This is a genomic window from Amycolatopsis benzoatilytica AK 16/65 (assembly GCF_000383915.1).
GTDB lineage: Bacteria > Actinomycetota > Actinomycetes > Mycobacteriales > Pseudonocardiaceae > Amycolatopsis > Amycolatopsis benzoatilytica.
The window spans coordinates 3,942,507-4,165,020 of record NZ_KB912942.1; the positions used below are offsets into that span (position 1 = coordinate 3,942,507).

Sequence of the window (222,514 nt, forward strand, 5' to 3'; positions counted from 1 at the left end):
CTCCTCGCACTGGCCGGCTTCGCCGCGCTGGCGCTGACCGCCTCCGCGCTGCCCGCGCTCGCCTCGCCGGCCGCGGTGCACCCGACCGCCCGTGTCTGCAACGAAAACGTGAAGCCGGGCTTCGTGACCTGCTTCGCCGAGCGGCAGACCGACACCATGCACGCCATGATTTCGCCCGGCGCTCTGCCGAGCGGGTTCGGCCCGTCGGACCTGCGCTCGGCGTACAACCTCACCGCCGGCGGCAGTTCCTCGGCCACCGTGGCGATCGTCGACTCGAACGACGACCCGAATGCCGAATCCGATCTCGCCAGCTACCGTTCCGCCTACGGACTGCCCTCGTGCACCACCGCGAACGGCTGTTTCAAGAAGGTGAACGAAAACGGGCAGGCCAGCCCGCTGCCGACCGCCGATTCCGGCTGGGCCGGCGAAATCTCGCTCGACGTGGACATGGTTTCGGCGATCTGCCCGAACTGCCACATTCTGCTTGTCGAGGCGAACCAGCCGAGCATGGCGGACCTCGGCACCGCGGTGAACACCGCCGTGTCCATGGGCGCCAAGTTCGTCTCGAACAGCTACGGCGGCGCCGAGGACGGCACCGAACCGACGTCCGACTCGACTTACTTCCACCACCCCGGCGTCGCGATCACCGCGAGCACCGGCGACAACGGCTACGGCATCAGCTACCCGGCTTCCTCGCAGTACGTCACCGCGGTCGGCGGCACCTCGCTGACCCGCAACAGCAGCGCGCGCGGCTGGGGCGAAACGGCGTGGAGCGGCGCGGGCAGCGGCTGCTCGGCCTATGTCGTCAAGCCGTCCTTCCAGAACGTGACGACCGGCTGCGGCAAGCGGGCCGCGGCGGACGTCTCGGCGGTCGCCGACCCGCAGACCGGCGTCGCGGTCTACCAGACCTACGGCGGCAGCGGCTGGGCCGTTTACGGCGGCACCAGCGCGTCCGCGCCGATCATCGCCTCGGTGTACGCGCTCGCCGGCAACCCCGGCTCGTCGGACACGCCGGCCGCCTACCCGTACTCGCACACCGGCAACCTCAACGACGTCACCTCGGGCAGCAACGGCAGCTGCTCGACGGCGGTGCAGTGCAACGCCGGCGCGGGCTGGGACGGCCCGACCGGCCTCGGCACCCCGAACGGCACCGCGGCGTTCACCGCGGGCACCTCGGCCGGCGGGGTCACGGTGGCCAGCCCGGGCAACCAGAGCGGCGTCGTCGGCACCGCGGCGAACCTGCAGCTGTCGGCGTCCGGCGGCAGCGGCGGCTACACCTGGACCGCGTCCGGCCTGCCCGCCGGGCTGTCGATCAGCTCGTCCGGCCTGGTCTCCGGCACGCCCAGCACGGCGGGCACCTACTCGGTGACCGCGACCGCCAAGGACTCCTCCGGCGCCACCGGCAGCACCACGTTCAGCTGGACGATCGCCCCGACCGGCGGCGGCTCCTGCTCCGGCCAGAAGCTCGGCAACCCCGGCTTCGAGACCGGAACCAGCCCGTGGACCGCGTCGTCCGGCGTCGTCACTGACTCGTCCTCCGGCGAGGCGCCGCACAGCGGCACCTACCTCGCCTACCTCGACGGCTACGGCTCTTCGCACACCGACACGGTTTCGCAGTCGGTGACCATCCCGTCCGGATGCCACGCGACGCTGTCGTACTACCTGCATGTCGACACCGCCGAGACGACCACCTCGACGGCGTACGACACGCTGACCGTCAAGGCTGGTTCGACGAAGCTCGCGACGTACTCGAACCTGAACGCGGCGAACGGCTACCAGCTGCGCACCGTCGACGTGTCGGCGTTCGCTGGACAGACGGTCACGCTGACCTTCACCGGCACCGAGGACTCGAGCTTGCAGACGTCGTTCTGCCTCGACGACACGGCTCTGACGCTCAGCTGATCCCCCCGGCCACGGGAGGGCCGTCCCGGCTTCCGAGGCGGCTCTCCCGTGTTCCACCACCCGTTCGGCGCAACGCCGTAACACGCGCGTGCATCGGACGACTTCCAGCACGGCCCGCGACCGCCGTGGGACCCCGCGGGTCCGGCGTTCCGTCCCACGGACAGGAGTCACGATGACCGCATCTCGTTCCTCCCGACGAGCGCTCGTGCTGAGCGCCAGCGTCCTCGCCGCCCTGGCCGGATCCGGCCTCGCGTCCGCCGCGACGCTCACGGCCTCCGCGCCCGTCCAGGCACCGGACAAGCCACTCGGCAACGCGTGTTCGGCGCTGGTCGCGCAGCAGACCGCCGCCGGCAGCGTCAACTACGGCGGGTCCGAAGTGGAGCCGCAGATCGCCGCCGATCCGACCGACCCGACGCACCTGGTCGGTTCGTTCCAGCAGGACCGCTGGAACGACGGCGGTTCCAACGGCCTCACGAACGTCGTGTCGCACGACGGCGGCGCGAGCTGGCAGCTGGCCTCGACGCAGCCGGCGTTCTCGCGCTGCGCCGGCGCGGCCACCGGCTCGCCCGGCTACTTCATGCGGTCGACTGACCCGTGGATCAGTTTTTCCGCGGACGGCAAGGTCGTCTACTCGATCGCCGACTCGTTCGATTCCGGCGGCCCGGCGTTCGGCGGGGCCAGCTCGATCGTCATCAGCCGCTCGCTCGACGGCGGCGACACCTGGCAGCAGCCGGTCACCGCACGGCTCGACCGGTCGACGACAGTCTTGAACGACAAGGAATCGGTGACCGGCGACCCGTTCGACGCCAACCGCGCCTACGCGACGTGGGACCAGCTGGTTTCCCCGCAGTCGCATGCCAACCCGGACGCCTACCTGCACAGCATCGCCTACCGCGGACCGTCCTACTTCTCCGCGACCACCGACAAAGGCGCGACCTGGAGCACCGGGCGGATCATCTTCGACCCCGGGCAGAACGACCAGACCATCGGCAACCAGATCGTCGTGCCCACCGCCGGTCCGGCCAAGGGCGTGCTGATCGACGGCTTCGACCTGATCACCAACAAGGGCGGCGTCTGCCCCTACACCCACGGCGGCCAGCACTGCGCCGGAAATTCCACCTCGACCGCGGCGATCATCCGCTCCACCGACGGCGGCGCGACCTGGTCCGGCGCGATCGGGATCGACGTGCAGCAGGTGGCGCCGGTGACGATCGCCGGGCACGCGGTCCGCTCCGCCGACGACCTGCCGGAGTTCGCGGTCAACCCGGTGACCGGCGCGATCTACGCGGTGTGGCAGGACGGCCGGTTCGCCAGCGGGACGTCGAAGGTCGCCTTCGCCCAGTCGACCGACGGCGGCCTCACCTGGAGCCCGACGATCCGGATCGACCAGTCGCCCGGTGCCACCGCGGCGTTCGTGCCGCAGGTCCACGTCTCGTCGGACGGAACGGTCGCAGTGACCTATTACGACCTGCAGAACGCGACGACCGCCAAGCCGGGGCTGACCGACTCCTACGTCGTGCACTGCCACTCGGCCTCGGCTGACTGCGGCACGCAATCGGCCTGGGCCGCGGACGGCCAGACGAGGCTGACCACCACCGGCTCGTTCGACTACACGACGGCGCCGGACGCGGGCGGCTACTTCCTGGGCGACTACACCGGACTCGCCAACCGCGGTTCGGAGTTCACGCCGTTCTACGGGATGTCCCAGCCGATCGCCACGGCCGGAAACACCGACATCTTCAGCAACTCGGTCGGATAGCGATCTCCCCCGCCGGGCTCGCACTGTCCACTGCGGACAGTGCGGGCCCGGCTCAGCGGGCGCGCCCAAAGCCAGCCCGCGGATCCGGTGGAAGTCGGCGATCACGCCCGTTGCCCGGCCCGCATCATCGCGGAAACGATCGCGGCGGTTCTCAGCGCAGGCGCACGCCCGCCGGACTCACTGATGCGCCGCAAGCCGCGCAAGGATGTCGGCCGCTGGCTCCTCGGTCGCGTGCCGCCAGCCCGTGCCAGCCCAGAGGTGGACCCGCTCCGCATCGCCCGCCCGCACTGCCGCCTTGCGAATCGGGCTCGTCAGGTAGTGCACCGCCGGATACCCCACCGGAGCGTCCGCGGTGTGGGCGTCGGTGAACTCGTTGCGCAGCCCGCGTGCCGGGCGTCCGGTGAACGCCCGCGTCACTACCGTCTCCCGCCGCGCCGGATCGGCCAGCGCGGCCCGATGCGGTGCGGACGCGCCGCTCTCCGGCGAACGCAGCAGCACAGTCCCGACCGCGACCGCCTCCGCACCGGCCGCGAGCGCCGCGTCGACCGCCTCCGGGGTCGCGATGCCGCCGGCGCCGACGAGCGGCAGCCCGACCGCGGCGCGGACCTCGGCCAGCAGCAGCGGCAACGGCGTCTCGTCCGGAAGCCGGTCTGGGGTCAGCGTGCCGGAATGCCCGCCTGCCGCGGCGGCTTGGACCACGAGCGCGTCGACCCCGGCCGCCTCGGCGAGCCGCGCTTCGCCGGCGGACGTGACGGTCTGCAGGACGATCGTGCCCGCTCGGCGCAGCTCCGCAATGACCGCCGCGGAGGGGATTCCGAACGTGAAGCTGACCGCGGGCACCGGCTCGGCCAGCAGGAGGTCGATTTTGGCCTGCCAGTGGTCGTCGTCCTCGGTCGGCTCGACGTCGTCGACCCGGATGCCGTACCGGTCCGCTTCGGCCTGCATTTCCTGGCGGTAGCGGCGGTAGGCCGCCGGGTCGGCCGGGACCGGGGTGGGGGCGAACAGGTTGGCACCGAACGGGATCCCCAGCGCCCGCACCCGCGCGAGCCGGTCGGCGAACGCGTCGGCCGTCAGATAGCCGCCCGGAACGAACCCGAATCCGCCTGCCTGCGCCGCCGCGGCGACCAGCTCCGGAGTCGTGCCGCCGCCGGCCATCGGCGCGGCGAACACTGGCGAACCGCCGCCTAGCGCGGTCAGCGAGCTGTTCATGTCGACCTCCTCTCCGTCGTCTGCTTCGGCTCCTACGCTAGACACCCCGCCGCACCGGGGGAAATGCCGGCCCGGACGCGGCCGTGCATCCCGGGCATAGCCGGCGCCTGGCTGTCTGGACATCGGAGAGCTAGCTGTCCGTGAAGGGAACATTGACGGACTCTGAGTCCCTCAATGTTCCCTTCACGACTTTCGGGACAGCGGGCCAGGCGATGGAAGCGGTCGTCCGGACGGTCGGGCCGGTACCGCCGCTGTGGCCGGGTTCACCCTCCGCATCGATCTTCTCTAACCCAACTCTCACCTTGGTCACATCACCCGCTAACCGCCTTCGGAAAGGGTGGAATCACCAGGAAATCATCCCGAGGAGCTCGATGACCGCCACGATCGTCACGCACCGCGTCGCGCGGCCCGCCGTCCGTCCCTGGTGGCGCGACGCCGCCGGGCTCACCGCCTGGGCGAGCGTGCTGTTCGTCGTCGCGCTCTGGGTTTCCGGGCGCGGGCTGCAGGACCTCGGCACCGACTTCTTCACCTCGACCGGCCGGCTGACCGGCCTGCTGTCCGCGGACCTGCTGCTCCTGCAACTGCTCCTGATGGCCCGGATCCCGTGGGTGGAGCGCAGCTACGGCCAGGACGACCTCGCCCGCCGGCACCGGATCGCCGGGTTCGGCTCGATCGTCCTGCTCGCCGCCCACCTCGTGCTCATCACCCTCGGTTACGCCCAAGCCGATCGCTCCGGCCTGCTGGGCGAGGCGTGGCAGCTCGTGACGACCTATCCGGGGATGCTCCTGGCAGCCGCCGGAACAGCCGCGCTCGGCATGGTCGCGGCAACGTCGGTGCGCGCGGCGCGCCGCCGGCTGCGCTACGAGTCCTGGCACCTGCTGCACCTCTACGCCTACCTCGGTGCCGGGCTCGCCCTGCCGCACCAGCTGTGGACCGGTGCCGACTTCGTTTCGTCCCCCGTCGCGACCGCCTTCTGGTGGACCGCCTACGCGGTGGCCGCGGCCTCCGTCCTCGTGTTCCGGGTCGGCCTGCCGGGGTGGCTCAACCTGCGGCACCGGCTGGTCGTCGACCAGGTCGTCCGGGAGGGCCGCGGGGTGGTCTCGGTGTATCTGCGCGGCCGGCGACTCGACCGGTTGCCGGTGACCGCGGGCCAGTTCTTCGTCTGGCGGTTCTTCGGCGGGCCGGGCTGGACGCGCGGCAAGCCGTTTTCGCTCTCCGCCGCGCCCGACGGGCATCGGCTGCGGATCACCGCCAAGGCCCTCGGCCCGGGCAGCCGCCGCCTGGCAAGCCTGCGACCGGGCACGCCCGCGCTGTTCGAAGGCCCGTACGGCCGGCTGACCGCGACCGTCCGAAAAGGACGGAAGCTCGCCTTGTTCGCGTCCGGCATCGGGATCACGCCATTGCGCGCACTGCTGGAAGAATTGCCGTTCGCGCCCGGGGAAGCCGTGCTGTTCTATCGCGCCGGCCGCCCGGCGGACCTGCTGTTCCGGCAAGAGCTGGAAGACCTGGCCCTGCGCCGCGGCATCCGGATCCACTACCTGCTCGGCCGGCGCTCCCGCAACCGCAGGTCGTGGCTGCCCGCCGGGTACGCCCCGGTGCCGGACGACCAGGCGCTCCGCCACCTCGTCCCGGACATCGCCAGCCGCGACGTCTACGTGTGCGGCCCGGACGCGTGGACCGCCGCGGTGCTCGAAAGCGCGCGCCGCGCCGGCGTCCCCGCCGACCGCGCCCACTCCGAGTTGTTCGGCTGGTAGGAAGGAACCCCGATGCGCAAGATCGCCATCGCGATCGCCGCGACCGTCTCGGTCATCGTGCTGCTGTTCAGCTACCGCACCAGCACCGACCGGACCCCGGTCGCGGCCGTGCGGCCCGCCAGCGGCCCGCTGCCGTCTCCCGCCGCGGCGGTCCCGCCGTCCGGCACGGCAGCCGGCGGCACGGCCGGGAAAGCCGGCGGGACCTTCACCGGCGCTGCCGCCGACACCCCGTACGGCCCGGTCCAGGTCCGGATCTCCTACGCCGGCGGCAAGATCACCGACTCCCAAGCCGTCGTGTACCCGCAGGAGAGCGGACGCGACGTCCGGATCAACTCCGAGGCCGTGCCGGAGCTCAACCAGGAGGCGGTGCAGGCCCAAAGCGCGCAGATCGACGCCGTCAGCGGCGCCACGTACACCTCGCAGGGCTATCAGCAGTCCCTGCAGTCGGCTCTGGACCAGGCCCATCGATGACCGCCGCACAGCGCCGCGCTTGGACCCAGCCGGTGATGGGCACCCAGGCCAGCCTTCACCTCCGCGGCCCGCGCCTCGATTCCGAGCCGGCGATCCCGCTTGCCGTCGCGGCGGTCTTCGAACACCTGCGAACGATCGACGAGCTGTTCAGCACCTATCGTCCGGACAGCCAGGTGAGCGCCCTGCGCCGCGGCGAACTTCCCCGCCGCCAGTGGCACCCGTGGCTCGCCGAAGTCGTCGCGCTCTGCGAAGAAGCACGGGAACGCACCGACGGCTACTTCGACGCGTGGCTGCCCGGCGGGTTCGACCCGTCCGGGCTCGTCAAGGGCTGGGCCACCGAACGGGCCGCCACCCGCCTCGCCCGCCTGCCCCGCTTCGACCATCACCTCAACGTCGGCGGCGACATCACCGCCCGGATCGCCGCCGACAACGCGCCGCCGTGGCGGATCGGCATCGAAGACCCGGGCGGCCAAGCTGGCTTCCTCGCCGTCGTCGAGCTGCGCACCGGCGGCGTCGCGACGTCGGGAACCGCTGCCCGCGGCGCGCACATCTTCGACCCGCACGACGGCACCCGCCCCACCGAACTGCTCTCGATCACCGTGACCGGCCCCAGCCTGCTGTGGGCCGACGTGTTCGCGACCGCCGCCTTCGCCCGCGGCGGGCCGGACGTCGAACAATGGGTGAGGACCCGCGCACCGGGATACCAGGTCGCCGCGATCGCCCGTGCCCCGCGGCGCCGCCTCGGTTCCGACGCCGCCTGCGCATAACTCCTGCGCTATCTTGGATCAGCTCGATAGCGCGGCACTGTTATGCATGCCCGGCAGGCGAAGAAGAGGGCCATGGACCTGAACATGCTCAGGCAGTTCCTCGTGGTGGCCCGGCTTGAACACCTCAGCCAGGCAGCGGACGAACTTCGCGTCGCGCAGCCGTCGCTGAGCCGCACCATCGCCCGGCTGGAGAACGAACTCGGCACTCCGCTCTTCGACCGGGCCGGCCGGCTCCGGCTGAACGACACCGGAAAGCTCTTCCGGGACCATGTCGAACGCGCGCTCGGCGAACTCGAAGCGGGCAGGCGGGCGGTCGCCGAGGCCGCCAGCGGAGGTTTCGGCACCGCGCGGCTGGCCTCGGAAACCTTCCTCACCTTCATCGGGCCGCTCGCGGCCTTCAAGAAAGCCCATCCCGGGGTCGACGTCGAACTCCACCAGCTGCCCGCCGCGGAGATGGCGCGCCGCCTCCTCGCTCAGGACGTCGACCTCTGCGTCGCTTCCCAGCCGATCCCGGCCGACGGCCTCGAAGCCGTCCCGCTGCTGGACGAGGCGGTCTGGCTGGTCACCCCGCTCGATCACCCGCTCGCCGGCCGGACTTCGGTGACCGTCGACGAACTCGCCGGCGAGCCTTTCATCGCCGCCGGCAAGGGGCACTGGCATCGCCGGCTTCTCGACCGGCTCTTCGCTGCCCGCGACCTCGCCCCGAAGATCGTCTACGAGGGCGACGAACTGAGCGCCATCGCGGAACTCATCCGGGCGGGCCTCGGCATCGGCCTTGTCCCCGACCTCGCCAAGCGCTCGATTCCGGACACCTCGGCCGCCGCCTGGATAGCCGTGGACAGCCCGGACTGCCGCCGGACGCTCACTCTGTACTGGGGCGCGGGCAACCACCTTTCGCCTGCCGCCCGCGGGCTGCGCAGCACGATCGTCGACTGGGACTGGACTGCCAGCGGGCCGCATAGCGCCGCGGCTATCACGGCATAGCGATATTGGTCTTAGTCAGAATCCGCTTGGCGGCATAGCTTTTTTCCTGTCACCCACCACCTGAAGACAGGACTGAAGCCATGCGCGCGAGGAAAGCACCGAGGAAGATCATCCTGCTGGCAGCGGTGGGGGCGCTGCTGGTCGCGGGCGGGCTCGACGCCTACGGCGCGGAGACCGGCGCCGCGAACCCGGGGGCGCATCCCGAGATCCTGGAACTCGCGGTCGAGACCGACCAGTACGCCGCCCCCGACCTGCCGCCGGCCGGTCCGAGCGTGGGCGACCTGCACGTGTATTCGGGCTCGCTGCTCAAGGACGGCCGCCGGGTCGGGCAAGGCGGGGGTTCGTGCCAGATCATTCGGATCGACGGCGCCAGCAGCACCATGCAGTGCCTGCTGACGGCGAGGCTCGAGCGGGGATCGCTGACCATGCAATCGCTGTGGGTCGTCGGCGAGAATCCGCTCGACATGGCCGTCACCGGCGGCACCGGCGCTTACCGCGACGCGCAGGGCACCGTCCAGGTGTGGGACATCGCGACGCCGAATGAGCGGATGCGGGCCGAAATCACGCATGCGGCCGCGCGGTAGCCCGAGCAATCACGATGCACGACAGCGATTCCGAACTCGAGCAGTTCTTCGGAAACCGATGCGCGGCAACGCTGGCCAAGGACATCGACCGCCTGCTGCGGAGCTGCTCCCCCGGAATCGTCTGTCGCCGCCCTGACCAAAACGCGGGACCAGCCCGCGCTGGCGCGCCGTCGCACCCGCCCGTTCCGGAGGAGACTGATCATGACCGCAGCCAACGACTTTCGCACCCCCGCCGAACGCGACGAAGCCGAGCTTCGCGGGCAGATCGGCAAAGTGGTCGAAGCACTGGGAGCCAAAGACCTCGAAGCCCTGCGTCGGCTGTACACGGCCGACGTCTTGTCCTTCGACATCGAGCCGCCGCTGCAGCACGCCGGAATAGCCGCGAAACTCGGCAACTGGGCGCGGGCGTTCCGGTTCTTCGAGACCGTGATCTACGAGATCCGCGACCTGAGGTTCACCGTCGGCGGCGAGGTGGCCTTCGGGCATGCCTTCGCCCGGCTGCGCGGCACGTTGCCGAGCGGCGCGGCCACGGACGGCGGGTGGGTCCGGGTCACCTACGGCATGCGAAAGATCGACGGCAGGTGGCTGATCGCCCACGATCACGTCTCAGTGCCGCTGGACATCTCCAGCGGCTTGGGCGTCGTCGACCTGCAGCCGCTGCCGGCTCAGGCACCGTGACCTGGCGTTTCTTACCGGTCAGCAGCAGGAGGTTGCGTCCGTCTGTAACGATCCCTACAGTCGGCTCGTCGCGACGAAACCGGGCACCGCGTTCGATCCCGGCCTGATGCCGGGCACCGGGCTCGGCCGCGATTACTCCGGCTTGCAAGGTCTGGCCTGGCGCTATCTGCTTCCGGCCCTCACCGCGGTACCCGGCATCAATGTCCACACCGCCCGCCGCTCCGGGCGAGCCCTGGCCCGGCTGGTGCTCAGCCCGGAGCTGGCCGCGGTCACCGGGAAGTACTTCTCCGGACGCCGGCAGATCCGGTCGTCCGCCGACTCCTACGACCGGGCCAAGGCCGAGGACCTCTGGACGACCAGCCTCAAACTCACCGCAGCGACCCAGGTCTGTGAAGGGCCCCTTGAGGGAATCTGAGTCCGGCAAGGAGCCCTTCACGGCAGTTCCGCCATAAAGCGAACAGCCGCGGCCGCACGCGGGCGCAATGCGAACCAGGCCAACGGAAGTGCGACGACGTCCAGGCCCAGCCGGCTCATCGAGAAGACAACGTGAGCCAGGAGCGCGATCTTGCGTTTCGGGTCATCCGCCCAGGGTGCGGAACCGGGCACCGCCGCGCGTCCGCGAGAAGGAGCGTCTTCCAGTACTCCCCCGGCAGTACGGCTCACTCGGCGGTCCAGCCAGGCCGGACCAGACCGGTCTCGTACGCCAGCACGACCAGTCCCGCCCGATCGCGGACCGAAAGCTTGCCCATGATGCGCGAGACATGGGTCTTGGCGGTCAACGGACTCACGCGCAATCGGGCGGCGATGTCCGCATTGGACAGTCCGGTGCCGGCGAGGGCGAGGACTTCGCGTTCCCGCTCGGTCAGTGCGGCGATCGCCGCGGCGGCCGCTGGAACCGGTCTCCTTCGCGCGGCGTACTCGGCGATCAGCCGGCGCGCGACCCCGGGTGCGAGCAGCGCGTCCCCGGCAGCGGCCGCCCGCACGCCCCGGACGAGCTCGTCCGGTTCGCTGTTCTTCACCAGGAATCCCGCCGCGCCCTGGCGCAGCGCCTCGAACACGTACTCGTCGAGGTCGAACGTGGTGAGCATGACGACGCGGGTCGCGGCGCACCGCGGGTCCGCGGCGATCCGCCGGGTCGCGGCGAGCCCGTCGAGACCGGGCATGCGGATGTCCATGAGGACCACGTCGGGGCGCAGTTCCCGCACCAGCTTCAGCGCGGTTTCGCCGTCGTCGGCTTCGCCCGCCACCACGAGGTCCGGGCGGGTCTCCAGCAGCACCCGGATCCCGGCACGCACCAGCACCTGGTCGTCGGCGAGGACCACCCGGACCGGGCCGGACGCGGTCACCGGGCACCGCCGATCGGCAGGACCGCGGCGACCCGGTAGCCGCCGGCCACCGGGCCGGCCGTGAGCGCCCCGCCGAACGCCGCGGCGCGTTCGCGCATCCCGGGCAGTCCGTTGCCGCCCCCAAGAGCCCGGCTCGCCGGGTGTCCGCCGCCGTCGTCGGTCACGGTCAGCTCCAGCCGATCGTCGACGGCGACGCAGCGAAGCCGCACCGTCGCCCCCGCGCCCGCGTGCCGGATCGCGTTCGTGACCGCCTCCTGCGCGATCCGGTACGCGGCCTGGTCCACCAGCGCGGGCAGATCCGGCAGCGGGTCCCCGATGTCGGCAGCCACGCGCAGCCCCGCCGTGCGCGCTCCGTCGAGCAGTTCAGCGAGGTCGCTGGGTCGGGAAAGCCGCGGGCTCGGGCGGTACGGGGCTCCCCCGGCTTCGGGAGCGCGGAGCGCGTCCAGCACCGCGCGCACCTCTCCGAGCGCGGAGTTGCCGGCGTCCTTGATCGCGGTCAGCGCCTGCTCGACGGCTCGGGGATCACGCGGCAGCAGGGCAAGCCCGGCATTGGCTTGGACCGTGATCAGGGCCAGCTGGTGAGCGAGCACGTCGTGCAGATCACGCGCGATCCGCAGGCGTTCGTCCCCGGCGCGGCGCAATGCTTGTTCCTGGCGGGTGCGCGCTTCCCCGGCCAGTTCGGCCTCGCGGGACTGACGCGCCTGCCGCCGTACCCGCACCACTTCCGCGGCGGCGGCGAGCACGAGAAACCACGCGGCCAGCCCAGCCGCCGAAGCCGTGCTCGGCGCGTTCCAGCCGGGCACCGGGACGACGACGGCCAACGCGTACCCTGCGGCGAGCACCGCGTAGGCAACCTGCCGGCGGCCGAACACCACCGCGGCGACGAAAGTGCCGGCCAGCGGCAGAAACACCGGTGTCGGCACCGCGCCCAGCACCAGATCCGCCGCGTACATGGCGAATCCGGTCAGCAAGGCGAGCGTGGGCCGCGCCCGCCACCACGCCGCGGCCGCCCCCGCCACGGCGGCGGTGGCGCACCCTGTCCACGGCCCGCCGTGGTACCCGGCGATCACTCCGGCCACCGTCGCGGCGGCCGCCGCGAAGGCCAAGCCGGGCAGCAGATCCCCGCCGCCCGGCAAACTCGTTGCCCGACCAGATGTCACCCGGCCATCGTGAGTGCGATGCCGCGGCGGCGCGTCCGCCCGGAAGCGCATTCCCCGTTACGCCCCCGGACGTACTCCCGGCGGAGCAGCCGGAGTTACGTCCGCGACCCGACGCGGGCCGGAGGCGGACCACCGCATGATGCCCGCCATGACCGCTTTTCGAAGGATGCGCCGCACCGGGCTGGCTGTCGCGGTGACCGGTGCGCTGCTCGCGGGCGTGCCCGGCTCGGCGTCGGCCGCGCAGCCCGATCTGGTACGGGTCGACGACGGCCTGCTGCGAGGCTCCGTCGCCGGCGAACACCGGACGTTCGCGGGGATTCCGTTCGCCGCACCGCCCACCGGCGACCGCCGATGGCGAGCCCCGGCACCAGTTTCTCGCTGGCACGGGATCCGCCCCGCTACCGCTGCGGGGAACGCCTGCCCGCAACCCGCGACCGACGGGGCGGGCCGGCGGACCGTCATCGGCGACGAAGACTGCCTGTACCTGAACGTCACCACTCCGGCAGAGCCCGGGCACTCGCGGCGCCCCGTTCTGGTCTGGGTTCCCGGCGGCGGGTTCCTCACTGGCGCCGGAAGCGACTACGACCCGGCCCGGCTGGCCGTAGAAGGCGACGTCGTAGTCGTCACCGTCAACTACCGGCTGGGCGCGCTGGGGTTCCTCGACGAGCCCGCGTTCGGCGGGCAATGGGCGGGCAATTACGGGCTCGCCGACCAGCAAGCAGCGCTGCGGTGGGTCCGCGCGAACATCCACGCGTTCGGCGGTGACAGCCGCAACGTCACTCTCGCCGGTCAGTCGGCGGGCGCGTTCAGCGTCTGTGCACAGCTCGCCTCTCCAGCGGCACGCGGGTTGTTCGACAAAGCGATCGTCCAGAGTGGACCGTGCGGCAACAATTTCGTGTCACAGCCGGACGCACAGCGACGCGGCGACCGCTTCGCAGCGGGTCTCGGTTGCACCGCGCCCGCGGACGTCGCCGCCTGCCTGCGTGCCGTTCCCGCCGCCACGCTGGCCGGACAGGACACCGCCGACGCCTTCCGCGCGGACAACCGGCTCCAGGACCTGCCCTGGAGCCCGGTAGCCGGAACCACCGCGCTCCCCCGCCAACCGCTCGACGCACTCCGCGCCGGCGCCGCCGCGGGCGTCCCGCTGATCCAAGGCGTCGACCGCGACGAAGTGCGCCCGTTCGTCGCGCTGGAAAACGACGCTCGCGGAAAACCGGTGACCGCGGCGAGCTATCCGGTCGCGCTGCGAGCGCTTTTCGGCCCCGGCTCCGGCCGGGTGCTCGCCGAATACCCGGCTGACCGGTTCCCCACCCCCGGGATCGCGCTGGCGACGATGCTGACCGACCGGGGAGCAAAACTCGGCGCGTGCCCCGCGGCGGCCGCCGACCGGGCCGCGGCACGGTACGCGCCGGTCTACGCCTATGAATTCGCGCAGGACGACGGGCAGCGCATCCTGGACTTTCCTCTCGGCGCCGCGCACGGATCCGAACTTCCTTACCTGTTCGACGGAACGTTCGCCGGACCGCGCGCCACCCCGCCGAGCGCCGAGCGTATTTCCTTGGCCCGCCAGTTGATCGGGTACTGGTCCGCGTTCGCAAGAACCGGCGATCCTGCCTCCGCCGGTTCTCCGCGATGGCCGCGCTACCGACCGGACGCGGCCATGCCTTCCTTCACCGCCGCCGGCATCGGCCGGATCGACTTCACGGCCGAACACCATTGCCCGTTCTGGGAAAGCGTCCGCCGATGACCTCCAAGGAGCACCTCATGTCCCCTGCCCGCGAGTTCCGCAGCCGCACCGGCGCACTGGCCGCAGTGTCCTATGTGGTCTTTTTCCTGGCTTCTCTTGTCGTCCCCGGCCTGCTCGGGCAAAACCGAGGAGCATCCCTCGTGACGCCCTACTCGGCCAACTCCGACGTAGCGAACTATCTCGCGGCGATCAACCACGGCGGAGTGCCGGTCGCGGCCTTTTGCCAGGCCGTCAGCGGCCTCGCGCTGCTGGTGTTCTCCGGCTGGGCCACCGGCTACCTGCACCGCTTGGGGCGCGCCGCCCACGCCGCCCTCGCCCGCCCCACCGGCACCGCGGCTGCCGTGTTTCTCCTGCTTTCCGCCAGCACGCAATGGATCCTGTCGATGCCGGGCATCGCCGACAACGTCGCCGTCTACCGCGCCGTCATGGACCTGAGCTTCGTTGCGGGCGCGGCTGTCCAGGTCGCCACCACCGGGCTCCTGACCGCCGCCGTCTCCACGGGAGCACGCTCCGCGGGCCGCCTCCCGAAGTGGCTCGCCTGGCTCGGGATCGCCGTCGCCGCGCTGTCCGTGCTGTCGATGTTCTCGCTGCTGTTCAAGGCCGCCTCGCCGTTCCTGCCGATCGGCCGCTACCTCGGCATGGGGTGGTTCGCCGCCTTCGCTGCGCTGCTGGCAAGGAAGACGGATGCAGCAGCGCTTTCTCTTCCCGGGGTGGCACCGCAGTCCCGGAGCTGATTCCCAGACACCGCCTTGACATCGGGCGGCCACCTGGAGATCATGGAAACTATGGAAACCAAGATAGTTTCCTCAGGTTCAGACCAGCGGCGGGCCGAGCTGATCCTCGACGCGGCCGGCCAGCTGTTCCTCGCCCCGGGGCCAGGGCGGGTGAGCATGGACGATCTCGCCCGTGACCTGGGGATGGCCAAGAAGACGATCTATCGGCATTTCCCTGACAAACACAGCCTGCTCACCGCGGTGCTCGACCGGCAATTCGACGCGATCGAGCGCACCGTGCTCGCGGTCGCCGAGGAAACCCGGGACAAGCCGTTCGGCGAGCAGGTCCGGCAGTTCCTGATCGCGGCAGGCAGCGAGCTCGACCGGATCGGCGCGGCCCAGCTCGCGACCGGACGCGGCGACGCGGTTCTGCGCCGGTACGTGGAACAGCGCATCGACGCGGTGATCTACCAGCGGCTCGATGCGCTGTTCCGGGACGGGCACCGGCGCGGGCTGCTCTCCGCACCGCCGAAACTCCTCGGCGAGATCACTCGCGGCGCCGTGGAGCGGCTGCTCAACTCGCAGCTGCCGCGCGAACTCGACTGCACCGCCGCCGACCTGCTGCAGATAACCGTCGACACCGTCCTCTACGGGGCGATCCGCCCCGGCAGCGAAAGTGAGGCCACCCCATGACCAGGACAGCCGGCAGGGTCGCACTCGTGACCGGGGCCAGCAGCGGAATCGGCGCGGCCACCGCGCGCCTGCTCGCCGAACGCGGCATGCGCGTGGTGGTCAACTACCTGCGCAGCGACCAGGCGGCCAAGCAGGTAGTCGCCGACATCGAGGCGGCCGGCGGCCAGGGCATGGCCGTGCAAGCCGACGTGCGCGAGACCGCGGCGGTCCACGCCATGACCGAACAGGTCCGGGCCGCCTGGGGCGGCGTCGAGGTGCTGGTCCACAACGCGCTCACCCCCTACGCGATCAAATCGTTCCAGGACATGACCTGGGACGAGCTCGGCGGCAAACTCGACGACGAGCTCCGCGCCGCTTTCACGGTCACCAAGGCCGTCCTGCCCGCGATGACCGAACAGCGGCGCGGGCGGCTGATCTACCTCGGCACCGGCCTGAGCCGCCAGCCTCGCGCCGGCATGATCGCGCTGGGCACCGCCAAGGCCGCGCTTGCCCAGTTCGCCCGCTACCTCGCCCAGGAACTGGGCCCGCAGGGCATCACGGTCAACGTCGTCGAACCCGGCCCGGTGACCGAAACCAGGATCTCCAAGGCGCTCGACGACGAGCAGCGGAACCGGCAGATCGCCGCGACTCCGCTGGGCCGGCTGGCCGTCCCCTCCGACGTCGCCAAGGCGGTTGCCTTCTACGCCAGCGACGACAACGCCTTCATGACCGGCACCACCGCCGCGGTCAACGGCGGCCTGGCGATGTACTGAAAGGACGGTCATGCGCACCATCGATCTTGCTTACGTCGGCCGCGGCCTGCACGAGGAACTCGTCGCCTACATCGCCGACCAGGAGGATTTCTACGCCGAGGAGGGAGTGCACGTCGCGCTGCGCGACGGCGTCGCCTGGGACGAGGAGCGGTTGCGCAAAGGGGCCACCATCGGGCTGGGCCGTGCGCTGCTGTCCCGGCTGACCAGCGGCATCCCCTGGGTCGCGCTGAGCGTCAACACGCACCGCCCGCTGTTCTGGTTCCTCGCCCGTCCCGGCCTGACATCGTTGGCCGACCTGGCTGGCCGCCGGCTCGCGGTGCACGCTCCGCACACCGCGCCCGGCTGCTTCGCCCGCATCGTGCTCCGCCAGGCCGGGCTGGATCCGGACCGCGACGTCGACTGCGTCGTCCGGCATCCCGGCGACTACGGCATGGACCTGCGCCAGCTGCGCGACGGCACGATCGACGCCGCCTACGTCGGCAGCACCCTGGCACCGGAGGCCATCGCCGCCGAGTACGGCTGGCACGTGCTGGCCTGGGTCGGCGACCACTTCCGGATTCCCACCGTGGGCGTGGCCGTCGACCCGACCCACGTCGACCCGGACGACCCCGCGGTGCAGGCGGTCGTGCGCGCCCACCGGCGTGCGCTGAGGGTGATCCACGACGATCCGGACACCGCGATCGGGCACCTCCGCACCTTCCTGGGGCGGCACACCCTCGACGAGGCACGCGCCCACTACAAGACTTTCATCGCACCGTATTTCACTACCGACGGCCAGGCCGACCTCGCCGCCGGAGCGGCCGCGATCACCGCGGTCGCCACCGAACTCGGGGTACCGGAAACCATTGCCGCGGCGGAGTTTTACCGCACCACGGCCAACTGAGCAGGGGAGGCTCGCGCCGATGGACGTCTACGAAGCGGTCACCAGCCGGCGAGCGGTGCGCCGATTCACCGACCGGGAGGTGCCGAGGGAGGTGCTGGAGCGCGTGCTGGCCACGGCGGCGTGGTCGCCGTCCGGCTCGAATCTCCAGCCCTGGCATACCTACGTGCTGACCGGCGAGCCGCTCGCTGCGCTCAAGTCGCGCGCGGGCGAGCGGGCAGCCGCCGGCGACCCCTGGGACGATCCGGAATACCAGATGTACCCGCCGGATTTGCCGTCGCCCTATCGCGAGCGTCGTTCCGATTTCGGCGAGAAGCGTTATGGCGCACTGGGCATCTCGCGCGACGACTGGGACGCGCGCCGCCGGGCGGCCACCGAGAACTGGGAGTGTTTCGGCGCGCCCGCCGCCCTGTTCTGCTACCTCGACCGCGACATGGGCCTGCCGCAATGGTCCGACGTCGGCATGTATCTGCAAACCGTCATGCTGCTGCTGCGCGCCGAAGGTCTGCACAGCTGCGCCCAGATGGCCTGGTCGGTCTATCACCGGACCGTCGCCGAGATCCTGTCCCCGCCCGAGGGACTGATCCTCTACTGCGGCATGTCGATCGGGTACGAGGACGGCACGGTCGATCCCGCCCGGGTGGGCCGGGCGCCGCTGACCGAAACGGTCACGTTCGTTGACGAACCATCACCATCAACCACACTTAAGGACCTGTCATGAAAACCTCCGTCATCGGCACCGGGCTCATCGGCTCCCAGGTAATCGAGCGGCTCACCGCGGCTGGACACGACGCCACCGGGCACTCCCGTTCGACCGGCCTCGACCTGCTCACCGGCGATGGGCTGGACGACGCGCTGCGCGGCGCCGACGTGGTCGTGAACGTGACCAACTCGCCGACCTTCGACGACGCCTCCATCGACTTCTTCCGCACTACGGTCACCACCCTGCTGGCCGCGGCGCAGGCAGCCGACGTCGGGCATATCGTGACGCTGTCGATCGTCGGCGTGGACCAGGTTCCTGACCTCGCCTACTACCGGGCCAAGACTCTCCAGGAGAAACTGGTCGAAGCCGGGCCGATCCCGTACTCGATCGTGCGCGCCACCCAGTTCATGGAGTTCGTCGCGCCGACTATGGACTGGACCACCGACGGCGAGGTCGTGCGCCTGCCGGCCACCCCGATCCAGCCGATCAGCTCAGCCGAGGTCGCCGCCGCAGTCGCCGAGGTCGCCGCCGGCACGCCGCTGCGGGGCATCCGCGACATCGCCGGTCCCGACGTCTTCCCCCTCGACGAACTCGGCCGCCTCACGCTGGAAGCCACTGGCGACCACCGCCACGTCGTCACCGACGAAACCGCCGGCTTGTTCGCCGCGGTCAAAGGCAATGCGCTGCTCGCACCCGAAAGCGCGCACCTGGCCAGCACCCACTACCGCGACTGGCTTCGATCGCACTGACCGCTGGGACGTCCGCCGGGTCGGGCCAACCAGGCGGGCCGGTCGAGGAAAAGCTCTGCGCACTGGTCGATTGGCCCGGACCGCACCAGAAAGCCACCTGGATCTGAAACACGCCGACGCCAGGAGCAGCCGGGGATCGCCCGGCTGCCGGACTACTCCGCGGCGGGGTAACAGGCGGTCGCCCGGATCTCCACGAGCAGACCGGGACTCGCCAGTGCGCTGACACCGATGAGCGACCAGGTCGGGTAGGGCGGTTTCACCAGACGCGCTTTGGCCGCGCTGAAGCCGGCCAGGTGCTTGTGCAGGTCGACGTGGTAGCTGGTGACGTCGACGAGGTCGCTGAGGCCGAGGTTCTCCAGCCGCAGGATTTCTTCGATGCGCCGGATGGCGATCTCGGTCTGTTCTTCGATGTCCTCCGGGATGGTTCCGTCGGCGCGCCGACCGATCGTGCCCGCGATGAACAGCTGGCCGTGCGAGCGGACGGCCGCGGAATAGCCGAATCGCTCGAAGGCCGCCCTGGCCTCGCCGAACACTTCGGAGCCTTCGGGGATTTCGACGGCGTACTTGGTCACGGGGGTTCCTTTCGGTTGCGGGAAAATCAGTTGCCCCAACGGGACGATCGGCAGGCGTGTTCCATCCGGGTCCGGCCGAACTCCTGTCGTTCGCGCAGGAATTCGCCGGGAATCGAGTAGCGGGGCGAGTTTCCCGGGTTCTTCGCGGCTTGCGCGACGATCGCGTCGGTGAGCGAACTGACCATGTCGAGCCGCGGGTACCCGGCGTGAACAGCGGCGGCCTGCTCCTCGGTGACGGCGTCGGCCCGACCGGTGGCCAGCAGTCCTCCGAAGTCCACGGCGAGACCTTCCCGGACGAGCACGCACAACGTGCCGCGGCGTTCGGCGATGCCGGAGGAGGTGTGCAGGGCGATCGCCTGCCACACTTCGTCGGCATCCGATGTGGACACTCCTTTTGAGACGAGGAATTCCGCTGCTCGGTCCGCACCCTCGACTTCGAATCGCTGAACGTGCGGGCCGTCCGCGGCCAGGCCGAGGTCGTGCATGGCGCACGCAGCGAACAGCAGATCGTCGTCGTAGTCGCGGCCCGCGGCCAGCGCCAGCCGAGGCGCGACCAGGCGTGCGAACAAGTAGGTGCGGATGCTGTGGTTGAACACCGACGGCGTCTCGACCGGCCGGATGAGCCGCACCACGGCGGCGGCGAGCGGCGAGCCGGGCAGCGCGGTTAACTCGGCCGCCGAGGGCGTGGAAGTGGTTCCGGGCATGGCTTCAGCCTGCCGGGGCGCGAGTGATCTTGCGAGTGGCAACTTTGCCACTATTCGATAGAATCTTGCCATGGCAGTCCATCGAGTCGCGGTGCTGGCGCTGGACGGGGTCACGCCGCTCGATCTGGCGATTCCGGCACAGATCTTCAACGCCCGCCCGGAAACCCCGTACGAGATGACGCTGTGCGGCCTCACCCGGACGGTCTCCACCACCGCCGGTTTCGGGCTGGCACCGGACGGCGGCTTGCGTGAGGTGCGCGCCGCGGACACGGTGATCGTGCCAGGTTTCGAGCCCCTGGTACGCCCGCCCGAGGCCGTGCTCGACGTGCTGGCTCAGGCCCGCTCGCGGGGCAAGCGGGTGGTGTCGATTTGCACCGGCGCGTTCGCGCTCGCCGCGGCAGGGGTCCTGGACGGCCTGCACGCCACCACGCACTGGCGCCACCTCGACGAGCTCGAACGCGATTTTCCCGGTGTCACAGTTGATCGCGATGTGCTCTACGTCGACGAAGGGGAGGTGCTCACCTCAGCGGGAGTGTGCTGCGGCATAGACCTTTGCCTGCACATCGTGCGCCGCGACCTCGGAGCCGTGCCCGCGAACCAGATCGCACGCGGTCTGGTAGCCGCCCCCCACCGCGACGGCGGGCAAGCGCAGTACGTGCCCGCCCCGGTCGCGGCAGCTGGCGAAGCGTCGCTCTCGACCACCCGCGCCTGGGCACTGCGCCGTCTCGGCGAGCCGCTCTCGCTGCGCGTACTCGCACAGCACGCGGGCGTCTCGCAACGCACCTTCATGCGCCGGTTCGCCGACGAGACAGGCACGACCCCGCTCCAGTGGCTGCTCAACGCCCGGCTTGGCAAAGCGCGTGAGCTGCTGGAAACCACGACGCAGTCAGTGGACGAGGTGGCGCGCAACTGCGGCCTCGGCACAGCCGTCAATCTACGACAGCACTTTCGCCGCGCCCTGGGCACGACGCCTACCGCGTACCGGCGCACCTTCGCACAGGCGAGCGGCAGCTAGCGCGTCTCCGCAGTTGCCTGGACCAGGCCGCCGCGACAACGAAGCGTCCTTCCGACGCTCAGGCGCAACGTCGAAACGCGGGTAAATGGCTGTTCTGGGAGGCCGCGCGAAGATTCGTGAGCACAGACGTGACGTCAGGATAGGCACTGACCTTGGGAAGCAGCTCGTCATAGAGCGCCACGTCCGCCATTTCGTCCGTTACGCCAAGCCGGCACGCGTCGACGAGCGTGCGGGGCGACGGATCGCCCGAGGCTTTCGCCCCGCTGACGTCCACACCGTGCACCCGTGCGACCCGTTCCAACGCCGCCACGTGCGCCGCCTCCGCCTGGGTGATCTGAGTGAACGGCGCTACCGCGCCCAGCGAGGCGAGAACGTTGTCATAGGTGGCCTTGACCTTGCGCTCTTCGGTGACAGCGCGGACAAGGACCGACGCAAGATCAGAGGCCCCGCTTGCGGCCGGGGCCGACGTAGGCGAAGGAGTGCTGGCAGGCCCGCCTGACGGCCCGCAGCCGGTGACCAGAACCGGCGTCAGGAGCCCAGCGGACAGCAGCGCCGCGATGCGGGCGCGGCCGGAACTCATCTTCCCACCCGATCGCTGGCCGGACCGCGGTCCGCGTAGAACTCCTGGAAAGCCGCGTAGGCGCGTGCACCGTAAACGGTCGCCGGCCCGCCGTTCATCAGGAACGCGACGCCGACCGCCTCCGCGGCCTCAGCCGGCTCGGCCCCCTGGACGACCGCACCGCGGGCGTGCGCCGCGATGCAGCCGTCGCACTCCTTGCTCACCGCGATCGCAAGCGCGATCAGCTCCTTCGTCTTGCCATCCAACGCGCCGGCACCGAGCGCGGCATCATGCAGGTGCCGGTAACCCTCGTACACCGCGGGGATCGCCTGCCGCAGCTCGCGGGTGGGCTTGCGCAACTCCTCTCGAACGGACTTGCCCCAGCTCATATCGCTCCCCTTTTCCTCGCCCTCGCCAAGGCCGAGACTCCGCCGCCAGCAAGGGCCGCACTACGGACTTCGGCCACTTGTTTGCGGGAAGTTCGCCCCTGCCGCTACAAGGCAGATACCCCCGGGGGCACCATGGAGATAAGCGGGAGGTTTTCCAGGTAAGGGTTGCCGTCTTGTCGCCCCGTAACCGCCGTAGCCCTCCATAGCCCACGCCCGTGTCGCGGCATGCCCAGCAGCGAGTGCGAGCAGCTCAGCATATCCAGCCGGGTCCGCATTGACGGTTCGTTGGGCAATCACGGCACCGGTCGCGGATGACACGACCGCGGCGGTGTACGTGTCCTTGTGAGTGTCGACGCCGATGACGACCTCGACCAACTCTGCCAGCACGGGCAACTGCGTTCTGTCCTTCGCCGTCGGCACCTCCGTGACTCCGCGCACCTCCCGTCACCGTTCGGAGCCGCCCAGATGCCAGAACGGGCACTGCGGCGTCGAACGCGAGTCAGCGCCGCCGAACGCCGCCAGCAGCAGCCACGCTTCGCGCCTGAACTCCGGCCACCGCGTCCGCCGTGTCTTTCCCTTCGCGATACGACTGACCGCCCACAGCAGCGCCAACGGCTTGCACAAGGTCGGCCCTCCGCCGACCGTCCGATATCTGACCAGGCTTCTGCTGTCGGCAAGCGGGTCGCCCACCTCGTACCGAACTGCACAAGCATTGCCGTCGCGCTCCCCCGTGCCCAGTCGCACCGAGCTTGACCGTCGACCGCCACCATCCTAGGCTGAAAAAGTCATAAACATGCTTCATTGCTTAAAAGTCTCCGAGGAGCTGCTCCTGTGTTCACGACCATCCAGCTGCATGCCGAGGACTCCGTCGCCGAAGTCGTTCTCGACCGGACGCCCGTCAACGCCGTGTCGTTGAGGATGTACGAGGAACTGACCGCCGCGTTCCGGGAGCTGTCCGCGAGGACGGACGTGCACGCGGTGATCCTGCGGTCGGCGAACCCGAGGATGTTCTGCGCTGGCGCCGACATCCGGGAGACCGTGGAGGCCGTCAGCCCGGCGGAGTCGGTCTTCGAGTTGCGGCAGCGCTGGGCGAGGACCTGCTACGAGGCCATTCTCGACTGCGCGGTGCCGACGATCGCGGTGGTGAACGGGCACGCCCTGGGCGCGGGAGCTGTGCTCGCGGGGTGTTGCGACATCCGCTTCGCGGCCGCGGACCTGTCGATCGGCCTGCCGGAGATCAACGCCGGGCGCTGTGGGGGCGCCCGCCACCTGGGCAGGCTGATCCCACAGGGCCGGCTGCGCATGCTCTACTTCACCGGCGAGCCGCTCGACGCCGAGGAGGCGCTGCGCTTGGACCTGGTGCAGTACGTCGGCAAGAATGGCGACGAGCTGGAGCAGGCACGGACGCTGGCCGCGAAGATCGCGCGCAAGAGCCCGCTGGGTCTGCGGCTGGCGAAGCGTGCGCTTAACGAGTCGGAGGCGATGGGGGTGCGCGAGGGCTATGCACACGAGCAGAAGTACACGATCCGGCTCGCGCAATCCCCGGACGCACAGGAGGCCGCGTCGGCGACGCTCGAGAAGCGCGAGGCGCGGTGGTCCTGGCCCAGCAACGGCTTTTCGGTGGCGAGCACCGAAGCCGCGCCGCTGGTCCACTGAGGACACGCGATCGGGCCCGGTCAGGAAACCGGGCCCGATCGCACGTGAGCGAGCAGCCGGCACAGGACCTCGTCGGCAACCCTGCCCACCGTCGCGCCCGCGCCGCCGTCGATCTCGCGCAGGCCAGTCGGACTGGTTACGTTGACCTCGATGAGCCGGTTCCCGATGAGGTCGACACCGGCGAAGGCGATGCCCCGGGCGATGAGTTCGGGCCGCAGGGCCGTGCAGATCTCGTGGCCGACGCTGCTGAGAGGCACCGGGGCGGCCGACGCGCCGACGGCCATGTTGCACCGGAAGTCGGGTGCTTTCGCGGTGCGCCGCAGCGCGGCGACCGGTTCGCCGTCGATCACCAGGATCCTCCGGTCGCTGCCGGTACCGTCGTCGACGAAACGCTGCAGCACGACATGGCGGCGGCCCCGGGCGGTCCCGATCTCGATCAGGGCGGCGAGGTTGGGGTGTCCGTGCTCGAGGAGCACCACACCACGTCCGCCCATCGCGTCGGTCGGTTTGAGCACCGCGCGCCGCCACTGCTGCACGGCCTCGGTGAGCTCTTCGGCGGAGGCACTGACCACCGTTTCCGGGACGAGATCCGGGAACTGCAGCGCGAAGAGCTTTTCGTTCGTACTGCGCAGAGCGCCGGGGCTGTTGCAGACAGCCGTGCCGCGCCGCTCGGCCACATCGAGGAGGTAGGTGCCGCGCAGATAGTCGTCGTTCACCGGGGGGTCGGTGCGCACCAGCACGAGGTCGACCTCGTCCAAGTCGACGGTCGTGGCAGGCCCGCCCGAGACCCTCCCGTTCACGCCCGGCTGAAGGCCAGGGACCCTGGCCTGGGCAAACACCCGGCCATTCCGCACGGACAACTCGCGCATCTCCGCCGCGAGCACCTCGTGATGCCGCGCAACGGCCGCGGCCATCAGCGCGATCGAGGAATCGTGCCCGGGATCGAGCCGCGCCAACGGGTCGACAACAAACAACAGTCTCATGTGGACCGTCCTTCGCCCAGCAGACGCCGCGGGTTGTCGACCAGGATCAGCTGCCGGAGAGCGGGGTCGTCGACCCAGTCGCAGAACATGTCGGCGAGATCGGCGACGTCCGGCGCGCTGTCTCCCATCCGCACGAACGGCCAGTCCGATCCCCAGAGCAGCCGTTCCGGCACCGCCTCGACGAGCGCGTCGTGGAAGGGGCGGGCGTCGGCGTAGCCGCGCGCGGGATCGCCCACCCGGCACAGCGTGAGCTTCACCCATACGGTGCCGTCGGAGATGCGGTCGAGCAGCGCGCGGAACCTTGGAGCGTCCACGCCGGCGTTCACTTCGGGCTGCGCCATGTGGTCCAAGACGATCGGGATTCCGGAGCCGGCGAACTCGTCGACGATCCGGACGCAGTCGTCGAGGGCTGCCCAGATCTGGGCGTGGATGCCCAGCTCCCGCATCGTCGGCGCGAGTTCCCGAAACGCCTCGGTGCCGATGGCGCCGGGAAAACGTGCTCCGGTGGCGGGGGCGATCCGGTCGTTGAACCGCAACGCACGGACGCCAGCCTCGCGCAGTCGCCGCAGTTCACCGGCCGGGCAGTCCGCGGTGGCGGTGGCCACGCCGACGGCGCGCCCGTCCGCTTCCGCGAGCGCGTTCACCAGTACGCCCGGGTCGCTGCCGTAGGGCGCGGGCTGCACGAGCATTCCGCGGCTGGCGCCTGTGCGGTCGAGCATGTCCAGGTAGGTGCTGGGTGGCGCGTCCGGCAGAGGGTAGGTGGAGGGGCCGGCGGGAAACCGGTCGAAGGGGCCGAAGACGTGGGAGTGGCAATCCCACGCGCCGGCCGGAAAGTCTCGGGCCGCTCGCACGGGCATCCGTGGGGCCGCGGTGGTCTGCGCGGCCATGGTTCAGCCCGCCATCTGGGGACGCGTGATGAGTTCGGCCGCGGACAGCTCCACGAGACGCCCATCCGGCGCGGGCGGCAGTGGGTGACCGCCGTCGGGAACCGGGATCCGATGGACGTTCAGCGTCATCGCGACCAGCGTGTAGTAGCCGACCACCGAGGAGAGCTCCACGACACCGACCTCGCTCCAGCGCTGCCACACTCGCCGGTAGACCTCCTCGTCGACGTCACCCGTCTGCTGAAGCACGCGGGCGAACTCGTAGACGTCGTAGGAGTCCTGGTCGTGGAAGACCGGCGGCTCGCCGGTCCGCAACGCGTCGACGACCTCCGGTGCCAGCCCGGCCCGCAGGGCCGCGTCGGCATGAATCGACCATTCGAGCTGGGCCGTCCAGCGCCGTGCCACCACGAGGATCGCCAGTTCGTTGAGCCGGTCGGGCAGGCTGGTGCCGTAGCGAAGGATCTCGCCGAAGCGCTGCCAGCGGTCGGCGAGATCGGGCCGGTGCAGCGCCGCGCGCAGCGGCCCGACCAGCCGTGCGCGGGGGCCGCCCACGATCTCGCGGTAGACCCTTTCCTGCTCCGGGGTCATCGCCTCCGGATCGAACAGTGGGATGCGGGGCACGAAAGGACTCTCCTGGTTCTCGTTCGTTCGATTCGGGCGCGGCACGGCTCGTCAAGCGGGAGCGTCGGCCGCGAGTTCGGCGGTGATCTCCGTGTCGTGCTGTCCGAGCAACGGCGGGGCCGTGTCGAACTCAAGCGCCGCGTTGCGGAAGCGCAGCGGGCTGACCACTTGGGGCACGGCGCCCAAGCCGGGGTGGAGCACCTGCCGGACCATCCCGCGGTGGCGCACCTGCTCGTCGGCCAAGGCCATCGGCACGGTGTTGATGGGCCCGCACGGCACGGAACGGGATTCGAGCTCGTGCAGCCAGTGCGCGAGCTCGCCTTCCCGCACCACCACGCAGATCCGTTCGGTGAGGGCCTCGACGTTGCGCACGCGGGCTTCATTCGTGGCGTAGTCGGGGTCCCGCGCCAACTCGGGCATTCCCAGTGCCTCGCAGAACCGGGCGAACTGCCCGTCGTTGCCGACCGCGACGACGAGGTGGCCGTCCCGGCAGGGGTAGACGTCCTGGGGCTGGATGTTGGGGTGGCGGTTGCCCCGGCGGACCGGGACCTCGCCGGAGATCAGGTGGTTCATGGCCTGGTTCGCCAGCACACCGACCTGGACGTCCAGCATGGCGAGGTCGATGTGGTCGCCCTCGCCGGTGCGGTCCCGGTGAGCGAGCGCGGCGAGCACCCCGGTTGCTGCGTACATGCCGGTGAACAGGTCCACCACCGGGACTCCGACCTTCTGCGGGCCTCCCCCGGGCCGCTCGTCGGGCTCGCCGGTGACGCTCATCAGCCCACCCATTGCTTGGATCATGAAGTCGTAGGCCGCCTGGTCGCGGCGCGGACCGCTCTGCCCGAAGCCGGTGATCGAGCAGTAGATGAGGTCGCGTTTGACCGCGCGCAGGTCGTCGTAGCCGAGCCCGTACCGCTCCAATGTGCCTGCCTTGAAGTTCTCCAGCACGATGTCGCTGGTCGCGGCAAGCCTGCGGACCAGGTCGCGGCCCTCGCCGGTGGCGATGTCCGCGGTGACCGAGCGCTTGCCCCGGTTGGCGGAAAGGAAGTAGCCGGACTCCGTGCCGAGGAACGGCGGGCCCCAGGAGCGGGTGTCGTCCCCGGTACCGGGCCGCTCCACCTTGATCACGTCGGCACCGAGGTCGGCCAGCACCTGCCCGGCCCACGGCCCGGCCATGATCCGGCTCAGGTCGAGCACCCGCACGTGGGACAAAGGCCCCGTCACGACGCGCCCCCGCCGACCGCGGCGGAATCGTCGACGATCTCGGTGGCCCGCATCGACCCGCGAGCGGACACCTGCGCGTGCCAGGCGGCGAGGTTGGGCCGCCCGGCGCGCCAGTCGAGGACCTGCCAGCGGAAGTCCAGGTGTGCCAGCGCGATCGCAATCGAGGCCCGCCCGATGTCGAACCGCTCGCCGAGCTCGCCGGCGATGGACTCGAGGTGGTCGAGCGTGGTCGTGACCTTCAGGCCGAACGCGTCGAGGTAGGGATCGGCGGCGTCGTGGGCGAGGCCGCGGTCGCGGTGCCAGTTGCGCCACACCAGAAGCAGGTCGAGCAGTCCGTCGCCGAGGGCCTGCAGGGTGCCGGCGCGGAAGTAGGCGTCCTCGTTCCGGGGGTAGAGCGTGGTGTCGCCAGCTCGCCGGGCGAGGAACTCACAGATCACCACGGAGTCGAACAGTGTGCGCCCGTCGTCAAGCAGCAGGGTGGGGATCTTGTTGAGCGGGTTGGCGCGCAGCACCTCCGGGTTGGGCTCCGACATCTGCACCGGAGTGCGCACGGTCTCCACGTCGCCCACCTGGCCGGTCTCGTGCAGCACGACCATGACCTTGCGGACGAACGGTGACTTCGGGGACCAGAACAGTCGCACCAGAAAGCTCCTAAGTCAATAACTCAGCTTTATGTCTTTTTACGGTAGGCGAGATCCACTGCCAATGGCAAATCAGCAGGTCAAGCGGTGACGGAGATGTCCAGGCGGACGACGTCACCGCGGTACATACCGTCGCCGACGAAGACGACGACGCCGTCGGCGTCGACAGCGGTCCGCAGCACCCGGGCGATCGGCGAGTTCAGCGGTATGTCGAGGTCACCGCTGAGCTCGACGTCGGCCGTGACGATCGTGAGGGTCTGGTGCACCGTCGCCAGGTGCAGGCCTGGCATGTCTTTGAGGATGCGCAGCGTCGTGTTGGCGGCCAACTGCTCGTCGGTGATGCGCGCGGCCCACCGCTCCTCGATGTAGGCGTCACCCAGGTAGTACGGGCGCCCGTCCCGCGAATGGCGGCGCCGCCAGTGCCGGTAGGTCTGCGCCAGAGCGCCGACGGTGTGCTCGACGTGCGGCGGGCGGGCGCCGGTTTCACCGGACAGGATCTCGACCTCGACACCTGGCGAGGACAGCAGGAGGCCGTTCCAGTCCGTGGGCACCTCGCACCACAGGTCCTGCTGTGGCCGACGCGTGACGAACGTGCCCTTGGCGCGGAACCGCTCGATCAGCCCGGCTTCCTCGAGCATGCCGAGCGCCTGGCGCACCGTGGCGGGTGCGACCCCCCACTCCTCGGCAAGTTCCACGACGGTGGGAATGCGCTCTCCCACCGCCCAGTGACCCGACTCGATGCGGCGGCGGAAGATCGTGGCCAGCTGGTTGTACCGGGACACGCCCGCGCTGTTGCCGTGGGGGTTGAGCGCCATGTCTGCCATTGTGGCAGTACTTCCCGCCGGAACGTCGCTCCGCAGGTCGGGGTGCGTCATCGGCGTGCTGGGCGAACGAGCACGAACATCAGGAGCGCGCCGAGACCGAGAACGGCTCCGTAGAGCAGCTGGTTGTAGACCTGCGTGCCGGTCGTGCTGCTCAACCACCCGGTTACGGCGGGCGTGATCAGGTTGCCGATCCCGGCGAAAGCGGTGATGGTGGCGATTCCGCCGGCGGCCGCGGTACCCGCCAGCAATGCGGCCGGCATGCTCCAGAACGGGCCCATGGCACCCATAGTGCCCACCGCGATCAGGGTGAGCACCGCGAGCGCGAGCCACGTGTGCTGCGCAACGAGCGGCAGCAGGAGCCAGCCCGCGGCACCGGCGAGCGCGAAGACACCGGCGTGGAGCCGCCGCTCCTGCGTCCGGTCGGAGTGACGGGCGTTGAGGTACTGCACGATCACCGCCGCGACGAACGGGACAGCGCTCACCAGGCCGACCTGCCCGACGCTGAGATCACCCGCGCCCTTCAAGATCGTCGGCAGCCACAGGAACAGGCCGCTCGTGCTGGTCATGATGCCGAAACCGAGCGCGGCCAGTCCCCAGAAGCGCCTGCTGCGCAATGCGGCGCCGTAGGAGTGCGGGACCTTGGCCCCAGTGGGGCGGTCGCGCTCGAGGTCGCCCGCCACGAGCCTGCGGTCCTCCGGGCGCAGCCAGCGCGCTGACTCCGGACGGTCGCTGAGCACGCAGAACACCACGACACCCAGCACGCAGGCAGGCAGTCCCTCCACCAGGAACAGCCACTGCCAGCCGTGCAAGCCCCACAAACCGTCGGAGACGTGCATGATCCCGCCGGAGAGCGGGCCCCCGACGATGCCCGAGATCGCCATGGCGGAGAGGAAGATCGCCATGACACCGGCCCGCCGCGCGGAGGGGATCCAGTACGACAGGTAGAGCAGGACCCCAGGGAAGAACCCCGCCTCGAAAACGCCCAGGAGGAACCTGAGCACATAGAAGTGCGACGGTGCCAGCATGAACGCCGCCGCGGCGGACACGAGTCCCCACGGCAGCATGATCCGCAGGAACGTCTTGCGGGCGCCGACTTTGTGCAGCATCAGGTTGCTGGGCACCTCGAACAGGACGTAGCCCAGGTAGAACAGGGACGCGCCGAGCCCGAACACGGCGTCGGAGAATCCGAGCTGTCCGGCGAATTCGAGCTTGGCGAATCCGATGTTCGAACGGTCGACGAAGGCGACCACGTAGGACACCACGAGCAGCGGCAGGATCCGCCACTTGATCGCCCGATACACCGCGTCACGCCGCTGGTCGTCGGACACCCCGGTCAGGGATGCCGATGTTGTCTCCGTCGCCACCAGACGCCTCCTCATCGTTGAGTTCCCTGAACCGCGGTGCACTCGCCGTCCAGCGCTGGCGTGGAGATTAGATCGCCCACCTGGTAAAAGTCAATTACCTAGTTTTTTGCTTATTCGGGCTTTCCTCGTTATTGTTCAGACCGTGCCGATCACCTACACGCAACTCAAGGACGTGACCGCGCGGATGTATCTGCGCTCACTGCGAGCGGTGCCCGCCGACGCGAAGAAGGCCCTGGCCGGGGCTCGCGCGCGGGAAACGAATCCGGTGGCGCGCAACACCCTCGACCTGATGGTGTCCAACGCCCGGGCGGCCGAGGAACGCCAGCACTTCCTCTGCAGCGATTCGGGCGTGCCGACCTACATAGTGCGCATCGGAACCCTGGTCAGCTTCGACGGCGACGTGAAACGGGCCATCCGCGACGGGTTCGCCGAGGTTGTGTCGACTTCGGACCCGCCGTTGCTCAAGCACGTGACCAATCCCCTTACCAACGAGCGCAGCCACGCCGGCAAGGACATGCCGCTGGTCACCTTCGACCTCATCGACGGCGCCGACCACGTGGAAATCATTTGCTCGCCCAAGGCGCTGGGCAGCGGCCGGTGGGCCGCCCTGGAGATCTTCACCTTCCCCTCCCTCGCTGAGATCGAGGAGTACATCCTGAAGGTCGTGCTCACCGCGGGATCCCAGGCCTGCCCGCCTGTCGTGGTCGGCGTCGGCATCGGCGGTACGTTCGACTACGCCGCCAAGCTGGCCAAGGAGTCCGTCGTACGCCCGATGGGCCGGCGCCACCCCGACCCGGCCGTCGCCGACATGGAGGAACGCCTGCTCGAAGCGGTGAACAAGACCGGCTTCGGGCCGATGGGCACCGGCGGCGGCACCACCGCGATGGCAGTACACATCGACTACGCGGCCGGCCACGGTTTCACCCCCGTCGCGGTGTGCTTCAACTGCTGGATCGATCGGCGCACGCGAGTGCGGATCGACAACGACGGCACCGTCACCGAACTGGAGTGAGATCGATGGTCGAGACACGGGAGATCACGCTGCCGGCCGGCGAGGACGTCGTGCGCGGGCTGCGGGCGGGCGATCTGGTCCACCTCACCGGCGAGATCGTCATCTCCGCCGGCCTGCCGACCTACCGGCGGCTGCTCGCCGAGATGCGCCAGGGCATCGCGCCGCCCCTGGATCTGCGAGGGCGGCCGCTGTTCCACGTCGGCAGCCTTGGCGAAGACATCGACGGCGAGTACCACCTCCGCTACCTCAACCCCACGACGAGCACCCGCTTCGATCCGGAAATGCCCGACCTCATCCGCGGCCTCGGGATCCGCTTCACCGGCGGCAAGGGCGGACTCGGCGAGCAGTCGGTGCGGGCGATGCGGGACACCGGCTGCGTCTATCTCTCCTTCCTCGGCGGAGGCTGCACATTGCTCTCGGACGCGATCCGGCGCGTCACCGGTGTCCACTGGACCGAGATGGTCGAGCACTACCGCCTAGTCCAGGTCGAGGTCGAGCGGCTCGGCCCGCTGACGGTCGGGATCGACGCGCACGGCGAAAGCATCTACCGTGACCTCCGCGCCGGAGCACAGGCGCGACTGCCGGAAATACTCCGGGAGCTGTCCGCCCGGCGCGGCGACGATCACGACCGCCCGGCCGCCTCAGCGAGCTCCAATTCGAGCAGGAGCCGTTGCCGGGCCGGCGAGGACGAGTCCTAACGGGTTCTGCGCGCGGCGCAGCCGTTGCCGCAGCGTGTTCTGGTGGATGTGCAGTTCCGCACTCGCGGCCGCGACCTCGCCGAAGCATCTCAGGTAACTGAGCAGAGTCGTCGCGAAGTCGCTGGCCTGTCTCCCGTCGTGACCGGCGATGCGCTCGCCCGCCGGCGCGCAGGATCGGGTCGGCGCAAACCGCGTCATTGGTCCCCGGCCAAGCGGGGTCCCTGATGAATCCGGCAGGCTTCTCGCAGAAGCAATGCTCCCCGCGCGAGCAAGGACGATTCCACGAGCGCGGGAACTGGCGCGAGAACTCTCGTGCTCTCCGCGAGCAGGGCGGTCCCCCGCCCAGCGAACTGCGGCCGAGGTGCGTCTGAGAAAATGCACCAAGTGGGGTATTGCAGTACCCGGGTCTGCCCAGGGTTTGGTCGAAACGTCATGTGCGAGTCTTCAGCCTCGTCGTCCGGTTCCGCGCCTGGACCCTGTTTGACGAATACTGGAAATCATTCCCATCGGCTACCGCTCTGCCAAGCCGCAGCAAAGCCAGGGCAAGCGAAGTACCTGAATTCGAGGTCAACGCGGCGCTCGGCCTGGAGTTCCAGGCGGAGACCGACGCGGTGAGAACCAACTACTCCCGCACGTTCAGGACCTCGTCGACGCAGAAGTCCGTCAATACTTCTCAGTGCGGCCCCGAGTTTGACCCCGAACCGAACAACCTGTCACCCGGCGACAGCGCCAGGTTCTCCAGTTAAGCCCGAGCGAGCCGAACAGCGATCACCGGATGATCAAGGCCGTCTGGTCTGCGTATGTCCACACCGCCGGTCCGGCAACAGGGCGACCTGTCCCCTCGGCCTGCGTCCGGCTCGGTTGACCACGAACAGATCGCAGGATTCTGCGGAAAGTGCCAAATTGACCCGCAAAGAGAACCGGCCCGGACAGAGTCGGATCGCCTATTCGATCATTCGCGAGAGCAGCTCGCCGGAGGCCGTCAACACTGCGGCTCTGGTCATAGCGCGCCCGGTGCTTGAACGTTACCTGCACGGATCGTTGCGACGTCAAATTCAATCTGACTAGGACCAGATCGGGCGGAGATCCTCCTGCTCAAGGCCAAGCATTTGAGGGTTGCCGCACAAGCCCGTTAGGCAGATCGGGTGATGCCGATCTGTTCGCGGCCATGCCGAGGATAGCCCCGGTAGCTTCGGCAGTTGGCGGTAAGGGGACCGCCGTTCTCGACACCTTGGGAGGGGTGCATCATGAATCTAGTGCGTCCTGCTGCTGTCGGCGCGACTTCTATCGCCGTGGTCAGCACCTTCCTGTTCGCCGGTACCGGCACAGCGGCCGCGGCAACCTCGCGGACCATCTCCGGGTCGTCGCCCGACGGAGGTGCGTCGTTCAGCGGAAAACTGACCTGGACAGGCCGGGGCAGCTTCTCCGCCAACGTTACTTTGAAAGACGCCAAATGCGACGCCCACGATGTCTACTTCTACTTCGTAATCGATAAGGGATGGAGCAACGAATGGAACGGTGCCACCAGGCGTAACTCCGAGGGCTGTCACAAGACGATCACGTGGAACGGGATCGGCGGCTCAGACTCAGCCGGAATTTGGGGCCCGACTCTGCGCGTCTGCACCGACAAGTTCATCGACTCTTGCCGCGACTACGACTACGACAACCCGTACTTCCCGTAACAGCGGACACAGACGAACGGTGCGGGCTGCCGAGACCGAGCGTTGCGACAGTCTGGGGCCGGCCCGCTGCCTCACCTCTTCACGATCGCGCCCGCGTCGATCGGGACCGCGATTCCCTGACGTAGCAGGATTCGTCGGACGCCAGCCAGGCCACCGCGGCGCTGATGTCGCGCGGCTGCACCCACGGGATCGGCAGCACGTCCACCGCCCGCTCCTACGGCACCTACTCGCGCAAAACCGAACAACTCTGGGGCGACCGGAAAATGGACACCGTCACCGCCACCGAGGTCAAAACCGCCGCCGACCGCATCATCGAACTCAACGACATCCTCGCCGGTCCGGCACGGCAACTGCACCACGGCGGCACCAGGACCTCAGGGCAGTACAGCCTGCCCAAATCACCATGCTCACCGGCGACGACACGTCGGCGGGGTTACCGAGACTTACCAGCTATTGGCCTGCGGGAGGTGCCGAAGATTGCAGGCGACGCTCCTCAAGCGTGACATCGCCAGCGGCGAAGTGCGTCAGGGACGTCTCACGCAGCACGACGCGGACTGCCGCGATTGGCGTGTCGAGCGCACGACTGGCGGACTCCGTGAGCTGGTGGATGAGCTCCCGCAACTGGGCCGGGGTGCGGCCTTCGGCAAGGGTCACTTCAATGATCGGCATCGGCGCCTCCGTCGAGCGTGATGGTTCCCAGGTGAGTGAAGTGGGCCGCGATCCTTGCGCCCGCACGGATCGCGACCGCGTCGGTCATGCCTCCGGTGAGCACGATCCAGCCGGGTTCCAACGCGTGGCCGCGTTCAGCGAGAGTGTTGGCGGCAAACGCCAGCGCTTCGGCCGGGTTGCCGTAGACCGCCGCGCCGGTCGCTGAGTCGGCGATCTCGCCGTCGATCTCGAAGAGGCATGCTTCCAGTGCCAGGTCGAGCTCGTCCGGCCGGCGGATTCTGGGGCCGGTCACGTAGAAACCGGATGAGGTGTTGTCGGCGATGACGTCGGCCATCGAGAACCGGTAACCGGAGAACCGGCTGTCGATGATCTCGATCGCGCCGAAGACGCCCGCGACCGCGGCCAACGCCGACGCGGCGGTGACCCCAGGCCCGGCGAGACGAGCGCCCAGCACGAACGCGATCTCCGGTTCCGCGCGCGGCTGGACCAGCCGGCCCCGCGGAACCGGCGCCCCGGCAGGGAGGACCATCCGGTCGGTCAGCCACGCAGTGGACGGGTTGTCGACGCCGACCTGTTTCTGCTTCGCGCGGGAGGTGACCCCCAGTTTCACGCCGACGAGCCGCTCGCCGCGGGCCAGCCGCCGGTGCAGTGCGACATCCTGCGCTGCGTAGGCGGTGGGCACGTCGAACACGGGCCAGCTCTCGCTGATCGAGGTGCGAGACCGCGCGTTGTCGGCCGCGTCGAGCAGCTCGGCGGCGATCGAAGCGACATTCCACTCTGCGCTCACGGCTGTTCCTCCCGTGCCAGCAAGGCGGTCACGTCCCCGACGCCCGAGATCCGGGCAACCACAGCGTCGCCCGGCGCGATCGGGAAAGCGCGGGTCATGGAGCCGGGCAGGACGACGTGACCAGGGCGCAGCGGCACCCCGAGCCGACCGACTGTGTTGGCGAGCCAGACCAGTGCCGACACAGGCGAGCCGAGGACTGCTCCGCCGGCACCCGTCGCGACGAGTTCGCCGTTGATGTGCAAGGTGCAGCCGGCCAAGCGGAGATCGACCGCGTCGAGCGGGATCGGGCGACTGCCCAGTACGACACCGCCCGACGAGGCGTTGTCCGCGATCGTGTCGAAGATGCCGATGCGCCAGCCGTCGATGCGGGAATCAACGATTTCCAGTGCGGGCAGGACGAAGTCCACCGCGCGCGCGGCGTCGGCGATCGTCACGCCCGGGCCGGCGAGTTCGGCGCCGAGGACGAAGGCGATCTCGGGTTCGATGCGCGGCTGCAGGAAACGTCCGGCCGCGATCGGCTCGTGCTCGGCGTGGAACATGCTCGCGGTCAGGTGCCCGAAATCGGGCTGGGAAACGCCCATCTGGCGCTGGATGGCCCGCGAGGCCAGACCGACCTTGTGCCCCCGCACGACGTCTCCGTCCGCCTCCCATGCCGCGACCTGCCGCTGCTGGATGCGGTACGCCAGTTCCAGGGAACCGCCTTGGAGCTCGGCGCTGAGCGGCTCGACGGGGCGGCCGCTGGCGTAGGCCATCAACAGCCGATTGGCGAGCTCGGTTTCGAGGCCGGCGTTCACGACACTCTCCTGGCCAGGTTCACGACTTCGTCGTGGTTGCCAGGCAAGGAACTATCGACGAGTTCGCGCGAGGTCGCGCGCGCAGCGTCGACGACGGCGCGAGTCAGTTCCGCCCGGTGCACGCGGAAGCGCGCGGCCGGGACGCTCACGCTGATGGCGGCAACCACCGAACCGAGCTCATCGCGTACCGGTGCAGCGACACAGTGCACGTCGGGAATCGTCTCGCCGAGATCGACGGCATAGCCGACGGTGCCGACCTGCCGCAACGCCGAGCGGAGAACCGTCGGATCAGTGATCGTCTCAGGCGTCAGCCGGCGCAGCGGCGTGGACTCGAGCATCCGACCCAGCTCCGCGTCTTCGAGCTGAGCCAGCAATACCTTTCCCACGGCCGTGCCGTGCCCTTCCAGACGGGAGCCGACTTTCGCACCCTGCACCGAAATGTTGTGGGTCCCGAGGAGCTTGTCCACGTACAGCACCCGGCCCCGCTCCATGACGGCCAGGTGGGACGTTTCGCCGCAGACCTCGACCAGCCGCTCCAGATGCGGCGCCGCGCACGACCGCACATCGACCGTGCCGCGCAGCGCCTCCGACAGCTCGACCACCCGCCATCCGATCCGGTAGCGGCCGCGGATCCGGCACATCAGCAATCCGGTCCCGACCAGGCTGGCCAGAATCGAATGCGCGGTGGACCGCGGAATACCGACTGTGGCCGCGACTTCGCGGACCCCCCATTCCGGACAGTCCGCAGTGAAAAGATCGAGGATCGGGCCGATTTTCCCGATCGTCTGCAGGTTTGCCATCAGGCCTCCTGTGAGCGCCGATGCTCGCGGCGGCCACGCTGTAATCGCGTCGCCATTCATCCTGACGACGATGTTACGGATCGGTTAGAATCGCCGACATGACTGCACGCGCACGGAAACCTGTCGCTGGGCGCACCAGTGGCGAATCCGGCGCGCTGGTGTCCACGAACGGCCTGGGCCTGCACGAGGGCTGGGCGGCGTGGAACGACGCGATCAGCACAACCTACTGCGAGCTGGGCCTGCAGGTCGAGCGACCGTACGAGATGTTCGACGGCAACATCCACCTCCGCCGCATTGGCGACCTGGGCTTCAGCTGGATGCGCTCCTCGCCGCATTCGGTCGTCCGCACCCCTGCGATGATTTCTTCCGACGACAACACGGACTTCCTGTTCTGCCTGGTCACCCGCGGCTACGGCGAGGTGGCCCAGGGCGAGCGGAGCTGCCGGCTGCACAGCGGAACGGGCACGATCCTCGATTCGGACCGGCCGTTCGAGTTCCGGCTCCCGGACGACTTCGAGCAGGTAGTCGTCCGGATCCCGCGTGCACAGTTGCTCGCCCGGCTGCCGGAGTCGGTGCTGGCCGCCTCGACGGCCCGCACGGTCGGGGACAATGGGATCGGCGGCCTGTTCACCTGCTTCGTGCAGCAGGTGCCCAAGCTCGATGCCGCCAGCCTGACCAGGTCGTCTCCGGTCCTGGCCGGTTCCACGTTGGATCTGCTCACGGAGGCGGTGACCGCCGGTGCGGCGGCGACCGGGACGACCGAGCTCGTCCGCCATGCCGACCTGCGGCGCGCCAAGGCCGCGCTGCGCGCGACGATGCACGATCCCGACCAGCCGATCGAAGACCTGTGCCGCGACCTCGGCATGTCCCGGCGGCACCTGCAGTCCCTGTTCCATGAGGCCGGGACGACCCCGAGTGCCTGGCTGCAGATACAGCGCGTCGAGCGAGCGCGGCAGCTGCTCCGGACGACGAAAATGACCGCCGAGGACATCGCCCGGCGGTGCGGGTTCCGCGACTATTCGCATTTCCATCGGACGTTCCGCAGCCAAGTAGGCCAGACACCGGGAACATTTAGAAAATCTGCTTCAACGAACCTCACACCGCGTATCGAGTAGCACGAAATGCCGGCCCGCGCACAGCGGACCGGCATTCGCGCGTTTCGATGGTCAGAACCCCCAGGGATCGTCGCGGCCGATGATCTCCAGCGCCCGGAAACTGCCAGTGTAGAAGACGAGCGGCTGGCCGTCGTCGTACCAGAGCCGCTCCACCCGACCGACGTGCAACGTGTGGTCCCCCGCCGGATACGATGCGTCCAGCGAGCACGCCAGGTGAACCAGCGCCCCCTCCAGCAATGGCACCTCGCCCCGCCACACGAACCGGACGAGGTCCGGATCCCGTTGCGGGACACCAGCGAAGTGCAACGACAGCGGCTCCTGACCATCGGCGAGAACGGAGACGCCGTAGCGTCGGGTCTCCCCGATCCGGCGGTTCATCTTGGCGCGGTTGGCGATCGACACGAGCACCAGCGGCGGGTCCAGCGACACGGACGTGAACGCGTTGGCGGTCATGCCGTGGACCGACGTCTCGCACCGGTCCTCCGCGGTGGTGACGATCGTGACCCCGCTGGCGAACCGTCCGAGTGCCTTGCGCATCCGCAACGGGGTCGCCGCCTCGGGCTCCAGAGACTCCACGGTGGACACGATCGTCACCGTGCGCCGGTCGCCCGGCGCACGACGGCGATGTCGTTGTTGTCGAACAGATCCGGCCGTGTCCAGCCGTCGACGCCGTATTCGGACATGCACTGCTCGGCGAAGCCCTTGAGCGCCAGGTCCTGGCCAGACGCCTGGTAGGCGAAGAGGGTCTCGAACCGGACGGCCTCGTTGTTGCCCGCGTAGTTGCGTTCGTAGAGTTCGTGCCTGCCGCCGAACTCGGTGCCCACCGCGTCCCACAACAGCTTCAGCAGCTTGACCCGGTCGATCGCCTCGACGCCGTTCGAGCCGCGCACGTACTGGTCCAGATAAGGCCGCACTTCCGGGTTGCCCCAGTCGTCGGCGTGCGAGTTGAGGTAGATCAGGCCGCTTCCCAGGGTCTGCTGGATGATCTCCTTGATCCGCGGGTAGGCGATGCCCATGAAGGTCCGGTAGGCGAGGCCGTAGTTCAGGTTCGGCTGGACCGTGCCGTTCACCCAGTCCTGCGGCGATTTGGCCATGGCGTCCGACAGCCCCCAGAACAGGTCGCGCCAGTTCAGGATTTCCCCGACCTGCATCTGCACGCCTCGGAACGCCGACGACCCGGTGACCTCGACGGCCTTCAGCACGCAGCCGGCGATGAAGTCGAGCTTGACCGCCAACCGCGCGCAGCCGTGGAACGTGAAGCGCGGGATGAAGCCGGACGCGGGGACGAAGTCGTTCGCCTTCTCCACGTCGTAGGCGAACACGTTCTCCCACGGCACCAGCACCCGGTCGAGCACCATGATGGCGTCGTTCTCGTCGAAGCGCGAGGACAGCGGGTAGTCGAACGGGGAACCGGTCGCCGCGGCGTTGAACTCGTACGAGGTGCGGCAGAACAGTTTCAGGCCCGGCGAATCCATCGGCACCGTGAACACGACGCCGTATTCCTTCTTCCGCATGGGAACGCCGTAGTGCGCCACGAAGTTCGCGTTGGTCAACGCGGACCCGGTCGCCACGACCTTCGCCCCGGAGACGACGAGCCCGGCGCCGGTCTCCTCGACGACGTGCACGCAGACGTCGCCGACCTCATCGGCCGGCTTGTGCCGGTCGATCGGCGGATGCACGATCGCGTGGTTGAGATAGAGGACCCGCTCCTGGGTCGCTTTGTACCAGCGCAGCGCGTTTTCCTTGTACTCGCCGTAGAAATCGGCGTTCGCGCCCAGCGTGCCGAGAAAAGCGGCCTTGTAGTCGGGCGAGCGGCCCATCCAGCCATAGACGAGCCGCTGCCAGCCCGCTATCGCGTCGCGGGCGACGATCAGGTCCTCGGCGCTGGTGGCGCTCTTGAAGAACGGATGGGTGAACCCGCCGTTGCCCGTGTCGGTGGGCACGGTCAGCGTGCCCTGCATCGCGGGGTCGTGCAGGGCGTCATAGAGCTGCGCGATCGAGCGGGCGGAATTGCGGAACGCCGGGTGGGTGGTCACGTCGTCGACGCGTTCGCCGCGGAAGTAGATCTCGCGCCCGTCGCGCAGCGATTCGAGATACTCGTCGCCGGTCATCGGGCGGACGTCGTTCGCGGATTGTGCTTGCGGGCCGCGGAATTCGGTGGCGGTCATGGTGAAGGCTCCAGATCGGTGGTCAGGAAACTGCGCCGGCAGGGGACGGTTCGCGCTCGGCGGCGGGGGCCGGCGGCGCGGAGAACTTCTCGATGTGCTGGTCGAGCGCCAGCGGGCTCGGCGTCCCGTAGGTGAAGTAGGTCTCGACCGGGAGGTTGGCCCCGCCGATGGCCAGGCCGGTGTCGATGTCGGACATCAGCCAGGTCTTGGTCTCGGCGTCCGGTTCGAGGTGCAGGTATCCGGGTTCGCCGAACAGCTCAATCCGGTTGCCGCCGGGCTCGAAAACGTAAAGAAACTGGCCCTGGGTGATGCCGTGCCGGTCCGGGCCGGCCTCGATGCGGACGTCGTACTCGCGGAACATCTCCGCGGCGTCGGCATTGTGCTGGCCGTTGCCGTAGTAGAACGCGACGTGGTGCAGTTTGCCGCGGGCGCCGGTCATGTCGCGCATGCACGCCACCTCGTGGCCGAGGACGTTGGAGCTCATCCACGCCCCGATCTCGACAGTGCCGTCCACGACTCGCTCGGTGGTGCGAAATCCGAGGTGCCGTTCGAACGACTGCTTGACAGCCGTAACGTCGGAGGACATCAGGTTGAGGTGGTCGATGCGCTTGACTGGGATGCCCTGCAGCGGCTTGCGCGAGGCGCGGGTGAGGATCTTGCTCCGCAGCTCGGCCGGGGCCCGGTACTTCTCCGCTTCCCAGAGCAGCGCCAGATTGTGCCCGTCCGGGCTCTGGTAGGAGAACGTCTTGCCGAAGCCGAATTCGTCGTCGCTCCACGTTCCCTCGACGTCGGCCGATTTCAGCGAGTCTGCCCGGCGTTGCAGCGCTTCGGCCGAGCTGGTCCGCAGCGCCGCGTGGCCCATCCCCGCGGTCGGCGACTCGGTGACCTTCAGGCTCCACGGGTAAGGATCTTCGTAGCCGCGCAGGTAGACCGACTGGCCCTCCTTCCTGGTCACGTACATGCCGAGGAACCTGGTGAAGAAGTCCACCGTCTCCTGCGGTTTGGGGCTGAGGAGTTCGACCCTGGCCAGATGGGCGATCTCGTGCGGCGGGCTGACATCGGTCATCGCGACTCCTGGGGGGTGTGCGTCGAAATCGGCGCAGCGGGGAAGGCTCGTGCCTCGGTTGTGGTGGCCATCACCTTCGATACGGCGACAGGCCTGAGCCAGCGCTGTCCGGGCATCCCGGACGCCGGGCACGAGGTGCCGCCCCGTTGTCCGGCAGCCCCGGACAACGGGGCGGTCAGCCTGGCCGGCTGCCTAGCGTCCCTGATGTCCCCACAGCGTCGAGGCAGAACGGCGAGCGCATGAGTCGAGTCACAGCCGCGATCGTCGGGTCCGGGAACATCGGCACGGACCTGATGTACAAACTGCTCCGCTCGGAGCACGTGGAACCGGTGGCCATGGTCGGGATCGACCCCGACAGCGAAGGTCTGCGCCGAGCGCGCAGCAAAGGACTCGAAGCATCCTCGGGCGGGGTCGACTGGCTGTTAGCACAGCCGGAACTGCCCGGCCTGGTGTTCGAGGCGACGTCGGCGAGCGTGCACGCCGCGGCGGCGCCCCGCTACGCGGAAGCGGGCATCACCGCGATCGACCTGACCCCGGCGTCGGTCGGCCCGTATGTCGTGCCCTCGGTCAATCTCGACGAGCACCTCGGCGCGCCGAACCTGAACATGGTCAGCTGCGCCGGCCAGGCGACCATCCCGATCCTGTCCGCGATCAACGCGGTCGCTGACGTGTCCTACGGCGAGATCGTCGCCGCCATCGCGTCGCTCAGCGCGGGCCCGGGCACCCGGCAGAACCTGTCGGAGTTCAGCGAGAAAACCGGCCGCGCGCTTGCCGAGGTCGCCGGAGCCGATCACGCGAAGGCGATCTCGGTCATCAACCCGGCCGAACCGCCGATGAACATGCGCGACACGGTCTACGCCCGCGTGCGCCGCCCGGACGCCGCCGTCATCGAGAGCGCTGTCGTGACGATGGTCGAGCGGGTCCAGCAGTATGTCCCCGGTTACTCGCTGCGCCTGGTCGATGTCGACGGCGACCTCGTGACGGTGATGCTCGAAGTCGTCGGGGCCGGAGACTTCCTGCCCACTTTCGCCGGCAACCTCGACATCATCACCGCCGCCGCGGTCCGCGTGGCCGACGTCCTCGCCACCCAGCACCTCGCGACGGGAGCCGCGCTATGAGCAATCGCATCACCCTGGTCGACACCACCTTGCGCGACGGCATGTCGAGCGTGTCGCACCGGTTCACTGCCCGCAACGTCGCCGACATCGCCCGTGGCCTCGACCGCGCCGGCGTCTCGACGATCGAGGTCGCCCACGGCATCGGCGTCGGCGCTTCTTCGATCCAGTACGGGTTCGCTGCCGAGACCGACCCGGACTACGTGCGGGCCGCTGTCGAAGCCGTGTCGAACGCGGAGATCGCCGTGCTGTACGTGCCGGGCATCGCGACGCTCGCCGACCTGCTCGGTGCGGTCGACGCCGGAATTCGGACCGTGCGCGTGGCGGTCCACTGCACCGAGGCCGACTGTGCCGAGCAGCCGGTGAAGTGGGCGAAGACCGCCGGGCTCACGGTTATGACGTTCCTGATGATGAGCCACAAACTCGAACCCGAAACACTGGCCGAACAGGCCCGCAAGCTCGCTTCCTACGGCGCTGACGTCATCTATGTCGTCGACTCAGCCGGTGCGCTGCTGCCGAAGGGGGCCGCGGAGCGCGTCGCCGCGCTGCGGTCGGCGGTCTCCGCGGACATCGGGTTCCACGCCCACAACAATCTCGGCGTCGGGATCGCCAATGCGCTTGTCGCGGCCGAGAACGGCGCCACCTTCATCGACGGGTCGCTGCGCGGGCTCGGCGCGAGCGCCGGGAACGCTCAGACCGAGGTGCTGGCTGCCGCCTTCGAACGCGCGGGCTGGGACACCGGCGTCGAGCTGTTCCCGCTGATCGACACGGCTGAGCAGATCGTCGCGCCGCTGATGACCGAACCCCAGATCGTCGACGAAACCGCGCTGGTCCTCGGCTACGCCGGGGTGTATTCGACGTTCTTCCACCCGACCAAGCGCGCCGCGGCCAAGTTCGGAGTGCCTGCGCGGGACATCCTGCTGGAGCTGGGCCGCCGCGGCGTGATCGGCGGCCAGGAAGACATGATCATCGACGTCGCCCACGAGCTGGCGGGAGCAGCGCGATGAAGGTCCGGCACCTGATCGGCAAGGAATGGACCGATGCGTCCGACGGGAGGGAGTTCGAGTCCCGCGACCCGCACGACGGCTCGCTGCTCGCGACCGTCGCCCGGGGTACCGCCGAAGACGGTCTCGACGCGATCTCGGCCGCCCGCAAGGCGTTCACCGAAGGTCCGTGGTCCACGATGCCGCCCAAGGAACGCGCACGGATCATGCACGCGGTCGCCGACGCCGTTGACGCCCACCGTGACGAACTCGCACTGCTCGAAACCCGAGACAGCGGCAAGACCATCACGCAGGCGGCGCACGCGGAGATCCCGCGGGTCGCACTGAACCTCCGGTTCTTCGCCGACTATGCGGCGATGGCGGCGAACGAGTCCTATCCGGACGGAAACCTGCTCTCGTACACGCTGTACCCGCCCGCTGGGGTCGTGTCCGCGATCAGCCCGTGGAACGCACCGCTGATGCTCGCGACCTGGAAAACCGCGCCTGCACTGGCGTTCGGAAACACCGTCGTGCTGAAGCCCGCGCCACAGACGCCGCTGACCGCGCAGCGGTTCGCTGAATTGGCCTTGGAAGCCGGTCTTCCCGAAGGCGTCCTCAACGTCGTACACGGCTTCGGCGGCGACGAGGTCGCCGGGCCGCTGACGTCGGATCCGCGCGTCGACCGCATCACCTTCACCGGTTCGAGTGCGACCGGGATTCACATCCTGCGCGCGGCCGCGGCGAATCACACCCCGGTGTCTGCCGAGTTGGGCGGGAAGTCCGCGAACATCGTATTCTCCGACGCTGATCTCGACGTCGCGGTGCCGCAGTCCATCCGGGCGATCTTCGCCGGCAATGGCCAGGTCTGCCTGGCGGGTTCCCGGCTGCTGGTGCAGAACTCGGTCCGCGACGAATTCCTGGCCCGCTTCATCGCCGAAGCCGGCGAACTCACGATCGGCGACCCGAAGGATCCGGCCACGTTCCTGGGGCCGCTGATCGAGCAACGCCACCTTGAGAAGGTCCACAGCTATGTCGAACTCGCCCGGCTCGAAGGTGCCGACGTCGCCCTGGGCGGAAGCCGCCTCACCGACCCCGCGCACGCGGCCGGGTTCTACTTCCCGCCCACGGTGCTGACCGGGCTGGGCAACCACACTCGCGTCGCGCGGGAAGAGATCTTCGGCCCGGTCGTGACGGTCATCGGGTTCGACACCGAGGACGAGGCACTGGCCATCGCCAACGACTCGCCGTACGGGCTCGCCGGGATGCTGTTCACGCAGAACCTCGACCGGGCTCACCGCATGGCCGCCCGATGGCGCGCCGGAACCGTCTGGATCAACACGTTCTTCGAGCGCGACCTGCGGTTGCCGTTCGGCGGCGAGGGGATCAGCGGCGTCGGCCGTGAAGGCGGCCAATACTCTCGCGAATTCTTCACGGAACCGCGTGCGGTCATGCTGCGGCTCAAGAGCCCGCGATGACCTGCGTCGTCTTCGGCGCGAGCGGCTCGATAGGCCGGGCCATCACGACCCGGCTCACCGCCTCGCCACCGAGTGCTCGCGGTCGGCCGGACCGCCGACGCCCTCGCTGGCCTCGGCGGTGCCCGGCCTGCGTGGCGGACAAGAGCGCGATCGCCGCGATACCCGGCACGGTCCGGCTTGCCGTGTATCGCCGCCGGATTGCCGGTCCGCGGCTCGGCGGACGCCATCGACCCGGACGCACTCGGCGCGGCGGTGACCTCAAGGGGGCGGCCTGTTGCCGCTGCTGCAGGCCGTCCGCGACCACCTCGAACCCGGCTCCTGGTTCGTGATCATCGCGGGTTCGCTCGGCTGCGAGCCAGGCCCCTGGCGGCCGACCGTGGGGACATCACGCACGACCAGGCTCCCGGGCTGAGCCGCACGGAACGACCAGCCCGAGACGGGGCGACGCCCAGAGCTCTTCGGACAAGTCGCTCCCAGACCCGCATGTGGCACGGCCCGTACTCAGAAACGGGTGGTCATGCCGCCGTCGACGTTGATGGTCTGACCGGTGAGGTAGGAAGCTCCTTCGCCGGCGAGAAACACCACCAGGCCGGCGATCTCGTGCGGTCGTCCCCAGCGACCGAGCGCGGTACGGGTGCGAAGCCACGCGTTCCACTCGGGATCCTCGGTCAGCTCGGCGTTGACGTCGGTGGCGAAGGTACCGGGCGCGACCGAGTTGACGGTGATTCCGTGGGGTCCGAGGTCGGCTGCCAAGGCCCTGGTGAGTCCGTCGAGTCCTGCCTTGGCCGTGGCGTAGGCGACGTCGCCCGCACGGCCGAGTTGGCCGACTACCGACGAAATGTTGATGATACGGCCGGGTTCGCCGCGCGCGATGAGGTCGCGGGCGACGGTTCGGCTGAGCGAGTAGGCGGCGACGAGGTGTGCGTCCAGCATCGCCGTCAGCGCTTCGGCGTCGAGGGCGTCCAGCCCGCGTCTGTCGCGATGGCCGACGTTGTTGACCAGGACATCGATCGGTCCGAGTGCGGCCAGAGTGCCGCCGGCGTCCCGGTTGGTGACATCGAACGCGGAGCCGGTGACGGCGAGGCCTCGATCACGCAACTCCGCCACGGCGGCGTTCACCGAGGTGGCGACGCGGCCGTTGATGATGACCTCGGCACCGGCGCTGCCGAGGCCGTGGGCGATCTCCAGGCCCAGCCCGCGGACGGAGCCAGTCACCAGAGCACGGCGGCCCTGGAGCGGAGCGTGGCTGTGATCGGCGAGTGGATTCTGTCGGGTAGTGGTCACGCTGTCTCCGCGGTCGGTTCGGTTATCTGTGCGTAGGCGCGTCCTGAGTAGAGGACCGCGATGAGGACGGTGCTCACGGCGCAGGTCGCCACGACGTACCAGGCCGGGGAAAGGGCATTTCCGGTCGCGGCGACGAGCCACGTGACGATGAACGGGGCGAATCCGCCGAACAGTGCCACGGCGAGGTTGTAGCCGACGGACACCGTGGTTGACCGGACCTGCGGCGGACACACTTCGGCCATCGCCGCCGGCGCCGGGCCAGTGAACGCCGCGATCGGGATTGCGAACACGATCTGGAAGACCAGCACGGACCAGGCGCCCGGGAAGACCTTGAGCAGCGCCATTGCCGGATAGGTCAGCAGCACGATCACCGTGGCGCCCCCCAACAGCAGCCGGCGGCGCCCGATCCGATCCGAGAGCGCGCCGAACATCGGCGCGAGCACCACGACCACGAGCGGGCCGGCGCTGGTGGCGACGAGCGCCGACGTCGCGCTCAGGTGCAGCGCCCGCTGGGCGTAGGTGGGCAGGTACACCAGGAAGAAGTAGGTGGCCACGGTCCACGTGATGGTGATCGCGAAGCCGGTAGCTACCGCGCGCGGATGCCGGCGCAGCGTATCGGCCAGAACCGAACGCCGGCCGCTCACCTCCATCTGCGTCCGCGCCTCGGTGAACTCGGCGCTTTCGTGCGTTCGTGAGCGCAGGTAGAAGCCCACCGGACCGATGAGCAGCCCAAGCAGGAACGGGATTCGCCATCCCCAGCTCTGCAGGGCCTGGGCGGACAACACCGCGGTCAGCACGACACCCATCAGGGATCCGAGCAGGAGGGCGGCGGCCTGCCCGGCCTGCTGCCAGCTGGCGATGAACCCGCGCCGCCCCTCCGGCGCGTGCTCGGTCAGGAAGACCGTCGCGGTGCCGACCTCACCGCCCGCCGAGAAGCCCTGGACCAGCCGGGCCGCCACGACCAGCGCGGGTGCCCAGGCGCCGATCTGGGCGTAGGTCGGTGCGACGCCGAGGACGGCGGTTCCCACCGCCATCGACACGATTGTCACCGACAGCGCTGCCTTCCTACCCCGTCGATCCGCGAGGGTGCCGAGCACGATCGCGCCGAGCGGCCTCATCACGAACCCGACGCCGAACGTGGCCACCGTCAGCAGCAGTGAGGTGGTGGCGTCGCCGGTGGGAAAGAACAACCGCGACAGCGTCACGGCGAAGTATCCGTAGACGGCGAAGTCGTAGGCCTCCAACAGGTTGCCGATAGCCGCGGCGGCGATCGCCCGGTGCGGCGAGGTGCTGGTGGCGGCGATGGTCCGTTCAGTCACGATCGTGCCCCCGTCGCAGTGGGTGCCGTTTCGGCCCATTCGGTCAGTCGGCGGAAAAATGCCTGCGCATTCGCCAGCTCGGAGCGCGGAATCGCTTCATCGGGACGATGTGCCTGTTCGATCGATCCCGGACCGCAGACCACGGTGGGCAGACCGGCGGCATCGAAGAAGCCGGCCTCGGTGCCGAACGGGATCTCGGCGAGAGGAAGTGCGCCGCCGAAGGCACCGGCGAGATCGATCGCCGCGTTGCCGAGCCGCGGCGGGAGCGGTGGCATGGCGAGGGTCTCCTCGGTCCGCGGTGGATGGCCGCTGGGCACCGCCCGGGAGACGAGCGCCGCGGCCGTGCGGCGAACGTGCTCGACATCGGCCGCTGCGGCGGGACGGATCTCCCACGACACATCGCAGCTCTCCGGTACGACGTTGACCCCGGTGCCGCCCTCGACGCGACCGACACAGACGGTCGTCCCGGGGATGTCGAGCCCGGCCGGAAGGTCGCCCAGCGCCAGCACGAACCGGGCCGCAGCCTCGATCGCGCTCACGCCCTTCTCCGGATCGCCCGAGTGCGCGGCCCGGCCGGCGAACCTGCTGCGGAAACCCAGGTAGCCGCGGTGGCGGTCGGCTATCCGCATCCCCGTCGGCTCGCCCACGATCACGCAGTCCGGCCGCGGGACCGATGCGACCAGATCGTCCACGAGGCTGGGCACCCCTAGACAGCCGATCTCCTCGTCGTAAGTGAGTGCCACGTGCACCGGCCGCCGCAGGGACCCGTCCGCCCAACCGTCGGCCGCCACCAGGCAGGCCGCCAGGAAGCCCTTCATGTCCACGACACCCCGGCCGACGAGCAGGTCACCGCGCTCGGTGAGGGTGAAGGGATCGGTCGTCCAGTCCTGACCGTCGACGGGCACGACGTCGGTGTGCGACGACAGCACCACACCGCCGCCGGTCTCAGGGCCGAAGCAGGCCAGCAGGTTGGCCTTGCGACCGGTGTCGTCATAGGTGTGGCGCAGCCGTGCGCCGGCCGCGGCGAGGCGGTCCCCGGCCCAGTCGATGAGCGCGAGGTTGGAGTTTCGGGAGGTGGTATCGAAGGCGACGAGCGAGCGCAGAACCTCGACGATCCGTTCGGTCATGGAAACTCCACACCTCTCCGCGTCACGGCGGCGATGGCCGAGATCTCCAGCGAAACACCCGGGACGACGAATCCACACGTCACCGTGGTGCGAGCCGGGGGATCGGCAGGGAATGCCACGGTGAAGGCGGAGTCCCATGTGGACGGTTCCGCCTCGCAAGCCAGGAACGCCGTCAGGGCAACGACATCGCCGAGAACACAGCCATGCTCGGCCAGCGTGTGCCGCAGAAGCTCAAAGACGTCGGCCGCCTGCTCGCCCAGAGCACGCGGTTCGCCCGCCAGAACGGCCGGACTGACCAAACCGGAAGTGAACACGAGACCGGCCGCGGCGACCGCGCCCGCGAACGCGGGGCTCTGCCCGGGAACCCGACGGATCACGATCGCGACCGCCGGACCGCGCCCGCGTCAAGGTCCCGCACCCCGCCCCGGCCGAGCAGCGTGAGCACGGTGACGAGCTCCGCCCGGATCAGCTGGTGCACCCGGCGGACGCCGGCTTCGCCCGCGGCCGCGAGACCGTAGGCGGCGAGCCTGCCGACGATCACGACATCGGCCCCTAGTGCCAGCGCCTTCGCCACGTCCGCGCCGCGGCGGATTCCGCTGTCCAGTGCGACTTGCGCGCGCCCCGCCACCGCCTGCACGACTTCCGGCAGCTGGTCCAACGCGGCCGGCGCACCGTCGAGCTGGCGACCGCCGTGGTTCGACACGAGGATGCCGGCGGCGCCGGCGGCGACCGCTGATTCGGCGTCGGCTCCGGTGAGGATTCCCTTGGCGAACCAGGGCAACGGGGAATCGGCGGTCGCCTCGGCCAGCCGGTCCCAGCTCCACACCGGTTCGGTCCGGTCGAACAGTTGCCCGAACACCTCCTGCGGTTCGGGCGAGCCGGCAGCCCGGTAATTGCCCGTGATGATGGCCGGGTCGGGCGCGAACCGGTTGCGCAGGTTACGTTCCCGCCAACCACCCGTGGGGCAGTCGACCGTCACGCACAGCGCCCGGTACCCGCAATCCGCTGCCCGGGCGATCATCGCCCGGAAGTTCGTTTCCGGACCCATCGGGTGCAGCTGCGCGATCATCGCTGCGGCCGGTGCGGCCGCGCGCACATCCTCCAGCGAGTGACTGCCCGCTTCCGGCACGATGCTCGCGACGCCCTCGGCGTCGTTCGCCCTCGCGACCGCACGCTGACCCTCGGGATGGAAGAGCGCGTCCGCGCCAAATGGCGCGGTGAGCACCGGCATGCTCAGGTCCACACCGAGAAACGATGTCCACGTCGAGGGCACTTCCGCGCCGCTCATCGCCCGCGGCAGGAACGTCCACCGCTCGAACGCCTTCCGGTTCGCACGCATAGTGGACTCGTCGCCGGCGCCACCGGCCAAAAAGTCCCACACGTCGGCCGGCAGGGTCTCGCGAGCGGCGTCGGTGATCTCGTCCAGAGTGGCGAACCGCTCCCCGCTGCCGTAGAAGGTGGCGGGGGGCGCGATGTCACCCGATGTCATAGGTTGACCTCCGTCTGGTCGCCGAGCAAGAGCCGGTCGCTGACCGCGTCCCCGGAAGCGCTGATCAGGTCGACGAGGCCGGTGGGGCTCGTCGCGTCCTTCGTCGCCGCGTCGAGGTCGGCGATGACCGTGCCGCGGCTGAACACCAGCAGCCGCTCGCCCATTGCCAGCGCGTGTTCCATGTTGTGGGTGATCATCAAGGTGGTGCAGCCCATTTCCCGGACCAGTTGTTCGGTGAGTGCGAGCACCTTGGCGGCGGTCGCCGGATCCAGCGCCGCGAGGTGCTCGTCGAGCAGCAGGACCTCGGGCGCGCTCAACCCGGCCATCACCATGGTCAGGCTCTGCCGCTGCCCGGCCGACAGCAGTCCGACGCGGTCGGTGAGACGGTTCTCCAGGCCGAGCCCGAGCAGCGCCAGTCGTTCCCGCATCCGGGTACGGCGTTTCGCCGACAAGGCGAACCGCAGGGTGCGGCGACGCCCTCGGCTCATCGCGAGGGCGAGGTTGTCCTCAATGCTCAGTTCCGGCGCGCTACCGGCACGCGGGTCGTCGAAGACCCGGGCGACCACCCCCGCGCGGCGGTAGTCCGGCCACCCGGTGACGTCCCGACCGCCGATGCGGACCCGTCCGCTCGTCGGGCGCGCGGCGCCGGAGATCGTTCGCACGACGCTGCTCTTGCCCGCGCCGTTGCTGCCGATGACGGTCGCGAACTGTCCGGTGTGAACGGTGAGACAGAGGCCGCGCAGTGCGACCACCTCGTCCACCCGGCCGCGGTTGTAGATCAGGTTGACTTCATCGAGTTCGAGCATCAGTAAGCCCTCCTCGCCGCGGGTATGAAATTCGCCACCCGGACCTTCCGGAACACCCCGCCGAGGTAGCGTTCGGCCGCGACCGCGATGACCAGGGTGAGTGCGGTGACACCACGCAAATCGCCCGCGGGCAGCCCGATTCGGAGCGCGCCCACGAGAATCAGCCGGTAGAGCAAGGTTCCGGCAAGCACACAGGCGACGATCCGGAAGACTTTCGAACCGGACGGCCGGAGCAGCAGCTCACCCAGCAGGACCGCGCCCACGCCGGAGACGAAGACCCCGACGCCCATGTTCACGTCCGCGTAGCCCTGTGTCTGCACCAGCAGCCCGGCGCCGAGACCGGCCAGCGCGTTGGACAGGAACAAGGCGAGCGCGAGAACCGCGCGATCGTTGACACCCTGACTGCGGGCCATACCGGCGTTGACGCCGCTGGCCCGCAGCGCGAGACCGATCTCGGTCCGCATGAGCAGGGCATAGCCGGCCAGTACCACCAGCACGATCAGGCCCAGCACCGCCGAGATCGCCAGATCGGCAGAGCCGCCGAACCCGGTCACGGCGGTCGTGAGGGTGCCGGCGGTCAGCAGGCTCAGGGTGGGCGCGCCGAGCACGTGCAGCGTGACGCTGAACAGTCCGATGCTCATCACCAGGCCGGCCAGCAGCACCGGTACTCGTAACCACTGGTGCAGACCCGCGGTCAGGAGTCCGGCCGCGCCGCCGGCGAGAGCACCCAGCGGCAGTGCGGCCAGCGGCGGCAGCCCGGACGCCGCGGCTATCGCCGTGACGGCGCCGCCGAGCGCGAAACTGCCCTCGACAGTCAGGTCGAAGTCGGCGCGCACCCGGAACACCGTGTAGATCCCGAGAAAGACCGGCACCATGGGCAGCCCCGTGACCAGGGTGTCGAGTATGATGTCGCCGATCATTTGACGGCCGCCTTGGCCAGGATGTCCTGGGGGACGGTCACGCGGAGACTGTCCATTGTGGTCCTGTTGAACTCGAATTCGACACCGCTCGGCTGTCCGAAAGCGATCTCGCCGGGCTTCGCACCGGCCAGCACCTTCGCCGCCGGCTCGGCCGCCAGCTCCCCGACCACCGGATAGTTCGGCCCGATGCTGGCGAGGATGCCCGGGACACTGGCGTCACCACCGCACACGTAGACCGGCAACTTCGCCGCTGCCGCCGTCGAGCCCACCGCAGCGAGCCCCGCGAAGACTGTCGCGTCCGGTCCGATCAGGATCGCGTCCGCCCTGCCGACGAGACCGCGCGCACCCGTTGGCACGTCGCCGGCCTCGGAGATCGACGACTCCACAAGGGACAGTCCGGGGTGCGACGCCGCCGCCTTGCGGAGCGCTTCTACCCACACCTGCATGTTCTTGTTCGACGGGTCGTAGACGGTGCCGATGCGCGTGGGCGCGGGGCCGACCTTCAGGATCTGGTCGAGCAACAGGGCCGGGTCGATGTAGTCGATACTGCCGGTTACGTTGCCTCCCGGTGCCGTGAGCGACTTGGCGACGCCGCTGCCCACCGGATCACCCATCGCGATCGCGAAGATCGGCCGGTCACGAACCTGCTGAGCGAGCGCGATCACCGCCGGGGTCCCGATGACCGCGAAGGCATCGTCATCCGACCCGGCGAAGTCACGAGCGATACCGCTGATCAGGCTCTGATCGCCCTGGGCGTTCTTGAAATCGAAGGTGACCTTCTTCGGCGCCAGCAGAGCGGTGAGCTTGCGCTCGAAGGCCGCCACGGTGTCGCCCAGCACCGTCGCCTCGGCCACCTGCAACACGCCGATCTGGTAGGTGTCCTTGCCTGCCAGGGAAGAACTCGTGCCAGACGGAGCGGTGCCGCAAGCGCCGACAAGCAGTGTCGCCGCGAGAGCGGCGGGTAATCGCATCGTTCGGCTGATTGTCACCAGTGCCTCCAGAGGCGAGAGTTGAGAACATCTTCTCCATTTGGTTAGGAGAACGCTAGGAGGATGACGAGATCCAGTCAACTACGAAGAGAGAACTTTTCATCGTTTTAACGAACCTCATCGACCGGACCAGCGAGCTGGCCGCCGCGCCTGGAACGCCTCGATGCCTTCCTGGGCGTCCGCACTGTCGAGCACCGGTTGCCACAACGCCGCCAGTTCTGCGGCCATCTGTCGCAGTTCGACGGCCGAGGACAGCCGGACCATCTGTTTCGCCGCCAGGGCGGTCAACGGCGCACCGGCCGCGACCCGGCGCGCCAGCGCGCACGCTTCGCCGAGCAGATCGCCCGGCGGCACCACCGCGTTGACCAGACCGAGTTCGTAGGCGCGTTCTGCACCGATGGGGTCACCAGTGAGCAGCAGCTCCATCACCGCACGCGGCGGGAGCAACCACGGCAACCCCGCCGCCCAGGACAAAGACCGGCCGAGCTTCACTTCCGGCACCGCGAACCGCGCGCCTGTCGAGCTCACGCAGAGATCACACACCTGCAACAGCAGGAAACCCGCGCCGTAAGCCACCCCGTTGACCGCGGCGATCAACGGCTTCCGTACTCGCAGCCGGTCAACGAACCGGCGCATCGGCTCGGGATCCTCGCCCAGTTCGCGCAGGTCGCCACCGGCACAGAACGCCCGCTCCCCTGCGCCGGTCAGCACTCCGACCCGCACAGCCGCATCCGCATCCATGGCGGCGAGCGCGGCGAGCAACTGTTCCCTGGTCGCGGCGTTCAGCGCGTTGCTCGCCTCCGGCCGGTTGATGGTCAGCACCGCGATGTCGTCCTCGGTCCGGTACCGGACCAGCTCCGCACTCATGCTCACTCCTTGTCGTGGCCGTGCCACAATGAGCCCGAGGAGGATTCATGGCACGTCGTTCGGTGGGGATTCGCAGGGACAGCGCCGAGACGCGCGACCGGCTGCTGGACACCGCGGCACTGCTGCTCGCCGAGCGCGGTACCGCGTTCACGCTGCCGGATCTGGCGCGGGCAGCCGGCATCTCGTCGGCCACGGTCTACCGGCATTTCGCGGACGTCCAGGAAGTCCACCGCGAGTTCTATTACCGCCTGATCGACGAACTGGTCGACGAACTCGGCAACGTGTCCGCCCGCGCGCGCGGGCGCCGCAGGTTCGAAGCCATCTGCGAGCGCTGGGCGGCGTGCGCCGCGCTGTGGGGGCGCGCGGCGACGCACATCCGCAGCGCCGAGGGCTTCCTGGCGCGGGTCCACGACTCGGACCCGCCGACTTCGACCCTGTTCGGCATCCTCGAACCGGCGATCGAGGAGATCGTCGAAGACGGCACGATACCGCCACAGGAAACCGAGTACGCGGTGCTCATCTGGATCACGATCTTCGACGAACGGGTGATCGTCGATCTGTCGGAAACCCTGCGATGGCCGACGAAACGCATCGCGCGCACCCTCTCGGCTTCGGTACTGGGCGCACTCGGCGCCGATGCGGCGGGCTGAAGCACGCCCGATCGTCACAGCCTCTCGATGATCGTCGCGTTGGCCATGCCACCCGCCTCGCACATGGTCTGCAAGCCAAAGCGGCCGCCAGTGGACTCCAGGACGTTGAGCAGGGTCACGAGCAGCCTCGTCCCGGACGAGCCGAGCGCGTGGCCGAGCGCGATCGCGCCACCGCGAATGTTCAGGCGTGCCGGGTCCGCGCCCACTTCGCGCAGCCAGGCGAGCGGAACGCACGCGAACGCCTCGTTGAGTTCGTAGGCGTCGAGTTCGCCGATGCTCATCCCGGCCCGCTCAAGCACCTTGCGGGTGGCCGGGATGGGTCCGGTGAGCATCAGCAGCGGGTCGTCCCCGACGACCGAGAAGGCGTGGAACCGGGCCCGGGCCCGCACCCTGAGGGATCGGGCCATGCGCTCGCTCATGATCAGCACCGCGGAGGCGCCATCGGTGTACGGCGACGAGTTACCCGGGGTGACCTTCCATTCGATATCGGGAAACCGGACGGCCATCTCGCCGGTCCGGAACGACGGTCTCAGCCGGGCGAGCGCATCGGCCGTCGTATCCGGGCGAACCGTTTCGTCGACGACGAGGCCGGGTGCCTCGGGCACCCGGACCACCTCGGCCGCGAAGTCACCCGCCTGCCATGCCGCGGCAGCGCGCCGGTGCGACTCGGCGCTGAACTCGTCGAGCTCCGCACGGTCGAGTTTCCACCGCGTGGCAACGAGTTCGGCGGAGATCCCCTGATGCACCAGGCCCTCGGGATAACGAATCGGGTGCCGTTCGCCCATGCTCGTCGGCCGGGCGCTGCCGAGCGGGATCGTGCTCATCGATTCGACGCCGGCGGCGATGACGACGTCGTACGCTCCGGCCAGCACACCCTGTGCGGCGAACGCGGCGGCCTGCTGACTCGACCCGCACTGCCGGTTGATCGTCGTGGCCGGCACCGACTCCGGCAGGCCGGCCGCGAGCGCCGCGGTGCGGGCGATGTTGCCCGACTGGTCGCCGACCTGCTGCACACAGCCGACGATGACGTCGTCAACGAGCGCGGGGTCGATGCCCGCCCGCTCAACGACGGTCCGCAGCACACCCGCGAGCAAGTCTGCGGGATGGACCGCGGCCAGTGCGCCACCGGTCTTGCCCTTGCCCACCGGCGTGCGTACCGCCGCCACGATCACCGCGTCGTTCACCCGGCCACCTCCGCACCAGCTTTGTCTACTGTGGACACTGATTCCTCCCTTTCGCGCATCGGCCGCTCCGTCCACGCGAGCACACCGGCGAAGGTGATCACGCAACCGACGACCATGTAGGCCGAGACCGAGAGCGAGCTGCCGGTCCTGGCGAGAAGCCAAGCCGCCGCCAGCGGGGCGAAGCCGCCACCGATCACAGCACCGAGGGCGTAGGCCAGCGACGCCCCGCTGTACCGCACGGCCGCAGGGAAAAGTTCGGCGTATGCGGCGGCCTGCGGGCCATAGGTGAGGCCGAGCCCGAACGCGAGCCCGAACACCGCGAGCAGCATCCACGGCAGCGAACCGGTATCGAGAAGAAGGAACATCGGGAACGACCACACCGCAAGCGCGACCGTGCCGAGCAGATAGGTACGGCGCCGCCCGAGCCGGTCGGACCACCGGGCTCCGATCACTGTCCACAATCCCCAGGACAGCGCTCCCGCCACACCGACCAGCAACATGGCCGAACGACTCACGTGCAGCGTGCGCGTCCCGTACGAGCTGATGAACGCGATCAGAATGTAGCCGCAGAGATTGACCCCGACGAACAGCGCCGTCGCGACGACGACCGCGCGGAGGTGGCTGCGCAACAACACCGCAAGCGGCGCACTGCGACGCGCCTTGGTCCGGCGCAGCTCGGCGAACACCGGGGTCTCCCCCACCCGGGCACGGATCACGAGCCCCACCCCGATCAACACGACGCTGAGCAGGAACGGGATGCGCCAGCCCCAGACGACGAACTGCGCCGGTGTCGTAGCCGTCGATACGGCCAGCAGCACCAGGTTGGCGAGCACCAGGCCGAACGGCCCACCGAGCTGAGGGAACGAGCCGAACAGGCCGCGGCGCCCCGACGGCGCGTGCTCGACAGCCAGCAAGGCGGCGCCGCCCCATTCCCCGCCCGCGGAAATCCCTTGCAGGAAGCGCAATACGACCAGCAGCACGGGGGCGGCGACCCCAATTGCGCCGTAGCCGGGAAGCAGGCCGATGGCCGTCGTCGAACCACCCATCAGAACCAGCGTCGCGACGAGCATGGCCCGGCGCCCGTAGAGATCACCGAGATGCCCGGCAACTATGCCGCCCAGCGGCCGGGCCAGGAAGCTGATCCCGACCGTGGCGAACGACGCGAGCAGCGCCGAACCTGGTGCCAGGCTGGGAAAGAACAGCTTGTCGAAAACCAGCCCCGCGACGGCGGCGAAGACCAGGAAGTCGTACCACTCGATGGTGGTGCCGACCAAGCTGGCCCACGCGACGCGCCGCATCTGCGGGGTCACGGTGGCAGGGAGCGGGCTGTGCGGGGGCGGACTGGCGGGTTGGTCGGGCATCGGCACTCCTTTGGGCCTGATTGCGGGTGCGCTCAGTCGAGGACGTCGGGCTGGTTGCGGACGATCTCCTGGTACAGCGGCTGGAAGCTGAACCAGGCCGCCCGGGGTGTGCCCATGGTGTCGCGCACGGTCCGCGCGTCCTCCGGTTCGGCCGGCTGCGGCGCCCCCGCGGATTCGGCGAGGAACTGCACCCGTGCGCTGTGCTCGAACGCGATGAACCACCACGCGGCCTCGTCGACGCTCTGCCCGACGGTCACCACGCCGTGGTTGCGCAGCACCGCCGCGCGATGCGGGCCAAGATCCTGCGCGATCGCCTTGGCCTTGAGGTCCTCGAGCGTCACGCCGGTGTGGTCGTTGTGGATCACGTGGTCCTCGAAGAACATGCAGCCTTCGTTGGTGAGCGGCTGCAGTGGACGGTTCATCGCCGACCAGGCAGATCCGTAGACGCTGTGCGCATGCGCGGCCGCGACTACGTCGGGCCGGGCGGCATGCACCTCCGAGTGGATCCGGAACGCGGCGGTGTTGAGGATCCCGTCGCCTTCCACGACCCGGCCGTCGTGGTCGACCAGGATCAGGTCGGACGCCCGCATCGCGCCGAAGTGCAGCCCGAACGGGTTGACCCAGAACCGGTCCGGGTATTCGGGATCGCGGGCGGTGATGTGGCCGGCCACCCCCATGTCGAAGCCGAACCGGGCGAACACCCGCAACGCGACAGCGAGCCGTTGCTTGCGGTCCAGGCGCTCCTCCTCGACCGAGCCGAACGCGCGGGGTTCGGCGAAGACCATCGTGCTTGGGGTCTGCGTCATGACGAAAACTCCTTGCTGGCAGTGGCAGTGACAATTCGCGCGGCGCGCTTACGCACCGAGGCCCATGCCGCCGGAGACACCGAGCGTCTCCGCGGTGATGTAGGAAGCCTCCGGGGAGGCGAGGAAGGCAACAGCGGCCGCGATCTCCTCGGGCGAGCCGAGCCGGCCGAGCTGGGTGCCGGCGATCATGGCTGCGAGCACCGCGTCGCCACGCTCACCCTTGTCTCGGATCGCTTGCACCATGGGTGTTTCCGTGGGACCGGGCGCGACACAGTTGGCGGTGATCGCGAACCTCGCGTTCTCCCGCGCGATCGACTTGGTGAACCCGGTCAGGGCGGCCTTGCTGGTGGCGTACACGGCGTTGGCCTTGGCGCCGATCCGGCCGGCCTCCGAGGTCACCGTGACGATGCGGCCGTACCCGCGGGTTTGCATGCCGGGAAGCACGGCCTGGGTGCAGGCGAGCACGCCCTCGACATTGACCGCCAGCACACGACTCCAACGCTCGGGCGCTATCTCGGTGAACCAGCCGAAGTCATCCAGTCCGGCGTTGTTGACCAGGACGTCGAACGGCTCGCCGCCCAGCGCCTCGTGCACGGCCCGGGGGTCGGTGACATCCAGGGTGACCGCGGTCCCGCCGATCTCCGCGGCCGTCGTGGCCGCTCCATCCGCATCGATATCGGCGACAAGCACGCAGGCCCCTTCCTCCGCGAGCCGTCTTGCGATCGCCGCCCCGATGCCGCTCGCGGCCCCGGTGACCACCGCCCGCTGCCCTGCGAACCGGCCGTTCATCGGCCGGTGAAGGTCGGTTCGCGGCGCTCGATCACCGCGGCGAGCCCCTCCCGCGCGTCGGCGGTACCGGACAGCTCGGCGACGGTACGCGCTTCGTCGGGCAGTGCGTCTTCGACGGATCGCCCGACACCGTCCCACATCAGGCGTTTCGTCGCCGCGATCGCCTTCGGGGCGCCGGCGGCCAGCGTGCATGCCAGGTCGAGGGCCCGTTTGCCGAGCTGGGCGTCGGGCACGACCTCGGTGACGATGCCGAGCGCGTGCGCCTCCGCCGCGGTCAGTCGCGGGTTGGTCAGCACGATTTCCATCGCCTTGCGAATCCCGACGATCCGGCTGAGTGTCACCGTCGTGCCCGCGTCGGGCGCCATTCCGACGGTGGTGGCCGCGGGCAGGAAGCGAGCGCTCTCCGCGGCGATCACGAAGTCGGCCGCGCACACCAGTCCGAACCCGCCACCGCCTGCCGCGAATCCGTGCACCGCGGCGATTACCGGGGCCGGCAACCGCATCATGGCCGAAACCGATACCTGCAGCCACGAGGTGACCTCGCGGAGGTAGTCCGGCAGATCGGGCCCTTTCGACGCGAAGTCGCGCACGTCCCCGCCGCCGCTGAAGTGCTTGCCATTGCCGCTGATGATCAGCGCCCGCAGGCCGGCCCGGCGGTGGCACGCCATCATGGCCTCATAGAAAGAGCGCAGGAAATCCACGGACATCCCGTTGGCCACGTCGGGCCGGTTCATCCGGAGGGTGGCGATTCCGTCGGCGATGTCGAGCAGGACATCGCCTTCCGCGATCACCGCAGTCATGTAGTCGCCTTTCGTCGGGTGAAGGCACCGAAGGCCGCGTCGCCCTCGGCCTCGAGGTGGTCGAGTACGTGCGTGGTCTCGGCCAGGAGCCCCGCGTCGAGCGGATGCTCGAGGGCGCGGTCGACGAGGTACTTGCTGTGCGCCATCGCGGCTGGCGGGTTGGCCACCAGTCGCTCGACGAGAGCGTCGACCTCTTCGTCGAACCGGTCGGGTTCGGCGGACCGGTACGCCAGCCCCCACTCGACCGCTTGCCTGCCACTGATTTCGTCGCCGGTCAGGATCAGCCCCATCGCGCGCTGGCGCCCGATGATGCGAGGCAGGCGCTGCGTGCTGCCTCCTCCGGGAACCTGTCCGAAGCGGCTGTGGATGTCCGAGATCCGGGCGTCGGTGCGCACCACCGCGATGTCGCAGGCTTGCATCAGCTCGAACCCGCCGGCAACGGCGTGGCCGTGCACGGCGGCGATCACGGGAACCGGTGCGGACGTGATGGCAGTGAGCGCACGCCGGAACTCCGTGAACAGCTCGGCCATCGCCGCGCGGCCACGCTCGTGCAACTCCGCGAGGGCACCCACGTCCCCGCCGGCGCAGAAGTCCACCCCGGCGCCTCGAATCACGATGACCCGCACCTCGTGCGCCAAGGCTTCGACCGCGGCGGCAAGCTCACGCGCGAGTTCGACGGTGACCGCGTTGCGCGCTGCCGGCCGGTTCAGCAGGACATGCCCGACCGATCCCTCAGTGCGTCGGAGGACCTGGGTCACGTCGTCACCGGTGTTGTCGCCGCGCCGAGGTCGACCAATGGAGCGACCGCGGCGAACTCCTCGAGGGTAAGTACTCGCCGCGCCTTGCCCTCGTAGCGAGGCAACTCCCGATGGCCTACGGCGACTACGGGCAGCCGGATGCCCAGGCGGTCCCGCAGCCGGCCGGCCAGCTCGGGCACTGCGGTCTCACGCAGGTCGTCGGCGATCTCGACCACGACCGTGGCCTCCGTGGCCCGCAGACCATCCGGATCCTTGTCCACCACCAGCTGCCAGCCCGCCCCAATGCCGGCCATCGCGGACACGACGTCCTCCACCTGGGAAGGCATCACGAGACTGCCGCGGACCTTGAGGACGTCGTCGCTGCGACCGGAGATCCAGCTGATCTTCGGATGTCCGCGACGGCCGCACGGGCAGTCGAAGGCGTCCGGTGCCCAGGAGGTGAGGTCACGGGTGCGCCACCGCACCATCGGTGAACCTTCCCGGCGCAGCGTCGTGACCACGAGTTCGCCCAGCACGTCCGGTTCCGTGATCGTCTTTCCGGACTCCGGGTCGATGATCTCGATCAGATAGTGGTCGGACCAGACGTGAAACGTGCCCTGTTCGCGCGAGTACTCACAAGTGCCCGCCACGAACGGGCCGCCCAGTTCGGTGGTGCCGTAAGTGTTGTGCGGGCGGAAGCCGGGCGGCATCGACCCGGACAACCGGGCCATCGCAGCGCGGCTCATGGTTTCGCCGCCGAAGATCCCGATCCGCAGGCGCCAGTCGGCGGCCGGGTCGATGCCTGCCTCCCGGGCCCGTTCGATCAGCAACAGGCCGAAGGTCGGCGTGCAGGAGATGACGGTGACGCCGAGGTCCCGCAGGCGCTGGATCGCGAGCGACGTCCTGCCCGGCCCTGCCGGGAACGCGGTGACACCAGCTTGTTCGTAGGCACGGTCGAGGGAACTGCCGCCGATCCACAGCCCGTAGCCATAACACTGCCAGGCGATGTCGTCGCGCCGCACGCCCATGGCGGTGAGGTTTCGCGCGCCCAGTTCGCCGATGTTGTCAAGATCCTGGCGGGTGAAGGCAATGTTGCAGGGCAGTCCGGTGGTGCCGGTGGTGGCGTTCAGCCGGACGATGTCGGCCCGCGCAGCGGCTTGCACTCCCCATGGCTGCAGTTCGCGTAGTTGCGCCTTGTCCATGAAGGGGATGGCCTGCAGGTCGTCCACCGTTCGAACCGCGGCGACGTCGACCCCTGCCTCGGCGAACCGGCCACGGTAGTGCGGGACCCGCAACGCGGTCCGCAACGTGTGCCGCAGCCCGTCCTCCTGCAGGCGCCGGATCTCCTCAGGCGCGGCGGTTTCGAGCGCCGGAGACCAGTAGCTGATGGTCACGGTTGGCCCCTTTGCCAGTCAGTCGGTGACAGTTAATCAACCGATCGTTCGGATAGCAGACTGACATCGGGTGTCCGATTGCGTCAAGCCTCAACGCGGAATCGAGGCACACGACTATCGTTGACGAGTGAGTGCCGGACCCTGTCGGCGCCGTTCGAGGAGGTAAGCGTTGGCGCGCGTCAGCAACTCCGTCCGCCCGCCGTTCCGCACCGACCAGATCGTCGATGTCGCGGTGGACGTCTTCCTGGAGCGCGGCTATGACGCGACCTCGATGGGCGACCTCGCGAAGGCCGCCGGCATCACGAAATCGAGCTTCTACCACCACGTCAGCTCCAAGGAGGAGCTGTTCGAGCTCGGCGTCAGTCGCGCACTGGACGCCCTGTTCGGCGTACTCAAGGAACCAGAGGCGCTGACGGGATCGGCCGCGAGCCGGGTACGGCACATCATCCGGCAGATGGTGAAGATCATCGCCGCACGGCTTCCCGAGGTCGCGCTCCTGGTTCGGGCCCACGGCAACACGGCCGCCGAAGAGCGCGCGATGCGCCGCCGAAAGCAGTTCGACCAGGCCATGACCGGCCTCGTCGAGCAAGCCGTCCGCGATGGCGACCTGCGGCTGACCATGGAGCCGGTCCTGTTCTCCCGGCTCGCACTGGGTGCAGCCGTTTCGGTGGTCGAGTGGTACCGGCCGACCGGGCGCGTCACGGCGGAGCAGTTGACCGACGCCGTCGAACACCTGATCTTCGACTCCCCCGTGGCGACCCCCGCGGTCGAGCCCACCGCCTGACCCGCTGAGCACCCTGCCCGCGTTCGGCGGCCGATCTGTTGCTTACCCCTTGAAATGAACCGATCGTTCGGTAATTATATGAGCGGCTGAGGCTACGTCGGACACCCGATGTCCACGCCTTGGTGATGCCCTTCCGGCACCGCTCAAAGGAGATGCTGATGACCGCGCGCACCGTCGGACGCCCGGACTACGCACGACTCATCCAGGCCGACCGGGTCCACGGGTCGCTCTACACCGACCCCCGGATCTTCGCCGACGAGCTCGCGCGGATCTGGTACCGGACCTGGGTCTATGTCGGGCACGAAAGCGAAGTGCCCGAGCCGAACGACTACGTGGTCAAGAGCATGGGACCGCAGTCGATCATCATGACCCGCGACCGGCACGGCACCATCCATTTGCTGCTCAATCGGTGCAGCCATCGGGCCAATCAGCTGTGCGAGGCCGCACGGGGCAACACCGGCGCGCTGCGATGCCAGTACCACGGCTGGACCTTCGGCACCGATGGGTCCCTGCTCGGCTACCCCTTCCGCCAGGGCTACGACGGCAACGAGGCAAAGGCGGCACTCGGGCTCGGCCGGGTCGCCAGAGTCGACTCCTACCGGGGTTTCGTTTTCGGCAGCTTCGCCGCCGATGGCCCGACCCTGCGCGAGCACCTCGGCGCCGCGACCGATGTCCTCGACCGCGTAGTTCGCCTCTCTCCCGAAAACGAGGTGCAGCTGACCGCCGGCTGGCTGCAGCACCAGGTGCAGGCCAACTGGAAAATGCTGGTGGAGAACGAAACCGACGGCTACCACCCCCAGTTCGTGCACGCCTCGATCTTCGAAGTCGGCCAGAGCCACGTGGCCGCGATGTACAGCGAGAAGTCCGCCGCCACGGCGCGAGACCTCGGCGGCGGGCACACCGAACACGACCTCCGGCCGCAGTTTCGCGCCGAGGACGTACCGTTGGGCTGGTTCGGCACGACCGAGGACCGCCTCCCCGACTACGTACGCATCATGCGGGCGGTGCACGGTGACACCGCCGCCCGGGAGATCCTGGTCGATGGGTCACCACACGTGATGATCTTTCCGAACCTGTTCATCGCCGAGATCCAGATGTTCGTCATCCAGCCGATCGCGGTCGATCACACGATTCAGCATGTGACGCCGCTGCAGTTCAAAGGCGCCCCGGATCTCAACAAGCGGCTTCTCCACCAGGTCAGCGGTTCCGTGGGGCCCGCCGGGTTCCTGCTCGCCGACGATTCCGAGATGTACGAGCGCAACCAGCGTGGCGTGGCGAGCCGGGCGCCGGAGTGGCTTGTTCTCCGGCGCGGTCTGCATCGCGAACGGATCGACGCCGAGGGGCACCTCGCCGGCGCGGCGACGGACGAGACGACGCAACGCGGTATCTGGCGCCATATCAAGCAAATGCTGACGGAAGGCGAGCAGGCATGACGGCGTCCACCACGACCGGCGCGATCACTCTCCAAGAGGCGGAACGATTCCTCTACGCCGAAGCGCGCCTCGCGGACGCGTGCCGCTACGACGAGTGGGAAGCGCTCTGGACCGACGACGCCCTCTACTGGGTACCGGCCGGCGCTGATTCGGTGTCCGATCCGGACAGTCACATCTCCGTGATTTACGACCACCGCTCACGAATCGCACTACGGGTCGCTCAGCTCAAGACCGGAAAACGGCACTCACAGGACCCGGCGAGCAGCGTCGCCCACCTGATCTCCAATGTAGAAGTGGTCGGCGCCGACGAGCACGGCGTCGAAACCAACGCCACGTTCATCGCGGTCGAATCCCGCAGCCGCGGTCTCACGACCTGGGCCGGGACCGTCCGGCACACGCTGACCAGAGCGGGTGGCTGTATCCGGATGTCCCGCAAGGTAGTCATGCTGGTCAACCGCGACCAGCCCATCCCGACCATGTCGTTCCTCATCTGAGCTGGAGCCGAGTATGCACGTCATCGCGAACGAGTTCGCGTCGGTGACCGTGTCGATCGATCACGAGGCCCACGACACCCGCCTGCGTGTTATGGACAACAACACCGGCCACACCGCGTATTTCGATGCCCTGCTGCTCGAAACGCTTGCCTGGGCACCGGAATCCCTACTGCGCAAACTGCTCGACCCGTCACTGCACAGGTGGTCGTCCGATCCGGAAGCCGGTGACCTCACGACGCCAGGGAGTTCGACATGACGCATGTCGCCGTCGTTGGTGCCGGGCCGTCCGGTATCTTCGCCACTGCGGCGCTGACCGAGCGCGCCGACGTCCGAGTCGACGTCTTCGACCGCAACCCGACACCGTTCGGTCTCGTCCGTTACGGAGTCGCCCCGGACCATCTGAAGATCAAATCCGTGGTGCGCACTCTGCACAAGACGATGTCGCACCCCGCTGTGACGTTTCGGGGAAACGTCGCGCTCGGCCAGGACCTGACGCTGGACGACCTCCAACGCGAGTACGCCGCCGTGCTGCTCGCCACCGGCGCGCCGTGCGCCCGGCGGCTGGGTGTTCCGGGCGAAGAACTGCCCGGTCATGTCAGCGCGAGCATGCTGGTCGACTGGTACAACAGCCGACCTGCGGCTCGCAAGGCCGACTGCGCCGAACGGGTCGTCGTCATCGGAGCCGGCAATGTCGCACTCGACATCGCCCGCGTCCTGCTCCGGGGAGGCCGCGGACTCGCCCACACCGATGTCACCGACATGGTTCTGCAAGCGCTCAACCGAAATCCCGTTCGCGACGTGCGGGTGCTCGTTCGCGGCGGGGCGGCCGACACGAAGTTCACCCCGGCGGAACTGACCGAGCTGGACAAGCTGCCGGACCTCGACATCGTCGTCGACCCTGGCGAACTCATGCTGACCGACGATGACCGTTCGCGGTGCGAAACGGACCGGACCGTTGCCGCCCGCGTCGAGACATTCCGGCGGTGGAGCACCCGCTCCCGTACCGGCGCGCGGCGCAGCCTGGCCTTCCGTTTCCGGCAGGCACCGGAAGCACTGACCGGAGCCAGCCGCGTTGAGTCCGTTCTCTTGCGTGGTGGTGAACGTGTCCCCGCTGATCTCGTCGTCAGCGCGATCGGCTACCGCGGCGACCCGCTGGACGGCGTGCCCTTCGATGACCGGCTCGGCCACATCCCGCATGTGCGTGGCCGCATCGGCCCGGGTCTGTACACCACCGGCTGGGCCAAACGCGGGCCGTCGGGCGTGATCGGCACGAACAAGGCTTGTGCCATCGAGACCGTGGCGGGCCTTCTCGCCGACCTGCCCGTGGACTCTCGGACACCGGACATCGACACGGTCCTCGCCGCGAATGCCGCCCGAGTCGTCACCTGGCCCGGTTGGCTGGCGATCGACCAGGCCGAGATCTCGCTCGGCAGGCAAACCGGCCGCACTCGAACCAAGATCGACGATCTGGACCGCCTGGTCGAGATCGGCTCCGAAGGAGGACGGACATGACCTACGTGATCACCGAGGGCTGCCTCGACCTCATGGACCGCAGCTGCCTGGACCAGTGTCCGGTCGACTGCATCCAACAGGGCGAGCGAATGCTCTACATCAACCCGGACGACTGCATCGACTGCGGGGCCTGCGAATCCGTGTGCCCACAAGGCGCGATCTTCTTCGACGAGGAACTTCCCGCCGACCGTCGGAGCTTCCGCGACATCAACGCCGACGTTTTCACCCTGGGACTCGAACCGGGCACCGACCACCCCCTCATCGCCGCGCGCGACCACCGCACAGAGCGGTGAAGCGCATTTCATCGCTCTCGCGCGAGAGCAGGAGTCCCACGAGCCGGAAGCCGCCGCACAGAGTGGCCACAAACCGACACCTTCGGCGAGGCAGAACCCTCAAACTGCACTCTGGCCCGGCATTCTCTGAACACCAGGCCAGAGGCCAGCTCGTGTTCCCGCGGGGTGTGGCACCGGGAAAGTCAAAGACTGTCAGAACCGACCGCGTCACGCTGGCCGCCCAGTTGCGGCCGCACGGCACGGCAGCAGAACCTCCTGCGGCAGCAGGGACTGCCCGCCGCCCCCGCCCGCGGCGACCCGCAACGACCGGCCGGCCAGCCAGCACAGTCAGCGAAGCGGAACCAAGGCGACGCGCTGAACGACCGGTCAGCCCGGGAACCGGCCGACTGCTGCGAAAGCGGCCAGCAGCAGCAGGAGCACGTTGGCGGGCAACGGTTGGCGTTCGCCGCGGACGAGGTGCACTCGGAAAGCGCAGATCTGCACCACGACGAGGCCGACCGCGGCGATCGGGGTGAGGATCGGCGCGATCCCGGTCAGCCAGGGCAGGACCACGCCGAGCGCACCGAGAATCTCCACCAGGCCGACCGCCTTCACGCCGGCTTCCGATGAGTCCTTCATCCAGTCGAAGTTGCCCGACGCGACCAGCTGCTCGCGCGGCCGCACGACCTTGAGCCCGCCCGCTGCGAGGTAAATCAGTGCGAGCAGTCCCTGGGCGATCCACAGTGCGATGTTCACCGTATTCCCCAATCCTTACCACTTGTGCGTAACCTGATGATCTGTTCGCACAGGGTCGGCCACAAAAGGCACATCAATGTATGTGTCCAGTAAGGAGACTCAGGTATGGCGAAGGTCACACGCAGGATCGACCAGCCACCGCGGATTCCGGACGGCGGCGCGGTCCGCGAGGTGCTCGACCGGATCGGCGACAAGTGGAGCCTGCTGGTGATCGGCACCCTGCGTTCCGGCCCGCTGCGATTCGGCGAGTTGCACGAGGCCGCTGCCGGTATTTCGCAACGGATGCTGACGCTGACCCTCAAACGCCTGGTCGAGGACGGCCTGGTCGTGCGCACCGCCTATGCCGAGGTGCCGCCGCGAGTCGAGTACGAAGTGACCGAGCTGGGGCGGACGCTGGTGCCGCACGTGATGGCGCTCGCCGAGTGGGCGATGGCCCACCACGAGCAGATCAATGCCAATCGTCGATCCCACGGGTAATTCTCGATCCGCTCTCGAAATGGCTGGTGCCGCAGTGCTTCCGTTGGATGGCAACCTCGGACGGCGGGCGCGGCAAATCACTGCTCAAGGCCGAGGCTCGCGGCGAGATCCGCTCCGGGCTCGACCTCGATCTGCTCATGGACCTGTTCGGCGCACCCGTGGTCCTCCGCGCGCTGTTCGCCCATCGTGAACTCGACCGCCAGTTCGTCCAGGACGTGGTGAGCGCCGTGCTGCCCGGAGCGGGCGCGGCCGACAGCGACGGCCTCTGCGAGCACGTCCGTCCGAGCCACATGGCGGGCGGACCGGCCACCCGGGACCCCGACGGCAACCCGCGGAACACAGTCATTTCCCTTGCCCCCAAACGGACGCACGCACCTGCTCCGAGCGCTCTCCCACCACCGGCACCCCGCGATGCGCGAGGGCTGACTACTCGCTCCTCGAAAACGGCATCCCTGGCACCTGGAACGGCTGGCCGTTCTCGGCGATCTCATCCACCAGCAGCCCGTCTTCGACCAGGTCCGCCGCGCGGCGGACCTGGTCGAAGTCGCGGATTTCCGCGATTACCAGGCCAGCATCGCCGAGTCGGCGGACGCACCCGGCGGTCGTCCAGCGGCCCATCGCGTGATGCAGCAGACGCGGCAATTCCGCCGCCGCTTAAGCCGCCCGCCTGCGACGGGTCAAGCTCGAGCGCTGCGTCCGCTACCTGATCGCGCAGCTTCCCGAAGTCCACGCCGCCGCGCGCCTGTGGATAACGCTGACGGGCGCGCCGCGGCATGCCCGGGAGAGCGTCGGCTCAGTCGAAGTGAGCCCGCCTCGCCGCACTGCCGTGAATGAGTCGTCCAGGACCTCGGCGGGAGCCGCTGACGGCCGAATTCCCACCGAGTGTCTACATAGGACCGGACTCCCATGCCGGAGAACCACTCCCGTCGCGCGTGCAGCCACTCACGAAATACGCAACCCCGGAGCGCGACCCGCTAAGCCGCAACCTTTCCCATTCCACAATGTCCGCTTCCTGCCGCTTGAACACTTTTTCCGCACATTGCCCAGAATGCGTATTCGCATCCCGTCGGCGGCCCCGATAAGCGAAGAATTTCCGCGTCTGATGTTAAGTCGACCTTAAGTATTGAATCTTTCCCACCACGGCGGTTTGGTTCCGAGCGCGCGTGCGCCATAGTGCTCCGCAACGCAGCCGGAGGACCCCCGGAGAAATCCGGATTTCGCAGACAGGAGTGTGCATGGCTTCCTCGCGAACCGTCGTGGCCTCGAACGAAGGCACCGGACAGCTGAAACGAGCGGTCGGCTTCTACGGGTTGACGTTCATTTCCCTCGGCTCGATCATCGGCTCGGGCTGGCTGCTGGGTGCGCTCAAGGCGGCCAAGGTCGCCGGCCCGGCGTCGATCATTTCGTGGCTGCTGGCCGCGGCGATGCTCGCCGTGCTGGCGCTGATCCACGCCGAGCTCGGTGCCGCCTATCCGGTCGCCGGCGGCACGGCGCGGTTCCCGCTGTTCGCCTACGGCACGGTCACCGGGTTCGTCGCCGGCTGGTCCGCGTGGCTGCAGGCCGTGGCCATCGCGCCGATCGAGGTCGAAGCGAGTCTGGAGTACTTGAACAACATCGCGTGGGTCAAGGACAACCTGAACCTCCTCCACCCCGATGACGGCACGCTCACCGCAAGCGGGTTCGGTTGGGCCAGCCTGCTGATGGTGGTCTTCACGCTGATCAACATCGTCGGTGTGAAGCTGATGTCGGAGAGCAACTCCTACGCGGTGTTGTGGAAGACCGCGGTCCCGCTGGTCACCGTGTTCGTACTGATCCCGACGAGCTTCCACGCCGGCAACTTCGCGGCGGGCGGTGGTTTCGCGCCGTACGGGGCGCACGGAATCTTCGCGGCGTTGCCGGTCGGCGTCGTATTCGCCCTGCAGGGCTTCGAACAAGCCATCCAGCTCGGCGGCGAGGCAAAGAACCCGAAACGCGACCTCTCCCGCGCGGTGCTGACCGCGATGGCTGTTGGCGCGCTGGTCTACATCTTGCTAGAAATCGCTTTCATCGGCAGCATCGACCCGCACAACCTGATCCAGGGCTGGGCCAACCCGATCGAAAAGGGCGACTTCGGCCCGTACGCGACGCTCGCTTTCGCGGCTGGCGCCGGCTGGCTCGCCTACGTCCTGTACGCCGACGCGTTCGTCTCCCCCGCCGGCACCGGCCTCGTCTACGTGGCGACGTCGGCCCGCCTGACCTACGCGCTCGGGCGCGACCGGCTGCTGCCCGGCATCTTCGGCAGGGTCAACGTTCGCGGCGTCCCGCTTTGGTCGATCATCCTCGCCTTCATCGTCGGCGAGTTCTCCTTCCTGCCCTTCCCGAGCTGGCAGGAGCTGGTCAACGTGGTAACCTCGGCGACAGCGGTGATGTACGCGTTCGCCCCGGTCTCCCTGGCCGCGCTCCGCAAGCGCGACCTCAGCCGCCCGCGCCCCTACCGCACGCCCTACGCGAAGGTCCTCGCCCCGATCGGGTTCGTCAGCGCCAACCTGATCATCTACTGGGGCGGCTACGACACGACGTGGAAGATCCTCGCCGCCGTCCTCGTCGGCCTCCTGATCTTCGCGATCAGCTACGCCACCGCCCCCGCCGAGAAGCGACGCCCGTTGGAGCTCAAGGCCGCGGTCTGGGTCATCCCCTGGCTCGTCGGTTCCGCGATCATCGGCTTCCTGGGGCGGTACGCGCAGAACGTGGCCCCGCGCAACATACTCCCGGAATGGTGGGACCTCGTCACGGTCGTCGTCTTCGCGCTGGTCATCTTCTATTGGGCGGTCAATTCAGCGCTCGCCCCAGAGAAGGTGCAGGCCACGGTCGCCGCCGAGGAAGCGGAGCTCCTGACCGCGGAGATCGGCGGCACCGCACCGGCAGTCTGAGGACAGCCAAGGGGCGTGGTCCCAACGAGCGGCTCGGCCAGGGTCGAGTACCCGATCCGCCAGGTCACCGAGCAGTTCGTGATCCGGAACAAGGTGGAGCTGAGGGGTCCGGCGTGGACTGGCTGAGCGCGCCGCTCCCTGAGGCCGAGCGCTCACCAGAGGACTCCTGCACCGGCTCCGGGTGAGGACGGCGCGGATGGACGGGCGGCTTCCCAGCCGCCTGGGACCGCGCACCGGAACGCGCCTGCTAGTTGTGGTCGTGGCCACGGGCAGCAACAAACTACCCGCCGAGATCGCTGGTATCGGATCAATCGGGATACACCCGCGATCCGGGGTCGGCGAGAGCACGGCCGTCCGGGCCCGGGTCGGTCGTGGCGTCGCCTGGTCAGGTCCAGCAGGACGTCCTACGCCGAGTCGTGCTGCGCGAGCACGACATCTGTCGTCGGCCACGAACACGGGCTCTGGCTCAGCTTGCGCGATCAGCAGTCGACGTCTCGTCCATAATGGACAGTCGACTCCCTGGTATCCCTATGCGACAACGATCCATCAGCGACACCCCGAGCATCACCAGCCCGAAGCTCGCGGTTCGGCGCCGAGCAGGCACCGCTCCCCGGTGCCTGAGCCGCGACCCGGGCAACGCGTCCGCGCCGGCGCACTGGCGGAAACCCAGCCGCCGAGCGCCCGAGCCTGCGGACATTGGCGATCGAACAACCATAGGAAGTCGATTATCTAGTCATACATCGTTTACAACTGCGTGGGACCTGCGATTCCGGCGCCGCACACCACGGCCTTCACGTGCCGGCTCCGTCCAGGCGCAGCTCGACCATCGGCAGTGCAGTGTCCCGCTCGCTGACCGCCGTGCCCAGCGTGTTCTCCAGCACTGCCTTGAACCGGCGCCACGCTCGCGGGTGCTTGCGCACATAGCCGGCGAGCGCGGCGTCTGCTTCCACAGTGGACAGTCGGCGGGCCGTCGCCGCGGACAAGCCCCGCGCGCCGCTGGCCACCCGCACCCGCGGCTGCGCGACGACGTTGCGATACCACTGCGCCCGATCGCCGAAACCGGACGCCACTATGTAGGCGTCCCGGTGCGGGTGCCCGATCACTTCCAGCACGACGTAGCGCCGGGCACCGGTTTTGCGGCCGGTATGTTCGAGCAGGAGCAGCCTGGACCCGAGCAGGAACCCCAGCCGCGCGCGGTAAAGCCAGATCGGCGCCCGCATGAGCCGCCGGTTGCGCAGCAGCCGCGCGCCGGTGCGCCCGGCCGCGCCGGACTCGGAGGACGGAGTGGCGTCGGACATGTGCCCGCCTCGATTCGTTGTCGACTGTCAGTTCGGTCCGGCCGCGGGATCGCCGAGCCCGTTGCGGTAGACCGCGAACACTTCGGCGCCCCAGCGGCGCATCCCGTCGGCCGACAGCGGATCGACGTCGAGCACCTCGCCCAGCCGGTCGCGCAAGATCAGCACGGCGAGGTCGTTGACGAGCAGGAACGCCGCCCGCACCTCGGGATCCGCCCCAACGTCCGCAGTGCCGGCAGCCGCCATGTCCGCGAGCACGTCCCGGCTCAGCGCGTAAAGCTCGCCGAACAGCGCGGACGCGGCCGGCCCGCCGCCGAGAAGCAGCCACCCCAGGTACCCCGGAACGGCAGAACCCACCGGAAGAGCGCCGGCCACCGCTTCGGCCAGGCTCGGCACCGCGCCCGGATCGAACGGGCCGTCCCCGCCCGATGCGGTGGCCTTGGCAAGCATCGCCGCGAAAACCCGAACCACGTGCTCGTCGACCGCCTCCCGAAGGCCGCTCTTGGAACCGTAGTGGCGGATCACCAGCGCCGGCGAGACCGCCGCCGCCGCCGCGACGTCCCGGATCGTCACCGCATCCGGACCCCGCTCGCCGAACAGCCGCAACGCCTCGTCGCGGATCCTCGCCTTCGCGGTCCGATCATCCGGGAGTGAACTCATGTTTACTACTATAAACATACGTTCACACCTGCGCCAGGGTCGTCGGAGCGCCCGCCACGGCGAGCAGATGTAACAGCGCGCACCGCCTCATCGATCCTCACGCAGAACAGGAGGTGCCGTGCACCGTCAGGCTTCCCGTGCCGCAGCCGACAACTGGAGCCACCGCGGGGCTTGCGCGAAGCTCGCGCTGGCGGCACTCCTCACGAGCACCTTGATCGCGTGCTCGGCAGGAGATCCGCAGGCGACAAGCACGTCCCGCCGGCCAGTCGACCTCAGCATGGCGGAGGGAGGCTGGGGGCCGGACCGGACCCTCTTCTCCCACCGCAGCCCGCCCTCCCGAGCCGTCCTCAACTCGGTCACCGACGACCCGGTTTCGGGCGACGAACGAAGTTTTCTCGCCCTCCGCGAGGCCGGGCACAACGACTGGAGTTCCGAACAGCCGCTCCCGTTGAAAGCCGGCGGCCGGTACCAAGCGCGCATCGAGATACACAATGACGCGCCAGGCCGGACCAGCCGCGGAACCAGAGTCGCGGCTCAACTGCCGGCGACCGTGGCCGGCCGCGAGCGCGTCTCGGCCATCGCGACGTCCGCCGACGCCGAGCCGCCCGCGGTCTGGAGATCGTTGGTGGTCACCACTTCCGAGGCCGGACCGGTCGCGCTCCGCATCGTGCCCGATTCCGCCCGGCTCTACACCGGCCGCACCCCAGCCGGTGTCGCCCTGCCGGCCGGAGATCTCTTCTCCGACCCCGGCGTCCTCATCGGCTGCGACGGCCCGACCGGCAATCTCACCGGCGACTCCGACTGCCACGCCGAAGTCCGTTTCGAGTTCGTCGCCGACCAGCCGAACTTCACGATCAGCCAGCTGGCCGCCCACAGCGGCACGGCCCAGTACCAGTACGCGCTGGCCGTCGAACCCGAGGACAAGGTCGACATCAAGATCAAGTACTCGAACACCGGCAGCACCGTCCAGAACGACGTGGTCGTCAAATACGTCCTTCCGCCCGATTTCGGCTACGTCGCGGGAACAACAGCGCTCTCCGCGACGTCGACGAACAATGAATGGACACCCGTCGAAAGCGACGAAATCACGCACGACGGGATCAATATCGGCTCGTATTCTCCCGGCGGCGGCGCGTACCTGAGAATAACCATGCAAGCCGCGAAGTCCGAGGTCTTCGCATGCGGCACCACCCGGCTCTCCGGTAAAGCTGTCGCGGAAACCGCGAACGGGGCGAAGACGCAGCCGTTGACGCTCGAACTCACCCGCAACTGCTGACCGGTCCCAAACCGCCCGCCCAAAGGAGTTCCCGCTGACCGGATCAGCGCGCACCCGACGCCGAGACCTGTTCATTTCGCTGAGCAGCCTCCTCACCGCCATCGTCGCCGCCGCGGTCGGCTGGTGGCTCCCGATCAAACTGGACGCGGACGCACAGGACCGCGACCGCGCCAAGGCCTGCATCGAGGCGATCATCGACCTCCGCGGGACGATCAGCCAGCTCACCACGGGCTATCTCGTCGCACCGGACAACCGCGCGTCGCGGCTCGCGGACTGGGACCGAACCGAAAACCTGGTCGAACGAGTCCGCGTCACCTGCCACCGCGTCACGCAGCTCGCTGCCGACAGCGTCGACTCGATGAAGCCGACGTGGGAACAGATCCACAACTCGCACCAAGCCGCGGAAAACGGTCCCGCCGACCTGTCACCCGCGCAGCGTGCACTGGCCTGGACGACAACCGCCATCTCCGACCTGACCGGATAGCCCGCGCGGACACCGAGAAGCGACGATCCGGCACCCGCCCGGGCCATGCCCGAGCGAACTGCGCACCGGCCCGGCACGCGCGAACATTGGCGAGCCTCACCGGACGCCGATGCGGGCAACTGTCACCTACCGCACCAGAACGACGCTCGATAGGCGTGCGGCACGCGTCGAACCGGGCCGAACACGGCTGGGCCGGCCCGTCGGCGAGGAACATCGCGGACGGATCTGCCGCCACTGCCAGCACCGCCTCCGCCATCGTCGCCGGTTTGCCGTAGGCGAACGGCTTCATCGCTGTTCTCCGGCTTGGTGACGCGGCTGGGCACGCCATCGCCGAACTCGGCCAGCAACCCCGCAGCCGAACAGATCTGGCCCGGCGTGCAGTAGCCGCATTGGAACGCGTCGTGGTCCAGGAACGACTGCTGCAGCGAATGCAGCTCGCCGTCCTCGGCCAGGCCGGCGGCCGTCGTCACCTCCATGCCGTCACAGGACAGCGCGAGCGTCAGGCAGGACAGCACTCTGCGACCGTCGAGCAGAACCGTGCACGTCCCGCACTGGCCGTGGTCGCAGCCCTTCTTGGCGCTGTAGTCGCCGATCTGCTCACGCAGCAGGTCCAGCAGCGTGCGGCGCGGGTCCACGGTCAGCCGATGCTCGGTCCCGTCGACGCGCAATCCGATCGTCCGGACCGCACCGGCGGTTTCCGGCATGGTTTCCGTCTCGCCCGGTCGCATTTCCCCGCGATACCCGTTCGTCGCGGGTCCAAACCTCCGCCAGGTCACGAGCCGGATGGCCGGTGGCGGACTCGGCGGGCTGAGCGCTGGGCCTCAGGCGAGCGCCTTCAACGCCTTCTCCGCAGACCCGGCGTCCTCCCGCATTCCCCGCCATGGGTCGTCCTTGCGTGCCAGCCGCCGCGCCAGCTTGGCCGGCCCCCAGCCGTTCGAGTCGGCTTTGCCGAGTTCCGCCCAGTCCAACGGCGTCGCCGAGGCCGCGCCGGGGCGAGCGCGCAGCGAGTACGGGGCCACAAACGTCTGTGCGTAGCCGTTGCGATTCGCGTCGACGAAGACGCGGTCGCCACGCTGGTCCTTGCGCTGAGCGGTGGTCAGGCGGTCCGGGTCTGCCGACGCGACACGGTCCGCCAGGGCTCGCGAAAGTTTCAGGACTACGTCCGTGCTGGCCGTGGCGTCGAGGGGGGCCACCACGTGGAAGCCGCGGCCTCCGGTGGCCTGCAGGTACGCGACGAGTCCGGCTTCGGCGTAGTGGTCGCGGATGCGGCGCGCCGCGGTGCGCAGGTCGGCGACGTCGGTGCCCTCCGGCGGGTCCAGGTCGAGCACCAGCAGGTCCGGCTTGTCCGGTGCGTCCATAGTGGACAGCCAGACGTGGAATTCCACGGTGGCCTGGCTGGCCAGGTACAGCAGGGAATCCTCGTCGTCGCACACGACGTACTCGTCGGTGCCGCCGCCCCGGCGCGGCACGCGCGCGGTGCGCAGCCACGACGGGAAGTGCTCGCTCGGATGCTTCTGGAACCAGCCCTCGGCCTCGATGCCGTCCGGATACCGCCGCAGCGTGAGCGGACGGCCGCGCAGGTGCGGCAGCATCGGGGACGCGACCGTGCGGTAGTGCTCGACGACGTCCCCCTTCGTGAGCCCGTCGCCGGGGTAGAAAACCTTGTCGGGATGAGAAATCTTCACGGGCGCTCCCGGATCACGTCGGACGGTTTCTTGTCCTCGCGCAGGCCGCTGAACCGCGGGTGGCGCAACCGGCCGTCGCGCGTCCATTCGGAAAAGCCGATCTGGGCGACCAGTTCGGGCCGCACCCAGCGCGCACCCGGCTCGTGCACCGGATCGGCGAACGGTGAGCGGTCGGCTTCGCGCCGGACCAGCTCGGCCCGCAGCGAGGTCAGCAGGTGGTGGTCGAAGCCGGTGCCGACCTTGCCCGCGTACCGCAGCTGCCCGTTCTCGTGGTAGCCCAGCAACAACGCGCCGAAGCCTAGGCGGCTGCCCTTCGGGGCGGTGAACCCGCCGATCACCATCTCCTGCCCTTGCTGGCACTTGAACTTCAGCCAGTCCGGCGAGCGGCCGTGGCGGTACGGCGCGTCGGCGCGTTTCGCGATGACTCCCTCCCAGCCGCGACGGCACGCTTCCTCGAAGAATTTCTCCCCCTCGGTGTTGCGATGCGCCGACAGCCGGAGCGGATCGTCGAAGACGAAAGCGTCGCGCAGGATCGACTTTCGCTGGCGCAGCGGGAGCGGCGTGGTGTCTTGCTCGTCGTAATAGAGGAGGTCGAATAGGTAGTAGTAGACGCGCACGCCGGTCGCGCGGGCGCGCACCGGATCGGTGAGGTGGATGCGCGGCTGCAGCGCGGTGAAACTGGTCTGGTCGCCGTCGAACGCCACGATCTCCCCGTCCGCGACGAACCGAGGGCCGCCCTGCGCGGCAAGGGCTTCCACGATTTCGGGGTACGCGTTGTCCATCACGTTGCCGTTGCGGGAGTACAGCGTGGGCGTCCCGCCGTCGCGCACGCAGAGGGCGCGCACGCCGTCGAGCTTGCGCTCGTAAATCCAGCCCTCGTCGGAGAAGCGGCGGTCGGTGAGCGTCGCGAGGGTCGGCTCGCTCCAGCCGGGACCAGACATTCGCGTCATGCGAGGTCCCGGTTGGTGCGACCGGTGAGCACGGATTCGAGCTGTGTTTTCGCGGGTTTGCGGCGCCTGTCGGCTCCCTCGTCGTCCTTTTTGACCAGCAGCCACTGCTCCTGGCCGGACGAACGGCGGCGGATCAGGGAGAAGGCGCCGCGCAGCTTCTCACCGCGCAGGCCGACCTTGAGGTGGCCGTCTTGGAGGGCTTGTTCGGCGGAGTCGTCGGTGAGCACGTCGAATGTGCCGGTGTCCCACACGATCACGGTGCCGCCGCCGTACTCGCCGGCGGGAATGGCGCCCTCGAAGCGTGCGTAGTCGAGCGGGTGGTCCTCGGTCCGGATCGCGAGCCGCCGGTCGGCGGGGTTCAGCGACGGGCCTTTCGGCACCGACCACGAGACGAGGACACCGCCGATCTCCAAGCGGAAGTCGAAGTGCAGGCTGCTCGCGTCGTGCCGCTGCACGACGAACACCGGCTCGGTGTTCCCGCGGCCCCCGCGCGGCTCGGGTGTCCGGCGCCGGTCTCGCTTGGCGCGGTACTCGGCCAGCCGGTCCTTCGAGGACATCCCACCACCTCCGCTCGCCCGGGTGCCCCGGAGCCGGCGACGCGAAACGCCCTCGGCGACTCGCCACCCCGAGGTCTGCCGCGCCAGCGGTTCGGGCTTCAGTGCACGGCGAAACCGCCGTGTTCGGCGACGACCAGGGCGCGGCCGTCGAGGTCACCGGGTCCGCGGAGCCGTCGCGGGCGGTGACCCGCAGGCCGCGCTCGGGCGCGACGCCCTGTTCGGTCGCGAGGCGCTGGATCGTCCGGTGTTCCGGCGGATGAAGTTCATCTACCGCAACGCCTACGAGATGCAGCAGCTCGCGCGCAGGCACGACTCGTCCTACGCCGAGTTCTCCCGCACGGAACGTGCTGACGTCACCCTCCGCTCGATCGCCCTCGACGACAGCTGTGTTCGTCGGTTGTTGCCGGTGGGCCAATAACAGCAGGCGATCCGCCGGGAGAACGTGTCCCAGACCTGCCGTCCGGATCGATGATGACGACGACCGGAACGTCCGCTTCCCGTCTTGATCAAGACACGGCTGGGAGACGTCTGCCGGGATCTGGCTAGCCGGGACGGCACATTAGGGCTGGAGCGGCGGGCGACGGTCGCGGACCGGGCTGACCGATTCGAGTCGTTCGGCCAGTGCGAGGAGGTCGTGGTCGGCCCACCAGGTGCCGACGAGCTGGACGCCGATGGGCAGGCCGCTCGCGGTCGTCCCGAACGGCAGCGAGACGGCGGGCAGGCCGGTGAGGTTGAAGGGCACCGTCGCCCGCATGACGTTGCGAGCCGGTACTTTCTTCCCGCCGACAACGTAACTGGATTGCGCATGCGGCGGCGCCGGGATCGGCACGACCGGGCAGACGAGCACGTCGTAGTCCTGGAACCAGCCCGCGAACACCGACCTCAGCTGTTCCACCTCGCGCTCGGCGGCGAGGTAGTCGGCGATCGTGACGTCGGGCGCCTGGAGCGTCCGCGCGATCACCGGGTGCAACTCCGCCTCCCGGCCGGCGGTGATGCCGCGCAGGTAGGGCAGCATCTCGGCGGTGAACAGCGTCGCAGAAATCCGCGTGCAGTCGTGCTCGGCGAGCCACGGGATGCCGACCTGCTCGACCGGGAAACCGAGGCCCGACAAGGCCGTGGCCGCCGCGGTCACCGTGCCGGCCACCTCGGGGTCGATCGGGCCGAACGCGTCGGTGGTCCAGCCGATCCGGACGGGCCCGCCGGGCCGGGCGGCGGCGGGAACGGCGACCGCGTAGGGGTCCCGCCTGTCGGGGCCTTCCAACAGGGACAGCGCCAGGCGCAGGTCGCGCACGCTGCGCGCCATCGGGCCGGTGTGCCACCACCGCCGCAGTACGTGCGGGAAATGACCGGTGCACGGCACCCGGCCGTGGGTGGGTTTGATCGAGGCGATGCCGGTGTCGTGGGCCGGTCCGCGCACGGAGATCGCGACGTCGCTGCCCAGGCCGAGCGGCGACAGACCCGCCGCGATGGCCGCGGACTCGCCGCCGCTGGAGCCGCCGGGGGTGCGCTCGGGGTCGTAAGGGTTGAGCGACCGGCCGGCGAGCAGGTTGTCGGTCTCGGTCCAGTACGACATCTCGGGCAGGTTGGTCTTCGCCAACGGGATGCCGCCCGCAGCCCGCAGCCGCGCCACGGCGGTGGCGTCGGCCTCCGGCACATGATCGGCGAACAACGACGATCCCCGGGTGGTCCGGACACCCTCGGTGTCGAACGAGTCCTTGATCGTGAACGGCACGCCACCCAGCGGCCCGGCATGCGGGCGAGCGGCAGCTGCGAGAGCCTGCTCGCCCAGCACAGTGACGAACGCGTTGACCCGCTCCCCCAGCGCCTCGATGCGATCCAGATGCGCCTGCACGACCTCGACCGCGGTAACCTCGCCGACAGCTATCAGGCGCGCCAGCTCTGTCGCGTCGAGCCAGACCAAATCCATGGTGACCATCATCGATGATCGTAATGACGGGAGCCGGCACCCGTCATCGGCGCCCCGAGCCGCGCAACGCGGCGGCGAGACCGTGACCGCACGCCCAGTGGCGCACGACCAACACACTCGTCTGCCGCTTACCTCCTGCATTAGGGAACGCTGCGTTCGCGAATCGCCTGTGCGACAACCTGTTCCACTCTGCGCTGCTGTCGGTGGGCCACACGACTAGTAACGCGGCGGGCTGGCCCGCCAACTTGCATCGGTGCACCCAGGCATGCCGGGACAGATACGGAAACACCGGGCCAATTCCGGCTTGTTCGGCCCTTCGGCTGAGCATCGCCCGGATGCCCCTCTCGGCCATCGGACCGGAGCGGAAGAGCCGAGCCGCCGCAGTGCGCCTTCCGTACGGATGACGTGCGCGTGCGCGGATGTAGCGCAGGAGCGCTTCCGCTCTGACCGCGTTGAACGGCACGTCGCGCGGACGACGACCCTTCCCCACAACACTGATGACATCGACGTCGAAGCTCCCACGCTCCTGCTCCACCGGGTCCGCCACCCGCAACGGGGCCAATTCGCCCACCCGCACACCGCAGTGGTGGCTAGCAGCGCCTTCAATTCGGCGTCGCGCAACACGTCCGGCGACCCGTCCGGAACCTGCGGGACCTCCATTTTGTAAAACGGCGAATTGTCGATGATCTCTTCGACGTCGTCGAGCCATCGGTAGAACTGCTGCAAATGCCGGTACTGCTTGGCGATGTAGCTGTGCGCAAGAGACGCTCCGGTGCGAAAATTAGGACGTTGCCGGAGGTACTCGAAATACCGCTCCAATTCCCGGCGCCCCACCTCCGTCGCCACCATCGACAGCTCTTCGTCGTCGAGGTAGTCGACCAGCATGGCGACGCTCTCCAGGTACGCGGCGATCGTGGAGTCGGCGCGGTTCTTGGCCCTCAGATGCGTTCTCCAGTCCGAGACGAGCTCCCGGATGTCATCGGGCTCCAGCACCTCCACAGGTGCCTCAACGGCGGTCATGAAAACAGTGTTACTCAAAAGATCCCTTGGGTTACAAGCGCTGTGCTCGTCTCCGACCTTCTGGCCGACCAGGGTTTCAAGATCGTTTTTTCGGGAAATCCGCCCAGGTCAGGGGCATAATTTGAGACGAAAAAGTGGGCCGGGTCGGGCTCGAACCGACGGCCAAGGGATTATGAGTCCCCTGCTCTAACCAACTGAGCTACCGGCCCTTCGAGGACGGCGCGTTCGCATACGCACATCATCCCCAGTTCGTTTCAACTTATCACAATGGCCGCCTTGGCCGATGGCGTAGGCCGATCGGGTCCGAGTGCGGTCCCCGGCCACCCGGTTCGTCTAGATTGCAGAGGTCAGCCCCGGGGAGGAGGCAGCCATGGCCGCCGGACGACGGGTTCCGCTCGCGCTTCTCGACTCGCTCGCCGCCGGGCTCGCGCTGGGCTACCTGGCTCGCCAATACCGCGACGTACTGCTCGCCCACGGAGCGATGGTCTCGCTCGCGGTCGTCGTCGCGGCCGGGCTGGCGCTGGCGGGGTACCGGGGGTTTCGCACCTTGGAAAGAGCCAGCGCCCGGGTGGACGCCATCGTCGCGGACGAGCTTTCGCGCCGGAACCGCCGTCCCTCGCCACGGCCGCGTCCGTGAACCTCCTTTGACCGCACGGGTTTGCCGATTCCTGACTCGAGGTAGGGACGAGGTGCGGAACCGCGAGTCGCGGAGACCGTCCATTGCCGGGAAAGCAACGAGCTGAGCCCTGCGCATTCCCCCGAACCGACGCCGAGCCCACGGTCACGCCGGACGTGCCCGGTCCGGAGAATTCGTCCAAACCGGCTAGCCGCCCCAACGAAAATCGGTGCCTGCCGCGAGACCGCCGGACGGCGGCACCGCCACCACCATCGCCAAGCGGGCCAGCTGATCCCTGCCGTCCCTGGCCGGACGCCAGCTGCCCCGGCGCCCGCGCCCTAGCTGTCCAGCGCCGCCCGGAAGTAGCGACCGGTCGCACCCTCGTGCTCGGCCAGCCCCTTCGGCGTTCCGGTGTAGAGCACTCGCCCGCCGTTCTCGCCCGCACCGGGACCGAGGTCGATCACCCAGTCCGCCGCGGCCACGACGTGCAGCGAATGCTCGACTACGACCAGCGTGCGGCCTTCGTCGACGAGCCGGTCGAGCAGCGCGACCATCCGCGTCGTGTCGCTCGGGTGCAGGCCCGCGGTGGGCTCGTCGACCAGCAGGTCGTCGCTGGTCGAATCGAGCTGCCGGGCGAGTTTCAGCCGCTGCCGCTCGCCGCCGGACAGGGTGTCCAGGGTGCGGCCGCTCGCCAGGTGGCCGAGGCCGAGTTCGCCGAGCAGCGCGGCCAGCCGCACCACGTCCGGGTGCGGGACGTAGCGGGCCAGCGCCGACACCGGCGTGTTCAGCACCTCCAGCACAGTCCGCCCGTCGAGGCGCGGTTCCAGCGACTCGGCGCGGAAACCGGTGGAGCCGCACACCTCGCACGGCGTGTCCACGTCCTCCAGGAACGCCAGGTCGGTGCGCCGCACCCCGGTGCCGCGGCAGGCCGGGCAGCCACCTTGCGAGCGCGGGTTGAACAGCTTCGGCGACAACCCGCTGACCTCGGCGAACGCCCGCTGCACCGGATCGGACAATCCCAACCAGGTGCCGACCGTGGACCGTGCCGTCGCGACGATCTGGCTCTGGTCCACCTCGGTGAACCGCGGATGCCGTTCGGCGAGCTCCCCGGCCAGCGTCGACTTGCCCGAGCCCGCGACGCCGGTGATCACGGTGAGCACCCCGGTCGGAACGTCGACGTCGATCCCGGCGAGCGTGTGCCGGTGGAGCCCGCGCAGCGGCAGCCAGCCGCTCGGTTCGCGTAGTCCGTCCTTGAGCCGGACACCGGTGCGCAGCGCCCGCGCGGTCGTGGTGTCCGCTTTCCGCAGCTCGGCGGGCGAGCCGTGGAACACGACGCGCCCGCCCGCTTCGCCCGCACCGGGCCCCAGGTCGATGACGTGGTCCGCGGCCACCATGACCGCCTCGTGATGATCCACCACCAGCACGGTGTTGCCGTGGTCGCGCAGCCGCCGCAGCACGTCGACCAGCGACGCGACGTCGGCCGGATGCAGCCCGTCAGTCGGCTCGTCCAGCACGTAGGTCAGGTCGGTGAGGCTGGAACCCAAGTGCCGCACCAGCTTCAGCCGTTGCGACTCGCCGCCGGACAGCGTCGGAGTGGCGCGGTAGCAGTGCAAGTGGCCGAGACCAAGCGTGATCATCGACTCGAGCCGCAGCCGCAGCGCCGCCACCAGCGGCTTCGCCCAGTCGTGGTCGACTCCGGCGCAGAACTCCAGCAGCCCCGCCGCATCCCGGTACCCGAGGTCTACAATGGACACCCCGTTGAGCAGGCTTTCCCGCGCCGCCGGGGCCAGCCGGCTGCCGCCGCAGTCCGGGCACGGCCGCTGCGCGGTGACGTCAGCCAGCGCGGCCTTGACGGCAGGGCCGGGTTTGGCTTCGCGTTCCACCAGCAGCCGCCGGATGCGCGGCACCATCGACTGGTACTGCGCGCTGGCCGGGAACCGGGGCAGCGGGTTCGGCGGCTTCCGGGTGGGACCGTGCAGGAGGAACTGCACGAGCTCTTCGGGCCATTCGCGCAACGGCAGATCGTTGTCGAAGAATCCGGAGTAGACATAGCGCTTCCAGATCCAGGTGCCGACCGCGAAACTGGGGAAGACCATCGCCCCGTCGTTGAGCGACCGGCTGCGGTCGATCATCCGCTCGCCGTCGATGTCGGTGACCGTGCCGAGCCCCGCGCAGGTCGGGCACATGCCGGACGGATCGTTGAACGAGTAGGCGGGCGAGTACCCCGCCGACGGTTCGCCGAGGCGGGAGAACAACATCCGCAGCATGGTCCATACCTCGGTGGCGGTGCCGACGGTCGACCGCGAGTTCGTCCCGAGCGGCTTCTGGTCGACCACGACCACCGTGGTGAGCCCGTTGAGCGAGCTGGCCTCCGGGGCCGGATCGTGCGGCAGCTTGGACCGCACGAACGCCGGCATCGTCGAGTAGAGCTGCCGCCGCGACTCGGCGGCCAGGGTGGCAAACGCGAGCGAGGACTTGCCCGATCCGGAGACTCCGGTGACCGCGACCAGCTGGTGCTTCGGGATGTCGACGTCCACGTCGGCAAGGTTGTGCGTGCGCACGCCCCTAAGGCTGATCAGGTTCGACGGCATGCGTCCCAGCCTACGTCGCGGGACCGACAGAAACGGGCCAGCCGACCGGCAGCTCAAGGCCGGCGGACCGACCTGCTCGGGCAAAAGCTGGTGCCGCGGGGCGCGGGGCTGGTGAGTGCTGGGCAATCTCGCGAAGGCGGCACAAGGGAACTGGGAGTGTCTCGCTCCTCCCCTTTCACCATACAACGCAGGGCGGGGCTTGCCGCAAGACCCGGGTGAGGGAGCAGAATCGCTTCTCGACAAGGGGACCTGCGGTCCGGCGGCCAGCGACCAGAGAAACGGGCGACCAGAGAAACGGGCGACCAGGGAAACGGGCGGTCCGAGCCCTCGGCGGCCGGGAATCCAGCGGTCCGCGGCCGGACCGGACCAGGCCAACTCCGCTGGATCCGACCGCCGCCCCGGCAGACAGGCCACCTCCGCCTCGGCCAGCCCTACCGAAATCACACCCGCGACCCGGCTCCGCCCGGCCAGCCCAACCCGATCAGCCGCCTGGCCACAGCCCGGACAGCGAACTCCCACAACCCAGAAACCCGAGAAAATCCGCGCCCCACCCCGCCACTTGACAACGGGTGGACAATAAAAAATCGACGCGTCTTCACCAAGGATCAGAAGTTCACGTCGAATGTAGGTTCAGAATAACAGCAGTGAGGGGAATGTGTCAACTCAGGGGTACGAAGCAGAACTGCGGTCCGAGCAGGAGTACGTGACCGCGCTCTACGCGCGGCTCGACGGAGAGCGCGAGCGGGCCAAGACCCGCTACACCGCTGCACTCAAGCAAAACGACGGGCTTCCGGGCGAGCGAGACGTAGCGGTGCGCGCGCTCGCCCGGGAGAACCGCCGGCTGTCCGTCGCGGATTCCGGGTTGTGTTTCGGGCGGCTGGACGCCCGCGACGGCGGCCGTTCCTACATCGGCCGGATCGGGCTTTTCGACGAGGACGACGAGTTCAAACCGGTCCTTCTCGACTGGCGCGCGCCCGCCAGCAGCGCGTTTTACACCGCGACCGCGGCTTCCCCGGAGAATCTGCGCCGCCGACGGCAATTCCACCCCAAGGGGCGACGGGTCGCCTCGTTCACCGACGAAGTCCTCGGCAGCGGCGAGCGATCCGACGCCGACACCGATGCCGCCCTGCTCGCCGCCGTCAACGCGCCCCGGGGCGAGGGGATGCGGGACATCGTCGCGACCATCCAGGCCGAGCAGGACCGGATCATCCGGCTCGACCATCCGGGCGTCCTGGTCATCGAGGGCGGCCCGGGCACCGGAAAAACCGTCGTCGCACTGCACCGCGTCGCTTATCTCCTCTACACCCAGCGCGAGCGGATGGAGCGGCACGGCGTGCTCGTCGTCGGGCCGAATCCGGCGTTCCTGGACCACATCGGCCGGGTGCTGCCGTCGCTCGGCGAGTCCGACGTGGTCTTCGCCACCCCGGGCGGTCTCCTGCCCGGACGGCACGCGACGGACGAGGACGAGCCGGAAGCCGCGCGGGCCAAGGGATCGCTGGGGATGGTGGACGTGCTCAAGGCGGCTATCGCGGACCGGCAGGCGCTGCCGCCCGAGCCAGTCGTCCTCAAGCTCCGCGACACCGCGGTGCGGATCGACGCGGAGACCGCCGAGTGGGCTCGCGACGAGGCGCGGCAGAGCGGGCGGCCGCACAACGAGGCGCGCTCCGTCTTCGTCGAGATCGTCACGTATGTGCTCACCGAGCGTGCGATCGCCCGCATCGGCCGCGGCTGGCTCAGCCGCGACGAACGCGAAGCATGGGAAGAACTCCGCGCCGACCTGCTCGCCGAACTCAAGGCCGATCCGGAGTTCGTCCGGGCGATAGACGCGCTCTGGCCGATCCTGACCCCGGAATCCCTGCTCGCTCCGCTCTACGCCTCCCCTGCCCGGCTCGCCGCGGCCGGCGCGGACCCGGCGCTGCACCGCGAGCAGGGCGACGCCTGGACGCTGTCGGACATCCCGCTCCTGGACGAGCTGATCGATCTGCTCGGCAAAGCACCGGAACGCGCCAAGCAGCGCGAAAACGCGGCGGAGCGCGCCGCCGAAGCCGAGTACGCGGCCGGGGTGCTGGACATCCTCCGGCTCGACCGCGAGGAGCAGGACGAGGACATCGGCCTCACCGCCGAGCATCTGCTCTACGACACCGACCTCGCCGACCGGTTCGTCGAAACCGACACCCGCGACCTCGCCGAGCGCGCCGCCGCGGACCGGGACTGGACTTACCGGCACGTCGTGGTGGACGAGGCGCAGGAACTGTCCGAAATGGACTGGCGGGTGCTGATGCGGCGCTGTCCGAGCCGGTCCTTCACGGTGGTCGGCGACCTGGCCCAGCGCCGGTCCGAGGCGGGCGCGCGGGACTGGGGCGCGATGCTGGACCGCTATGTCCCTGGTCGCTGGGTCTACCGGTCGATGTCGGTCAACTACCGCACCCCGGCGGAGATCATGGCTGTCGCGGTGACCGTGCTGGCCGAGTTCGCCCCTGCGGTGGAGCCGCCGGAATCGGTCCGGGCGTGCGGGGTCCGACCGTGGTCGCGGAAGGTCAGCGACGACGATCTGCCTGGCGCGGTCGACGAATTCGTCCGCGCGGAGGCCGCTCGCGAAGGCACCAGCGTGGTGATCGGGCCGCCGGACGTGCCGGGCGCGGTGGCCGCGTCGGACACCAAGGGCCTGGAGTACGACGCGGTGCTGCTCGTGGACCCGGACCGGATCCTCGATGACGGCCCGCGCGGCGCGGCCGAGCTGTACGTCGCGCTCACCCGGTCGACGCAGCGGCTCGGGGTGCTGCACCGGGGACCGTTGCCGGAGATGCTGAGCGGGTTGGAGGAGCGGGCGTAACGGTCAGGAGCGCAGCTCGGGAGCGAGGACGCCGCTGCGCTTCAACGCTTTCAGCAGCACCCCGGTGTGCACCGAGTCGGCCAGCCGGGACCACTGCGAGCTGCCGACGAAATCGTGCAACGCGGCGATGTCGGGCAAGGTCACGTCAGCCACCAGCTGGTACTCGCCCGTCATCGCCGCCGCGTACCGCACGAACGGCGAGCTCAGCAGTGCGCGCCCGAGCCCGTCGACGCGGTGCGGGCGGCAGCGGATCCACAGCAGCGCCTCCACCGGCAGTCCGAGAACGGCGGGCTCCACCACCGCCCGGATGAACACCCTTTCCTCCCGCCGCAACGCGTCCAGCCGGCGGCGGACGGTGGACTCCGAGGTGCCGGCGGCGCGGGCCAGCTCGTCGTGGGTCCGCCGGCCGTCCTCGCGCAGTGCGCGCACGATGGCGCGTTCCTCGCTGCTGAACACGGCGCCCTCGGTACGCCGGGGTTGCGGCGTCGGCTGCGGGAACGGGGCGAGAGCCGCCGTCTCAGCGGACGTCAGCAGGTCCGGCTGCCATTCGTGGACCGTGCGGTAGTAGCGGGTGACAGTATCAGCCGTCAGATCCTGGACACCGGGGATTCCGGCCATCTCGTCGAACATGAACGTCGGCAGCCGTGCGCGGTCGCAGAAAACCTCGGCGACCAGCTCGCGCGGTCCCGTGCTCAGGTAACAGAAGCTGGTCTCCGGCCGTACGGCGAGCGCCGTCGCGGCGGGACGGCCGAGCCCGGCCTGGCAGGTTCCGCGGAGCAACAGCGGCACTCCGTGCGGCGAAACGGCGATAACCGTCACGACGCCGGTGCGCAGCAGCTGCGTGCCGCGACGCGCCACTGTGCGCTCCGGCGCGTCCAGCACCTCGGCGATCCGCCGCCAGGGCGCACGGCCGTCGGCTTGCAGCGCCCCGGCGATTCGCCGGTCGAGCGAGTCCAGGAGTGCGGGCATCGGCCAATACTCTGGCTGATTCCGCCATTTGTCGAGCCGCACTTGTCGGACCCCGGCAAGGCCAGGGAGGCTGCTGGGCATCGTCGTCCGGAAGGGATGCCTGTGAGCGCCGAAGAGATCTGCTACCTGCCCGCCCGTCGGCTGGCTCATCGGCTGCGCGCCGGCGAGCTGTCCGCGCGCGAGGTAGTCCAGGCCCACCTGGACCGGATCGAGCAAGTCAACCCGCAGGTCAACGCCATCGTCACGGTGACCGCCGAGCGCGCCCTCGCCGAAGCCGCGGCAGCCGACGAGCGGCTGGCCCGCGGCGAGGCGGTCGGGCCGCTGCACGGGATCCCGGTGGCGCACAAGGAGACCCACGACGTCGCCGGCGTGCGCACCACGTACGGGTCCCCCCTTTTCGCCGACCACGTGCCGGACACCGACACCCTCGTCGTCGAACGGATCCGTTCGGCCGGTGCGATCATGCTCGGCAAGACGAACGCCCCCGAGTTCGGCGCCGGTTCGCACACGTTCAACCCGGTCTTCGGCCCCACTCGCAACCCGTACCGCCGCGATCTGTCCGCGGGCGGCAGCAGCGGCGGTGCCGCCGCGGCTCTCGCCGCTGGCCTGCAGCCACTCGCCGAAGGGAGCGACATGGGCGGCTCGCTGCGCAACCCGGCGTCGTTCTGCAACGTCGTCGGCCTGCGCCCGTCCCCGGGCCGAGTGCCGGCCTGGCCGGCACCGCTGCCGTGGGACGGTCTCGGCGTGCAAGGCCCGATGGGCCGGACGGTCGCCGACGTCGGACTCCTGCTGTCGGTGATCGCCGGTTACGACGAGCGCAACCCGATCGCGCTCGACCAGCCCGCCGAGCAGTTCGCCGGACCGCTCGACGCCGACCTCGCCGGCCTCCGCGTGGCGTGGGCGCCGGACCTAGGCGGGCTGCCCGTCGACCCGGCGGTCACCGCGGTGCTGGAGCCCGCGGTCGAGGTCTTCGCCGGCCTCGGCTGCCGCGTCGAGCCCGCGTGCCCGGATCTGAAGGTCGCCGACGAGGTGTTCCGGGCGTTGCGCGGATGGCTCTTCCACGCCGGTCTCAGCGACCTGCTGGACGCGCATCCGGGCCGGATGAAGCAGACGCTGGCGGACAACATCGCCTACGGCGCGACCCTTTCCGGCGCCGACGTCGCGACCGCCCAGACCCGGCAAATGCAGCTGATGACCGGGATGCGGGAGTTCTTCGGCCGGTACGACCTGCTGCTGGCGCCGGTCAGCCAGGTGCCGCCTTTCCCGGTGGGGTGGGAGTACCCGGAGACCGTCGCCGGACAGCCGATGCACGACTATCTGGAGTGGATGCGCTCGGCGTACACGATCTCGGCGACCGGCTGCCCGGCGATGTCCGTACCCGCCGGGTTCACCACCGACGGCCGCCCGGTAGGGCTGCAGATCATCGCGCCGCTGCGGGGCGAACTCGGGCTGCTGCGCGCGGCGCACGCGTTCGAGCAGGCGACCCGGTACGGCGAGCGGCGGCCGGTCTTCTGAGCCCTGCCCGGCCGTCGCCGGCACGTCCGGTGGTCCGTGAAGGGCCCCATCCGGGAATCCAAGTCCGGCAAGGGGCCCTTCACGGACCGCTCGCCTCGGGAATACGTTCAATCGCCGGAACTTTCGCCGCTCCTCCGGACCGGAACTCCGCCGCAAACGCCTCCGCCCCGAGCGCCGCCCGGACCCGTTCGGCGATCCGGTCCACATCGCCCCGCTCCGCGGCCGGCAGCGGCGCTCCGATCCCGGCCCGCACCGCGGCCGCCGACCCCAGCAGCCGCGCCGCCTCCCGGTGCTCGCCGGCCAGTCCCCGCGCTCCGGCCAGCCCCTCCAAGGCCAGCGCGATCGCCCTCGGATCCCCGAACCGGCGGGCGATCTCGAACCCTTCCCGCTGCCGCCGCAACGCTTCCTCGGCGTCCCCGCGCAACTCGGCGACGAATCCGAGTTCCGCGACGATCAACGAGTTTCCCGGTTCGAAATCGACCTGCCGGTTCCACGCCAGCAGGGTCCGCAGGTGTCGCTCGGCCAGATCGAGCTCTCCCTCGCGCCGTGCACCCAGCGCCAGACCGGTCAGCGCGTACATCGCGCCCGGCGTGAACCCGTGCTCCTGGCCGACCGCCCGGGCCCGCTGATGGAACTGCCGCGCTCCGGCGTAGTCCTTGCGCAGCAAGGCATTCCGCCCTAGCCAGGACAGCTGGTAGGAGACCTCCGGCCACAGCTCCAGCTCTTCGGCGATCGCCAGCCCTTCCGTGTGCACCGCCTCCGACCGCACGTAGTCGCCGGAGAGCGACGCCAGAGTGCCGTGCGCGAAAATCGCCTGCAGCTGGCCCCATCTGTCGCCGATCTCGGCGAACAGCTCCGCGCAGCGGTCGGCGAACCCCCGGGCGCCGGTGACGTCGCCGCGAGACAGCACCTGACTCGCCCGGTCCGCGGCGGCCACCGCGATCCCCCAGCGATCGTCGGCGGCTTCGAAGGCGGCGAGCGCCGCCACGGTCAACGGCTCGGCACCGGCCAGGTCGGCCACAGTCGACAGTGCGTACCCGATTAACCATTTGGCCCGGGCACTCATCGGCTGTTCGGCCACCGGCCGCCAGTCGGGCCGGTCGCCGGCCAGGATGCCGAACGCCGACAGCGTCGCCTCCGCTTCGATCCGCAGCGCGGGATCACCGCCCGGCAGGCTGAGCGCGACCCGCAGCGAGCGCATCGCCTCGGCCATCCGGCCGCGCAGGAACCGGTACCAGGCCGTCCGGTTCGCCAGCCGCAGAGCGTCGTCGACATTCCGCCAACCAGCCAGATTCTCCGCGGCGGCACGGAGATTCGGCGTGTCGGCGTCGAACCGCTGCAGCCAGTGGCGTTGGTCGCGTCCGCGCAGCTGCGGGTCCGCCCGTCCGGCGAGCTCGACGTAGTACTCCGCGTGGCGACGGCGCACCCGCTCGGCCTCACCCGCCTCGCGAAGCCGCTCCAACCCGTAGACGGCTACCGATTCCAGCAACCGATAGCGCGGCCCGGGAGCGGGCACCACGAGCGAACGGTCCACCAGCTTCGCCAGCAGCCCCAGCACTTCGAGCTCTTCGACGCCATCGCCGGCGCACACCGCTTCGGCCGCGTCCAGCGCGCAGTCTTCGGTGTGCACGGACAGCCGTTGCAGGACCAGGCGTTCCGGCTCGGTCAACAGCTCCCAGCTCCAGTCGATCATCGCGCGCAACGTCTGCTGCCGAGCAGGCACGCCGCGCCGGGTGATATCGAGGAGCCGGAACCGGTCGTCCAGGCGCCGCAGAAGCTCCGGGACGCCCAGCGCGCGCACCCTGGTCGCGGCGAGTTCGAGCGCCAGCGGCAGCCCGTCCAGCTTCCGACAGATCTCCGCGACCGCGTCGTCGTCCGCACTGTCCACGGTGGCCCCGGTGTCGGCGACCCGAGCGGCGAACAGCTGTGCCGCGCTGTCGTGGTCCAGCGGCGGCACCGGGAACTGCGTCTCGCCGGCCAGCCCGAGCGGCTCCCGGCTGGTGGCCAGCACACGCAGTCCAGGAGCTGCCCGCAGCAGCCTTGCGACCAAGTCGGCGACCGGCTCGATCAGCTGCTCGCAGTTGTCCAGCACCACGAGGATCTCTTTGCCGCGCAGCGATTCCGCCAGCCGTTCGACCGGATCCGCCGAGCCGCCGTCCCAGACGCCGAGCGTCGCGGCGACCGCTTCGGCCACCCAGTCGAGCGGCGGGCATTGGTTCAGCGCGCAGTCGTTCCGGTCCATGCCGGTCAGCTCGACCAGCCACGCCCCGGCGGCAAACTCGCCGTCCAGCTGGTGCGCGGTCTCCAGCGCGAGCCGGGTCTTGCCGACACCGCCGGGCCCGGTGAGCGTCACCAGGCGGGACTCGCCGACGAGCGCGCGGACCGACCGGACCGCCGTGGTGCGCCCGACCAGCTCGGTGAGCGGCACCGGAAGCTGCGCCCCTGCCGCTGGCGCGGCCAGCGCCGGATCCTGCGCCAGGATCGACCGGTGCAGCGCGGTGAGCTCCGGGCCAGGGTCGAGCCCCAGCTCGTCGCCGAGCCGACGGCGCAGTTCTTCGTAGGACGCCAGCGCTTCGCTCTGCCGTCCCGCCGCGTACAGCGCGCGCAACTGCAGCGCCCGCAGCCCCTCCCGCAACGGGTGCTGCTGCACCAGGTCGGCGAGTTCCGCGGTCAACGCGGCGTGTTCGCCGAGCGCGAGCCGCGCCTCCGCGAGGTTCTCCCGCGCGACGAGCCGGTCTTCTTCGAGTCGCTGGATCACCGGCTGCGCGAATGGCTCGTCGGCGAACTCGGCGAGCGCCGGGCCACGCCACAGCGCGAGCGCATCTGTGAGCAATGCGGCCTTCAACCGCGGATCCGCCGTCTCCGCCCGCACCGTCAACGCGCGGAACCGTGTCGCGTCGACGTCGTCGGGCGCGGCTCTCAGGACGTAGCCGGGCGCTTGATGCGCCACCAGCGCCCCGCTCCCCGGCTCGGCGCGTTCCAGCGCGCGCCGCAGCTGGGAGACCTTCGTCTGCAGCGTGTTGACCGGGTTGCCGGGCAGCCGCTCGCCCCACAGGTCGTCGGCCAGCCGGTCCGCGGAGACCGGACGGCCCTCGTGCACGAGCAAGTCGGCCAGCAGGGTCCGGACCTTCGCCTCGGGCACCCGCACCGGCTGGCCGTCCCCGCTGAACACGGCCAATGGCCCCAGGATGCCGAATCGCACGAATCCACCGTAACCGTCCCGTGCGCGGACCCGCAGCGAACCGTGCGCGCGCCCCGGCAGCGTGATCGGCAGATCGACGAACTGGAGGGACGACATGAACACGGTAGCCGTGCTGGGGCTCGGCGACATGGGCAGCGCGCTTGCCCGCGCACTGCTGTCAGCGGGACACGCGGTAACGGTCTGGAACCGCTCAGCGGCGAAGGCAGAGCCGCTCGCGGACCTGGGCGCGACGGTCGCGGGATCAGCCGCCGAAGCGATAGCGACGAGCGAACTCGCCGTCGCCTGTCTGCTGGACTACGCGTCGGTCCGCGAGGTGCTCGGCACCGCGTCGCTGTCCGGCCGGACAGTGGTGAACCTGACCAACGGCACTCCCCGGCAGGCCCGTGAACTGGCCGAATGGGTCGCCGCGCGAGGCGGGAAGTTCCTCGACGGCGGGATCATGGCAGTGCCGCCGATGATCGGTAAGCCGGGCGCGTTCGTGTTCTACAGCGGGCCTCGCGACGTGTTCGACGCGCACCGCGACGCATTCGCCGCGTTCGGCGGCATCAACTACGCCGGAGAGGACCCCGGGCTGGCCGCACTGCACGACCTGGCGCTGCTCTCTGGGATGTACGGCTTGTTCGTCGGCGTATTGCAGGCATATGCGCTGATCCGCAGCGAAGGACTCTCCGCGGTCGAGTTCGCGCCGCTGCTGTCCGGCTGGATCGCCGCGATGGCCGGATTCACCGAACAGACCGCCGTCGAAGTCGACCGGGGCGACTACTCCCAGGGTGTCGTGTCGAACCTGGCGATGCAGGCAGCCGCCTTCGACAACTTGCCCGCCGCAGCGGCCGATCAAGGCGTGAGCGCTGAACTGATCGCCCCGCTGCACCGGCTGCTGGTGCGCGGCGTCGCCGACGGACGCGGCGCGCAAAACCTGAGCAGTGTCATCGAATTGCTGAAGAAGTAAGGGAGAACCCGATGAACGTGACGATGATCGGCCTCGGCCCGATGGGCCAGGCGATGGTCCGGTGCTACCTGGCCGCCGGCCATGAGGTGACCGTGTGGAACCGCACCGCGAGCCGCGCCGACGCACTGGTCGCCGAAGGCGCGAAGCGCGCCGAGACCGCCGCCGACGCGCTGGCCGCGAACGAACTGGTAATCCTGAGCCTCACCGATTACCAGGCGATGTACGACATTTTGGCGCCGATCGACGACGCGCTGCGCGGCAAGGTCGTGGTGAACCTCAGCTCGGACACGCCGGAGCGCACCCGGGTCGCCGCCGAGTGGCTGGCCTCCCGCGGGGCGGAGATGATCGCCGGCGGCGTCATGGTGCCCGCACCAGTGGTCGGCACCGAAGGCTCGTTCGTCTTCTACAGCGGGCAGCGGGCGACCTTCGACCGGGTCGAGCCGACGCTTCGCGTGCTCGGCCGGCCGGACTACCGGGGAACGGACCTGGGCCTGGCACAGCTGTACTACCAGGCGCTGCTGGACCTGTTCCTCACGACGCTGTCGGCGTTCCTGCACTCCGCGGCCTTGGTCGGCACGGCTGGGGTGCCTGCGGCGACGCTGGTGCCGTATGCCAGCCAGCTGCTGGCGCTCACCCAGTCGATGCTGGACGAAGCCGCGGCGAACGCCGACGGCGGTAGCCACCCGGGCGACCAGGCGAACGCGAAGATGATGGGCGCGACGGCCGACCACATCTTCGCCGCGAGCCGCGACGCGGGCATCGACACTTCACTGCCGGCCGCCGTCAAAGCGCATTACGACCGGGTGATCGCCGCGGGACACGGGCAGGAAAGCTGGACCAGTCTGATCGAGGTGCTCCGCGGCCAGGCTTGAGCACGCCGGGGCCGCTCCTCGCCACAGCAGCCCCGGTCCTGCCAGCGACAACGCGAATCCGCAGTGTTCAGCTCCGAGGGCAGTTGACTCATCCGGCCGTTCTCAGCGCCGCCGATAGGGCAGAATCGCCGCGTGCCCACGCCCGGCAAGCCTCAACGCCCGCCCGGACCGTTCCGCCGCGTTTGGACGGAGAACCCGCGGCTGTACATCCCGGTGGCAGTGGGGTTGGCACTGGTCGGCTGGGTCACGGCTGGCGACGCGCTGCGGCCGGAATCCGTTCCGTTGGTGTGCATCGGCCTGATCGGCGGTGCGCTCGGCCCGTTCTTCGCGTGGGCGAAGAACGTCGAGGAAGAGCGGAAGGCCGAGCCAGGCCCGGCACTGTGGCCGGCCGACACCGTCAGCGAATTCCTGCTCAGTCCCGACTTCGAAGACTTCGACGCCTGGACCGCGCGGCTGGCCTGGCGCGTCCTGCTCGACGAAGCACTCGCCGATCGGGAGATCACCGCGGCGCTGATCGACGAGCGGCTCCAACGGGAGGACGTCCGCCACGGCCTTGGCGCCGACGAGTCGATCATCGGCCGGATCCGCATCGAACAGGACCAGGTCGCCGACGCCGGCAGCCCCCGGCCGCCCGCGCCGCTGCGGCGGCTCGCCGCCGGAAACGGGCTCCGGCTCGCCGCGACCGCCATCCTCACCATCGGCTATCTCGCGCTGATGAGCGAAGCCTGGCCGCGCATGCCCTGGATATGGCACGTCGTCGCGATCGCGGGACTGATCGTGGCGACCGCCCTGTCCGCCCGGGCGCTGGCGAAAGCGGTGCCGGAGCTGGTCGCCGCGGCCGGCCAAACGGAGACGCTGCAACCGCACCCCGACCTGCTGCGCATCGGCGACCGGCGCGCACACCTGCTCAGCGAGGTGGTCATCCCCGCCGTCCGCGACTTCATCCGCGCGCACCGCTCGCTCCGCTACGGAACCAAACTCGTCTACGCCGGCACCCCGGCACTAGCCGACGCCGACCACGGCGCGACCGTCCTGACCGCAGGCGTGGAACGGTTGCGGCGCATCATCGAACGGTCCGACTCCGGTGCGGTGGCACTCGCCGGCTCGCGCGGAGCAGGGAAAACGACCGCGATCGAAGCCATTCGAGCGGGCCGGCTGCGAGTCGCCGGGTCGCGGCCGCTGGTCGTGCTCGCGTCCGCCCCGGCGAACTACGAGGCCCGCGATTTCGTCCTCCATCTGCACGCGCTGATCTGCCAGACCGTGCTCGACGCGATCTCGCGCGCGCTCGCACCGGTGCTCCCCCGGAACAAAAGCGAACGCCGCGCGGCCCTCGGCCGGAGCGTGCTGCGCTTGCTCGGATTTCTGCTCTTCGCCGGCATTTTCCTCGGTGCCGCGCTTCTGTTGTGGAGCGTGCCCGTGGCGGAATTCCCGCCCGCGATCTGGCACTTGGTCGGCGCTGCGGCCGCGGATCTGCCGATGTCGGCTCGGATACTCTGGACCGGCCAGCCGGCCACGCACGTCATCGCGCTGTGCTTGATCGGCGTCGTCGCTTGGCGGCTCGTCCTGCACCTGCTGGCCGTCCCGCTCGAACTGCTCGGCGGATTCAGCGTCCGGCGCCGCCACCGGGAACTGTTCGACCTCCGCAGGCAAGCCTTGCGGCAGCTGGCCCGGACCCGGTTCCTGCAAACCCACACCAGCGGCTGGTCAGGCAAACTGACCCTGCCGCTGAAAGGCGAGGCCGGCCGCACCTGGTCCACTCAGCAGGCCGAACAACAGCTGACTCACCCCGAGGTGGTCCAGGAACTGCGGAACTTCGCCGCCGCGAGCGCCCAGACCCTGCGCGAGCACGAGCTGATCGGAGCGCTCGTGATCGCGATCGACGAACTGGACAAGATCGGCGAGCCGGAGAAAGCCCACCAGTTCGTCAATGACGTCAAAGGGATCTTCGGCGTGCCCGGCTGCTTGTTCTTCGTCTCGGTGTCCGACGACGCGGTGCTCAACTTCGAACGGCGCGGCCTCGGCCTTCGCGACGCATTCGACAGCGCATTCTCCGAAATGGTGCGCCTCGAACACTTCACGCTGGACGAAAGCCGGCTCTGGATCGCGTCCCGGATCGCCGCCGTCACCGAGCAATTCTGCTACCTCTGCCACTGCCTGTCCGGCGGACTCCCCCGCGAACTGCGGCGCTACACCATCGAAATGCTCGACATCGCCGCGCGGACGCACGAACCGAGCTTGGCGGCCGTCACGCACGAACTGGTCCGGAGCGATCTGTCCAGCAAAGTCCACGCCCTGGTCAGCCTCTTGAACACGTTCGACGCCGAACCCGACCACGTTGCCCTCACCGCGGACCTGCTCGCCATCCGCGAAACAGCCAACCCGCTCGAACTGGCCGAGGCGGCCCGCGCCCTGGTGCACGCGACCGTCGACACGTCGGTGCGGCAAACCGACGTACTCCGCTGGAACGCCGGCTGCTACACCCTGTTCTGCGCGACCCTGCTCGACGTCTTCACCGACGCACTCGACTACCCGGCGCTGACCGACGAGTTCCAGCAGCTCGCCCTGGCTCGCCAGCAGATGGCCGCGCACCCGCAGCTGGCTTGGCAGCGGATCACCGCCTTCCGCAAGAGCTACGACCTGGATCCGGGCGAGCGGTCCTGAGCGCGAAGTCCCGGTAAGCGACGCCGCCTGTCACACGGCTATTGCTCTGCCGTGCGTCGCGCAGTACGGGTCGGCGATGAAGCGCATGTGCAGTGGCCGGCATCGTTCTCGGTCCCGGATCGAGGCGGCCCGACTGTCTGCCGGGATCGAGCGCGGTCTCGCTGAACGGCCGCGGCCGTTCAGCGAGACCGCACCGGGTCAGCCGCCCTTGCCGTGTTCCGGGGCCACGTAGCTCTTCGCGACGTCGCTGGCCGCCAGCGGGGCGATCACTTTCAGCCCGCCCTGGCTGCCCTTGTCGGCTTGCGCGATGTTCGCCTCGCGGGTCGGCGGATCGCCGGGTTTGCTGTAGTCGAGCGAAGGCAGCAGCCCGCCGGTGTCGACGCTGGTGGTCTGCCGGAATGCCTTCTGCAGACCGTCGCGGGTGAGATCCTTGTTGTCACAGGCTTTCTTGAGAACCGTGGTGTATGCCGCCGCGGCTCCGTAGCCCCAGTCGGCACCGCCGTTCGGGACTTCGTTCGGGTAAGCCTTGGAGTACTCCTGGCGCAGCTTCGTCGCCCCGGCGCTGGTGCCGGAGTAGGGCTCCCACGACGCGGCGAGGTAGAACAGGCTGGCCAGGGCGGGCCCGGCGGCGGTGTCCATCAGCTGCGGGACGAAGGTCGGGTTGTTGCCCATGACCGGCACATTGAGCCCGGTCGAGGCGTCCACGCCGACCACGGACGCGGTCTGCGTCGGCGTCGTGGTCACCAGGATGGCCTTCACGCCCTTGTTCTTCAGCGCGGCGACCTGGCTGCTCATGTCCGTCGCGGTCGCGGTGATCTGCTCCGGGATCACCGTCAGGCCGAGTTTGTCGGCGGCGTACTTGCTGCCCAGCAGCCCGTCCTCGCCGTACTCGCCCTGGATGTAGATGTGGCCGATGGCGTCGCCCTTCGCCAGGCCTTTGTTGCGCATCAGCCAGTCGATGCCGTTGATCATCTCGAGGTCGTAGGTGGTGCCGACGATCATGTTGTTCGGGTTGTCCAGGATGGTCGACGCCCAGGACACCGGAATGGTGAACATCTTGTCGGATTCGACGTTCTGCTTCAAAGCCGCGTTGACCGGCGACCCGAGCAGCTGTTCCATGCCGAGGACCTGGTCTTTCATCCCGGCATAGGCGCCGACCGCGCGCTGCACGTTGTACCCGTGGTCCTGGATGCTCAGCTTGACCTGGCGGCCGCAGATCCCGCCCTGCGCGTTGACATCGTTGAAGTACAGCTGCGCGCCCTGGGTCACGGTCTTGCCGAGCACCGCGAACACGCCGGAGAGGTCGGTGAGCACGCCGAGGGTGATCGTGCTGTCGGTGACCCCGGTACCGGCCTTGACCGAGCCGGAACCGCTGCCGCTGCTGCTGGTGTTCCCCTTGGTGCTGCACCCCGCCGCGACGAGCATCGCCGCGCCGGCGCACAACGCCATCGCCGAACGCCATGCCCTAGTCGTCATATCTGATGTGCCTCCTTGTTCGCGGACTCCGACGAGGTGGATCCAGTCGGGCCGGGCTCGTGATTCGTGCGCGGGTCCGGCGCGGCCGGGCGCACGGTGAACCGGTCGCGCACGGCGACGACCAGTCCGGCGAGTCCTCCTTTCTGCAGCAGCAGCACGAGGATGACCGCGCCGCCGTAGACGTAGTTCGAGAAATCCGCGGGGCCGACGCCGCTCTGCCCCGGCTGGGCGAGGAAGGTCAGGCTGTCCGAGTAGTGCGTGAGGATCAGCGGCAGCGCCGTCACGAACGCCGCTCCGGCGACCGCGCCGCGCACCGAGCCGAGCCCGCCGATGACGATCATCGCGAGGTAGGTGACGGACAGCTGCAGCCCGAAGTAGTCCGGAACCGGCCGCTGGAACGCGAGCGCGATCAGCACGCCGGCCAGCCCGGCGTACATCGACGAGATGACGAAAGCGCCTGCCTTGTACCGGCGGACCGGCACGCCCATGACGGCGGCGGCGATCTCGTTGTCGCGGATCGTCCGCAGCGCCCGCCCGGGCCTGCCGCGCAACAGGTTCTGCGCGAACAGGTAGGCGAGGACCAGCAGGACCAGGCCGAGGTACCACAGCCGCTCGAGCTGGCCGAACGGCACGTTCAGCACGGTCAGCGGCGGATTGTCGTCGGTGAAGCTGAACCCGAAGAGCGAGAAGGGCTGCGCGTTGCGGCCGTAGAAGCCGCCGGTCACGGCCTTCGCGTTCTGCAGCACGTGCTGGCCGAGGAACACCAGCGCGAGCGAGGCCAGTCCGAGGTAGATCCCGCGCAGCCGGCTGGAGATCGGGCTGAACAGCAGGCCGACGACCCCGGCCAGCGCCACCGCGGCGATCATCGCGACCAGCGGCGGCCAGTTCAGCCCGGTCACCGTGATGCCGCCGCCGATGCCGGTCTGGCCGCCGGCCAGATAGGCGTAGCCGTAGGCGCCGATCGCGAGGAAGAACGCGTGCGCCAGCGAGAGCTGCCCGGCCGAACCGGTGATCAGGTTCAGCCCGATGGCGCCGATCGCCGCGGCGAACACGAACAGCCCGAGCTGTTCCCAGAACTGCGACACGTAGAGCGGCAAGGCCAGCAGGAGGATCAGCAGCGCCAGCCAGCCGAGCCGGGGCAGGGCACGCCGGTGCCACGGCCGGGCCGGGACCGGGTCAGACACGAGCGACCTCCCTGGTCCCGAACAGACCGCTCGGCCGCCACAGCAGCACGAGCAGCATGACCACATACGCGCTGACCTCGCTCAACGGCTGGCCGAGGAAGGACAGCTGGCTGTTGTAACCGTCCACAAGGGACTGCACGACGCCGATCAGCACACCGCCGGCCACCGCGCCGCCGGTGGAGTCGAGTCCGCCGACGACCACCGCGGGGAACGCGTTGAGCGCGGTGAGGTTCGACGTGTTGGTCAGCCCCGGGCTCGGCGAGAGGCCGAGAAAAACCCCGGCGAGGGTGGCCAGCCCGCCGGCCACGATCCAGGCGACCGACGCGACCCGGCCGGCCCGGATGCCCATCAGCGCCGCGGCCTCGCCGTCCTCGGCCGTCGCCCGGGTGGCGATCCCCCAGGACGTGAACTTGAACGCCAGGAAGAACACGATCACCAGCACCACCGAGATCGCCACCGCGGCGACCCGGGCCTGCGGCACGACGAACGGGCCGAGGTTCGCGTTCTGGTCGCCCCACGGCGCGCCGAAGGAGAGGACCTGCTGGCCGATGCGCCGGTTCAGCTCGGACGCGAGCACGATGTCGACGCCGATGGTGATGATCGTCAGCGCGGTGGGGTCGACCCGGCCCCGCCCGCGCACCAGGAAGTACTGGATGAGGAACGCGCCCACGGCCCCGGCGGCGATGCCGACCAGCAGCGCGCCGACGAAACCGAGCCGGTCGTGCAACTGCGCCACCAGGTAGGCGCCCAGCAGCAGCATCGAACCCTGCGCGAAGTTGATCACTTCGGTCGCTTTGTAGATGACCACGAAACCCAGCGCGATGAGCGTGTAGATGAAGCCCAGCGACACGCCGTTGATCACGAGTTCGCCGAAGTAGGTCACAGCTGCTCTCCCGGATCGTTGCGGCCGGTGCCCAGATAGGCCCGGATGACGGCGGGATCCTGCTGGACCTGCGCGGGCGGACCGTCAGCGATGCGCTTGCCGAAGTCCAGCACGGTGACGCGGTCGGCGATGCCCATCACCAGGCCCATGTCGTGCTCGACGATGAGCACGGAGATCCCGAGGGTTTCGCGCACGGCGAGGATTTCCTGCGCCATCGCCAGGCTCTCTTCGGCGTCCAGCCCGGCGACCGGCTCGTCGAGCAGCAGCAGGCGCGGTTCGAGGCACAGTGCGCGCGCGAGTTCGACCCGCTTCTGGTCGCCGTAGGGCAGCAGCCCGGCGGGCAGCTCGAGATACCGCTCGATGCCGACGAACGCGGCGATCTCCCGGACCCGTTCCCGGTGCCTGCGCTGTTCCCGGGTGGCCGAGGGCAGGTGCAAGCCGGTCGCGACGAATCCGGCCCTGGTGAGCAGGTGCCGGGCGAGCATGAGGTTCTCGGCGACGGTCTGGCCGGGCGGCAGGGCGATGTTCTGGAACGTCCGGCCGACGCCGAGCCGGGTGATCTCGTGCGGGCGCAGCCCGGTGAGTTCGGCGTCGCCGAACCGGACGCGGCCCGAGGTCGCCCGGTAAACGCCGGTGAGCACGTTGAAGCAGGTGGATTTGCCCGCGCCGTTCGGCCCGATCAACGCGTGGATCGTGCCCGGCTCGACGGCGAAGGACACCGCGTCCAGCGCGCTGATGCCGGCGAACCGGACGGTCAGCGAGTCAGCGGTCAGCTGCGGCGTGGCTTCCGCCGCCTCCGGTGCGGGCCCAGCGGTCGCCGGGCGGCCGGCGGCCGGGCTCATCCCCGGCTCCAGACGTCGAAGCCGCGACGGGCGGTCGCGCTGTTGCGCGCGAACCGGTCCGCGGTGCCGCCGCCGAGGTAGAGCTGCTGGACCTGGTCGCTGCCGCGCAACTCCTCGACCGCTCCGGACAGCGAAACCGAACCCAGTTCGAGCACATAGACCTGCTGGGCGAGTTCGAACGCCATCTCGGCGTTCTGCTCGACCAGCAGGACCGCCGTGCCCTGCCGGTTGATCTGCTCGACGACGTCAGCGATCTTCCCGACCACTCGCGGCGCCAGGCCGAGCGAAGGCTCGTCGAGCAGCAGCAGCCGCGGCGAGGCCATCAGCGCCCGGCCGATGGCGAGCATCTGCTGTTCGCCGCCGGAAAGGAGCCCGGCGCGCTGCCGCCTGCGTTCCGCGAGGATCGGGAAAAGGTCGTAGACGCGCTCGCGCGAGGCCGCTTTGGCCGCCCGGCCGCGCACCCGGATCCCGCCGGCCCGCAGGTTCTCCTCGACAGTGAGCCGGCCGAAGATCCGCCTGCCTTCGGGCACCTGGACGACCCCGCTGGTCACCATCCGGCCGGGGGTGGCGCGGCGCAGTTCGCGGCCGTCCAGCCGGAGCCGTCCGCGCTCGATCGTCGCCTGGTACAGGCCGAGAGTGCCGGACACCGCGCGCAGCAGAGTGCTCTTGCCCGCGCCGTTGCTGCCGAGCACCGCGACGATGCCGCCTTCCGGTACTTCGACGGTTACTCCGCGCAACGCCTGGACCGCGCGGCCGTAGCGGACCGCGAGGTCGTCGACCGCGAGCAGCGGAGTGCTGCCGGCGGGCGGGTGCGACGCGTCTGACGGCAAGACGATCCTCCTCACCTGGGAGTATCCATCCGGAACCATGCCAGCGGACAGCAGCGATCGTCTGTTGCGCGGACCGTCTCCGCTATCTGCAAATGGAGAGTCAAAGTGGCGTGGATCACTAACGAAAGGGAAAACATCACCAATGCGATGACCCTTAGTGAGCACCCGTGGCGCTCAGAGCAACCGGGCCTCGGAGGCTTTCGCGATCGCCTCGACCCGGTTGCGGGCGCCGAGCTTGCCCATCGCGCTCTGCAGATACGTCTTGACCGTGTTGCGGGTGAGGCCGAGTTCAGCGGCGACCTCCGGATTCGTGTGCCCAGTGGCGACCAGCCGCAGCACCTCGTACTCGCGCCGGGTGAGCCCGACCCGCAGCAGCGCCTCCCGCAGCCGGTTGCCGGACGCGGCGTCGACCCGCGGGTCCATGACGGTCTGGCCGCGGTGGGCGTCCTGGATGGCGCTCGCCAGATCAGTGGTCGACACGTCCTTCAGCAGGCACCCGACGACGCCTTCCTCCAGCGCGGCGGGCAGCGCGGCGTGGTCGGCGTAGGCGGTGAAGAGCAGCACCCGGGCGGCCGGGCGCACCGTCCGGAGTTTCCGGATGACCTCGGTGGCGAGCATGTCGGGCAGCCGCAGGTCGAGCAGCACCACGTCCGGGTCCAGCGCGGCCGCCGCCTCGAGTGCCTCGCGTCCGGTGCGCGCCGAGCCGGCCAGCACCACGTTCGGCTGCGAACGCAGCAGGAGCGCGACCCCCTGGGTGACCACCGGGTGGTCGTCGACGACCAGGACCCGGATCGGCTCATTCACGGTCGACCACGGGAATCCGGGCACGGACGGTGATGCCGCCGTCCTCGTTCCCGACCACGGACAGCGTGCCGCCGAGGCGGGCGACGCGCTCGCGGCAGGCGTTCAGGCCCATCCCGCGGGAAGACTCGGCGGGTTGCTCGCCGCCCCAGCCCAGCCCGTCGTCGGCGATGGCGAGGATGATGCCGCCGCCGAAGCACGCCACGCTCACCACCACCGAACTCGCCTTCGCGTGTTTCTCGACGTTCACCATCGCTTCCCGGGTGATCGCGACCAGCGCGGCGTTGCGCCCGGCGTCCAGCTCCGGCAGGTCGGTGAGGGCGACGCAGCGCGCGGCCACCCCGGTGCGATGGGCAAAGGCTTCGCAGTCGCCGCGCAACGTCGCGGTGAGGGCTTGTTTGGGCGAGACGTCGTCCAGCACTGCCAACGATTCGCGGAACACCGCGGCTGTCTCGGCGATTCGCGCTTCGACGCCGCGCAGTTTCGCGATCAGCTCCGGCGCGGCGGTCGCGTCGGACTGCAGGTCGCGTACCTCGGCGCCGATGCCGAACAACAGCGCGCCGACCGAGTCGTGCAGCGCGATCGCGATCCGGCGACGCTCGTTCGCCAGGGTGCTGCGGGTGTGACTGGCGATGCGGTCGGCGAGGTGCAGCGACGCGGCGGCCGGCTCGGCCACCTCTTCCATTCGGGCCACCACGGCGTCCCCCAGGTCGGTTTCCTCCCGGGACGCGCCGTAGACGACGCCGAGCACCTCGTCGTTGCGGATGAGCGGAACCGCCACCATGGCGCCGATCCGCTCGGAGCGGATCACCTCGTCGAATTGGTGGGTGATCCGGGAGGACGCGCAGTAGTCCGGCACCCACATCGGCCGCGTCGTGGCGAGGGTCTTCCCGCCGAGGCCCAGCCCGCGCGGCACTTCGAGGTTGCGCAGCGCGGACCCGGAGGCGCCCGCCCAGCCGCGGATCACCAGCAGGTCGGCCCCCTCCAGCGCGGCCGCGTAGCCGAGGTCGAGGCCGGTGCAGCTGCGGACCCGGTGCGAGGTCGCGCGCAGCAACGCGGCGCGATCGAGCAGCCCGGTGATGTCACCGTGCTCCTCGACGAGCCGGCTCAGCGCTTCGACCTGGCCGAGAATCCCGTCGGTCCCTGCCCGTGCCATGGCAGTACTGTGACACATCCCACATCGTGCGACCATCGCCGAACGGGTGGTCAGCCGCGTGTCGCGGCCAGCCAGCCGGCGACAGCCGCGGCGGCCACCGCGAGCGCCGACAGCGGTGCCAGCAACCGGCTGACCGGTACGAAACTTGTTGCCAGCAAAGGCATCGCGAAACCGGTGTAGGCCCAGGCGTAGAACAGGCCGGTGCAGGCGCCCCGCGTATCGGGCCGGGCAAGTTCGCCGATCAGCCGCAACCCGGCGTAGAGGCACAAGCCCCCGCCCGCGCCGAGCAAAACCCCGCCGGCGAGCACGACCGCGGTGGACTGCGGCGCGGCGGCCGCCGCGGCCGCGCCGTAGCCGAGAGCGCCGAGCGCCGCGCCCGTCGCCCCGCACCATTCCCCCAGCAGCCGGGCGAAAAGCTGCACCAGCGCACCGGTGCCGAGGGTGGCGGCCGCGAGCACGCCAGTGAACCCGACCAGATGCGTCTCCCGCGGCAGTTCGAGCGGCAGCACGGTCACCGCGACGGACGGGAACGCGTACACGCAGACCGCGGTCGGCAGCAAAGCGCGCCGGAAGACCCTCCGTGCGGGTGCCGCGAGGCCGGTCCTCGGAAACAAGCCACGCGCAGGACTGGGGCGGTCGCGCCAAGCGGCCGCGCGCACCGAGAGCGCGGCCAGGACGAGCACCGCGACCACCAGCACGACGTGCACCAAGTAGGGCACGAGCAGCGGACCTGCCGCCGCTTCAGCGAGAAGCCCGGACACGAGCGGCCCGGCGCAGAAGCCGAGATTGAGCGCTAGCGACGCCCTCCGTGCAGCCCAGGTCGAGGGCACCAGGTCCTGCAGCCAAGCGCTGCCCACGCTGAACGCAGCGCCGGAGGCGAGGCCCTGCACGAAGCGAGCCGCGAACAGCATGGGCACAGAGTTCGCTCCAGGCAGGAAGATCAGCGAAGCGACCGCGGCCAGCGCGACCGCGGGCAGCAGCACCCGCAGCCGCCCGTACCGGTCCGACGCCGGTCCGCCAAACAACAACGAGGGAGCGAGTCCGAGCGCGTACACGCCGAAGATCGCGGTGAGCCCACTGGGCGGGATGCCGAGCCTTACCCGGTAAATCAGCAACAGCGGAGTCGAGATGTTGGCACCGAACGCGGCAGCGAACAGCAAAGCCACGGCAGCCAGCCACAACGACGAGCTGGACGTGCGCACAGCCGCGCGAGCCTTCCCGATCACGACTCATCCTGAACCGGCGGCCGCGCGCGGGCTATCTCCGTTCGGGGGTGTCGCACGGCTCGCGCTGTTTCCGCACAGGCGAGGGCTGCCGGGGATCCAGCAGGGTAGGGCTTGCGCACCCTGTGCGCGTCCGCGTCCGCCGGGTTGCGGCCGGCCACTGACGACGACGAGAAGCTCGACCAGCTCGGCTCAAGGATGCGTGATGGGCAAGAAGCCTCGGGGTTGGTGGAATACGAGTCTGCGCGACAAAGCACGAGCGCAGTACCAGGCGGATCAGATCGCGGACGCGACAGCGAAGGCGACCGCGGAGCAGCTGAACGAGGCTTGTCAGCGCGGTTGGCGGGATGGCCGGGAGGCGTTGCTTGAGGAGCAGCGGCAGCCGCGGGCCTGAGTTTCCGCTAGTTCGCCGAGGCGAGATCGCCGAGCACGCGCTGCAGCAGCGTGCGGGCGGCCTCGCCTGCTTTTGCGACCTGCCAGAGCGCGGCGACCAATTCGGTGTAGAGCTTAGCGTCGTCGGAGTCGCGGGTCGCGATCTCTGTGTGGAACGCCTCGACGGTGACCGTCGTGTCGTCGAACAGCCAGAACCCGTGCAGCGGCGGCACCGGCAGCTCCGCGTCGAGCGGCACGATGCCGACGCGCACGGTCTTGAGGTGCGTCAGCGCGATGAGGCGGTCTATCTGCCCGGCACGCACGTCCGCCGGGACGAATCCGCTGCGAAGGCACGATTCGAACAGGATCACCTCGATCGTCTTCGAGGCGTCGTAGATGATCTGCTGCCGTTCCATCCGGGCCGCGACCGCGGCGTCCGTGTCGCCGCCAGCACCGCGGAAGGCGCGGTTCTTCTCGAACACCGCGCGGGCGTAGGCCGGTGTTTGCGCGAGGCCCGGCACGACGGCGGTGTCGACGCACACGATCTTGCTGGCGTCGTGCTCGACCTCGGCGAACGAACGCTGCAGCGACTCGTGGCCGCCTCGGCGCAGGCGGTGCTTCCACGCGGCCTGGTCGAGCCGGATCGCACGCAACTCCCGCAGTAGCTCGACGTGGACGTGTTCGGGCACGCCAAGAGCCCGAGCCCACTGGGTGAGCTCGGGCTCCGTGACGACCTGCTTGCCACGCTCGATCAGCGAGACCTTCATCGGTCCCCACTCCAGCAGCTCGGCAAGCGCCCTGCCCGTGAGTTTCGGCGTGCGGGCGACGCGAATCTGCCTCAGCTGGTCAGCGAACGCCAGCAGACGGGGCGTCGGGTCTTCGGTCACGGGCTCCTCGTCGTCGGTGCGGACTGCTTGTCGTGCGGAACGGCTACCGGCCAAACGATCTCACGCCACTGCCGGTACCGCGCGACCGTAGCGGGGTCGTCGGACAGCTCCGCACCGGCCACGCCGTTGTCGTCGAACTCAAGCACCGCGACGAGCCGGTCGTCGAACAGGTAGAAGTCCTCGCCCGGCGAGCCGAGTTTGCGGGCGTGCTCCTCGCCGATCCACCGGATGTCCTCGCCGGCCCCGACGTTGAGGGGCGTGATCTCGAACATCCACCGCAGGTACTCGGTGGGCGGGTTGGTCATCATCCGCACCCGCTCGAACGTCTTGCCAGCCGCGCGGAACTCGCGGATCTGCTCGAGCCACGGTTCCATGAACGAGTTGTCGGGTCGGCCGTCCCACCACGCCTGTAACGGTTCCCGTTCCTCGGGTTCTCGGTAGGTGCCTTGGCATTCCCACCGCCACGCCGAGGACTCGAAGGTGTGGAACAGAGCGGCGAACTCGGCACCGGGCTTGACCCAGGTCATCGCGTGACGGCCTCGGCGAGCTGCTGCAGCCGCTCCGCCGAGGCGGGGTCGATCACGAACTCGGGCCGGTCTTCGTCAGCGAACGCGATCCGCTGCAGGGCCTCGATGTCGACGAACGGCAACAGGGCGGCCGGGATCTCGACCGCGGACTCATGCGCGGGCATCCCGTCGCCGCGTGAGCGCAGAATCTCGAGCGCGGCCGGGTCGGTGACCGTGGTGCCCTGAACGACGAGCGTTCCGCGGTCGGTGACGAACAACGTCGGACACCCGTTGATGTTGGAACTGGTTCCGGCGAACGCCATGCGCTGATCGGACATCGGAGATCTCTCCCTTGATCGGTTGGGCGTCCATCGTGAGCGGCTGATAGCCGACCATAGCACCGGCATCCGAGTGAAGTATCACGATTTCTCGCAACTAGCGCTTCAAGCTGTACACCCTTTCGAGGGTATCAATAATATTTCATGTGATTTATCTTGCTGAGACGTGTCTGATGCCCCATGCTCGACGCCGTGCGGGGATGGCGGAGAGAACGCGTACTGCAAACGACCGACACCACAGGCCGGCCGGTCCCGGTGACGACCGGGATCACGGTCAACGCCCGGGGCGACGGGGTGGGCGGGCTGGCTGTCGACAACGGTCCGTCCGTGGCGATCGGGCCTGGAGCCCCGCGCCGCGTTGGTCGCGAATCTTCGTTCCTCACTGGCAGATCTGCTCGAACGTCGGGGAGGCGTGCAATGGCCGAGGAAGAGGACCTGCTCGAGGACGAGCGGATCGACGTTGAATGTGTGGAGCCGCTCTCGCCCGAGGACGAGGCTGATCTTGCGGTGATGGCAGAGCGGTTCCACCCCGGCGAGCTGATCCCCCAGGACGTTTGGGAGGCCGCTGACCGCTACGTGAAGCGGAACTACCCGCGGACCGGTTTCACGCCGCCGGGCATGGTGCGGGGTCGGCGATGAGCGCACCGAGCCACGCCGCGCCGCTCGAACTCCTGCACAAGATCCCGTGCCCGTCGGAGGCAAAGAACCGCGCCGAGCCCCGGCAGATCCGGCGGATGACCAAGTCGCAGCGGGTGGGCGCGACCTGCATGTTCTGCGGGACGATCTACCGCAACAACAGCCCGGCGTACCGGTGCGAGCACTGGCACGTCCCCTGATCTCCCGAGCCGTGTCCAGGAGATTCGCGAGCGCCCCAAACTCCGGCCGCCGCGCTTGCTCCCCGACGTGGCGCGGCGGCCGGATTCCACCACCCGTTCGCGGGTGGGCAGGGGTCGGTTCGTCATCTACCCCGATCGGCGGCCGGCCCCTCGCCAGCACGGAACACCCGGTCGCCGCACCTCCCTCGACGAGGCGCGGCGACCGGGCTATCCGGCTGCCCACGTTTCCACGACGGAATGAGGACAGCCAGATGGCGCGCAACACCGCGGGCAAGGGGCCGACGAGCCAGGTGCCAGGCAAGGACCACCGGTCGACCAAGCCCACCGAAAAGAACCCCACCCCTCAGCCCCGGCCAATCCAGCCGCGGCGGCCGGAGCGCTAGGAGAACCCCGTGTCCGACAAGCGGAGTCGTCCGCCACGCCGCGATCGGCGGAGCTGCCTTGCTGGCGGCCAGGAGGGGAAGGTGGCCATCGGATCAGCGGGCAGCCGCCCGCCGAAGCAGCCAACTGGGCCAACCTATCCCGGCGGCGCATTCCGGTCGTACCTGTTCCGGTGGCGTCCGATCGGTCCCCCTGACGACGATGCCTGACAACTCGCGATCCAGTTACGATGACGCCATGCCGATGACCAGGGACAAGCGCGCGCTGGCTTCAGCCATGCTCGCGCAGGCTCCTGACTACCGCTTCTACACCTCAGACCTGCGGCAGGCCACCAGAATGCACAACGCACGCCTGTACCCGCTGCTCGAGGAGTGGCTCGAACGCGGCTGGATCAGCCACGACTACGACCCTTCACCACAGGACACTTCGCGGGACGGATGGACCGCCCGGCCCCAGCCGATGCACTACTACATGCTCACCGAGCGCGGCCGGGAAGCGCTCTCGGCCGACTAGCCAGAGCACCAATCCCCCGCGCACGCAAATGGCCCCCGCGCTCGACCACCGCGAGGTGGGAGCGCGGGGCCTTCCTTGTGGGGTGCGCCGGCTCGGGTTGGCACCACACCTGGCGCAGGGTAGGGGGATTCACCCCGGCGATGACGATGCCGACGAGCAGCCCCCGGACGGCCTCGGCGATCGCGACAGGCTCGGTGACGCCGGATGAGCACGCGTCCATAGTTGGACACCTGAGCCTGCCGCGGCCGAGCATAAAAAAGCCCAGGCCGTTGGCCTGGGCTTTTGCTCCCCCGCTTGGACTCGAACCAAGAACCCTCCGGTTAACAGCCGAATGCTCTGCCAGTTGAGCTACAGGGGATCGTGCTTTGCCGGTCCGGATCTCTCCGGGCTGACAGGAAGAAACTTTAGCCCATCCCGTTTCGGCTTCGCACAGGGGGGTCGGTTTCCGGCTCGGCTGTGCTCGCGGCGATTCTGTTGGACAATGGACAGTCGGAACCCCGGCGAACGAGAGGTGTGGCGGCGATGAAGAAGTTCCTGCTGGGCGTGGGCCTGGGGTATGTGCTGGGCACCAAGGCCGGCCGGGGACGGTACGAGCAGATCGTGCGCGCCTACCGCAAACTCGTCGACCATCCGATGGTCCAGGGGGCCGCCGGGGTGGCGCGGGCCAAGCTGGGCGAGAAGTTCGGCCGCGGCTGAGCCGGGCCAAGCCGCCCACCGGCCCGCACCCAGGGCCGACCTCGACGACCAGGCACCTCGCCGCTCACCCCCAAACCTCGGCACCCGGGCACCTCGCCGCTCACCCCAAACCTCGACAACCGGGCACCCACCCGGGCATCCAGGCGAGCAGCCTGCCCGCCGACCTCACCCAGGCTTCCGCCACACGATCGAATACCGCCGCAGCACGTGGTGCCGGTACCGCAGGCCAGGCAGCACTTCACGGGCCGCGGTGCGGACTTGCCGGTAGCTCAGCCGCGGCGGCGCCACCGGCATGCCTTCCGGGCCGCTCGCCCTGCGCAGCACCTTCGTGATCCGGACGATCGGCGCGGCCGCGATCATCGCCGCCCACTCCCCCGCGCCGGCCTCCCGGGCCAGGCCGACCACCACCAGCACGCCGCCGGGATTGAGCAGGTCCCGCATCCGGGTCAGCGCCGGCACGAAGTCCAGATGGTGGATCGTCGCGACCGAACAGACGAAGTCGTACGTGCCAAGGTCGGCCGTCAGGAAATCGTCTCGCAGGAACGTCACCCCGGGCCAGAATCCGGCCTGGGCGATCATCTCCGGCGATTTGTCGATACCGACCACTTGCGGCACCCGAGAAGCCAGCTTGCGCGCCAGCAGACCGTCGCCGCAGCCGACGTCCAATGCGGACGTGCAGCCGGCTGGCACCGCGCGCAGGATTCCCGGGTGCCGGGCGACGTTGGTGTTCCAGTACGTCATCCGGGGATGCGCGCGACGAAGAAGATCCGCCGGAATTCGAACCAGGTCGTGCCGTCCGCGCGCGGCGGATAAGCCTCGTCCAGCAGCGGTGCCAAGTCGTCCTGGAACTCCGTCCAGTCGGAGTCGCTCAGCGCCGCCCGGATGGGCCGCAGCGCGGTTCCGGTGATCCACTCCAGCACCGCGCGCGGGCCGGAAAGCTGCTGCACGTAGGTGGTTTCCCAGGCATCGACCAGACAGCCGGCGTCCGCGAGCAAGTCGGCGTAGTCGCGTGGCTCGCCGACCGCGTCCTCGTCGCGCAACGTCACCGAGGACAGCCGCGAAGCCCACTTCGGGGCGGCCGCCAGCTGCCTGGAGATCGCGTGCGACGGGGCAGCGAAATTGCCTGGTACCTGCACCGCGAGCACCGCCCCGGCGGGCAGCTCGCCAGCCCAGCGGCGCAGCAGCTTCTCGTGCCCGGGCACCCACTGCAGGACGGCGTTCGAGACGACCACGTCGGTGTCTGGCTTGGGCGTCCAGGTGCGCACGTCGCCGACCTCGGCGGCGATGCCGCGTTCGCGGGCCGCGCCGACCATCTCCGGCGAGCTGTCCAGCGCCTCCAGCGTCGCCTCCGGCCAGCGGCGCGCCAGGTCAAGGGTGAGCGTGCCGGGGCCGCAGCCGAGATCGACCACGCGCCGCGGCGAGGCCGCCGAGACGCGTCCGACCAAGTCGTAGAACGGCCTGCCGCGCAGATCCGCATAGTCCAGGTATTTCGCCGGATCCCACATTCCAGCCTCCCGCCCAGTAACAGTACGTTCGTACTGAGTACGAGCGTACTGCTACCTGTCGCGGTTGGCCAGCTTCTCCGCGACCTCCGCCGCCACCGCCTCGACCAGCGCCGGGTCGGTGCCCGGGTCCGGCCGGACCTGCAGTTCGACGCCGTCGCGACCGGGAACCTTGCGCTGCACGAACCACGCGCCGCCCTCCGGGAACTCGTGCCGGTGCCTGCTACGGACCGAACCGTCGACCCGCAGCCGCACCTGACGCGGCAGCTTCCCGGGCTCCGGCAGCCGGAACCGCTGCGGCTCGCGGTCGGCCAGCACGGCTACCGCGCCGGCCCGGCCGGTCTCCTCCGATTCGATCAGCGTGAACACGCCCTCGCCCCAGCTCGCCTTGCCCACCAGGTGCCAGCCGACCCGCCGGGCGCTCTCGCCGTCCGGGATCCACAGGCCCAGCGAGGTCACCACGAGATGCCCGCCGGACTCGACCGCCGCGACCGCGACCGGTTCCTCGCCCCGGTCCAGCTCGCCGGGAAACCCCGCGGGCAGCCCGCCGCCGAAGAGCCGGCTCAGCAGTCCCATGTCAGTCCCATCCGCTCGCCGCTTGCGCGCGCAGCGATTTCCGGTACTCCTCCAGCGCGACCAGGTCGCCGAACAGCGCCCGGTAATCGTCCGGGGCCTCCACCGGGGAAAGCCGCTGCAGCTTCGACTTGATCTCGCCGATCTGCCGGGCGACGAGATTCTCCTGCACGCCCGCCAGCACGCCGGAGATGTAGCGCGAGTCCACTTCCCCCAAGGCGTGCAACGGTTCCACCGCCAGCTCGCTGAGCACCCGGCGGACCGTCCCTTCCGGACAGTGCGCGGCCGCCGCGTCCAGCAGCGCGGGCCCGGTCAGCCCGGACGCCGCCCCGCCCGCCTTCAGCACGGCCAGGTGCACCGCGATGTACACCGGGTGCGTGAACGCCTCTTCCGGCAGCGAGTCGTACTCCGGACCGGCGATCGCGGGCTGCTGCAGCGCCGCTTTGAGCGCTTCCCGCTGCCCGAGGAACCGCGGATCGTTCGGCGCGGGACGCGGCAGGTCCTGCTTCTCCGGTTCGGGAGCCGGCGTCTCCTGCCGGGCCGCCGGACGGCGCTGCGGCTGCGGTTCGGCCGGCCCGCGCCGGGACGCCGCCCCGGCCGCGCCGCGCACCCGGTTGACCACCTGCGCGACGTCCTGCCAGCCGACCCACCAGGCGAGCTTCGACGCGTACCCGTCGCGGCTGGCCCGGTCCTTGATCGCGGCGACCATCGGCACCGTCTTCTGCAGCGCGGCGACCTGGCCGTCGACCGAGTCCAGGTCGAACTGCTTGAGCATGCTCTTGATCGCGAACTCGAACAGCGGCGTCCGGCGGGCCACCAGGTCGCGCACGGCGGTGTCGCCCTTCGCGATCCGCAGCTCGCACGGGTCCATGCCGTCCGGTGCGACCGCGATGTAGGTCTGCCCGGCGAAGGTCTGGTCGCCCTCGAACGCTTTGAGCGCGGCCTTCTGCCCCGCTTCGTCGCCGTCGAAGGTGAAGATCACTTCGCCGCGGAAGGCGTCGTCGTCCATCATCAGCCGGCGCAGGACCTTCATGTGGTCCTCGCCGAACGCGGTGCCGGACGAAGCGACCGCGGTCGGCACGCCGGCCACGTGCATCGCCATCACGTCGGTGTAGCCCTCGACCACGACCACCTGGTGCCGCTTCGCGATCTCCCGCTTGGCCTGGTCCAGGCCGAACATGACCTGCGACTTCTTGTAGATCTGCGTTTCCGAGGTGTTGAGATACTTCGCGGAGATCCGGTCGTCGTCGAAAAGACGCCGCGCGCCGAAGCCGACCACGTCGTTGCCGACGTCGCGGATCGGCCACACCAGCCGCCGGTGGAACCGGTCCATCGGCCCCCGCTGGCCCTCCTTGGACAAGCCTGACGCGAGCAGTTCCTTGACCTCGAACCCGCGGTTGAGCAGGTGCTTGGTGAGCTTGTCCCAGCCGCCGGGCGCGAAACCGCAGCCGAACTGCTTGGCGGCCGCCGCGTCGAAGCCGCGCTCGGTCAGGAAGTCCCGCGCCGCCCGCGCTTCCTCGGTGCCCAGCTGCTCGACGTAGAACTCGGCGGCGGCGCGGTGCGCCTCGATCAGCCGGGACCGGGTGCCCCGGTCGCGCTGCACCGAAGCGCCGCCGCCCTCGTAGTTCAGCCGGATGCCGACCCGGTCGGCGAGCCGCTCCACCGCCTCCACGAACGACACCAGATCGATCTTCTGGATGAATTTGATGACGTCGCCGCCCTCACCACAGCCAAAGCAGTGGAAGGTGCCGTGAGTGGGGCGCACATTGAACGACGGGGTCTTCTCGTTGTGGAACGGGCAGAGGCCCTTCAGGCTGCCCCCGCCGGCCCGCCGCAGCGCGACGTACTCCCCCACGACCTCGTCGATCCGGTTGCGCTCACGCACCTCCGCGATGTCGCTCTCCCGAATCCGTCCTGCCACGCCGACCACAATAGTTCTCCCTCCCGTCCGGCCGTGCGGCACACTCGGCACATGGGCACACCGACCGCGCTGGAAGACTGGGCAGCCGAGTTCGCCGCGCACCGCCCGCATCTGATCGGGGCCGCCTACCGGCTCACCGGCGGCCGTGCCGACGCCGAGGACGCGGTGCAGGAAGCGTGGCTGCGGCTGTCCGGGCTGGACGACGCGGGCCGGGCCGGGATCCGCGACCTGCGCGGCTGGCTGACCGCGGTGGTCGGCCGGATCTGCCTGGACCGGCTGCGTTCGGCCGCGGTGCGGCGCGAGAAGTACGTGGGCGAATGGCTGCCGGAGCCGATCGTCACCCCGTTCGGTGCACCGGCCAGCGAAGACCCGCTCGAAGCCGCGGTCCGCGACGACGGCCTGCGGATGGCCGCGATGGTGGTCCTCGACCGGCTGACCCCGGAGCAGCGGGTGGCGTTCGTGCTGCACGACGCGTTCTCGGTGCCGTTCGCGGAGATCGCCGAAGCACTCGGCTGCAGCGTGGCCGCCGCCCGTCAGCACGCGTCCCGGGGCCGCCGCGCGGTCGAAGACGCGGATCCGCCCGCGCGGCTCGAGCTGGCCCAGCAGCAGGCCGTGCTGGAGAAATTCGTGATCGCGCTGCTGGCCGGCGACATCCGCGCGGTCACCGAACTGCTGCACCCGGACGTGGTCATGATCGGCGACTCCAACGGCCGTTCGCGCACCAGCCGCCGGATGATCGCCGGCCCGGACAAGGTCGGCCGGTTCGTGCTGGGCGTGCTGGCGAAGTACGCGCCGGGGACGATGGAGAACGGCAGGCCGGTGCTGGTCAACGGCGATCTCGGCCTGTGGCTGCCGCAACTGCCCGCGGTGGAGGGCTACCTCGCCCTCGACGAGCGAGTGCAGACGTTCAGCGTCCGCGACGGCCTCATCGTGGGCGTGTACGACCAGGTCAACCCGGAAAAGCTCGCCCGGATCACCCGCCCGCGGCAGTAGTCCGTGAAGGGAACCTCGAGGGACTCTGAGTACCTCGAGGTTCCCTTCACGGACGGTTCCGGGGTTACGGGATCGGCACCCGGCAGGCGTCGCCCGAGGTGAACCCCTGGTCGACGATCCCGAGCGCGCTGTTCATCCGCGCCCGCGAGTTCTCCAGCCCGATCTGATAGGTCAGCTCGACCACGCCCTGGTCTCCGAATTCCGCCTTCAGCTCGGCGATCTGCTCGTCGGTGACCGTGACCGTGGGGCCCGACATCGCGTCCGCCAGCGCGAGCGCGAGCCGTTCCTGGCGGTTGAACAGCGGCGACGTGGCGTACTCGTCGATGTGCTTGAGCCGTTCGATGTCCAGGCCGTCGTGGCGCTGCAGCATGGTGCCGAAGTCGACGCACCACGAGCAGCCGATCCGGGTCGCGACGCGGTACACCGCGAGCTCGCGCACGCTGGCGGGCAGGTGCTTCGACGCTTTCTCGGCCATCAGCTCGTGCACGACGCTGGTGCGAAACAGCCCGCGATGGTGCGCCACGACGGCCATCGGCTCCGGCACCGCGCCGTACCGTTTGCCGGCGATCCGGTAGAAGAGCTTCAGCACCGGGCCGCCGTCGCTGGCTCGTTTGACCGGGATACGGGGCATGTCGGTCCTCCTTCTGAGTGGTTCGCCCGGAGGAACGGGACAGCCGCGCGGGATGTGACAGCGTCAGCGATGCCCGGTGATCGGGCGCACATCCCAGATCCAGACGCCGTCCACGAACTGCCCGGGTTTGCGCAGCAGGAGGTCGACGGTGGCGCGGTACTCGCCGGAGTGCTCGCGCGGGATCAGCACCAGCACGCTGGCGTTCCAGTAACGCAGGTCGGCGATCGCCTGGTCGCGGTCGGCGTCCGTGACGTCCTGGGTCCGGCCGGAATCGCGGACGCGGTCGAACAGCAGCGAGGTGGGCCGCTGGTACGCGCCGTATCGGCCGCGTTTGTCGTTCGGACCCTGCGGGCCGACGAAGTACCCCTCCGGCATCGCGTACTGGAGACCGGCGTCCATCTGCCAGTGCAGCGGCTCCGACTCTCCCGAACTCGGCAACGGCACCGGGACCACGGTGCCGCCGGGCGCGACGTAGGTCTGCCAGGTGCCGTCGGCGAAGAACGCCGGGGTCGGCGGCCGTTTTTGCACCAGCAGCTGAGTCGGCGCGATCGGCAGCAGCACGGCGGCGACCGCACCGAGCCAGATCAGCCGGACCGGCAGTTTCAGGTCCGCGCGGGAAGCGGCGGCGAACACCCGGTCGGTCGCGATCGCCAGCAGCGCCCCGATCGCGGGCACGCACGCCATCGACAGCCGGGATTCCAGCAACGACTCGAACAGCGGCAACTTCGCGAACAGCGCCCACGGCCCCGGGATGTGGGTGTTCTCGTGCAGCACGGTCATCTCGGAACCGAGCGAAAGCCAAGCCATCAGGAACATCGAGATCGCCAGCGCCCGCGCGACCGCTTCGCGCCAGAGCCACCCCGTGATGACCACCATCAGCACGATCAGCGGCCAGCCGAAGAACGCGTTCTCCTCCGTGCGGTTCAGCGACACCGCGGCCGCTGCCTCCGGCTGACCGGACACCGACTGCGTGGCGAACCGGGTCATCGCGGCGGTGTCGTTGCCGACTTGGCCGTGCTCCAGCCCGAAGTAGCTGTCCGGGCCGAAGAACTGCCACCACAGCGGGAACGCCACGATCACCAGCGTCAGCGCCACCGCGACGGCGCCGCCGGTCAGCACTGGCCGCACCATCGCCTTGACCTCGCCCGGCCGGGACAGGCAGTAGGCGACCGCGAAGATCAGGAAGCCGAGGGCGAAGATCAGCAGCGGCTCTTCGCCGAGGAAGATCTGGTACGCGGTGAGCAGGCCGAGCCAGATCCCGTTGCGCACCGGGCGTTTCCCCTGCGCCAGGTCGATCACCTTGAGCGCGATGAACGGCAGCACGAACCACGCGACGAAGTTCGGGTGCGCGTTCGCGTGCGAGATCATCGGCGGCGCGAAGCCGACGAACGCTCCGCCGATCGCGGCGGAGATCCGGCGCCGCACGAGGTGCCGCGAGAACACCCAGTACCAGGCCGCCGCGCTGCCGGCGAGGCTGCCGGTGAGCGCGATCGCCCAGGTGACGGTGGGCCCGAACAGGATGGTGACCGGGGCCAGCGGGACGCCGACGCCGAGCATGGCCGTGTTGGCCATCATGTTCACGCCGAGCGGGTAGTTCTGCAGGCCGCTGGTGAGCGGGTTTTCCAGGTGCTGAACGGATTTCGCGGTGACCGCGAAGAACCATTCCCACATGTTCTGGTCCGAGGCGCTGTTCCACAGGTAGCCCTGGCCGAGATCGGCCCACAGGCCGCCGAACAGGATCACCGAGAACGCCAGGTACGCGCCGATGATCCCGGCGTCGGCCCAGGACCGGCGCATCCGCGGTCCGGCGACAGCGGCGGCCGGGCCTGGTTCGACTGGCGGCACTTCGGTTTTCGCTTCCGGTTCGGCTTCGGGGAAAACGCTCACGCGGGGCGCACCACCCGGGCGATGAAGTACACCGCGCCGCTTTCGCGGTGCCGCACCAGGAGCAGGAACGGCCGGTCGACGCGCACTTCGAGCGGTTCGCTGTGCATCAGCGCCATCGTCCGCATCTGCATCGCGGTGGCGGCGGCGCCTTCGAGTCCCTCTTCGTCCAGCCGCAGCACGGCCTGGTGCAGGATGCTGTCCACCCAGAGCGGGCGGTCCGGGCTGAGGCCGGTCAGGTCGGCGTCGGGGGTGAACAGCGCGGCCACGCCGAGCCCCTGCAACGCGCGGTCGAGCCCGGCGCGCAGGTCCAGCGAGATCTTCGGCAGGGACAGCTGAATCTTGCGCGGGCTCGGGCTTTCCAAGAGCGTTCGCAACTTCGCGCGGGTGAGCTCCGGTTCCGCGGTCGCGAGGTCGTTGTCCGGCAGCAGGACGGTCGCTTCGATGCCGCCGTCGGCTTGGAGCCGGACGACCTGCCAGTCGCTCTCGTGCGCGTAGCCGACGGATTCGTCCAGGTGCATGGTCGGCACCCGGCGCACGCCGTCGGGCATGTGGAAGTCCGCGTCCTTGGTGGCGTGCTTGGCGAACGGGTGACGCCAGGCAGTCTTGAGGTAGAGCGCGTTGACCAGGCTGGCGCGGGTGAGCGGGTGGATCGCTCCCTCAGGCAGCAGCTCCGGGATCAGTCCCTGAGTGGTCTGCTCCACGTCGGCGTTGATCCGCTGCCGCGCGCCTTCCGGGTCGGTGGCGAAGGGCGCGGTCTCGACCTTGCTGCCGGGCCAGCCGGCCAGCTCGGCGCGGAAGCTCTCGCTGACGGTGATCCGGTCCGAAGCCCAGAGCGTGTTCGCGATCGCGAGCTGGGCCTCCTCTCCCACTTCGGCCGCGGCGTGCAGCAGCTCGCCCTGGTCGGCGCCGAGCACCGCGGCCAGTTCGTCCGCGGTCCGGCCGCGCGCGGCCCGCTGGGCGAGGCTCAGCGCGCTGGCGGCCGAATACGGGGAAAGACACGCATCGGCCCCCGGCGACGCGGTCGCTCCGTGCAGCGCCAGGGCGAAATCGAGGTGGCTGTCCAGTGCCATGCGGCGACGGTACCGGAACGGGTGGTTACCCTGCTCACGGTTCGGGTAGGCGGGCGGTGCCGCGCGGCCGACGGCTCGCAGTTCAGCGGAGCATCGCAGAGCGGGCGAGGCCGCTGCCGCGCTGCCGTTCAGGGAGCGGCGCAGCCCAGCTGTGCTCCGCCGCTCGACTCAACCGGCCGCACGCCACCTTCCGCCCACGCGGCGCCTGCCGCATCAGACCGGCCCGCGGTTCACCTCTCCACAGGCGCGGTCCCGTGCCGCCCCGTGTGCCACCGGTGCCACTCGTGCGCCTGCGCGTCGGTCAGCGACGCGACCTGGTCCACCACCACCCGCAACCGCGCGGCATCGTCCGCCGCTGCCTCCCACGACGGGACCAGCAACGGATCCAGCGCCTCCGGCGCGCGCCGGCACAGCGCCGCCACCAGCTCGGTGATCACCTCGCGCTGCCCGTCCTGCATCGCCAGCCGACGGCGGTCGCTCATCACGTACCGCAGCGCCAGCGCCTTGAGCAGCGCGACCTCGGCCGCGACCTGGTCCGGCACCGCCAGCCGCGCGGAGTACCGGGTGAGCGGGCCCTCGCCATACCCCGCGCGGGTGCCGGTGACCGCCGCCGAGGCGAACCGGCCGACCAGTTCGCTGGTGAGCCGTTTCAACGCGACCTGCGCGCGCAGCGACCCGTCCGGCTCGGTGGACACCAGACCGGCGACCACCGGCAGGTCCAGCAGTTCCTTCGCCGCCCCCTCCAAAGTGGACGCGGTCAGCGTGGAGAAATGCCGGGCAGCGGCCTCGGCGACCGCGGCGCGTTCCTCGGCATCGGCCAGCACGCGCAACCGGATCCGGCCGGCCAGCACGCCGTCCTCGACGTCGTGCACCGAGTACGCCACGTCGTCGGCCCAGTCCATGATCTGCGCTTCCAGACACCGGCGCAGGCCCGGCGCGCCCTCGCGGATCCAGCCGAACACCGCCGAGTCGTCGGGGTACACGCCGTACTTCGGCTCGCCGGACCGCCGCGGCCACGGATATTTCGTCGTAGCGTCCAGGCAGGCCCGGGTGAGATTGAGCCCGGCGGTCGCGCCGTCCTCGCCGACGGCCTTGGGTTCGAGCCGGGTGAGGATGCGCAGCGTCTGCGCGTTGCCCTCGAACCCGCCGCACGCCTGAGCGACCTGGTCCAGCGCGCGCTCGCCGTTGTGCCCGAACGGCGGGTGGCCGATGTCGTGCGCCAGCCCGGCGGTGTCCACCAGATCGGGGTCCGCGCCCAGCTCCTCGGCGATGCCGCGGCCGATCTGCGCGACCTCCAGCGAATGCGTGAGCCGGGTCCGCGGCGCGCCGCTGACCTCCGCGCCCTCGCCCGGCCCGACCACCTGGGTTTTGCCGGCCAGCCGGCGCAGCGCGGCCGAATGCAGCACGCGCGCCCGGTCGCGGGCGAACGCGCTGCGCCCGTCCGGGCGCGCGCCGGACAGTGCCGCGCCCTTGGGTTCCTCGGCCAGCACGCGGGCGCGGTCGTGCTCGCGGTAGCCGTCACTCACCCCGCCAGCTTAGGCGGGAAGTCCGACAATTCAGCCCATCGTCGTGCCGAACAGGTCGTCCGCCGGCGACTTCGTGAGCTCGTAGAACAGCAGCGCGCCGGTTTCCCGGAAGATGTAGCGCACCTGCGTCGCCCGTTCCTGCACGATCGGCCCGCTGTGCGTCGGCGCGGTCCAGGCTTCCATTCCGAGGTCCTGGGCCATGGTCCGGGACCGGTAGGAATGCCACGGATCGCTCACCAGCACGACCGAACGCCAGCCGTGCGCTTTCACCTGATCGGCGACAGCGCGGAGGCTGCGCAGCGTGTCGTTGCCCTCGCCGACCGGCAACGTCGCCGACTCCGGCACGCCGTGCCTGGTCAGCCACCGTGCGCCGGCCTGCGCCTCGGTGAAGTTGTCCGCGGCCTTCTTGCCGCCGGCGGTGATGACAGTCTTCGCGACACCGTCGGCGAACAGTTGACGCGCCTTCTCCAGCCGGGCGGTGAAGATCTCGGACGGCTTGCCGTTGTACTGCGCGGCGCCGAGCACGACGATCGCGTCGGCGGGCGTGCGGTCGTTGCCGCGCGCGACCTCCCACACGCGGAACGCGGTCCCGCCAACGACGGCGACGAGCATCAGGACCGCGCCGAAAACGATCCGGCGCACCCAGTTTCCGGCGGTAGGCCCGGTCCAGGAATCCATGGCGGCCATCCTGGCAGAGGCGGGCTGCCCTCGGCCGGGTTGGGTGCGACTGCCCGGCTGGGGGGGTCGCCTTGATCGTCCGTGAAGGGCCCCTTGAGGGAACGCAAGTCCCTCAAGGGGCCCTTCACGGACGTTCGCTCACCACAGCTAAAGCCAGCCGCGTTCCTCGGACAGGCGGACCGCCTCCGCGCGAGTCCGCGCCCCGGTCTTGCCGATCGCCGAGGACAGGTGGTTGCGGACCGTTCCGTCCGACAGGAACAGGCCCTTCGCGATGTCCGCCACCGTGCTGCCGTCCTTGGCCGCGCTCAGCACGTCGCGCTCCCGTGCCGTCAGCGGGCTCGTCCCGGTCGCGAGTGATTCCGCGGCCAGCGCCGGATCCACCACCCGCAGTCCACTGTGGACCCGCCGGACGGCTTCGACGAGCTGTTCCGGCGGCGCGTCCTTCACCACGAATCCGGCCGCGCCCGCCGCCATCGCCCGCGCCAGGTAGCCCGGGCGGCCGAAGGTGGTGCAGATGATCACCCGGCAGGACGGCAGCGCGGTCTTCAGCTCGGCCGCCGCGGTCAGCCCGTCGATGCCGGGCATCTGCACATCCAGCAGCGCGACGTCCGGCTGCACCTGCTTCGCCGCGGGCACCACCTCGTCGCCGGCGCCGACCTGCGCCACCACCTCGATGTCGGCCTCCAGGCCCAGCACGGTGGCGAGCGCGCCGCGCACCATCGCCTGGTCGTCGGCCAGCAGCACCCGGATCACGCAAGTCCTCCCGCGGGTTCGGCGCGCACCGCGACGGCGGCGCCGTCCGGTCTCGGCTCCGGGACCTCCGCCCGGACCACCCATCCTCCCCCTGGCCGCGACCGGGTGGCCAAGGTGCCCCCGACCGCGGCCATTCGCTCGGACAAGCCGCGCAGACCGTTGCCCGGCACCACTTCCCCCGCCGCGCAGCCGTTGTCCTCGATCTCCATCCAGCCGCTGCCCAGTCGGACTTGCACTCGCTTCGCGCCGGAGTGCCGCAGCACGTTCGTGATCGCTTCTCGCAGCACGTACCCGAACGTGCTCTGCAGTTCGGCGCGCACGTTGTCCACCGCGTGCGGCAGTTCCGCTTCGATCTCCGCCGCGCGCAGCGCCGCCCGCGCCCCGGCGATCTCGGCGGGCAGCGATACCTCGCGGTACTCCGTCACCGTCGCCCGCACGTCGGACAGCGCGGATCGGGTGAGCCCCTCGATCTCCCGGATCTCCTGCACCGCCCGGTCGATGTCGCCGGAGCTCTCCAGCACGCGCCGCGCGACACCGGACTTCACGGTGATCGTGGTGAGGCTGTGCCCGAGCAGGTCGTGCAGATCGCGGGCGACGCGTTCGCGTTCGCTGGCGACCGCGAGCGCCCCGATCTCCTTGTTCGCCAGTTCCAGCCTGCGGACCGCGCGGATCAGGTTGGCCATGAAGAACATCGCCAACGTCACCGACGCGACCGTGACCAGGTCGCCGAAGGTGCCGTTCATCCGGTCCGAGACGTAGAGGACCAGCAGCACCACGGCGAATCCCGTGACGTTGAAGATGACCGCCCAGGCCGCCGGGAGCAGGAACGCGATCGTCGCGGTGGCGTAGAGCAGGACGAACGGGCTCGCGCCGAGCAGCGCGACCGAGACCAGCCCGAGCGCCAGCATCACCGCGCCGAACCAGAGCTTCGTCCGCCGCGTCTTGCTGAACGTCGCCGGGAACACGAGGTAGCCGGCCCCGTAGAGACACAGTGCCGCGCAGGTGGCGATCCGCAGCCCCACCGGCCCGTCCCCCTCGACCAGGTTCTTGAACGCCGGGATGAGGAAGGGCAGCAGGAACGCCACGCCGAAGATCGGCCAGCCGATCTTGTTGGGGCCGCGTTTCGAGGCCGGTGCCGGGTCGTCCCACCAGGACTGCCGGTTGTTCAACGCGAAGGCGGGCGAGCGGGCCGGCCCGGTCGCGGACCGGCCGGTCGCCTCACGGCCGAGGGGCCACACGTCTGTCGTTCCCTTCCGCCCCGGTCAGACCCGGGCGCTGTCCTTACGGTATCGCTTGATCACCACGAACCCGAGCGCCAGCGTCCACGCGCCGAGCACCGCGACCGCCGTCGGCAGGCTCACCAGCAGGTCGTTCGTGACCGCCGGGCGGGCCAGCCCGAGGATCCAGTAGGTCGGCATGAGCTGCGAGACCTGGTGCATCCAGGACGGCATGGTGTCCAGCGGAATCCACAGCCCGCCGAGGAATCCGATGCCGAGCATGACGACCATCGAAATCGGCTGCATCGACTCCGGTGTGCCGAACTGGCCGAGCACCAGGCCCAGCAGCACCAGCGGAACGGTGCCGAGGAAGACCCCGAGGAAGATCCGCAGCCAGCCGGCCGGGTCGAGGTGCACGCCCTGGGTGAACGCGGCGAGCAGTGGAACCAGGATCAGCGCGGGCAACCCGGAAAGCATTCCGGACAACGCCTTGCCGCCAAGGTAAGCCGCCCCGGACAGCGGCGTCAGCCGCAGCTGCCGCTGCCAGCCGCCGGTCCGTTCGACGGCGAGCCGGGTGCCGTTCGTGGTAGCCGCGCCGAACGCGCCGAAGGTCATCATGTTGATCATGATCACCCCGACGATCTCGGCGTGTCCCGGATCGGAGGATTTGGTGAAAACGTTGGCCTGCAACAGGAACATCAGCACCGGAAAGGCCAGCACGAAGATCAGGAACCGCGGCGAGCGGAACAGCCGGCGCAACTCGGAGACCAGGTAGGCGGGGTTCATCGGACTGCTGCTTCCGTTTCGTCGGCGGTCAGGGAAAGGAATGCGCCTTCGAGACCGACGGCGCCGATCTCGATGTCGTGCGCGGCCGGGACGGCGGCGAGCAGGGCGCGCAAGGTGCGGTCGGAGTCCGAACTGGACAGTGCGATCCGATCGCCGCGCAACTCGACAGCGGTGACCGCGGGCAGCGCCGAAACCAGCCGCTGCTCGACCCCGCCGGGCAGCACCGCGCGGATGGTGCGTCCACCGGCCAGCGCGCGGACCTGCGCGACCGACCCGTCAGCGACGATCTCCCCGGCCCGCATGAGCACCACCCGGTCGGCGAATTCCTCTGCTTCTTCCAGGTAATGCGTCGCGAACAGCACGGTGCGGCCGGTCTCGGTGAACGAGTACATCGACTTCCAGAACTCGCGCCGGCTGCCGACGTCCATCGCCGCGGTCGGCTCGTCCAGCACGAGCAGGTCCGGGTCGGACACCAGCGCGACCGCGAACCGCACCCGCTGCTTCTGGCCGCCGGAAAGCTTGTTGGCCCGCCGGTCGGCGATGTCGTCGACGCCGGCGCGAGCCAGCGCTTCCTTGACCGGCATCGGCCGCCGGTGCAGCTTCGCGACGAGGGAGACCGTCTCGCGCACCGTCATGTCGTCCAGCAGCGTGCCGCCCTGCAGCATCGCCCCGATCATCCCGGCGCGCACCGCGTCGGCCGGCGACCGGCCGAACACCCGCACCACACCCTGGTCGGGTTCGGTGAGCCCGAGCATCATGTCCACGGTGGTCGATTTGCCCGCCCCGTTGGGTCCGAGCAACGCCACTACTTCCCCCGGCGCGATGGTCAGGCCGACCTGCTTGACGGCTTGCACGTCGCCGTACCGCTTGGCGATCCCGTCGAGCCGGACCGCTGCCCCCGCCGCGATGTCCTGTGTGTTCTCCATGGCTCGAAGCCTGCCGGGGAGCGGGACCGGGCACGCAGGCCGAGCGTCACGACCCGACCGTGACAGGTGTCAGGGGTGGCCCGGAAACGCCGGACGGCCCTCCCCCGCGGTGCGGGAAAGGGCCGTCCGGAAGACCGTTTGCCTCAGCAGCCGATCAAGCGCCCGGCCAGGTACGACTCGACCTGGTCGATCGAGATGCGCTCCTGCTTCATGCTGTCGCGCTCGCGGATGGTCACCGCGTTGTCCTCGAGGGTGTCGAAGTCGACCGTGACGCAGTACGGCGTGCCGATCTCGTCCTGGCGCCGGTAGCGGCGGCCGATCGCCTGGGCGTCGTCGAAGTCGACGTTCCAGTTCTTGCGCAACTGGGCAGCCAGGTCGCGCGCCTTCGGCGAGAGGTCGGCGTTGCGCGACAGCGGCAGCACCGCGACCTTGTACGGCGCGAGCCGCGGGTCAAGGTGCAGCACGTGGCGAATGTCGGTGCCGCCCTTGGCGTTCGGCACCTCCTCCTCGTCATAGGCGTCGACGAGGAACGCCATCATCGACCGGCCGACGCCCGCGGCCGGTTCGATCACGAACGGCCGGTACCGCTGGCCCGATGCCTGGTCGAAGAACGACAGGTCCTGGCCCGAGTGGTTCGAGTGCGTGGTCAGGTCGAAGTCGGTGCGGTTGGCGATGCCTTCCAGCTCGCCCCACTCCTGGCCGGCGCTGAACGCGAACCGGTACTCGATGTCGACGGTCCGCTTCGCGTAGTGCGAGAGCTTTTCCTTCGGGTGCTCGAAGTGGCGCAGGTTCTCCGGCTTGATGCCGAGGTCCTTGTACCACTTCGTGCGCTCGTCGATCCAGTACTGGTGCCAGTGCTCGTCCTCGCCCGGCTCGACGAAGAACTCCATCTCCATCTGCTCGAACTCGCGGGTGCGGAAGATGAAGTTGCCCGGCGTGATCTCGTTGCGGAAGGACTTGCCGATCTGGCCGATGCCGAACGGCGGCTTCTTCCGCGTGGTCTGCTGGACGGCGGAGAAGTTCACGAAGATGCCCTGCGCCGTCTCCGGGCGGAGGTAGTGCAGGCCCTCCTCGGACTCCACCGGGCCGAGGTAGGTCTTCAGCATCATGTTGAAGTCGCGCGGCTCGGTGTACTTGCCGCGGGTGCCGCAGTTCGGGCACGGCACCTCGGACAGGTCGTCCTCGGTGGTCGGCTTGCCGGTGCGCGCCTGGAAGTCCTCGGCGAGCTGGTCGGCACGGAACCGCTTGTGGCAGGACAGGCACTCGATCAGCGGGTCGGTGAACACGTTCACGTGGCCCGAGGCGACCCAGACCTGGCGCGGCAGGATCACCGACGAGTCGAGGCCGACCACGTCGTCGCGGCCCTGCACGACGGTCTTCCACCACTGGCGCTTGATGTTGTCCTTGAGCTCGACGCCGAGCGGCCCGTAGTCCCACGCCGACTTGGTGCCGCCGTAGATCTCTCCCGACGGGAAGACGAAGCCACGGCGCTTGCACAGACTGACGACGGTTTCGATGATGTTGGCGGGCACTCCACGCTCCGGACGCATGCGGGGACGGTTATCGGACTAGAACGCCCAGCGTATCCGGCCGCTCCCGGATGCCTCCGCGCAGGTCGGAGGTCACGAACGGGTGACCGGCGACGCGGTGACCACCCGGTTGTCGTCGTAGCCCTCCTGCCCGCCCACGTATTCCCCGCCGCAGGTGACGAGAACCAGCCGATGCGGCCCGGCCGGGTCGAACAGCTTCGCCGATTCCGCGGCGAGGTCCGACTTGTGGATGGTGCGCGCCTCGTCGATCTTGTACTGCCAGGCTTTGCCAGCGGTGTCGGTGACGGTGACGAGCTCGCCCGGCTTCATCCGCCAGAGCTCCTGGAAGGGGCCGGTCTTGCCGGCCCAGTTGACGTGGCCGGACAGCAGGGTGACGCCCTGGGCCGCGCCGAGGCCGGAGCCCCACCAAGCGGCTTCGCCGAGGCTCTTGGGGATCGGCAGCGCGCCGTCCTCTCCGACCTCTTCGGCGATCAGCTTCGCCTGCCCGCCGCCGGGGAGCTGCACCGCGGCGGGGGTCTGGCCGGGGTCGGGTTCGGCGGAGCTGCTCGCTGGACCGGTTTCGCCGGCGGCGACCTGGGCGGTCCCGGGCTGCGGAGTCTGCTGCGCGGAGCCGGCCGGGTCCCTCCCGGTGAAGAAAAGCAGCACCGCGGCGACGACCGCCGCCACGACTACGGCCGCGACGACGATCAATACGCCTCGGTTGCGTGCTGGTTGTTCCGGTGTCGCCTGCATCGTGCTCCCTGGTCCGCTGGTCTCTCCCGGGGAGACATGCGGTGACCGGGGCCAGGGGTTGCACGCGGTTTCGGCCGACTGTCCGTGAAAGGCCCCTTGCCGGACTTGGATTCCCTCAAGGGGCCCCTCACGGACCTGGATTCCCCCAAGGAGCCCCTCACGGACCCGGATTCCCTCAAGGGGCCCCTCACGGACCTGGATTCCCTCAAGGGGCCCCTGACGGACGGCTTTCGGCACCGCGCGGCGCGCGGCGCGCGGACAGCTTGGACGCTCAGCCCGGGCGGGACACCAGGTTCGCGGTCACGATCCGGTTCTCGTCGTACCCCTCGGTGCCGCCGACGTAGTCTCCGCCGCAGGTGACCAGGACCAGGCGGTGCGGGCCGGTCTGGGCGAACCAGCCTGGCGCCTGTGCGGGCAGCTGGGCCTTGGGGATCGTGATGGCACCGGTGATCCGGTAGAGCCACCGGCCGCCCGAGGAATCGACGATGCTGACTTCTTCGCCGGTGTGGACGCGCCACAGATCGTCGAACGGGCCCTTCGTGCCGGCCCAGTTCACGTGTCCGGACAGCACCGCCGCACCCTGTTCGGCACCGAGACGGGCGCCCCACCAGGCGGCGTCGCCGAGTCCGCGCGGGATCGGCAGCACCCCTTGCTGGGTGACCTCGGTGCGCTTCAGCCGCGCCTCGGAGCCGTCCGGCAGCCGGATGCTGCCGGGCCGCTGCAGGCCGATCGCCTGGCCGTCGGCGGGCAGTTCGGCGGGCGCGCCGTCCTCGCCGGGCAGCGAGCCGGGCGGCGGATCGGCCACGGCCGTCGTCTGCGCGGGAACCCAGGTCAGCACGATCACGCCGGCCGCGATCGCCAGTACGGCGATCACCGCCGACGCGATCGTCAGCACGGTTCTCGGCGCGGCCATGGCCTATTCGCTGTGCGAGCGCACCGCGACGCGAGCGGCCCGGCGGCGTCCGAGCGCCACGGCGAGCGCCCCGAACACCAGCCCGCCGCCGAGCAGGCCGAAGCCGAGCGGCAGCCGGAAATCGTCCGCCGGCGCGGCGGCCGAGGCGCCGAGGTAGCCGGCCGGGACCTGGGTCGGCACCGACGGCTGCTGCACTGTGCCGGTCCCGCCGCCCGTCCCGGTGCCGTTGCCGGACAGGGCGACGAAGTTCTTCGGGATCGAGCAGCTCACGCCGCCGAGGACGATGCTGGTGTGCACGTCGTTGTTCAGGCTGGCACCGTTCGCGTCCCGCGCGTGCGTCGTGATCTCGACGCGCCACCCGGCCTGCGCGGTGATGTCGCCGGACCGCCATCCGTCCTGCTTGATCAGCTGGTCGAAGGAGCTGACGCGGGACAGCACGAGATCCGACGTGGTCTTGTCGCGGCTCGCGCCCTGCACGTCGGTGGGCGAGGTCATCTTCAGCCCGGTGACGCTGAGCGAGCCGCTGGCCGGCATCGGGACCTGCTTCAGCTGGTCGTCCTCGCCGCGCACCCAGATCCGCGCGGCGGTGGTGGCGCTGGTGATCTTGCCCGGCCCGGTGCACGCGACCTCGCTGTGCCCGCCCTCGACGACCAGCATCGTGTCCTCGACGCCCGCCTTGCCGCGGCTGAGGTCGCGGACCGCGTAATTCGTCTCCGCGACGGCGGTGGGCACGTTGGTGGCCTGCAGCGCGGCGATGACCTTGTGGTCCCGGCTCGCGATGCCCTCCGGGTACGGGCTGTCCTTGTCGTACTTGCCGAGGTCGATCTCGTAGTTGGGGCCGAACGTCCCGCGCTCGCCCGCGTTCTTCGGGACCATCGTGCGATCGGTGCCGAGCTGCGACTGTCCCGGCGTGAGCGGAGACCGCTGCGTCTCGGTGATCAGCGCACCGCCGCCGAGGCGAGCCGAGGCGACGTTGGCGAACGACACCGGCCCGCTTTTCTCGTCCACCGCCTGCGGCCCCGCGGTCTGCGCCGACGCGACCGGCGCCAGCACCGGCAATGCCACCAGGGCCGCCACCGCGGCCTTCGTCACGAAACGAGTCATGGCTCCCCACTGCCCTCCGGCAACCCCGAACGATCCGTCACTGTACGAGACGCGACGAAACACACCCTCGCCAACCATGCACCGTCGGCCACGGCTTGCGAAGGCGACAAGCCAGATCTTCGCGAACTCACCCGATCGGGTGAGTTCGTACGGCGTGGTCGGCCGCCTCCCGGGGACCGCCACCGTCGGCGACGGGAACACTACGATGGCGGCGAAGGTTATCGGCAATGACATCCGACTTCGGAAAGCGGCTCTGCCGCCTGCCGGGTTCCCGGGCCGCCGGGGCTCGCGGGACGGGCGTGGCGCCGCAGAACGACGAGGACGACCGGACGCGAGTGGAGGCAGTGATGACATCGGCACCCTCAAGCGCTCTGTCCGCAGGCACCGGGGCGGAACCAGCGGCGAGCGCCCGTTCGTCGGCGGCCGGCTCGGCTGAACCGGCAGATCCGCCGCACCCGGCCGAGCAGGCCGGTCCGGCCGACGGATCCGGCTCGGCCGGCCGGGCCGCCGGTTCCGGATCGGGCCTCGTGCCGCCGGGAGCGCTCGCCGACGCGGGCGAACTGCTCCGGGCGCTCGCCGCTCCGGTGCGGATCGCTATCGTGCTCCAGTTGCGGGAGGCGGATCGGTGCGTGCACGAACTGGTGGACGCGCTCGACGTCGCCCAGCCGTTGATCAGTCAGCACCTCCGCGTCCTCAAGACGGCGGGCGTGGTGCACGGTGAGCGGCGCGGCCGCGAGGTCGTCTACCGCCTGGTGGACGACCACTTGGCGCACATCGTCGTCGACGCGGTCACCCACGTGCAGGAAGGGAAGTGACGATGCCCCCAGTCTCCAAGGCCCCGGTGCCCGGCCGGCGTTCCACCAAGCAGCGCGCCGCGGTGGTCGACCTGCTGAGCACCGTCGACGACTTCCGCTCGGCCCAGGAACTGCACGACGAGCTGCGCAAACGCGGCGACGGCATCGGACTGACCACGGTCTACCGGACGCTGCAGTCGCTGTCCGAGGCGGGCGAGATCGACGTGCTGCGCACCGACTCCGGCGAAGCCATCTACCGACGGTGTTCCTCGCACCACCACCATCACCTAGTGTGCCGGGTGTGCGGGCGCACGGTGGAGGTCGAAGGCCCGGCGGTGGAACGCTGGGCGGAGAAGATCGCGGCCGAGCACGGCTTCACCCAGATCAACCACACGGTGGAAATCACCGGCACCTGCGCCGAACACGCCAGCTGACGCACTCCGGCTGACACAGTCCAGCCGGCCCCGAGCAAGCGCTCCGGTCAGCCAGCCGTCGGCTCGCCCCGGCAGCCGGCCCGGGGTGCTCCTCTCAGTACTCGTACGGGTCCTTCGGCGCGCTGATCCGCTCGATCGTCGCCGGGACCAAGTCTGGCGTGTAGCCGTTCGCCTCGCGGGCGGTGCCGGGGACGACCTGGCCCGCGACGCGCAGCCAGGTGTCACTCGGGTACCGGTCCGCTTCGCCGCCTTTCAGGTGCACTGTGACCGGCGCGGCGTCCGCGGCGCAGCAGCTGATCACCAGCCGCGCCAGCAACGTCTGGCCGCCGGTGTGCACGACGAAACCGGAGATCTCGACGGTGCGGCCGTTGAGGGTTCCGTTGGAGTCCCAGCCCGCGCGGGAGACGACTTCGTTCATCGCCATCGGCACCACCGCTCCGGCGGGCAGCGGCGGGAACGCTGCGGCGGACGTGGTCGCGGCGCTCGCGGGCAGGCGCGCTTCGGTGCGGGTGACCGAATCCGCGCCCAGCGCAGGCGGGGCGACCAGGAACACCGCCAGCACCGGGACTACCAGCAGCCAGGCGGACCGGGCGGAGTGATGGTGGCCGTGCCCGTCCAAGTGATCGTGCCCGTCCGAGTGATCGTGGGCCTCGCCCTCCGCATGACCGTGGCTGCCGGAGTGGTCGAGACTGCCCGACTCGCCGTCCGAGCGGGCATGGCCGGACAAGCGAGCGGGGCTGGCGAATGCGGGGTCGACCGCTGCCTCGTAGTCGGTTTTCGCAGTTGCGCGGACCGCCGCGACGTCGCGCACGATAGCTACTGCCCCCAGCAGCAGCATCACCGCGCCGCCAGCGATGATCCACGGCTGCTGCGCGGGTTTCACGTAGCGCAGGTAGTCGCCGTTCAGGGCGATCTTCACCAGCGCGCCGCCGAGGAGGATCAGAAGGACGTTCTGGGTTTCGCGCCTCATCGCACGCCGCCGAGGAAGAGCACGCCGGCGATGCTGCCGCAGGCGATCGCCACCACGAAGGTGACCGGGGCGAACCGGGCCGCGAACGAGCGGCCGAAAGTGCCGGTTTGCAAGGCGAAGAGCTTGACGTCGATGGCCGGGCCGACGACCAGGAACACCAGCTTCGGCAGCAGCGGCACCCCGGTGAGCGAAGCGGCGACGAAGGCGTCCGCCTCGCTGCACAGCGCGAGAACGACAGCTAGCAGCGCCATCACGATCACGCCGACGACTACCTGCCCGGACAGCACCTCGAACCACTTCGCGGGCACGAGCACGTTGAGAGACGCGGAAATCAGCGCGCCGAGCACGAGAAACCCGCCGGCTTCCACGAGATCGGTGCGGGCGGTTTCCGCGAAAACCCGCCAGCGTTGACCCGGCGCAACGTCGGGCAGCCGTCGCAGTGCGCGTTCGGTGATCCAGGAAAGCTTGCCCCAGCGCGCCCAAATCAGGCCCATCACCATCGAAGTGGCAAGCGAACCGGCGAATCGCGCGAACACCATTTCCGGTTTGCCGGGGAACGCGACCGCGGTGGCCACCAGCACCACCGGGTTCACCGCGGGCGCGGCGAGCAGGAAGGTGAGCGCCGCCGCGGGCGCGACGCCTTGCCCGATCAGCCGTCGCGCCACCGGAACCGACGCGCATTCGCAGCCCGGCAGCGCGACCCCGGCAAGCCCGGCGACGCCCACCGCGGCCGACGCGTTCTTGGGCAGCACGCGGTCCAGCGCCCGCGCGGGCACGAACGCCGCGATGGCACCGCTGATCAGCACGCCCAGCACCAGGAACGGCAGTGCTTGCACGCACACCGCGACGAAGACGGTGGACCCGGTGCGCAGCGCGGGCACGTCGAACAGGTCCTGGAGCCGGCCTTGCGCGAGGACCGCGACGAGCAGCACGGCGCACAGGATCTCGATGGAACTGATCCGGAACCGCCGCGTACGCAGCGGCTCCTCGGCGGCCTTATTGGAAAGGGTTTCCACGGCGGCGATGATGCCAGCCGGGGCGGACAGAACGCCGGGCGCGGGTGCCGCGAGGGGTCCGCTCGCGCCGGATTTGCGGGAATATCACTCGAATGGGCGGGAGGAAAGGGGGAAATCAGTCAGCTCCAGGAAACCCGGGCCAAGGCTCAAGCGTCCACCCCGGGCAGTTCCGCGCGCAGCTGCGAAGCCGTCGACACCACCAGCATCAGCAGGGTCCCCAGCGGGGCCGGCTCCATTCCCTCCGCCGGGAACGCGTACCGCAGCGTCACGTCCATTCCGCTCTCGGTGTGCCCGACTCCCAGCGTGCCGAACAAGCCCTGCCCAGCCCGTTCCGCGACCGCGACCGCGAGTGCCGGGTCGTCCGGCAGGTCCCAGGCCACGACGCAGGTCAGGCTCAGCACGGTCAGGCCGTCCGCCAGGCGCGTCGCCTGGACGACGCACGGGACGTCCGCGTGCGAGAAGGTGATCGCGCCGTCGTCGTCGACGTGGACTTCCAGGTACCGTTCCAGCGCTTCCCGCGCGTTGGTCAGCAACGCGCCGGTCTCAGCGGCTTCCGCGGTGCTCATCGAGTGCCCCCTGCCTGGTCCACCGCGCCGCCGAACCGGCGGTCGCGCTTAGCGAAGTCGAGGCATGCCTGCCACAGGTGCATCCGGTCGAAATCCGGGAACAGCGTGTCCTGGTAGACCATCTCCGCGTACGCCGACTGCCACAGCAGGAAGTTCGACATGCGCTGTTCGCCCGAGGGCCGCAGGAACAGGTCCACGTCCGGCATTTCCGGCTGGTACAGGTACTTCGCGATGGTGCGCTCGTCGATCTTGTCCGGGTTCACCTTGCCCGCGGCGACGTCCTGGCCGATCCGGCGCATCGCGTCGCCCAGCTCGGCGCGGCCGCCGTAGTTGACGCACATCGTCATGTTGAGCTTGGTGTTGTTCTTGGTCTTCTCTTCGGCGATCTGCAGTTCCTTGATCACGCTCGCCCACAGCTTCGGCCGTCGCCCGGCCCAGCGGATGCGCACGCCGATCGACCCCAGGTAGTCCACCTGGCGGCGGATGGTGTCGCGGTTGAAGCCCATCAGGAACCGCACTTCCTCGGGGCTGCGCTTCCAGTTCTCGGTCGAGAACGCGTACACCGAGAGCCACTTCACGCCGATCTCGACCGCGCCGCTCGCGACGTCGATCATCACCGCCTCGCCGCGCTTGTGGCCCTCGATCCGGGGCAGGCCGCGCTGGTTGGCCCAGCGGCCGTTGCCGTCCATGACGAGCGCGACGTGCTTCGGCACCAGGTCCGCCGGGATCTCCGGCGGCTTCGCGCCGGAGGGATGCGGATCCGGCTCCCGCTGCTCATATCCCGTCGAGCGGGTCGCCCGTCCCCTGCGCAGCACTTCGCGGCCTCCTGAAGAATGGACTTTCTACCCGGCCGACCCTACTGGGCCAGGCCCGGCGGTCTCCCGGGCACGCCGTTCCACGAGCGGCAACGACCGCAGCTGCCGTTCCAGATGCCACTGCAGATGCGCCGCGACCAGGCCGGACGCGTCCCGGCGGGTGATGCCGGGCGACGCCTCGGCGACCGCCCACTCGCCGTGCAGCAGGGCGTCCAGCAGGGTCAGCACCTCGGGTGCGGGATGCACCGAGCCGGCGATGCGGCAGTCCGGGCACATCGAGCCGCCGGCGGCGACGTTGAACGCGGCATGCGGGCCGGGCAGGCCACAGCGGGCGCATTCGGTGATGGCGGGGGCCCAGCCCGCGTAGGCCATCGCACGGAGGAAGAACGCGTCGAGCACCAGCGAGGCGTCCCGCTGCCCGTCGGCCAGCGCCCGCAAAGCGCCGCAGACCAGCAGGTACAGCTTCAGCACCGGCTCGCCTTCTTCGGCCGAGAGCCGGTCCGCGGTCTCCGCGATCGCGCTCGCCGCGGTGTAGCGCTGGTAGTCGGCCACCAACGGCAGGGCGAACGCGTCCACGGTCTCGACCTGGGTGATGACGTCGAGCGAGCGGCCCGGGTAGAACTGCACGTCCACGTGCCCGAACGGCTCCAGCCGCGCACCGAATCGCGACGACGTGCGGCGCACGCCCTTCGCGACCGCCCGGACCTTGCCGTGCCGCTTCGTGAGCAGGGTGACGATCCGGTCAGCCTCGCCCAGCTTGTGCGTGCGCAGCACCACTCCGGTGTCGCGGTAGAGGTTCACCACCCCGACATCGTCCCACTGACGGGCGATGCCGGGGCGATGACACCCCTGGGTTCAGCAGTAGCTGCCGTAGCAGTGCGACACCGCGGCCGCCGCGCTGATCGAGATGATGATGGCGATGATCGCGCCGACCCACACCAGCGCGCCCCAGATCGTGGCGATCAGGCAGAGCGTCTTGGTCGTCCGCGACGCCTGCTCGGCCATCGCGTAGTTGCCCTGCATCTTGTACGTGTTGACCTCGTTCGACTTCATGATCGCGAAGATCGCGAGGATCCACATCAGGAAGATGCAGCCGATCGCCCAGCCCTTGTAGTCCTTGATGGCGTTGGGGTCTCCGCCGCCGGGCGGCATCCCCGCGCCGGGCGGCATCCCGTAGCCGGGCTGTCCGTAAGGCTGGCCGTAGGGCTGCTGCCCGTACTGCGCGGGCATTCCGCCGGACTGGGGGTACGGCTGCTGCCCGTAGGGCTGCTGCGGCTGTCCGTAAGGGTTGGTCACTTGGGTTCCTTCGGTTCTTTCTCGTACAGTTCCGCGATCCGCCGGGTCAGGACTGCGGCGGGTCGGTCTTCGGTGCGGTGTCCGGCTTCCCGGACTGGGTCCGGTCGGCGTCGCCGCCCGGCTACCCCACCTGGGTGCGCTCGGCGGCGTCGAACCCGCCTGCGGCCGGCGGGCGTACCACCTGGGTCGGTTCGGCCTGTTCGAAAGCGGTCGGGCCGGGCTGCCGCGGCGCGGCGGGCGGCTGCCCGAACTCGGACTGCGGCACCGCGCCCGGCTGCTGCGCAAAGCCGCCCGGCTGCCCAGGCGGCGCACCGAACGGCGGTCCGCCTTCCGGCTGGCCGTACGGATTGGTCATCGAGTCTCCCCCCTCGTTCACGATTGCGCCCGCGCCCGAACACGCGCACGGAGCCGGACCTGCCCGCGTCCGCCATGGACAGGTCGGTGCGCGGGAGCGTACCCCGTCCGGGAGCACGCGGCCGCGCAGGCTTCCCGCATCGGGTGGCCGGCCGCGAGAAGCGAAACAGGTTCAGACGAACAAGCCGGTGAACGGGGCAAACGGAAGGTTGCGGAGCACGAACCACACGGCGAACACTGCCGCGACCGCGTGCGGCGTCCACCTCCAGTGCAGCCACGACCGCATCGCCCGGCCACGCAGCCGCCCGATCGTCCAGGCCAGGCCGCTCCACCCGAACAGCGCGACGAACACCAGCGCGACCGCGTTGTAGTGCAGGGCAGCGGAAAAATCGCCGTGCAGCACGCTGTAGGCCATCCGCATCCCGCCGCAGCCGGGGCAGTCGATGCCGAACAACAACTTGGTCGGGCACACCGGAAGCGGGCCGCCGGGGGTGGTCGGGTCGCCGAGCCACACCGCCGCGCAGGCACCGCCGAGCACGCCGGCCGCCGCCGCCGGACCGGCGAGAGCCTTTGCCACCGCACGGGCGCCGCGCGCCGGCACTCCGGTGTAGACGGTGCTCAATGCAGCCACCACGCCGCTCTGCCCACGAAGAGCAACATGCCGAAGAGGAACAGCAGGTACACCCCGATCAGGATGGCGATGCTGAGCGCCGACCACATCGCCCACTTGCGCGCCTCGTCCGCGGCGCGCTGCGCCTCCGCCGGATATCCCTGGTACCACAACGTGTTCACCTGGCTGGACTTGACGATCGCGACGATGCCCAGCGGCAGGCAGCAGAACACGGTCGCCAGGATCGCCCACACCAGGTTGTTGTCCGGCGGCGGGTAACCGTAGGGCGGCGGGTACGGGGGCGGCGGACCCTGCGGCGGGTACGGGCCGGTCATGCGGTCCCCCCAGGCGGTCGGGTAGCGGTCCGGCCTGACGCTACCCGCCCGCCCGCAACGGCACGATCGGAACCGGTCAAAAACCCAGCCGGCGCAGCTGCTTCGGATCGCGCTGCCAGTCCTTGGCCACCTTGATGTGCAGATCGAGATAGACCTTCGTGCCCAGCAGCCGTTCGATGTGCTTGCGCGCGGTCGCACCGACCTCGCGGAGCCGTTCGCCCTTGTGCCCGAGGATGATCCCCTTCTGGCTGGGCCGTTCCACGTACAGCAGCGCGTGCACGTCGATGAGGTCGTCGCGGCCTTCGCGCGGAATCATTTCCTCGACGGTCACCGCGATGGAGTGCGGCAGCTCGTCCCGGACGCCTTCGAGCGCGGCTTCCCGGATGAGCTCGGCGACCAGCGTCTGCTCCGGCTCGTCGGTGAGCTCGCCGCCCGGGTACAGCTGCGGGCCTTCGGGCAGCCGCTGCACGAGCAGGTCGGCGACCGTCTGCACCTGGAAGCCGTCCACAGCCGACACCGGCACGAGGTCGGCGAACTCCATCACCTGCTGCAGCGCGAGCAGCTGCTCGGCGACCTGTTCCGGGCGCACCAAGTCGGTCTTGGTGACGACGCCGATCACCGGGGTGCGGCGGGCGATCTTGGTCAGCTCGGCGGCGATGAACTTGTCGCCGGGGCCGATCTTCTCGTTGGCGGGCACGCAGAACCCGACCACGTCCACTTCGGACCAGGTCTCGTGGACGACGTCGTTGAGCCGCTGGCCGAGCAGGGTGCGCGGCCGGTGCAGGCCGGGCGTGTCGATGATCACCAGCTGCGCGTCGTCGCGGTGCACGATGCCGCGGATCGCGTGCCGGGTGGTCTGCGGTTTGCTGGAGGTGATGGCGACCTTTGTGCCGACGAGCGCGTTGGTGAGCGTCGACTTGCCCGCGTTGGGGCGGCCTACGAAGCAGGCGAAACCGGAACGGTGCGGCTCGGTCACGGGCGCTGCACCTCGGCCACGGCGCCGGACGGGTCGGCACGGACGATCGGCGCGGTCTTCGCCACGTCGCGGACCGCCTGCACGGACGCCTCGGCGACCAGCGCGTCAGCGGTGACCACCGCGGCCGCTTCGATGCCTTCGGCGCCGCTGGACAACGCGGCCGCGACCGCCGCCTGCACGGCGGTGAGCCGGAACGACGGCTGGTCGACCGTCGCCGCGGCGTAGGTGCGGCCGTCGGTGTCGCGGACCGCGGCGCCTTCCGCCGCGCCGGTGCGCGCGCGGGCCGAGCGGGCCAGCGTGACCAGCTTCTGGTCCTCGGCGTCGAGGTCAGGCATGTTCGACTCTCCTGTCGTGCTCTTCGGGCTGGGGCGCCCGGGTGCGCGGACGCGCTCCGGACGGCTGGACGACCACGGAGGTGATCCGCATCCGGCCGCGCCGGTCCTTGCCCCCTTCGGCGGACAGCCGAAGGCCGGCGACCTCGGCTTCGGCCCCCGGCAGCGGGACCCTACCCAGTCGCTCGGCGAGCAGTCCGCCCACGGTCTCCACGTCGTGGTCTTCCAGGTCGACGCCGAACAGCTCGCCGAGGTCGTCGACGCTGAGCCGGGACGACACGCGGACCGCGCCGTCTTCGAGCTCTTCGACGTCGGGGCGTTCGTCGGCGTCGGATTCGTCGGTGATTTCGCCGACGATCTCCTCGAGGATGTCCTCGATGGTGAGCAGGCCGGCGGTGCCGCCGTATTCGTCGACCGCGACGGCGAGGTGGTTGTGCGTGCGCTGCATTTCCTTCAGCAGCTCGTCCAGCCGTTTGGAGTCCGGGACGAAGCTGGCCGGGTTCATCACCGAGTCGACGGGCGCCGCCGCGCCGTTTTCGCTCATGTACGCCGGCATCAGGTCTTTGATGTTGACCACGCCGACGATGTCGTCCACCGAATCGTCGATGACCGGGAGCCGGGTGAAGCCGGTGCGCAGCGCCAGAGCGAGGGCCTGGCGCACGGTCTTGGTGCGTTCGATCCACACGATTTCGGTGCGCGGCACCATGACTTCGCGGGCGACGGTGTCGCCGAGTTCGAACACCGAGTGGATCATCTCGCGTTCGGAGTCCTCGACGACGCCGCGTTCCTGGGCGAGGTCGACGAGTTCGCGGAGTTCGACTTCGGAGGTGAACGGTCCTTCGCGGAAGCCGCGGCCGGGGGTGATCGCGTTGCCGAGCACGATCAGCAGCCGCGACAGCGGGCCGAGGACGGTGCCGAGCACCCGGACCGGTCCGGCGACGACCGTGCCGACCTCGTACGGGTGCTGGCGGCCGATGGTGCGCGGGCCGACGCCGATGATCACGTAGCTGACCACGACCATGACGCAGGCGGAGACCAGGATGGCCAGCCAGAGCCGGCCGAACCACGCGTCGAAGGACATCGTGACCAGGACGGTCGCGGTGATTTCACAGGTCAGCCGCAGCAGGAGCAGCAGGTTGATGTGCCGGCGCCGTTCCGCGACGACGGCGGCGAGCTGCCGCGCGCCGACGCGGCCGGCCCGCACGAGGCCGTCGACGCGGGCCTGCGAAACGGTGCCGACCGCGGCGTCGGCGGCGGCGAACACGCCGGCGAGCAGCACGAGCGCCACCGCGATGACGACTTGTGCGGCAGGGCTTCCCATCGCGGTGTCCTTAGGGCGTTTCCCCGGAGGGCGGCGAGTCGAGGCCGGCGATGCCGAGCACCCGGTCGTCGGCGTCGCGTTGCGCGTCGCGGGCCTCGACGGCGGCGACCGCGGCCTGGAATTCGCCGAGGATCCGCTTCTGCAACCCGAACATCTCGCGTTCCTCGGCGGGTTCGGCGTGGTCGTAGCCGAGCAGGTGGAGACAGCCGTGGACGGTCAGCAGGTGCAGCTCGTCGATCAGCCGGTGGCCCGCGGTCTTGGCCTGGTCTTTGGCGAACGCCGGGCAGAGCACGATGTCGCCGAGCAGCGCCGGGGACGCGTCGGGCGCGTCCGGGCGCCGGGACGAGTCGAACTCGTCCATCGGGAAGGCCATCACGTCGGTGGGCCCGGGCAGGTCCATCCAGCGTTCGTGGAGGTCTTCCATGACTTCGAGGGTGACGCACAGGATGGACAGCTCGGCGACCGGGCTGACTTCCATCTTGTCGAGTGCGAACCGCGCGGCGGAGACGATGGACGCCTCGTCGACGTCGACGCCGGATTCGTTGGCGATCTCGATGCTCATCGGCGGTTGCCTTTCCAGCCGCCGGTCTGCTGCGCTTGCGCGTCCTGCACGGCCTGCCACTTCTCGTACGCGTCGACGATGTCGCCGACCAGTTTGTGCCGGACCACGTCCTGGCTGGTGAGTTCGGCGAAGTGCAGGTCGTCGACGCCGACGAGGATGTCGCGCACGACGCGGAGGCCGCTGCGCTGCCCGCCGGGGAGGTCGATCTGGGTGATGTCGCCGGTGACGACGATCTTGGCGCCGAACCCGAGCCGGGTGAGGAACATCTTCATCTGCTCGGGCGTGGTGTTCTGCGCTTCGTCGAGGATGATGAACGCGTCGTTCAACGTCCGGCCCCGCATGTATGCCAGCGGCGCGATCTCGATCGTGCCCGCCTGCATGAGCCGCGGAATGGACTCCGGCTCGACCATGTCGTGCAGCGCGTCGTACAGCGGCCGCAGGTACGGGTCGATCTTCTCGTTGAGCGTGCCCGGCAGGTACCCGAGCCGTTCCCCTGCCTCGACCGCGGGCCGGGTCAGCACGATCCGCGTGACCTGCTTGGACTGCAGCGCCTGCACGGCTTTGGCCATCGCCAGGTACGTCTTGCCGGTGCCCGCCGGCCCGATCCCGAACACGATCGTGTGCTTGTCGATCGCGTCGACGTACCGCTTCTGGTTCAGCGTTTTGGGGCGGATCGTCTTTCCGCGCCGGGACACGATGTTGAGGCTGAGCACTTCCGCCGGGGACGCGTCGCCGCTGGACAGCATCCCGACGGTGCGCCGCACGGTGTCCGGTCCCACTTGCTGCCCGCCGGCGGCGAGCTGCACCAGATCGGTGAAGACGCGCTCCGCGAACGCCACGTCCTCCGCCGTCCCGGTCAACGTCACTTCGTTGCCGCGCACGTGCACGTCGGCAGCCAGCAGCTCTTCCGCCACTCGCAGGTTCTCGTCGCGGGACCCGAGCAGGCTCAGCTGGGCGCCTTCCGGGATCGGAAATCGGACCTGGGCGGCCTCGGCGCCCGTCGTGTTGTCAGGGCGTGCGGCTCCACCCGGTTCAGTTCCGGCCACGTGGCCTCTGGCCTGCTTTCTGCGGGTCAAGGTATAGGGACTCCACCAGCCTACTTGCCCGGCTGTCCCCGGCGCAGTCCGGTTTCAATGCACTCCGCCCTGCGGCCGCCCGAACATCCCCAGCTGCTCCCCGCCCAGTACATGGGCGTGCACATGGAACACGGTCTGCCCGGCATCGGAGCCGGTGTTGAACACGACCCGGTACCCGTTGCCGGAAATCCCCTCCAGTTCCGCCACCTTCCGCGCCGTCAGCAACACGTCGCTCAACAGCTGAGGGTCGGCCTCCGCCAGCTCGCCCACGTTGCGGTACTTCTTGCGAGGCACCACCAGCACGTGCACTCGCGCCTGCGGATTGATGTCCCGAAACGCGAACGTGGTCTCGTCCTGGTACACCACGTCCGCCGGAATCTCCCCGGCAATGATCCGCTCGAACAACGTCTCAGCAGCGTCACCCATGCGACAACCCTACAAACCCCGACCAAGCAACCAGCCAACCCCACGCGCCCACTAGCGACAAACCCACGCAACCCCCGCACCAAACGCACCCACCGCACCGCGGGGCTCCGGGGGCTCGGCCCCCGGGAGATACGCGGAACCGCCCAGGCGAAGATGCGCGATGCGCATCGAAGATGCCGCGCCGGCGGTGGAGCCTGGGGGTCGCTCCACCGCCCGGCGCGGCTCCGCCGGACCGAGGGGGGAGGTGCCCGGCGGGGTTCGTGTTACTCGATGGTACTGCCCGCGCGGGGGCGGGCTGAAACCTCGAGTTCCGCGTTGCCGTGGAGAGTAGCTGGCGGGGGTGGGCCGCGTCAGTACTTCGGTGGTCTTTTTAGGGGTTTGGTCTCATTTTCGGGGGTTCGGGTCAGTGCCAGCGGCCGGTGAGGACCCCTAGTGCGCCCAGTGCGACGGCGGCGGCGGTGGAGGTGCGCAGCACGGTCGGGCCGAGCCGGACGGTGGTGGCGCCGGCGGCTTCGAGTGCGGCCAGCTCTTCGTCGGTGATGCCGCCCTCTGGGCCGACGACGAGCAGGAGGTCGCCGCCGCTGGGCAGGTCGAGCTCGGCGAGTTTGCTGGTGACGCCGGATTCGAGGACGAGGGTGCGGGACATCGTCCCGGCGAGCTGGGCGAGTTCGCCGGTGCTGACGGGTTCGGTCACCGCGGGCACGTGGGCGCGGCGGGCTTGTTTGGCCGCGGACCGGGCGGTGGCGCGCCAGCGGGCGAGCGCCTTGTCGCCGCGGGCGCCGTCGTCCCAGCGGGCGACGCTGCGGGCGGCGCGCCAGGGCACGATCGCGTCCGCGCCGGCTTCGGTGGCCAGTTCCACCGCGAGTTCGCCGCGGTCGCCCTTGGCCAGTGCCTGTGCGACGTGGACGCGCAGTGCGGGCGGTTCCTCGTCCCAGCGTTCTACGACGGTGAGGGTGACCGACGCGGCGCGGCCGGCTTCGACCGCTTCGACGGCGCAGCGGGCCATCGCGCCGGCTCCGTCGGAGAGCACGAGCTGCTCCCCGACGCGCAGCCGGCGCACGGTGGCCGCGTGCCGGGCTTCCTCGCCGTCGAGCAGCGCCCGCCCCGCGGCGGGCACCTCCGGGACGAGGAAGACCGGCAGCGTGGTGTCCGGCACGGTCAGCGGTTCTTCGCGCGCAGCTTGGAGAACAGGCCGCCGTGCTTGCTGCCGTTGGCGGCCAGGGTCGGCACTTCTTCGCCGCGCTGCTGGGCCAGTTCGACCAGCAGGTCGCGCTGGGCGTCGTCGAGTTTGGTGGGCACTACGACGTCGATGTGCACGTGCAGGTCGCCGCGGCCGTCGACGCGGCCGGACGAGCGCAGCCGCGGCATGCCCTTGCCGGTGAGCACCAGTTCGGTGTTCGGCTGGGTGCCGGGTTCGACGTCGAGTTCGTAGTCGCCGTCGATCAGGGTCGTGATCGGGACGCTGGCGCCGAGCGCCGCGGTGGTCATCGGGATGCGGAAGTTGCAGTGCAGGTCGTTGCCCTCGCGGACGAACACCTCGTGCGGCGCCTCGTCGATCTCGACGTACAGGTCGCCGGCCGGGCCGCCGCCGGGGCCGACCTCGCCCTGGCCGGACAGCCGGATGCGCATGCCGTCGCCGACGCCTGGCGGGATCTTCGCGGTGACCGTGCGCCGGGAGCGGATCCGGCCGTCGCCGCCGCACTGGCGGCACGGGTCCGGGATGACCTCGCCGAAGCCGCGGCAGACCGGGCACGGCCGGGCGGTGACGACCTGGCCGAGGAACGACCGCTGCACGGACTGGACCTCGCCGGCCCCGCCGCAGGTGTCGCAGGTCTTGGTGCTGGTGCCTTCGGCGGTGCCCGCACCGCGGCACAGGTCGCAGACGATCGCGGTGTCGACGGCGATCTCGCGGTCCGCGCCGGTGGCGCATTCCTCGAGGGTGAGGCCGAGCCGGATCAGCGCGTCCGAGCCGGGCTGCACGCGGCTGCGCGGGCCGCGGCCCCGTCCGCCGCCCCCGCCTGCCGCGCCGAAGAACGCGTCCATGATGTCGCCGAGGCCGCCGAAGCCGGAGAACGGGTCGCCGCCTCCGCCGCCGCGCGCGCCCGAGTCCATCGGGTCGCCGCCGAGGTCGACGATCTTGCGCTTCTGGGGGTCGGAGAGCACCTCGTACGCGGTGGTCACCTCGCCGAAGCGGTGCTGCGCGTCCTCCGACGGGTTCACGTCGGGGTGCAGTTCGCGGGCCAGCTTGCGGTACGCGCGCTTGATCTCCTGATCGCTCGCGTTCTTGGCCACCCCGAGGATCCCGTAGTAGTCCCTCGCCACGTTGCTCTGCCTTCTCCTTCGAGTTCCGCCCTCGCGCCGCCGGTCAGCGGCCGGACAGGATCTGTCCCACGTAGTTGGCGACCGCGCGGACCGCCGCGATGGTGCCGGGGTAGTCCATCCTGGTCGGCCCGACGACGCCCATTCCCCCGAGCAGCATGTCGTCCCGGCCGTAGCCGATCGACACGACCGAGGTGCTGCGCATCTGTTCGTCCTCATTTTCCTCACCGATGCGCACCGTCACCGCACCGGGGTTGCGCGCCGCCGCTAGCAGCTTCAGGACGACCACCTGCTCCTCGAGCGCTTCCAGCACCTGCCGCAGCGATCCGGGGAAGTCCGAGACGTTGCGGGTGAGGTTGCCGGTGCCGCCGAGCACGATGCGCTCCTCCGGGTGCTCGACCAGCGATTCGACGAGCGTCGTGCAGATCCGGGTGAGGTGGTCGCGCAGGTCGGCGGGGGCGGCCTCGGGCAGCTCGGCCACGTTGGCCGCGGCGTCGGACAGGCGGCGGCCGGAGAGCGCGCCGTTGAGCACGGTGCGCAGCCGGAGCACGGTCTCCTCGGTGACCACGTCGCCGAGGTCGACGGTGCGCTGGTCGACCCGGCCGGAGTCGGTGATCAGCACCAGCATCAGCCGCGCCGGGGTGAGCGGGACGACTTCCAGGTGCCGCGCCACGGTGTTGGTGAGCATCGGGTACTGCACGACCGCGACCTGCCGGGTGAGCTGCGCGAGCAGCCGGACCGACCGGCGCAGCACGTCGTCCACGTCGGTGCCGGAGTCGAGGAAGTGCGTGATCGCGCGGCGCTCGGCCGCCGACAGCGGCTTGATCTCCGAGAGCCGGTCGACGAAGAGCCGGTAGCCCTTGTCGGTGGGGATCCGGCCGGCGCTGGTGTGCGGCTGGGCGATGTAGCCCTCTTCCTCCAGCGCGGCCATGTCGTTGCGCACGGTGGCACTGGACACGCCGAGGTTGTGCCGCTCGACGATCGTCTTCGACCCGACCGGCTCCTGATTGGAGACGTAGTCGGCGACGATCGCGCGCAGCACTTCGAAGCGACGCTCGTCCGTGTTCGCCACCGGCACCTCCGTTGCGGTCCTGCTGCCTCTCACAACGAGTTTACGGACCCCGGAGTGCCCGGCGGCGCCACCGGTCCGGGCCGCCCCGGGCAAACGGCGGGCAAATGCTTTCCCATGTCCGCGAACAAGACATAACGGAACCCCGGCTTGCAGCGGGAACCGGAAGCAGGTTTTCTGCCTCGGAAAGACGTGGAGAAATCGAGCGGAAAGCAGTAGCCGACATGAACGCACTTTCCCCCGAAATCGCCGAAATCCGGCAGCGGGCCGCCGAAGCGCAGGAGCAGCTGAAGCACGTGTCGGCCACCGCGACAAGCCCGGACGGAGCGGTCACCGCGACCGTCAACACCGCCGGTGCGCTGCAGGAACTCACCTTCGGACCGCGCGCCGACGAGATGCCGCGAACCGCGCTCGCCGCCGCCGTGCTGGCCACCGCCCGACGCGCGCAGGCGCAGGCCGCACAGCAACTGACCGCGATCATGGCACCCGTCATCGGCGAACACAGCGACGCGATGAAATTCCTCGAAGAACAGATTCCGGAGCCGGATGTTCCGGCGGAAGAAAGCGATCCGCGTCCGCCGTCCGCGGGCCGGGGCCGGCCGGCTCCGGCGAACGACGACGACTACTTCGACAACGGCCCGCTGACGGGGAGGCGCGACTGATGGCCGACGGGTACCAGGTCCACCTGGAGGCACTGCAACAGCACCAGGGCGACGTCCAGAACATCGCTCAGGGCGTGCACACCGCGGCCCAGGCGTGCGCCGCGGGCCAGGCCATGGGCGATCTTTCGTTCGGCATCATCGGCCAGCCGTTCGCGGCTGTGATGGAGTCGTTCACCGGGTCCGCCGGTGCGTTCATCGGCCAGGTCGCGGCCGCCGCCGACGACATCGCCGACCGGCTGCAGGCCGCGCACGACGCCTACGACACCCACGAGCAGCACGCCAAAGGCACCATCGACGGCGTCGGCAAGGAGATCCCGGCATGAGCGGCAACCCGCTGGTCGCGACGGCCGAAGCGCCGTCCGGCGCGACGACGAACATGGGCTCCTCGGACAACGAGTGGAACAACCTCAACGCGCAGACCTCCGGAGCCGGGATCTTCAACGACGTGGCGTCGACGATCACCGACGCCCGGGCCGGCGACTGGGTAAATCTGGGGCTGGACGCCGTCACCGACGGCCTGGACCTGCTCGGGGTGGCGATGGACCCGCTCGGCGCGCTCGCCAGCGCGGGCGTTGGCTGGCTCATCGAGCACATCAGCTTCCTCAAGGACGGCCTCGACAAGCTGGCCGGCAACCCAGAGGCGGTCACCGCCAAGGCCACGACCTGGGCGAACATCGCCAAGCAGCTCGAGGAAAGCGCAGGCCAGTACCAGCAGGCCGCGGCGAAGGTCCAGCCCGATTTCCAGGGCCAGGGCGGTTCGGCCTACCAGACCACCGCCGCCGGCTACGTGGCGACGCTGAAGGGCGCGGCAGGGCAGGCCAAGGGCACCTCGACGGGAATGCAGGTGGCCGCCGCGCTGGTCGGGACCGAGCGCGGCATCATCCGCGACATGATCTCGTCGTTCGTCGGCGAGCTGATCGTCAAGGGCCTCGCCGCGCTCGCCGCCTCGTGGTGCACCTTCGGCGGCACGATCGCCGCGTTCATCGCCGACACGGTCGTCGAGGGCGGCATCCTCGCGGAGAAGATCTCGAGCCGCATCGCCAAGGTCGTGGAGCAGCTGGACAAGCTCGCGCAGAAGGCCGGCAAGGCGAAGAGCGCGATCGAGGACGCGTCGAACGCGCTGAAAAAGATCGGCAAGGGCGCGGACAAGCTGACCGACAAAAGCGTGGACGTCGCGGCGCGCGCGGAGCAGAAGGGCCTCGACGCCAAGAGCGCCGCGCGCGACGCCGGGAAATCGCATGTGGACGAGTCGGTGCCGGACAAGGCCGAGCGCTGGGGCGACGCGTGGAAGGGCAAGATCCCCGGCCAGGAAAAGCTGGAGGACCACGTCAAGCCCTACACCGAGGACGGCAGGCACGCGCTCAAGCCGACCAGCTGGAACGACCCGGAGCAGGCCGGGAAGACGGCCTGGAACCGGGCCGACACGATCGGCGTCGTCACCGAAGGACGCCGCCAGGAGAACGAGCAGCTCGACCGAACCCGCGAATCCGCGGAGTCCTACGAGAAGGACCGGGCAAAGGAAGAGCTCGGCGGCGGAGGCGAGCAGAAGTGACGGTGGAGGCCGATCCTCGGGAAGTAGCCGCCGCGAACCTGAGCGGGCGGCTGCATCCCTCGCAGCGCGGCGAGATCCTCGACATCATGTTCTGGATCATGCTCGGCATCGTGGTGGTCTTCGTCGCGCTCGGGATCGTCCTGCCGCTGACCACCGACATCCTGAGCGGCCCCAACGCCGGCCAGACCTGGGCGGCGGCCCCGTTCTGGCTCGCGCTCATCGCGGCCGGCGTGGTCCTGTGCGTCCGCCGGTACCGGGCGCTCAGCGACCCGGTCGTCGTGATCACCGGGTGGACCTACGATTTCGACAGCAAGAAGCCGCCGGCCCGGCCGTACGTGATCGCCAAGGGCCTGGAGAAGGACCGGTACGGCAACAAGACCAACCGGAAAATCGCCGTCGGCGGGAAGCAGTACTGGGTCAGCCGCGCGATGTACGCGCAGATCCAAGGCGACCGGAACAACACCGTCTGCGTCGTGCCCCGCGCGACGAAGCTGCTGAACGCCTTCCCTGCCGGGTAGGCGGCCCGGGGCTTTTCAGGAGTTCTTCGGGAAGCCTAGGTTCACCCCTGCGTGCGAGGTGTCCGGCCAGCGCGACGTGACCACCTTGGTCCGGGTGAAGAAATGGAACCCCTCCGGCCCGTACGCGTGCGTGTCGCCGAACAGCGAGTCCTTCCAGCCGCCGAACGAGTAGTAGCCGACCGGGACCGGGATCGGCACGTTCACGCCGACCATGCCGACCTCGACCTCGTTCTGGAACCGCCGCGCGGCGCGGCCGTCGCCGGTGAAGATCGCGGTGCCGTTGCCGTACGGGTTGGCGTTGATCAGCGCCAGCGCGTCGTCGAAGCTCGCCGAGCGCGCGACGGACAGCACCGGGCCGAAGATCTCGTCGGTGTAGACCTTCATTTCCGGGGTGACCCGGTCGAAAAGCGTGGGGCCGAGCCAGAATCCGTCCTTCGCTCCGGCCGCTTCGACACCTCGGCCGTCCATCACCAGTTCCGCGCCTTCGGCCACTCCGGCGTCCACATAGGACTCGACGCGTTCGTGGTGCGCCCGGGTGACCAGCGGCCCCATCTCGGACTCGGGATCGCGGCCGTCGCCCACGCGCAGCCGCCGCATCCGATCGGTGATCTTGGCGACCAGTTCGTCCGCGATCGGCTCGACCGCGACCACCACCGACACCGCCATGCACCGCTCCCCCGCCGATCCGAAGCCGGCCGACACCGCGGCGTCCGCGGCCAGGTCGAGGTCCGCGTCCGGCAGCACGATCATGTGGTTCTTCGCGCCGCCGAGCGCCTGCACGCGCTTGCCGCGGCTGGTGCCGGTCTCGTAGACGTACCGGGCGATCGGGGTGGAGCCGACGAACGAGATCGCCTTGACCTCGGGGTGGTCGAGCAGCCCGTCGACCGCGACCTTGTCGCCCTGCAGCACGTTGAGCGCGCCGGCCGGCAGTCCGGCTTCAGCGAGCAGTTCGGCGATGAACAGCGCCGCCGACGGGTCCTTTTCGCTCGGCTTGAGCACGACGGTGTTGCCGCACGCCAACGCGTTCGGCACGAACCACAGCGGCACCATCGCCGGGAAGTTGAACGGCGAGATCACCCCGACCACGCCGAGCGGCTGCAGGATGGAGTACACATCGACCCCGGTGGAGGCGTTTTCGCTGAACCCGCCCTTGAGCAGCTGCGCCGCGCCGCACGCGTACTCGACGTTCTCGATCGCCCGCGCGACCTCGCCTGCCGCGTCCGATTCGACCTTGCCGTGCTCGCTCGTCACGATCTTCGCCAGCTCGTGCTTACGCGCCTGGAGCAGCTCGCGGAACGCGAACAGCACCTTCGTGCGCCCGGCCAGCGACGTGCCCCGCCAGCCCGGCAGTGCCGCCGCCGCGGCGGCCACCGCCTGCTCCACCTCGGCCGGTCCGGCGAAGTCCACCTGTGCGCGGACCTGCCCGGTCGCCGGGTCGTAGACGTCGCCGGTGCGTCCGGCGCCGACGACCGGCTTGCCGTCGATCCAATGGCTGATGCGGTCGGTCACGGCGTCCGCTCCTTCCGGTCGGGTACCCCGAGTCTCCGGGCGAACCGCCCGGGTCCGCCATCCGCAACGTGTACGGACTGGCCCTCTCCGCCGTACAGTCTGTGCCCTGCCGCGCAGAAAGGGGACCGATGTACCCGACCGTCGCCGAAGTTCTCGCGTTGCCGGTGCTGCGGCAGGGCTGCCCGCGGGTGGTCGCCGGGAGCGGCGGGCTCGAACGGCGGGTGCGGTGGGCGCACGCGGCCGAGGTCGCCGACATCGCCCAGCTGCTGCGCGGCGGAGAGCTGGTGCTCACCACCGGTGTCGCGCTGCCCGACGACAGCACGCGGCTCGCCCAGTACGTGCGCGATCTCGCCGAAGTCGGCGTCGCGGGTCTGGTCGTCGAGCTGGTGCGGCATTGGAACGACCAGCTCCCCCAGGCCCTCGTCACGGCCGCCGAGCAGTGCGGGTTGCCGCTGGTCACGCTGTCCCGGGAGACGCGCTATGTCGCGGTGACCGAAGCCGTCAACGGCATGATCGTGGACGCGCAACTGGCCGAACTGCGCGCGGCCGAACGGGTGCACGAGACCTTCACCGCACTGACCGTCGCCGGTGCCGAGCCGAGCGTTGTGCTCGGCGAAGTGGCACGGCTGACCGAACAGCCGGTCGTGCTGGAGACGCTGGAGCACGAAGTCCTCGCTTACGACACCGCTGGCACCGATCCGGGCGACCTGCTGACCGGCTGGCCCGCGCGTTCGCGGGTGATCCAAGTCGGCGAGCGCACCGGCTACCACGCGGCAGCGGGGTGGCTGGTCACCGTGGTCGGCGCGCGCGGGCACGACTGGGGACGGCTGGTGCTGGTGTGCGCGGATACGCCGCCGCATCGGTATCAAGTGGTCGCTGAGCGGGCTGCCTCCGCGCTAGCAGTGCATCGGCTCGTCGCGCGCGACAGCGACACGCTTGAGCGGCAGGCACACCGCGCGGTGCTGACCGAGTTGCTGAGTTCGCCGGCGCCGTCCGCGGAGATCCTCGCGCGGTCGTCTGCGCTGGCTGTCCCACTGACCGGTCGACAGTTGGTGGGGCTCGCGGTACGACCTCGCATCACGGCGACTGCACGGCTATCGCTGTCTACGCCGCCACTGTTGCGCGAGCTGGCCGAAGCCACCGCGCTCGCGGCGCGAAGAGCCAAGGTGTCGGCGTTGGTGTCGACGGACGACATTGCGGTGCGCGCGTTGCTCGCGCTCTCCCCCGAAGCCAACGCAGACGCCGTACTGCAACGCCTCGCCGCCGACATTCACGAGGCGCGTGCTTCGGCACCGGCTGTCCTCGGCGTCGGTACGACTGTGACCGGGCCTTCCGAAGCACAACGCACTCTGGTCGAAGCAGCCCATGTCGCGGCCGCCGCGCTCGAAGAAGACGACAAGCAACCCCTGCACCGGCTCAAGGACGTCCGGCTGCGCGGCTTGCTCCACCTTCTGGCCGACGACGAGCGCGTACGCGCCTTCGCGGCTCGAGAGCTGGGTCCGCTGCTCGAGCGAGACGCGGCGTCCGGCAGCCGGCTCCTGCCCGCGCTGCGGCACTACTGCGCGCACGGCGGCAACAAGTCCGCGGCGGCCGTCGCCGCACACACTTCGCGGACCGCGTATTACCAGCAGCTCGCGCGCATCGAGCAGGTGCTGGGCGTGCGGCTGGAAGATCCGGAGTCGATGTTGTCGCTGTACGTGGCGCTGCTGGCGCACGACCTCCGGCCCGCCACCCGTCCGGGCGAGGAAAACCCACCCGGACGTGGAGCACAGTGATCGGGTCCGGGCTGCCGATAGCCCTGATATGGCGTTCTCTTCTTTCGCTCCGGTCGCGGCCTGCCTGCTCGGTTTCGGCGGGCTGGCCGTGCCGCACCCGCCGGAGTCCACGATGCAGCTGACCATGCACGAGACCTCCGGGCGGGTCACCAGCGCGTCGCTCACTTGCGACCCCACCGGCGGCACGCACCGCCACCGCGACGCCGCCTGCGCGACGCTCACCGCGGTCGACGGCGACTTCGCCCGCATCACGCCGCGGCGGCAGAAGTGCACGATGATCTACTCGCCGGTGGACGTCACCGCGCTGGGCAGCTGGCGGGGCAAGCCGGTGCTGTTCCGCGCCACCTATCCGAACAAGTGCGCGGCGGACAGCCAGTCCAGCGGCGTGTTCGGGCTTTAACCACCGGGCTGCCGGGCACCGGTTTTCCGGGCCCGGCCAGGAAATTAGCTCGAATCCGGGCTTCGCTGCCGATAGGCTGCGCCGTCGTGACGACCCCGACGACCGTGCGCGCGCTTTACAGTGCGGTGCACGCCTATTCCGGCTCGGCCATGTTCTCCGACGTGCTTTCTCCGTGGCTCGACCAGCATGCCACCGCGGTGCGCGACCTGATCGCGCCGCTTGCCGCCTTCGGGCAGTGGCGTCGGACGGAATACGTCTGGGGCGACTTGCTTGAGCAGATGTACGCGCTTAGCCGCGTCAACGATGTCCTGCTTCTGGGGTTCCAGTCGGCCCTCCCGGCCGGGGCCACGACGCCGTGGGCGCACGAAATGCATTTGCCCGATCGCGAGGTGCGGATTTCCGCGGAAGAATACGTCCGCTTTTTCACCGCGTTGGGCATGCGGCAGGTCGACGCTGCGCGTTTCGATCCCTTCTTTCACGAGGTCGTCGCCGTCGAACAGAGTGCCGACCCCGCCGCGCTGATCGAGACCACCGGCGAACGGTGGCCGTGCCTGATGCTCGGCGAAATGCTGTTCAGCCGCGCCGGAGTCGGCGTCCGGGCCGGGGAACAGCACGCCGTCGCCGGGATCGCGGACCAGTCGGAGCTGAGCGAGGTCTTCCTCCGGCGCTACCGGCCCACCCGGGACGGTTCGTTCGGGTGGGGCAGCAATTCCCAGTGGAAGACCGACTTCCGCCGCGATTACCTGACCGACGGCGCGTACCGGTTCAACGTGGACGAGGACAACGACATCGACGCCGATCCCGAACTCGCCGCCTCGCCGCTGACCCGGGCGGAGCTGCACGATGTGCTGCGCCACCGGTGCGCCGTGCGGCGTTATCCGGGCGTCCCGGAGGAGAAGCTGCCCTGGCTCGGCGGATCGAGCCTGGTTCTGCCGCGAGGCTGACCGTCGCTCACGCGCACCGCTCCGCCGCCCGGACGATCTGCCGGGCCTGCATCCGGCTCGAGTTCCGCCCCGGCCGAGCCGCGCAGAGCGTGTGTGCGTTCCGTGAAGGGGTCCTTCCGGGAACCTGATTCCCGGAAGGGGCCCTTCACGGACCCGTGCCGCGGCGCAGGCGTCCGGTCAGGCGGGCAACGTCACCCGAATCCGGCACCCCGGCCCGCTCCCCGCCACCGCGGCGCGCCCGCCCGCTGTTCCCGTGCCCGCGGCCATCGCCGCGACCGGTTCCGGATCCACCACCGCCACCGTGCCGCCGTGCAGTTCGACAACCCACCGCGCGATCGCCAGCCCCAGGCCGGTGCCTCCGCCGCCGGACCTCTCGCCGCGGGTGAAGCGTTCGAAAACCCGCTCCCGGTCGGCTTCCGGAATGCCCGGTCCCTGGTCGCGGACCTCGATCCACGCCTCGTCGTCCAGGACGCTGGCCAGCACCGCGACCTCTCCCCCGGCCGGGCCGTGCCGAGCCGCGTTCTCCAGCAGGTTCACCACCACCTGATAGAGCCGTTCACGGTCCGCGTTCACCGTCGCTCCGGGCGGGGTCACCGACACCGCGAAGCGGACCCCGCGACCGGCCGCCGCGGCCATCGCCTCCGCTTCGGCCGCCACCTCGGCCAGCAAGCCCTCCAGGTCGACCGCGCTGCGGTCCAGCGTCATCGTCCCGGCGTCGAGCTGCGACAGGTCCAGCAGCTCGGTGACCAACCGGCCCAGGCGTTCGGTCTGGTGCAGCGCCGTGCGCAGCGTCGCGGGGTCCGGTTTCGCGACCCCGTCGACCAAGTTCTCCAGGACCGCGTTCAGTGCGGTGATCGGCGTCCGCAGTTCGTGCGAGACATTCGCGATCAGTTCCCGGCGCTGCTGGTCCGCAGTGGACAGATCCGCGGCCATCTGGTTGAACGCTTCGGCCAGCGAGCCGACCTCGTCGCGGGCGGTCGCGCGGATCCGGCGGGTGTAGTCGCCTTTCGCCATCGCCCGCGCGGCAGCGGTCATCTCGCGCAGCGGCCGCGTCATGCCGTGCGCCAGGATCTGCGACGTCAGCAGCGCGATCGCCACCGCGGTCACCGTCGTCCCCGGCGGCAGCCAGCCGATCTGGTAGCGGAAGAACCCGAACGCGATCGCGCCGGAGGCGACCATCAGGATGGCCAGCTTCAGTTTGATCGACCGGATCCGGTCCAGCGGCCTCGGCAGGAAGTCGACGGCTTTCGCGAGGAACGGCTTCACGCCGGCACCTCCAGCGCGTACCCGACCCCGTGCACCGTCCGGATCAGGTCCGCACCGAGCTTGCGCCGCAACGCTTTGATGTGGCTGTCCACCGCCCGGGTGCCGGACCCGGCGCCCTGCACGTTCCAGTCCCACACCTCGCTCAGCAGCCGTTCCCGCGGCTGCACCGCCCGCGGCCGGCGCGCGAAATGCACCAGGAGGTCGAACTCGATCGGCGTCAGCTGCGCGGGTTCGCCCCCTCGGCGCACCCGCCGCTCCGCGATGTCGATCTCCAGATCCCCCAGCACGATCCGCTCGGCCGCAGCCGCCGACGAGCGCTCCACCCTGCGCAGCAGCGCCTGGATCCGCGCCGAGAGCACCCGCATCGAAAACGGCTTGGTGAGGTAGTCGTCCGCACCTACGCCGAGGCCGACCAGCAGGTCCGTCTCGTCGGCCCGGGCGGTGAGCATGAGCACCGGTACCGGCCGCCGGGCCTGGATCCGCCGGCACACCTCCAGCCCGTCGAAGCCGGGCAGCATCACGTCGAGAACCACCAGGTCCGGGCTGGTCGCCGCCTCCGCCGCCACCGCCGCCGGGCCGTCGTGCGCCACCTCGACCGCGAACCCCTCCGCGTGCAGCCGGGCCTCGATCGAGGCCGCGATGGTGAGGTCGTCCTCGACGACCAGCACTCGTCTTCCCCCGTTGTCCATGGCTCCGACTGTAAGCAACCGGCGTGGACGCGGTCCGGGCGAGCTGTGGAGATCCGGTGGAGATGTTTCCGCCGCTTTGCCGCACGGTCACGAACAGAATGTGACACAGGTCATGCACCAGCGCACCGTCTGGCGCAATCGACAGACTGCGCCAAGGGCACCCGAACAGTGAACAGTCTGTCTCTGCCCCCGGCCCCCGCCGGGCGCGCACCATTCCGCAATGGAGCCGACGACACGTGAGCACAGCCGGGTAGAGCTCGGCGACGTGCAGGCGCTGCGACGCAGCCGGTTCTTCAACGAAGAACTGGCCCCGGTCCCGGTCGAGAAGCGGACCTGGACGACTTACAACTATTTCGCGCTGTGGATGGGCATGGCGCACAACATCCCGTCGTACGCGCTGGCCGCGTCCCTCATCGCGCTCGGCATGAACTGGCTGCAAGCGCTGATCACGATCACGATCGGCAACCTGATCGTGCTCGCGCCGATGCTGCTCAACAGCCACGCCGGCACGAAGTACGGCATTCCGTTCCCGGTGTTCGCCCGCGCGTTCTACGGCCTGCGCGGCGCGAATCTGGCGGCGCTGCTGCGCGCGTTCATCGCGTGCGGCTGGTTCGGCATCCAGACCTGGGTGGGCGGCGAAGCGATCTACGTGATCGTCGGCAGGCTGGCCGGGTCCGGCTGGCGGGACGCGCCGGTGATCGCCGGGCAGCACTGGACGATGTGGCTGTCGTTCGCGGTTTTCTGGCTGGTCCAGATGCTGATCATCTGGCGCGGCATGGAGGCCGTCCGCCGGTTCGAGAACTGGACCGCGCCGCTGGTGTCGGTCGGGTTCCTGATTCTGCTCGGCTACGTGCTGGTGAAGGCGGGCGGACTCGGCCCGATCCTGCACGACAGCGGAAAACTCGGCTGGGGGCCAGGATTCTGGAAGGTGTTCGCGCCGTCGCTGATGGCGATGATCGCGTTCTGGTCGACGCTTTCGCTGAACATGCCGGACTTCACCCGTTTCGGCGGCAGCCAGCGCAAGCAGATGCGCGGCCAGATCCTCGGCCTGCCGACCACGATGACGTTCATCGCGATCGTGGCGATCCTGACCACGTCCGGCGGGCACGTGCTCTACGGCCAGGACATCTGGGACCCGGCGCAGCTCGCCGACAAGTTCTCCAGCCCGGTCGTGGTGGTGGTCGCGCTGATCGCACTGGTGCTGGCCACCATCTCGGCGAACCTCGCGGCGAACGTGGTGAGCCCGTCCTACGACTTCTCCAACGCGTTCCCCAAGCGGATCACCTTCGCTCTCGGCGGCCTGATCACCGGCGTGATCGGCATCCTGATCCAGCCCTGGCGGCTGTACTCCGACCCGAACATCTACATCTTCGCCTGGCTCGGGTTCTACGGCGGCCTGCTCGGCGCGGTCGCCGGCGTGCTGGTCGCCGGCTACTGGGTGGTCAAGCGAACCCGGCTCGATCTCAAGGACCTGTACCTGCCCGGCGGCCGGTACTGGTTCACCGCGGGCTGGCACTGGCGCGCGCTGGTCGCGACGCTCGTCGGCGCGGTTCTCGCGGTCGGCGGCGCGTACGGCGGGCCGTTCCCCGCCGACGGGCTGATCCCGTTCCTCAAGCCCCTGTACGACTACAACTGGGTGGTGGGCCTCGCCGGCGCGTTCGGCGCCTACCTGCTGCTCAGCCTTCCCTTGAGCGCACACCGAACCGAGGAGGAAACCAGTGCCTGACACGGTCCGAGCCGGATTGATCCAGCAGCGGTGGACAGGTGACAAGGAGTCGATGATCGCGAACGCGGTCGACGCCATCGGCAAAGCCGCTTCGCAGGGCGCACAGGTGGTCTGCCTGCAGGAGCTGTTCTACGGCCCGTACTTCTGCCAGGTGCAGGACGCGGACTTCTACTCCTACACCGAGGCGATCCCGGACGGCCCCACCACGAAGCTCATGCAGGAGGTCGCCGAGCGGCACGGCGTGGTGCTCGTGGTGCCGATGTACGAGCAGGAACAGCCAGGTGTCTACTACAACACCGCGGCGGTGATCGACGCCGACGGCAAGTACCTCGGGATGCACCGGAAGAACCACATCCCGCAGGTCAAGGGGTTCTGGGAGAAGTTCTACTTCAAGCCGGGCAACCTCGGCTACCCGGTGTTCGACACCGCGGTCGGCCGGATCGGCGTGTACATCTGCTACGAGCGGCACTTCCCGGAGGGCTGGCGCGCGCTCGGCCTGGCCGGGGCGCAGATCGTGTTCAACCCGTCGGCGACGAGCCGCGGGCTGTCGGAGTACCTGTGGCGGCTGGAGCAGCCCGCGGCCGCGGTGGCGAACGAGTACTACGTCGGCACCATCAACCGGGTCGGGGTGGAACCACTGGGCGACAACGACTTCTACGGCCAGTCGTACTTCGTGGACCCGCGCGGCCAGCTGGTCGGCGAGGCGGCCTCGGACACCGAGGAGGAGATCGTCGTCCGCGATCTCGACATGGGCAAGCTCGCCGAGGTCCGCGATCTGTGGCAGTTCTACCGCGACCGCCGCCCGGACAGCTACGGCCCGCTCGCGGAGGCCTGATGACTACCCTCTGCATCCAAGGCGGCCAAGTAGTTTCCCCGTCCGGCGCGATCGCCGCCGACGTGCTGGTGGACGGTGAAACCATCGCCGCGGTCGGCGCGCCCGGCAGTCTCGTCGGCGACGAGACGATCGACGCGACCGGGAAGTATGTGCTGCCCGGCGGAATCGACGCGCACACGCATATGGAAATGCCGTTCGGCGGCACGCATTCGGTCGACTCGTTCGAAACCGGCACCGTCGCCGCCGCCTGGGGCGGAACGACGACGATCATCGACTTCGCCGTACAGGCCAAGGGCACGTCCCTGCTGTCCACTCTGGACAAGTGGCATGGCAAAGCGGACGGCAACTGCGCGATCGACTACGGCTTCCACATGATCGTGTCGGACGTCAACGACTCCACGCTCAAGGAAATGCGAGCGTGCGTCGACGGCGGCGTCGGCAGCTTCAAGATGTTCATGGCCTACCCCGGCGTCTTCTACTCCACCGACGGGGAAATCCTGCGCGCCATGCAGCAGGCGCGCGAGATCGGCGCGACCATCATGATGCACGCCGAGAACGGCATCGCCATCGACGAACTGGCCGCGCAGGCCGTCGCCGCCGGGCACACCGACCCAGTCCAGCATGGCCTGACCCGGCCGCCGGAACTGGAAGGCGAGGCGACGTCGCGGGCGATCCGGCTGGCGCAAGTGACCGGATCGCCGCTGTACATCGTGCATCTGTCCGCGTCGCAAGCGCTTGCCGCGGTCGCCGAGGCACGGGACAACGGCCAGAACGTCTTCGCCGAGACCTGCCCGCAGTATCTCTACCTGTCCATTGAGGACTTGGCAAAGCCGGACTTCGAGGGTGCCAAGTTCGTCGCGTCGCCGCCGCTGCGGGAGAAGTCGCATCAAGCGGACCTGTGGCGCGGCCTGCGGACGAATGACCTGTCCGTGGTCTCGACGGACCATTGCCCGTTCTGCTTCAAGGACCAGAAGGAACTGGGCCGCGGCGATTTCCGGGCCATTCCGAATGGGATGCCCGGCGTCGAGCACCGGATGGACCTGCTGCACCAGGGTGTCGTGGCGGGCGAGATCTCGCTGGGCCGCTGGGTCGAGACGTGCTCGGCGACCCCGGCGCGCATGTTCGGCTTGTACCCGCGCAAGGGCGTGATCGCGGCGGGCTCGGACGCGGACATCGTGGTGTACGACCCGGCGGCGACGCAGACCTTGTCGGCGGCCACGCACCACATGAACGTGGATTACTCGGCGTACGAAGGATTTTCGCTCACCGGGAAAGTCCACACTGTCCTGTCGCGGGGTCGCGTGGTCGTGTCGCCGGACGGTTTCCACGGCAGCGCCGGACACGGGAAGTTCCTGTCCCGCGAACTCAATCAGTACCTGAATTGAGGACCCGGAAGAAACACAGCGTGGCGAAGCCGCTGGCGTTGAGGGCGGCGGAGGGAGAGAAGGTCGGATGGAGTTTGGGATCGTGCTGCAGACCGACCCGCCCGCGGCGGAGGTCGTGCGGATGATGAAGGCCGCCGAGGACGCCGGGTTCCGGTACGGCTGGACGTTCGACTCGTGCGTGCTGTGGCAGGAACCGTTCGTGATCTACTCGCGGATCCTGGCGGCGACCTCCACCCTGGTCGTGGGCCCGATGGTGACCAGCCCGGGCACCCGGGACTGGTCGGTGATGGCCTCGACCTTCGCCACCCTCAACGACATGTACGGCAACCGGACAGTGTGCGGCATCGGCCGCGGCGATTCCGCACACCGGGTCGTCGGCCGTCCGCCGTCCACTTTGGCCACCGTGCGGGACTGCATGCACACGGTCAAGGACCTGGCCGAAGGCCGCGAAGTCCTGCTGAACGACACCGCGGTGCGGATACCGTGGATCCGGGGCGGGCGGCTGGAAATGTGGATGGCCGGGTACGGCCCGAAGGCGCTGCAGACCGTCGGCGAACACGCGGACGGCTTCATCCTGCAATGCGCCGACCCGGCCATCGCCCGCTGGACGATCGGCGCGGTCCGCGACGCGGCGCGGTCCGCCGGACGCGACCCGGGCGGGATCACGATCTGCCTCGCGGCGCCGGCGTATGTCGGAGACGACCTGGCGCATCAGCGCGAGCAGCTGCGCTGGTTCGGCGGGATGGTGGGCAACCACGTCGCGGATCTGGTGCAGCGCTACGGCTCGTCCGGGCCGGTGCCGCGGGAGCTGACGGACTACATCCGGGAACGCGAGGGATACGACTACTCGCACCACGGCCGCGCCGGCAACCCGTCGACGGCGTTCGTGCCGGACGAGATCGTCGACCGGTTCTGCCTGACCGGCCCGGTTGCGGCGCACATCGCACGGCTGGAGGAGATGAAGGAACTCGGAGTCGACCAGTTCGCGCTGTACCTGATGCACGATCAGCGGGAGGAGACGATGGCGGCATACGGGACGCAGGTGATTCCCAAGCTGACCGCCTAGCGGCCAGCTCGGGAACCCCGGCTCAGTCCACCATCGCCTGATAGACCAGCTGCCGCAGCTGCTGCCGGATCGGGTGTGTGCTCGACGGCAGCAGCTGTGTGTAGAACGCGACCGTCAGGTCCTCGTCCGGGTCGACCCAGAACGCCGTCGACGCCGCGCCGCCCCAGGCGTACTCCCCTGGCGTCGACAGCGTCTTCGCCTTCACCGAATCGATCAGCACCGAGAATCCCAGTCCGAACCCGAACCCGTCGAACGGCATTTCCGCGAACAGCGGCCGTCCGTACGCCTCCAGGTCGACGTGCCCGGGCAGGTGGTTCGCGGTCATCAGGTCCACCGTGCGAGGGCTCAGCACCCGCACGCCGTCCAGTTCTCCGCGGCGCAGCAGCATCTGCGTGAACCGGTGGTAGTCGGCCGCGGTCGAGACCAAGCCGCCGCCGCCGGACTGGCAAGCAGGCGGCTTGGTGCCCAGCGCGCCGAAAGTGTCGTTGCGCACCAGTTGTTTCGTTTTCGGCGCGGGCAGGTACAGCGCCGCCAGCCGGTCGGTCTCCGACGTCCAGAAGCCAGTGTCCGACATGCCCAGCGGCTGGAAGATCCGCTCCGCGAGGGCCTCGCCGAGCGGTTTGCCCGCCAGCACCTCGACCAGCCGGCCCAGCACATCGGTGGCGACCGAGTAGTTCCACTCCGCCCCGGGCTGGAACACGAGCGGGAACCGCGCCCACGCTTCGGTGCAGGCGGCGAGGTCCAGGCCGGGCGGCGAGCCCCACTCGTATCCGCCGGCGCGGTACATCGCGTCGACCGGGTGCGCGTGGTGGAAGCCGTAGGTGAGGCCGGCGGTGTGCGACAGCAGGTGCCACAACCGGATCGGCTCGGTCGCCGGCTCGGTGAGCGGAGCCAGCGCCGAGCCCTTCACATACACCCGCGGCTCGGCGAATTCCGGCAGCCACCGCGAGATCGGGTCGGTGAGGTCGATCAGGCCCTCTTCGACGAACGTCATCGCGGCCGCCGAGGTGACCGGCTTCGACATCGAGAAGATCCGCCAGATCGTGTCCGTCTCGACCGGTGCGCCGGCCTCGACGTCCCGCGCGCCGTGCGAGGCCACGTGCACGATCCGGCCGTGCCTGCTCACCACCGCGAGGAAACCGGGCAGCAGGCCGTCCTCGACGTACCGGGCGAAATGCCGGTCGATCCGCTGCAGCCGTGCCTTGTCGAAACCCGCGTCGGCCGGATCGGCCTCCACCTTCACCTCGGTCATGCCGGGGACATTACGCCGAGTCGGCCGCTTTCCGCTCCGCCGCTTTTTCCTCGCGCCAGGCTTCGTCGTTCTTGCCCTCGCGCCAGTACCCGGACAGCGACACCGCGTCCCGGGCGACGCCGCGTTCGGCGAACAAGTATTTCCGCAGCTCCCGCACGAACCCGGCCTCGCCGTGGACGAACGCGTGCACGTCCTCACCCCGCCACGGCAGCGCCTTGACCGCGGCGGCCAGGTCCGCCGACTCCGCCCGGTGCAGCCAGGTGACCTGCGCGTCCGCCTTCGTCGCCAGCGGCTGGTGCTCAGCCCGGTCGGCGACCAGCAGGAACACCTGCGCGGGCGCGCCCGCGGGCAGCGCTTCCAGCGTGGCGGCGATGGCCGGCAGCGCCGACTCGTCGCCCACGAGCAGGTGCCAGCCGGCGTCGGCGCGCGGCGCGTACGCCCCGCCCGGACCGACCAGCAGCAGCTCGTCGCCGGGTTCGGCGCGCAGCGCCCAAGGACCGGCGAGGCCCTCGTCGCCGTGCACCACGAAGTCGAGCGTCAGCTCCCCGGCCGTTTCGTCGTACGAGCGGACGGTGTAAGTGCGAGTCCGCGGCAGCTGCTCGCGCGGCATCTCCGCGCGGATCCGGCCCAGGTCGAACGGCTCCGGGTACTCGACGCCGGGCACCTTGAAGACCACCTTCACGTACATGTCGGTGAACTCGTTCGGCTGGAAATCGCGCAGGCCCTCGCCGCCGGCCACGATCCGGATCATGTGCGGGGTCAGCTGCTCCTTGCGCAGCACAGCCAGCCGCACCGCAGGCCTCCCCTTGCGCGCCGAACCTTCGGCCATCGAACACCCCTGTTCCAGTAAGGTTTACCTAAGTCGGTCCCTCTACCGTACGCGCGCGTCACCCGTTCTGCCCAGCCCGCCTGGGCAACGCGGCGACCGGCACCGAGGGAAACGGTCCGTGAAGGGCCCCTTGAGGGACGTGGATTCCCTGAAGGGGCCCTTCCCGGAATGCAGACGCGGACTACCGCGGCGCCGGAGATTTCCCTGGCCGGTGCGGGCCGGCCAACTCGGCGAGCAATTCCCGGAAACCGGCCTCGGTCCGGGCGCGGAACCCGGCAAAGAAGCGGTTCGCGAGCACAACCGCCCACCACTGCCCGGTCGCGGCGTTGCGCACCCGGTGCACGACCCGGGCCCCCGCCGGGTCGTCCGTCACCTCGTACTCGCCGCGGTACCACCATCCGCCCTGCGCGGCGCACAACCGGCGTTCGCGGTCGATTTCGAGCTTCATCGAGTACTGCGCGGGCCGGGTCAGCCGCCCTGCCAGCTCGGCGAAGACCTCGTCCGGCTCGGCCGCGACCGTCCCGGACACCTCGACGATCGTCCTCATGCTTCCCACGGCTTCGAGACCCGGGTGTTCTGGAACGCGGTGATCTGCCAGCCTTCGTCGCCCCGGACCAGCACGTAGGTCAGCGTGCTCGCCCGGCCTTCCGCCGCCGGATCGGCGCCGCCGGTGAGCGACGAGCCGCCGCCTGCCACGAGCACCGCGACGTCGTCGTGCAGGAACCGGACGCGCGGTTCGCCGAAGCCGCTCAGCTTCGAGCCGCGCAGCGGTCCCTCGAACAGTTCCCGGTGCGAATCCACGATCGCCTGGCGTCCTTCGGACCGGAGCCCGAAGAACGTCACGTAGTCGGCGTCTTCGGTGAACAACGAGCCGTAGGCCTCGGCGTCGCCGCTGTTCCAGGCGTCGCCGAGGCGGCCGAGGACAGCAAGGACTTCTTCCCGCTGAGACATGACGCTCCCCCTTAACGAACGATGTTCGACATGGCCTCAGTTCTACTCACGAACACCGTTCGCGTCAACGACGGTAGGCTCCGGAGATGACCGCCCCGCCCCCGCCGTGGCGGCGCAACCCGAGCCCGCGCCGGCGCGCCGCGAAGCAGATCCTGTCGCAGGAACTGATCGTCAAGACGGCACTCGAGATCCTGGCCGCCGAAGGCATCGACGCCGTTTCGATGCGCCGGGTCGCGCAGCAGCTGGAGACCGGGCCGGCCTCGCTCTACGCGTACGTGGCGAACAAAGACGAGCTCGACGAGCTGATGCTGGACGCCGCGCTCAGCGAAGCGCCTTGCCCGGAACCGGATCCGGCGCGGTGGACAGAGCAGGTCAAGGAGCAGGTACAGCACCAGATCCGCGCGATGATGGCCTATCCGGGCATCGCCAGGGTCGCGTGGCGGACCCCGATCCCGGTCACGCCGCATTCCCTGAGGCAGGGCGAAGTCATGCTGCAGCTGCTGCGCGCGGGCGGCCTGGACTTGCGGCAGGCGGTCTTCGCCGGGGACGCGTTGGCCATGTACGCCAAGGCATTCGCCTACGAAGCGAGCGGCTGGACGTTCGGCGAGTACGACCCGGCGGAAATGTCCGAACGCGGCAAGCAGATGGAGGACTACCTGCGGTCGCTGCCGCCGAGCGCGTTCCCGAACCTGTTGCAGGCCGGGCAGTTCTTCAACGGAGAGACCAGCCAGGCCCGGCTCGAGTTCGCGCTGGACGCGTTCGTCGCCGGGCTGGCCGGGATGGTCAGGGAATAAGGACGATCTTGCCGCGGGTGTGGCCCCGCTCCAGCTCGCGGTAGGCCGCCCGGACCTCGGCCAGCGGATACGTCGCGGCCACCGGGACGTCGAGCAATCCCTTGTCCGCCAACGCAACCAGATCGCGCAGCACTTCGGCCTTGGCACCGGCCATATTGCCGTCGATCTTCACGCCGTACTTCTCGGCGGCACCGAAGTCGACCACCGTGTCGATCCGGCCCGGGTAGACGCCGAGCCGCAGCGCGAGCTCCACGTAATCGTCGCCATAGGTGTCGATGAACGCGTCCACCGGACCGAGTTCGCGGAGCCGGTCTTCCAGCCCTTCGCCGTAGGCGACCGGGACGATGTCGTGCTCGCGCAGCCAGTCGTGGTTGGCTTCGCTCGCGATGCCGACGACAGTTGCGCCGGTGAGCCTCGCCAACTGCACAGCCAGCGATCCGACGCCGCCGGCCGCGCCGGAGACCACCACCGTGTCGCCTTCGCGAGGGCAGACCGCGGCGACCGCGGCGTACGCGGTGGTGCCCGCCACGAACAGGCCGCCCGCGACCTCCCAGGAGAGCCCGTCCGGCTTCGGGGTCAGGTGCTCCGCCGGAACCAGCACGTACTCGGCGTGGCTGGACCGGGTGTGCACGAAGCCGACGACCTCGTCGCCGGCCTGGATCTCTTCGACGTCCGCGCCCAGTTCGACCACTACGCCGGCCAGGTCGCTGCCCTGCCCGGACGGGAAGGTGGACGGCCAGCGCTCAGCGAGCGCGCCGGTACGGATCTTCGCTTCGCCGGGATTGATGCCCGCGGCCCGGACCCGCACGAGCACCTGTCCGGATCCGGGAGCCAGCCGGGGTACGTCGGCCACCTGCAGCACATCGATCCCGCCGTGTTCGCCGTATCTGACCGCCTGCGGCATACGCGTACTCCCTCGCTCGTCTGCTTAGCCCAACAAACGATCGGCCGCGTTTATGCCCGGCGGGCGAAAATTCAGCCGGCCAGCCGCCGGACCACCGCGTCCGCGAGCAACCGGCCGCGATCGGTGAGCACCGCCCGGCCGCGGGTGTCCACATCGGACTGGCGGAGCAGTCCTTCGGCGGCGGCCGCCCGGGCTTCCGCGACGCCGGCCTCGTCCAGCGCGTCCAGCGCGAGACCGTCGGAGATCCGCAGCTCCAGCATGATCCGTTCGAGGTGCCGGTCTTCGGCGGAGAGCAGCTCGCGGTCCGCTTCCGGGCTCCGTCCCTCGGCGAGCAGGCTCGAGTACTTGGCCGGGTGCTTGACGTTCCACCAGCGCACGCCGCCGACGTGGCTGTGCGCGCCCGGGCCCGCACCCCACCAGTCCCCGCCCTGCCAGTAGCCGAGGTTGTGCCGGCAGCGGGCCGCCTCGCCGGAAGCCCAGTTCGACACCTCGTACCAGGCGAGGCCCGCCTCGGCGAGTGCCGAGTCGATCAGTTCGTAGTAGCTGGCCAGCGTGTCGTCGTCCGGCGCGGGCAGCTCGCCGCGGCGCACCCGGCGGGCCAGCGCGGTGCCGTCCTCGACGATCAGCGCGTAGGCCGACACATGGTCGACCCCGGCGGAGAGGACCGCGTCGAGCGAAGCGCGCAGGTCCTCCACGCGCTCCCCCGGCGTGCCGTAGATCAGGTCGAGGTTGACGTGCTCGAAACCGGCCGCGCGCGCTTCGCGGGCAGCGTCGACCGGACGGCCCGGCGTGTGCACCCGGTCGAGCACCTTGAGCACGTGCCGGGCCGCGGACTGCATCCCCAGTGACACCCGCGTGTAGCCGGCCTCGCGGATCCCGGCGAAGAACTCCGGCGACGTGGACTCCGGATTCGATTCGGTGGTCACCTCGGCGCCCGGCGCGAGCCCGAACACCGACCGGACGCCGTCGAGCACCTCTGCGAGCCCTTGCGCACCGAGCAGCGAAGGCGTCCCGCCGCCGACGAACACAGTCTCCGCGGCAGGTGCCTGGCCGAGGATCTCCGCGCCCAGCTCCAGCTCGCGGCGCAGCGCGTCCAGCCAGGACCGCGGCGAGGCCGCCGAACCGAGTTCGCCGGCGGTGTAGGTGTTGAAGTCGCAGTACCCGCAGCGGGTGGCGCAGAACGGCACATGTACGTACACGCCGAAGGGGCGCGTGCCGAGGCCGGCGAGGGCGGTCTCGGGGAGAGCGGCGGAGGCGGGGCGGGCGTCGGGAACAGGCACGACACCTATTGTCCCCCCGCCTTGCCGGCACCGGCCGGCACGGGGGCCCGGCACGTCCGCGAGCCGGCAAATCCGCCTGTGAAGGGCCCCTTGCCGGACTTGGATTCCGGCAAGGGGCCCTTCACAGAACACTCGCCGCGGCCCTGCGCCACCCGGCCGAAAGGTCGCCGGAAAGCTCGGCCGCCGAACGATGCGACCCACGGCGAAACGCCGCCGAAATCGCGGCGAAAAGCGTCCGATCAAATGTCCGCACAATTGGGAAACCGCAGGCAGATTCGCCGCCCATGCACATTCGAACCCATTCCGCACCCCCCTTGTGCGCCTTCTCCCACCATCCGGACGCGCTTGGTCGACCTTCTGCACGCGTGGCAATCTGAGCCGGTGAGTCCTGCTGGTGTCCTTCTCGTGGCGCGCCGCCACGTCGACCTGCTCCGGGTCGCGAGCGCGCTCTGCCGCGCCGTCCGCTGACTCCGCCGAAGCCTGACGCCTGACCAGCCCACCGCACCCGGACCGCAGGACCCGCGCCGCACCGTCGCCGCGCCGGGGCCGCTCCCACACCCGCTCGGAGGATTTCCATGTCCGCACCCCCGCGTGAAAAGCCCGCGAAGGGCGCCGCGCCCCGGTCGCGCCCGAAACGCGGCGAGGGTCAGTGGGCACTCGGCTACCGCGAGCCGCTGAACCCGAACGAGCAGTCCAAGAAGGACGACAATCCGCTGAACGTCCGCGCGCGGATCGAGAACATTTACGCGCACCGCGGTTTCGACGCGATCGACCCGGGAGACCTGCGCGGCCGGTTCCGCTGGTACGGCCTCTACACCCAGCGCAAGCCGGGCATCGACGGCGGCCGCACCGCGCAGCTGGAGCCCGGAGAGCTCGAAGACAAGTACCTGATGATGCGGGTGCGCACCGACGGCGGCTCGCTCACCACCGAGCAGCTGCGGGTGATCGGCGAGATCTCGCAGGCGAACGCACGCGATACCGCGGACATCACCGACCGGCAGAACATCCAGTACCACTGGATCGGGATCGAGGACGTGCCGTCCATCTGGTCCCGGCTCGAAGCGGTCGGCCTGTCCACCACCGAGGCGTGCGGCGACAGCCCGCGCGGGATGCTCGGCTCGCCGGTCGCCGGGATCGCCGCCGACGAGGTGCTCGACGCCTCGCCCGCGCTGGCCGAGATCCGCCGCCGTTACCTCGGCGACCCGCGATTTTCGAACCTGCCGCGCAAGTTCAAGACCGCGATCTCCGGCCTGCCGGACATCGTGCACGAGATCAACGACATCTCCTTCGTCGGCGTCGACCACCCCGAGCACGGCCCCGGCCTGGACCTGTGGGTCGGCGGCGGGCTGTCCACGAACCCGATGCTCGCGGTGCGGCTGGGCGTGTGGGTCCCGCTGGACGAGGCGGCGGACGTGTGGGAAGGCGTCATCTCGATCTTCCGCGACTACGGCTACCGCAGGCTCCGGTCCCGGGCCCGGCTGAAGTTCCTGGTCAAGGACTGGGGCCCGGAGAAGTTCCGGGAAGTCCTCGAAACGCAGTACCTGAAGCGGAAGCTGCTCGACGGCCCGGCGCCGAAGAACCCGGACACGCCGGTCGACCACGTCGGCGTGCACCTGCAGAAGGACGGCAACTTCTACGTCGGCGCCGCGCCGATCGCCGGCCGGGTGTCCGGCAGCACGCTGGTCGCCCTCGCCGACGCGGCCGAACGGGCCGGATCGCGCCGGGTGCGGCTGACCCCGCTGCAGAAGCTGGTCGTGCTCGACGTGCCGCAGCGCAAGATCGCCGCGCTGCAAGCGGAAATGGCCGAGCTTGGCCTGCAGACCGAGCCGTCGCCGTGGCGGCGCAGCGTGATGGCCTGCACCGGGCTGGAATTCTGCAAGCTGGCCATCGTCGAAACGAAGGTCCGCGCCCAGCAGCTGGTCGCCGACCTGGAGAAGTCGCTGGCCGACATCAACGCGCAGCTGGAAACGCCGGTCACGGTGCATCTCAACGGCTGCCCGAACTCCTGCGCGCGGGTGCAGACCGCGGACATCGGGCTCAAGGGCCAGATCGTGACCGACGCCGACGGCAACCAGGTCGAAGGCTTCCAGGTGCACCTGGGCGGCGGCCTCGGCCTGGACGCGGGCTTCGGGCGCAAGCTGCGCGGCCACAAGGTCACCGCGGGCGAGCTGGCCGAGTACGTGGAACGCGTGGTCCGTGCGTACGTCGCGGACCGCGAACCAGGCGAACGATTCCCGCAATGGGTGGCGCGGGCCGACGAAAGCGTGCTGCAGTGACCTCAGTGACGGACTACCGGGCGCTGGCCGAACGCGCCGAGAAGGACTTGGCCGAGGCGACCGCCGAGGAGGCGCTGCGCTGGACTGTCGAAACCTTCGGCGACGACTTCATCGTGGCGTCGAACATGCAGGACGCCGTGCTGATCGACCTCGCGACGAAGGTCAAGCCCGCGGTCGACGTGCTGTTCCTGGAAACCGGCTACCACTTCGCCGAGACCCTCGGCGTCCGGGACGCGGTGCAGACGGTGTACCCGGATGTCCGGATCGTCAACGCGCAGGCCGAGCAGAGCGTCGCCGAACAGGATGCCGAGTACGGGCCGAAGCTGCACGAGCGCGACCCGGGCCAGTGCTGTTTCCTGCGCAAGGTGGTGCCGCTGCGGAAGACGCTCGGCACCTACTCGGCGTGGGTCACCGGGGTGCGCCGGGTGGACGCGCCGACCCGCGCGAACACGCCGATCGTCACCTGGGACGAGCGCAACGGCCTGGTGAAGATCAACCCGATCGCGGCCTGGACCGACGACGAGTTCAACGGTTACCTGCACGCAAACGGGATACTGGAGAATCCGCTGGTCTCGATCGGCTACCTCTCGATCGGCTGCGCGCCGTGCACCGCGAGGGTCGAGGCGGGCGCGGATCCGCGCAGCGGCCGGTGGGCAGGGCAGGCGAAGACCGAGTGCGGACTGCACGGCTGAGGGAAGGACACATGACGACCTTGGAGCCCGCTGCCGCGGCAGCAGTAGACAATCTCGCCGCCCTCGAATCCGAGGCCATCCACATCTTCCGCGAGGTAGCCGGGGAGTTCGACCGCCCGGTGATCCTCTTCTCCGGCGGCAAAGACTCGACACTGATGCTGCACCTGGCGATCAAGGCGTTCTGGCCGGCGCCGGTGCCGTTCCCGCTGCTGCACGTGGACACCGGGCACAACTTCGACGAGGTCCTCGAGTTCCGGGACCGGGTCGTCGAGAAGCACGGTCTGCGGCTGGTCGTCGCGAAGGTCCAGGACTGGATCGACGACGGCCGCCTCGAAGAACGCGCCGACGGCCTGCGCAATCCGCTGCAGACCACTCCGCTGCTGGAGACGATCGCGGAAAACAAGTTCGACGCGGTGTTCGGCGGCGGCCGCCGCGACGAGGAACGCGCCCGGGCCAAGGAGCGGATCTTCAGCCTGCGCAACGCGTTCGGCCAGTGGGAGCCGCGCCGGCAGCGGCCCGAGCTGTGGAACCTCTACAACGGGCGGCACCGGCCGGGCGAGCAGGTCCGGGTGTTCCCGCTGTCCAATTGGACCGAAGCCGACGTGTGGAACTACATCGCCCGGGAAAACGTCGAGCTGCCCTCGATCTACTACGCTCACCAGCGCGCGGTCTACCAGCGCGACGGCATGTGGCTGAGCGAGGGCCCGTGGGGCGGGCCGCGGCCGGGCGAGCGGGTCCGCGAGCTGAGCGTGCGCTACCGGACCGTCGGCGACGGTTCCTGCACCGGCGCGATCGAGTCCGTCGCCTCCACTGTGGACGAAGTGATCGCCGAGGTGCAGGCGTCCCGGCTCACCGAACGCGGGGCCACCCGCGCCGACGACCGGATGTCCGAGGCCGCCATGGAAGACCGCAAACGGGAGGGCTACTTCTGATGTCGAGCCTGTTGAGGCTGGCCACCGCGGGCAGCGTGGACGACGGGAAGTCCACTCTCGTCGGACGGCTGCTGTACGACACCAAGTCCGTCCTCGCCGACCAGCTGGACGCGGTCACCCGTGCCTCGGTCGACAAGGGACTGTCCACTCCGGACCTTTCGCTGCTGGTCGACGGCCTGCGCTCGGAACGCGAGCAGGGCATCACCATCGACGTCGCGTACCGGTACTTCGCGACGCCGAAGCGGTCGTTCGTGCTCGCCGACACCCCGGGCCACGTGCAGTACACCCGCAACACGGTCACCGGCGCGTCCACCGCGCAGCTGGCGGTGCTGCTGGTCGACGCGCGCAACGGCGTGGTCGAGCAGACCCGGCGGCACGCGGCGGTCCTCGCGCTGCTCGGCGTGCCGCGGCTGGTGCTGGCGGTGAACAAGATCGACCTGGCCGGCTACGACGAGAACACCTTCAGCGTGATCGCCAAGGAGTTCACCGCGCACGCGGAATCACTGGGCTACGACTCGTCCGCGGTCGTCGCCATCCCGGTGTCCGCGCTGGTCGGCGACAACGTCGCCGACCGTTCCGCGCGGACCCCGTGGTACGACGGCCCGACGCTGCTGGAGCACCTGGAAAACGTCCCGGTGGCCCCGGATCCGCACGATTCCGCGCTGCGTTTCCCGGTGCAGTACGTGATCCGCCCGCGCACCGCCGAACACCCGGACTACCGCGGGTACGCCGGCCAGATCGCGGCCGGCACGGTGCGGCCGGGCGACGAGATCGTCGTGCTGCCGCAGGGCATCCGCAGCCGGGTCGAGCGCATCGACACCGCCGACGGGCCGCTCGAAGAGGCCGGTGCCGGCACCTCGGTGACGCTGCTGCTGGCCGACGACATCGACATCAGCCGCGGCGACCTCATCGCGGCCGCCGACGCGCCGCCGGAGGTCACCGACGAGATCACCGGCACGCTGTGCTGGCTGTCCTCGAAGCCGCTCAAGACCGGCGCGCGCGTGCTGGTCAAGCACGGCACCCGGACCGTCCAGGCGATGACCGGTCAGCTGCACGCCCGCTTCGACGAGCAGACTTTGTCCAGTGTGGACGCTCCGGACAGCCTGGGACTCAACGACATCGGCAGCGTGAGCCTGCAGCTGGCCGAGTCGCTGCCGGTGGACGACTACGGCGTCAGTCCGCGCACCGGCGCGTTCCTGGTGATCGACCCGAAGGACGGCGACACCCTCGCCGCCGGACTCGTCGGCGAGCGCTTCGCATGACGCCTCCCCTGGTCGCCGTCGCGCACGGCAGTCGCGATCCCCGCTCCGCCGCCACGGTGCGGGCGCTGGTCGACGTCGTCCGCGCGCAGGCGCCGGGGCTGGCAGTGCACGAATCGTTCCTGGACCTGTCGCGACCGCTGGTCACCGACGTGCTGCGCGGCCTCTACGCCCGCGGGCACCGCTCGGCGGTTGTCGTGCCGTTGCTGCTGGGCAGCGCTTTTCACGCCCGCGTCGATCTGCCCGCGCTGATCGACGAGGTCACCGCGGAGTGCCCGGGGTTCCGGATCCAGGTGTCGGACGTGCTCGGCGCCGATCCGGCGCTCGAAGCGGTCGCCCTGGACCGGATCGCCGATGCCCGCCGCGACGGCGCCGGAGTGCTGCTCAGCGCGGTCGGCTCGTCCAACCCGGAGGCCAACGCGGTGGTCGCCGGGGTGGCGGCGCGCTGGGAAGAGCGGCTGGGACTGCCGGTCTGTGCAGCGTTCGCAAGCGCCACGCAGCCGGACATCCCCGCGGCTGCGGCCCGGTTGGGGTCTCGCGGCGTGCGGCATCTGATCGTGGCGTCCTGGTTCCTGGCGCCCGGACTGCTGCCGGACCGGATCGCCGCGCTGGCGCGCGAGGCCGACCCGGGTGCGTTCGTCGCCGAGCCGCTGGCCGACGACCCGCGGGTAGCGGACGTCGTGATCGGCCGGTACGCGGCAGCGGTCGCCGGTTTGCTGCGGACCGCGCGGGCCGCCTGACCGGTTTTCGGGTGCGCCCTTTCCCGGCGCCTTCTCCGGGCCCGGCCGCGCCCGTCCCGCCCGGACCACCGTCAGTGCGCCCCCACGGCCGAACGCGCCGCCCTCACCGCCAAAAGGCGAGAGTCATTCACATTTATCGTCACCGTGCGCGCATGGGAACGGTCAATCCTTGACGAGCTACTTAACTTGCCGGTAACTCTCTAATCGCTGCGCAGCTTTCTCCCTCCCCTCGTGAAACCCGCAGGTAGGAGCACACAGATGAAAGCACTTCAGTTTTCTCGGCTCGCTGCGCTCGCCGCGGCCGCGGCTCTCCCGATCGCACTGGCCGTCCCGGCGTCGGCGGCCACCGCGATCAATTTCGACTGCCAGGCCGACGCGCCCGTCGTCGGTCCGCAGCAGGTGTCGCTGACCCAGAACGCCGACGTCACCGCACCCGCGACGGTCGCCCCCGGCGGCGCGTTCGACGTGGTGATCGACCCGGCGCAGAACACCGTGCCGAGCGACGTCGGCGGGAACAAAGTCAAGAACATCAACACCTTCGCGCTGAAGATCCCGATTCCGGCGAACTCCAGTTTCGTCAGCGCGGACCTGGCCGGCGGCTCCGGACTCGGCGACACCCCGCCGAAGATCGACTTCGCGAACAACGTCGCGACGCTGAGCTTCCCCGGCCCGATCGCCGGCGGTTCGACGTTCAAGCTGCCGACCGTGACCGCGCACCTGAAGGCGGGCACGTCCGGCACGATCGAGACGAAGCTGGCCGGCACCAGCTACTCCGACCCCGGGCTGACCTTCAACGCGGTCGCGAGCAGCATCATCGGCGACGTCACCGCGCCGACCGCCTGCTTCCCGAACCCCAGCCCGGTTTTCACCACGACGACCATCGGCTGACCCGCTGGACCGCGGCCACCCCGGACCGGGGTGGCCGCGTCCGCCTCACCGCGGCAGCACTCCGCCACGACCGTAGCTCGCCGAGCGCCGCCGCAGCCGGATCGTCCCACTCCCCCGGCCGACGACAATCGCAGGTCGCGGCGCACGGCTTGCCCCCAGCACGCGGAGGTTGCGGCTGATTCCGCCGCTGGCCGCACCCAGCCGTGCGTCGTGGACGTTTTCGTGCACGATCTCACACCCGCTCCGGAACGACTGGTGTGCAAAGGTGTCAGGCATGGCTGACGAACTGGTGCACTACGAGGTGGCGGCCGGGATCGCCACGATCACCCTGGACTCCCCTCACAACCGCAACGCCCTGTCCGCGCAGCTGCGCCGCGAGCTGAGCGAATCGCTGGACAAGGCTCGCGAGGACGACGCGGTGCGCGTGGTGCAGCTGACTCACACCGGCTCGGTCTTCTGCGCCGGCATGGACCTGAAAGAAGCCCGTGGCGCCGGTTCCGCCGACCAGGGCGTGAACGAGTTTCCGAAGATCCTGAACCAGCTGTGGACCAGCCCGAAGCCGGTCGTGGCCCGCCTGGCCGGCCCGGCCCGCGCCGGCGGCATTGGCATGATCGCCGCCTGCGACATCGCGGTCGCGGTGCCGGAGGCGACGTTCGCCTTCTCCGAGGTCCGCATCGGCGTGATCCCGGCTGTCATCAGCCTGACGGTGCTGCCGAGGCTCAACGCCCGAGCCGCCCACGAACTCTTCCTGACCGGCGACGTGTTCGACGCGAAGCGAGCGGCCGAGATCGGCCTGCTGAACGCCTGCGTCCCCGCTGACGAGCTGGACGAGACCGTCCAGCGCTACCTGAAGTCGCTGACCCTGGGCGGCCCGAAGGCACTGGCCGCCACCAAGGAGCTCCTGGCCCGCCCTCGTCCCGCGACCCCCGCGGACGGCTTCGCCGACATGAACGCCCTGTCGGCGGGCTTCTTCGCCAGCGCGGAAGGACAGGAAGGCATCCAGGCGTTCGCCCAGAAGCGCAAGCCGAACTGGGTCCCGCACGACTGACCCGCGCCAACGTCCGTGAAGGGCCCTTCCCGGACCTAGATTCCCTCAAGCGGCCCTTCATGGACCTAGATTCCCGCGAGGGGCCTTTCCCGGACTCCTCGCGGGGCCGCGGCAGAAACTGGACCGGACCCTCAGGAATCCGCCAGCACCACCGTCAACCGCCACCCGTCCGCCGAAGCTCCGCCCATTGCCCGCTGCGCATCCGACAGCACACTCCGCACCGCCAGGTACGCCTTGGGCTCCGCGGCCTTCAACGCGTCCGACCCCACCCAGATCAGCACATGCTCCCCACGCGGCAGCCAGGACAGATCCGTCAGCATGTCGTACAACGCGTCCAGATTCCGCCCGAAATGCGACGGAAACGACAGCGCCGCGGCAATTCCGTCCAGCGCGGACTCCTTGTCCGCCGTCCGCGCACCGTCCACCAGATGCGGAAACGCTCCCCGCGCGAAGGCTTCGTCCGCAGCCGCCCGCGCCGCCGATTCCACGCTCACCGTGCGGGATCCACAACGACGAACGTCGCGTAATGGTCGCCGGTGTAGTACAGCTCCTTCGCCGCTCCGGTCACCAACCGCCGAGCCCCGCGGTCCGGACTGCCCGGCGTCTTCACCGTGTACTCGTGGTAATAGCCGTTCTTCTGAGCCGGCAGCACGTTTTCGCGGTTCTGGAACACCACGTCGTCGTTGCGCGGATACGGGTAAGGCCCGCCCTTTTGAATGAGCTTCCACGTATCGGCGGCCTGCGACGGCAGCGACGACAACGGCTTGACCGCCAGCCCGGCGCCGGACCCCGGCACCTTCGCCGAGGCGCCCGAAGCGGCCGCGGCGGAAGACGAGTGCGCAGACGACGGCGAGGACGGGGATTTGTCCGTCGATTCCTTGACCAGCCAGCCGCCGAGCACCAGCACGAGCAGGCCAATGAGCGCAGCGGTGATCCGCTTACGGTTGAACATGGTGTGCCAGCTTAAGAGCGGCCGGATCCGTCCTCGTCACGGGCCGTGCCGAACCAGCGCCCGCACTGCTCCACCAGCTTGTCAATCGCCCACGCGGCGAGCAGGCACAACGGCACCAGCACAGCCATGACCAGCGCGAACTGCACGGGGAACCAGGCTTGGGCAAGCCACAGCTCGACCCCGTCCCACCAGTTGGCCAGCCCGTCGAACACGAGTGTGAGCCTACGCGCGCTGCCCTGCGTCGGAGCAGGCAGGGGAGGTAGGTTGCTGCCATGTTCGCCGTATACGCGCAGGAACCCAATGCTGAGTCCCCGCTCGATTCGCTGATCGTCGGCGAGCGGCCGGAACCCGAGACGCCCGAGGGCTGGGTGCGGGTCAACGTCAAGGCCGCCAGCCTGAACATGCACGATCTGTGGACGTTGCGAGGTGTCGGCATCAAGGCCGAGCAGTTCCCGATGATCCTGGGCTGCGACGGAGCCGGCACCCTCGACGACGGCACCGAGGTCGTCCTGCACTCGGTGATCAACGCGCCGGGCTGGCAGGGCGACGACACGCTCGACCCGAAGCGGACCCTGCTGACCGAGAAGTACCAGGGCTCGTTCGCCGACCAGGTCGTGGTCCCGGCGCGCAATGCGGTGCCGAAGCCTGCCGGTCTGAGCTTCTCCGAGGCCGCGACGATGGGCACCGCCTGGCTCACCGCGTACCGGATGCTGTTCGTGAAGTCGGACCTGAGGCCCGGGCAGACGATGCTGGTCCAGGGCGCATCCGGCGGGGTGTCGACCGCGCTGATCGCGCTCGGCCGCGCCGCCGGCTTCCGGGTGTGGGTGACCGGGCGGACCGAGGAGAAGCGCGCGCTGGCCGAGAGCGTCGGCGCGCACCAGGTGTTCGAGTCCGGCGCGCGGCTGCCCGAGCGGGTGGACGCGGTGTTCGAGACCGTCGGGAAGGCGACCTGGGGGCACACGCTCAAGTCGCTGAAGCCGGGCGGCATCGTGGTGGTCTCCGGGTCGACCAGCGGACCGGACCCGTCGGCCGACCTGCAGCGGGTGTTCTTCCTGCAGCTGCGGGTGGTCGGGTCGACGATGGGCACCCGCGACGAGCTGGCCGACCTGCTCGCCTACCTCGATCTGACCGGCATCAAGCCGCAGATCGGGCTCGAGCTCCCCCTCTCGGAGGCCCCCGCGGGATTCGCCGCGATGGCCAACGGCGACACCGCGGGCAAGATCGTCTTCACCCGCTGACCCTCCGCACCGCGTTGGCCTGGGCTTTTTCTCTCGAAACGGCCCAGGGCAACGCTTTTACCCGCTGTCCGGTGAATCGTCAACGTCCGCTCTTTGCAATCAGATAGTGACCACCCAAATTCCACCAGAAATCGACTTTGGTCGGCTAATCTGGAGAACATGACCGCGACGCAGCGGCCCGCACCCGCCGACCGGGTCGGCCGGCACCCCAGCGACCCGGACCCGGTCCGGGAGTCCTTCCGTCGTTTCGCCGGCGTGCGCACTCGAGTCCTTGAGGTCGGGCCGCCGGTCGCCGAAGCACCCGCACCGAAGCGCACGCGCCGCAAGGGCGTGCAGCCGCGGGTGCCGCGGCTCGTGCTGCTGCACGGGTATTGCGACAGTGCCGACACGTGGCGTCCGGTACTCGACGAACTAGCCGCTGCCGGCGTCGCCGCGATCGCGGTGGACCTGCCCGGATTCGGCGATGCCCAGCCGCTGCGGCCCGGACCGATGCTGGAGCAGCTGGACGCCTTCGCCGCCGCGGTAGTGCGCGAACAGGCCGTGCTCGGCCCGGTCGTGCTGGCCGGCAACTCGCTCGGCGGCACGATGAGCCTGCGCGCGGCGCAGAACTCGCGGTTGCCGATCACCGGCGTGGTTTCGATCGCCGCGCCCGGCCTCGTCGACTCGTGGCTGGTCCGCACGGTCGGCCGCAACCCGTTGCCGTTACGGCTGTACGCGTCGCTGCCGTTGCCGGTGCCAGGGTTCCTGGTGCGCGCGGTGGCCGAGCAAGTCGTGCCGCGGATCCTGTACGCCGACTCGCGATCCGCCGACGCCGGCCAGGTCAGCCGCTTCACCGGTCTCTTCCCGGACTACCGGGCCACCACGACCCGGCTCGACCAGGCCCGTCAGCTCGTCGCCGAACTCGCCGACTGCTACCAGCTCGACCTGATCCAGGTCCCGCTGCTCGCCGTCGCGTGCGGGAAAGACAAGCTCGTCACGGCGGCGTCCGGGCGCAAACTGCACACTTTGGTGCCGCACAGCAGGCTGGTCGTCCGCGAGGACTGGGGCCACTGCCCGCAGCTGGACGCTCCGCCCGAGGTCGCCGAACTCCTCACCTTCTTCACGGCGGGGGCCATTCGCTCGGGCAGCCGGCCGCAGCCGGCACCCACAGTCAGCTCCGCGGCGGAGGATTCCGCTACCGGGTGACTTGTGCTGCCAATATCGTCACATTCCGGAGTCGATGACAGACGGCGCTGAGCCCGGTACGGTGCGCTGCCAGGGCCCGGGACCCGGGTCCTCAGCACGAGCAGTCTGAGGAGACATCGATGTCAGCTCCGCGCAGCCCGAACCTGGGCTCCGGGTCCGGGATTTTCCGGCGGAAGCCGATCGAAACCATCGAACAGGCGAGCGGGACCGGCCTGGAGCGCACGCTCGGCCTGCGGCAGCTGACCGCGATCGGCGTCGGCGGCATCATCGGCGCCGGCATCTTCTCCCTCGCCGGCGCGGTCGCGAACAAGACCGCCGGACCGGCCGTGCTGATCTCGTTCCTGATCGCGGGTGTCGCCAGCGCCGCGGCCGCGTTCTCCTACGCCGAGTTCGCCGGACTGATCCCGCGCGCCGGCTCGGCCTACACCTACGGCTACGCGGTGCTCGGCGAGGTCGTCGGCTGGTTCATCGGCTGGGACCTGCTGCTGGAATACACCGCGATCGTGTCCGTGGTGGCCATCGGCATCTCCGGGTACTTCAACGACCTGCTGGGCTTCCTGCACGTCTCGCTGCCGGACTGGATGGCCGGCGCGCCCGGCACCGAACCGGCCGGCGTCGCGGCGGGGTCGTACAAGGTCAACCTGTTCGCGGTCCTGCTCTGCCTGCTGATCGCCTTCATCCTGAACCAGGGCATGAAAAACGCGGCGCGATTCGAGACGCTGCTGGTGTATCTGAAGGTCGGCCTGGTCCTGCTGGTCATCGTGGTCGGCGCGTTCCACATCCAGAGCGGCAACTACAGCAACTTCTTCCCGTTCGGCCTGAGCGGCGCGTTCACCGGGGCGGCGACGGTGTTCTTCGCGGTGTTCGGCTACGACGCGATGTCGACCGCGGCCGAGGAGTCGACGGACTCCCAGAAGCACATGCCGAAGGCGATCATCTACTCGCTGGCGATCTCGATGGTGCTGTACGTGCTGGCCTGTCTGGTGCTGACCGGCATGGTGAAGTACACCGACATCAACCCGGAAGCCGCGTTCTCGAGCGCGTTCGCGAAGGTCGGTCTCGGCTGGCTCGGCGCGATCATCGCGGTGGGCGCGATCATCGGCATCCTGACGGTGCTGTTCACCTTCCTGATGGGGGCCACCCGGGTCGGCTACTCGATGAGCCGCGACGGCCTGCTCCCGAAGTGGTTCTCGAAGACCCACCCGGTCCGCAAGGTGCCCTCGCGGATCACCTGGATCCTGGGCGCGGCGTCCGCGCTGATCGCCGGCGTGCTGCCGATCGGGGAAGCCGCGGAGCTGACCAACATCGGCATCCTGCTGGCCTTCGTGGTGGTGTGCGTCGCGGTGATCGTGCTGCGCTACAAGCGCCCCGACCTGCCGCGCACGTTCCGCACGCCCGGCATGCCGGTGGTGCCGATCATCGGGGTGATCTTCTCGGTCTGGCTGATCACGTTCCTGCAGCCGGAGACCTGGCTGCGCTTCGCGATCTGGTTCGTCATCGGGATGGCGATCTACTTCTCCTACAGCAAACGCCACTCCGCGATGGAACGCGGGTCGGCCGCGAACCTGGAGAAGGGCGGGGATCCGGCGGACGGGAACCAGGACGGTCTCAAGTCCACTTCGGACTGACCCGGCGCCGGCCGGGGCCGATTCGGCGAGGTTCTTCGGCGGGGGACGCACTGGCGCGTCCCCCGCTTCGGCCTCCTGCGTCTGCACCGCGACCGGCACCCGGTTTCCCTCGCGCCGGCAACCGGAAATGCCGCGGGCCGCCTTGGCGTTGCACCCGGACATGACGGCAGATCTCGAGCAGCTCCGCGTGCTGACCGTGGAGGAAAACGGCCTCGCCACCGTGGCCACCACCCGCGCCGACGGCACCGTGCACGCCTCGGTGGTGAACGCGGGCGTCCTGGCCGACCCGGTGTCCGGCAAGCCGAGCGTAGGTTTCGTCGCCATCGGAGGGGCGCACAAGCTCGCCCTGCTGCGCCGCAACGGCCATGCGACAGTGACGTTTCGCCGCGGCTGGCGATGGCTGTCGGTGACCGGCCCGGTCCGCGTGATCGGCCCGGACGACGCCGATCCGGGATTCCCCGCCGACGGCCTGCCGCCGCTGCTGCGCGACGTCTTCCGCGCCGCCACCGGAACCCACGACGACTGGGCCGAGTACGACCGCGTGATGGCCGCCGAACGCCGCGCCGCGGTTTTCGTGGAGATCGGCCGGATCATCGGGAACGGCTGACCGGCGCCCGCCCCTGGCTGATCAGCTCCGGCCGACGAGGGCCGCGGGCACCACTCGGACCGGGAACGGCCGCTGCGCCTCGAATGCCTGCGCACCCGCAGCCTTGGCGACCTGCTGGTAGCGGCCGTCGCCGTCCAGTTCGAACACCGTCAATTCCGGACCGTCCGGGTCGATCACCCAGTAGCTCGGGACGCCCAGCCGCTCGTAGGTCGCCTTCTTGGTGTTCAGGTCGTGAATGGTCGTGCTCGGCGACAACACCTCGACCGCGAGGACCGGTGGAGCCGGAAGGTCCTTCTCGGTGAAGTCCTCGCTCCACCCCACCAGCACGTCCGGCTGAAGTTCCAGCTTGTCGCCGATGTGCACCGCGAACGGGGCGCCGAGCACATCGAACTCTGGCGGGCATGCCGACTCGAGCACGTGATAAAGCCGGTACCCGATCTTCTGGTGGCGGTATCCCGGTGCCGGAGTCACGACCAGCACCCCGTCGATGAGCTCGTGACGTCGGCCATCCTGCGGCATCCCATCGAGGTCGTGCACCGTCATAGGAGCCGACCCGGGCGGGTACTCGATGTCCGTCATGACTGTCATGGTGCTCTCCTTTCGCTGTTCGCACCAGAGAGTCCCCGTCCGCATTTGCCGACACCAAAAGAAAACGGCGGCTCCGAGAACCCGGAACCGCCGTTCACCCCAATGGGCAACCGCTACTTCTTGTTCTTGCCGCTGTCCTCAGTGGACAGTGCCGCGACGAATGCCTCCTGCGGCACCTCCACCCGGCCGACGGTCTTCATCCGCTTCTTGCCTTCCTTCTGCTTCTCCAGCAGCTTCCGCTTCCGCGAGATGTCGCCGCCGTAGCACTTGGCGAGCACGTCCTTGCGGATGGCGCGGATGGTTTCGCGCGCGATGATCCGGGAGCCGATCGCGGCCTGGATCGGGACCTCGAACTGCTGCCGCGGGATCAGTTCCCGCAGGCGCGTCGCCATCCGGTTTCCGTAGGTGTACGCGGCGTCCTTGTGCACGATCGCGGAGAACGCGTCCACCGTCTCGCCCTGCAGCAGGATGTCGACCTTCACCAGCTCCGCGACCTGCTCGCCGGACTCCTCGTAGTCGAGCGAGGCGTAGCCGCGGGTGCGCGATTTCAGCGTGTCGAAGAAGTCGAAGATGATCTCCGCCAGCGGGATCGTGTAGCGCAGCTCGACCCGGTCCTCGGAGAGGTAGTCCATGCCCAGCAGGACGCCGCGCTTGGTCTGGCACAGCTCCATGATCGTGCCGACGAACTCCGACGGCGCGAGGATGCTCACCTTCGACACCGGCTCGTGCACCTCGGCGATCTTGAGCCCGGTCGGCCAGTCCGACGGGTTCGTGACGACGACCTCGCTGCGGTCCTCCAGCACCACGCGGTACACCACGTTCGGCGCGGTCGAGATCAGGTCGAGCCCGAACTCGCGCTCCAGCCGGTCCCGGGTGATCTCCAGGTGCAGCAGGCCGAGGAACCCGCAGCGGAAGCCGAAGCCCAGCGCGACCGACGTCTCCGGCTCGTAGGTCAGCGCGGCGTCGTTGAGCTGCAGCTTCTCCAGCGCCTCGCGCAGCTCCGGGTAGTCCGAGCCGTCCACCGGGTACAGCCCGGAGTAGACCATCGGCTTCGGCTCGCGGTAGCCGGCCAGCGGTTCCTTCGCGCCGTTGCGCTCGGACGTCACGGTGTCGCCGACCTTCGACTGGCGCACGTCCTTCACGCCGGTGATCAGGTAGCCGACTTCGCCGACGCCGAGGCCCTTGCTGGCCTTCGGCTCCGGCGAGATAATCCCGACCTCCAGCAGCTCGTGCGTGGCGCCGGTGGACATCATCTTGATCTTTTCGCGCGGCGTGATCTTGCCGTCCACCACCCGGATGTAGGTGACGACGCCGCGATAGGTGTCGTAGACCGAGTCGAAGATCATCGCGCGGGCGGGCGCGTCCGGGTCGCCGACCGGGGGCGGGACCTGCCGGACCACCTCGTCGAGCAGCGCGCCGACGCCCACGCCGGTCTTCGCCGAAACCCGCAGCACCTCGTCCGGCTCGCAGCCGATGATGTGCGCGATCTCGCCGGCGTACTTGTCCGGATCGGCCGAGGGCAGGTCGATCTTGTTCAGCACCGGGATGATCTGGAGGTTGTTCTCGAGCGCCAGGTACAGGTTGGCCAGGGTCTGCGCCTCGATCCCCTGCGCCGCGTCCACCAGCAGGATCGCCCCTTCGCACGCCTCGAGGGCGCGGGAGACCTCGTAGGTGAAGTCGACGTGGCCGGGGGTGTCGATCATGTGCAGCACGTGGTCCTGGCCGTCCACCTGCCACGGCAGCCGCACGTTCTGGGCCTTGATCGTGATGCCGCGTTCCCGCTCGATGTCCATGCGGTCGAGGTACTGCGCGCGCATCGCCCGCTCCTCGACGACGCCGGTCAGCTGCAGCATCCGGTCCGCCAGCGTCGACTTGCCGTGGTCGATGTGGGCGATGATGCAGAAGTTGCGGATCAACTCCGGCGGCGTGAAGGTGGTGTCGGCGAACGTCTTGGGCGCTGTCACTCGGGCTGTCCTCAGGATGGTGGGGGATGTCCGTACCCCATCGTCCCATGGACCTCCGGGTGCGAGTGGGGGTCATCCCCGATGCGCCCCCGCGCGTCTCGTGATGACCTCGAAGTATGAGCACCGCACCCTCCCCTTCGCCCGGCCCCGGCGTCCTCGATGCCGCGTTCGACCGGGTCTTCGGACACCCCAGCGGCCTGCTGGGCAGGCTCGGCGGCAAGCTGATGGCGGTCAGCAACGCCGGCACCGAACACCGCGTGGTCGACCTCGCCCGCCTCGAACCCGACGAGACCGTCCTGGTCGTCGGTCCCGGTCCCGGCATCGGCCTGGACGCGGCCGCCAGGCTCGCCGGCGAAGTGATCGGCGTCGAGCCTTCCCCCGAGATGCGCAGCCTGTGCACGGACCGCTGCGGCGACCGCGCTGAGGTGCGTGCGGGCAGCGCCGCGCGGACCGGCGCCGAGGACGCGTCTGTCGACGTCGTGCTGACCGTCAACAACGTCCAGCTGTGGGACGACCGGCCGGCCGGCTTCGCCGAGCTGTTCCGGGTGCTGCGGCCAGGCGGACGGCTGCTGCTGTCGGCGCACGAGAAATGGCTGCCGGTCACCCGGCACGAGCTTGCCGACGAAGCCGCCGCGGCCGGGTTCACGGACCTGCAGACCTGGACTTGGGACCCGCCCGGGTTCGCCCCGCTGGCCGCCCAGCTGCGCGCGGTGAAGCCGGCGGCTTAGCGCTGGTCGCGGCGCAACGGGTGGTCTTCCGGGACCTCGACGAGGACGATCCGCAGCCCGTCCGGGTCGGCGATCCACGCCTCGTCGGTGCCCCACGGCTCGCGCACCGGCTCTCGCACCGGTTCGACGCCGCGGCCGGCCAGTTCGGCCAGCGTCGCCCGCAGGTCGCGGACCTGCAGGAACAAGTTGACGTCCGGGCCCGGTCCCGCCTCGCCCGCTCCGACTACCTCGATCGATCCTCCGCCGGCGAAGAACCGCGTGCCGCCCGGGAACTCGCGCTCGATCGCGAGGCCGAGCTTGTCGCGGTAGAACGCGGTGGACACCTCGTGGTCGCGAGGGTGGATCAGCACCCGGCTGCTCAGTACGTCCATAGGCTCCTGCCTACCCGAGGCGCTCCGCTCAGGCGAGCGCAATCGCCGCGATCCCGGCCAGGACGACGACCGACCCGGCGAGCCGGCGGACCGCGTTGCGCTCGCGGAGCACGAGCCAGGCGGCCACCCCGCCGAACACGATCGACAGCTCCCGGGCCGGCGCCACCAGGCTGACCGGTGCGATCTGCAGCGCGTACAGGACCAGCAGATAGCCGGCCGGCGAGGCGAGCCCGACGATCAGCACCTCGCGCCGGTGATCGCGCCACAGCCGCTCGACCTCGAAGCGGCCGCGCACGGCGGCCGGTGCGAGCAGGATGCTCTGCCCCAGCGCACCGCCGCCGAAGTAGACCAGCGGCGGGACGCCCAGCGTGGTGACCGAGTGCGCGTCCCAGAGCGTGTAGCCCGCGATGGCCGCTCCGGTGAGGACGCCGTAGAACACCCCGGCCCGGCGCGCGCGGGAGTCGCCGGCGCCGCCGCCGAGACTGATCACCAGGACGCCCGACACGACGAGGAACGCGCCGGCCAACCCGAGAACCCCGGGCCGTTCGTGCAGCAGGAGGACGGCCACGAGCACCGACAGGAGCGGTCCGGTGCCGCGGGCGAGCGGATAGACCACTGAAAGGTCGCCGACTTCGTAGCCGCGCTGCAGGACGATCCCGTACAGCACGTGCATGATCGCGGTGGCCGCCGCGGCGAACAGCCAGCTCCATTGCGGCCGCTCCGGTTCGACAGCCAGCGCGACCCCGACTGCCGGGAGCATCGCCACGGCCGAGACGGTGTAATAGAGCCAGACGAACCGCGGACCGCCGCCGGAAACTCGTTTGGCGGCGAGGTTCCATCCGGCGTGGACGACCGCGGCGACGAGAACCATGGCCAGGGCACTGGAGTTCACGGGACCCTTTCAGGACTTCGGCGCACGCTGAAGACCGGGTCCTCCAGGCTTTTGTCCCGTCAGATGAACGGCAGGACACGGTGCCCCGCCGACGGTGCCGCTCGGACCAGTCCCGCCGGCCCTGGTTGTGGGCGGAGGCCCGGCTTCGGGCCTGCGGGCCGGCGACGGAACCCTAGGCACTATCGCGGTCCACGGTAGCGGAGGCCGGCAGGTGCCGCCGAAGGCTTTCCGGCGGGACGTTTCGGGAAGGCTCGGTTCGGGGCACCGGCGGGGCAGAGCGTCCCGGGGGTGCCGGCGGGGCAGAGCACGGCTTCCGGGCGGGCCCGCCTCGGCACCTGCGCGGGGCCCTCGCCGACGCTGCGAGCAGGACTGTTAAGATTTTCGACTGTTGCCGTGCGGCATTCCGTCAAGGAGGAAACCCGGCTGCCCGTCAGGGCCGGTCCGGTGCCAAACGAACGCGGCAGCGACCTTCACCGAGTGAAAGAGGAACGCCTCCATGGCTAACATCAAGTCGCAGGTCAAGCGCATCACCACGAACGAGAAGGCGCGGCAGCGCAACCTGGCGATCCGGTCCTCGGTGAAGACCGCGATCCGCAAGTTCCGCGAGGCCGCCGAAGCCGGTGACAAGGACAAGGCCCTCGAGCTCCAGCGCGACGCCGCTCGCAAGCTGGACAAGGCCGTCACCAAGGGCGTCCTCCACGCCAACCAGGCCGCGAACAAGAAGTCGGCTCTCGCGAAGCGCGCGAACCAGCTCTGATCGCTGTCTCTTCGGAAGGCCCGGCGGCTTCGGCTGCCGGGCCTTTTCCGTGTCTTGGCCAACCGCGGCGGCCGGGGCGTCAGCGGGAATTCGGTGCCAGGCAGCGGATTCCGCCGCCTCTATTTCGGGCACGGCAGCCGGACCAGCCCGCGGGACGGCCAACCCGCTGTCAGGCCAACGGCTGTCCTCCCGGCGAACCTCGACAGCCACGCTGGGGACGTCAAGCCCCGCCGGGCAGGCGGCCCCACTCCCCTCCCCGGACGGCCGACCCTGGCAGTTCTGTACGCGGAGCGTGCAGCCCCGGCCGCGGCAGGATCAGCGGTCGCCCTTGGCCGCGACCACGTCCAGCACCGCCCGCTGCAGTGCGTAGTTCGAGTCCGCCGCCGCGCCCTTCACGTCCGCGTTGAGCCGCGCCACGATGCGCATCGCCTCGGCAAGGCCGTCCGCGCCCCAGCCGCGCGACTGGCCCTGCGCCTTCCGGATCTTCCACGGCGGCATTCCCAGCTCGCCCGCCATCTGGTTCGGATTGCCGCGTCCGGCGGCGGAAACCCGGGCGATCGTGCGGACCGCGTCGGCGAGCGCGTCGGCCACCAGCACGTGCGGAACGCCTAGTTGCATCGCCCAGCGCAGTGATTCCAGCGCCGCCGCCCGGTCGCCCGCCACGGCCTTTTCGGCGACCGCGAAGCCGGTCACGTCGGCGCGGCCGGTGTGGTAGCGGCGGACCGCCTGCTCGTCGATCGCTCCCCCGGTGTCGGCCACCAGCTGGGTCGCCGCCGACGAGAGTTCGCGCAGGTCGGAGCCGACCGAATCGAGCAGGGCCAGCAGCCCCGCTCCGTCGATCTTGCCGCCCGCCCGGCGCACCTCGTTGCGGACGAACGCCTCGCGCTCGGCCGGCTTGGTGAGCTTCGGGCACTCGGTGATCTCCGCGCCGGACTTTTTCAGTGCGCCCGGCAAGGCTTTCGCCGCTTTGCTGCGCCCGCCGCCGCTGTGCACGACCACCAGGACGATGCCCTCGGCCGGCGCCTTGAGGTAGGCCAGCACCGCGTCGGACAGCTCCTGCGAGATGTCCTGCGCCGACTCGAGCACGATCACGCGCCCCTCGGCGAACAGCGACGGGCTCACCAGCTCGGCCAGCAGCGGCGGTGTGAGATCGGACACCCGCATCCGCGTGAGGTCGGCCGTCGGGTCCGCTGCCTTCGCCGCGTCGAGCGCGGCGCGCACGGCCCGTTCGATGAGCAGTTCTTCCTCGCCCGTGACGAGGTGCAGCGGCGCGGGTGCGGTGGTCACCCGGCCATCCTCTCACCCGGCCGCCGGTCCGCCCGCCCCGGTGATGTGGGCCGCCTCCATGGCACGAGCCGATCACCATGTCGTACGGTGTACCCGAGGACGCGCCCGGCGGGCGCTCCGACAATCGAATACCGCTCATCCAGAGGGGCAGAGGGAACGGCCCGACGAAGCCCCGGCAACCGGCGTACAGCCTGTCATTCCGCGATCGCGGAATAGCTGACGACCACGGTGCCAATTCCGGCCCGCTTCGGCGGGGCAGATGAGGAAGGAACCTCGCGATGACTGCAACCCTCCGCACCACCTCCGCCAACAAGACGCTCGACCTCGGTCCGGCTGTCGAACTGGTGTCGAAGGAAGAGGGCCACCGGCAGCCGCTCGCCCCGGAGTTCGTCTCCGCCGAAGACTTCTCGCCGCTCGAGGTCGCCTACGACTTCGGCCGCGTCCGCCGCGAGGACATCGAGGCCGGACCGCGCAACATCTGGCGCTACAAGAAACTCCTTCCCGTCCCCTCGACAGTCGAGGAGACCCCGAACACCGAGCCCGGCTGCACCCGGTTGGTGCGTGCCGACCGGCTGGCCAAGGCGCTCGGCCTGAAGAACCTGTGGGTCAAGGACGACACCGGCAACCCGACGCACTCGTTCAAGGACCGCGTGGTCGCCGTCGCCCTGGCGGCCGCCCGCGAGTTCGGCTTCGAGGTCCTCGCGTGTCCGTCGACCGGCAACCTGGCCAACGCGACGGCCGCCGCCGCGGCCCGCGCCGGCTGGCGGTCGGTCGTGCTGATCCCGAAGAGCCTCGAGCGCGCCAAGATCCTCACCACCGCGGTCTACGACGGCGACCTGATCGCCGTCGACGGCAATTACGACGACGTGAACCGGCTCGCCACCGAACTGGCGGCCGAGCACGAGACGTGGGCGTTCGTGAACGTCAACGTCCGCCCGTACTACTCCGAGGGCTCGAAGACGCTCGCCTACGAGGTCGCCGAGCAGCTCGGCTGGCGCATTCCGGAACAGATCGTCGTGCCGATCGCCTCCGGCTCCCAGCTCACCAAGGTGGACAAGGGCTTCCGCGAACTCGGCCAGCTCGGCCTGGTGGACGCCAGCCCGTACAAGGTGTTCGGCGCGCAGGCCACCGGCTGCTCGCCGGTCTCCACCGCGTTCCGCAACGGCCACGACGTGGTCCAGCCGGTCAAGCCGGACACCATCGCCCGCTCTCTCGCGATCGGCAACCCGGCCGACGGCCCGTACGTGCTCGACGTGGTCAACCGCACCGGCGGCGCGATCGAGGACGTCACCGACGAAGAGGTCGTCGAAGGCATCCGGCTGCTGGCCCGCACCGAAGGCATCTTCACCGAGACCGCCGGCGGCGTCACCGTCGCGACGGCGAAGAAGCTCATCGAAGCCGGCAAGCTCGACCCGGAAGCCGACACCGTCCTGCTCATCACCGGCGACGGCCTGAAGACCCTCGACGCGGTCGAGAATCACGTCGGCCCGAAGGCCACCGTGCCGCCGTCCGCCGAAGCAGTCGCCAAGGCGCTCGGTTACTGACGCGCCGGCGCGGGGTCCGGCGCGCCTACCGCGGCGGACCTCGCGGCTCGCCTCGGCGCGCCACCGCCGGACCGCCGCCGCTCGGCAGCACCGCGGTGTCCCCGTCCAGATCCGTCCGGGTCACGAGGACGCCCATAACCCGCAGTACGTCCATTGTGGACTTGCTCGGGTGTCCGTATCCGTTGCCCGCGCCCACGCTGATCAACGCGGTCCGCGGCCGCACCGCGGCAAGGAACTGCGGCAGCGAGTACCGCGACCCGTGGTGCGGCACCTTCAGCACGTCGGCTTGCACGTCGACGCCCTCGGCGAGCAGGTCCGCCTGCGCGGCCAGCTCGACGTCTCCGGTCAGCAAGATCCGGCCGGCCGACGTGTCCGCGCGCAGGACGACTGAGCTGTTGTTGATCATCGTCCCGTCCTGCAGAGCCGGTGCCCGCGAAGTGGCGTAGCGCGGGCCGAGCACGTCCAGCGACAGTCCCGGCCACGCCAACCGCTGACCGGCGCTCAACTGCACCAACGGCACCCCGCGGGTTTTCGCCGCACCGGAAACCTGCTGCCACGCCCAAGCAGGCGCCCGTCCGGGCCCGATCGCGATCGCGCCGATTGCCCGCCCGTCGAACACCGACTCCAGTCCGCCGATGTGGTCGGCGTGCAGATGGCTCAGCACCAGCAGCGGCACCCGCTCGACACCCAGCCGCCGCAAGCATTCGTCGACCGGTCCCGGCTCCGGCCCGGTGTCGATCACTACCGCCCGGCCGGGTTCGGATGTCGCGAGCACGACCGCGTCGCCCTGTCCGACGTCGCACTCCACCATCGCCCAGCCTTCGGGCGGCCACCCGGGCTTCAGCACCTTGACGGGCACGACGGTCAGCAGCACCACAACCAGGCCGAGCGCGATCAGCAGCCGGATCCGGCGGAACCGCAACGCCACCACGACGACCGCCAGCAAGCCGGCCGCGCACAGCCCGCCCCACCAGCCGCCGGGCCACGTCAGCACCGCGCCGGGCGCTCTCGCGCCGTGCCGGGCGACCAGGATCAGCCATTGCGCCTCCGGTTCCGCCAGCCGGACCAGGAGGTGCCCGGCGCCCGGCCACCACGGCCCGGCGGCGGTCGCCAGCACGCCCAGCACGGTCACCGGCGCAACCACCGGTGCGGCAAGGACATTGGTGACCACCGAGACCAGGCTGACGGTGCCCGCCATGCCGGCGATAACCGGTACGGTGACCACGAACGCGGCCAGCGGCACGGCAAGCCCCTCCGCGTATCCTGGCGGAACTCCCTTCCGCGTCAACGACTCCGCCCAGCGCGGCGCGAGCAGCACCAGCCCCGCGGTGGCGAGGACCGACAAGGCGAACCCGAAATTCGCCGCCATCGCCGGGTCCCAGGCCACCAGCACGCACACCGCGAACGCCAGAGCCGGCAAAGCGGAACCGCGACGGCCGAGCGCAAGCGCGAGCAAGCCGATGCCACCCATCACGCCGGCTCGCACTACGCTCGGTTCGGGACCGACCAAGATCAAGAAGCTTGCCAACGACAGCCCGGCCGCGACGGCGGAGAGCCTTGGTCCGGCACGCAACGCCCGGCACAGCAGCAGCACCGCGCCTCCGACGACCACCAGGTTTCCTCCGCTGACGGCCATCAGGTGAGTGAGCCCGGAGGCAACGAACTCGTTCTCGACCTGGTGCGGCAACGCGCTCGTGTCGCCCAGGACCAGCCCCGGCACCAGCCCGGCCGGTTCTTCGGGCAATACCGCGCACAACGAATGCAGGCTGTTCCGCAAGGTCGCCGCCGCACGCTGCCACCACGGTGCTGCGCCCACGTCGCGCGGCGCTGCGCGGACGGACAAGACTGCTGCAGTCAGCTCGCCGCCGCGCGCCGGCATCAGCCGGCCAGTCGCTGTCACCTCTTGACCTGGCAGCAACGTGCTCCAGCCCGTTACCGGGGCCAACAGCACGACCCGGCCGGCCGAATCGACCTGCCGACTGTCCACTGTGGCCGCTCGGACGTGCGCAGGGATCGCCACCGAGCGAGCACCGGCTTGCTGGTCGGCGTAGCCGGATTGCCGAATCGGCCGTGGACGTTCGCTGATCTCGATCCGCAGCGCCGCGGTCGCGCCGTGCACCGCGGCGGCCGCGAGCGGATCGGCATCGGCCTGGTGAATACGCAGCGCGGTCGGCAGCGCGGCGGCGAGTCCGACGAGCAACAACGCTCCCCCGGCGCCGACGTACCGTCCCCGACCGCGAACCAGGAACACCAGCGAGACAACCACTGCCGCCGCCCCGATCGCCGTCGCTGCCCCCCAGCCGAGCCGGAGACCGGCCAGTGTGGCCGCCCAGCCGGCGATCGCCGCCGGGACCAGCCGGAGGTCGTGCCGGCGCGGTGCCGCCGCCTCCGCCGTCATCCGGCCGTCACCTGCTCGCGCAGTTTCTGGAACTTGCTTTCGCCGATGCCGTCGACGTCGCGGAGCTGCTCGACACTGGAGAAGCCGCCGTGCTGGGTGCGCCAGTCGACGATCCGCCGGGCGGTGACCTCGCCGACACCCGGAAGGGTGTCGAGTTGTTCGGCGGTCGCCGCGTTCAGATCGATCTTGCTGGCCGCGGCTCCGGCACCGGCCGGGGCCGCTTGCGCGGCCGGGATTCCCACCGCCAACTGTTCGCCGTCGGCCAGTTTGCGGGCGAGGTTCAGCGCGGTCAGGTCGACGCCGGGATTCGCGCCGCCGGCGGCGCGCAGCGCGTCGGCGACCCGCGAGCCGGAGGGCACGGTGACGAGTCCGGGCGAGCGCACCAGCCCGACGACGCTGATCACCAGCTTGTCGCCGGCCGCCGGTTTCGCGGCGGTCGGCACCTGCGCGCGAGCCGCTGGAAGAGAAGGCGCGACCTCTGCTGCTGGTGAGGGACCGAAGAAGGCAAGGCCGCCGACGACGACGGCAGCGGCGGCCAGCAACGCCAACGCGACCATGACGCCCCGGTGGGCCAGCAGGCTTGCTGCACCGCCGGGCAGCCAGCGTTGCGCGAGCCGACGCCGGCCGCCGTCGGGCATCCAGCTGCGTACTGCTTTGCCCCCGAGCAACCGGCTCTGCGCGGCAGCCGGTCGCGGTCGGTCCGCCATCCCCGGCAACGAGCTGTTCCCTTCGGTGGCGATCGGCTCTCCTCCGAGTTCTGCCGCGGGTCGCCGAGCGGACCAGGCACCGCCCAGCCGGCGACGCACCGACCGGCGACCGGGTCCGGCGAGACGCGGAACCACGGCCAGCTGGTCGGCCAGCCAGGAGAGCCTGGCGTTGACGGGAGTGCCCGGATCCCGGGCGGACTGCTCGAACACACGATCGAAACTAGGTGCCGATCGGACCCGCGGCGAGGGCCGCGGCGGAATCTGTGGACAGGCGGACGCCTTGGGGACAACTCGGCGGCGAGGCCGCCGTCCGCCCGGATTTCGTCGGGGTGCGCAGTCATACTGACCGGTTCCGCCGCGCCGGGCGGCAGCGGGCACGCCTCCGGACTGGCTCGCGAGCGAAACACCGATTCCGCACGACCGGCAGGGAACTGCCGGTCGCTGAACTGCGCACTGCGGTTCGACTCGACCCGGAACACGTTGTCCCACAGGCGTTCTGCTGCCCGGACCGCGTTGCGCGCCGACGTCGTCCGGCGGCGAAACGCGCGATCGGAAACCCGGCTAGGCGCGCTGCACGACGACGCCGAGCACCCCCGGCCCGGTATGCGCGCCGATGACCGCGCCGAGCTCCGACACCACGCACCCGCCGGCACATCCCGGAACGGCTTCCTCCAGCCGGTTGGCGAGTTCGACGGCTCGTTCCGGCGAAGCGAGATGGTGCACCGCCAGCTCGACCGGCCCAGTGCCCGCCGCCTTCACCGACAGCTCCACCAGTCGTCCGATCGCCCGGTTCATCGTGCGGACCTTCTCCAGCGGCAGGATGCGACCCTCGGACATGTGCAGCACCGGTTTCACCGCCAGCGCGGTGCCGAGCAGCGCCGCCGCGGAGCCGATCCGGCCGCCGCGGCGCAGGTGTTCCAGCGTCTCGACCACGAACAGCGTCGAGGACCGTTCGGCCGCCGCCACCGCGGCAGCTTCCACCTCGGCCGGGCTGGCGCCGCTGGCGGCGGCGTCAGCCGCGTGCAGGGCAGCGAAGCCCAGGCCCATCGCCGTGGTTCGGGAATCGACGACCCGGACCCGGTCGGAGCCGACTTCTTCGGCCGCCAGCACCGCGGCTTCCCAGGTGCCGGACAGCTCGCGGGACAGGTGCACGGACACGACCGCGTCGGCGCCGTCGTCGAGAGCCGCGCGAAAGGCGGTCGCGAACTCGGCCGGGGTCGGCCGGGAAGTGGTGACGTTCTTCCGTTCTCCCAGCGCTTCCGCGAGGGCGGCCGGGCCTATCTCGACCCCGTCGAGCGAGCAGACGCCTTCTACCAGGACATGCAGGGGCACCACCCGCACCGCGTGCCGCTCGGCGAAGCCTTCGGGCAGGTGCGCGGTGGAATCCGTGACCACGGCGACCGACACGTAATCAGCCTACGTCGCCAGCGCCCAGGCGCGGCGCAACCAGCTTGGCTATCGCCGTGCCGACTGCCTCGTGCCCGGCCCATCCCCAGTGCATTCCGTCGGGATTTCCCGCGCCGCTCAAGACATGTTCGCCAACCACGCCGGGCGTGTCGAGCAACGGCACTTCGCGGCGCGCGGCCCACGAAGCGATCGCCGAAGCCGCTTCGGCGCGTCCAGTGTGTACCCTGCCGTACGCCTCCGCGCGGTGCACTGATGGCAGCATCCCGATCACTGGCAACTCAGGCCGCAGGGCGCGCAGCGCTTCGACGGACTGATCGAGGTAGCTCACACTCAGCCGCGCAGGCAGCACCCTGGGCCGCCCGCGCAGTGCTACGGACAACCGTGGCTGCGCGGCGAGATAGGCACCGCGTACGACGCGACGCACACCCTCGGGGCGAAGGTAGCGAAGGCCCTGTCGCAAGTACGTCGGCAACGGCGACGGCAGGGTGTCCATGCTGCCCACAGCGAACACGACAGCGTCTGCCCGCCGCAGGTCCGCCCAGACGCGCGGGTCTCCGGTGAGAGACCACCACAGATCGCGCGCGGTCCAGCCGATGCCAGCGACGAGGTCGGCCTGCCCGGAGAGCGCGTTCGCCGCGACGTTCGGCCAGAGCCGCGAGTCGTCGGCCGCGCACGGGCCTTCGGGACCGTGGAAGCAGAGCGAATCCCCGAAAACGAGCAGCTGAGGGCCCATCGGGGTCAGCCGGTGATGCCCGCGTTGTACGCGTGCAGCCGCCACTTGCCGTCGCGGTGGACGAGGTCGACCCAGTGGCAGTTCATGATCCCGCCGAGCGAAGGCCAGACCTCGACCGGCAGCCCGAGCAGCTTCGCGGTGAGCGCGAGGATCAGCCCGCCGTGCGAGGCGAGCAGCACGGATTCGCCGGCGTCGGAGTTCGGCTGCATCAGGTCGTCGACCACCTCGGCGGCACGTTCGGCTACCTCGACCCGAGATTCGCCGCCGGGCGGCGCCCACGCGGCGTCCGAACGCCACAGCGTGCGGGCACCCGGGTAGTCCGCGTCGACCTCGGCACCGGTCATGCCCTGCCACTCGCCGAGATGCGTCTCGCGCAGCCGCTTGTCGATCCGCAACGGCACGCCGATCGCTTCGGTGAGCACAGTCGCGGTGTCGGTGGCGCGGTGCAGATCGGACGCGATCACCAGCTCCGGCGCGTACCGGGCGAGCGCCGGGACCGCGAACCGCGCCTGATTCCAGCCGACCGAAGTCAGCGCGGAGTCGAGGTGTCCCTGCATGCGGCCGGCGGCGTTGTAGTCCGTCTCGCCGTGCCGCCAGAGCAGCAGCCGCCGCGGGCTCACGCCTCCAGACCGTCCGCGTCGTCGGCAGTGTCGTCGGCGGCGGGCACCGTCGCGAGCCCTTCGACCTCGATCCGCGGGCAGTCCTTCCACAGCCGCTCGAGTCCGTAGAACGAGCGCTCCTCGGCGTGCTGCACGTGGACGACGACGTCGACGTAGTCGAGCAGCACCCAGCGGCCCTCGCGGGCGCCTTCGCGCCGGACCGGCTTGTGACCGTCCAGGCGGAGCTTCTCCTCCACGTTGTCGACGATCGCGCCGACCTGCCGTTCGTTCGCCGCGGAGGCGATGACGAAGGCGTCGGTGATCACCAGCTGCTCGGACACGTCCAGGACGACCACGTCGCTGGCCAGCTTGTCCGCTGCCGCGTGCGCGGCCGCCACCGCCAGATTACGTGCCTCGGCCGTCGCTGCCACAGTGCTCCTTCAGATTCGGGGGGATGCCCGAACGAGGGTACCCGGTCAGCCTCCGGCGTCCTTGCGGTAGAGGTCCTTCTTGGCGATGTAGCGCACCACGCCGTCGGGAACGAGGTACCACACCGGCTCGCCGCGCTCGACGCGTTCGCGGCAGCCGGTGGACGAAATCGCCATCGCGGTGACCTCGACCAGGCTGACCTTGCCGCTCGGCAGGTGGTGCGAGTTGAGCCGGTAGCCGGGGCGGGTGACGCCGATGAAATGCGCGAAGTCGAACAGCTCGTCGGCCTTGTGCCAGGTCAGGATCTGTTCGAGGGCGTCCGCGCCGGTGATGAAGAACAGCTCGTCGTCCGGGTACTCCTCGTGCAGGTCCCGGAGCGTGTCGACGGTGTAGGTTTGCCCGCCGCGGTCGATGTCCACCCGGCTGACCGAGAAGACCGGGTTGGAGGCGGTCGCGATGACCGTCATCAGGTAGCGGTCCTCGGCGCGGGTGACCCGGCGGCTGGACTTCTGCCACGGCTGCCCGGTGGGCACGAAGATGACCTCGTCGAGCGCGAACCGCGACTGGACCTCGCTGGCCGCGACGAGGTGGCCGTGGTGCACGGGGTCGAAGGTCCCGCCCATGACCCCGATCCGGCGTGGTGACATAGCCGGTGAGCCTATACGCGCGGGCGTGCGCGGGCCTCCCGCCGCGGCTGCGACCTAGGTCATTGATGTGACTTGAGTCACATAACTCTCTGTTTCGGTCGGAAACTGTCCGTTCTGACCCGGGCCGGTCCGGAATTGTCGGGGGGATGGGGTAGACGTGGTTGCGTGGACAACGCCACCGAAGCTCTCCGGACCCGCGCCGAGGCCCTGCTGCGCGCGCTCGCCGGAGACACCGCCACCCTCCGCGAGGACCAGTGGACCGCCATCGAGGCACTGGTCGCGCACCATCGGCGCGCCCTGGTCGTGCAGCGCACCGGCTGGGGCAAGTCGGCGGTGTACTTCCTGGCCACCGCGCTGCTCCGAGAACAAGGAGCGGGGCCGACGGTCATCGTGTCGCCGCTGCTGGCGCTGATGCGCAACCAGATCTCCGCTGCCGCCCGGGCGGGGATCCACGCGGCCACGATCAACTCGGCCAACGCGCAGGAGTGGGACCAGGTCCAGGCGGCGGTGGCGGCCGGCGAGGTGGACGTGCTGCTGGTCAGCCCGGAGCGGCTGAACAACCCCGATTTCCGGGACAGCGTGCTGCCGAAGCTCACCGCCGGAGCCGGCCTGCTGGTGGTGGACGAGGCGCACTGCATTTCCGACTGGGGCCACGACTTCCGGCCGGACTACCGGCGGCTGCGGACGCTGCTGGGCGACCTGCCGGACGGCGTGCCGGTGCTGGCCACCACCGCGACCGCGAACGACCGGGTGGCCACGGACGTCGCCGAGCAGCTCGGCATCGGCGGCGAAACCGGCACCCTCGTCCTGCGCGGCCCGCTGGACCGGGAAAGCCTGCGGCTGGCGGTGGCCGAGCTGCCGTCCGACGAAGCGCGGCTGGCATGGCTCGCCGAGCATCTGGCCGAACTTCCCGGGTCGGGCATCATCTACACGCTCACCGTCGCCGCCGCGCACGACGTCGCCGCGCTGCTGTCCGACCGCGGCTATCCGGTGGCCGCCTACACCGGGAAGACCGATCCGGCCGACCGGCAGGCCGCGGAGGACGATCTGCTGGAGAACCGGGTCAAGGCGCTGGTGGCGACCTCCGCGCTCGGGATGGGCTTCGACAAGCCGGACCTCGGGTTCGTGGTGCACCTGGGCGCGCCGTCCTCGCCGATCGCCTACTACCAGCAGGTCGGCCGGGCCGGGCGCGGCGTGGAGCGGGCCGAGGTGGTGCTGCTGCCCGGACGCGAGGACAAGGCGATCTGGGCGTACTTCGGGTCGCTGGCGTTCCCGGACGAGCTGCGGGTGACCCAGGTGCTGAACGCGCTGTCCTATGCGGACCGTCCGCTTTCGACGGCAGCGCTGGAGCCGTCGGTCGAGCTGTCCCGATCGCGGCTGGAGATGGTGCTGAAAGTGCTCGATGTGGACGGTGCGGTGCGCCGGGTGCGCGGCGGCTGGGAAAGCACCGGGCAGCCATGGGAGTACGACCGGGATCGGTACGAGCGGGTCGGCGTCGCGAGGAAGGCCGAGCAGGAGGCGATGCTGGGGTACCTCCGGACGACCGGGTGCCGGATGGAGTATCTGCGGCGGCAGCTCGACGATCCGGAAGCGGTGCCGTGCGGGCGGTGCGACAACTGCACCGGCAGGCATTGGGACACGACGGTGTCCGAGGAAGTCGCTGGCGCGACGAGGGAGCGGCTGGACCGGCCGGGCGTCGCAGTGGCACCGCGAAAACAGTGGCCGAGCGGGATGAGCGGTCTCGACGTGCCGCTGTCCGGGCGGATCGCCCCCGGCGATCAGGCCGAGCCGGGACAGGTGCTGGGCAGGCTGACCGACGTGGGCTGGGGCGGCCGGCTGCGCGAACTGCTCGGCCCGGGAGCGCCGGACGCCGAGGTGCCCGACTCGGTGTTCGACGCATGCGTGAAAGTGCTGGCGGGCTGGCAATGGGCGCAGCGTCCGGTCGCGGTGGTGGCGATCCCGTCCGCGACGCGGCCGCAGCTGGTGGACAGCCTGGCCCTGCGGCTGTCAGCGGTCGGACGACTGGACTATCTCGGCGAACTGGCGTCGGCCGGTCCGCCGCCGCGCCAGGCGAACAGCGCGCAACGGCTGGCGGATCTGTGGCGACGGCTGAGCTTGCCGGCGGACGTGGCGGCGAACGTCGCGCAGACACGCGGGCCGGTGCTGCTGGTGGACGACCTGATCGACACCGGGTGGACGATGACGCTGGCGTCCCGGCTGCTGCGGCAGGCGGGGGCGGAGGGGGTGCTGCCGTTTGCGTTGGCCAGCACTTCTTGAGGTGCGGCGAGCGAGGCGGCGATGTGCGCGGCGAAGCTGGACCGGGTAGTGCGACGGGGTTCTGCGCAGCGGTGATCGGGAAGCCGTCGGCTGCTGATACCGGCGGCGGCGAGGCCGGCGATGGTCGGTTCCGTGAAGGGCCCCTTGAGAGAATCCAAGTCCCGCGAGGGGCCCCCTCACGGACTTCGGCAGCACGCGTGAAGGCTCGTCCAGGGCGGAGACAACCCGCTAGGCCGCATCGGCAGCCGGGAACCGGCCGGCTTTCGCTCAGCCAAGCCAATCTCGTGCTACCCACCGCAGTGGGTCAAGCACCAACTGCCATCCTTCGACGGGATCTACCGATCCCCGGGCATTTCTGGCAAAGTGCCGTTCCACCCTGCGGCGTGGAGGTTGTCCGATGGCCGGTCCTGCGACCGAACAAGGCGTCACCCGGCACCGGCTGCCGGTGCGGAAGTTGTTCGCCGCCAGTGCAGGCAATGCGCTCGAGTGGTTCGACTGGACCATTTACGCGACCTTCAGCATCTACTTCGCGCACGCCTTCTTCCCCGCCGGAAACGAAGCGCTCGCACTGATCAACACGTTCGCCACGTACGCGCTCGCGTTCTTCTTCCGTCCCCTCGGCGGCGTGCTGCTCGGCCGGTTCGCGGATGTGCGCGGGCGCAAGCCGGCCATGTTGCTGACCATCACGCTCATGGCGGGCGGCTCCGTCGCGATCGGGCTGCTGCCGACGTTCGAGCAGGTCGGCTGGCTCGCTCCGATTCTGCTGCTGCTCGCGCGGATCGCACAGGGCCTCTCGCTCGGCGGCGAAGTGTCCAATGCTTCCGCGTACCTCGGCGAGGTCTCGCCCAGGGAACGGCGCGGCCGCTACTCCTCCTTCTTCTACATCTCGACCGGGTCCGCGGTGCTCATCGCGACCGTTCTCGGCTTCGTGCTCGCCCGCACTATGACCAAAGCGGACCTCGCCGGCTACGGCTGGCGCATTCCGTTCCTGCTCGGCGGGGTACTCGGCGTCGTCGGGCTCTGGTTGCGCCGCAGTCTTGAGGAAACCGAGCTGTACCACGAGAAAAAGGAAACCGCGCGACGGGTCGAGCGGCCGCTGCTCACCACGGTCACCCAACATCCCCGTGCGGTCGGGCAGCTCGTCGGGTTCTCGATGCTCTCCACCCTTTGCTACTACACGTTCTTCAGCGCCCTCACGTCCTTCGCGGTCAAGGGCCGCGGCGCGGACGACGTCGACACGTTCCTCGCGCTTTCCATCGCGACCGCGCTGTTCGTCGTCCTCCAGTACCCGATGGGCGCGCTCGCCGACCGGTACGGGCGGCGTCCTCAGCTGCTCGTCTGGTCCGGGGCGACCGCGCTCGTGATCGTGCCGCTCTCCTACCTGGTGCGGCCCGGGTTCGGGAACCTGCTGGTGGTGTTCGGCGTCGGTCTCGTCCTCTACACCGCGATGACCTCGATCGCCCCGGCGATCATGAGCGAACTGTTCCCCACCGAACTGCGCGGGCTGGGCATCGGCGCCTGGTACAACCTCACCGTCGCGGTCTTCGGCGGCACCGCGCCGCTGGTGCTCAGCGCGCTGTCCGCGGCGGGTGCCTCTACCGCGTTCTTCTGGTATGTCGCGGTGGCGTCCGCGATCGCGTTCGTCGTGATCCTCCGGATGCCGGAAACCAAGGGCAGCGAACTGAAGTAAAAGTCCTCGCGCGCGGTCGGTAGTCTGCAACGATCGACTACGCGAAGGAGGGACACCGTGCAGCAGCTCGAGGTTAGTGAGGAACTGGCGCGACGCGTGGTGGCCGCCCTCCGCCGTGCGTTCGACGTCGAGCTCAGTCCGGCTGAGGCGCTCATCGCGGTGTCCGCTCGCGACGGGGTCGATTACCAGTGCAACCTGGCGATGAGCCTCGGCAAGCGGCTGGGCAAGCCGCCGCGCGAGGTCGCGGCCGGGATTGTCGAGCAGCTGGAACTCGACGGGGTCGCCGACCGGCCGGAGATCGCCGGGCCGGGGTTCCTGAACTTCGTGCTGCGCCGCGAATGGCTTGAGCAGCGTGTCGCCGAGCAGGCAGGCGACGAGCGGCTCGGCGTCGCGCTGGTAGCGCAGCCGAAGCGGATCGCGCTCGACTACAGCAGCCCCAACGTCGCCAAGGAAATGCATGTCGGGCACCTGCGCACCAGCGTGATCGGCGACGCGATCGCGCGGCTGCTGCGGTTTGTCGGGCATGAGGTGCTGCCGCACAACCACCTCGGCGACTGGGGCACCCCGTTCGGCATGCTCATCGAGTACCGGCTGGCCGAGCCGGACGCGGACCGTGGCGAGCTCAACGCGTTCTACCAAGCGGCACGCCAGAAATTCGACTCCGACGAGGACTTCGCGAACCGCTCCCGCGAACGCGTGGTGAAGCTGCAGAGCGGCGATCCGGAAACGCTCGCGTTCTGGCAGGAGCTGATCGACGAGTCGACCCGGCATTTCAACGCGGTCTACCGCCAGCTCGGCATCACCCTGACCGACGCCGACGTCTACGGCGAAAGTTTCTACAACCCGTACCTCGGCAAAGTCGTCGAAGAGCTGGAAGCCGACGGTCTCACCGAGGTCAGCGACGGTGCGGTCTGCGTGTTCCCGGAAGGCTTCCACAACCGCGAGGGCGACCGGCTGCCACTGATCGTCCGCAAGCGCGACGGCGGCTACGGCTACGCGGCGACCGACCTCGCGACCGTGCGGTACTGGACCACCGAACGGGGCGCGACCGACCTGCTGTACGTCGTCGGTTCCCCGCAGGCACAGCACTTCGCGATGGTGTTCGCGGTGTGCCGCGCCGCCGGCTGGCTCGACGGCGTGCATGCCGAGCACATCGGCTTCGGCTCGGTTCTCGGCGCGGACGGCAAGGTGATGCGCACCCGCGCCGGCGAGTCCGTCAAGCTCGCCGATCTGCTCGACGAGGCGGTGTCGCAGGCCGCGGAGATCGTCGCCGAGCGCAGCGAACTCAGCGCCGAAGAACAGCAGCAGGTCGCGCACGCCGTGGGTGTCGGAGCCGTGAAGTATGCCGACCTGTCCGGTGACCGCGAGCGCGACTACGTCTTCGACTGGAACCGGATGCTCGCGAAGGAGGGCAACACTTCCGTGTACCTCCAGTACGCGCACGCGCGGATCGAGTCGATCCTCGCCAAGGCAGGCGAATCTGCTGGTGACGCACCGATCCTGCTCGCCAAGCCAGCTGAGCGCGCGCTTGCGCTCACGCTGCTGCGGTTCAGCGAAGCCGTACACGCCGCGACGTCGGCGTACGCGCCGCACAAGCTCTGCACCTACCTGTACGACGCCGCGGTCTCGTTCTCGCGCTTCTACGAGCAGTGCCCGGTGCTGCTCGCCGAAACGCCGGAACTGCGCGCTTCGCGGGTACAGCTGGCCACACTGACCGCACGCACGCTCGTGCAGGGCTTGGCGCTCCTCGGGATCGAAGCGCCACGCCGTCTCTGATCATCCGATGTGGACGAGCGCCATGAGCGTGTCGGCGACCTCGTCCACGGCCTTCCCCCGCGCGGCGGGCGGCAGTTCACCGCACCAGATGGGCGCTTGGCTCATGGCCGCGTGCATGCATTGCAGCACCGTGTCGACGCTGGTGACGGTGAACTCGCCGCTCGCCAGGCCGTCTTCGATCAGCGCGCGGAACAGCGAGTCGTGTCGCCGCCGTAGCTCCTTGATGCGTTCCCGCTGCGCGCTCGGCCATTCGCGCGGCATCAGGAACACCCGCAGCGCGGCCGGATAGTCGTTGACCGCGATCGTCACGTGCTCGTGGATCAACGCGCGCAGCCGTGCGCCCGGCGTGCCTTCGGCTTGTTCCAGCAGCCGTTCCAGCCGGGCCGTCCACTCGTCGCCCAGCGTCTCGATCGCGGCCGTGCCCAGCTCGTCCTTGCTGGCGAAGTAGTAGTACAGCGAGCCCTTGGTGACGTCGAGCCGTTCGGCGACGTGCTCCAGGCTGACCGCGTCGTACCCGCGCTCGCCGAACAGCTCGGCCGCCGTCGTGAGGATCTCTTGGATCCGCTTGCCCCTTTTGCGCTGCACGCGCTCGGACGACGGCTTCAGCTCGTTCGCCGCCTGCTGCGCGCCCATCCCGTTCCTCCCCGTTCTCCGCTGTCCTGAAAGCCTACCGGTTGACCATAAAGTCAACTCTTGACTCTTAGTTCAAATTTTGTCACGGTGGTCAGACAGCAGACGGGAGCGAATGATGGAGTTCGAGGACATCCGGTACGAGATCGACGGCCCGGCGGCAGTCGTCACGATCGACCGGCCGCACCGCTACAACGCCTTCCGCGGCCGCACCGTCGACGAGCTGATCAAGGCGTTCCGCCTGGCCTGGGCGGACAAACAGGTACAGGCGGTGATCCTCACCGGTGCCGGCGACAAGGCGTTCTGCACCGGCGGCGACGTCAAGCAGCGTGCGGAGACCGGCGACTACGGCCCGACCGAGAGCGGCATGTTCGAGATCGGCAATCTGCACAAGCTGATCCGCGACCTGCCGAAGCCGGTGATCGCCGCGGTCAACGGGGTCGCGGTCGGCGGCGGACACGTGCTGCACGTCCTCTGCGACGTGACAATCGCCAGCGAAACCGCGCGATTCGGCCAGGCCGGGCCGCGCGTCGGATCGTTCGACGCCGGGTTTGGTTCCGCGTACCTCGCCCGGGTTGTCGGAGAAAAGAAGGCACGGGAGATCTGGTTCTTCTGCCGCCAGTACGACGCGGCCGAGGCGGAACGGATGGGCCTGGTCAACGCGGTCGTGCCGCCGGGCGAACTGCTCAAGACGGCCAAGGCGTGGGCCGGCGACGCCGCCGCGCTGAGCCCGACCGCGCTGCGGTTTCTCAAGCAGTCCTTCAACGCCGACACCGACCACCAGGCCGGACTGTCCAATTTGGCCATGTCCGCGCTCGACCTGTTCACCGCCTCGCCGGAGGGTTTGGAAGGCGCGCAAGCGTTTGCCGAGAAGCGCAAGCCGGACTTCGTCTCGCACGTGAACTGGCACTGACCATGGACTTCCGGTTCTCCGACGACGAGGACGCCTACCGCGCCGAACTGCGCCGGTTTGCCACGAAAGTCCTCGCCCCGCATTACCAATCCGACGACCGGGCAGCGAAGCTGCGGCCCCAGCTCGTCGCCGACCTGGCCGCGATGGGCCTCACCGGCCTGCGCATCCCGCAACGCCACGGCGGGCAGGAGGCCAGCGCGGTCGTCGCCGGGATGGCCGCCGAGGAGGTCGCGCGCGGCGACTTCAACGCCTCGTACCTGATCATCGTCAGCGCGCTGGTCAGCGACATCCTCACCCGCAACGCGACCGAGCAGCAGCAGGCCGCCTGGCTGCCGCCGATCGCCGCCGGAGAGGTCGTGCCCGCGTTCTGCATCACCGAACCGGGCCACGGAACCGACGCCGCGAAGCTGGAGATGAAGGCCGAACCGGACGGCGAAGGCTGGCGGCTCACCGGCGAGAAGACCTCGATCACGCTGGGCATGTCCGCGGACGTCGCGCTCGTCCTCGCCCGCACCGGCGGTCCGGGCGCTCGCGGGGTGAGCGCGTTCTGGGTCGAGCTGGACGACGCCCATGTGTCGCGAGCGGCGTTCGACGATCTCGGCAGCCGGGCGATCGGCCGGGCTTCCCTGCACTTCGACGGGCTGCCGGTGCCGAGAGCGGCGCTGGTCGGCGGCGAGGGCCAGGGCTTCGTATCGGTCATGCAGGGCTTCGACTACTCGCGCGCGATCATCGGCCTCGCCTGCCTTGGCGCGGCCCAGGTATCCCTCGACGAAGCGCTGCAGTGGTCCCGCGACCGCGAAGCGTTCGGCAGCCCGATCGGCACCTTCCAGGGCGTCGCGTTTCCGCTCGCCGAGCAGGCGACCTACCTGCGCGGAGCCCGCCATGTCTGCTACGAAGCGTTGTGGCGCAAGGACAACGACGTCGAGCACAGCACCGAGGCGGCGATGGCGAAATTCTGGGCGCCCAAGCTGGCCGCCGAGACCATCCACCAGTGCCTGCTGACGTTCGGGCATCTCGGGTATTCCAGCGAGAGCCCGGTCGGGCAGCGGCTGCGCGACGTGATCGGGCTGGAAATCGGCGACGGCACGGCACAGGTGTCCAAGCTCGTCATCGCGCGCAACCTGCTCGGCCGCGCCTACGCCCCCTAAGGAGACACCGTGCTCAAGGACAAAATCGTCATCGTCACCGGCGCCGGTCAGGGCATCGGCCGCGGCATCGCCGAAAAACTGGCCGCCGAGGGCGCGACCGTCGTGGTCAGCGACCTCAACGAAACCACCGCGAAGGAGACCGCGGACGCGATCGGCGGGGTCGGCCTGCCGCTGGACGTCACCTCCCCCGAGTCCGTGGCAGCCGCGGTCGAGCAGGTCCGCACCCAGTTCGGCCGCATCGATGTGCTGGTCAACAACGCCGGCTGGGACAAGGCGGGCCCGTTCGTACAGTCTGACCGCGCCGACTGGGACCGGGTCGTCCAGATCAACCTCTACGGCGTGCTCAACACCTGCCGGGAGGTGCTGCCGGTGATGGCCGAACAAGGCTTCGGCTCGGTCGTCAACATCGCCTCCGACGCCGGTCGCGTCGGTTCGTCGGGCGAGGCGGTGTACTCCGCGGCGAAGGGCGGCGTCATCGCGTTCACCAAGTCGATCGCCCGGGAATTGGCGCGCAGCAACGTGAACGCGAACGCCGTCTGCCCCGGTCCGGCCGACACCGCGCTGTTCGCTTCGCTCGGCGGGGACAACCCGAAGCTGCGCGAGGCGCTGACCAAGGCCATCCCGTTCCGCCGGCTCGCACAGCCGTCGGACATCGCGAACGTGGTCGCTTTCCTTGCCTCCGACGAGGCCGCCTACGTAACCGGCCAGACCGTCAGCGTCAGCGGCGGCCTCACCATGAGCTGACCCGGAGCCCGCCATGCCGTTCGCGACGATCCTCGACGACGAGACGATCGACGCCCACACCCGCGCCGGGTACTGGGCGAACCGCACCATCACCGACTTCCTGGACGACGCGGCGGCCGCCACGCCGGACAAGCCCGCGTTCGTCGATTCGCGGCGCAGCATCACCTTCGGCCAGCTCAAGCAGGAGGTGGACCGCTGCGCCCTCGGGTTCCTGGAGCTGGGCGTCCGGCCCGGCGACGTCGTCTCGTTCCAGCTGCCGAACCGTGTCGAATGGATCGTCGTGCACTACGCGGCGAGCCGGATCGGCGCGGTCAGCAACCCGCTCATCCCGATCTACCGGGACCGCGAAGTCGGCTTCATGGTCGGTCTCGCGAAATCGAAACTGCTGGTGGTGCCCAGGGAATTCCGCGGCTTCGACTATCCGGCGATGGCGCAGCGGCTCCGTCCGCAGTGGCCGGAGCTCCAGCACCTGCTGGTCGTGGGGTCGTCGTGGGACGAGTTCGCCGCGACGCGCTGGGAGGACCGGCGCGACCCGGCGGAACTGCCGTCGTGGCGGCCCGATCCCAACGACGTCACGCTGCTGATCTTTACCTCCGGCACCACCGGCGAGCCCAAGGGCGTGATGCACACGCACAACACGGCGATCGCCGCGAACAACCCGCTCCCCGACCGGCTCGGCATCACCTCCGACAGCGTCCTGCACATGGCCTCGACGCTCGCGCATCTCACCGGTTTCCTTTACGGCGCCAGGCTCGGCGTGCAGAACGGTGCCACCTGTGTGCTGCAGGAAGTGTGGGATGCCGCCCGATTCGTCGAACTGGTCGAGACCCACGGCATCACCTATACCTCGGCCGCGACGCCGTTCCTGCACGACCTGGTGTCCGCGCCGAACCTCGCCGCGCACGATCTCTCGTCCCTGCAACGGTTCTGCTGCATGGGCGCGCCCATCCCCCGGCCGCTGGTGCGGCAAGCGCGGGCGAAGCTGCCCGGGCTGGTCGTGCTCGGCGGGTGGGGCCAGAGCGAGGACGCGCTGGTCACTCTCGGCGTCCCGGGCGATCCGGACGACAAACTGATCGAAACCGACGGCTTCCCGTGGCCCGGCATGCGCATCCGGGTGGTCGATGCGGACGGCGCCGAACTGCCGCCGGGTGCCGAGGGTCGGCTGCAGGTAGCCGGACCATTCCTCTTCGTCGGCTACGCCGAACGGCTCGCGATGGCCCGCGAGAGCTTCACCGGCGACTGGTTCGACACCGGCGACCTCGCGACGATCGACGCCGAGGGCTACCTCCGCATCGCCGGGCGCACCAGGGACGTCATCATCCGCGGCGGCGAAAACATTCCGGTCGCGTATGTGGAGAACGTCCTCTACGAGCACCCGGACGTCGAGGCCGTCGCCGTGGTGGCGGTCCCCGACCCGCGGCTGCAGGAGCGCGCCTGCGCCTGCCTCGTGCTCCGCCCCGGTGCCGAACTCGATCTGGCTCGACTGCGCGATTTCCTGGCGGAGAAAGGCGTGGCCAAACAGTACTGGCCGGAACGGGTGGAACTGCTCGCGGATCTCCCCCGGACCGCGAGCGGCAAGATCCAGAAGTTCCAGCTCCGCGCGCTCGTCAGCGAACACCTCGCACCCGACGGCGCACTTTGAGCCCGGCTCCCATCGCGGTGATCATGCTCCGCGACAGTGCCCGGGCGAATCTGCTCTCGCTAACGAACTGGTCCGCGGCGCGGGCCGAATCGCGCACCGCCCGGTAGGCATAGGTCCGCATCTCCCGTTCGTACGCGGCGACTGCCGCGCGCACGTCGCCACTTCGAGAGAGGTTGCGGCACAACACTTGTGCGTCGCGCAGAGCGATGTTCGCGCCGATTCCGCGGAACGGTGTCATGCTGTGCACCGCGTCGCCCAGCAAGGTGACCGGACCGGTCTGCCAACCGTCCATCGGCACCGACGTGCTGATCGGCAGCATCGCCACGGTCGGCTCCAACGAGCCCTCGACCAGCGTGCCGAACGCCGGATGCCAGCCGCGGACGCGCTCCAGCATCAGCGCGCGCAGGCCCGGCACGTCCAGTTCGGACAGGTCGGCAGGGAACCGGTGCGCCCGCGCGCCGTAGGACCACATCACGTAGCTGCCGGTGTTGTCGAACAGCACCGGGTCCAGCGCCGCGGACTCGTCGTTCTCCGACGCCTCCGGGAACTCGTGCGGCGCGGTGAACATCCCGCACCCGGCCGGCGGCAGCACGTACGTCGGGGCGGTCGCCAGCCGCTCCGGGAGCAGCCCGCGCGTTTCGGCGGTCAGCGGGTACTTGCCGATGATCGTGCGGATGCCGGTGTCCACCCGCTTAGCCTCCGGCAGCAGCTGCGCGCGGACCCGGGAGTTCGCGCCGTCCGCGCCGATCACCAGGTCCGCTTCGGCGGTGGTCCCGTCCGCGAAGTGCAGCCCGACCTCCTTCGGCCCGGTCTCGTACCGGACGAATTCCTTGTCGTACCAAAGGATTCCGTTCAGCCCGGACGACAGCACCTGGTGCAGCGAGATCCGGCTCGCCGAGTGGTGCGCGGCGGCCGGGTCCGCGCTCGGCGGTTCGTCGAGCACCGCCAGTTCGCGCATCCGCTGGTCGACGAAGCCGAACACGCCCTTGCTTTCCCCCGTGGTGGCCAGGAAACGCGCCCATTCCTCGGGCGACAGGCACTCGCGCAGCGCGGCCGAGCCTATCGGCGCGATGTGCACCCGATAGCCCTGCAGCCGTTCCGCGCGGGTGCGGCTGCGCTCGTACACCGCCACCTGGAAACCAGCACGGGACAGGCCGTGCGCGAGGCACAGCCCGCCGGTGCCGCCGCCGACGATCGCCACTTTGGTCTTTCCGTTCATCGTCGATCCCCTCTCTCGGTCGCGTGCTCCCATAATTACCCACGAGGATAATTGAGTCAACCTTGAGGATGATTAAGCTTCGGATAGGCTGATCACGTGTCCGGAACCAGCCCGCGTCGAGCGCCGCGCGAACGCCAGCGCGACCCCGAGCGCACCAAGGCGCGCATCCTGGCGGCGGCCAAGGCCGAGTTCGGCAGCAAGGGCTACGCCGCCGCGCGGGTCAGCGAGATCGCACGGGGCGCGGGCGTGAACAAGCAGCTGATCTCGTACTACTTCGGCGGCAAGGAAGGCTTGTACGCCGAAGTCACCAGCGAGCAGTTCTCCGGACTGGCCGCGATGACCGTGACCGACCGGCCGATGGCGGACGTGGTGGCGGACTTCGCCAGAGACGGGCTCCGCGACCCGGACCAGGCGAGGCTTTTCCTGCGGGAGAACATGGCCGAGGAGGCCGGCGGCGAGACCGGGACTCCGCCGGAGCGCGCGTTTCTGCACAGCCAGCTCGACTACCTGCGCGCCCGGCAGGAGGCCGGCGATTTCCCCGCCGACGTGGACCCGCAGGCATTGCTGCTGATGCTGATCGCCGCGGCCAGCGCGCCGGTCGCGTTCCGGCGGGTGGGCAGCGTGCTCACCGGCCAGGACCCGGCGTCAGCGGAGTTCGTCGAGTACTACGCCGAGCAGCTGTCGCGAATGGTGCGGCACCTCAAGGACTGACCCGGGTCACGGCACCGGCGGCGTCACCGAGACCAGGAACTCCACCTCGTCGGCCGAAGCGTTGCGGTACCGGTGCGGCGTGCGGGAATCGAAGGTGACCGCTTCGCCGGCGAGCAGGGCGTGCGCGATTCCGCCCAGTTCCACAGTCAGCGCACCAGACAGCACGAACGCACACTCCTGCGACGCGTGCCCGCGCGGCTCGTCGCTCGTCGCCTCCCCTGGCCGCAGTACGCCACGAAGGACCTCCAGCTTGCCGTCGCCGGGCGTCACGCGTTCGTAGCCGATGCTGCCGCGTGGACCGCGGAGAATCGCGCGCTCCCCTGGGCGGCTGATCACCACATCCGCCGCCGGTTCCTCCTCGAACAGCACCGCGACCGATTCCCCGAACACCTCGGCGAGCCGCCGCAGTGTCGACAGGCTGGGGTCGGTCACGCCTCGTTCGACCTGACTGAGCAAGGTCGCGGACACGCCGGCTTCTTCCGCGAGCGCACGCAGGCTGAGCCCGCGGTTAGCGCGCAGCTTCCGCAACTGGTCGCCGATCAACCCGCCCTCCCCTGCAGTAGAACTGCACAACACGGTCAGCCTACGGGCCGCCGCACCTCGGCACAATCCCAAGAAGACCTGATTGACCTGGACACGTTCGCGACGTACGGTCCCCTCCATTCGTGCACTGTCACTGCACACTCCAGGAGTGCTCATGGCCGGTCCCCGCCCCTCGCACCCGCATCGTTGGCTGCTGGTCCTGCCGTTCGTCTGGCAGGTCGCGCTCGTGCCGGTGGTCAACGACGTCCCGCTCACGCCACTGCACCTGCCTTTCCCGATGGTCTGGCAGCTGGCCGGAATCGTGCTGACCTCGGCGGTGATCGGCCTGGTGTTCCGCCTCGACCGGCGCGCCGGAGTCGAGCAGGAAGAAGCCGAGTTCCTCGCGCGGACGGCAGGTGAGCTGCAATGACACTCGCTCTCGCCCTCATCGTCGTGCTGGCCACCGTCGCGGGCGCCGTCGGCTTCGGCCGCACCTCCCGGACGACGACGCTGGCCGGCTGGGCCGTCGGCGGCCGCCGCTTCGGCTCGGTGCTGTTCTGGTTCCTCAACGCGGGCGAGGTCTACACGACCTTCGCGGTGCTCGGGATCTCCGGCTACGCCTGGGCTCTCGGCGCCCCCGCCTACCTGGCGTTCACGTCGGTGTCGCTGAGCTACGCGATCGGCTACTGGCTGATGCCGAAAATCTGGCGGGCGGGCCGGCAACACGGGCTGCTCACCCAAGCGGACTTCGTGGCGGCGCGATTCGGAGCGAAGTGGCTGGGCGTGGTGACCGGCCTCGTCGGCATCGCCGCGCTGGTCGTCTACGTGCAGATCCAGCTGGTGAGCCTCAGTCTCGTCGTCCGGCTGACGCTCGGCTCGGCGGTGTCGCCGACCGCCGCGGTCGTGCTCGGCGCGCTGCTCATGCTCGCGTTCGTCGTCCTGGCCGGGCTGCGGTCGGCCGCGTTTTCGGCTGCGGTCAAGGACGTGCTGATGGTCGTGGTAGTCGTGCTGCTGTCGGTCACCGTGGCGTCGAAGGTCGGCGCGACCTCCCCGCTGGACGTCTTCCGGCTCGTCGACCAGCAGCACCCGGGGATCGGCAAGTTCCCCGGCCTGGACCCGACCTCGCCGACCACCTCGACCTGGCTGATGACGTCCGCGCTCAATGTCGCGCTCGGCAACTGGGTGTTCCCGCACCTGTTCCAGGTTTCGTACGCGGCGAAGAGCGGAACTTCCATCCGCCGCAACGCGATCTGGCAGCCGCTGTACTCGCTCGCCTATTTCTTCATCATCCTGCTCGGCTTCGCCGCGCTGCTCGCCGGAACCAAGCCGGCGAACGGCAGCATGAACGGCGCGCTGCTGCAGTTCGTTTCGGACAAGTACCCGGCCTGGCTGGTGGGCATCGTGGCCGGCACGGCGTTCCTGCTCGCGCTCGCGCCCGGTTCGGTGCTGCTGCTCACCGCCGGCTCCATCTTCGCCCGGAACGTGGTGGCGCCGGCCGCCCCGCGGCTCTCGGACCGTGGCCAGCTGCTCGTCTCTCGCGGGTCCACCGCGGTCTTCGCGGCGGTCGCGGTGTGGCTGACCATCGGCGATGGCAAGTCCTTAGTGGACATTCTGCTGTACGCCTACTCCGCGATCGGCATGCTCGCGCCCGCGGTCTTCCTCGGCTTCCTGTGGCGGCGGGCGACCGCGATCGGCGTGCTGGCCGGGATCGTCGCCGGGTTCGTGGCCTTGCTCGCGCCGTTCGCGAAGGACTTCTGGGCCGCGCAGCTGCCGGAGTGGGAACCGGGACTGATCGCGATGGCGATCAACCTGGCGGTGCTGGTCGGGGTAAGCCTGATAACGCCGAAACCGGCGGCGCGGGCGATCGAAGTGGGGCTCGGGGAACCCGGGCCGGCCGCGAAGGAGGTGGCGGTGTGAGCGAACCGGTGACCGAACTGTACGACCTTCGAGTGGTCGTGGACCGGATCGAAGGCCGGTCGGTGTGCGGCCTGCGGGTCGGCGATTCGTTCGAGCTCGTGCACAGCGCACAGCTGAAAATCCCGGCGGGCAAACACTTCTGCGTGTTCGCGCTGCAGTCCGTGCTGCCGCTGCTGCCGGCGAAACAGCGGCAGCTGCCCGAAGGCGACTGGCTCGAGCGCGACACGCTCGTGTGCTGTCCCGATCCCGAGGAACGCGTCGTGATGCGGATCGAACGCACCGGACGGACCGTCCTGCGCACGGAGGACCTCACGTGAGCGAAATCGGGCTCGGCCTGCAAAGCGACAAACGCCCCGGCGATTACGCACGGCTCGCCCGGCTGGCCGAGGACTGCGGGTTCGACGTGCTGAGCGTCTTCGGCGACCTGCTGTACCAGCCACCGATCGTGCCTCTGCTGGAAATGGCGGCGGCGACCAGCCGGGTGCGGCTCGGTGCCGCGTGCTGGAACCCCTACACCAACCATCCGTACGAGATCGCCGGCCAAGTCGCGGCACTGGACGCGGTTTCGGGCGGCCGCGCCTACCTCGGCCTGGCGCGCGGGTCGTGGCTGGGCGGAATCGGAGTGGAGCAGACCCGTCCGGTCACGACCGTGCTGGAGGCGGCCGCCGTCGTGCGCGCCCTGCTGGCCGGGGAGGACTTCGCGGGCTCGGTGTTCCGGCTCGCTCCGGGCACCCGGCTGCGCTATCCCGTACGGCGGAAGCAGATCCCGCTGCTGGTCGGTGCTTGGGGACCGCGGCTGGCGGCGGCCGCGGGCCGGGTCGCCGACGAGGTGAAGATCGGCGGCACCGCCAATCCGAAGATGGTCGGAGTGCTGCGGGAGCGCCTCGGCAACCCCGACGTCGGCATCGTCGCGGGCGCGGTCACCGTGGTCGCCGAGGATTCCCGGGCGGCCCGCGCCCGGGCCCGGCGCGAAGTGGCGATGTATCTCGACGTCGTCGCCGGCCTCGACCCGACGGCGGCGGTGCCCGCCGATCTGCTGGCCCGGATCCGCGAGCACCTGGCTCGCGGGGACGAGGCGGCGGCGGGCGCGTTGATCCCGGACGACGTGCTGGACCTGTTCGCCTTCTCCGGCACCCCGGAAGAGATCGCGCAGCAGGCGCAGCAGCTCCTGGACGCCGGGGCGGCCCGGGTGGAGTTCGGCACCCCGCACGGGCTCGCCGACGACGAGGGCGTCGCCCTGCTCGGCCGCCGGGTGCTGCCGCTGCTGCGCTGACCCGGGCACCCCGGGATCGTCCGCGTCCCGACCGTCCGACGCGGCGCGGCGAACTCCACGTCGGCCAGCGGTGTGGGAGGTGGTCGTCCGAGGTAGGCGTCGGTCGCGGTCCGGGTTCAGCGACGCAACGGCACCAGGTCGTCCGCGTGGACGACCTCGCGCCGGAACTCCACCGGCACCTCGTGGCTGGATCGCCCGATCAACCCGGGCAGCTCCCCCGCGTCGAACCCGACCACCCCGCGCGCCACCGGCATGTCGGCGGTGTCCACCAGGTCGACCACGTCGCCCGCCTCGAACTCGCCCTCCAGCCCGGTGATCCCCGCGGCGAGCAGGGAGCGGCGACGCAGGATCGCCCGCACCGCGCCGTCGTCGAGGCGGAGCTTGCCGGAGGTGTCTGCGGCGTAGCCGAGCCAGAACCGGCGGGCGGACAAGCGAGTGTCCGCCGGCGCGAAGGCGGTGCCGACGCTCGCCTCGCCCAGCGCGTGCGCGGCGTCCTCGGCGGCGGCCAGCAGCACCGGAATTCCCGCTCCGGCCGCGGTGCGCGCGGCAGCCAGCTTCGAGACCATGCCGCCGGTGCCGAGGCCGGACGAGGACATGCCGACCGCGATGCCCTCCACATCGGACTCGCTGAGCACCTCGGTGATCCTGCGCGTCGCGCCGTCGCGCGGGTCGCCGTCGTACAGACCGTCCACATCGGACAACAGCACCAGCGCGTCGGCACCGACCAGATGCGCCACCAGCGCGGCCAGCCGGTCGTTGTCGCCGAAGCGGATTTCCTGGGTGGCAACGGTGTCGTTCTCGTTCACGACCGGCACCGCACCGAGCGCGAGCAACCGGGAGAACGTGCGTTGCGCGTTGCGGTAGTGCGCACGGCGGACGACATCGTCGGAAGTCAGCAGCACCTGGCCGACGGTCAGCGAGTAGCGGCCGAACGACTCGGCATACGCGTGCGCCAGCGCGAGCTGCCCGACACTCGCCGCGGCCTGCTTGGTCTCCAGGTCGCGCGGACGCTTCCCCAGCTTCAGCGGCGCGAGGCCGGCGCCGATCGCTCCCGACGAAACGAGCACGATCTGCGTGTCCCGCGACACCCGGTCGGCGATCGCGTCGACCAGCGCGTCCAGCCGGGACACGTCGAGCCCGCTGCCCGTGGTGGTCAGCGCGGACGAGCCGACCTTCACGACCAGCCGGCGAGCCTGTGCGATCTCGTGGCGGGTGCCGCTCACCGGTCGCGCTCCGCCTGTTCCCCGCTCTCCCACACACCGTCCAGCTCGGCATCGACGGACGGGGTCTCGTCGCCGATCTCGTCGTCGGCCAAGTCCTCGTCCTCGCCGGTGCCGTCGCGGCGGATCCGGCGGGCTTCCTTGCGCTCGGCCGCGCCGATCCGGTCGGAACGCTCCAGCCGCACGTCGGTGCCGCGCCCGGACAGGTGCACGACGACGCCCGGCGTCGTCGGCTGCCATTCGAACTGGATGTCGCCGATGGTGACCGGGCTGCCCGGCCTCGCGCCCTTCTTCGCCAGCGCGTCTTCGACGCCGAGCCGGTTGAGCCGGTCCGCGAGGTAGCCGACCGCTTCGTCGTTGGCGAAGTTCGTCTGCCGGATCCAGCGCTCCGGGCGCGGGCCGCGGACGATGAAGCCGCCCTCTTCCTCCGGGTCCGGCTCGACCGTGAAGCCACTGTCGTCGACCGCGAGCGGGTGCAGCACGATCTTCTCCGGCTCCAGCACCGGCTGCGCCTCGCGGTACGCCTCGACGACCTCCGCCAGCGCGAAGGTCAGCTCCCGCAAGCCCTTGCGCGACGCGGTGGACACCTCGAACACGCGCAGCCCGCGCGCCTCCAGTTCCGGCCGGACGAACTCGGCGAGCTCGGCCGCCTCCGGGACGTCGATCTTGTTCAGCACCACCACGCGCGGGCGCTCTTCGAACTTGCCGCCCAGCCCCGGCGTGTAGCGGGCCAGTTCCTCCTCCAGCGCGTCCACATCGGACAGCGGGTCGCGGCCCGGCTCCAGGGTGGCGCAGTCGACCACGTGCACCAGCACGGCGCAGCGCTCGATGTGGCGCAGGAAGTCCAGCCCGAGGCCGCGGCCCTCGGACGCGCCCGGGATCAGGCCGGGCACATCGGCCATGGTGAACACCGACGAACCGGCGGTGATCACGCCGAGGTTCGGCACCAGCGTGGTGAACGGGTAGTCGGCGATCTTCGGCTTCGCCGCGGACAGCACGGAGATCAGCGACGACTTGCCCGCGGACGGGAAGCCGAGCAGGCCGACGTCGGCGACCGACCGCAGTTCCAGCACCAGGTTCCGGCTTTCGCCAGGCTCGCCGAGCAGCGCGAACCCGGGCGCCTTGCGGGCCTTCGACGCGAGCGCGGCGTTGCCGAGCCCGCCACGGCCGCCCTGGGCGGCGACGAACCGGGTGCCCGGGCTGGTGAGGTCGGCGACGAGCTCGCCGTCCTCGGTGAACACCACGGTGCCCGGCGGGACCTTCATCTCCAGCGCCTCGCCGGCGGCGCCGTTGCGGTTGTTGCCCATGCCCAGCTTGCCGTTGCCGGCGCGGGCGTGCGGGCGGAAGTGGAAGTCGAGCAGGGTGTGCACGTTGGCGTCGACCACCAGGGTCACGTCGCCGCCGTTGCCGCCGTTGCCGCCGTCCGGGCCGCCGAGCGGCTTGAACTTTTCGCGGTGGACGGAGGCACAGCCGTTTCCGCCGTCCCCTGCGGTCAGGTGGATCACCGCGCGGTCCACGAACCGGGACGCCATGGGCTTGCCTCACTTCACTCGCGAAAAAAGAATCAGACAAAACAAACGAGGGGTGGGGCCGGATTGTTCCGGCTCCACCCCTCGTCAGAAAACTCGTGCGCTAGCAGAAAACCCGGAAACTCAGGCTTCGACCGGCGTCGGCACGATGTTGACGGTCTTGCGACCGCGCTTGGTGCCGAACGTAACCGCACCGGCGGCGAGCGCGAACAGCGTGTCGTCGCCGCCACGGCCGACGTTCACACCGGGGTGGAACTTGGTGCCACGCTGACGGATCAGGATCTCGCCGGCGTTCACCTCCTGGCCGCCGAAGCGCTTGACGCCCAGTCGCTGGGCGTTCGAATCGCGACCGTTGCGGGAGCTGGACGCACCCTTCTTGTGAGCCATCGCTCAAGCCCCTTCTTGAAAAAGTTTCAGTCTCGAAGATCCGAAGAACTACTTGGAGATACCGGTGACCTCAACGCGGGTCAGCTTCTGCCGGTGACCCTGGCGCTTGTGGTAGCCAGTCTTGTTCTTGAACTTGTGGATCCGGATCTTCGGACCCTTGGTCTGCTCGACGACCTTGCCGGTGACCGAGACCTTCGCCAACGCGTCGGCGTCCGTGGTGACCTCGCCACCGTCCACGAACAGCACGGCGGGGAAGGTGTGCTCGGTGCCCGGCTCGCCCTCGAGCTTCTCGACCTCAACGACGTCGCCAACGGCAACCTTGTACTGCTTGCCGCCGGTCTTGACGATCGCGTACGCCGACACGGAAGTCTCCTGCATTACTCGACAATGGGTTAGGGGGCTGGCGCGGCCGGCCCGCCGGGAGGCGGTCCAGGTGCTCGCGCAGCGGCTCATGCTTGCGATGAGCCGTACTACAGGTTACGGGAGGCCCCGGGCGCCGCTGCACCCGGGGTACCCGTGGTGGATCAACTCTGGTCCGAAGCCTTCACCGGCGGCCCTGCCGGACGCGAAGCGGCACGGCGCGGACGGCGCCGGGTGCTCCGCACGGCCGGGCCCGGCACGCTGACCTCGGGTTCTTCCGCGGCCTCGGCCGCGACCGGCGAAACGGCCTCCGGCTCCGGCCGCGAAGCGGCTTCGGCCGCCGGAGCCGGGGTCTGCTCGACCACCGGTTCCGGCTGCTCAACCGCTGTCTGGGGGGCGGGGGCCGGGGCCTCCGCCGGGGTTTCCGACTTGGCGTCGGCGTGCGCGTCCTCCGGAGCGTGGTGGTCGTGCTTCTTCGACGCGTTGGCCATCGCCTGCACCGCGGACACCACCGATTCGCGCTGCTCCGGCGTCGGGGCCGGGGCGGGCTGTTCGGTCTTGTGCTCCTGGTGCTGGTCTTCGCCCTTGCCGCGGCCGCGGGAGCGCCGCGAGCTCTTGGTGTCGCCGCCGTGGCTGTGGCCGTTGGCGCCAGTGTTGCCGCTGTTGCCGCTGTTGCCGTTGCCGCCGCCGCCGGTGCGCTGCGGTTCGGTGGACACGACCACGCCGCGGCCCTTGCAGTGCTCGCACGGCGTGGAGAACGCCTCGAGCAGCCCGGTGCCGATCTTCTTGCGGGTCATCTGGACCAGGCCCAGCGAGGTGACCTCGGCCACCTGGTGCCGGGTACGGTCGCGGCCGAGGCATTCGGTGAGCCGGCGCAGCACCAGGTCGCGGTTCGACTCGAGCACCATGTCGATGAAGTCGATCACGATGATGCCGCCGATGTCCCGCAGCCGCAGCTGGCGGACGATCTCCTCCGCCGACTCCAGGTTGTTGCGGGTCACCGTCTCTTCGAGGTTGCCGCCCGAGCCGGTGAACTTGCCGGTGTTGACGTCGATGACGGTCATCGCCTCGGTGCGGTCGATCACCAGGTAGCCGCCCGAGGGCAGCCAGACCTTGCGGTCGAGCGCCTTGGTGATCTGCTCGTCGATCCGGTGGTCGGCGAACGCGTCGCCGGTGCCGGTGTAGCGCCTGAGCCGGTCGGTCAGGTCCGGCGCGACGTGCTGCACGTAGCCGTGGATGGTGTCCCACGCCTTGCCGCCCTGGACCTCCAGCTTCGAGAAGTCCTCGGTGAACAGGTCGCGCACGACCTTCACCAGCAGATCCGGCTCCTCGTACAGCATGGTCGGGGCGCCGCTCTTCTTCCCGGACCCGGCCGACGCCTTCTCCTTGATGACGTCCCACTGCGCCTGCAGCCGCTGGACGTCCCGGTCCAGTTCTTCCTCGCTGACGCCCTCGGACGCGGTGCGGATGATGACGCCCGCGTCCTCCGGGACGATCCGCTTGAGGATGTCCTTGAGCCGGCGGCGCTCGTTCTCCGGCAGCTTGCGGGAGATGCCGGTGGCCCCGCCCGCGGGCACGTAGACCAGGAAGCGGCCGGGCAGCGAGATCTGCGTGGTCAGCCGGGCGCCCTTGTGCCCCACCGGGTCCTTGGTGACCTGGACCAGCACGCTGTCGCCGGTCGAGAGCGCCTGCTCGATCTTGCGCGCCTTGCCCTCCAGGCCGGCGGCGTCCCAGTCGACCTCGCCGGCGTAGAGCACCGCGTTGCGGCCGCGGCCGATGTCGATGAACGCGGCCTCCATGCTGGGCAGCACGTTCTGGACCCGGCCGAGGTACACGTTGCCGACGATCGAGCCGGTGCCCGAGGACGTCACGAAGTGCTCGACCAGCACGCCGTCTTCGAGCACGCCGATCTGCGTGGAGTCGCCCTTCTCGGCGACGACCATGGTGCGCTCGACCGACTCGCGGCGGGCGAGGAACTCGGCCTCGGACAGGATCGGCGCGCGGCGACGGCCCGCCTCGCGGCCGTCGCGGCGGCGCTGGCGCTTGGCTTCGAGCCGGGTGGAGCCCCGGACGCTGCGCACCTCGTCGCGCGCCGGGCGCTCGGCCTCGGCGGCCTTGGCCTGGCGGACGTGGGTGACGGTGTTCGGCGGGTCGTCGCCGGTCGCGGTCTCGGCCGCGTCCTCGTCCCCGCCCTTGCGACGGCGGCGACGGCGGCGGCGCTTGCTGCCGCCCTCGGTCTCGGCCTCGTCTTCGGTGTCCGCCTCGGTCTCGGCTTCTTCCGGCTTCTCGGCTTCCTTGGCGGCGGCGGGCTGCTCCTCGCCGGTCTCGTCCTCGTTCTCGGACGAGGCCTCGTCTCCGCCCTTGCCGCGCCCGCGGCCGCGGCGGCCACGACGGCGCCGGCGACGGCTGTTCGCGTCCTCGCCTTCCTCGTCCGGACGCTCGTCGCGGACCTCGGCCTCTTCCGCGACGGCCTCTTCCGCGGCTTCGCCGGCGGCGGGCTCCCCGACGCCGAACAGCGGCTCGGGCTTGCTGCGGGCCGGCTGGGCCGGTTCCGGCGGCAGGAACACCGGCGACGGCGCGGCGAAGACCGGCACGTGCACCGGGCCGCGGGCCGGAGTGGCCTGCTCGGCTTCCTGCTGCTCGGCCGGGATGGCGGGCGCGACGGTCCGGCGGACGCGGCGGGTGCGGCCCCGGGACGGCTTGTCGCCGGTCTCGGAGACGCCCTGCTCGGCTTCGGCCGGAGCGGTCTGGTTCGCGGATTCCGGCTGCGCCTCAGTGACCTGGGCAGTGTCCTGGGCAGTGTCCTGGGCGGCGGCCTGGCCGAACGGCCGCCCGATCGCCGGTCGCCCGGCAGCGCCGGTCTCGGCGGACGGGGCGCTTTCCGTCTCAGCGGGGTGCTGGGCGGCAGCGGGTGCCGCCTCGCCGGCCGCCTCGGCCGCCTCGGCGCCGGCCGGCTGGGCGGCAGGGGCGTTCTCGACGACGCTGCCCGGCTGGCCGGAAGTCTCCTCCGCGGCTTCTCCGTGCTGGCCGGCAGCGACCGGAGCAGCGGTTCCGCCCGCAGGTGCCTCGCCCTGCTCCCCGGCCGCTTCCGCGTCGAGGATGACGGCCACGCGGTGCGCGACCTCCTTGGTGACGCTCGACTGGGCGCTGCGGGGGCTCTCCCCCAGGTCGGCGAGCTTGCCGAGCAAGTCGCGGCTGCTCAGGCCGAGCAGCTTGGCCAGCGCATGCACGCGGATGCGCGGCGGCAGCTCGCCCAGGCGGCTGGTCGTGGGTGCGGCGGTATTCCCGCCGGTCTGTTCGGCGGGTGTGTCCGCGTTCGACATATGTCTCCTCCGCCCCCGGGCGCGTCAGCCGGTTCGCACCGGTGCTGACGCGGCCGCGCAGGGGCCCTTTCTGTTCCGTGCCCGCCGTGGTGGTGACCAGCGGCGGGAATTCTGCTGGCATCGCGGGCGTCCGCCGGGTGGGCGGCCGCGCACGTCCTGGTCTGCTCGGCGGGGTGCCGGCCTGCTCGCGACCCCCGGGCCACCCGCCACGACATCGACCTTGGCCCGGCCTCCCGGGGGCGACGCGCGTGGTGCCGGTCCGGCACTCCTCCGGGCCGCTCACGACGCGAGCGGGATGCCCGTCGGCGCAGCGGCCAACGCAAGTATCCCACACCCGGGTGGACACCTGGTGTAGTCGGTGTCCCACAGCAGGCAGTCGGGCGCGCCGCGTTCACACGTCCGGGGGAACTCGAGCAGCTCGAGCGGTGCGGACGCGGGATCGGGCCGGCAGTACGGGCCGGCCGCGCGCCTGGCCGGACTCGGCAACGGCGAGCCCGGGGCGGTCAGCCTACCGGCCGGGTGTTCCCCGGCCGGGTGGCGCAGGTCCCTCGATCCGGGCTGGTTTTGCCGGGGGACGAGGTGCGGGCCGGGCGCGTCGCGACGGGTGTCCCGGACGGGCGGACTCCCGCAAACACCAATCTGGCAAGGCAGGCTACGTCTCGGCCAGCAGCCAGACCGCGCCGGGCGGATTCCGGCAATGCACCGGGCAGGCCAGGCCGGTCGGACCGGGGAACGGACGTCCGGGCACAGCCGGCTCCATCGTGCTGGCGACCGCTGCCGTGCGCCGTCCGTTCAGCACCGTCTGAGGAGACCGCGGAGAGCGGCGGCTGCCTCCGTTCCGCCGTTCGCCGACGTGCCGCGCACCTGTCTCGCCGGCGAACGGCCCGGCGAAGCACGTCGACAGGGAGGTTGCTCACACCCGGGCCAACGCTTCATGTCGGGTACCAGCGCTCCAAGCTGGGCGAGGGTGCTTCTGGCACGATCCGATCAAACGGCCGGGCGAACTTCCGCGCTTCGCTTGTCGCGTCGAAGCCGGGATGGATAGCGTGCGCCTCAGGCGCTCCGCGCGGGCGCCGGCGTTGCCCTGAGCACGGTGGGAGGTCCGGTGTCCCTGCTGGCGCGGCCGCTGCGGGCGGCCGTGTGCTCCTTCGCCGTTCTCACGGTCAGCGTCGCGGCATGCGCCGCGGTCTCTCCGGCGGCCGGCGCGGATCCCGGATGCGTTCCCGGCGGGCGGGCGTTGCGGTATGTCGTCGCGTTCGACCGGGGAACGTCAGAGGCTTCCGCCCGGCAGCAAGCCGCGGCGGACTGCGGGCAGGTGACCGGCTACTACCCGCAGATTTCGGTGGCGATCGTCACGTCGGCCGATCCCCGGTTCGCCGACCGGATCGGACCGGAGCGGGCGTTCAGCGCGCAGGCGACCCGGCTGGCGGCGGAACAGCCCGGCATCGCCGCGGCTGCGCCGGCCCGCGCGCTGGTGCCGCGCACCGATCCGGCGCGGGTCCCGTCGGCGGACCTGTCCTCCCGGCAGTGGGACATGGACCTGATCGGGGCACCCGCCGCGCACCAGGTGACCGGCGGCGACCGGAAGGTGGTCGTCGGGGTGCTCGATTCCGGGGTCGACCCGAACCATCCCGAGCTGTCCGCGGCGATCGACGCGGGCGACTCGGCGGGATGCCTCACCGGTGTCCCGGACCAGAGCCCGGCGGCGTGGCAGCCGACGACTTCGGTGCACGGCACGCACGTCGCGGGCATCATCGCCGCGGCGGCGGACGGCAAGGGCGTGACCGGGGTGGCACCAGGGGTGCGGATCGCGTCGGTGAAGGTGATCGACGATCGCGGATACGCCGATCCGGAAGCGGCGGTCTGCGGAATCATGTGGTCAGCGGCACGGCATCTGCCGATCGCCAACAGCAGCTGGTTCGTGAATCCGTGGTCGCTTTCCTGCGTGCGCGGCAACGATCGCGGCGTGGTGCACGAGGTGCTCGCGCGGGCGGTCGAGTACGCGACCGCGCAGGGCACTCTCAACGTCGCGGCGGCGACGAACGAAGCGGTCGATCTCACGCCGTCCGCGCCAGCGGGCTCGCCGACGGCGGGCGGGAAGTGCGAGGCGTTGCCGGCTGGGCTGCGAGAAGTGGTGACGGTGTCAGCCGTCGGCGCGGACCGGGTGAAGGCGGGCTACAGCTCGTACGGGCTCGGCGTCGTCGATGTGACCGCCCCGGGCGGCGACGGCGACCAGTGCGTGGTTTCGACAGTGCCAGGCGGGTTCGCACCGCTGTGCGGGACGTCGATGGCGGCACCGCACGCCGCCGGGGTGCTGGCGCTGCTGAAGTCGGTGCACCCGGGGTGGTCGGCTGCCGAGCTGCGGGCCGCGCTCGAGTCGCGGGCGACGCCGATGCCGTGCCCGGACGACTACGACCTCACCGGCGACGGCGCGCAGGACGCGTACTGCTCGGGTTATGACGGGTACAACGGGTTTTACGGCCACGGGCTGGTCGACGCCCGGTCCGCGGTGACGCCCGCCCAGACGGGACCGCCCAGTCCGGTCCGGTGACCCTGGCGCGTGTCACCGGACCGGCGGATCCCGGCAGCGGTCAGGTCAGCAGGAGCTTCGCGATCCTCCTGGTCGCGCCCCACACCCCGATGCCCGCCAGCACCAGCAGGTACGCCAGGTTTCCCAGCATCCCCCACGACAGGATGCCGGTCGCCAGGCCGCGCATCAGCTCGATCCCGTGGTAGAGCGGGAAGCAGCGGACCAGCCACCGCAGCGCCTCCGGGTAGACGGTGATCGGGAAGAACGTGGTGGAGAACAGGAACATCGGCATCAGGATGAGGTTGATGTAGTCGAACTGCGAGGTCGACGTCAAGAAACTCACCAGCGCGATGCTGATCGCCGCGAACGCGAACGACACCAGCAGCGCCACCGGCAGAAGCAGCACCGCCCACCAGGACGTGAGCAGGCCCATCGCGCCGGTCACGGCCAGGAAAGCGAGCGAGTACAACCCGCCGCGAAGCACGGCCCAGGCGATTTCGCCCAGTGCGATGTCCAGCGGGCCGACCGGGGTGGCCAGCATCGCGTCGTAGGTCTTGGCGTAGCGAAGTTTGAAGAACAGGTTGTACGTGCACTCGATCACCGCGCCGTTCATCGCGGACGAGGCCAGCAGTGCGGGCGCGACGAACGCGACATAGCTCATCGGGCGGCCGTCCGGGCCGGGCACGGTGGTGACCAGTTTGCCGAAGCCGACCTGGAACGCGAGCAGGTAGAACAGCGGTTCCAAGGCGCCGGACGCGAGGATCGACCAGGAGCGGCCGTAGACGGTGAGCGCGCGTTCGATCAGCGCGGTCGCGCGTCCGCTGTACAGGCCGGAGGGCAGGATGCGGAGGAGAAGCCCGCGCCGCTGCGGAGAAACCAGGTCGGTCATCACGCCACCAGCCGTCGGTAGAAGCCGCGATGCGCGATCGCCCAGCCGACCGCGATCAGCACTGCCAGGTAGGCGAAGTGGCCCAGCACGGCGAGCAGGGCGTGCCCGCCCAGCGTGGCGGCGCGGGACAGCTCGGTGCCGTGCCACAGCGGCGAAATCCAGGCCAGCCAGCGCACGTACAGCGGCAGCTGGGAGATCGGGAAGAACGTGCCGGAGAACAGCGTCATCGGGATGACCACGAACCGGAACATCAGCCCGAAGCGCTGGCCCTCGTCGAACGTCCACGCCGCCAGCCCGGCGACCAGCGATCCGCACGCCATGCCGGTCAGCACGCCGGCCAGGATCACCAGGAACGCGCCGGCGTTGGTCCACGCGCCGAACAGGAGCGCGACGACGGCGTAGACGGCGCCGGAAATCAACAGGCGCAACGCGGTCCAGATCTGGTGCCCGCCGAGGATCTGGCCCGGCGACACCGGAGTCCCGGTGACCGCGATGTAGTCCTTCTGCCACTTGAACCCGCTGAGCACGGGATACGTCGACTCGCCGACCGCTTGCTGCGCGGCGCCGGCGATGAGCAGCGCGGGCGCGACGTAGACGAGGTAGGAGAATCCGCCGGTGGCCGGGCCCGCCTGGACTTGCGAGCCGAAGCCGAGCCCCATCGCGGCGAGGAAGAGCACCGGTTGCAGGCCGGTGGAGTACAGCGTGCTGACCCAATGCCGGCGGTACCAGGTCCAGTGCCCCTCGACGCGCAGCCAGGCGCCGTGGAAGCGGCCGACCACGCGGCCGGTAGCGGTGATCGTCATCAGTCCACCAGCGTCCGTCCGGTGAGCCGGAGGAAAACGTCCTCCAGCGAGCTGCGCCGGACCAGGCTCGACAGCGGGCGCAGGCCGCGCTCGTGGACGCGTTCCAGGGTCGCCTCGCCGGCCATCGTGTACAGCAGCAGCCGGTCCGGCAGCACCTCGACGCGGTCGGCCAGCCCTTCGACCCGGCTGGCCGCGGCCTCCTGCTCCCCCGCCGCGAACCGCAGTTCGACCACCTCGCGGGTGGAATGCCGGGCGATCAGGTCGGCCGGCGAGCCCTCCGCCGCGATCCGGCCGCCGTCCATGACGACGAGGCGATCGCAGAGCTGTTCGGCTTCGTCCATGTAGTGCGTGGTGACGATCAGCGTGGTGCCCTGGGCCTTGAGCCGGAAAAGCCGGTCCCACAACAGATGCCGCGCCTGCGGGTCGAGACCGGTGGTCGGTTCGTCCAGCAGCAGCAGCTCCGGGTCGTTCACCAGCGACCGGGCGATGGTGAGCCGCCGCTTCATGCCGCCGGAGAGCGAGTCGACCGGCTTCTCGGCGCGGTCGGACAGCTGCGCGAACTCCATCAGCTCGATCGCCTTCCGCCGCACATGCGCCCGGGAGAGGCCGAAGTAGCGGCCGTAGACATGCAGGTTCTGCCGGACGGTGAGCTCGGTGTCGAGGTTGTCCTCCTGCGGCACCACGCCGAGCCGCGCGCGGATGCGCGGCCCGTCGATCTCCGGGTCCATGCCGAGCACGCGCAGATCGCCGTCGCTGCGCGGCGAAACGCTCGCGATCATCCGCATCGTCGACGATTTGCCGGCGCCGTTGGGGCCGAGGAAGCCGAACGCTTCCCCCTGCCGCACCTCGACGTCGATGCCGCGGACCGCCTCGAACTCGCCGAACCTTTTGACCAGTGCCTTGGCTTGGACCAGCGCTGGTGCCGATGCCGTCTCTCCCACGAGAACCGACACTAGAGGGAAGGACCGACAGTTTTCGACCGGTTTGCCGGCGAAGACGCCGGAGCGTCGAGCGGCACCGCCCGGCAGAGCGTCCGGTTCGGCCTTCCGGGCAGGACGAGCGGCCTCCTCCGGCGACCGCCATGACGGTCGGGAACCGCCGGAACGCACCCGGTGAACAGCGAAGCGGTGCGGCCCGAAGACCGCCCCGCTCCCCTGCCCAGCCGAAGGAACTCAGCGCACCGTCACCGAAACCGACTGCGCCGCCCCGTTCACCGTCACCGAAATCCGCGCCGTGCCCGGACGCAAGGCGCGCACCGTCCCGGTCGCCGGGTCCAGCGACACGACGTCCCACGGCATCGGCGGCCAGGTCCCGATGTGCACGCCAGCTCCGCTCCACGCGGCGCTCACCGGGTACTGCACCGGAATCTGCCGGCCTTCCTGGCTCACCGTCGCGGTCACCTTGCCGATAGCGCCCTGGGACAGGACGCCCGGACCGGTCATTGTCAGGGCGTCCACGTTCGGCTTGGTCTCGAACCGCACCGGCTGGCCGCGATCGGACGGGTTCACGCCGACCAGGGTCCAGCCGACGAAGCCGCCGTCCGCGGGGCCCGCGGCGGGAGTCTTGCCGGAGTTTCCGTTCACCAGGTACGGCACGCCGTCGGTACGAGACAGGCCGAACACACCCGCGTGCGAAGCCACCGAAGCGGCTGGTTTGCCGGACTGTTCTTCGAAACCGGTCAGCCAGGTCTGCAGCAGCGCGGCTTCCTTGCGGTCCCCCAGCTGCGAGATGCCGGTCGGGCTCGGGTCCTTGACCGGGTGGTGCATCGCGACGACCACGCCGCGGACCGAGCGGTCCTTGGCCGCGCTGTCGAGCGCTTCGCGCAGCATCCGGACCTGGTCGAATCCGCCCGCGCGCAGCGAACCGCGCGACGAGTCGAGCAGGATCAGCCGGACGCCGCCGACGTCGACCACGCGGTGGGTTTCCCCGAACGCCGCCTGGAAGTCGGCCAGTCCGTCGCCACCCTCGGCTTCGTGGTTGCCCGGCAGGTAGTACCACGGAACGCGGCCGTCCACTTCCTCCGTGATGATCTTGCGAGCCAGCGCGAAGTCCGGCGCGGTGCCGCGGTCGACGAAGTCGCCGTTGATCAGCACGATGTCCGGCTTCGCGGCGACCGCCTCGCGCAGCGCCCGGCGCGCCTGTGCGACCAGCGGGCCGTCCGGGGCGTCGGCGGTGAACTGGGCATCGCTGACCACGGCGATCTTCACGCCGCCCTTGCCGAGCGTCCCGTTGACGACCAGCGACGGGTCCGGGACCGCCGGGTCGCGCGGCACGGTCGCGGTCGGCGCGACCTCGAAGGTGAGGTCGTCGAAGACCAGTTCGCCCTCGTACTGCTTGGCCGGCCTGGTTTCCACCGCGTAGAACCGGGTGAGCCGCTGGCCGTCCGGCAGTCCGGCGGGCACCGCCGCGGTGACGTAGCGCCAGCCCGTCCAGTCGACGGTCAGCGACAGGTCCACAATGGACGCGGTGTTCGCGCCGTCGCGCAGTTCCGCCCGGATCCACGCGCCTTTGCCGTCGCCGTTGATCCACATGCCGATCTTCTGCGTGCCAGCGGGAACCGCGATCGGGTCGGCCGCCGTCACGTACGCGGCACGGGTCGCTGTGGTGCCGGTAAGCCGGTAGTCGAGTGCGAGGCCCTTTCCGCCATTGCGGCCTTCCGCTTCGGAAAGCGCGGCACCGACCACGGACGGGTATACCGAAGCCGACCAGCCGGCCGGGCCGTCCAGCGGAGCCGCCACCTTCGCCACGGTGCCGACCGAAGCCGCCAAGTGCGATACCTGTCCGCCTGCGTGGACGGTGATCGCGGTGGCACCGGAGGCGCTGAGCGCGGTGACCGAGAAGCCCTTGCCCGACGGTTCGATCTTCACCACGGCGGGGTCGTAGTCGAGCTTCACGTCCGACGGCTCGATCCAGGTGCCGTAACCGTCCGCGTCGTAGCCGTAGACCTGGAACTCGCCGTGCGCACCGGCAGCCGACAGCGCGACCTGCTGCGTGCTCGCGCCAAGCCGCACAGGCTTGCCCAGCACGGTCAGCTTCGTGCTGCCGCTCACGAAACCCTGGCGTGCGGTGACTGTCACGTCGGCCCGCGCGTCCGGGCGCAGGAAGTCCGGCTGCGCGGTGAAAACGTTCTTCGTGACGGTGCCCCGGAACGGGTTCGACGACATCCAGAACGGCTGGACGGCCACCGCGGCGCCGGTCTCGTCGTGACCGTTCGGAACGAGCACGCGGCTCAGCCCCGAGAGAACTCGGCTCGAGTTGTCGCTCTCCTGTGCGGGCGCGGGCGCGAACCCGGTCAACCGGCCGCTGCCGGCGACGGTCGCGACGCCGATGCCATTGGGCACCAACCGTTCTC

229 protein-coding genes, 2 tRNA genes and 1 riboswitch (2 of these 232 only partly in view) are annotated in these 222,514 nt (G+C 69.9%); of the genes, 93 read left to right on the forward strand and 138 right to left on the reverse strand.

The window, feature by feature from the left end; genetic code table 11:
- Nucleotides 1-1,902: the 3' portion of a putative Ig domain-containing protein gene (locus AMYBE_RS0117920; protein WP_020660770.1), read on the forward strand. It extends 21 nt beyond the left edge of the window; only the last 1,902 of its 1,923 coding nucleotides appear in the window; the start codon falls outside the window, past its left edge; it ends in the stop codon at nt 1,900-1,902.
- A gap of 172 nt (nt 1,903-2,074) precedes the next feature.
- Nucleotides 2,075-3,661 carry a sialidase family protein gene (locus AMYBE_RS0117925; protein ID WP_027927770.1) on the forward strand — a complete coding sequence of 529 codons (1,587 nt, stop codon included), beginning with the start codon at nt 2,075-2,077 and terminating at the stop codon, nt 3,659-3,661.
- Nucleotides 3,662-3,838: 177 nt separating this feature from the next.
- Here the strand turns inward: AMYBE_RS0117925 and AMYBE_RS0117930 are convergent, their stop codons facing one another.
- Nucleotides 3,839-4,870, reverse strand: coding sequence for a nitronate monooxygenase (locus tag AMYBE_RS0117930; RefSeq protein ID WP_020660772.1), 1,032 nt, complete (start codon nt 4,868-4,870; stop codon nt 3,839-3,841).
- A gap of 371 nt (nt 4,871-5,241) precedes the next feature.
- Here AMYBE_RS0117930 and AMYBE_RS0117935 point away from each other — a divergent pair, with 371 nt between their 5' ends.
- The 7 genes from AMYBE_RS0117935 to AMYBE_RS0117965 all read left to right on the forward strand — a co-directional run bounded on the left by AMYBE_RS0117935 (nt 5,242) and on the right by AMYBE_RS0117965 (nt 10,523).
- Entirely contained in the window at nt 5,242-6,624 is a 1,383-nt protein-coding gene (locus AMYBE_RS0117935) for a ferredoxin reductase family protein (RefSeq protein WP_020660773.1), read from the forward strand.
- 12 nt (nt 6,625-6,636) lie between these two features.
- A complete protein-coding gene (locus tag AMYBE_RS0117940) occupies nt 6,637-7,095 on the forward strand; it encodes an FMN-binding protein (RefSeq protein ID WP_020660774.1) in 459 nt (152 codons plus the stop codon).
- Nucleotides 7,092-7,862 (forward strand): FAD:protein FMN transferase, encoded by a 771-nt coding sequence (locus AMYBE_RS41885; RefSeq protein ID WP_020660775.1) that lies wholly within the window; start codon nt 7,092-7,094, stop codon nt 7,860-7,862. The genes AMYBE_RS0117940 and AMYBE_RS41885 overlap by 4 nt, the downstream gene beginning before the upstream one ends.
- Before the next feature lie 72 nt (nt 7,863-7,934).
- Nucleotides 7,935-8,846, forward strand: a complete 912-nt coding sequence (locus tag AMYBE_RS0117950) for a LysR family transcriptional regulator (protein WP_020660776.1) — start codon at nt 7,935-7,937, stop codon at nt 8,844-8,846.
- Nucleotides 8,847-8,926: 80 nt separating this feature from the next.
- Complete coding sequence (locus AMYBE_RS0117955; RefSeq protein WP_020660777.1) at nt 8,927-9,430, forward strand: allene oxide cyclase barrel-like domain-containing protein; 504 nt, start codon at nt 8,927-8,929, stop codon at nt 9,428-9,430.
- 201 nt (nt 9,431-9,631) lie between these two features.
- Nucleotides 9,632-10,108, forward strand: a complete 477-nt coding sequence (locus tag AMYBE_RS0117960) for a YybH family protein (RefSeq protein WP_020660778.1) — start codon at nt 9,632-9,634, stop codon at nt 10,106-10,108.
- Nucleotides 10,109-10,214: 106 nt separating this feature from the next.
- Complete coding sequence (locus AMYBE_RS0117965; protein ID WP_020660779.1) at nt 10,215-10,523, forward strand: Rossmann-fold NAD(P)-binding domain-containing protein; 309 nt, start codon at nt 10,215-10,217, stop codon at nt 10,521-10,523.
- Nucleotides 10,524-10,767: 244 nt separating this feature from the next.
- On the opposite strand, the gene AMYBE_RS0117970 is transcribed toward AMYBE_RS0117965, so the two are convergent.
- Together AMYBE_RS0117970 and AMYBE_RS41890 are read right to left on the reverse strand one after the other, a co-directional pair.
- Nucleotides 10,768-11,454: a response regulator transcription factor gene (locus AMYBE_RS0117970; RefSeq protein WP_020660780.1), complete on the reverse strand. Its 687-nt coding sequence runs from the start codon at nt 11,452-11,454 to the stop codon at nt 10,768-10,770.
- Nucleotides 11,451-12,614: a sensor histidine kinase gene (locus tag AMYBE_RS41890; RefSeq protein ID WP_169515245.1), complete on the reverse strand. Its 1,164-nt coding sequence runs from the start codon at nt 12,612-12,614 to the stop codon at nt 11,451-11,453. The genes AMYBE_RS0117970 and AMYBE_RS41890 overlap by 4 nt, the downstream gene beginning before the upstream one ends.
- A 148-nt stretch (nt 12,615-12,762) precedes the next feature.
- On the opposite strand from AMYBE_RS41890, the gene AMYBE_RS41895 reads away from it, so the two are divergent.
- From AMYBE_RS41895 to AMYBE_RS0118010, 7 genes are read left to right on the forward strand one after another with little or no spacing between them, the layout of a single operon-like run.
- Entirely contained in the window at nt 12,763-14,361 is a 1,599-nt protein-coding gene (locus AMYBE_RS41895; protein ID WP_169515247.1) for a carboxylesterase/lipase family protein, read from the forward strand.
- A gap of 17 nt (nt 14,362-14,378) precedes the next feature.
- Nucleotides 14,379-15,095 (forward strand): hypothetical protein, encoded by a 717-nt coding sequence (locus AMYBE_RS0117985; protein WP_020660783.1) that lies wholly within the window; start codon nt 14,379-14,381, stop codon nt 15,093-15,095.
- A 51-nt stretch (nt 15,096-15,146) separates the two neighbouring features.
- Nucleotides 15,147-15,767: a TetR/AcrR family transcriptional regulator gene (locus AMYBE_RS0117990; protein ID WP_020660784.1), complete on the forward strand. Its 621-nt coding sequence runs from the start codon at nt 15,147-15,149 to the stop codon at nt 15,765-15,767.
- Nucleotides 15,764-16,519 (forward strand): SDR family NAD(P)-dependent oxidoreductase, encoded by a 756-nt coding sequence (locus AMYBE_RS0117995; RefSeq protein WP_027927771.1) that lies wholly within the window; start codon nt 15,764-15,766, stop codon nt 16,517-16,519. The genes AMYBE_RS0117990 and AMYBE_RS0117995 overlap by 4 nt, the downstream gene beginning before the upstream one ends.
- Nucleotides 16,520-16,529: 10 nt before the next feature.
- Nucleotides 16,530-17,402 carry an ABC transporter substrate-binding protein gene (locus AMYBE_RS0118000; RefSeq protein WP_020660786.1) on the forward strand — a complete coding sequence of 291 codons (873 nt, stop codon included), beginning with the start codon at nt 16,530-16,532 and terminating at the stop codon, nt 17,400-17,402.
- 19 nt (nt 17,403-17,421) lie between these two features.
- Nucleotides 17,422-18,120 carry a nitroreductase gene (locus AMYBE_RS41900; RefSeq protein ID WP_020660787.1) on the forward strand — a complete coding sequence of 233 codons (699 nt, stop codon included), beginning with the start codon at nt 17,422-17,424 and terminating at the stop codon, nt 18,118-18,120.
- On the forward strand, nt 18,117-18,851 hold the full coding sequence (locus tag AMYBE_RS0118010; protein WP_020660788.1) for an SDR family oxidoreductase: 735 nt from the start codon (nt 18,117-18,119) through the stop codon (nt 18,849-18,851). The genes AMYBE_RS41900 and AMYBE_RS0118010 overlap by 4 nt, the downstream gene beginning before the upstream one ends.
- A 152-nt stretch (nt 18,852-19,003) precedes the next feature.
- Here AMYBE_RS0118010 and AMYBE_RS0118015 read toward each other — a convergent pair whose 3' ends face one another.
- Nucleotides 19,004-19,423, reverse strand: a complete 420-nt coding sequence (locus tag AMYBE_RS0118015; protein WP_020660789.1) for a Rid family hydrolase — start codon at nt 19,421-19,423, stop codon at nt 19,004-19,006.
- Nucleotides 19,424-19,449: 26 nt separating this feature from the next.
- Nucleotides 19,450-20,127, reverse strand: coding sequence for an HD domain-containing protein (locus tag AMYBE_RS0118020; protein WP_020660790.1), 678 nt, complete (start codon nt 20,125-20,127; stop codon nt 19,450-19,452).
- 70 nt (nt 20,128-20,197) lie between these two features.
- Between AMYBE_RS0118020 and AMYBE_RS0118025 the strand changes: the two genes are divergently transcribed.
- On the forward strand, nt 20,198-21,142 hold the full coding sequence (locus AMYBE_RS0118025) for a GlxA family transcriptional regulator (RefSeq protein WP_027927772.1): 945 nt from the start codon (nt 20,198-20,200) through the stop codon (nt 21,140-21,142).
- A 58-nt stretch (nt 21,143-21,200) separates the two neighbouring features.
- Here the strand turns inward: AMYBE_RS0118025 and AMYBE_RS41905 are convergent, their stop codons facing one another.
- From AMYBE_RS41905 to AMYBE_RS47005, 3 genes are all read right to left on the reverse strand, one after another.
- On the reverse strand, nt 21,201-21,722 hold the full coding sequence (locus AMYBE_RS41905; protein WP_020660792.1) for a ferritin family protein: 522 nt from the start codon (nt 21,720-21,722) through the stop codon (nt 21,201-21,203).
- Complete coding sequence (locus AMYBE_RS0118035) at nt 21,719-22,090, reverse strand: carboxymuconolactone decarboxylase family protein (protein ID WP_020660793.1); 372 nt, start codon at nt 22,088-22,090, stop codon at nt 21,719-21,721. The genes AMYBE_RS41905 and AMYBE_RS0118035 overlap by 4 nt, the downstream gene beginning before the upstream one ends.
- A 444-nt stretch (nt 22,091-22,534) precedes the next feature.
- Nucleotides 22,535-22,834 carry a phosphorothioated DNA-binding restriction endonuclease family protein gene (locus AMYBE_RS47005; protein WP_483756901.1) on the reverse strand — a complete coding sequence of 100 codons (300 nt, stop codon included), beginning with the start codon at nt 22,832-22,834 and terminating at the stop codon, nt 22,535-22,537.
- An 87-nt stretch (nt 22,835-22,921) separates the two neighbouring features.
- Between AMYBE_RS47005 and AMYBE_RS0118045 the strand changes: the two genes are divergently transcribed.
- On the forward strand, nt 22,922-23,746 hold the full coding sequence (locus AMYBE_RS0118045) for an enoyl-CoA hydratase-related protein (protein WP_020660795.1): 825 nt from the start codon (nt 22,922-22,924) through the stop codon (nt 23,744-23,746).
- Between the two features lie 20 nt (nt 23,747-23,766).
- Here AMYBE_RS0118045 and gshB read toward each other — a convergent pair whose 3' ends face one another.
- The 7 genes from gshB to AMYBE_RS0118080 all read right to left on the reverse strand — a co-directional run bounded on the left by gshB (nt 23,767) and on the right by AMYBE_RS0118080 (nt 30,284).
- Nucleotides 23,767-24,702 carry a glutathione synthase gene (gshB, locus tag AMYBE_RS0118050; protein WP_245573210.1) on the reverse strand — a complete coding sequence of 312 codons (936 nt, stop codon included), beginning with the start codon at nt 24,700-24,702 and terminating at the stop codon, nt 23,767-23,769.
- A 23-nt stretch (nt 24,703-24,725) separates the two neighbouring features.
- The gene (locus AMYBE_RS0118055; RefSeq protein WP_020660797.1) at nt 24,726-25,616 is read right to left on the reverse strand and encodes an amidohydrolase family protein; all 891 of its coding nucleotides are present in this window, start codon (nt 25,614-25,616) and stop codon (nt 24,726-24,728) included.
- 3 nt (nt 25,617-25,619) lie between these two features.
- The gene (locus AMYBE_RS0118060) at nt 25,620-26,234 is read right to left on the reverse strand and encodes a carboxymuconolactone decarboxylase family protein (RefSeq protein WP_020660798.1); all 615 of its coding nucleotides are present in this window, start codon (nt 26,232-26,234) and stop codon (nt 25,620-25,622) included.
- A gap of 51 nt (nt 26,235-26,285) precedes the next feature.
- Nucleotides 26,286-27,455: a CaiB/BaiF CoA transferase family protein gene (locus tag AMYBE_RS0118065; RefSeq protein WP_027927773.1), complete on the reverse strand. Its 1,170-nt coding sequence runs from the start codon at nt 27,453-27,455 to the stop codon at nt 26,286-26,288.
- Complete coding sequence (locus AMYBE_RS0118070) at nt 27,452-28,096, reverse strand: glutathione S-transferase (RefSeq protein ID WP_020660800.1); 645 nt, start codon at nt 28,094-28,096, stop codon at nt 27,452-27,454. The genes AMYBE_RS0118065 and AMYBE_RS0118070 overlap by 4 nt, the downstream gene beginning before the upstream one ends.
- Before the next feature lie 80 nt (nt 28,097-28,176).
- Nucleotides 28,177-28,911, reverse strand: coding sequence for a GntR family transcriptional regulator (locus AMYBE_RS0118075; protein ID WP_245573211.1), 735 nt, complete (start codon nt 28,909-28,911; stop codon nt 28,177-28,179).
- A 56-nt stretch (nt 28,912-28,967) separates the two neighbouring features.
- Complete coding sequence (locus tag AMYBE_RS0118080; protein WP_051124738.1) at nt 28,968-30,284, reverse strand: MFS transporter; 1,317 nt, start codon at nt 30,282-30,284, stop codon at nt 28,968-28,970.
- 142 nt (nt 30,285-30,426) lie between these two features.
- On the opposite strand from AMYBE_RS0118080, the gene AMYBE_RS0118085 reads away from it, so the two are divergent.
- A complete protein-coding gene (locus AMYBE_RS0118085) occupies nt 30,427-31,296 on the forward strand; it encodes a fumarate hydratase (RefSeq protein WP_020660803.1) in 870 nt (289 codons plus the stop codon).
- A gap of 5 nt (nt 31,297-31,301) precedes the next feature.
- On the forward strand, nt 31,302-31,994 hold the full coding sequence (locus AMYBE_RS0118090; protein WP_020660804.1) for a fumarate hydratase C-terminal domain-containing protein: 693 nt from the start codon (nt 31,302-31,304) through the stop codon (nt 31,992-31,994).
- Here AMYBE_RS0118090 and AMYBE_RS44070 read toward each other — a convergent pair.
- On the reverse strand, nt 31,938-32,192 hold the full coding sequence (locus tag AMYBE_RS44070; RefSeq protein ID WP_084470062.1) for a helix-turn-helix domain-containing protein: 255 nt from the start codon (nt 32,190-32,192) through the stop codon (nt 31,938-31,940). The two genes, AMYBE_RS0118090 and AMYBE_RS44070, sit on opposite strands and share 57 nt — an antisense overlap.
- Before the next feature lie 236 nt (nt 32,193-32,428).
- Between AMYBE_RS44070 and AMYBE_RS0118095 the strand changes: the two genes are divergently transcribed.
- Complete coding sequence (locus tag AMYBE_RS0118095; RefSeq protein ID WP_020660805.1) at nt 32,429-32,740, forward strand: hypothetical protein; 312 nt, start codon at nt 32,429-32,431, stop codon at nt 32,738-32,740.
- Nucleotides 32,741-33,241: 501 nt separating this feature from the next.
- Nucleotides 33,242-33,676, forward strand: a complete 435-nt coding sequence (locus AMYBE_RS0118100) for a hypothetical protein (RefSeq protein ID WP_245573212.1) — start codon at nt 33,242-33,244, stop codon at nt 33,674-33,676.
- Nucleotides 33,677-33,755: 79 nt separating this feature from the next.
- Here the strand turns inward: AMYBE_RS0118100 and AMYBE_RS46650 are convergent, their stop codons facing one another.
- Nucleotides 33,756-33,881, reverse strand: a complete 126-nt coding sequence (locus AMYBE_RS46650; protein WP_281172090.1) for a hypothetical protein — start codon at nt 33,879-33,881, stop codon at nt 33,756-33,758.
- Between AMYBE_RS46650 and AMYBE_RS45450 the strand changes: the two genes are divergently transcribed.
- Entirely contained in the window at nt 33,841-34,179 is a 339-nt protein-coding gene (locus AMYBE_RS45450; RefSeq protein WP_169515200.1) for a hypothetical protein, read from the forward strand. The two genes, AMYBE_RS46650 and AMYBE_RS45450, sit on opposite strands and share 41 nt — an antisense overlap.
- Here AMYBE_RS45450 and AMYBE_RS0118110 read toward each other — a convergent pair.
- The 4 genes from AMYBE_RS0118110 to AMYBE_RS0118125 are packed head-to-tail and all read right to left on the reverse strand — an operon-like array spanning nt 34,127 to nt 36,726.
- Nucleotides 34,127-34,345, reverse strand: a complete 219-nt coding sequence (locus AMYBE_RS0118110; RefSeq protein WP_020660807.1) for a tautomerase family protein — start codon at nt 34,343-34,345, stop codon at nt 34,127-34,129. The two genes, AMYBE_RS45450 and AMYBE_RS0118110, sit on opposite strands and share 53 nt — an antisense overlap.
- Nucleotides 34,332-35,132 carry a 2-keto-4-pentenoate hydratase gene (locus tag AMYBE_RS0118115; protein WP_020660808.1) on the reverse strand — a complete coding sequence of 267 codons (801 nt, stop codon included), beginning with the start codon at nt 35,130-35,132 and terminating at the stop codon, nt 34,332-34,334. The genes AMYBE_RS0118110 and AMYBE_RS0118115 overlap by 14 nt, the downstream gene beginning before the upstream one ends.
- Entirely contained in the window at nt 35,129-35,926 is a 798-nt protein-coding gene (locus AMYBE_RS0118120) for a 2-keto-4-pentenoate hydratase (RefSeq protein ID WP_020660809.1), read from the reverse strand. Before AMYBE_RS0118120 ends, AMYBE_RS0118115 begins: the two co-directional genes overlap by 4 nt.
- Nucleotides 35,923-36,726, reverse strand: a complete 804-nt coding sequence (locus tag AMYBE_RS0118125) for an IclR family transcriptional regulator (protein ID WP_020660810.1) — start codon at nt 36,724-36,726, stop codon at nt 35,923-35,925. The genes AMYBE_RS0118120 and AMYBE_RS0118125 overlap by 4 nt, the downstream gene beginning before the upstream one ends.
- 98 nt (nt 36,727-36,824) lie before the next feature.
- Here AMYBE_RS0118125 and AMYBE_RS41910 point away from each other — a divergent pair, with 98 nt between their 5' ends.
- Nucleotides 36,825-37,841: an AraC family transcriptional regulator gene (locus tag AMYBE_RS41910; protein WP_020660811.1), complete on the forward strand. Its 1,017-nt coding sequence runs from the start codon at nt 36,825-36,827 to the stop codon at nt 37,839-37,841.
- A 51-nt stretch (nt 37,842-37,892) separates the two neighbouring features.
- Here AMYBE_RS41910 and AMYBE_RS0118135 read toward each other — a convergent pair whose 3' ends face one another.
- From AMYBE_RS0118135 to AMYBE_RS0118145, 3 genes are read right to left on the reverse strand one after another with little or no spacing between them, the layout of a single operon-like run.
- On the reverse strand, nt 37,893-38,378 hold the full coding sequence (locus tag AMYBE_RS0118135; protein WP_034288790.1) for a flavin reductase family protein: 486 nt from the start codon (nt 38,376-38,378) through the stop codon (nt 37,893-37,895).
- Between the two features lie 53 nt (nt 38,379-38,431).
- Nucleotides 38,432-40,009, reverse strand: a complete 1,578-nt coding sequence (locus AMYBE_RS0118140) for a 4-hydroxyphenylacetate 3-hydroxylase N-terminal domain-containing protein (protein ID WP_020660813.1) — start codon at nt 40,007-40,009, stop codon at nt 38,432-38,434.
- 22 nt (nt 40,010-40,031) lie between these two features.
- On the reverse strand, nt 40,032-41,075 hold the full coding sequence (locus tag AMYBE_RS0118145; RefSeq protein ID WP_020660814.1) for a VOC family protein: 1,044 nt from the start codon (nt 41,073-41,075) through the stop codon (nt 40,032-40,034).
- Nucleotides 41,076-41,314: 239 nt separating this feature from the next.
- On the opposite strand from AMYBE_RS0118145, the gene AMYBE_RS0118150 reads away from it, so the two are divergent.
- Genes AMYBE_RS0118150 through AMYBE_RS0118160 form a run of 3 tightly spaced genes read left to right on the forward strand, consistent with a single transcriptional unit; the run spans nt 41,315 to nt 44,648 of the window.
- Nucleotides 41,315-42,193 (forward strand): acetaldehyde dehydrogenase (acetylating), encoded by an 879-nt coding sequence (locus AMYBE_RS0118150; protein WP_020660815.1) that lies wholly within the window; start codon nt 41,315-41,317, stop codon nt 42,191-42,193.
- Nucleotides 42,190-43,197 carry a 4-hydroxy-2-oxovalerate aldolase gene (gene dmpG, locus AMYBE_RS0118155; protein WP_020660816.1) on the forward strand — a complete coding sequence of 336 codons (1,008 nt, stop codon included), beginning with the start codon at nt 42,190-42,192 and terminating at the stop codon, nt 43,195-43,197. Before AMYBE_RS0118150 ends, dmpG begins: the two co-directional genes overlap by 4 nt.
- A complete protein-coding gene (locus tag AMYBE_RS0118160) occupies nt 43,194-44,648 on the forward strand; it encodes an aldehyde dehydrogenase (RefSeq protein ID WP_020660817.1) in 1,455 nt (484 codons plus the stop codon). The genes dmpG and AMYBE_RS0118160 overlap by 4 nt, the downstream gene beginning before the upstream one ends.
- A 501-nt stretch (nt 44,649-45,149) precedes the next feature.
- On the opposite strand, the gene AMYBE_RS0118165 is transcribed toward AMYBE_RS0118160, so the two are convergent.
- The 9 genes from AMYBE_RS0118165 to AMYBE_RS0118205 are packed head-to-tail and all read right to left on the reverse strand — an operon-like array spanning nt 45,150 to nt 53,449.
- The gene (locus tag AMYBE_RS0118165) at nt 45,150-45,932 is read right to left on the reverse strand and encodes an SDR family oxidoreductase (RefSeq protein WP_020660818.1); all 783 of its coding nucleotides are present in this window, start codon (nt 45,930-45,932) and stop codon (nt 45,150-45,152) included.
- The gene (locus AMYBE_RS0118170) at nt 45,929-47,251 is read right to left on the reverse strand and encodes an MFS transporter (RefSeq protein ID WP_211226828.1); all 1,323 of its coding nucleotides are present in this window, start codon (nt 47,249-47,251) and stop codon (nt 45,929-45,931) included. Before AMYBE_RS0118170 ends, AMYBE_RS0118165 begins: the two co-directional genes overlap by 4 nt.
- The gene (argE, locus tag AMYBE_RS0118175) at nt 47,248-48,378 is read right to left on the reverse strand and encodes an acetylornithine deacetylase (protein WP_020660820.1); all 1,131 of its coding nucleotides are present in this window, start codon (nt 48,376-48,378) and stop codon (nt 47,248-47,250) included. The genes AMYBE_RS0118170 and argE overlap by 4 nt, the downstream gene beginning before the upstream one ends.
- A complete protein-coding gene (locus AMYBE_RS0118180; RefSeq protein WP_020660821.1) occupies nt 48,375-48,755 on the reverse strand; it encodes a RidA family protein in 381 nt (126 codons plus the stop codon). Before AMYBE_RS0118180 ends, argE begins: the two co-directional genes overlap by 4 nt.
- Entirely contained in the window at nt 48,752-49,867 is a 1,116-nt protein-coding gene (locus AMYBE_RS0118185; protein WP_020660822.1) for an alpha-hydroxy acid oxidase, read from the reverse strand. Before AMYBE_RS0118185 ends, AMYBE_RS0118180 begins: the two co-directional genes overlap by 4 nt.
- Complete coding sequence (locus AMYBE_RS0118190; protein ID WP_020660823.1) at nt 49,864-50,673, reverse strand: ABC transporter ATP-binding protein; 810 nt, start codon at nt 50,671-50,673, stop codon at nt 49,864-49,866. Before AMYBE_RS0118190 ends, AMYBE_RS0118185 begins: the two co-directional genes overlap by 4 nt.
- Nucleotides 50,673-51,593, reverse strand: coding sequence for an ABC transporter permease subunit (locus AMYBE_RS0118195; RefSeq protein ID WP_020660824.1), 921 nt, complete (start codon nt 51,591-51,593; stop codon nt 50,673-50,675). The genes AMYBE_RS0118190 and AMYBE_RS0118195 overlap by 1 nt, the downstream gene beginning before the upstream one ends.
- Complete coding sequence (locus AMYBE_RS0118200; protein WP_211226829.1) at nt 51,590-52,663, reverse strand: ABC transporter substrate-binding protein; 1,074 nt, start codon at nt 52,661-52,663, stop codon at nt 51,590-51,592. Before AMYBE_RS0118200 ends, AMYBE_RS0118195 begins: the two co-directional genes overlap by 4 nt.
- Nucleotides 52,664-52,699: 36 nt before the next feature.
- Nucleotides 52,700-53,449 carry an enoyl-CoA hydratase/isomerase family protein gene (locus AMYBE_RS0118205; RefSeq protein WP_020660826.1) on the reverse strand — a complete coding sequence of 250 codons (750 nt, stop codon included), beginning with the start codon at nt 53,447-53,449 and terminating at the stop codon, nt 52,700-52,702.
- Nucleotides 53,450-53,496: 47 nt separating this feature from the next.
- Between AMYBE_RS0118205 and AMYBE_RS0118210 the strand changes: the two genes are divergently transcribed.
- A complete protein-coding gene (locus tag AMYBE_RS0118210) occupies nt 53,497-54,099 on the forward strand; it encodes a TetR/AcrR family transcriptional regulator (RefSeq protein ID WP_020660827.1) in 603 nt (200 codons plus the stop codon).
- A gap of 14 nt (nt 54,100-54,113) precedes the next feature.
- Here the strand turns inward: AMYBE_RS0118210 and AMYBE_RS0118215 are convergent, their stop codons facing one another.
- The 7 genes from AMYBE_RS0118215 to AMYBE_RS41915 are packed head-to-tail and all read right to left on the reverse strand — an operon-like array spanning nt 54,114 to nt 61,170.
- Nucleotides 54,114-55,283 (reverse strand): thiolase family protein, encoded by a 1,170-nt coding sequence (locus AMYBE_RS0118215; protein ID WP_020660828.1) that lies wholly within the window; start codon nt 55,281-55,283, stop codon nt 54,114-54,116.
- Nucleotides 55,280-56,644 (reverse strand): MFS transporter, encoded by a 1,365-nt coding sequence (locus AMYBE_RS0118220; RefSeq protein ID WP_020660829.1) that lies wholly within the window; start codon nt 56,642-56,644, stop codon nt 55,280-55,282. The genes AMYBE_RS0118215 and AMYBE_RS0118220 overlap by 4 nt, the downstream gene beginning before the upstream one ends.
- A 32-nt stretch (nt 56,645-56,676) precedes the next feature.
- Nucleotides 56,677-57,450: a class II aldolase/adducin family protein gene (locus AMYBE_RS0118225; protein ID WP_034287095.1), complete on the reverse strand. Its 774-nt coding sequence runs from the start codon at nt 57,448-57,450 to the stop codon at nt 56,677-56,679.
- Nucleotides 57,451-57,498: 48 nt separating this feature from the next.
- Nucleotides 57,499-58,239 (reverse strand): SDR family NAD(P)-dependent oxidoreductase, encoded by a 741-nt coding sequence (locus tag AMYBE_RS0118230; RefSeq protein WP_020660831.1) that lies wholly within the window; start codon nt 58,237-58,239, stop codon nt 57,499-57,501.
- The gene (locus AMYBE_RS0118235) at nt 58,236-59,039 is read right to left on the reverse strand and encodes an enoyl-CoA hydratase/isomerase family protein (protein WP_020660832.1); all 804 of its coding nucleotides are present in this window, start codon (nt 59,037-59,039) and stop codon (nt 58,236-58,238) included. Before AMYBE_RS0118235 ends, AMYBE_RS0118230 begins: the two co-directional genes overlap by 4 nt.
- Nucleotides 59,036-59,797, reverse strand: coding sequence for an enoyl-CoA hydratase/isomerase family protein (locus AMYBE_RS0118240; protein WP_020660833.1), 762 nt, complete (start codon nt 59,795-59,797; stop codon nt 59,036-59,038). The genes AMYBE_RS0118235 and AMYBE_RS0118240 overlap by 4 nt, the downstream gene beginning before the upstream one ends.
- Nucleotides 59,794-61,170 (reverse strand): phenylacetate--CoA ligase family protein, encoded by a 1,377-nt coding sequence (locus AMYBE_RS41915; RefSeq protein WP_020660834.1) that lies wholly within the window; start codon nt 61,168-61,170, stop codon nt 59,794-59,796. The genes AMYBE_RS0118240 and AMYBE_RS41915 overlap by 4 nt, the downstream gene beginning before the upstream one ends.
- 169 nt (nt 61,171-61,339) lie before the next feature.
- On the opposite strand from AMYBE_RS41915, the gene AMYBE_RS0118250 reads away from it, so the two are divergent.
- From AMYBE_RS0118250 to AMYBE_RS0118275, 6 genes are all read left to right on the forward strand, one after another.
- On the forward strand, nt 61,340-61,954 hold the full coding sequence (locus tag AMYBE_RS0118250) for a TetR/AcrR family transcriptional regulator (protein WP_020660835.1): 615 nt from the start codon (nt 61,340-61,342) through the stop codon (nt 61,952-61,954).
- Between the two features lie 158 nt (nt 61,955-62,112).
- Nucleotides 62,113-63,387 (forward strand): aromatic ring-hydroxylating oxygenase subunit alpha, encoded by a 1,275-nt coding sequence (locus tag AMYBE_RS0118255; protein WP_027927775.1) that lies wholly within the window; start codon nt 62,113-62,115, stop codon nt 63,385-63,387.
- Nucleotides 63,384-63,881: an aromatic-ring-hydroxylating dioxygenase subunit beta gene (locus AMYBE_RS0118260; protein ID WP_020660837.1), complete on the forward strand. Its 498-nt coding sequence runs from the start codon at nt 63,384-63,386 to the stop codon at nt 63,879-63,881. The genes AMYBE_RS0118255 and AMYBE_RS0118260 overlap by 4 nt, the downstream gene beginning before the upstream one ends.
- Before the next feature lie 13 nt (nt 63,882-63,894).
- On the forward strand, nt 63,895-64,137 hold the full coding sequence (locus AMYBE_RS41920) for a hypothetical protein (protein WP_020660838.1): 243 nt from the start codon (nt 63,895-63,897) through the stop codon (nt 64,135-64,137).
- The gene (locus AMYBE_RS0118270) at nt 64,134-65,393 is read left to right on the forward strand and encodes an FAD-dependent oxidoreductase (protein WP_020660839.1); all 1,260 of its coding nucleotides are present in this window, start codon (nt 64,134-64,136) and stop codon (nt 65,391-65,393) included. The genes AMYBE_RS41920 and AMYBE_RS0118270 overlap by 4 nt, the downstream gene beginning before the upstream one ends.
- A complete protein-coding gene (locus AMYBE_RS0118275) occupies nt 65,390-65,686 on the forward strand; it encodes a 4Fe-4S dicluster domain-containing protein (RefSeq protein ID WP_020660840.1) in 297 nt (98 codons plus the stop codon). The genes AMYBE_RS0118270 and AMYBE_RS0118275 overlap by 4 nt, the downstream gene beginning before the upstream one ends.
- 366 nt (nt 65,687-66,052) lie before the next feature.
- Here the strand turns inward: AMYBE_RS0118275 and AMYBE_RS0118280 are convergent, their stop codons facing one another.
- A complete protein-coding gene (locus AMYBE_RS0118280; RefSeq protein WP_020660841.1) occupies nt 66,053-66,421 on the reverse strand; it encodes a DoxX family protein in 369 nt (122 codons plus the stop codon).
- Nucleotides 66,422-66,526: 105 nt separating this feature from the next.
- Between AMYBE_RS0118280 and AMYBE_RS0118285 the strand changes: the two genes are divergently transcribed.
- Entirely contained in the window at nt 66,527-66,898 is a 372-nt protein-coding gene (locus tag AMYBE_RS0118285) for a winged helix-turn-helix transcriptional regulator (protein ID WP_020660842.1), read from the forward strand.
- 426 nt (nt 66,899-67,324) lie between these two features.
- Here the strand turns inward: AMYBE_RS0118285 and AMYBE_RS46200 are convergent, their stop codons facing one another.
- The gene (locus tag AMYBE_RS46200) at nt 67,325-67,516 is read right to left on the reverse strand and encodes a hypothetical protein (RefSeq protein ID WP_020660844.1); all 192 of its coding nucleotides are present in this window, start codon (nt 67,514-67,516) and stop codon (nt 67,325-67,327) included.
- Between the two features lie 617 nt (nt 67,517-68,133).
- Here AMYBE_RS46200 and AMYBE_RS0118300 point away from each other — a divergent pair.
- Complete coding sequence (locus tag AMYBE_RS0118300; RefSeq protein ID WP_020660845.1) at nt 68,134-69,807, forward strand: APC family permease; 1,674 nt, start codon at nt 68,134-68,136, stop codon at nt 69,805-69,807.
- Between the two features lie 791 nt (nt 69,808-70,598).
- On the opposite strand, the gene AMYBE_RS0118310 is transcribed toward AMYBE_RS0118300, so the two are convergent.
- Both AMYBE_RS0118310 and AMYBE_RS0118315 read right to left on the reverse strand, forming a co-directional pair.
- Entirely contained in the window at nt 70,599-71,105 is a 507-nt protein-coding gene (locus AMYBE_RS0118310; RefSeq protein ID WP_020660847.1) for a nitroreductase family deazaflavin-dependent oxidoreductase, read from the reverse strand.
- Nucleotides 71,106-71,132: 27 nt separating this feature from the next.
- Nucleotides 71,133-71,762, reverse strand: a complete 630-nt coding sequence (locus AMYBE_RS0118315; RefSeq protein ID WP_020660848.1) for a TetR/AcrR family transcriptional regulator — start codon at nt 71,760-71,762, stop codon at nt 71,133-71,135.
- Between the two features lie 118 nt (nt 71,763-71,880).
- Between AMYBE_RS0118315 and AMYBE_RS0118320 the strand changes: the two genes are divergently transcribed.
- Together AMYBE_RS0118320 and AMYBE_RS46655 are read left to right on the forward strand one after the other, a co-directional pair.
- Complete coding sequence (locus AMYBE_RS0118320; RefSeq protein ID WP_020660849.1) at nt 71,881-73,038, forward strand: hypothetical protein; 1,158 nt, start codon at nt 71,881-71,883, stop codon at nt 73,036-73,038.
- A gap of 358 nt (nt 73,039-73,396) precedes the next feature.
- Complete coding sequence (locus tag AMYBE_RS46655) at nt 73,397-73,522, forward strand: hypothetical protein (RefSeq protein ID WP_020660850.1); 126 nt, start codon at nt 73,397-73,399, stop codon at nt 73,520-73,522.
- Nucleotides 73,523-73,644: 122 nt separating this feature from the next.
- Here the strand turns inward: AMYBE_RS46655 and AMYBE_RS0118325 are convergent, their stop codons facing one another.
- The 4 genes from AMYBE_RS0118325 to AMYBE_RS0118340 all read right to left on the reverse strand — a co-directional run bounded on the left by AMYBE_RS0118325 (nt 73,645) and on the right by AMYBE_RS0118340 (nt 76,714).
- A complete protein-coding gene (locus AMYBE_RS0118325) occupies nt 73,645-74,250 on the reverse strand; it encodes a (2Fe-2S)-binding protein (protein WP_020660851.1) in 606 nt (201 codons plus the stop codon).
- Nucleotides 74,251-74,343: 93 nt separating this feature from the next.
- A complete protein-coding gene (gene ligD, locus AMYBE_RS0118330) occupies nt 74,344-75,207 on the reverse strand; it encodes a non-homologous end-joining DNA ligase (RefSeq protein ID WP_020660852.1) in 864 nt (287 codons plus the stop codon).
- On the reverse strand, nt 75,204-76,148 hold the full coding sequence (gene ligD / locus AMYBE_RS0118335; RefSeq protein ID WP_020660853.1) for a non-homologous end-joining DNA ligase: 945 nt from the start codon (nt 76,146-76,148) through the stop codon (nt 75,204-75,206). Before ligD (AMYBE_RS0118335) ends, ligD (AMYBE_RS0118330) begins: the two co-directional genes overlap by 4 nt.
- A gap of 5 nt (nt 76,149-76,153) precedes the next feature.
- Nucleotides 76,154-76,714 (reverse strand): DNA polymerase ligase N-terminal domain-containing protein, encoded by a 561-nt coding sequence (locus AMYBE_RS0118340; protein ID WP_020660854.1) that lies wholly within the window; start codon nt 76,712-76,714, stop codon nt 76,154-76,156.
- Nucleotides 76,715-76,970: 256 nt separating this feature from the next.
- Between AMYBE_RS0118340 and AMYBE_RS44945 the strand changes: the two genes are divergently transcribed.
- Nucleotides 76,971-77,132: a hypothetical protein gene (locus AMYBE_RS44945; RefSeq protein ID WP_154676240.1), complete on the forward strand. Its 162-nt coding sequence runs from the start codon at nt 76,971-76,973 to the stop codon at nt 77,130-77,132.
- A gap of 141 nt (nt 77,133-77,273) precedes the next feature.
- Here AMYBE_RS44945 and AMYBE_RS0118355 read toward each other — a convergent pair whose 3' ends face one another.
- The 3 genes from AMYBE_RS0118355 to AMYBE_RS0118365 form a co-directional block, all read right to left on the reverse strand.
- Complete coding sequence (locus AMYBE_RS0118355) at nt 77,274-78,641, reverse strand: amidase (RefSeq protein ID WP_245573215.1); 1,368 nt, start codon at nt 78,639-78,641, stop codon at nt 77,274-77,276.
- Nucleotides 78,642-78,857: 216 nt separating this feature from the next.
- The gene (locus AMYBE_RS0118360; protein WP_027927779.1) at nt 78,858-79,661 is read right to left on the reverse strand and encodes a phage integrase N-terminal SAM-like domain-containing protein; all 804 of its coding nucleotides are present in this window, start codon (nt 79,659-79,661) and stop codon (nt 78,858-78,860) included.
- 135 nt (nt 79,662-79,796) lie between these two features.
- Nucleotides 79,797-79,870 (reverse strand) — tRNA-Ile (locus AMYBE_RS0118365).
- 161 nt (nt 79,871-80,031) lie between these two features.
- Here AMYBE_RS0118365 and AMYBE_RS0118370 point away from each other — a divergent pair.
- Nucleotides 80,032-80,298: a hypothetical protein gene (locus AMYBE_RS0118370; RefSeq protein ID WP_020660858.1), complete on the forward strand. Its 267-nt coding sequence runs from the start codon at nt 80,032-80,034 to the stop codon at nt 80,296-80,298.
- Nucleotides 80,299-80,615: 317 nt separating this feature from the next.
- Here the strand turns inward: AMYBE_RS0118370 and AMYBE_RS0118375 are convergent, their stop codons facing one another.
- Entirely contained in the window at nt 80,616-82,838 is a 2,223-nt protein-coding gene (locus AMYBE_RS0118375; protein ID WP_020660859.1) for an ATP-binding cassette domain-containing protein, read from the reverse strand.
- Between the two features lie 685 nt (nt 82,839-83,523).
- On the opposite strand from AMYBE_RS0118375, the gene helR reads away from it, so the two are divergent.
- On the forward strand, nt 83,524-85,701 hold the full coding sequence (helR, locus tag AMYBE_RS0118380; protein WP_027927780.1) for an RNA polymerase recycling motor ATPase HelR: 2,178 nt from the start codon (nt 83,524-83,526) through the stop codon (nt 85,699-85,701).
- 3 nt (nt 85,702-85,704) lie between these two features.
- Here helR and AMYBE_RS0118385 read toward each other — a convergent pair whose 3' ends face one another.
- A complete protein-coding gene (locus AMYBE_RS0118385) occupies nt 85,705-86,670 on the reverse strand; it encodes an Lrp/AsnC family transcriptional regulator (RefSeq protein ID WP_020660861.1) in 966 nt (321 codons plus the stop codon).
- A 96-nt stretch (nt 86,671-86,766) separates the two neighbouring features.
- Here AMYBE_RS0118385 and AMYBE_RS0118390 point away from each other — a divergent pair, with 96 nt between their 5' ends.
- On the forward strand, nt 86,767-88,185 hold the full coding sequence (locus AMYBE_RS0118390; RefSeq protein WP_034287102.1) for an amidase: 1,419 nt from the start codon (nt 86,767-86,769) through the stop codon (nt 88,183-88,185).
- A gap of 79 nt (nt 88,186-88,264) precedes the next feature.
- On the opposite strand, the gene AMYBE_RS0118395 is transcribed toward AMYBE_RS0118390, so the two are convergent.
- Nucleotides 88,265-91,483 (reverse strand): AfsR/SARP family transcriptional regulator, encoded by a 3,219-nt coding sequence (locus tag AMYBE_RS0118395; RefSeq protein ID WP_020660863.1) that lies wholly within the window; start codon nt 91,481-91,483, stop codon nt 88,265-88,267.
- On the opposite strand from AMYBE_RS0118395, the gene AMYBE_RS0118400 reads away from it, so the two are divergent.
- The 3 genes from AMYBE_RS0118400 to AMYBE_RS41925 all read left to right on the forward strand — a co-directional run bounded on the left by AMYBE_RS0118400 (nt 91,482) and on the right by AMYBE_RS41925 (nt 95,869).
- Nucleotides 91,482-92,336, forward strand: coding sequence for an NAD(P)-dependent oxidoreductase (locus AMYBE_RS0118400; protein ID WP_020660864.1), 855 nt, complete (start codon nt 91,482-91,484; stop codon nt 92,334-92,336). The two genes, AMYBE_RS0118395 and AMYBE_RS0118400, sit on opposite strands and share 2 nt — an antisense overlap.
- An 11-nt stretch (nt 92,337-92,347) precedes the next feature.
- Nucleotides 92,348-93,208 carry an NAD(P)-dependent oxidoreductase gene (locus AMYBE_RS0118405; RefSeq protein ID WP_020660865.1) on the forward strand — a complete coding sequence of 287 codons (861 nt, stop codon included), beginning with the start codon at nt 92,348-92,350 and terminating at the stop codon, nt 93,206-93,208.
- A 132-nt stretch (nt 93,209-93,340) separates the two neighbouring features.
- A complete protein-coding gene (locus AMYBE_RS41925) occupies nt 93,341-95,869 on the forward strand; it encodes a hypothetical protein (RefSeq protein WP_154676241.1) in 2,529 nt (842 codons plus the stop codon).
- A 198-nt stretch (nt 95,870-96,067) separates the two neighbouring features.
- Here the strand turns inward: AMYBE_RS41925 and AMYBE_RS0118415 are convergent, their stop codons facing one another.
- From AMYBE_RS0118415 to AMYBE_RS41930, 8 genes are all read right to left on the reverse strand, one after another.
- Nucleotides 96,068-97,345, reverse strand: a complete 1,278-nt coding sequence (locus tag AMYBE_RS0118415; RefSeq protein ID WP_027927782.1) for an ABC transporter substrate-binding protein — start codon at nt 97,343-97,345, stop codon at nt 96,068-96,070.
- Complete coding sequence (locus AMYBE_RS0118420) at nt 97,342-98,529, reverse strand: branched-chain amino acid ABC transporter permease (protein WP_020660868.1); 1,188 nt, start codon at nt 98,527-98,529, stop codon at nt 97,342-97,344. The genes AMYBE_RS0118415 and AMYBE_RS0118420 overlap by 4 nt, the downstream gene beginning before the upstream one ends.
- Entirely contained in the window at nt 98,522-99,412 is an 891-nt protein-coding gene (locus AMYBE_RS0118425) for a branched-chain amino acid ABC transporter permease (RefSeq protein ID WP_020660869.1), read from the reverse strand. The genes AMYBE_RS0118420 and AMYBE_RS0118425 overlap by 8 nt, the downstream gene beginning before the upstream one ends.
- Complete coding sequence (locus AMYBE_RS0118430) at nt 99,409-100,254, reverse strand: ABC transporter ATP-binding protein (protein ID WP_020660870.1); 846 nt, start codon at nt 100,252-100,254, stop codon at nt 99,409-99,411. The genes AMYBE_RS0118425 and AMYBE_RS0118430 overlap by 4 nt, the downstream gene beginning before the upstream one ends.
- The gene (locus AMYBE_RS0118435; protein WP_027927783.1) at nt 100,251-101,042 is read right to left on the reverse strand and encodes an ABC transporter ATP-binding protein; all 792 of its coding nucleotides are present in this window, start codon (nt 101,040-101,042) and stop codon (nt 100,251-100,253) included. The genes AMYBE_RS0118430 and AMYBE_RS0118435 overlap by 4 nt, the downstream gene beginning before the upstream one ends.
- A gap of 216 nt (nt 101,043-101,258) precedes the next feature.
- Nucleotides 101,259-101,888: a response regulator gene (locus AMYBE_RS0118440; protein WP_027927784.1), complete on the reverse strand. Its 630-nt coding sequence runs from the start codon at nt 101,886-101,888 to the stop codon at nt 101,259-101,261.
- Complete coding sequence (locus tag AMYBE_RS0118445) at nt 101,881-103,041, reverse strand: GAF domain-containing sensor histidine kinase (protein ID WP_020660873.1); 1,161 nt, start codon at nt 103,039-103,041, stop codon at nt 101,881-101,883. Before AMYBE_RS0118445 ends, AMYBE_RS0118440 begins: the two co-directional genes overlap by 8 nt.
- Before the next feature lie 50 nt (nt 103,042-103,091).
- Nucleotides 103,092-104,267 (reverse strand): MFS transporter, encoded by a 1,176-nt coding sequence (locus AMYBE_RS41930; RefSeq protein ID WP_020660874.1) that lies wholly within the window; start codon nt 104,265-104,267, stop codon nt 103,092-103,094.
- Between the two features lie 202 nt (nt 104,268-104,469).
- On the opposite strand from AMYBE_RS41930, the gene AMYBE_RS0118455 reads away from it, so the two are divergent.
- Entirely contained in the window at nt 104,470-104,658 is a 189-nt protein-coding gene (locus tag AMYBE_RS0118455) for a hypothetical protein (RefSeq protein ID WP_020660875.1), read from the forward strand.
- Between the two features lie 7 nt (nt 104,659-104,665).
- Here the strand turns inward: AMYBE_RS0118455 and AMYBE_RS41935 are convergent, their stop codons facing one another.
- From AMYBE_RS41935 to AMYBE_RS0118470, 3 genes are read right to left on the reverse strand one after another with little or no spacing between them, the layout of a single operon-like run.
- Nucleotides 104,666-105,523, reverse strand: coding sequence for a helix-turn-helix domain-containing protein (locus AMYBE_RS41935; RefSeq protein ID WP_020660876.1), 858 nt, complete (start codon nt 105,521-105,523; stop codon nt 104,666-104,668).
- Nucleotides 105,520-106,050: a DUF6879 family protein gene (locus AMYBE_RS0118465; RefSeq protein WP_020660877.1), complete on the reverse strand. Its 531-nt coding sequence runs from the start codon at nt 106,048-106,050 to the stop codon at nt 105,520-105,522. The genes AMYBE_RS41935 and AMYBE_RS0118465 overlap by 4 nt, the downstream gene beginning before the upstream one ends.
- Nucleotides 106,047-106,367: a hypothetical protein gene (locus AMYBE_RS0118470; protein ID WP_020660878.1), complete on the reverse strand. Its 321-nt coding sequence runs from the start codon at nt 106,365-106,367 to the stop codon at nt 106,047-106,049. Before AMYBE_RS0118470 ends, AMYBE_RS0118465 begins: the two co-directional genes overlap by 4 nt.
- 417 nt (nt 106,368-106,784) lie before the next feature.
- Here AMYBE_RS0118470 and AMYBE_RS0118475 point away from each other — a divergent pair, with 417 nt between their 5' ends.
- The 3 genes from AMYBE_RS0118475 (at nt 106,785) to AMYBE_RS0118485 (ending at nt 108,097) form a co-directional block, all read left to right on the forward strand.
- On the forward strand, nt 106,785-107,006 hold the full coding sequence (locus AMYBE_RS0118475; protein ID WP_020660879.1) for a hypothetical protein: 222 nt from the start codon (nt 106,785-106,787) through the stop codon (nt 107,004-107,006).
- Nucleotides 107,003-107,203, forward strand: a complete 201-nt coding sequence (locus AMYBE_RS0118480) for a hypothetical protein (RefSeq protein ID WP_020660880.1) — start codon at nt 107,003-107,005, stop codon at nt 107,201-107,203. Before AMYBE_RS0118475 ends, AMYBE_RS0118480 begins: the two co-directional genes overlap by 4 nt.
- 618 nt (nt 107,204-107,821) lie before the next feature.
- A complete protein-coding gene (locus AMYBE_RS0118485; protein WP_020660881.1) occupies nt 107,822-108,097 on the forward strand; it encodes a helix-turn-helix domain-containing protein in 276 nt (91 codons plus the stop codon).
- Between the two features lie 285 nt (nt 108,098-108,382).
- Here the strand turns inward: AMYBE_RS0118485 and AMYBE_RS0118490 are convergent.
- Nucleotides 108,383-108,455, reverse strand: a tRNA-Asn gene (locus tag AMYBE_RS0118490).
- Between the two features lie 164 nt (nt 108,456-108,619).
- Between AMYBE_RS0118490 and AMYBE_RS45460 the strand changes: the two genes are divergently transcribed.
- Nucleotides 108,620-108,793 carry a hypothetical protein gene (locus tag AMYBE_RS45460; protein ID WP_169515249.1) on the forward strand — a complete coding sequence of 58 codons (174 nt, stop codon included), beginning with the start codon at nt 108,620-108,622 and terminating at the stop codon, nt 108,791-108,793.
- Nucleotides 108,794-108,958: 165 nt separating this feature from the next.
- Here the strand turns inward: AMYBE_RS45460 and AMYBE_RS0118500 are convergent, their stop codons facing one another.
- The 4 genes from AMYBE_RS0118500 to dnaG are packed head-to-tail and all read right to left on the reverse strand — an operon-like array spanning nt 108,959 to nt 112,789.
- Nucleotides 108,959-109,534 carry a class I SAM-dependent methyltransferase gene (locus AMYBE_RS0118500; protein WP_020660883.1) on the reverse strand — a complete coding sequence of 192 codons (576 nt, stop codon included), beginning with the start codon at nt 109,532-109,534 and terminating at the stop codon, nt 108,959-108,961.
- Nucleotides 109,531-110,298: a trans-aconitate 2-methyltransferase gene (locus AMYBE_RS0118505; RefSeq protein ID WP_020660884.1), complete on the reverse strand. Its 768-nt coding sequence runs from the start codon at nt 110,296-110,298 to the stop codon at nt 109,531-109,533. Before AMYBE_RS0118505 ends, AMYBE_RS0118500 begins: the two co-directional genes overlap by 4 nt.
- Before the next feature lie 51 nt (nt 110,299-110,349).
- Nucleotides 110,350-110,871, reverse strand: coding sequence for a hypothetical protein (locus tag AMYBE_RS0118510; protein ID WP_020660885.1), 522 nt, complete (start codon nt 110,869-110,871; stop codon nt 110,350-110,352).
- Nucleotide 110,872: 1 nt separating this feature from the next.
- Nucleotides 110,873-112,789, reverse strand: coding sequence for a DNA primase (gene dnaG / locus AMYBE_RS0118515; RefSeq protein ID WP_425386906.1), 1,917 nt, complete (start codon nt 112,787-112,789; stop codon nt 110,873-110,875).
- 51 nt (nt 112,790-112,840) lie between these two features.
- Here dnaG and AMYBE_RS0118520 point away from each other — a divergent pair, with 51 nt between their 5' ends.
- On the forward strand, nt 112,841-113,782 hold the full coding sequence (locus tag AMYBE_RS0118520) for a sigma-70 family RNA polymerase sigma factor (protein ID WP_020660887.1): 942 nt from the start codon (nt 112,841-112,843) through the stop codon (nt 113,780-113,782).
- A gap of 64 nt (nt 113,783-113,846) precedes the next feature.
- Here the strand turns inward: AMYBE_RS0118520 and AMYBE_RS0118525 are convergent, their stop codons facing one another.
- From AMYBE_RS0118525 to AMYBE_RS0118585, 13 genes are all read right to left on the reverse strand, one after another.
- Nucleotides 113,847-114,413 (reverse strand): carboxymuconolactone decarboxylase family protein, encoded by a 567-nt coding sequence (locus tag AMYBE_RS0118525; RefSeq protein ID WP_020660888.1) that lies wholly within the window; start codon nt 114,411-114,413, stop codon nt 113,847-113,849.
- Between the two features lie 63 nt (nt 114,414-114,476).
- Nucleotides 114,477-116,210: a hypothetical protein gene (locus tag AMYBE_RS0118530; protein WP_051124969.1), complete on the reverse strand. Its 1,734-nt coding sequence runs from the start codon at nt 116,208-116,210 to the stop codon at nt 114,477-114,479.
- An 86-nt stretch (nt 116,211-116,296) separates the two neighbouring features.
- Nucleotides 116,297-117,370 carry a serpin family protein gene (locus tag AMYBE_RS0118535; protein WP_020660890.1) on the reverse strand — a complete coding sequence of 358 codons (1,074 nt, stop codon included), beginning with the start codon at nt 117,368-117,370 and terminating at the stop codon, nt 116,297-116,299.
- A 230-nt stretch (nt 117,371-117,600) separates the two neighbouring features.
- On the reverse strand, nt 117,601-118,896 hold the full coding sequence (locus AMYBE_RS0118540; RefSeq protein WP_020660891.1) for a deoxyguanosinetriphosphate triphosphohydrolase: 1,296 nt from the start codon (nt 118,894-118,896) through the stop codon (nt 117,601-117,603).
- 30 nt (nt 118,897-118,926) lie between these two features.
- The gene (locus tag AMYBE_RS0118545; RefSeq protein WP_020660892.1) at nt 118,927-119,574 is read right to left on the reverse strand and encodes a YdcF family protein; all 648 of its coding nucleotides are present in this window, start codon (nt 119,572-119,574) and stop codon (nt 118,927-118,929) included.
- Nucleotides 119,575-119,721: 147 nt separating this feature from the next.
- The gene (locus tag AMYBE_RS0118550; RefSeq protein WP_020660893.1) at nt 119,722-120,327 is read right to left on the reverse strand and encodes a response regulator transcription factor; all 606 of its coding nucleotides are present in this window, start codon (nt 120,325-120,327) and stop codon (nt 119,722-119,724) included.
- Nucleotides 120,324-121,565, reverse strand: a complete 1,242-nt coding sequence (locus AMYBE_RS0118555) for a sensor histidine kinase (protein ID WP_020660894.1) — start codon at nt 121,563-121,565, stop codon at nt 120,324-120,326. Before AMYBE_RS0118555 ends, AMYBE_RS0118550 begins: the two co-directional genes overlap by 4 nt.
- Nucleotides 121,566-121,589: 24 nt before the next feature.
- Nucleotides 121,590-122,330 (reverse strand): ABC transporter permease, encoded by a 741-nt coding sequence (locus AMYBE_RS0118560; protein ID WP_020660895.1) that lies wholly within the window; start codon nt 122,328-122,330, stop codon nt 121,590-121,592.
- Nucleotides 122,327-123,256, reverse strand: a complete 930-nt coding sequence (locus AMYBE_RS0118565; protein WP_020660896.1) for an ABC transporter ATP-binding protein — start codon at nt 123,254-123,256, stop codon at nt 122,327-122,329. The genes AMYBE_RS0118560 and AMYBE_RS0118565 overlap by 4 nt, the downstream gene beginning before the upstream one ends.
- A gap of 143 nt (nt 123,257-123,399) precedes the next feature.
- Nucleotides 123,400-124,788 carry a glycine--tRNA ligase gene (locus AMYBE_RS0118570; protein ID WP_020660897.1) on the reverse strand — a complete coding sequence of 463 codons (1,389 nt, stop codon included), beginning with the start codon at nt 124,786-124,788 and terminating at the stop codon, nt 123,400-123,402.
- 90 nt (nt 124,789-124,878) lie between these two features.
- A complete protein-coding gene (locus AMYBE_RS0118575) occupies nt 124,879-125,538 on the reverse strand; it encodes a class F sortase (RefSeq protein WP_027927787.1) in 660 nt (219 codons plus the stop codon).
- 271 nt (nt 125,539-125,809) lie between these two features.
- Complete coding sequence (locus AMYBE_RS0118580; RefSeq protein WP_020660899.1) at nt 125,810-126,451, reverse strand: class F sortase; 642 nt, start codon at nt 126,449-126,451, stop codon at nt 125,810-125,812.
- A gap of 3 nt (nt 126,452-126,454) precedes the next feature.
- Complete coding sequence (locus AMYBE_RS0118585) at nt 126,455-127,555, reverse strand: hypothetical protein (RefSeq protein WP_020660900.1); 1,101 nt, start codon at nt 127,553-127,555, stop codon at nt 126,455-126,457.
- Nucleotides 127,556-127,902: 347 nt separating this feature from the next.
- Here AMYBE_RS0118585 and AMYBE_RS44085 point away from each other — a divergent pair, with 347 nt between their 5' ends.
- Both AMYBE_RS44085 and AMYBE_RS0118595 read left to right on the forward strand, forming a co-directional pair.
- A complete protein-coding gene (locus AMYBE_RS44085) occupies nt 127,903-128,370 on the forward strand; it encodes an ArsR/SmtB family transcription factor (RefSeq protein ID WP_154676570.1) in 468 nt (155 codons plus the stop codon).
- A gap of 2 nt (nt 128,371-128,372) precedes the next feature.
- Entirely contained in the window at nt 128,373-128,783 is a 411-nt protein-coding gene (locus tag AMYBE_RS0118595; RefSeq protein ID WP_034287108.1) for a Fur family transcriptional regulator, read from the forward strand.
- Nucleotides 128,784-128,877: 94 nt separating this feature from the next.
- Here AMYBE_RS0118595 and AMYBE_RS43680 read toward each other — a convergent pair whose 3' ends face one another.
- The 18 genes from AMYBE_RS43680 to hrcA all read right to left on the reverse strand — a co-directional run bounded on the left by AMYBE_RS43680 (nt 128,878) and on the right by hrcA (nt 142,829).
- A complete protein-coding gene (locus AMYBE_RS43680; RefSeq protein WP_020660903.1) occupies nt 128,878-129,753 on the reverse strand; it encodes a TIGR03943 family putative permease subunit in 876 nt (291 codons plus the stop codon).
- Entirely contained in the window at nt 129,750-130,769 is a 1,020-nt protein-coding gene (locus tag AMYBE_RS0118605; protein ID WP_020660904.1) for a permease, read from the reverse strand. Before AMYBE_RS0118605 ends, AMYBE_RS43680 begins: the two co-directional genes overlap by 4 nt.
- A 146-nt stretch (nt 130,770-130,915) precedes the next feature.
- The gene (locus tag AMYBE_RS0118610; RefSeq protein WP_020660905.1) at nt 130,916-131,335 is read right to left on the reverse strand and encodes a hypothetical protein; all 420 of its coding nucleotides are present in this window, start codon (nt 131,333-131,335) and stop codon (nt 130,916-130,918) included.
- On the reverse strand, nt 131,332-132,150 hold the full coding sequence (locus AMYBE_RS0118615) for an isoprenyl transferase (protein WP_020660906.1): 819 nt from the start codon (nt 132,148-132,150) through the stop codon (nt 131,332-131,334). The genes AMYBE_RS0118610 and AMYBE_RS0118615 overlap by 4 nt, the downstream gene beginning before the upstream one ends.
- 27 nt (nt 132,151-132,177) lie before the next feature.
- Nucleotides 132,178-132,954, reverse strand: a complete 777-nt coding sequence (recO, locus tag AMYBE_RS0118620; RefSeq protein WP_020660907.1) for a DNA repair protein RecO — start codon at nt 132,952-132,954, stop codon at nt 132,178-132,180.
- Between the two features lie 51 nt (nt 132,955-133,005).
- Complete coding sequence (locus AMYBE_RS0118625; protein WP_020660908.1) at nt 133,006-133,446, reverse strand: CD225/dispanin family protein; 441 nt, start codon at nt 133,444-133,446, stop codon at nt 133,006-133,008.
- A gap of 121 nt (nt 133,447-133,567) precedes the next feature.
- Nucleotides 133,568-133,801, reverse strand: a complete 234-nt coding sequence (locus AMYBE_RS0118630) for a hypothetical protein (RefSeq protein ID WP_027927788.1) — start codon at nt 133,799-133,801, stop codon at nt 133,568-133,570.
- A 171-nt stretch (nt 133,802-133,972) separates the two neighbouring features.
- A complete protein-coding gene (locus tag AMYBE_RS0118635; protein WP_020660909.1) occupies nt 133,973-134,422 on the reverse strand; it encodes a DUF2752 domain-containing protein in 450 nt (149 codons plus the stop codon).
- Nucleotides 134,419-134,745 (reverse strand): CD225/dispanin family protein, encoded by a 327-nt coding sequence (locus AMYBE_RS0118640; RefSeq protein WP_020660910.1) that lies wholly within the window; start codon nt 134,743-134,745, stop codon nt 134,419-134,421. The genes AMYBE_RS0118635 and AMYBE_RS0118640 overlap by 4 nt, the downstream gene beginning before the upstream one ends.
- Nucleotides 134,746-134,821: 76 nt before the next feature.
- A complete protein-coding gene (era, locus tag AMYBE_RS0118645) occupies nt 134,822-135,721 on the reverse strand; it encodes a GTPase Era (RefSeq protein ID WP_020660911.1) in 900 nt (299 codons plus the stop codon).
- Nucleotides 135,718-136,056 carry a hypothetical protein gene (locus AMYBE_RS0118650; protein ID WP_020660912.1) on the reverse strand — a complete coding sequence of 113 codons (339 nt, stop codon included), beginning with the start codon at nt 136,054-136,056 and terminating at the stop codon, nt 135,718-135,720. The genes era and AMYBE_RS0118650 overlap by 4 nt, the downstream gene beginning before the upstream one ends.
- The gene (locus tag AMYBE_RS0118655; protein WP_020660913.1) at nt 136,049-137,374 is read right to left on the reverse strand and encodes a hemolysin family protein; all 1,326 of its coding nucleotides are present in this window, start codon (nt 137,372-137,374) and stop codon (nt 136,049-136,051) included. Before AMYBE_RS0118655 ends, AMYBE_RS0118650 begins: the two co-directional genes overlap by 8 nt.
- A 10-nt stretch (nt 137,375-137,384) precedes the next feature.
- Nucleotides 137,385-137,936, reverse strand: a complete 552-nt coding sequence (gene ybeY / locus AMYBE_RS0118660; protein WP_020660914.1) for an rRNA maturation RNase YbeY — start codon at nt 137,934-137,936, stop codon at nt 137,385-137,387.
- Nucleotides 137,933-138,982, reverse strand: a complete 1,050-nt coding sequence (locus AMYBE_RS0118665) for a PhoH family protein (RefSeq protein ID WP_020660915.1) — start codon at nt 138,980-138,982, stop codon at nt 137,933-137,935. The genes ybeY and AMYBE_RS0118665 overlap by 4 nt, the downstream gene beginning before the upstream one ends.
- 84 nt (nt 138,983-139,066) lie before the next feature.
- Complete coding sequence (locus tag AMYBE_RS0118670; protein WP_020660916.1) at nt 139,067-139,438, reverse strand: histidine triad nucleotide-binding protein; 372 nt, start codon at nt 139,436-139,438, stop codon at nt 139,067-139,069.
- 403 nt (nt 139,439-139,841) lie between these two features.
- On the reverse strand, nt 139,842-140,594 hold the full coding sequence (locus AMYBE_RS0118675) for a 16S rRNA (uracil(1498)-N(3))-methyltransferase (protein ID WP_020660917.1): 753 nt from the start codon (nt 140,592-140,594) through the stop codon (nt 139,842-139,844).
- A 2-nt stretch (nt 140,595-140,596) separates the two neighbouring features.
- Nucleotides 140,597-141,760 (reverse strand): molecular chaperone DnaJ, encoded by a 1,164-nt coding sequence (gene dnaJ / locus AMYBE_RS0118680; protein ID WP_020660918.1) that lies wholly within the window; start codon nt 141,758-141,760, stop codon nt 140,597-140,599.
- A 43-nt stretch (nt 141,761-141,803) separates the two neighbouring features.
- Nucleotides 141,804-142,829, reverse strand: a complete 1,026-nt coding sequence (gene hrcA, locus AMYBE_RS0118685) for a heat-inducible transcriptional repressor HrcA (RefSeq protein ID WP_027927789.1) — start codon at nt 142,827-142,829, stop codon at nt 141,804-141,806.
- 221 nt (nt 142,830-143,050) lie between these two features.
- On the opposite strand from hrcA, the gene AMYBE_RS0118690 reads away from it, so the two are divergent.
- Genes AMYBE_RS0118690 through AMYBE_RS0118705 form a run of 4 tightly spaced genes read left to right on the forward strand, consistent with a single transcriptional unit; the run spans nt 143,051 to nt 145,558 of the window.
- Nucleotides 143,051-143,488 carry a YbaB/EbfC family nucleoid-associated protein gene (locus tag AMYBE_RS0118690; RefSeq protein ID WP_020660920.1) on the forward strand — a complete coding sequence of 146 codons (438 nt, stop codon included), beginning with the start codon at nt 143,051-143,053 and terminating at the stop codon, nt 143,486-143,488.
- Nucleotides 143,488-143,811: a type VII secretion target gene (locus tag AMYBE_RS0118695; RefSeq protein ID WP_020660921.1), complete on the forward strand. Its 324-nt coding sequence runs from the start codon at nt 143,488-143,490 to the stop codon at nt 143,809-143,811. Before AMYBE_RS0118690 ends, AMYBE_RS0118695 begins: the two co-directional genes overlap by 1 nt.
- A complete protein-coding gene (locus AMYBE_RS0118700; protein ID WP_020660922.1) occupies nt 143,808-145,040 on the forward strand; it encodes a WXG100 family type VII secretion target in 1,233 nt (410 codons plus the stop codon). The genes AMYBE_RS0118695 and AMYBE_RS0118700 overlap by 4 nt, the downstream gene beginning before the upstream one ends.
- A 2-nt stretch (nt 145,041-145,042) precedes the next feature.
- Nucleotides 145,043-145,558 (forward strand): hypothetical protein, encoded by a 516-nt coding sequence (locus AMYBE_RS0118705; RefSeq protein ID WP_169515250.1) that lies wholly within the window; start codon nt 145,043-145,045, stop codon nt 145,556-145,558.
- A 15-nt stretch (nt 145,559-145,573) separates the two neighbouring features.
- Here AMYBE_RS0118705 and AMYBE_RS0118710 read toward each other — a convergent pair whose 3' ends face one another.
- On the reverse strand, nt 145,574-147,067 hold the full coding sequence (locus tag AMYBE_RS0118710) for a CoA-acylating methylmalonate-semialdehyde dehydrogenase (RefSeq protein WP_020660924.1): 1,494 nt from the start codon (nt 147,065-147,067) through the stop codon (nt 145,574-145,576).
- A gap of 128 nt (nt 147,068-147,195) precedes the next feature.
- Between AMYBE_RS0118710 and AMYBE_RS0118715 the strand changes: the two genes are divergently transcribed.
- From AMYBE_RS0118715 to AMYBE_RS0118725, 3 genes are all read left to right on the forward strand, one after another.
- Complete coding sequence (locus AMYBE_RS0118715) at nt 147,196-148,842, forward strand: PucR family transcriptional regulator (RefSeq protein ID WP_020660925.1); 1,647 nt, start codon at nt 147,196-147,198, stop codon at nt 148,840-148,842.
- A 28-nt stretch (nt 148,843-148,870) separates the two neighbouring features.
- A complete protein-coding gene (locus tag AMYBE_RS0118720; RefSeq protein WP_020660926.1) occupies nt 148,871-149,242 on the forward strand; it encodes an SSI family serine proteinase inhibitor in 372 nt (123 codons plus the stop codon).
- Between the two features lie 86 nt (nt 149,243-149,328).
- Entirely contained in the window at nt 149,329-150,186 is an 858-nt protein-coding gene (locus AMYBE_RS0118725) for a hypothetical protein (RefSeq protein ID WP_020660927.1), read from the forward strand.
- A 177-nt stretch (nt 150,187-150,363) separates the two neighbouring features.
- On the opposite strand, the gene AMYBE_RS0118730 is transcribed toward AMYBE_RS0118725, so the two are convergent.
- Both AMYBE_RS0118730 and AMYBE_RS0118735 read right to left on the reverse strand, forming a co-directional pair.
- On the reverse strand, nt 150,364-151,452 hold the full coding sequence (locus AMYBE_RS0118730) for a HAMP domain-containing sensor histidine kinase (RefSeq protein ID WP_020660928.1): 1,089 nt from the start codon (nt 151,450-151,452) through the stop codon (nt 150,364-150,366).
- On the reverse strand, nt 151,449-152,120 hold the full coding sequence (locus AMYBE_RS0118735; RefSeq protein WP_020660929.1) for a response regulator: 672 nt from the start codon (nt 152,118-152,120) through the stop codon (nt 151,449-151,451). The genes AMYBE_RS0118730 and AMYBE_RS0118735 overlap by 4 nt, the downstream gene beginning before the upstream one ends.
- 241 nt (nt 152,121-152,361) lie before the next feature.
- Here AMYBE_RS0118735 and AMYBE_RS0118740 point away from each other — a divergent pair, with 241 nt between their 5' ends.
- The 4 genes from AMYBE_RS0118740 to AMYBE_RS0118755 all read left to right on the forward strand — a co-directional run bounded on the left by AMYBE_RS0118740 (nt 152,362) and on the right by AMYBE_RS0118755 (nt 157,153).
- Nucleotides 152,362-153,867 (forward strand): NCS1 family nucleobase:cation symporter-1, encoded by a 1,506-nt coding sequence (locus AMYBE_RS0118740; RefSeq protein ID WP_027927790.1) that lies wholly within the window; start codon nt 152,362-152,364, stop codon nt 153,865-153,867.
- On the forward strand, nt 153,860-154,702 hold the full coding sequence (locus AMYBE_RS0118745) for a nitrilase-related carbon-nitrogen hydrolase (RefSeq protein ID WP_020660931.1): 843 nt from the start codon (nt 153,860-153,862) through the stop codon (nt 154,700-154,702). Before AMYBE_RS0118740 ends, AMYBE_RS0118745 begins: the two co-directional genes overlap by 8 nt.
- On the forward strand, nt 154,702-156,087 hold the full coding sequence (gene hydA, locus AMYBE_RS0118750; RefSeq protein WP_020660932.1) for a dihydropyrimidinase: 1,386 nt from the start codon (nt 154,702-154,704) through the stop codon (nt 156,085-156,087). The genes AMYBE_RS0118745 and hydA overlap by 1 nt, the downstream gene beginning before the upstream one ends.
- A 67-nt stretch (nt 156,088-156,154) precedes the next feature.
- Nucleotides 156,155-157,153, forward strand: a complete 999-nt coding sequence (locus tag AMYBE_RS0118755; RefSeq protein WP_020660933.1) for a TIGR03842 family LLM class F420-dependent oxidoreductase — start codon at nt 156,155-156,157, stop codon at nt 157,151-157,153.
- A 22-nt stretch (nt 157,154-157,175) separates the two neighbouring features.
- Here AMYBE_RS0118755 and AMYBE_RS0118760 read toward each other — a convergent pair whose 3' ends face one another.
- From AMYBE_RS0118760 to AMYBE_RS0118775, 4 genes are all read right to left on the reverse strand, one after another.
- Nucleotides 157,176-158,405 (reverse strand): serine hydrolase domain-containing protein, encoded by a 1,230-nt coding sequence (locus AMYBE_RS0118760; RefSeq protein WP_020660934.1) that lies wholly within the window; start codon nt 158,403-158,405, stop codon nt 157,176-157,178.
- A 10-nt stretch (nt 158,406-158,415) separates the two neighbouring features.
- Entirely contained in the window at nt 158,416-159,234 is an 819-nt protein-coding gene (locus tag AMYBE_RS0118765) for a siderophore-interacting protein (protein ID WP_020660935.1), read from the reverse strand.
- Between the two features lie 181 nt (nt 159,235-159,415).
- The gene (locus AMYBE_RS0118770; protein WP_020660936.1) at nt 159,416-159,781 is read right to left on the reverse strand and encodes a hypothetical protein; all 366 of its coding nucleotides are present in this window, start codon (nt 159,779-159,781) and stop codon (nt 159,416-159,418) included.
- Entirely contained in the window at nt 159,778-160,185 is a 408-nt protein-coding gene (locus AMYBE_RS0118775; protein ID WP_020660937.1) for an SgcJ/EcaC family oxidoreductase, read from the reverse strand. Before AMYBE_RS0118775 ends, AMYBE_RS0118770 begins: the two co-directional genes overlap by 4 nt.
- Before the next feature lie 86 nt (nt 160,186-160,271).
- On the opposite strand from AMYBE_RS0118775, the gene AMYBE_RS0118780 reads away from it, so the two are divergent.
- A complete protein-coding gene (locus tag AMYBE_RS0118780; protein WP_020660938.1) occupies nt 160,272-160,979 on the forward strand; it encodes a TetR/AcrR family transcriptional regulator in 708 nt (235 codons plus the stop codon).
- Here the strand turns inward: AMYBE_RS0118780 and AMYBE_RS0118785 are convergent.
- Both AMYBE_RS0118785 and hemW read right to left on the reverse strand, forming a co-directional pair.
- Nucleotides 160,969-161,883, reverse strand: a complete 915-nt coding sequence (locus AMYBE_RS0118785; protein WP_020660939.1) for an NADP-dependent oxidoreductase — start codon at nt 161,881-161,883, stop codon at nt 160,969-160,971. The two genes, AMYBE_RS0118780 and AMYBE_RS0118785, sit on opposite strands and share 11 nt — an antisense overlap.
- A 71-nt stretch (nt 161,884-161,954) precedes the next feature.
- Entirely contained in the window at nt 161,955-163,163 is a 1,209-nt protein-coding gene (gene hemW, locus AMYBE_RS0118790) for a radical SAM family heme chaperone HemW (protein WP_020660940.1), read from the reverse strand.
- 243 nt (nt 163,164-163,406) lie between these two features.
- On the opposite strand from hemW, the gene AMYBE_RS46875 reads away from it, so the two are divergent.
- The 8 genes from AMYBE_RS46875 to AMYBE_RS0118825 all read left to right on the forward strand — a co-directional run bounded on the left by AMYBE_RS46875 (nt 163,407) and on the right by AMYBE_RS0118825 (nt 170,998).
- Nucleotides 163,407-163,631 (forward strand): putative leader peptide, encoded by a 225-nt coding sequence (locus tag AMYBE_RS46875; protein WP_084470075.1) that lies wholly within the window; start codon nt 163,407-163,409, stop codon nt 163,629-163,631.
- Nucleotides 163,632-163,738: 107 nt separating this feature from the next.
- Nucleotides 163,739-165,439, forward strand: a complete 1,701-nt coding sequence (locus tag AMYBE_RS0118795; RefSeq protein WP_020660941.1) for a nitrite/sulfite reductase — start codon at nt 163,739-163,741, stop codon at nt 165,437-165,439.
- Nucleotides 165,403-166,131, forward strand: a complete 729-nt coding sequence (locus tag AMYBE_RS0118800) for a phosphoadenylyl-sulfate reductase (RefSeq protein ID WP_425386907.1) — start codon at nt 165,403-165,405, stop codon at nt 166,129-166,131. The genes AMYBE_RS0118795 and AMYBE_RS0118800 overlap by 37 nt, the downstream gene beginning before the upstream one ends.
- A gap of 11 nt (nt 166,132-166,142) precedes the next feature.
- Complete coding sequence (gene cysD, locus AMYBE_RS0118805; RefSeq protein ID WP_020660943.1) at nt 166,143-167,063, forward strand: sulfate adenylyltransferase subunit CysD; 921 nt, start codon at nt 166,143-166,145, stop codon at nt 167,061-167,063.
- Entirely contained in the window at nt 167,063-168,325 is a 1,263-nt protein-coding gene (locus AMYBE_RS0118810) for a sulfate adenylyltransferase subunit 1 (RefSeq protein WP_020660944.1), read from the forward strand. Before cysD ends, AMYBE_RS0118810 begins: the two co-directional genes overlap by 1 nt.
- Nucleotides 168,322-169,062, forward strand: a complete 741-nt coding sequence (locus tag AMYBE_RS0118815; RefSeq protein ID WP_020660945.1) for a sirohydrochlorin chelatase — start codon at nt 168,322-168,324, stop codon at nt 169,060-169,062. Before AMYBE_RS0118810 ends, AMYBE_RS0118815 begins: the two co-directional genes overlap by 4 nt.
- Before the next feature lie 258 nt (nt 169,063-169,320).
- Entirely contained in the window at nt 169,321-169,950 is a 630-nt protein-coding gene (locus AMYBE_RS0118820) for a hypothetical protein (protein ID WP_020660946.1), read from the forward strand.
- A gap of 274 nt (nt 169,951-170,224) precedes the next feature.
- The gene (locus AMYBE_RS0118825) at nt 170,225-170,998 is read left to right on the forward strand and encodes an enoyl-CoA hydratase family protein (RefSeq protein ID WP_020660947.1); all 774 of its coding nucleotides are present in this window, start codon (nt 170,225-170,227) and stop codon (nt 170,996-170,998) included.
- A 131-nt stretch (nt 170,999-171,129) separates the two neighbouring features.
- Here the strand turns inward: AMYBE_RS0118825 and AMYBE_RS0118830 are convergent, their stop codons facing one another.
- Genes AMYBE_RS0118830 through AMYBE_RS0118840 form a run of 3 tightly spaced genes read right to left on the reverse strand, consistent with a single transcriptional unit; the run spans nt 171,130 to nt 172,162 of the window.
- Nucleotides 171,130-171,492 (reverse strand): barstar family protein, encoded by a 363-nt coding sequence (locus tag AMYBE_RS0118830; RefSeq protein ID WP_020660948.1) that lies wholly within the window; start codon nt 171,490-171,492, stop codon nt 171,130-171,132.
- Nucleotides 171,489-171,950, reverse strand: a complete 462-nt coding sequence (locus tag AMYBE_RS0118835; RefSeq protein ID WP_020660949.1) for a guanyl-specific ribonuclease — start codon at nt 171,948-171,950, stop codon at nt 171,489-171,491. The genes AMYBE_RS0118830 and AMYBE_RS0118835 overlap by 4 nt, the downstream gene beginning before the upstream one ends.
- 11 nt (nt 171,951-171,961) lie before the next feature.
- Complete coding sequence (locus tag AMYBE_RS0118840) at nt 171,962-172,162, reverse strand: hypothetical protein (protein WP_020660950.1); 201 nt, start codon at nt 172,160-172,162, stop codon at nt 171,962-171,964.
- A gap of 60 nt (nt 172,163-172,222) precedes the next feature.
- Here AMYBE_RS0118840 and AMYBE_RS0118845 point away from each other — a divergent pair, with 60 nt between their 5' ends.
- The 4 genes from AMYBE_RS0118845 to AMYBE_RS0118860 all read left to right on the forward strand — a co-directional run bounded on the left by AMYBE_RS0118845 (nt 172,223) and on the right by AMYBE_RS0118860 (nt 176,608).
- Complete coding sequence (locus tag AMYBE_RS0118845; RefSeq protein WP_020660951.1) at nt 172,223-173,188, forward strand: zinc-binding dehydrogenase; 966 nt, start codon at nt 172,223-172,225, stop codon at nt 173,186-173,188.
- A gap of 159 nt (nt 173,189-173,347) precedes the next feature.
- Nucleotides 173,348-174,373 carry an alpha/beta fold hydrolase gene (locus AMYBE_RS0118850; RefSeq protein WP_020660952.1) on the forward strand — a complete coding sequence of 342 codons (1,026 nt, stop codon included), beginning with the start codon at nt 173,348-173,350 and terminating at the stop codon, nt 174,371-174,373.
- A gap of 119 nt (nt 174,374-174,492) precedes the next feature.
- Nucleotides 174,493-176,001 carry an amino acid permease gene (locus tag AMYBE_RS0118855; RefSeq protein WP_020660953.1) on the forward strand — a complete coding sequence of 503 codons (1,509 nt, stop codon included), beginning with the start codon at nt 174,493-174,495 and terminating at the stop codon, nt 175,999-176,001.
- Between the two features lie 160 nt (nt 176,002-176,161).
- Nucleotides 176,162-176,608 (forward strand): pyridoxamine 5'-phosphate oxidase family protein, encoded by a 447-nt coding sequence (locus AMYBE_RS0118860; RefSeq protein WP_027927792.1) that lies wholly within the window; start codon nt 176,162-176,164, stop codon nt 176,606-176,608.
- Nucleotides 176,609-176,629: 21 nt separating this feature from the next.
- Here AMYBE_RS0118860 and AMYBE_RS0118865 read toward each other — a convergent pair whose 3' ends face one another.
- Nucleotides 176,630-177,196, reverse strand: a complete 567-nt coding sequence (locus AMYBE_RS0118865) for a Uma2 family endonuclease (RefSeq protein ID WP_020660955.1) — start codon at nt 177,194-177,196, stop codon at nt 176,630-176,632.
- Nucleotides 177,197-177,309: 113 nt separating this feature from the next.
- Nucleotides 177,310-179,160 carry a translation elongation factor 4 gene (gene lepA, locus AMYBE_RS0118870; RefSeq protein WP_020660956.1) on the reverse strand — a complete coding sequence of 617 codons (1,851 nt, stop codon included), beginning with the start codon at nt 179,158-179,160 and terminating at the stop codon, nt 177,310-177,312.
- Nucleotides 179,161-179,276: 116 nt separating this feature from the next.
- Between lepA and AMYBE_RS0118875 the strand changes: the two genes are divergently transcribed.
- A complete protein-coding gene (locus tag AMYBE_RS0118875; protein ID WP_020660957.1) occupies nt 179,277-179,888 on the forward strand; it encodes a class I SAM-dependent methyltransferase in 612 nt (203 codons plus the stop codon).
- Here AMYBE_RS0118875 and AMYBE_RS0118880 read toward each other — a convergent pair.
- Nucleotides 179,885-180,259 (reverse strand): VOC family protein, encoded by a 375-nt coding sequence (locus tag AMYBE_RS0118880; protein ID WP_020660958.1) that lies wholly within the window; start codon nt 180,257-180,259, stop codon nt 179,885-179,887. The genes AMYBE_RS0118875 and AMYBE_RS0118880 overlap by 4 nt on opposite strands.
- A gap of 28 nt (nt 180,260-180,287) precedes the next feature.
- Nucleotides 180,288-181,151, reverse strand: a complete 864-nt coding sequence (locus AMYBE_RS0118885; RefSeq protein WP_027927793.1) for an EamA family transporter — start codon at nt 181,149-181,151, stop codon at nt 180,288-180,290.
- 496 nt (nt 181,152-181,647) lie between these two features.
- Between AMYBE_RS0118885 and rpsT the strand changes: the two genes are divergently transcribed.
- Entirely contained in the window at nt 181,648-181,908 is a 261-nt protein-coding gene (gene rpsT / locus AMYBE_RS0118890) for a 30S ribosomal protein S20 (protein WP_020660960.1), read from the forward strand.
- 315 nt (nt 181,909-182,223) lie between these two features.
- On the opposite strand, the gene holA is transcribed toward rpsT, so the two are convergent.
- Nucleotides 182,224-183,195 carry a DNA polymerase III subunit delta gene (holA, locus tag AMYBE_RS0118895; protein ID WP_020660961.1) on the reverse strand — a complete coding sequence of 324 codons (972 nt, stop codon included), beginning with the start codon at nt 183,193-183,195 and terminating at the stop codon, nt 182,224-182,226.
- Nucleotides 183,196-183,327: 132 nt separating this feature from the next.
- Nucleotides 183,328-183,461: riboswitch (SAM riboswitch) on the forward strand.
- Nucleotides 183,462-183,473: 12 nt separating this feature from the next.
- Between holA and thrC the strand changes: the two genes are divergently transcribed.
- The gene (thrC, locus tag AMYBE_RS0118900) at nt 183,474-184,739 is read left to right on the forward strand and encodes a threonine synthase (RefSeq protein WP_020660962.1); all 1,266 of its coding nucleotides are present in this window, start codon (nt 183,474-183,476) and stop codon (nt 184,737-184,739) included.
- Between the two features lie 25 nt (nt 184,740-184,764).
- Here the strand turns inward: thrC and AMYBE_RS0118905 are convergent, their stop codons facing one another.
- From AMYBE_RS0118905 to nadD, 7 genes are all read right to left on the reverse strand, one after another.
- Nucleotides 184,765-187,137 carry a ComEC/Rec2 family competence protein gene (locus AMYBE_RS0118905; RefSeq protein WP_020660963.1) on the reverse strand — a complete coding sequence of 791 codons (2,373 nt, stop codon included), beginning with the start codon at nt 187,135-187,137 and terminating at the stop codon, nt 184,765-184,767.
- Nucleotides 187,134-188,054 (reverse strand): ComEA family DNA-binding protein, encoded by a 921-nt coding sequence (locus tag AMYBE_RS46880; protein WP_020660964.1) that lies wholly within the window; start codon nt 188,052-188,054, stop codon nt 187,134-187,136. The genes AMYBE_RS0118905 and AMYBE_RS46880 overlap by 4 nt, the downstream gene beginning before the upstream one ends.
- Before the next feature lie 351 nt (nt 188,055-188,405).
- The gene (locus tag AMYBE_RS0118915) at nt 188,406-189,251 is read right to left on the reverse strand and encodes a DegV family protein (protein WP_020660965.1); all 846 of its coding nucleotides are present in this window, start codon (nt 189,249-189,251) and stop codon (nt 188,406-188,408) included.
- 4 nt (nt 189,252-189,255) lie between these two features.
- Nucleotides 189,256-189,984, reverse strand: a complete 729-nt coding sequence (gene octT, locus AMYBE_RS0118920) for a diglucosylglycerate octanoyltransferase (RefSeq protein WP_020660966.1) — start codon at nt 189,982-189,984, stop codon at nt 189,256-189,258.
- 5 nt (nt 189,985-189,989) lie between these two features.
- On the reverse strand, nt 189,990-190,604 hold the full coding sequence (locus AMYBE_RS0118925) for a histidine phosphatase family protein (RefSeq protein ID WP_020660967.1): 615 nt from the start codon (nt 190,602-190,604) through the stop codon (nt 189,990-189,992).
- Nucleotides 190,601-191,014: a ribosome silencing factor gene (gene rsfS, locus AMYBE_RS0118930; RefSeq protein WP_020660968.1), complete on the reverse strand. Its 414-nt coding sequence runs from the start codon at nt 191,012-191,014 to the stop codon at nt 190,601-190,603. Before rsfS ends, AMYBE_RS0118925 begins: the two co-directional genes overlap by 4 nt.
- A 45-nt stretch (nt 191,015-191,059) precedes the next feature.
- Complete coding sequence (gene nadD, locus AMYBE_RS0118935) at nt 191,060-191,659, reverse strand: nicotinate-nucleotide adenylyltransferase (protein ID WP_084470077.1); 600 nt, start codon at nt 191,657-191,659, stop codon at nt 191,060-191,062.
- 165 nt (nt 191,660-191,824) lie between these two features.
- Between nadD and AMYBE_RS0118940 the strand changes: the two genes are divergently transcribed.
- The 3 genes from AMYBE_RS0118940 (at nt 191,825) to argS (ending at nt 197,402) form a co-directional block, all read left to right on the forward strand.
- Nucleotides 191,825-193,936, forward strand: coding sequence for a RecQ family ATP-dependent DNA helicase (locus tag AMYBE_RS0118940; protein WP_020660970.1), 2,112 nt, complete (start codon nt 191,825-191,827; stop codon nt 193,934-193,936).
- 397 nt (nt 193,937-194,333) lie between these two features.
- Nucleotides 194,334-195,626: an MFS transporter gene (locus AMYBE_RS0118945; RefSeq protein ID WP_020660971.1), complete on the forward strand. Its 1,293-nt coding sequence runs from the start codon at nt 194,334-194,336 to the stop codon at nt 195,624-195,626.
- Nucleotides 195,627-195,683: 57 nt separating this feature from the next.
- Complete coding sequence (gene argS, locus AMYBE_RS0118950; protein WP_027927794.1) at nt 195,684-197,402, forward strand: arginine--tRNA ligase; 1,719 nt, start codon at nt 195,684-195,686, stop codon at nt 197,400-197,402.
- Here the strand turns inward: argS and AMYBE_RS0118955 are convergent, their stop codons facing one another.
- Complete coding sequence (locus AMYBE_RS0118955) at nt 197,403-198,035, reverse strand: TetR/AcrR family transcriptional regulator (RefSeq protein WP_020660973.1); 633 nt, start codon at nt 198,033-198,035, stop codon at nt 197,403-197,405.
- Between the two features lie 115 nt (nt 198,036-198,150).
- On the opposite strand from AMYBE_RS0118955, the gene AMYBE_RS0118960 reads away from it, so the two are divergent.
- The 4 genes from AMYBE_RS0118960 to AMYBE_RS0118975 are packed head-to-tail and all read left to right on the forward strand — an operon-like array spanning nt 198,151 to nt 202,479.
- Complete coding sequence (locus AMYBE_RS0118960; protein ID WP_211226830.1) at nt 198,151-198,945, forward strand: enoyl-CoA hydratase-related protein; 795 nt, start codon at nt 198,151-198,153, stop codon at nt 198,943-198,945.
- Between the two features lie 2 nt (nt 198,946-198,947).
- A complete protein-coding gene (locus tag AMYBE_RS0118965; RefSeq protein WP_020660975.1) occupies nt 198,948-200,093 on the forward strand; it encodes an acyl-CoA dehydrogenase family protein in 1,146 nt (381 codons plus the stop codon).
- Nucleotides 200,094-200,102: 9 nt separating this feature from the next.
- The gene (locus AMYBE_RS0118970; RefSeq protein WP_020660976.1) at nt 200,103-200,837 is read left to right on the forward strand and encodes an SDR family NAD(P)-dependent oxidoreductase; all 735 of its coding nucleotides are present in this window, start codon (nt 200,103-200,105) and stop codon (nt 200,835-200,837) included.
- 13 nt (nt 200,838-200,850) lie between these two features.
- Entirely contained in the window at nt 200,851-202,479 is a 1,629-nt protein-coding gene (locus AMYBE_RS0118975; RefSeq protein WP_020660977.1) for an AMP-binding protein, read from the forward strand.
- Here AMYBE_RS0118975 and AMYBE_RS0118980 read toward each other — a convergent pair.
- Nucleotides 202,445-203,698, reverse strand: a complete 1,254-nt coding sequence (locus AMYBE_RS0118980; protein ID WP_020660978.1) for an FAD-dependent oxidoreductase — start codon at nt 203,696-203,698, stop codon at nt 202,445-202,447. The two genes, AMYBE_RS0118975 and AMYBE_RS0118980, sit on opposite strands and share 35 nt — an antisense overlap.
- Nucleotides 203,699-203,794: 96 nt before the next feature.
- Here AMYBE_RS0118980 and AMYBE_RS0118985 point away from each other — a divergent pair, with 96 nt between their 5' ends.
- Nucleotides 203,795-204,409 (forward strand): TetR/AcrR family transcriptional regulator, encoded by a 615-nt coding sequence (locus tag AMYBE_RS0118985; protein WP_020660979.1) that lies wholly within the window; start codon nt 203,795-203,797, stop codon nt 204,407-204,409.
- A gap of 6 nt (nt 204,410-204,415) precedes the next feature.
- Here the strand turns inward: AMYBE_RS0118985 and AMYBE_RS0118990 are convergent, their stop codons facing one another.
- Complete coding sequence (locus tag AMYBE_RS0118990; RefSeq protein WP_245573216.1) at nt 204,416-204,982, reverse strand: helix-turn-helix domain-containing protein; 567 nt, start codon at nt 204,980-204,982, stop codon at nt 204,416-204,418.
- Between the two features lie 124 nt (nt 204,983-205,106).
- On the opposite strand from AMYBE_RS0118990, the gene AMYBE_RS0118995 reads away from it, so the two are divergent.
- The 4 genes from AMYBE_RS0118995 to AMYBE_RS0119010 are packed head-to-tail and all read left to right on the forward strand — an operon-like array spanning nt 205,107 to nt 208,121.
- Nucleotides 205,107-205,361, forward strand: a complete 255-nt coding sequence (locus AMYBE_RS0118995) for a DUF3311 domain-containing protein (protein WP_020660981.1) — start codon at nt 205,107-205,109, stop codon at nt 205,359-205,361.
- Entirely contained in the window at nt 205,358-206,848 is a 1,491-nt protein-coding gene (locus tag AMYBE_RS0119000; protein WP_020660982.1) for a sodium:solute symporter family protein, read from the forward strand. The genes AMYBE_RS0118995 and AMYBE_RS0119000 overlap by 4 nt, the downstream gene beginning before the upstream one ends.
- Nucleotides 206,845-207,165, forward strand: a complete 321-nt coding sequence (locus tag AMYBE_RS0119005; protein ID WP_020660983.1) for a TIGR04076 family protein — start codon at nt 206,845-206,847, stop codon at nt 207,163-207,165. Before AMYBE_RS0119000 ends, AMYBE_RS0119005 begins: the two co-directional genes overlap by 4 nt.
- A complete protein-coding gene (locus AMYBE_RS0119010; RefSeq protein WP_020660984.1) occupies nt 207,162-208,121 on the forward strand; it encodes an LLM class flavin-dependent oxidoreductase in 960 nt (319 codons plus the stop codon). Before AMYBE_RS0119005 ends, AMYBE_RS0119010 begins: the two co-directional genes overlap by 4 nt.
- Nucleotides 208,122-208,237: 116 nt before the next feature.
- Here the strand turns inward: AMYBE_RS0119010 and proB are convergent, their stop codons facing one another.
- The 6 genes from proB to AMYBE_RS44950 all read right to left on the reverse strand — a co-directional run bounded on the left by proB (nt 208,238) and on the right by AMYBE_RS44950 (nt 215,739).
- Nucleotides 208,238-209,344: a glutamate 5-kinase gene (gene proB, locus AMYBE_RS0119015; protein WP_020660985.1), complete on the reverse strand. Its 1,107-nt coding sequence runs from the start codon at nt 209,342-209,344 to the stop codon at nt 208,238-208,240.
- Nucleotides 209,341-210,873: a GTPase ObgE gene (gene obgE / locus AMYBE_RS0119020; RefSeq protein ID WP_020660986.1), complete on the reverse strand. Its 1,533-nt coding sequence runs from the start codon at nt 210,871-210,873 to the stop codon at nt 209,341-209,343. The genes proB and obgE overlap by 4 nt, the downstream gene beginning before the upstream one ends.
- A gap of 120 nt (nt 210,874-210,993) precedes the next feature.
- Entirely contained in the window at nt 210,994-211,257 is a 264-nt protein-coding gene (rpmA, locus tag AMYBE_RS0119025; protein WP_020660987.1) for a 50S ribosomal protein L27, read from the reverse strand.
- Between the two features lie 48 nt (nt 211,258-211,305).
- Complete coding sequence (gene rplU, locus AMYBE_RS0119030) at nt 211,306-211,620, reverse strand: 50S ribosomal protein L21 (protein WP_009081084.1); 315 nt, start codon at nt 211,618-211,620, stop codon at nt 211,306-211,308.
- Between the two features lie 161 nt (nt 211,621-211,781).
- Nucleotides 211,782-214,940 carry a translation initiation factor IF-2 N-terminal domain-containing protein gene (locus tag AMYBE_RS0119035; RefSeq protein ID WP_020660988.1) on the reverse strand — a complete coding sequence of 1,053 codons (3,159 nt, stop codon included), beginning with the start codon at nt 214,938-214,940 and terminating at the stop codon, nt 211,782-211,784.
- Nucleotides 214,941-215,592: 652 nt separating this feature from the next.
- Nucleotides 215,593-215,739 carry a hypothetical protein gene (locus AMYBE_RS44950; RefSeq protein WP_020660989.1) on the reverse strand — a complete coding sequence of 49 codons (147 nt, stop codon included), beginning with the start codon at nt 215,737-215,739 and terminating at the stop codon, nt 215,593-215,595.
- A gap of 306 nt (nt 215,740-216,045) precedes the next feature.
- On the opposite strand from AMYBE_RS44950, the gene AMYBE_RS0119045 reads away from it, so the two are divergent.
- Nucleotides 216,046-217,491 carry a S8 family peptidase gene (locus AMYBE_RS0119045; protein WP_020660990.1) on the forward strand — a complete coding sequence of 482 codons (1,446 nt, stop codon included), beginning with the start codon at nt 216,046-216,048 and terminating at the stop codon, nt 217,489-217,491.
- Between the two features lie 40 nt (nt 217,492-217,531).
- Here the strand turns inward: AMYBE_RS0119045 and AMYBE_RS0119050 are convergent, their stop codons facing one another.
- From AMYBE_RS0119050 to AMYBE_RS0119065, 4 genes are all read right to left on the reverse strand, one after another.
- Entirely contained in the window at nt 217,532-218,359 is an 828-nt protein-coding gene (locus AMYBE_RS0119050; protein WP_020660991.1) for an ABC transporter permease, read from the reverse strand.
- Nucleotides 218,359-219,162, reverse strand: a complete 804-nt coding sequence (locus AMYBE_RS0119055; RefSeq protein ID WP_020660992.1) for an ABC transporter permease — start codon at nt 219,160-219,162, stop codon at nt 218,359-218,361. The genes AMYBE_RS0119050 and AMYBE_RS0119055 overlap by 1 nt, the downstream gene beginning before the upstream one ends.
- On the reverse strand, nt 219,162-220,103 hold the full coding sequence (locus AMYBE_RS0119060; protein ID WP_027927795.1) for an ABC transporter ATP-binding protein: 942 nt from the start codon (nt 220,101-220,103) through the stop codon (nt 219,162-219,164). Before AMYBE_RS0119060 ends, AMYBE_RS0119055 begins: the two co-directional genes overlap by 1 nt.
- Nucleotides 220,104-220,334: 231 nt before the next feature.
- On the reverse strand, nt 220,335-222,514 hold the 3' portion of the coding sequence (locus tag AMYBE_RS0119065; protein ID WP_020660994.1) for a phosphodiester glycosidase family protein. The gene runs 1,144 nt beyond the window's last position; only the last 2,180 of its 3,324 coding nucleotides appear in the window; the start codon falls outside the window, past its right edge; it ends in the stop codon at nt 220,335-220,337.

Excerpts from the sequence above, each read along its gene's own strand:
- AMYBE_RS0118225 (WP_034287095.1), bottom strand. The coding sequence starts at position 57,450 with ATGACGCAGACCCCAAGCACGATGGTCTTCGCCGAACCCCGCGCGTTC.
- AMYBE_RS0118020 (WP_020660790.1), bottom strand. The coding sequence starts at position 20,127 with ATGCCCGGAACCACTTCCACGCCCTCGGCGGCCGAGTTAACCGCGCTG.
- AMYBE_RS0118385 (WP_020660861.1), bottom strand. The coding sequence starts at position 86,670 with ATGCCCGCACTCCTGGACTCGCTCGACCGGCGAATCGCCGGGGCGCTG.
- AMYBE_RS0118715 (WP_020660925.1), top strand. The coding sequence starts at position 147,196 with ATGTACCCGACCGTCGCCGAAGTTCTCGCGTTGCCGGTGCTGCGGCAG.
- AMYBE_RS0118285 (WP_020660842.1), top strand. The coding sequence starts at position 66,527 with ATGGCGAAGGTCACACGCAGGATCGACCAGCCACCGCGGATTCCGGAC.
- AMYBE_RS0118640 (WP_020660910.1), bottom strand. The coding sequence starts at position 134,745 with ATGACCGGCCCGTACCCGCCGCAGGGTCCGCCGCCCCCGTACCCGCCG.
- AMYBE_RS46655 (WP_020660850.1), top strand. The coding sequence starts at position 73,397 with ATGAAGCCGACGTGGGAACAGATCCACAACTCGCACCAAGCCGCGGAA.
- AMYBE_RS0118415 (WP_027927782.1), bottom strand. The coding sequence starts at position 97,345 with ATGACGACTAGGGCATGGCGTTCGGCGATGGCGTTGTGCGCCGGCGCG.
- AMYBE_RS0118220 (WP_020660829.1), bottom strand. The coding sequence starts at position 56,644 with ATGCCCGACCAACCCGCCAGTCCGCCCCCGCACAGCCCGCTCCCTGCC.
- AMYBE_RS0118235 (WP_020660832.1), bottom strand. The coding sequence starts at position 59,039 with ATGACTGCGGTGATCGCGGAAGGCGATGTCCTGCTCGACATCGCCGAC.
- AMYBE_RS0117940 (WP_020660774.1), top strand. The coding sequence starts at position 6,637 with ATGCGCAAGATCGCCATCGCGATCGCCGCGACCGTCTCGGTCATCGTG.
- AMYBE_RS0117930 (WP_020660772.1), bottom strand. The coding sequence starts at position 4,870 with ATGAACAGCTCGCTGACCGCGCTAGGCGGCGGTTCGCCAGTGTTCGCC.
- AMYBE_RS0118720 (WP_020660926.1), top strand. The coding sequence starts at position 148,871 with ATGGCGTTCTCTTCTTTCGCTCCGGTCGCGGCCTGCCTGCTCGGTTTC.
- AMYBE_RS0118310 (WP_020660847.1), bottom strand. The coding sequence starts at position 71,105 with ATGTCCGACGCCACTCCGTCCTCCGAGTCCGGCGCGGCCGGGCGCACC.
- AMYBE_RS45450 (WP_169515200.1), top strand. The coding sequence starts at position 33,841 with ATGTCGCGCGGCTGCACCCACGGGATCGGCAGCACGTCCACCGCCCGC.
- AMYBE_RS0118575 (WP_027927787.1), bottom strand. The coding sequence starts at position 125,538 with ATGCAGGCGACACCGGAACAACCAGCACGCAACCGAGGCGTATTGATC.
- AMYBE_RS0118195 (WP_020660824.1), bottom strand. The coding sequence starts at position 51,593 with ATGATCGGCGACATCATACTCGACACCCTGGTCACGGGGCTGCCCATG.
- AMYBE_RS0119000 (WP_020660982.1), top strand. The coding sequence starts at position 205,358 with ATGACACTCGCTCTCGCCCTCATCGTCGTGCTGGCCACCGTCGCGGGC.
- AMYBE_RS0118875 (WP_020660957.1), top strand. The coding sequence starts at position 179,277 with ATGAGCACCGCACCCTCCCCTTCGCCCGGCCCCGGCGTCCTCGATGCC.
- AMYBE_RS0118960 (WP_211226830.1), top strand. The coding sequence starts at position 198,151 with ATGGAGTTCGAGGACATCCGGTACGAGATCGACGGCCCGGCGGCAGTC.
- AMYBE_RS0118445 (WP_020660873.1), bottom strand. The coding sequence starts at position 103,041 with ATGGCACGGGCAGGGACCGACGGGATTCTCGGCCAGGTCGAAGCGCTG.
- AMYBE_RS41885 (WP_020660775.1), top strand. The coding sequence starts at position 7,092 with ATGACCGCCGCACAGCGCCGCGCTTGGACCCAGCCGGTGATGGGCACC.
- AMYBE_RS0118370 (WP_020660858.1), top strand. The coding sequence starts at position 80,032 with ATGGCCGCCGGACGACGGGTTCCGCTCGCGCTTCTCGACTCGCTCGCC.
- AMYBE_RS0118430 (WP_020660870.1), bottom strand. The coding sequence starts at position 100,254 with ATGAGCCCGGCCGCCGGCCGCCCGGCGACCGCTGGGCCCGCACCGGAG.
- AMYBE_RS44945 (WP_154676240.1), top strand. The coding sequence starts at position 76,971 with ATGAAGTTCATCTACCGCAACGCCTACGAGATGCAGCAGCTCGCGCGC.
- AMYBE_RS0118945 (WP_020660971.1), top strand. The coding sequence starts at position 194,334 with ATGGCCGGTCCTGCGACCGAACAAGGCGTCACCCGGCACCGGCTGCCG.
- AMYBE_RS0118455 (WP_020660875.1), top strand. The coding sequence starts at position 104,470 with ATGGGCAAGAAGCCTCGGGGTTGGTGGAATACGAGTCTGCGCGACAAA.
- AMYBE_RS0118150 (WP_020660815.1), top strand. The coding sequence starts at position 41,315 with ATGAGTCGAGTCACAGCCGCGATCGTCGGGTCCGGGAACATCGGCACG.
- AMYBE_RS0118595 (WP_034287108.1), top strand. The coding sequence starts at position 128,373 with ATGCCCCCAGTCTCCAAGGCCCCGGTGCCCGGCCGGCGTTCCACCAAG.
- AMYBE_RS0118560 (WP_020660895.1), bottom strand. The coding sequence starts at position 122,330 with ATGAACCCCGCCTACCTGGTCTCCGAGTTGCGCCGGCTGTTCCGCTCG.
- AMYBE_RS0118035 (WP_020660793.1), bottom strand. The coding sequence starts at position 22,090 with ATGAGCTGGGGCAAGTCCGTTCGAGAGGAGTTGCGCAAGCCCACCCGC.
- AMYBE_RS41895 (WP_169515247.1), top strand. The coding sequence starts at position 12,763 with ATGACCGCTTTTCGAAGGATGCGCCGCACCGGGCTGGCTGTCGCGGTG.
- AMYBE_RS0118140 (WP_020660813.1), bottom strand. The coding sequence starts at position 40,009 with ATGACCGCCACCGAATTCCGCGGCCCGCAAGCACAATCCGCGAACGAC.
- AMYBE_RS0118485 (WP_020660881.1), top strand. The coding sequence starts at position 107,822 with ATGCCGATGACCAGGGACAAGCGCGCGCTGGCTTCAGCCATGCTCGCG.
- AMYBE_RS0118205 (WP_020660826.1), bottom strand. The coding sequence starts at position 53,449 with ATGAGTGCGGAGCTGGTCCGGTACCGGACCGAGGACGACATCGCGGTG.
- AMYBE_RS0118390 (WP_034287102.1), top strand. The coding sequence starts at position 86,767 with ATGCCTGTGAGCGCCGAAGAGATCTGCTACCTGCCCGCCCGTCGGCTG.
- AMYBE_RS0118740 (WP_027927790.1), top strand. The coding sequence starts at position 152,362 with ATGGAGCCGACGACACGTGAGCACAGCCGGGTAGAGCTCGGCGACGTG.
- AMYBE_RS0118210 (WP_020660827.1), top strand. The coding sequence starts at position 53,497 with ATGGCACGTCGTTCGGTGGGGATTCGCAGGGACAGCGCCGAGACGCGC.
- AMYBE_RS0118255 (WP_027927775.1), top strand. The coding sequence starts at position 62,113 with ATGACCGCGCGCACCGTCGGACGCCCGGACTACGCACGACTCATCCAG.
- AMYBE_RS0118500 (WP_020660883.1), bottom strand. The coding sequence starts at position 109,534 with ATGACGTACTGGAACACCAACGTCGCCCGGCACCCGGGAATCCTGCGC.
- AMYBE_RS0118565 (WP_020660896.1), bottom strand. The coding sequence starts at position 123,256 with ATGGAGAACACACAGGACATCGCGGCGGGGGCAGCGGTCCGGCTCGAC.
- AMYBE_RS0117985 (WP_020660783.1), top strand. The coding sequence starts at position 14,379 with ATGTCCCCTGCCCGCGAGTTCCGCAGCCGCACCGGCGCACTGGCCGCA.
- AMYBE_RS43680 (WP_020660903.1), bottom strand. The coding sequence starts at position 129,753 with ATGAGGCGCGAAACCCAGAACGTCCTTCTGATCCTCCTCGGCGGCGCG.
- AMYBE_RS0117950 (WP_020660776.1), top strand. The coding sequence starts at position 7,935 with ATGGACCTGAACATGCTCAGGCAGTTCCTCGTGGTGGCCCGGCTTGAA.
- AMYBE_RS0118785 (WP_020660939.1), bottom strand. The coding sequence starts at position 161,883 with ATGCCGCAGGCGGTCAGATACGGCGAACACGGCGGGATCGATGTGCTG.
- AMYBE_RS0118300 (WP_020660845.1), top strand. The coding sequence starts at position 68,134 with ATGGCTTCCTCGCGAACCGTCGTGGCCTCGAACGAAGGCACCGGACAG.
- rpsT (WP_020660960.1), top strand. The coding sequence starts at position 181,648 with ATGGCTAACATCAAGTCGCAGGTCAAGCGCATCACCACGAACGAGAAG.
- AMYBE_RS0118810 (WP_020660944.1), top strand. The coding sequence starts at position 167,063 with ATGTCGAGCCTGTTGAGGCTGGCCACCGCGGGCAGCGTGGACGACGGG.
- AMYBE_RS41900 (WP_020660787.1), top strand. The coding sequence starts at position 17,422 with ATGGACGTCTACGAAGCGGTCACCAGCCGGCGAGCGGTGCGCCGATTC.
- AMYBE_RS0119035 (WP_020660988.1), bottom strand. The coding sequence starts at position 214,940 with ATGTCGAACGCGGACACACCCGCCGAACAGACCGGCGGGAATACCGCC.
- ybeY (WP_020660914.1), bottom strand. The coding sequence starts at position 137,936 with ATGAGCATCGAGATCGCCAACGAATCCGGCGTCGACGTCGACGAGGCG.
- AMYBE_RS0118630 (WP_027927788.1), bottom strand. The coding sequence starts at position 133,801 with ATGACCAATCCGTACGGCCAGCCGGAAGGCGGACCGCCGTTCGGTGCG.
- AMYBE_RS0118010 (WP_020660788.1), top strand. The coding sequence starts at position 18,117 with ATGAAAACCTCCGTCATCGGCACCGGGCTCATCGGCTCCCAGGTAATC.
- AMYBE_RS0118825 (WP_020660947.1), top strand. The coding sequence starts at position 170,225 with ATGGCTGACGAACTGGTGCACTACGAGGTGGCGGCCGGGATCGCCACG.
- AMYBE_RS0117935 (WP_020660773.1), top strand. The coding sequence starts at position 5,242 with ATGACCGCCACGATCGTCACGCACCGCGTCGCGCGGCCCGCCGTCCGT.
- AMYBE_RS0118230 (WP_020660831.1), bottom strand. The coding sequence starts at position 58,239 with ATGAACGGCCGGTTCGCAGGGCAGCGGGCGGTGGTCACCGGGGCCGCG.
- AMYBE_RS0118395 (WP_020660863.1), bottom strand. The coding sequence starts at position 91,483 with ATGTCGTCCCTCCAGTTCGTCGATCTGCCGATCACGCTGCCGGGGCGC.
- AMYBE_RS0118475 (WP_020660879.1), top strand. The coding sequence starts at position 106,785 with ATGGCCGAGGAAGAGGACCTGCTCGAGGACGAGCGGATCGACGTTGAA.
- octT (WP_020660966.1), bottom strand. The coding sequence starts at position 189,984 with ATGGGCCCTCAGCTGCTCGTTTTCGGGGATTCGCTCTGCTTCCACGGT.
- AMYBE_RS0117955 (WP_020660777.1), top strand. The coding sequence starts at position 8,927 with ATGCGCGCGAGGAAAGCACCGAGGAAGATCATCCTGCTGGCAGCGGTG.
- AMYBE_RS0118480 (WP_020660880.1), top strand. The coding sequence starts at position 107,003 with ATGAGCGCACCGAGCCACGCCGCGCCGCTCGAACTCCTGCACAAGATC.
- AMYBE_RS0118975 (WP_020660977.1), top strand. The coding sequence starts at position 200,851 with ATGCCGTTCGCGACGATCCTCGACGACGAGACGATCGACGCCCACACC.
- dmpG (WP_020660816.1), top strand. The coding sequence starts at position 42,190 with ATGAGCAATCGCATCACCCTGGTCGACACCACCTTGCGCGACGGCATG.
- AMYBE_RS0118525 (WP_020660888.1), bottom strand. The coding sequence starts at position 114,413 with ATGCCCCGTATCCCGGTCAAACGAGCCAGCGACGGCGGCCCGGTGCTG.
- AMYBE_RS0118465 (WP_020660877.1), bottom strand. The coding sequence starts at position 106,050 with ATGACCTGGGTCAAGCCCGGTGCCGAGTTCGCCGCTCTGTTCCACACC.
- AMYBE_RS0118545 (WP_020660892.1), bottom strand. The coding sequence starts at position 119,574 with ATGGATTCCTGGACCGGGCCTACCGCCGGAAACTGGGTGCGCCGGATC.
- AMYBE_RS0118760 (WP_020660934.1), bottom strand. The coding sequence starts at position 158,405 with ATGACCGAGGTGAAGGTGGAGGCCGATCCGGCCGACGCGGGTTTCGAC.
- AMYBE_RS0118260 (WP_020660837.1), top strand. The coding sequence starts at position 63,384 with ATGACGGCGTCCACCACGACCGGCGCGATCACTCTCCAAGAGGCGGAA.
- hydA (WP_020660932.1), top strand. The coding sequence starts at position 154,702 with ATGACTACCCTCTGCATCCAAGGCGGCCAAGTAGTTTCCCCGTCCGGC.
- argE (WP_020660820.1), bottom strand. The coding sequence starts at position 48,378 with ATGACCGAACGGATCGTCGAGGTTCTGCGCTCGCTCGTCGCCTTCGAT.
- AMYBE_RS0118530 (WP_051124969.1), bottom strand. The coding sequence starts at position 116,210 with ATGCGCCGGTCCTGGGCCGACGCCGGGATCATCGGCGCGTACCTGGCG.
- AMYBE_RS0118270 (WP_020660839.1), top strand. The coding sequence starts at position 64,134 with ATGACGCATGTCGCCGTCGTTGGTGCCGGGCCGTCCGGTATCTTCGCC.
- AMYBE_RS0118850 (WP_020660952.1), top strand. The coding sequence starts at position 173,348 with ATGACCGCGACGCAGCGGCCCGCACCCGCCGACCGGGTCGGCCGGCAC.
- AMYBE_RS0118110 (WP_020660807.1), bottom strand. The coding sequence starts at position 34,345 with ATGCCGATCATTGAAGTGACCCTTGCCGAAGGCCGCACCCCGGCCCAG.
- AMYBE_RS0117960 (WP_020660778.1), top strand. The coding sequence starts at position 9,632 with ATGACCGCAGCCAACGACTTTCGCACCCCCGCCGAACGCGACGAAGCC.
- AMYBE_RS0118190 (WP_020660823.1), bottom strand. The coding sequence starts at position 50,673 with ATGCTCGAACTCGATGAAGTCAACCTGATCTACAACCGCGGCCGGGTG.
- AMYBE_RS0118405 (WP_020660865.1), top strand. The coding sequence starts at position 92,348 with ATGAACGTGACGATGATCGGCCTCGGCCCGATGGGCCAGGCGATGGTC.
- thrC (WP_020660962.1), top strand. The coding sequence starts at position 183,474 with ATGACTGCAACCCTCCGCACCACCTCCGCCAACAAGACGCTCGACCTC.
- AMYBE_RS0118100 (WP_245573212.1), top strand. The coding sequence starts at position 33,242 with ATGAATCTAGTGCGTCCTGCTGCTGTCGGCGCGACTTCTATCGCCGTG.
- AMYBE_RS0118700 (WP_020660922.1), top strand. The coding sequence starts at position 143,808 with ATGAGCGGCAACCCGCTGGTCGCGACGGCCGAAGCGCCGTCCGGCGCG.
- AMYBE_RS0118865 (WP_020660955.1), bottom strand. The coding sequence starts at position 177,196 with ATGACAGTCATGACGGACATCGAGTACCCGCCCGGGTCGGCTCCTATG.
- AMYBE_RS0118055 (WP_020660797.1), bottom strand. The coding sequence starts at position 25,616 with ATGGCCGCGCAGACCACCGCGGCCCCACGGATGCCCGTGCGAGCGGCC.
- AMYBE_RS0118770 (WP_020660936.1), bottom strand. The coding sequence starts at position 159,781 with ATGAGGACGATCGTCGAGGTGTCCGGGACGGTCGCGGCCGAGCCGGAC.
- AMYBE_RS0118965 (WP_020660975.1), top strand. The coding sequence starts at position 198,948 with ATGGACTTCCGGTTCTCCGACGACGAGGACGCCTACCGCGCCGAACTG.
- AMYBE_RS0118765 (WP_020660935.1), bottom strand. The coding sequence starts at position 159,234 with ATGGCCGAAGGTTCGGCGCGCAAGGGGAGGCCTGCGGTGCGGCTGGCT.
- AMYBE_RS0119050 (WP_020660991.1), bottom strand. The coding sequence starts at position 218,359 with ATGACCGACCTGGTTTCTCCGCAGCGGCGCGGGCTTCTCCTCCGCATC.
- obgE (WP_020660986.1), bottom strand. The coding sequence starts at position 210,873 with ATGGCGTCCCGGTTCGTGGACCGCGCGGTGATCCACCTGACCGCAGGG.
- AMYBE_RS0118580 (WP_020660899.1), bottom strand. The coding sequence starts at position 126,451 with ATGGCCGCGCCGAGAACCGTGCTGACGATCGCGTCGGCGGTGATCGCC.
- AMYBE_RS0118795 (WP_020660941.1), top strand. The coding sequence starts at position 163,739 with ATGTCCGCACCCCCGCGTGAAAAGCCCGCGAAGGGCGCCGCGCCCCGG.
- AMYBE_RS0118880 (WP_020660958.1), bottom strand. The coding sequence starts at position 180,259 with ATGGACGTACTGAGCAGCCGGGTGCTGATCCACCCTCGCGACCACGAG.
- AMYBE_RS0117925 (WP_027927770.1), top strand. The coding sequence starts at position 2,075 with ATGACCGCATCTCGTTCCTCCCGACGAGCGCTCGTGCTGAGCGCCAGC.
- cysD (WP_020660943.1), top strand. The coding sequence starts at position 166,143 with ATGACGACCTTGGAGCCCGCTGCCGCGGCAGCAGTAGACAATCTCGCC.
- AMYBE_RS46200 (WP_020660844.1), bottom strand. The coding sequence starts at position 67,516 with ATGGGCCGCTGGACGACCGCCGGGTGCGTCCGCCGACTCGGCGATGCT.
- AMYBE_RS0118855 (WP_020660953.1), top strand. The coding sequence starts at position 174,493 with ATGTCAGCTCCGCGCAGCCCGAACCTGGGCTCCGGGTCCGGGATTTTC.
- AMYBE_RS0118585 (WP_020660900.1), bottom strand. The coding sequence starts at position 127,555 with ATGACTCGTTTCGTGACGAAGGCCGCGGTGGCGGCCCTGGTGGCATTG.
- AMYBE_RS0118135 (WP_034288790.1), bottom strand. The coding sequence starts at position 38,378 with ATGCGCAAGGCACTCGGACGGTTCGCCAGCGGGGTCACGATCGTCACC.
- AMYBE_RS0118650 (WP_020660912.1), bottom strand. The coding sequence starts at position 136,056 with ATGCCTGACCTCGACGCCGAGGACCAGAAGCTGGTCACGCTGGCCCGC.
- nadD (WP_084470077.1), bottom strand. The coding sequence starts at position 191,659 with ATGTCACCACGCCGGATCGGGGTCATGGGCGGGACCTTCGACCCCGTG.
- AMYBE_RS0118470 (WP_020660878.1), bottom strand. The coding sequence starts at position 106,367 with ATGTCCGATCAGCGCATGGCGTTCGCCGGAACCAGTTCCAACATCAAC.
- AMYBE_RS0119055 (WP_020660992.1), bottom strand. The coding sequence starts at position 219,162 with ATGACGATCACCGCTACCGGCCGCGTGGTCGGCCGCTTCCACGGCGCC.
- AMYBE_RS0117990 (WP_020660784.1), top strand. The coding sequence starts at position 15,147 with ATGGAAACCAAGATAGTTTCCTCAGGTTCAGACCAGCGGCGGGCCGAG.
- AMYBE_RS0118355 (WP_245573215.1), bottom strand. The coding sequence starts at position 78,641 with ATGGATTTGGTCTGGCTCGACGCGACAGAGCTGGCGCGCCTGATAGCT.
- AMYBE_RS0117995 (WP_027927771.1), top strand. The coding sequence starts at position 15,764 with ATGACCAGGACAGCCGGCAGGGTCGCACTCGTGACCGGGGCCAGCAGC.
- AMYBE_RS46875 (WP_084470075.1), top strand. The coding sequence starts at position 163,407 with ATGTCCGCACAATTGGGAAACCGCAGGCAGATTCGCCGCCCATGCACA.
- AMYBE_RS0118980 (WP_020660978.1), bottom strand. The coding sequence starts at position 203,698 with ATGAACGGAAAGACCAAAGTGGCGATCGTCGGCGGCGGCACCGGCGGG.
- AMYBE_RS41910 (WP_020660811.1), top strand. The coding sequence starts at position 36,825 with ATGACTGCACGCGCACGGAAACCTGTCGCTGGGCGCACCAGTGGCGAA.
- AMYBE_RS41905 (WP_020660792.1), bottom strand. The coding sequence starts at position 21,722 with ATGAGTTCCGGCCGCGCCCGCATCGCGGCGCTGCTGTCCGCTGGGCTC.
- AMYBE_RS0118820 (WP_020660946.1), top strand. The coding sequence starts at position 169,321 with ATGAAAGCACTTCAGTTTTCTCGGCTCGCTGCGCTCGCCGCGGCCGCG.
- ligD (WP_020660853.1), bottom strand. The coding sequence starts at position 76,148 with ATGTCTGGTCCCGGCTGGAGCGAGCCGACCCTCGCGACGCTCACCGAC.
- AMYBE_RS0118815 (WP_020660945.1), top strand. The coding sequence starts at position 168,322 with ATGACGCCTCCCCTGGTCGCCGTCGCGCACGGCAGTCGCGATCCCCGC.
- rpmA (WP_020660987.1), bottom strand. The coding sequence starts at position 211,257 with ATGGCTCACAAGAAGGGTGCGTCCAGCTCCCGCAACGGTCGCGATTCG.
- AMYBE_RS0118000 (WP_020660786.1), top strand. The coding sequence starts at position 16,530 with ATGCGCACCATCGATCTTGCTTACGTCGGCCGCGGCCTGCACGAGGAA.
- AMYBE_RS0118090 (WP_020660804.1), top strand. The coding sequence starts at position 31,302 with ATGGTCGAGACACGGGAGATCACGCTGCCGGCCGGCGAGGACGTCGTG.
- AMYBE_RS0118325 (WP_020660851.1), bottom strand. The coding sequence starts at position 74,250 with ATGCGACCGGGCGAGACGGAAACCATGCCGGAAACCGCCGGTGCGGTC.
- AMYBE_RS0118610 (WP_020660905.1), bottom strand. The coding sequence starts at position 131,335 with ATGAGCACCGCGGAAGCCGCTGAGACCGGCGCGTTGCTGACCAACGCG.
- AMYBE_RS0118835 (WP_020660949.1), bottom strand. The coding sequence starts at position 171,950 with ATGTTCAACCGTAAGCGGATCACCGCTGCGCTCATTGGCCTGCTCGTG.
- AMYBE_RS0118695 (WP_020660921.1), top strand. The coding sequence starts at position 143,488 with ATGGCCGACGGGTACCAGGTCCACCTGGAGGCACTGCAACAGCACCAG.
- AMYBE_RS0118755 (WP_020660933.1), top strand. The coding sequence starts at position 156,155 with ATGGAGTTTGGGATCGTGCTGCAGACCGACCCGCCCGCGGCGGAGGTC.
- AMYBE_RS0118520 (WP_020660887.1), top strand. The coding sequence starts at position 112,841 with ATGGGCACACCGACCGCGCTGGAAGACTGGGCAGCCGAGTTCGCCGCG.
- AMYBE_RS0118690 (WP_020660920.1), top strand. The coding sequence starts at position 143,051 with ATGAACGCACTTTCCCCCGAAATCGCCGAAATCCGGCAGCGGGCCGCC.
- AMYBE_RS0118780 (WP_020660938.1), top strand. The coding sequence starts at position 160,272 with ATGACCGCCCCGCCCCCGCCGTGGCGGCGCAACCCGAGCCCGCGCCGG.
- AMYBE_RS0118955 (WP_020660973.1), bottom strand. The coding sequence starts at position 198,035 with ATGGGCGCGCAGCAGGCGGCGAACGAGCTGAAGCCGTCGTCCGAGCGC.
- AMYBE_RS0118145 (WP_020660814.1), bottom strand. The coding sequence starts at position 41,075 with ATGACCGATGTCAGCCCGCCGCACGAGATCGCCCATCTGGCCAGGGTC.
- AMYBE_RS0118505 (WP_020660884.1), bottom strand. The coding sequence starts at position 110,298 with ATGTGGGATCCGGCGAAATACCTGGACTATGCGGATCTGCGCGGCAGG.
- AMYBE_RS0118800 (WP_425386907.1), top strand. The coding sequence starts at position 165,403 with ATGGGTGGCGCGGGCCGACGAAAGCGTGCTGCAGTGACCTCAGTGACG.
- AMYBE_RS0118315 (WP_020660848.1), bottom strand. The coding sequence starts at position 71,762 with ATGAGTTCACTCCCGGATGATCGGACCGCGAAGGCGAGGATCCGCGAC.
- AMYBE_RS0118160 (WP_020660817.1), top strand. The coding sequence starts at position 43,194 with ATGAAGGTCCGGCACCTGATCGGCAAGGAATGGACCGATGCGTCCGAC.
- AMYBE_RS0118125 (WP_020660810.1), bottom strand. The coding sequence starts at position 36,726 with ATGGCAAACCTGCAGACGATCGGGAAAATCGGCCCGATCCTCGATCTT.
- AMYBE_RS0117965 (WP_020660779.1), top strand. The coding sequence starts at position 10,215 with ATGCCGGGCACCGGGCTCGGCCGCGATTACTCCGGCTTGCAAGGTCTG.
- AMYBE_RS0118535 (WP_020660890.1), bottom strand. The coding sequence starts at position 117,370 with ATGGCACTGGACAGCCACCTCGATTTCGCCCTGGCGCTGCACGGAGCG.
- AMYBE_RS41920 (WP_020660838.1), top strand. The coding sequence starts at position 63,895 with ATGCACGTCATCGCGAACGAGTTCGCGTCGGTGACCGTGTCGATCGAT.
- AMYBE_RS0118905 (WP_020660963.1), bottom strand. The coding sequence starts at position 187,137 with ATGACGGCGGAGGCGGCGGCACCGCGCCGGCACGACCTCCGGCTGGTC.
- AMYBE_RS0118340 (WP_020660854.1), bottom strand. The coding sequence starts at position 76,714 with ATGTCCTCGAAGGACCGGCTGGCCGAGTACCGCGCCAAGCGAGACCGG.
- AMYBE_RS0118775 (WP_020660937.1), bottom strand. The coding sequence starts at position 160,185 with ATGTCTCAGCGGGAAGAAGTCCTTGCTGTCCTCGGCCGCCTCGGCGAC.
- AMYBE_RS0118400 (WP_020660864.1), top strand. The coding sequence starts at position 91,482 with ATGAACACGGTAGCCGTGCTGGGGCTCGGCGACATGGGCAGCGCGCTT.
- AMYBE_RS0118275 (WP_020660840.1), top strand. The coding sequence starts at position 65,390 with ATGACCTACGTGATCACCGAGGGCTGCCTCGACCTCATGGACCGCAGC.
- AMYBE_RS0118025 (WP_027927772.1), top strand. The coding sequence starts at position 20,198 with ATGGCAGTCCATCGAGTCGCGGTGCTGGCGCTGGACGGGGTCACGCCG.
- AMYBE_RS0118860 (WP_027927792.1), top strand. The coding sequence starts at position 176,162 with ATGACGGCAGATCTCGAGCAGCTCCGCGTGCTGACCGTGGAGGAAAAC.
- AMYBE_RS0118845 (WP_020660951.1), top strand. The coding sequence starts at position 172,223 with ATGTTCGCCGTATACGCGCAGGAACCCAATGCTGAGTCCCCGCTCGAT.
- AMYBE_RS0118655 (WP_020660913.1), bottom strand. The coding sequence starts at position 137,374 with ATGGGAAGCCCTGCCGCACAAGTCGTCATCGCGGTGGCGCTCGTGCTG.
- AMYBE_RS44070 (WP_084470062.1), bottom strand. The coding sequence starts at position 32,192 with ATGACGCGGTTTGCGCCGACCCGATCCTGCGCGCCGGCGGGCGAGCGC.
- AMYBE_RS0118670 (WP_020660916.1), bottom strand. The coding sequence starts at position 139,438 with ATGGGTGACGCTGCTGAGACGTTGTTCGAGCGGATCATTGCCGGGGAG.
- AMYBE_RS44085 (WP_154676570.1), top strand. The coding sequence starts at position 127,903 with ATGACATCGGCACCCTCAAGCGCTCTGTCCGCAGGCACCGGGGCGGAA.
- AMYBE_RS0118995 (WP_020660981.1), top strand. The coding sequence starts at position 205,107 with ATGGCCGGTCCCCGCCCCTCGCACCCGCATCGTTGGCTGCTGGTCCTG.
- AMYBE_RS0118510 (WP_020660885.1), bottom strand. The coding sequence starts at position 110,871 with ATGGGACTGCTGAGCCGGCTCTTCGGCGGCGGGCTGCCCGCGGGGTTT.
- AMYBE_RS0118185 (WP_020660822.1), bottom strand. The coding sequence starts at position 49,867 with ATGACATCGGGTGACATCGCGCCCCCCGCCACCTTCTACGGCAGCGGG.
- AMYBE_RS45460 (WP_169515249.1), top strand. The coding sequence starts at position 108,620 with ATGAAGAAGTTCCTGCTGGGCGTGGGCCTGGGGTATGTGCTGGGCACC.
- AMYBE_RS0118075 (WP_245573211.1), bottom strand. The coding sequence starts at position 28,911 with ATGGCGCTCAACCCCCACGGCAACAGCGCGGGCGTGTCCCGGTACAAC.
- AMYBE_RS0118360 (WP_027927779.1), bottom strand. The coding sequence starts at position 79,661 with ATGACCGCCGTTGAGGCACCTGTGGAGGTGCTGGAGCCCGATGACATC.